This is a genomic window from Pseudomonas extremaustralis, assembly GCF_900102035.1.
Taxonomy (GTDB): Bacteria; Pseudomonadota; Gammaproteobacteria; order Pseudomonadales; family Pseudomonadaceae; genus Aquipseudomonas; species Aquipseudomonas extremaustralis.
In genome coordinates, this window is sequence record NZ_LT629689.1 from 1,809,831 (window position 1) to 2,040,516 (window position 230,686).

188 protein-coding genes, 2 pseudogenes and 2 riboswitches (2 of these 192 only partly in view) are annotated in these 230,686 nt (G+C 61.3%); of the genes and pseudogenes, 109 read left to right on the forward strand and 81 right to left on the reverse strand.

Annotation, left to right across the window (positions count from 1 at the left end; translation table 11 throughout):
* From glgX to BLR63_RS08630, 14 genes and pseudogenes are all read left to right on the forward strand, one after another.
* Nucleotides 1-108, forward strand: the 3' portion of a protein-coding gene (gene glgX / locus BLR63_RS08565; protein WP_010562730.1) for a glycogen debranching protein GlgX. It extends 2,052 nt beyond the left edge of the window; the window shows 108 of its 2,160 coding nt (coding positions 2,053-2,160); its start codon lies off the left edge, out of view; the stop codon is at nucleotides 106-108.
* 1 nt (nucleotide 109) lies between these two features.
* Nucleotides 110-1,108 carry an acyl-CoA dehydrogenase family protein gene (locus tag BLR63_RS08570; protein ID WP_010562729.1) on the forward strand — a complete coding sequence of 333 codons (999 nt, stop codon included), beginning with the start codon at nucleotides 110-112 and terminating at the stop codon, nucleotides 1,106-1,108.
* The gene (locus tag BLR63_RS08575) at nucleotides 1,105-1,863 is read left to right on the forward strand and encodes a PIG-L deacetylase family protein (protein WP_010562728.1); all 759 of its coding nucleotides are present in this window, start codon (nucleotides 1,105-1,107) and stop codon (nucleotides 1,861-1,863) included. The genes BLR63_RS08570 and BLR63_RS08575 overlap by 4 nt, the downstream gene beginning before the upstream one ends.
* Nucleotides 1,860-2,459, forward strand: a complete 600-nt coding sequence (locus tag BLR63_RS08580; RefSeq protein WP_010562727.1) for an SAM-dependent methyltransferase — start codon at nucleotides 1,860-1,862, stop codon at nucleotides 2,457-2,459. Before BLR63_RS08575 ends, BLR63_RS08580 begins: the two co-directional genes overlap by 4 nt.
* The gene (locus BLR63_RS08585) at nucleotides 2,456-3,115 is read left to right on the forward strand and encodes a glycosyltransferase (protein WP_010562726.1); all 660 of its coding nucleotides are present in this window, start codon (nucleotides 2,456-2,458) and stop codon (nucleotides 3,113-3,115) included. Before BLR63_RS08580 ends, BLR63_RS08585 begins: the two co-directional genes overlap by 4 nt.
* A gap of 178 nt (nucleotides 3,116-3,293) precedes the next feature.
* A complete protein-coding gene (locus BLR63_RS08590; protein WP_010562725.1) occupies nucleotides 3,294-4,055 on the forward strand; it encodes a PIG-L deacetylase family protein in 762 nt (253 codons plus the stop codon).
* Nucleotides 4,056-4,300: 245 nt separating this feature from the next.
* The gene (locus BLR63_RS08595; RefSeq protein ID WP_010562724.1) at nucleotides 4,301-6,865 is read left to right on the forward strand and encodes an autotransporter family protein; all 2,565 of its coding nucleotides are present in this window, start codon (nucleotides 4,301-4,303) and stop codon (nucleotides 6,863-6,865) included.
* A 184-nt stretch (nucleotides 6,866-7,049) separates the two neighbouring features.
* Nucleotides 7,050-9,209: a TonB-dependent siderophore receptor gene (locus tag BLR63_RS08600; protein WP_010562723.1), complete on the forward strand. Its 2,160-nt coding sequence runs from the start codon at nucleotides 7,050-7,052 to the stop codon at nucleotides 9,207-9,209.
* A gap of 383 nt (nucleotides 9,210-9,592) precedes the next feature.
* Nucleotides 9,593-10,411: a hypothetical protein gene (locus BLR63_RS08605; RefSeq protein ID WP_010562722.1), complete on the forward strand. Its 819-nt coding sequence runs from the start codon at nucleotides 9,593-9,595 to the stop codon at nucleotides 10,409-10,411.
* A 176-nt stretch (nucleotides 10,412-10,587) separates the two neighbouring features.
* On the forward strand, nucleotides 10,588-11,319 hold the full coding sequence (locus BLR63_RS08610; protein ID WP_010562721.1) for a hypothetical protein: 732 nt from the start codon (nucleotides 10,588-10,590) through the stop codon (nucleotides 11,317-11,319).
* 159 nt (nucleotides 11,320-11,478) lie between these two features.
* On the forward strand, nucleotides 11,479-12,180 hold the full coding sequence (locus tag BLR63_RS08615) for a hypothetical protein (RefSeq protein ID WP_231998148.1): 702 nt from the start codon (nucleotides 11,479-11,481) through the stop codon (nucleotides 12,178-12,180).
* Nucleotides 12,181-12,789: 609 nt separating this feature from the next.
* Nucleotides 12,790-13,410 (forward strand): LysE family translocator, encoded by a 621-nt coding sequence (locus BLR63_RS08620; RefSeq protein ID WP_010562719.1) that lies wholly within the window; start codon nucleotides 12,790-12,792, stop codon nucleotides 13,408-13,410.
* Nucleotides 13,411-13,420: 10 nt separating this feature from the next.
* Complete coding sequence (locus BLR63_RS08625) at nucleotides 13,421-13,813, forward strand: ester cyclase (RefSeq protein ID WP_010562718.1); 393 nt, start codon at nucleotides 13,421-13,423, stop codon at nucleotides 13,811-13,813.
* Nucleotides 13,814-13,847: 34 nt separating this feature from the next.
* Nucleotides 13,848-14,328: pseudogene (locus BLR63_RS08630) on the forward strand (VOC family protein).
* Here BLR63_RS08630 and BLR63_RS08635 read toward each other — a convergent pair.
* Complete coding sequence (locus tag BLR63_RS08635; protein ID WP_010562716.1) at nucleotides 14,325-15,230, reverse strand: SGNH/GDSL hydrolase family protein; 906 nt, start codon at nucleotides 15,228-15,230, stop codon at nucleotides 14,325-14,327. The pseudogene BLR63_RS08630 and the gene BLR63_RS08635 overlap by 4 nt on opposite strands.
* A 184-nt stretch (nucleotides 15,231-15,414) precedes the next feature.
* Here BLR63_RS08635 and BLR63_RS08640 point away from each other — a divergent pair, with 184 nt between their 5' ends.
* The 7 genes from BLR63_RS08640 to BLR63_RS08670 all read left to right on the forward strand — a co-directional run bounded on the left by BLR63_RS08640 (nucleotide 15,415) and on the right by BLR63_RS08670 (nucleotide 27,178).
* Nucleotides 15,415-16,806, forward strand: coding sequence for a hypothetical protein (locus BLR63_RS08640; protein WP_010562715.1), 1,392 nt, complete (start codon nucleotides 15,415-15,417; stop codon nucleotides 16,804-16,806).
* 308 nt (nucleotides 16,807-17,114) lie between these two features.
* Nucleotides 17,115-17,969, forward strand: coding sequence for a 4-hydroxy-tetrahydrodipicolinate synthase (dapA, locus tag BLR63_RS08645; RefSeq protein ID WP_010562714.1), 855 nt, complete (start codon nucleotides 17,115-17,117; stop codon nucleotides 17,967-17,969).
* A 454-nt stretch (nucleotides 17,970-18,423) separates the two neighbouring features.
* Nucleotides 18,424-20,466 carry a type VI secretion system Vgr family protein gene (locus BLR63_RS08650; protein ID WP_083365939.1) on the forward strand — a complete coding sequence of 681 codons (2,043 nt, stop codon included), beginning with the start codon at nucleotides 18,424-18,426 and terminating at the stop codon, nucleotides 20,464-20,466.
* Nucleotides 20,459-21,358, forward strand: coding sequence for a DUF4123 domain-containing protein (locus BLR63_RS08655; protein ID WP_010568138.1), 900 nt, complete (start codon nucleotides 20,459-20,461; stop codon nucleotides 21,356-21,358). The genes BLR63_RS08650 and BLR63_RS08655 overlap by 8 nt, the downstream gene beginning before the upstream one ends.
* A 50-nt stretch (nucleotides 21,359-21,408) precedes the next feature.
* The gene (locus tag BLR63_RS08660; RefSeq protein ID WP_331716419.1) at nucleotides 21,409-24,897 is read left to right on the forward strand and encodes a toxin VasX; all 3,489 of its coding nucleotides are present in this window, start codon (nucleotides 21,409-21,411) and stop codon (nucleotides 24,895-24,897) included.
* On the forward strand, nucleotides 24,890-26,047 hold the full coding sequence (locus BLR63_RS08665; protein ID WP_167359821.1) for a hypothetical protein: 1,158 nt from the start codon (nucleotides 24,890-24,892) through the stop codon (nucleotides 26,045-26,047). The genes BLR63_RS08660 and BLR63_RS08665 overlap by 8 nt, the downstream gene beginning before the upstream one ends.
* Before the next feature lie 18 nt (nucleotides 26,048-26,065).
* Entirely contained in the window at nucleotides 26,066-27,178 is a 1,113-nt protein-coding gene (locus tag BLR63_RS08670; protein ID WP_010567969.1) for a hypothetical protein, read from the forward strand.
* Nucleotides 27,179-27,202: 24 nt separating this feature from the next.
* Here BLR63_RS08670 and BLR63_RS08675 read toward each other — a convergent pair whose 3' ends face one another.
* Nucleotides 27,203-27,898: a GntR family transcriptional regulator gene (locus BLR63_RS08675; protein ID WP_010567970.1), complete on the reverse strand. Its 696-nt coding sequence runs from the start codon at nucleotides 27,896-27,898 to the stop codon at nucleotides 27,203-27,205.
* A 2-nt stretch (nucleotides 27,899-27,900) separates the two neighbouring features.
* Nucleotides 27,901-29,697 carry an allophanate hydrolase gene (atzF, locus tag BLR63_RS08680; RefSeq protein WP_010567971.1) on the reverse strand — a complete coding sequence of 599 codons (1,797 nt, stop codon included), beginning with the start codon at nucleotides 29,695-29,697 and terminating at the stop codon, nucleotides 27,901-27,903.
* 243 nt (nucleotides 29,698-29,940) lie between these two features.
* Between atzF and BLR63_RS08685 the strand changes: the two genes are divergently transcribed.
* Together BLR63_RS08685 and BLR63_RS08690 are read left to right on the forward strand one after the other, a co-directional pair.
* On the forward strand, nucleotides 29,941-31,317 hold the full coding sequence (locus tag BLR63_RS08685) for a pyridoxal-phosphate dependent enzyme (RefSeq protein ID WP_010567972.1): 1,377 nt from the start codon (nucleotides 29,941-29,943) through the stop codon (nucleotides 31,315-31,317).
* Entirely contained in the window at nucleotides 31,314-32,480 is a 1,167-nt protein-coding gene (locus tag BLR63_RS08690) for a cystathionine gamma-synthase (RefSeq protein WP_010567973.1), read from the forward strand. The genes BLR63_RS08685 and BLR63_RS08690 overlap by 4 nt, the downstream gene beginning before the upstream one ends.
* A 65-nt stretch (nucleotides 32,481-32,545) precedes the next feature.
* Here BLR63_RS08690 and BLR63_RS08695 read toward each other — a convergent pair whose 3' ends face one another.
* From BLR63_RS08695 to BLR63_RS08705, 3 genes are all read right to left on the reverse strand, one after another.
* On the reverse strand, nucleotides 32,546-33,466 hold the full coding sequence (locus BLR63_RS08695; protein ID WP_010567974.1) for a FecR domain-containing protein: 921 nt from the start codon (nucleotides 33,464-33,466) through the stop codon (nucleotides 32,546-32,548).
* Entirely contained in the window at nucleotides 33,463-33,981 is a 519-nt protein-coding gene (locus BLR63_RS08700) for a sigma-70 family RNA polymerase sigma factor (RefSeq protein ID WP_010567975.1), read from the reverse strand. Before BLR63_RS08700 ends, BLR63_RS08695 begins: the two co-directional genes overlap by 4 nt.
* A gap of 165 nt (nucleotides 33,982-34,146) precedes the next feature.
* On the reverse strand, nucleotides 34,147-35,598 hold the full coding sequence (locus tag BLR63_RS08705; RefSeq protein ID WP_010567976.1) for a cyclic nucleotide-binding domain-containing protein: 1,452 nt from the start codon (nucleotides 35,596-35,598) through the stop codon (nucleotides 34,147-34,149).
* Nucleotides 35,599-35,633: 35 nt separating this feature from the next.
* Between BLR63_RS08705 and BLR63_RS32110 the strand changes: the two genes are divergently transcribed.
* The gene (locus BLR63_RS32110; RefSeq protein WP_258170931.1) at nucleotides 35,634-35,759 is read left to right on the forward strand and encodes a hypothetical protein; all 126 of its coding nucleotides are present in this window, start codon (nucleotides 35,634-35,636) and stop codon (nucleotides 35,757-35,759) included.
* A gap of 4 nt (nucleotides 35,760-35,763) precedes the next feature.
* Here BLR63_RS32110 and BLR63_RS08710 read toward each other — a convergent pair whose 3' ends face one another.
* Entirely contained in the window at nucleotides 35,764-36,630 is an 867-nt protein-coding gene (locus tag BLR63_RS08710) for a pirin family protein (protein WP_010567977.1), read from the reverse strand.
* A 218-nt stretch (nucleotides 36,631-36,848) separates the two neighbouring features.
* On the opposite strand from BLR63_RS08710, the gene BLR63_RS08715 reads away from it, so the two are divergent.
* The 8 genes from BLR63_RS08715 (at nucleotide 36,849) to BLR63_RS08750 (ending at nucleotide 48,295) form a co-directional block, all read left to right on the forward strand.
* On the forward strand, nucleotides 36,849-37,955 hold the full coding sequence (locus tag BLR63_RS08715; RefSeq protein ID WP_010567978.1) for an efflux RND transporter periplasmic adaptor subunit: 1,107 nt from the start codon (nucleotides 36,849-36,851) through the stop codon (nucleotides 37,953-37,955).
* Between the two features lie 2 nt (nucleotides 37,956-37,957).
* Nucleotides 37,958-41,041 carry an efflux RND transporter permease subunit gene (locus BLR63_RS08720; protein WP_010567979.1) on the forward strand — a complete coding sequence of 1,028 codons (3,084 nt, stop codon included), beginning with the start codon at nucleotides 37,958-37,960 and terminating at the stop codon, nucleotides 41,039-41,041.
* Between the two features lie 110 nt (nucleotides 41,042-41,151).
* On the forward strand, nucleotides 41,152-45,975 hold the full coding sequence (locus BLR63_RS08725; RefSeq protein WP_083365941.1) for an RHS repeat-associated core domain-containing protein: 4,824 nt from the start codon (nucleotides 41,152-41,154) through the stop codon (nucleotides 45,973-45,975).
* Nucleotides 45,976-45,977: 2 nt separating this feature from the next.
* The gene (locus BLR63_RS08730; protein ID WP_042947946.1) at nucleotides 45,978-46,325 is read left to right on the forward strand and encodes a hypothetical protein; all 348 of its coding nucleotides are present in this window, start codon (nucleotides 45,978-45,980) and stop codon (nucleotides 46,323-46,325) included.
* A gap of 142 nt (nucleotides 46,326-46,467) precedes the next feature.
* Nucleotides 46,468-46,707 carry a hypothetical protein gene (locus tag BLR63_RS32315; protein WP_237716558.1) on the forward strand — a complete coding sequence of 80 codons (240 nt, stop codon included), beginning with the start codon at nucleotides 46,468-46,470 and terminating at the stop codon, nucleotides 46,705-46,707.
* A gap of 72 nt (nucleotides 46,708-46,779) precedes the next feature.
* Nucleotides 46,780-47,247, forward strand: a complete 468-nt coding sequence (locus BLR63_RS31805; RefSeq protein WP_231998150.1) for a hypothetical protein — start codon at nucleotides 46,780-46,782, stop codon at nucleotides 47,245-47,247.
* Nucleotides 47,244-47,390: a contact-dependent growth inhibition system immunity protein gene (locus BLR63_RS31810; RefSeq protein ID WP_231998151.1), complete on the forward strand. Its 147-nt coding sequence runs from the start codon at nucleotides 47,244-47,246 to the stop codon at nucleotides 47,388-47,390. Before BLR63_RS31805 ends, BLR63_RS31810 begins: the two co-directional genes overlap by 4 nt.
* A 488-nt stretch (nucleotides 47,391-47,878) precedes the next feature.
* Nucleotides 47,879-48,295 carry a hypothetical protein gene (locus BLR63_RS08750; protein WP_010568059.1) on the forward strand — a complete coding sequence of 139 codons (417 nt, stop codon included), beginning with the start codon at nucleotides 47,879-47,881 and terminating at the stop codon, nucleotides 48,293-48,295.
* Between the two features lie 101 nt (nucleotides 48,296-48,396).
* Here BLR63_RS08750 and BLR63_RS08755 read toward each other — a convergent pair whose 3' ends face one another.
* From BLR63_RS08755 to BLR63_RS08775, 5 genes are all read right to left on the reverse strand, one after another.
* Entirely contained in the window at nucleotides 48,397-49,455 is a 1,059-nt protein-coding gene (locus tag BLR63_RS08755) for a diguanylate cyclase (RefSeq protein ID WP_042947942.1), read from the reverse strand.
* Nucleotides 49,456-49,559: 104 nt separating this feature from the next.
* Entirely contained in the window at nucleotides 49,560-50,225 is a 666-nt protein-coding gene (locus tag BLR63_RS08760) for a methionine ABC transporter permease (RefSeq protein ID WP_010568057.1), read from the reverse strand.
* Nucleotides 50,222-50,968, reverse strand: a complete 747-nt coding sequence (locus tag BLR63_RS08765) for a methionine ABC transporter ATP-binding protein (RefSeq protein WP_010568056.1) — start codon at nucleotides 50,966-50,968, stop codon at nucleotides 50,222-50,224. Before BLR63_RS08765 ends, BLR63_RS08760 begins: the two co-directional genes overlap by 4 nt.
* Complete coding sequence (locus tag BLR63_RS08770) at nucleotides 50,965-51,756, reverse strand: MetQ/NlpA family ABC transporter substrate-binding protein (protein ID WP_010568055.1); 792 nt, start codon at nucleotides 51,754-51,756, stop codon at nucleotides 50,965-50,967. Before BLR63_RS08770 ends, BLR63_RS08765 begins: the two co-directional genes overlap by 4 nt.
* A 13-nt stretch (nucleotides 51,757-51,769) precedes the next feature.
* Nucleotides 51,770-52,807: an isopenicillin N synthase family dioxygenase gene (locus tag BLR63_RS08775; RefSeq protein ID WP_010568054.1), complete on the reverse strand. Its 1,038-nt coding sequence runs from the start codon at nucleotides 52,805-52,807 to the stop codon at nucleotides 51,770-51,772.
* 380 nt (nucleotides 52,808-53,187) lie between these two features.
* On the opposite strand from BLR63_RS08775, the gene BLR63_RS08780 reads away from it, so the two are divergent.
* Nucleotides 53,188-54,438, forward strand: a complete 1,251-nt coding sequence (locus BLR63_RS08780) for a ribonucleotide-diphosphate reductase subunit beta (RefSeq protein ID WP_083365942.1) — start codon at nucleotides 53,188-53,190, stop codon at nucleotides 54,436-54,438.
* A gap of 54 nt (nucleotides 54,439-54,492) precedes the next feature.
* Nucleotides 54,493-54,981 carry a DUF1289 domain-containing protein gene (locus BLR63_RS08785; protein WP_042947904.1) on the forward strand — a complete coding sequence of 163 codons (489 nt, stop codon included), beginning with the start codon at nucleotides 54,493-54,495 and terminating at the stop codon, nucleotides 54,979-54,981.
* A 12-nt stretch (nucleotides 54,982-54,993) separates the two neighbouring features.
* On the opposite strand, the gene mdeB is transcribed toward BLR63_RS08785, so the two are convergent.
* Nucleotides 54,994-57,669, reverse strand: coding sequence for an alpha-ketoglutarate dehydrogenase (gene mdeB / locus BLR63_RS08790; protein WP_010568001.1), 2,676 nt, complete (start codon nucleotides 57,667-57,669; stop codon nucleotides 54,994-54,996).
* A 531-nt stretch (nucleotides 57,670-58,200) separates the two neighbouring features.
* Between mdeB and BLR63_RS08795 the strand changes: the two genes are divergently transcribed.
* The 3 genes from BLR63_RS08795 (at nucleotide 58,201) to BLR63_RS08805 (ending at nucleotide 60,889) form a co-directional block, all read left to right on the forward strand.
* Complete coding sequence (locus tag BLR63_RS08795) at nucleotides 58,201-59,121, forward strand: class I SAM-dependent methyltransferase (protein WP_010568000.1); 921 nt, start codon at nucleotides 58,201-58,203, stop codon at nucleotides 59,119-59,121.
* 149 nt (nucleotides 59,122-59,270) lie between these two features.
* A complete protein-coding gene (pcsA, locus tag BLR63_RS08800) occupies nucleotides 59,271-59,987 on the forward strand; it encodes a phosphatidylcholine synthase (RefSeq protein WP_010567999.1) in 717 nt (238 codons plus the stop codon).
* A 122-nt stretch (nucleotides 59,988-60,109) separates the two neighbouring features.
* A complete protein-coding gene (locus BLR63_RS08805) occupies nucleotides 60,110-60,889 on the forward strand; it encodes a TSUP family transporter (protein ID WP_010567998.1) in 780 nt (259 codons plus the stop codon).
* Here BLR63_RS08805 and nudC read toward each other — a convergent pair.
* Nucleotides 60,857-61,690, reverse strand: coding sequence for an NAD(+) diphosphatase (gene nudC / locus BLR63_RS08810; RefSeq protein ID WP_010567997.1), 834 nt, complete (start codon nucleotides 61,688-61,690; stop codon nucleotides 60,857-60,859). The two genes, BLR63_RS08805 and nudC, sit on opposite strands and share 33 nt — an antisense overlap.
* A 5-nt stretch (nucleotides 61,691-61,695) precedes the next feature.
* Nucleotides 61,696-62,508 carry a crotonase/enoyl-CoA hydratase family protein gene (locus BLR63_RS08815; protein WP_010567996.1) on the reverse strand — a complete coding sequence of 271 codons (813 nt, stop codon included), beginning with the start codon at nucleotides 62,506-62,508 and terminating at the stop codon, nucleotides 61,696-61,698.
* Nucleotides 62,509-62,697: 189 nt separating this feature from the next.
* Here BLR63_RS08815 and BLR63_RS08820 point away from each other — a divergent pair, with 189 nt between their 5' ends.
* From BLR63_RS08820 to BLR63_RS08830, 3 genes are all read left to right on the forward strand, one after another.
* Complete coding sequence (locus BLR63_RS08820) at nucleotides 62,698-63,954, forward strand: chloride channel protein (protein WP_010567995.1); 1,257 nt, start codon at nucleotides 62,698-62,700, stop codon at nucleotides 63,952-63,954.
* Nucleotides 63,955-64,028: 74 nt separating this feature from the next.
* Nucleotides 64,029-64,583 carry a UPF0149 family protein gene (locus BLR63_RS08825; protein ID WP_010567994.1) on the forward strand — a complete coding sequence of 185 codons (555 nt, stop codon included), beginning with the start codon at nucleotides 64,029-64,031 and terminating at the stop codon, nucleotides 64,581-64,583.
* 92 nt (nucleotides 64,584-64,675) lie between these two features.
* Entirely contained in the window at nucleotides 64,676-65,932 is a 1,257-nt protein-coding gene (locus tag BLR63_RS08830; RefSeq protein ID WP_010567993.1) for a 3-phosphoshikimate 1-carboxyvinyltransferase, read from the forward strand.
* A gap of 24 nt (nucleotides 65,933-65,956) precedes the next feature.
* On the opposite strand, the gene BLR63_RS08835 is transcribed toward BLR63_RS08830, so the two are convergent.
* Nucleotides 65,957-66,919 carry an IS110 family transposase gene (locus BLR63_RS08835; protein ID WP_010568165.1) on the reverse strand — a complete coding sequence of 321 codons (963 nt, stop codon included), beginning with the start codon at nucleotides 66,917-66,919 and terminating at the stop codon, nucleotides 65,957-65,959.
* Between the two features lie 317 nt (nucleotides 66,920-67,236).
* Between BLR63_RS08835 and BLR63_RS08845 the strand changes: the two genes are divergently transcribed.
* Nucleotides 67,237-67,626: a hypothetical protein gene (locus BLR63_RS08845; RefSeq protein ID WP_010567480.1), complete on the forward strand. Its 390-nt coding sequence runs from the start codon at nucleotides 67,237-67,239 to the stop codon at nucleotides 67,624-67,626.
* Nucleotide 67,627: 1 nt separating this feature from the next.
* Here BLR63_RS08845 and BLR63_RS08850 read toward each other — a convergent pair whose 3' ends face one another.
* Nucleotides 67,628-68,227: an NAD(P)H-dependent oxidoreductase gene (locus BLR63_RS08850; RefSeq protein ID WP_010567481.1), complete on the reverse strand. Its 600-nt coding sequence runs from the start codon at nucleotides 68,225-68,227 to the stop codon at nucleotides 67,628-67,630.
* Nucleotides 68,228-68,299: 72 nt separating this feature from the next.
* Here BLR63_RS08850 and BLR63_RS08855 point away from each other — a divergent pair, with 72 nt between their 5' ends.
* Nucleotides 68,300-68,902: a TetR/AcrR family transcriptional regulator gene (locus BLR63_RS08855; protein ID WP_042947617.1), complete on the forward strand. Its 603-nt coding sequence runs from the start codon at nucleotides 68,300-68,302 to the stop codon at nucleotides 68,900-68,902.
* Here BLR63_RS08855 and BLR63_RS08860 read toward each other — a convergent pair.
* Complete coding sequence (locus BLR63_RS08860) at nucleotides 68,883-69,563, reverse strand: GNAT family N-acetyltransferase (RefSeq protein WP_010567483.1); 681 nt, start codon at nucleotides 69,561-69,563, stop codon at nucleotides 68,883-68,885. The genes BLR63_RS08855 and BLR63_RS08860 overlap by 20 nt on opposite strands.
* A gap of 198 nt (nucleotides 69,564-69,761) precedes the next feature.
* Between BLR63_RS08860 and BLR63_RS08865 the strand changes: the two genes are divergently transcribed.
* Entirely contained in the window at nucleotides 69,762-70,616 is an 855-nt protein-coding gene (locus BLR63_RS08865) for a CAP domain-containing protein (protein ID WP_010567484.1), read from the forward strand.
* A 150-nt stretch (nucleotides 70,617-70,766) separates the two neighbouring features.
* Nucleotides 70,767-72,953: a GAF domain-containing protein gene (locus tag BLR63_RS08870; RefSeq protein WP_010567485.1), complete on the forward strand. Its 2,187-nt coding sequence runs from the start codon at nucleotides 70,767-70,769 to the stop codon at nucleotides 72,951-72,953.
* Nucleotides 72,954-72,956: 3 nt separating this feature from the next.
* Here the strand turns inward: BLR63_RS08870 and BLR63_RS08875 are convergent, their stop codons facing one another.
* The 4 genes from BLR63_RS08875 to BLR63_RS08890 form a co-directional block, all read right to left on the reverse strand.
* Entirely contained in the window at nucleotides 72,957-74,084 is a 1,128-nt protein-coding gene (locus tag BLR63_RS08875) for a GGDEF domain-containing protein (protein WP_010567486.1), read from the reverse strand.
* A 90-nt stretch (nucleotides 74,085-74,174) separates the two neighbouring features.
* Nucleotides 74,175-76,412 (reverse strand): 1,4-alpha-glucan branching protein GlgB, encoded by a 2,238-nt coding sequence (glgB, locus tag BLR63_RS08880; protein ID WP_010567487.1) that lies wholly within the window; start codon nucleotides 76,410-76,412, stop codon nucleotides 74,175-74,177.
* Nucleotides 76,409-79,756, reverse strand: coding sequence for a maltose alpha-D-glucosyltransferase (treS, locus tag BLR63_RS08885; protein ID WP_010567488.1), 3,348 nt, complete (start codon nucleotides 79,754-79,756; stop codon nucleotides 76,409-76,411). The genes glgB and treS overlap by 4 nt, the downstream gene beginning before the upstream one ends.
* 68 nt (nucleotides 79,757-79,824) lie before the next feature.
* Complete coding sequence (locus BLR63_RS08890) at nucleotides 79,825-81,813, reverse strand: alpha-1,4-glucan--maltose-1-phosphate maltosyltransferase (protein WP_010567489.1); 1,989 nt, start codon at nucleotides 81,811-81,813, stop codon at nucleotides 79,825-79,827.
* Nucleotides 81,814-82,391: 578 nt separating this feature from the next.
* Between BLR63_RS08890 and BLR63_RS08895 the strand changes: the two genes are divergently transcribed.
* The 4 genes from BLR63_RS08895 (at nucleotide 82,392) to mapR (ending at nucleotide 86,829) form a co-directional block, all read left to right on the forward strand.
* The gene (locus BLR63_RS08895; RefSeq protein ID WP_156791898.1) at nucleotides 82,392-83,414 is read left to right on the forward strand and encodes a M10 family metallopeptidase C-terminal domain-containing protein; all 1,023 of its coding nucleotides are present in this window, start codon (nucleotides 82,392-82,394) and stop codon (nucleotides 83,412-83,414) included.
* Nucleotides 83,415-83,553: 139 nt separating this feature from the next.
* Nucleotides 83,554-83,793, forward strand: coding sequence for a DUF3203 family protein (locus tag BLR63_RS08900; protein ID WP_010567491.1), 240 nt, complete (start codon nucleotides 83,554-83,556; stop codon nucleotides 83,791-83,793).
* 184 nt (nucleotides 83,794-83,977) lie between these two features.
* Nucleotides 83,978-85,387 (forward strand): cytochrome c oxidase accessory protein CcoG, encoded by a 1,410-nt coding sequence (ccoG, locus tag BLR63_RS08905; protein ID WP_010567492.1) that lies wholly within the window; start codon nucleotides 83,978-83,980, stop codon nucleotides 85,385-85,387.
* Between the two features lie 32 nt (nucleotides 85,388-85,419).
* A complete protein-coding gene (gene mapR, locus BLR63_RS08910; RefSeq protein ID WP_010567493.1) occupies nucleotides 85,420-86,829 on the forward strand; it encodes a GntR family transcriptional regulator MpaR in 1,410 nt (469 codons plus the stop codon).
* On the opposite strand, the gene BLR63_RS08915 is transcribed toward mapR, so the two are convergent.
* The 7 genes from BLR63_RS08915 to tpx all read right to left on the reverse strand — a co-directional run bounded on the left by BLR63_RS08915 (nucleotide 86,826) and on the right by tpx (nucleotide 99,725).
* Complete coding sequence (locus BLR63_RS08915) at nucleotides 86,826-87,572, reverse strand: SDR family oxidoreductase (protein WP_010567494.1); 747 nt, start codon at nucleotides 87,570-87,572, stop codon at nucleotides 86,826-86,828. The two genes, mapR and BLR63_RS08915, sit on opposite strands and share 4 nt — an antisense overlap.
* A gap of 54 nt (nucleotides 87,573-87,626) precedes the next feature.
* Complete coding sequence (locus BLR63_RS08920) at nucleotides 87,627-89,723, reverse strand: putative bifunctional diguanylate cyclase/phosphodiesterase (protein ID WP_010567495.1); 2,097 nt, start codon at nucleotides 89,721-89,723, stop codon at nucleotides 87,627-87,629.
* A gap of 218 nt (nucleotides 89,724-89,941) precedes the next feature.
* A complete protein-coding gene (locus BLR63_RS08925; RefSeq protein WP_231998181.1) occupies nucleotides 89,942-91,351 on the reverse strand; it encodes an efflux transporter outer membrane subunit in 1,410 nt (469 codons plus the stop codon).
* A 134-nt stretch (nucleotides 91,352-91,485) separates the two neighbouring features.
* Nucleotides 91,486-94,593, reverse strand: coding sequence for an efflux RND transporter permease subunit (locus BLR63_RS08930; RefSeq protein WP_010567497.1), 3,108 nt, complete (start codon nucleotides 94,591-94,593; stop codon nucleotides 91,486-91,488).
* Entirely contained in the window at nucleotides 94,590-97,691 is a 3,102-nt protein-coding gene (locus tag BLR63_RS08935) for an MdtB/MuxB family multidrug efflux RND transporter permease subunit (protein ID WP_010567498.1), read from the reverse strand. Before BLR63_RS08935 ends, BLR63_RS08930 begins: the two co-directional genes overlap by 4 nt.
* Nucleotides 97,688-98,992 carry an MdtA/MuxA family multidrug efflux RND transporter periplasmic adaptor subunit gene (locus BLR63_RS08940; RefSeq protein WP_010567499.1) on the reverse strand — a complete coding sequence of 435 codons (1,305 nt, stop codon included), beginning with the start codon at nucleotides 98,990-98,992 and terminating at the stop codon, nucleotides 97,688-97,690. Before BLR63_RS08940 ends, BLR63_RS08935 begins: the two co-directional genes overlap by 4 nt.
* Nucleotides 98,993-99,224: 232 nt before the next feature.
* Nucleotides 99,225-99,725 (reverse strand): thiol peroxidase, encoded by a 501-nt coding sequence (tpx, locus tag BLR63_RS08945; RefSeq protein ID WP_010567500.1) that lies wholly within the window; start codon nucleotides 99,723-99,725, stop codon nucleotides 99,225-99,227.
* Nucleotides 99,726-99,885: 160 nt separating this feature from the next.
* Between tpx and BLR63_RS08950 the strand changes: the two genes are divergently transcribed.
* From BLR63_RS08950 to BLR63_RS08995, 10 genes are all read left to right on the forward strand, one after another.
* The gene (locus BLR63_RS08950) at nucleotides 99,886-101,175 is read left to right on the forward strand and encodes a glycosyltransferase (RefSeq protein ID WP_010567501.1); all 1,290 of its coding nucleotides are present in this window, start codon (nucleotides 99,886-99,888) and stop codon (nucleotides 101,173-101,175) included.
* Between the two features lie 72 nt (nucleotides 101,176-101,247).
* Nucleotides 101,248-102,153, forward strand: coding sequence for an AraC family transcriptional regulator (locus tag BLR63_RS08955; protein ID WP_010567502.1), 906 nt, complete (start codon nucleotides 101,248-101,250; stop codon nucleotides 102,151-102,153).
* A gap of 320 nt (nucleotides 102,154-102,473) precedes the next feature.
* Nucleotides 102,474-103,796, forward strand: a complete 1,323-nt coding sequence (locus BLR63_RS08960) for an ABC transporter substrate-binding protein (RefSeq protein ID WP_042947621.1) — start codon at nucleotides 102,474-102,476, stop codon at nucleotides 103,794-103,796.
* Between the two features lie 94 nt (nucleotides 103,797-103,890).
* The gene (locus BLR63_RS08965; RefSeq protein ID WP_010567504.1) at nucleotides 103,891-104,781 is read left to right on the forward strand and encodes a carbohydrate ABC transporter permease; all 891 of its coding nucleotides are present in this window, start codon (nucleotides 103,891-103,893) and stop codon (nucleotides 104,779-104,781) included.
* A 10-nt stretch (nucleotides 104,782-104,791) separates the two neighbouring features.
* Complete coding sequence (locus tag BLR63_RS08970) at nucleotides 104,792-105,622, forward strand: carbohydrate ABC transporter permease (protein ID WP_010567505.1); 831 nt, start codon at nucleotides 104,792-104,794, stop codon at nucleotides 105,620-105,622.
* Nucleotides 105,623-105,643: 21 nt separating this feature from the next.
* Nucleotides 105,644-106,747 carry an ABC transporter ATP-binding protein gene (locus tag BLR63_RS08975; protein ID WP_010567506.1) on the forward strand — a complete coding sequence of 368 codons (1,104 nt, stop codon included), beginning with the start codon at nucleotides 105,644-105,646 and terminating at the stop codon, nucleotides 106,745-106,747.
* Between the two features lie 18 nt (nucleotides 106,748-106,765).
* Nucleotides 106,766-108,247: a mannitol dehydrogenase family protein gene (locus BLR63_RS08980; protein WP_010567507.1), complete on the forward strand. Its 1,482-nt coding sequence runs from the start codon at nucleotides 106,766-106,768 to the stop codon at nucleotides 108,245-108,247.
* A gap of 142 nt (nucleotides 108,248-108,389) precedes the next feature.
* A complete protein-coding gene (gene xylB / locus BLR63_RS08985; protein ID WP_010567508.1) occupies nucleotides 108,390-109,871 on the forward strand; it encodes a xylulokinase in 1,482 nt (493 codons plus the stop codon).
* 12 nt (nucleotides 109,872-109,883) lie between these two features.
* Nucleotides 109,884-110,822: a carbohydrate kinase family protein gene (locus BLR63_RS08990; RefSeq protein WP_010567509.1), complete on the forward strand. Its 939-nt coding sequence runs from the start codon at nucleotides 109,884-109,886 to the stop codon at nucleotides 110,820-110,822.
* A 99-nt stretch (nucleotides 110,823-110,921) separates the two neighbouring features.
* On the forward strand, nucleotides 110,922-111,191 hold the full coding sequence (locus tag BLR63_RS08995; RefSeq protein ID WP_010567510.1) for a DUF2790 domain-containing protein: 270 nt from the start codon (nucleotides 110,922-110,924) through the stop codon (nucleotides 111,189-111,191).
* A 58-nt stretch (nucleotides 111,192-111,249) separates the two neighbouring features.
* Here the strand turns inward: BLR63_RS08995 and BLR63_RS09000 are convergent, their stop codons facing one another.
* Together BLR63_RS09000 and ilvA are read right to left on the reverse strand one after the other, a co-directional pair.
* Nucleotides 111,250-111,522 (reverse strand): DUF1652 domain-containing protein, encoded by a 273-nt coding sequence (locus BLR63_RS09000; protein ID WP_078835470.1) that lies wholly within the window; start codon nucleotides 111,520-111,522, stop codon nucleotides 111,250-111,252.
* 245 nt (nucleotides 111,523-111,767) lie between these two features.
* Nucleotides 111,768-112,790, reverse strand: a complete 1,023-nt coding sequence (gene ilvA / locus BLR63_RS09005) for a threonine ammonia-lyase, biosynthetic (protein WP_010567512.1) — start codon at nucleotides 112,788-112,790, stop codon at nucleotides 111,768-111,770.
* A 274-nt stretch (nucleotides 112,791-113,064) separates the two neighbouring features.
* Here ilvA and BLR63_RS09010 point away from each other — a divergent pair, with 274 nt between their 5' ends.
* Entirely contained in the window at nucleotides 113,065-113,265 is a 201-nt protein-coding gene (locus BLR63_RS09010; RefSeq protein ID WP_010567513.1) for a ParD-like family protein, read from the forward strand.
* Nucleotides 113,265-114,026, forward strand: a complete 762-nt coding sequence (gene map / locus BLR63_RS09015) for a type I methionyl aminopeptidase (protein ID WP_010567514.1) — start codon at nucleotides 113,265-113,267, stop codon at nucleotides 114,024-114,026. The genes BLR63_RS09010 and map overlap by 1 nt, the downstream gene beginning before the upstream one ends.
* Nucleotides 114,027-114,090: 64 nt before the next feature.
* On the opposite strand, the gene BLR63_RS09020 is transcribed toward map, so the two are convergent.
* Nucleotides 114,091-115,677 (reverse strand): RimK family alpha-L-glutamate ligase, encoded by a 1,587-nt coding sequence (locus BLR63_RS09020; protein WP_010567515.1) that lies wholly within the window; start codon nucleotides 115,675-115,677, stop codon nucleotides 114,091-114,093.
* Nucleotides 115,678-115,771: 94 nt separating this feature from the next.
* Between BLR63_RS09020 and BLR63_RS09025 the strand changes: the two are divergent.
* The 3 genes and pseudogenes from BLR63_RS09025 to BLR63_RS09035 form a co-directional block, all read left to right on the forward strand.
* Nucleotides 115,772-116,215: pseudogene (locus tag BLR63_RS09025) on the forward strand (GNAT family N-acetyltransferase); the annotation flags it as partial.
* A 244-nt stretch (nucleotides 116,216-116,459) separates the two neighbouring features.
* Nucleotides 116,460-118,649 carry a hypothetical protein gene (locus BLR63_RS09030; protein WP_083365943.1) on the forward strand — a complete coding sequence of 730 codons (2,190 nt, stop codon included), beginning with the start codon at nucleotides 116,460-116,462 and terminating at the stop codon, nucleotides 118,647-118,649.
* The gene (locus BLR63_RS09035) at nucleotides 118,630-119,541 is read left to right on the forward strand and encodes a tetratricopeptide repeat protein (RefSeq protein ID WP_010564700.1); all 912 of its coding nucleotides are present in this window, start codon (nucleotides 118,630-118,632) and stop codon (nucleotides 119,539-119,541) included. Before BLR63_RS09030 ends, BLR63_RS09035 begins: the two co-directional genes overlap by 20 nt.
* Before the next feature lie 107 nt (nucleotides 119,542-119,648).
* Here BLR63_RS09035 and BLR63_RS09040 read toward each other — a convergent pair whose 3' ends face one another.
* The 3 genes from BLR63_RS09040 to BLR63_RS09055 form a co-directional block, all read right to left on the reverse strand.
* Complete coding sequence (locus BLR63_RS09040; RefSeq protein ID WP_010564701.1) at nucleotides 119,649-120,434, reverse strand: sulfite exporter TauE/SafE family protein; 786 nt, start codon at nucleotides 120,432-120,434, stop codon at nucleotides 119,649-119,651.
* 278 nt (nucleotides 120,435-120,712) lie between these two features.
* Nucleotides 120,713-122,029, reverse strand: a complete 1,317-nt coding sequence (locus BLR63_RS09050; RefSeq protein ID WP_010564702.1) for an ATP-binding protein — start codon at nucleotides 122,027-122,029, stop codon at nucleotides 120,713-120,715.
* Nucleotides 122,030-122,032: 3 nt separating this feature from the next.
* Complete coding sequence (locus BLR63_RS09055) at nucleotides 122,033-122,734, reverse strand: response regulator transcription factor (protein ID WP_010564703.1); 702 nt, start codon at nucleotides 122,732-122,734, stop codon at nucleotides 122,033-122,035.
* Nucleotides 122,735-122,895: 161 nt separating this feature from the next.
* Here BLR63_RS09055 and BLR63_RS09060 point away from each other — a divergent pair, with 161 nt between their 5' ends.
* Nucleotides 122,896-124,050, forward strand: coding sequence for an efflux RND transporter periplasmic adaptor subunit (locus BLR63_RS09060; RefSeq protein WP_010564704.1), 1,155 nt, complete (start codon nucleotides 122,896-122,898; stop codon nucleotides 124,048-124,050).
* A 6-nt stretch (nucleotides 124,051-124,056) separates the two neighbouring features.
* Nucleotides 124,057-127,146: an efflux RND transporter permease subunit gene (locus BLR63_RS09065; protein WP_010564705.1), complete on the forward strand. Its 3,090-nt coding sequence runs from the start codon at nucleotides 124,057-124,059 to the stop codon at nucleotides 127,144-127,146.
* A 203-nt stretch (nucleotides 127,147-127,349) separates the two neighbouring features.
* Here BLR63_RS09065 and BLR63_RS09070 read toward each other — a convergent pair whose 3' ends face one another.
* The gene (locus BLR63_RS09070) at nucleotides 127,350-128,387 is read right to left on the reverse strand and encodes a PoNe immunity protein domain-containing protein (protein WP_042946763.1); all 1,038 of its coding nucleotides are present in this window, start codon (nucleotides 128,385-128,387) and stop codon (nucleotides 127,350-127,352) included.
* Between the two features lie 277 nt (nucleotides 128,388-128,664).
* Nucleotides 128,665-129,864, reverse strand: a complete 1,200-nt coding sequence (locus BLR63_RS09075; RefSeq protein WP_010564707.1) for a hypothetical protein — start codon at nucleotides 129,862-129,864, stop codon at nucleotides 128,665-128,667.
* Nucleotides 129,865-130,109: 245 nt separating this feature from the next.
* Here BLR63_RS09075 and BLR63_RS09080 point away from each other — a divergent pair, with 245 nt between their 5' ends.
* The 3 genes from BLR63_RS09080 to BLR63_RS09090 all read left to right on the forward strand — a co-directional run bounded on the left by BLR63_RS09080 (nucleotide 130,110) and on the right by BLR63_RS09090 (nucleotide 132,317).
* Nucleotides 130,110-130,751 carry a DUF1345 domain-containing protein gene (locus BLR63_RS09080; protein ID WP_010564708.1) on the forward strand — a complete coding sequence of 214 codons (642 nt, stop codon included), beginning with the start codon at nucleotides 130,110-130,112 and terminating at the stop codon, nucleotides 130,749-130,751.
* Between the two features lie 72 nt (nucleotides 130,752-130,823).
* A complete protein-coding gene (locus BLR63_RS09085) occupies nucleotides 130,824-131,663 on the forward strand; it encodes an AraC family transcriptional regulator (protein WP_010564709.1) in 840 nt (279 codons plus the stop codon).
* 54 nt (nucleotides 131,664-131,717) lie between these two features.
* Nucleotides 131,718-132,317, forward strand: a complete 600-nt coding sequence (locus tag BLR63_RS09090) for a LysE family translocator (protein WP_010564710.1) — start codon at nucleotides 131,718-131,720, stop codon at nucleotides 132,315-132,317.
* 52 nt (nucleotides 132,318-132,369) lie between these two features.
* Here BLR63_RS09090 and BLR63_RS09095 read toward each other — a convergent pair whose 3' ends face one another.
* The 4 genes from BLR63_RS09095 to BLR63_RS09110 all read right to left on the reverse strand — a co-directional run bounded on the left by BLR63_RS09095 (nucleotide 132,370) and on the right by BLR63_RS09110 (nucleotide 140,957).
* Nucleotides 132,370-134,625, reverse strand: a complete 2,256-nt coding sequence (locus tag BLR63_RS09095) for an autotransporter outer membrane beta-barrel domain-containing protein (RefSeq protein ID WP_042946766.1) — start codon at nucleotides 134,623-134,625, stop codon at nucleotides 132,370-132,372.
* Between the two features lie 238 nt (nucleotides 134,626-134,863).
* Nucleotides 134,864-136,897 carry a hypothetical protein gene (locus BLR63_RS09100; protein ID WP_050901327.1) on the reverse strand — a complete coding sequence of 678 codons (2,034 nt, stop codon included), beginning with the start codon at nucleotides 136,895-136,897 and terminating at the stop codon, nucleotides 134,864-134,866.
* 160 nt (nucleotides 136,898-137,057) lie between these two features.
* Nucleotides 137,058-139,043, reverse strand: coding sequence for a hypothetical protein (locus tag BLR63_RS09105; RefSeq protein ID WP_042946768.1), 1,986 nt, complete (start codon nucleotides 139,041-139,043; stop codon nucleotides 137,058-137,060).
* Between the two features lie 288 nt (nucleotides 139,044-139,331).
* Entirely contained in the window at nucleotides 139,332-140,957 is a 1,626-nt protein-coding gene (locus tag BLR63_RS09110; RefSeq protein ID WP_042946769.1) for a methyl-accepting chemotaxis protein, read from the reverse strand.
* Between the two features lie 234 nt (nucleotides 140,958-141,191).
* Here BLR63_RS09110 and BLR63_RS09115 point away from each other — a divergent pair, with 234 nt between their 5' ends.
* Together BLR63_RS09115 and BLR63_RS09120 are read left to right on the forward strand one after the other, a co-directional pair.
* Nucleotides 141,192-142,619: a nucleobase:cation symporter-2 family protein gene (locus BLR63_RS09115; RefSeq protein WP_010564715.1), complete on the forward strand. Its 1,428-nt coding sequence runs from the start codon at nucleotides 141,192-141,194 to the stop codon at nucleotides 142,617-142,619.
* Nucleotides 142,620-142,631: 12 nt separating this feature from the next.
* Nucleotides 142,632-143,093, forward strand: coding sequence for an LEA type 2 family protein (locus tag BLR63_RS09120; protein ID WP_010564716.1), 462 nt, complete (start codon nucleotides 142,632-142,634; stop codon nucleotides 143,091-143,093).
* 47 nt (nucleotides 143,094-143,140) lie between these two features.
* Here BLR63_RS09120 and BLR63_RS09125 read toward each other — a convergent pair whose 3' ends face one another.
* Nucleotides 143,141-144,067 carry a carbon-nitrogen hydrolase family protein gene (locus tag BLR63_RS09125; protein ID WP_010564717.1) on the reverse strand — a complete coding sequence of 309 codons (927 nt, stop codon included), beginning with the start codon at nucleotides 144,065-144,067 and terminating at the stop codon, nucleotides 143,141-143,143.
* Nucleotides 144,068-144,283: 216 nt separating this feature from the next.
* Here BLR63_RS09125 and BLR63_RS09130 point away from each other — a divergent pair, with 216 nt between their 5' ends.
* Nucleotides 144,284-145,204 (forward strand): LysR family transcriptional regulator, encoded by a 921-nt coding sequence (locus tag BLR63_RS09130; RefSeq protein WP_010564718.1) that lies wholly within the window; start codon nucleotides 144,284-144,286, stop codon nucleotides 145,202-145,204.
* Here the strand turns inward: BLR63_RS09130 and BLR63_RS09135 are convergent.
* Entirely contained in the window at nucleotides 145,176-145,430 is a 255-nt protein-coding gene (locus BLR63_RS09135) for a hypothetical protein (RefSeq protein ID WP_003190904.1), read from the reverse strand. The two genes, BLR63_RS09130 and BLR63_RS09135, sit on opposite strands and share 29 nt — an antisense overlap.
* 163 nt (nucleotides 145,431-145,593) lie before the next feature.
* Between BLR63_RS09135 and BLR63_RS09140 the strand changes: the two genes are divergently transcribed.
* Nucleotides 145,594-145,914 carry a DUF883 family protein gene (locus tag BLR63_RS09140; RefSeq protein WP_010564719.1) on the forward strand — a complete coding sequence of 107 codons (321 nt, stop codon included), beginning with the start codon at nucleotides 145,594-145,596 and terminating at the stop codon, nucleotides 145,912-145,914.
* Nucleotides 145,915-145,947: 33 nt separating this feature from the next.
* On the opposite strand, the gene BLR63_RS09145 is transcribed toward BLR63_RS09140, so the two are convergent.
* Nucleotides 145,948-146,985 (reverse strand): Ldh family oxidoreductase, encoded by a 1,038-nt coding sequence (locus BLR63_RS09145; protein ID WP_010564720.1) that lies wholly within the window; start codon nucleotides 146,983-146,985, stop codon nucleotides 145,948-145,950.
* A gap of 178 nt (nucleotides 146,986-147,163) precedes the next feature.
* Here BLR63_RS09145 and BLR63_RS09150 point away from each other — a divergent pair, with 178 nt between their 5' ends.
* The 8 genes from BLR63_RS09150 to BLR63_RS09185 all read left to right on the forward strand — a co-directional run bounded on the left by BLR63_RS09150 (nucleotide 147,164) and on the right by BLR63_RS09185 (nucleotide 158,508).
* Nucleotides 147,164-152,326 (forward strand): dermonecrotic toxin domain-containing protein, encoded by a 5,163-nt coding sequence (locus tag BLR63_RS09150; protein WP_010564721.1) that lies wholly within the window; start codon nucleotides 147,164-147,166, stop codon nucleotides 152,324-152,326.
* A gap of 186 nt (nucleotides 152,327-152,512) precedes the next feature.
* Nucleotides 152,513-153,508: a FecR family protein gene (locus BLR63_RS09155; RefSeq protein ID WP_010564722.1), complete on the forward strand. Its 996-nt coding sequence runs from the start codon at nucleotides 152,513-152,515 to the stop codon at nucleotides 153,506-153,508.
* A 329-nt stretch (nucleotides 153,509-153,837) separates the two neighbouring features.
* Complete coding sequence (locus BLR63_RS09160; protein WP_010564723.1) at nucleotides 153,838-154,287, forward strand: hypothetical protein; 450 nt, start codon at nucleotides 153,838-153,840, stop codon at nucleotides 154,285-154,287.
* Nucleotide 154,288: 1 nt separating this feature from the next.
* Nucleotides 154,289-154,852, forward strand: coding sequence for a hypothetical protein (locus BLR63_RS09165; RefSeq protein WP_010564724.1), 564 nt, complete (start codon nucleotides 154,289-154,291; stop codon nucleotides 154,850-154,852).
* A gap of 219 nt (nucleotides 154,853-155,071) precedes the next feature.
* Nucleotides 155,072-155,626 (forward strand): heme utilization protein, encoded by a 555-nt coding sequence (locus BLR63_RS09170; protein ID WP_231998152.1) that lies wholly within the window; start codon nucleotides 155,072-155,074, stop codon nucleotides 155,624-155,626.
* Nucleotides 155,627-155,689: 63 nt separating this feature from the next.
* Nucleotides 155,690-156,367, forward strand: coding sequence for a C39 family peptidase (locus BLR63_RS09175; protein WP_010564726.1), 678 nt, complete (start codon nucleotides 155,690-155,692; stop codon nucleotides 156,365-156,367).
* Nucleotides 156,368-156,403: 36 nt separating this feature from the next.
* Nucleotides 156,404-157,153, forward strand: a complete 750-nt coding sequence (locus tag BLR63_RS09180; protein ID WP_010564727.1) for a hypothetical protein — start codon at nucleotides 156,404-156,406, stop codon at nucleotides 157,151-157,153.
* Nucleotides 157,154-157,203: 50 nt separating this feature from the next.
* Entirely contained in the window at nucleotides 157,204-158,508 is a 1,305-nt protein-coding gene (locus BLR63_RS09185; protein WP_010564728.1) for a transporter, read from the forward strand.
* 141 nt (nucleotides 158,509-158,649) lie between these two features.
* On the opposite strand, the gene BLR63_RS09190 is transcribed toward BLR63_RS09185, so the two are convergent.
* Nucleotides 158,650-159,975, reverse strand: coding sequence for a sigma-54 dependent transcriptional regulator (locus BLR63_RS09190; RefSeq protein WP_010564729.1), 1,326 nt, complete (start codon nucleotides 159,973-159,975; stop codon nucleotides 158,650-158,652).
* Between the two features lie 357 nt (nucleotides 159,976-160,332).
* Between BLR63_RS09190 and BLR63_RS09195 the strand changes: the two genes are divergently transcribed.
* Nucleotides 160,333-160,593 (forward strand): hypothetical protein, encoded by a 261-nt coding sequence (locus BLR63_RS09195; protein ID WP_010564730.1) that lies wholly within the window; start codon nucleotides 160,333-160,335, stop codon nucleotides 160,591-160,593.
* A 75-nt stretch (nucleotides 160,594-160,668) separates the two neighbouring features.
* On the opposite strand, the gene BLR63_RS09200 is transcribed toward BLR63_RS09195, so the two are convergent.
* Genes BLR63_RS09200 through gnd form a run of 3 tightly spaced genes read right to left on the reverse strand, consistent with a single transcriptional unit; the run spans nucleotide 160,669 to nucleotide 163,993 of the window.
* Entirely contained in the window at nucleotides 160,669-161,493 is an 825-nt protein-coding gene (locus BLR63_RS09200) for an HAD family hydrolase (protein ID WP_010564731.1), read from the reverse strand.
* Entirely contained in the window at nucleotides 161,490-163,013 is a 1,524-nt protein-coding gene (gene zwf / locus BLR63_RS09205) for a glucose-6-phosphate dehydrogenase (RefSeq protein ID WP_010564732.1), read from the reverse strand. Before zwf ends, BLR63_RS09200 begins: the two co-directional genes overlap by 4 nt.
* Nucleotides 163,010-163,993, reverse strand: coding sequence for a phosphogluconate dehydrogenase (NAD(+)-dependent, decarboxylating) (gene gnd / locus BLR63_RS09210; protein WP_010564733.1), 984 nt, complete (start codon nucleotides 163,991-163,993; stop codon nucleotides 163,010-163,012). Before gnd ends, zwf begins: the two co-directional genes overlap by 4 nt.
* Nucleotides 163,994-164,278: 285 nt before the next feature.
* On the opposite strand from gnd, the gene BLR63_RS31115 reads away from it, so the two are divergent.
* Complete coding sequence (locus BLR63_RS31115; protein ID WP_010564734.1) at nucleotides 164,279-164,443, forward strand: DUF6026 family protein; 165 nt, start codon at nucleotides 164,279-164,281, stop codon at nucleotides 164,441-164,443.
* Between the two features lie 163 nt (nucleotides 164,444-164,606).
* Nucleotides 164,607-166,364: a phosphoethanolamine transferase CptA gene (locus BLR63_RS09215; RefSeq protein WP_042946776.1), complete on the forward strand. Its 1,758-nt coding sequence runs from the start codon at nucleotides 164,607-164,609 to the stop codon at nucleotides 166,362-166,364.
* A gap of 65 nt (nucleotides 166,365-166,429) precedes the next feature.
* On the opposite strand, the gene BLR63_RS09220 is transcribed toward BLR63_RS09215, so the two are convergent.
* The 8 genes from BLR63_RS09220 to BLR63_RS09255 form a co-directional block, all read right to left on the reverse strand.
* Nucleotides 166,430-166,921: a GNAT family N-acetyltransferase gene (locus BLR63_RS09220; RefSeq protein ID WP_010564736.1), complete on the reverse strand. Its 492-nt coding sequence runs from the start codon at nucleotides 166,919-166,921 to the stop codon at nucleotides 166,430-166,432.
* Between the two features lie 169 nt (nucleotides 166,922-167,090).
* On the reverse strand, nucleotides 167,091-168,194 hold the full coding sequence (gene zapE, locus BLR63_RS09225; protein ID WP_010564737.1) for a cell division protein ZapE: 1,104 nt from the start codon (nucleotides 168,192-168,194) through the stop codon (nucleotides 167,091-167,093).
* 106 nt (nucleotides 168,195-168,300) lie between these two features.
* On the reverse strand, nucleotides 168,301-170,958 hold the full coding sequence (gene pepN, locus BLR63_RS09230; protein ID WP_010564738.1) for an aminopeptidase N: 2,658 nt from the start codon (nucleotides 170,956-170,958) through the stop codon (nucleotides 168,301-168,303).
* Nucleotides 170,959-170,971: 13 nt separating this feature from the next.
* Entirely contained in the window at nucleotides 170,972-171,802 is an 831-nt protein-coding gene (locus tag BLR63_RS09235) for a DUF2797 domain-containing protein (RefSeq protein WP_042946778.1), read from the reverse strand.
* The gene (locus BLR63_RS09240) at nucleotides 171,799-172,059 is read right to left on the reverse strand and encodes a YeaC family protein (RefSeq protein ID WP_010564740.1); all 261 of its coding nucleotides are present in this window, start codon (nucleotides 172,057-172,059) and stop codon (nucleotides 171,799-171,801) included. The genes BLR63_RS09235 and BLR63_RS09240 overlap by 4 nt, the downstream gene beginning before the upstream one ends.
* 12 nt (nucleotides 172,060-172,071) lie before the next feature.
* Nucleotides 172,072-172,944 (reverse strand): rhomboid family intramembrane serine protease, encoded by an 873-nt coding sequence (locus BLR63_RS09245; RefSeq protein WP_010564741.1) that lies wholly within the window; start codon nucleotides 172,942-172,944, stop codon nucleotides 172,072-172,074.
* A complete protein-coding gene (locus BLR63_RS09250; protein ID WP_010564742.1) occupies nucleotides 172,941-173,912 on the reverse strand; it encodes a metallophosphoesterase in 972 nt (323 codons plus the stop codon). The genes BLR63_RS09245 and BLR63_RS09250 overlap by 4 nt, the downstream gene beginning before the upstream one ends.
* On the reverse strand, nucleotides 173,912-174,802 hold the full coding sequence (locus tag BLR63_RS09255; RefSeq protein ID WP_003190745.1) for an NAD(+) kinase: 891 nt from the start codon (nucleotides 174,800-174,802) through the stop codon (nucleotides 173,912-173,914). The genes BLR63_RS09250 and BLR63_RS09255 overlap by 1 nt, the downstream gene beginning before the upstream one ends.
* Before the next feature lie 145 nt (nucleotides 174,803-174,947).
* Here BLR63_RS09255 and BLR63_RS09260 point away from each other — a divergent pair, with 145 nt between their 5' ends.
* Nucleotides 174,948-175,895 (forward strand): DUF1853 family protein, encoded by a 948-nt coding sequence (locus BLR63_RS09260; RefSeq protein ID WP_010564743.1) that lies wholly within the window; start codon nucleotides 174,948-174,950, stop codon nucleotides 175,893-175,895.
* A gap of 56 nt (nucleotides 175,896-175,951) precedes the next feature.
* Here the strand turns inward: BLR63_RS09260 and BLR63_RS31815 are convergent, their stop codons facing one another.
* From BLR63_RS31815 to cobW, 5 genes are read right to left on the reverse strand one after another with little or no spacing between them, the layout of a single operon-like run.
* Complete coding sequence (locus tag BLR63_RS31815; protein WP_156791899.1) at nucleotides 175,952-176,113, reverse strand: hypothetical protein; 162 nt, start codon at nucleotides 176,111-176,113, stop codon at nucleotides 175,952-175,954.
* A 41-nt stretch (nucleotides 176,114-176,154) separates the two neighbouring features.
* Complete coding sequence (locus BLR63_RS09265; protein ID WP_010564744.1) at nucleotides 176,155-176,790, reverse strand: vWA domain-containing protein; 636 nt, start codon at nucleotides 176,788-176,790, stop codon at nucleotides 176,155-176,157.
* A 20-nt stretch (nucleotides 176,791-176,810) separates the two neighbouring features.
* Entirely contained in the window at nucleotides 176,811-177,809 is a 999-nt protein-coding gene (locus tag BLR63_RS09270; protein ID WP_010564745.1) for an ATP-binding protein, read from the reverse strand.
* Entirely contained in the window at nucleotides 177,809-181,570 is a 3,762-nt protein-coding gene (gene cobN, locus BLR63_RS09275) for a cobaltochelatase subunit CobN (RefSeq protein WP_010564746.1), read from the reverse strand. Before cobN ends, BLR63_RS09270 begins: the two co-directional genes overlap by 1 nt.
* Before the next feature lie 3 nt (nucleotides 181,571-181,573).
* A complete protein-coding gene (gene cobW / locus BLR63_RS09280; RefSeq protein WP_010564747.1) occupies nucleotides 181,574-182,635 on the reverse strand; it encodes a cobalamin biosynthesis protein CobW in 1,062 nt (353 codons plus the stop codon).
* Nucleotides 182,636-182,728: 93 nt separating this feature from the next.
* Nucleotides 182,729-182,928, reverse strand: a riboswitch (cobalamin riboswitch).
* A gap of 41 nt (nucleotides 182,929-182,969) precedes the next feature.
* Nucleotides 182,970-183,180: riboswitch (cobalamin riboswitch) on the forward strand.
* A gap of 97 nt (nucleotides 183,181-183,277) precedes the next feature.
* On the opposite strand from cobW, the gene BLR63_RS09285 reads away from it, so the two are divergent.
* From BLR63_RS09285 to cobM, 4 genes are all read left to right on the forward strand, one after another.
* The gene (locus tag BLR63_RS09285; protein WP_010564748.1) at nucleotides 183,278-183,466 is read left to right on the forward strand and encodes a CbtB domain-containing protein; all 189 of its coding nucleotides are present in this window, start codon (nucleotides 183,278-183,280) and stop codon (nucleotides 183,464-183,466) included.
* An 11-nt stretch (nucleotides 183,467-183,477) separates the two neighbouring features.
* Nucleotides 183,478-184,182: a CbtA family protein gene (locus BLR63_RS09290; protein ID WP_010564749.1), complete on the forward strand. Its 705-nt coding sequence runs from the start codon at nucleotides 183,478-183,480 to the stop codon at nucleotides 184,180-184,182.
* On the forward strand, nucleotides 184,179-184,571 hold the full coding sequence (locus BLR63_RS09295) for a cobalamin biosynthesis protein (RefSeq protein WP_010564750.1): 393 nt from the start codon (nucleotides 184,179-184,181) through the stop codon (nucleotides 184,569-184,571). Before BLR63_RS09290 ends, BLR63_RS09295 begins: the two co-directional genes overlap by 4 nt.
* A 68-nt stretch (nucleotides 184,572-184,639) precedes the next feature.
* The gene (gene cobM / locus BLR63_RS09300; protein WP_010564751.1) at nucleotides 184,640-185,386 is read left to right on the forward strand and encodes a precorrin-4 C(11)-methyltransferase; all 747 of its coding nucleotides are present in this window, start codon (nucleotides 184,640-184,642) and stop codon (nucleotides 185,384-185,386) included.
* 245 nt (nucleotides 185,387-185,631) lie between these two features.
* Here the strand turns inward: cobM and nfuA are convergent, their stop codons facing one another.
* The gene (gene nfuA, locus BLR63_RS09305; RefSeq protein ID WP_003190728.1) at nucleotides 185,632-186,216 is read right to left on the reverse strand and encodes a Fe-S biogenesis protein NfuA; all 585 of its coding nucleotides are present in this window, start codon (nucleotides 186,214-186,216) and stop codon (nucleotides 185,632-185,634) included.
* Nucleotides 186,217-186,310: 94 nt separating this feature from the next.
* Nucleotides 186,311-188,605: a fatty acid cis/trans isomerase gene (locus BLR63_RS09310; RefSeq protein WP_010564752.1), complete on the reverse strand. Its 2,295-nt coding sequence runs from the start codon at nucleotides 188,603-188,605 to the stop codon at nucleotides 186,311-186,313.
* 164 nt (nucleotides 188,606-188,769) lie between these two features.
* On the opposite strand from BLR63_RS09310, the gene metH reads away from it, so the two are divergent.
* Together metH and BLR63_RS09320 are read left to right on the forward strand one after the other, a co-directional pair.
* Entirely contained in the window at nucleotides 188,770-192,480 is a 3,711-nt protein-coding gene (metH, locus tag BLR63_RS09315; protein WP_010564753.1) for a methionine synthase, read from the forward strand.
* A gap of 712 nt (nucleotides 192,481-193,192) precedes the next feature.
* A complete protein-coding gene (locus BLR63_RS09320) occupies nucleotides 193,193-193,408 on the forward strand; it encodes a DUF2970 domain-containing protein (protein WP_010564754.1) in 216 nt (71 codons plus the stop codon).
* On the opposite strand, the gene BLR63_RS09325 is transcribed toward BLR63_RS09320, so the two are convergent.
* Nucleotides 193,405-194,472, reverse strand: coding sequence for an ABC transporter substrate-binding protein (locus BLR63_RS09325; RefSeq protein ID WP_042946780.1), 1,068 nt, complete (start codon nucleotides 194,470-194,472; stop codon nucleotides 193,405-193,407). The genes BLR63_RS09320 and BLR63_RS09325 overlap by 4 nt on opposite strands.
* A gap of 422 nt (nucleotides 194,473-194,894) precedes the next feature.
* Between BLR63_RS09325 and BLR63_RS09330 the strand changes: the two genes are divergently transcribed.
* Nucleotides 194,895-196,553 carry a nitrite/sulfite reductase gene (locus tag BLR63_RS09330; RefSeq protein ID WP_010564757.1) on the forward strand — a complete coding sequence of 553 codons (1,659 nt, stop codon included), beginning with the start codon at nucleotides 194,895-194,897 and terminating at the stop codon, nucleotides 196,551-196,553.
* Entirely contained in the window at nucleotides 196,537-197,034 is a 498-nt protein-coding gene (locus tag BLR63_RS09335; protein WP_010564758.1) for a DUF934 domain-containing protein, read from the forward strand. The genes BLR63_RS09330 and BLR63_RS09335 overlap by 17 nt, the downstream gene beginning before the upstream one ends.
* A gap of 98 nt (nucleotides 197,035-197,132) precedes the next feature.
* Here the strand turns inward: BLR63_RS09335 and BLR63_RS09340 are convergent, their stop codons facing one another.
* On the reverse strand, nucleotides 197,133-197,540 hold the full coding sequence (locus BLR63_RS09340; protein ID WP_010564759.1) for a MerR family transcriptional regulator: 408 nt from the start codon (nucleotides 197,538-197,540) through the stop codon (nucleotides 197,133-197,135).
* Nucleotides 197,541-197,611: 71 nt separating this feature from the next.
* Here BLR63_RS09340 and BLR63_RS09345 point away from each other — a divergent pair, with 71 nt between their 5' ends.
* Together BLR63_RS09345 and poxB are read left to right on the forward strand one after the other, a co-directional pair.
* On the forward strand, nucleotides 197,612-198,844 hold the full coding sequence (locus tag BLR63_RS09345; RefSeq protein WP_010564760.1) for an NADH:flavin oxidoreductase/NADH oxidase family protein: 1,233 nt from the start codon (nucleotides 197,612-197,614) through the stop codon (nucleotides 198,842-198,844).
* Nucleotides 198,845-198,921: 77 nt separating this feature from the next.
* Nucleotides 198,922-200,646, forward strand: coding sequence for a ubiquinone-dependent pyruvate dehydrogenase (gene poxB, locus BLR63_RS09350; RefSeq protein ID WP_010564761.1), 1,725 nt, complete (start codon nucleotides 198,922-198,924; stop codon nucleotides 200,644-200,646).
* A 38-nt stretch (nucleotides 200,647-200,684) separates the two neighbouring features.
* Here poxB and BLR63_RS09355 read toward each other — a convergent pair whose 3' ends face one another.
* Nucleotides 200,685-201,242, reverse strand: coding sequence for an NADPH-dependent FMN reductase (locus BLR63_RS09355; protein WP_010564762.1), 558 nt, complete (start codon nucleotides 201,240-201,242; stop codon nucleotides 200,685-200,687).
* 228 nt (nucleotides 201,243-201,470) lie between these two features.
* Here BLR63_RS09355 and BLR63_RS09360 point away from each other — a divergent pair, with 228 nt between their 5' ends.
* Nucleotides 201,471-201,707, forward strand: coding sequence for a hypothetical protein (locus BLR63_RS09360; protein WP_027606489.1), 237 nt, complete (start codon nucleotides 201,471-201,473; stop codon nucleotides 201,705-201,707).
* A 63-nt stretch (nucleotides 201,708-201,770) separates the two neighbouring features.
* Here BLR63_RS09360 and BLR63_RS09365 read toward each other — a convergent pair whose 3' ends face one another.
* Nucleotides 201,771-202,115 (reverse strand): hypothetical protein, encoded by a 345-nt coding sequence (locus BLR63_RS09365; protein WP_010564764.1) that lies wholly within the window; start codon nucleotides 202,113-202,115, stop codon nucleotides 201,771-201,773.
* A 111-nt stretch (nucleotides 202,116-202,226) separates the two neighbouring features.
* Complete coding sequence (gspG, locus tag BLR63_RS09370; RefSeq protein ID WP_042946781.1) at nucleotides 202,227-202,673, reverse strand: type II secretion system major pseudopilin GspG; 447 nt, start codon at nucleotides 202,671-202,673, stop codon at nucleotides 202,227-202,229.
* 156 nt (nucleotides 202,674-202,829) lie between these two features.
* On the opposite strand from gspG, the gene BLR63_RS09375 reads away from it, so the two are divergent.
* The gene (locus BLR63_RS09375) at nucleotides 202,830-203,717 is read left to right on the forward strand and encodes a LysR family transcriptional regulator (protein ID WP_010564766.1); all 888 of its coding nucleotides are present in this window, start codon (nucleotides 202,830-202,832) and stop codon (nucleotides 203,715-203,717) included.
* Nucleotides 203,718-203,734: 17 nt separating this feature from the next.
* Here the strand turns inward: BLR63_RS09375 and BLR63_RS09380 are convergent, their stop codons facing one another.
* The 5 genes from BLR63_RS09380 to BLR63_RS09400 form a co-directional block, all read right to left on the reverse strand.
* Nucleotides 203,735-204,304: a GNAT family N-acetyltransferase gene (locus BLR63_RS09380; RefSeq protein ID WP_042946790.1), complete on the reverse strand. Its 570-nt coding sequence runs from the start codon at nucleotides 204,302-204,304 to the stop codon at nucleotides 203,735-203,737.
* 23 nt (nucleotides 204,305-204,327) lie between these two features.
* Nucleotides 204,328-206,583 (reverse strand): Orn/Lys/Arg family decarboxylase, encoded by a 2,256-nt coding sequence (locus BLR63_RS09385; protein ID WP_010564768.1) that lies wholly within the window; start codon nucleotides 206,581-206,583, stop codon nucleotides 204,328-204,330.
* Between the two features lie 89 nt (nucleotides 206,584-206,672).
* Nucleotides 206,673-207,413, reverse strand: coding sequence for a DNA polymerase III subunit epsilon (gene dnaQ / locus BLR63_RS09390; protein ID WP_162830764.1), 741 nt, complete (start codon nucleotides 207,411-207,413; stop codon nucleotides 206,673-206,675).
* Between the two features lie 70 nt (nucleotides 207,414-207,483).
* The gene (gene rnhA / locus BLR63_RS09395) at nucleotides 207,484-207,936 is read right to left on the reverse strand and encodes a ribonuclease HI (protein WP_003173571.1); all 453 of its coding nucleotides are present in this window, start codon (nucleotides 207,934-207,936) and stop codon (nucleotides 207,484-207,486) included.
* Nucleotides 207,937-208,022: 86 nt separating this feature from the next.
* Nucleotides 208,023-208,781, reverse strand: a complete 759-nt coding sequence (locus BLR63_RS09400; protein WP_010564770.1) for a class I SAM-dependent methyltransferase — start codon at nucleotides 208,779-208,781, stop codon at nucleotides 208,023-208,025.
* A gap of 65 nt (nucleotides 208,782-208,846) precedes the next feature.
* Here BLR63_RS09400 and gloB point away from each other — a divergent pair, with 65 nt between their 5' ends.
* The 9 genes from gloB to BLR63_RS09445 all read left to right on the forward strand — a co-directional run bounded on the left by gloB (nucleotide 208,847) and on the right by BLR63_RS09445 (nucleotide 223,256).
* Nucleotides 208,847-209,614, forward strand: coding sequence for a hydroxyacylglutathione hydrolase (gloB, locus tag BLR63_RS09405; protein WP_083365944.1), 768 nt, complete (start codon nucleotides 208,847-208,849; stop codon nucleotides 209,612-209,614).
* Nucleotides 209,615-209,712: 98 nt separating this feature from the next.
* Nucleotides 209,713-211,125: a lytic transglycosylase domain-containing protein gene (locus BLR63_RS09410; RefSeq protein WP_010564772.1), complete on the forward strand. Its 1,413-nt coding sequence runs from the start codon at nucleotides 209,713-209,715 to the stop codon at nucleotides 211,123-211,125.
* 211 nt (nucleotides 211,126-211,336) lie between these two features.
* Nucleotides 211,337-213,166: an extracellular solute-binding protein gene (locus tag BLR63_RS09415; RefSeq protein ID WP_010564773.1), complete on the forward strand. Its 1,830-nt coding sequence runs from the start codon at nucleotides 211,337-211,339 to the stop codon at nucleotides 213,164-213,166.
* Entirely contained in the window at nucleotides 213,163-215,001 is a 1,839-nt protein-coding gene (locus BLR63_RS09420; RefSeq protein WP_010564774.1) for an extracellular solute-binding protein, read from the forward strand. The genes BLR63_RS09415 and BLR63_RS09420 overlap by 4 nt, the downstream gene beginning before the upstream one ends.
* Entirely contained in the window at nucleotides 215,002-216,078 is a 1,077-nt protein-coding gene (locus tag BLR63_RS09425) for a microcin C ABC transporter permease YejB (RefSeq protein ID WP_010564775.1), read from the forward strand.
* Between the two features lies 1 nt (nucleotide 216,079).
* The gene (locus BLR63_RS09430; protein ID WP_010564776.1) at nucleotides 216,080-217,099 is read left to right on the forward strand and encodes an ABC transporter permease; all 1,020 of its coding nucleotides are present in this window, start codon (nucleotides 216,080-216,082) and stop codon (nucleotides 217,097-217,099) included.
* 1 nt (nucleotide 217,100) lies between these two features.
* Nucleotides 217,101-218,714 carry an ABC transporter ATP-binding protein gene (locus tag BLR63_RS09435; RefSeq protein WP_010564777.1) on the forward strand — a complete coding sequence of 538 codons (1,614 nt, stop codon included), beginning with the start codon at nucleotides 217,101-217,103 and terminating at the stop codon, nucleotides 218,712-218,714.
* 107 nt (nucleotides 218,715-218,821) lie between these two features.
* Nucleotides 218,822-222,307: a hypothetical protein gene (locus BLR63_RS09440; protein WP_010564778.1), complete on the forward strand. Its 3,486-nt coding sequence runs from the start codon at nucleotides 218,822-218,824 to the stop codon at nucleotides 222,305-222,307.
* Nucleotides 222,308-222,380: 73 nt separating this feature from the next.
* Complete coding sequence (locus BLR63_RS09445) at nucleotides 222,381-223,256, forward strand: AraC family transcriptional regulator (protein WP_010564779.1); 876 nt, start codon at nucleotides 222,381-222,383, stop codon at nucleotides 223,254-223,256.
* Here BLR63_RS09445 and BLR63_RS09450 read toward each other — a convergent pair.
* Both BLR63_RS09450 and BLR63_RS09455 read right to left on the reverse strand, forming a co-directional pair.
* Nucleotides 223,198-223,785, reverse strand: coding sequence for a LysE family translocator (locus BLR63_RS09450; RefSeq protein ID WP_010564780.1), 588 nt, complete (start codon nucleotides 223,783-223,785; stop codon nucleotides 223,198-223,200). The two genes, BLR63_RS09445 and BLR63_RS09450, sit on opposite strands and share 59 nt — an antisense overlap.
* Nucleotides 223,786-223,904: 119 nt before the next feature.
* The gene (locus BLR63_RS09455; protein WP_010564781.1) at nucleotides 223,905-224,534 is read right to left on the reverse strand and encodes a ribonuclease T2 family protein; all 630 of its coding nucleotides are present in this window, start codon (nucleotides 224,532-224,534) and stop codon (nucleotides 223,905-223,907) included.
* Nucleotides 224,535-224,932: 398 nt separating this feature from the next.
* Between BLR63_RS09455 and BLR63_RS09460 the strand changes: the two genes are divergently transcribed.
* Nucleotides 224,933-225,295: an NUDIX hydrolase gene (locus BLR63_RS09460; protein WP_010564782.1), complete on the forward strand. Its 363-nt coding sequence runs from the start codon at nucleotides 224,933-224,935 to the stop codon at nucleotides 225,293-225,295.
* Between the two features lie 152 nt (nucleotides 225,296-225,447).
* Nucleotides 225,448-225,987 (forward strand): hypothetical protein, encoded by a 540-nt coding sequence (locus tag BLR63_RS09465; protein WP_010564783.1) that lies wholly within the window; start codon nucleotides 225,448-225,450, stop codon nucleotides 225,985-225,987.
* Between the two features lie 80 nt (nucleotides 225,988-226,067).
* On the opposite strand, the gene BLR63_RS09470 is transcribed toward BLR63_RS09465, so the two are convergent.
* The 5 genes from BLR63_RS09470 to BLR63_RS09490 form a co-directional block, all read right to left on the reverse strand.
* Nucleotides 226,068-226,811 carry a hypothetical protein gene (locus BLR63_RS09470; RefSeq protein WP_010564784.1) on the reverse strand — a complete coding sequence of 248 codons (744 nt, stop codon included), beginning with the start codon at nucleotides 226,809-226,811 and terminating at the stop codon, nucleotides 226,068-226,070.
* Between the two features lie 108 nt (nucleotides 226,812-226,919).
* On the reverse strand, nucleotides 226,920-227,405 hold the full coding sequence (locus BLR63_RS09475; RefSeq protein WP_010564785.1) for a periplasmic heavy metal sensor: 486 nt from the start codon (nucleotides 227,403-227,405) through the stop codon (nucleotides 226,920-226,922).
* Complete coding sequence (locus tag BLR63_RS09480) at nucleotides 227,402-227,833, reverse strand: hypothetical protein (RefSeq protein WP_010564786.1); 432 nt, start codon at nucleotides 227,831-227,833, stop codon at nucleotides 227,402-227,404. Before BLR63_RS09480 ends, BLR63_RS09475 begins: the two co-directional genes overlap by 4 nt.
* Nucleotides 227,830-228,408, reverse strand: a complete 579-nt coding sequence (locus BLR63_RS09485) for an RNA polymerase sigma factor (protein ID WP_010564787.1) — start codon at nucleotides 228,406-228,408, stop codon at nucleotides 227,830-227,832. Before BLR63_RS09485 ends, BLR63_RS09480 begins: the two co-directional genes overlap by 4 nt.
* Before the next feature lie 31 nt (nucleotides 228,409-228,439).
* Nucleotides 228,440-228,751: a YXWGXW repeat-containing protein gene (locus BLR63_RS09490; RefSeq protein WP_010564788.1), complete on the reverse strand. Its 312-nt coding sequence runs from the start codon at nucleotides 228,749-228,751 to the stop codon at nucleotides 228,440-228,442.
* A 215-nt stretch (nucleotides 228,752-228,966) separates the two neighbouring features.
* Between BLR63_RS09490 and BLR63_RS31480 the strand changes: the two genes are divergently transcribed.
* Both BLR63_RS31480 and BLR63_RS09495 read left to right on the forward strand, forming a co-directional pair.
* Complete coding sequence (locus tag BLR63_RS31480) at nucleotides 228,967-229,107, forward strand: hypothetical protein (protein WP_010564789.1); 141 nt, start codon at nucleotides 228,967-228,969, stop codon at nucleotides 229,105-229,107.
* A gap of 146 nt (nucleotides 229,108-229,253) precedes the next feature.
* Nucleotides 229,254-230,198 carry a sensor domain-containing diguanylate cyclase gene (locus BLR63_RS09495; RefSeq protein ID WP_010564790.1) on the forward strand — a complete coding sequence of 315 codons (945 nt, stop codon included), beginning with the start codon at nucleotides 229,254-229,256 and terminating at the stop codon, nucleotides 230,196-230,198.
* Between the two features lie 310 nt (nucleotides 230,199-230,508).
* On the opposite strand, the gene BLR63_RS09500 is transcribed toward BLR63_RS09495, so the two are convergent.
* Nucleotides 230,509-230,686: the 3' portion of a Valyl-tRNA synthetase gene (locus BLR63_RS09500; RefSeq protein ID WP_042946783.1), read on the reverse strand. 152 nt of this gene lie beyond the right edge of the window; the window shows 178 of its 330 coding nt (coding positions 153-330); its start codon lies beyond the right edge, outside the window; the stop codon is at nucleotides 230,509-230,511.

Consider the following 230,686-nt stretch of genomic DNA (forward strand, 5'->3'; position numbering starts at 1 on the left):
AACGACACGGCGGTGCGGGGCCAGGAACGGTTCGAGTTCGATCATCAGTACGCCGTGACCGGTCGCTCACTGTTGCTGTTCGAACTGCAGCGCGACGACGAGGTGTGACATGGCGCTGCGTGGATTCCTTCAAGGCTACCGGGGCTATGCGGACACGCAGGCCCTGGGCGACGCACTGAAGGCACTTCAGGCGCAAGGGCTGGACCAACTGCCGCTTCCCGGCAGCGGTCAGACACTGGTGCGCTGGCGTGGCCTGGCGCAAGTCGCCGGCCATGACCTGCGCTTGTGCAAGTTATTCGAAGGCCACACCGACGCGTTGGCGATCATCGCCGAACTCGATGCCCCGCTGCCGCCCCTGGGCAGCACCTGGGGGATGTGGGCGGCGGAACCGCCGAACGCCAAGGTGCGGGTGTACCGGGAGGGCCATCGCCTGCGGTTGGAGGGCCGCAAGGCCTGGTGTTCCGGCGCGGCGGTGGTCAGTCATGGGCTGTTGACGGCCTGGGATGAACAGGACCGCCAACAATTGGTGGCGGTGCAGATGGATCAGCCGCACGTCACCGTGACCGACGAGGGTTGGCAGGCGGTAGGCATGGCCGCCACAGGCAGTGTCGAGGTGTCGTTCGACGGCGCCGCTGGCATCGCGGTCGGCACCCCCGGCGACTACCTCGCCCGCCCTGGGTTCTGGCAAGGCGGTATCGGCATCGCCGCCTGCTGGTATGGCGCCGCGCAACGCCTGGCGCAAGTCTTGCGCGAACATTGCGGCAAACGCGCCGATCCCCACGCCTTCGCCCACCTCGGTGCCGTCGACAGCGCCTTGAACGCGGCGGCCTGCGTGTTGCGCGCCAGCGCGGAACAGATCGACCGCGCGCCCCGGGCCGATGCCCGTCAATGGGCCCAGCAGGCGCGTGCCTGTCTCGAAGACACCGTGGAGCAAGTGATGCGCCGTGTCGGCCGTGCCGTGGGCGCGGGGCCTTATTGCAAAGACCCGCACTTCGCCCAGTTGATGGCCGACCTGCCGGTGTACATGCGCCAGAGTCATGCCGAACGCGACCTGGCCGCGCTCGGCGAGCAGGTCGCCGTTGCGCCGGCAGGCAGGTGGCAGTTATGAGAGCCAATCCGATCATTGGCCAGGGGACACCGCTGCAGCGCTGGCAAGCTTCATCGCGTTTGGCCGAACTGCCGCTGATCGGCGTCGAGACCTTGGTCCCCGAAGGCCACCGCGCGGTAATCATTGCTCCGCACCCGGATGACGAAGTGCTCGGCTGTGGTGGGCTGCTGCAAGGTCTGGCGGCGCTGGGCCGGCCCATGCAACTGATTTCAGTCACCGACGGCAGCGCCAGCCACCCCGGCTCACGGCGCTGGCCGGTGGAGCGCTTGAGCGTGGTCCGCCCTCAGGAATCGGCCCTGGCCCTGCGGCGCCTGGGCGTGCCGCTGCAAGAGCTGAAATGGCTGCGGGCCGGCTTGGCCGACAGTCAGGTGGCGGCCAGGGAGGACGAGTTGGCCAGGTTTATCCAGCGCCATCTCAACCCTACGGATGTGGTGTTCACCACCTGGAGTGAAGACGGCCATTGCGACCATGAGGCCGTCGGCCGCGCCAGCCTCCGGGCGGCACGCGCGGTCGGCGCGACGGTATATGAGTTGCCGGTCTGGACCTGGCATTGGGCCTGCCCCGAGGACAGTCGGGTGCCCTGGCACCGCGCGCGCAAAGTTCCCCTGAGCGACGAGGCCATAGCCCGCAAGCGCCACGCCATCCACGCGTTTGTCAGCCAGTTGGAAGGCGACCCGCAGATCGGCCTGCCGCCGGTGCTGGCACCCTACGTGGTGGAGCGCCTGTTGCAACCTTTTGAAGTGGTATTCCTATGAGTGTGGCGACCCCCTATTTCGACCGATTGTTTGCCGATAACGACGACCCCTGGGCCTTTCGCCAACGCTGGTACGAGCGACGCAAACGCGCCCTGACCCTGGCGATGCTGACCCGCCCACGCTACGCCTCGATCTTCGAACCCGGTTGTGCCAACGGCGAACTGAGTGCCGAACTGGCACCGCGTTGCGATCGCCTGCTGTGTGGCGACACCGCTGCCGCCGCCGTCGCCCTGGCGCGCGGGCGCTTGCTGGGGTTTGCCCATGCACGGGTCGAGCAAAGCCGCTTGCCCGCGCAATGGCCGACAGGGCAATTCGACCTGATCGTCCTGAGCGAGCTGTGCTATTACCTCGACGCCGACGACCTACGCCGCGTAATCGATCATGCCCTCGCCTGCCTGACCGCCGACGGCCAGGTGTTGGCCTGCCATTGGCGCCCCGCCATCGAAGGGTGCCCGCAGACCGCCGAACAGGTGCACACCACGCTGCATGAACGGTTGCACATGCAGCGGGTCGCCAGTCACCACGAAACGGATTTCCTCCTCGACCTCTGGAGCCGCGACGGCACCTCGGTCGCCCGCCTCGAGGGCTTGCGATGATCGGCATTCTGATCCCGGTGCATAACGAAGAGGCGTTGCTGGGCGACTGCCTGGAAGCGGCGCTGGTTGCCGCCAGCCATCCGGGGCTGGCCGGCGAACCGGTGCAAATCCTGACCGTGCTCGACAGTTGCAGCGATGGCAGCGCGGCCATTGCCGAGGCTTTCCCGATCCAGCGCCTGGATGTACAGGCGCGCAATGTGGGCCATGTACGCGGGGTGGGCGCCCGGCACCTGCTCAACCAGCGCACCCGCTGGATCTCATGCACCGACGCCGACAGCCGTGTCGCCCCCGATTGGTTGGTGGCGCAACTGGCACTGGGCACTGAAGTGGTCTGCGGCACCGTGACCGTGGACGCCTGGAGCGAAGGGTTCGACCCGGCAGCACAGATCCGCTACCACCAGGCCTACCAGGCCCGCGACGATCATCGGCATATCCATGGCGCCAACCTGGGAATCAGTGCCGGCGCTTATGTACGATCCGGCGGTTTCGAACCCCTGGCCTGTCATGAAGATGTGCAACTGGTGCGTAACCTTGAGCGCTGCGGCGCCTCCATCGCCTGGAGCCACGCCCCGCAGGTGATCACCAGCGCACGCCTGGAGTCCCGCGCCCAGGGTGGATTTGGTGATTATTTGAAGCGCCTGATGCTCGCCACGTAAAAAAAACCACGACAGAACGTGTCAGCGCGCATTCCTTGTCTATGCTGAGAACGCCTCGCTGGTCATCCAGGGTTGGAAGGCCAGGCAGCCATCACGGCGGAGCCTGTGGTGGATAAAAGCGCATCGTCCCGACAACGGGGCACGCCCCCCCGCATCAATCGACAAGGATGTGTCACCCATGAAGCTTGCGTCGTTAGGCGACAGTCGTCGCGGCCCCGCACAAATCTGGAACAGCGCGCCGCAGTTGGCGCAAATCCCTCCCATCGCCCCGGCCTCGCTGGTCACCCCAGGCGCACGCGTGGTGATCGTCGCTCCCCATCCCGGTGACGAGGTGCTGGCCTGTGGCGGTTTATTGCAATCGCTCAGCACCCTGGAACACCCGCTGAAACTGATCTCTATCACCGACGGCAGCGCCAGCCACCCCGGCTCCGATGTCTGGCCCGCCCGGCGCCTGAGCGTGGTGCGCCCTCAGGAAAGCGCCGAAGCCTTGCGGCGCCTGGGCATGCCCCTGCACAGCTTGAAGTGGATTCGCGGCGGTTTCTGCGATGACGCCCTGGCCGCCAGCGAAGCACAACTGAGTCAATTCATCGCGCGTTATCTGCAACCTGGCGATGTGGTGTTTTCCACCTGGCGCCACGACGGCAACGACGACCACGACACCGTCGGCCGCGCCAGCGCCAAGGCCTGCAGCCTGGTGGGCGCGCGGTTGTACGAACTGCCGATCTGGGCCTGGCATTGGCCCGCGCGCGAGGGCGCAATAATCCCCTGGCATCGGGCACGCAAGGTGCGCCTGGACACATGGAGCGTGGCGCGCAAACTCCACGCCGCCCATGCCTATGCCAGCCAGTTGGCGGGCGACCCTCAAATCGGCCTGGCCCCGATGCTGGCCCAGGTGCTGCTCGAACGCATGCGCGAGCCTTACGAGATCGTGTTCGTATAGGCATCCACCCGTCCGTACCTGTTATTTCTAACAGTAGCGCGCCGCTCAAGAGCCGACTAAGGTGCAAAAAGTCCTGCACAGCTTGAGGTGCAGTCGAGAAAGCCATGCCAACCCTTTGCATTGGCCGGTGTTTTCAGCTTCAGGTAACCCGCTGTCCCTGATCCGTATCGCGTTCGTCGTTGCCATGGCCTGAGCCCTGCCTGATACCCCTCGGGATACCAGGCCGTGTTGAACGAGGACGGATCATGAGCACACGACTCCCCCCCGTGGCCTGCCTCAGCGCCGCGATTGCCGCAGTGTCATGGTTGGCGTGCGCGCCCGAGCGGGCAACCGCCTGCCCGTTGACGATCACTGCGGGCGATGACGTGATCGAATGCACCAGCGGCGCCGCAGGCAGCCTGGTCGATCTACAAGGCAACAACAGCCTGATCTTCCCGTCCGGCAACGGCAGCGTCCAGAGCGTGACCTACGGCGCCGGCAACGACTTGATCGAGATGAATACCGCCGGTGCCGTGATCGGTGCGGGCGGGGTCAACATGGGCGATGGCGCGAATATCTTTCGATTGTTCCAAGGGCAGGTCAACGGCCCGATCGTGCAGGGTGCCGGTGCCGACGTGGTGCAGATCAGTGGCGGGCAAGCCGGCAGCATCAGCCAGGGCGCCGGTATCGACAGGTTTTCCATGAGCGCCGGTACCATCGCGTCGCTGGCGCAAGGCGATGGCCATGACATCTTTGCCATGAGTGGCGGCACCATCACCGGAGCCTTCGAAGACGGCGACGAAGCGTTGATGAGCGGCGGCACCATCGGCCGTGTCGACATGAAGCTCGACAACAACCTGTTCGACATGCGCGGCGGCACCATCGTCAACAACCTGGTCACCGGCTTTGGCGACGACACCATCCTGGTGTCGGGCACCAGTTATATCGGCGGCAACATCAGCACCAGCGGCGGCGCAGACATCATTACCATCAGCGGCGGTACGGTGAATGGGCAGATTCTTGCCAGTTTCGGTAACGACGCCTTCAGTTGGATCGGCGGTGGCCGGATCAACTCGGCGGTGCTGTTGGGCGCCGACAACGACACCGCGCTGCTGCAGAACCTGACCGAAGCCATCGTCGCGCACACCCCCGTGGTAGACGGCGGGACGGGCACCGACACGCTGACCTTCGATAACTCCCAGGTCGGCACGCCGGGTCGCTATGTGAACTTTGAGAACGTGCGGCTGGACAACAATTCGCAACTGAGCCTCGGCGGTACCTTCACCCTGGGCGATACCGGCACGGGCACCGGGACCATGACGATCTTCGGCAGCAGTGCGTTGCTGGTCAGCACCGGCGTCATCGCGCCCTTTACCCCCGGCCTGCTGACCACCCTGGACAACCGCGGCCTCATCGACATGACCAGCGGCAGTTCCAGCGCCAGCGACACCCTGACCGTCAACGGCAACTACACCGCCACCGGCGGCCACCTTGCGTTGCAAAGCGTGTTGGGTGACGACAGCTCGCCCAGCGACAAACTGATCGTCAGCCAGGGCACGCTCAGTGGCACCACGGACCTCAGCGTCACCAACCTCGGTGGCGCAGGCGCGGCGACCTTGCAGGACGGCATCCAAGTGGTGCAGGCCATCAACGGTGCCTCCGGCAGTGGCAGCGCCTTTTCTCTCGCAGGCCCGGTGTCGGCCGGCGCGTTTGACTATCGTTTGTTCAAGGGCGGCGTCACGGCCGGCACGGAACAAAACTACTACCTGCGCTCAACCATCCCGGTGGTTCCGCCCGGCCCGGTGATCATCGTGCCCTTGCCTACCCCGGTTCCCGGAGATCCCCCGCTGCCGCCCAATCCCGGCGACACTCCGATCCCCATCTACCGCGAGGAGGTGCCGATCTACGCGGCGCTGTTTCCGGCTGCCGACCAGGTGGTGCGCGGCATGCTGGGCACCTATCACGAGCGCCTGGGGGATCAGCGCCAGCAGCAATCCGGCGCCGTCCCGGCGGGCTGGGGGCGCGTGTATGGCAGCAGCAACCGCCAGAGTTTCGCCGGGACGGTCAGCCCGACGCTGAACAGTTCGGTGACGGGCTTCCAGGTGGGCAGCGATGTCTATGTCGACACCAACGACGCAGGCCAGACTCAGCGCGTCGGGCTCTTTGTGGGCCACAGCACCCTCAAAGGTAACGTCAAGGGCTTCAACGGCGGCTGGCAAGACCTCGATGCCGGCAAAACCACCCTGCGCGGCGACAGCCTGGGGGTCTACTGGACGTTGATCGGCGCCAACCAGGCTTACCTGGACCTGGTTTTGATGGGGACCCGCTTCGATGGCAACAACGAGTCGGACCGGGGCGTGAAGATGAACACTCGCGGACACAACGTGACGGCCTCCGCCGAAGTCGGCTGGCCGTTCCCCATGGTCGATCACTGGGTGGTGGAGCCCCAGGCGCAACTGATCGTGGGCAAGACCACTCTGGATAAACAGAACGATGGCATTTCCGATGTTTCCTACGACGCCGACACCAGCGTCACCGCCCGCCTGGGCGTGCGCCTGCGCAGTGAATACAGCGTCAGCGGCATGCCTTTCGAGCCGTATGTGCGGGCGAACGTCTGGCACACCAACGATGGCGAAAATAGCGTCATCTATAACCATGCCACCCGCATCGACACCCAACAGAAAGCCAGCACCGCAGAGGTCAACCTGGGCGCCACGCTGCAGGTCGCACCTGGGGTGAGCGTGTATGGCGAAGTCAGCTACAACCGCAATCTGGACAGCAATGCGTACAACGGTCACGAGGGCACGCTGGGGGTAAGGATGTCGTTCTAGATTCAGCCCTCGGCGTAGGAATAACGTGCAAGGCTGGCCGAGCGCCGCCCTGCCCTGGGTGAAAGACCGTTAACGGATTCTCCCCAAAGACTTTTTCATATGGAAATCTTCTGCCACAATCCTGAGAATAATTATCAACAGCATTATTATTCGCCAGAAATGGCGTTTCGGGAGAGGCAGGTTCATGTCGGTGCAACAATACGGCGGCAACGGGTTTTCATTCAATTTGATGGCCATGTCCATCTGTCTTGCTACCTCACAAGCGGCCTTCGCCGCCGAGGCGGAGACGCCCGCCACCACGCTAGAACTGGGGGCCACCGAAATCAGCGGGCAGCAACAGTTGGGCACAACCACCGAAGGCACCCAGTCCTACACCACCGGTGCGATGGCTACCGCAACCAAGCTTCCACTCACCCTGCGCGAGACCCCACAGGCGGTTACCGTCATTACACGCCAACGCATGGACGATCAGGCGATGACCAGCATCAACGACGTGGTCAACGCCACGCCCGGCCTGTTCCTCAACTTCTCCAGCGGTCCTGGCCGGCAGTCCTATACCTCGCGCGGTTTCGACGTTGACAACCTCATGTATGACGGCATCCCCAGCGGCTACAGCGGCTCTACCGTGGGCGCCCAGCCGAACCTGGCGATGTTCGATCGCGTCGAGGTGGTGCGCGGCGCCACCGGCCTGGTCACCGGCTCGGGCAACCCTTCGGCCGCCATCAACCTGATCCGCAAGCGGCCGCTGGACGAACAGAAAGTCACCCTCACCGGCGCCGCCGGCAGTTGGGACGACTATCGTGGCGAGCTTGACGCCTCCAGCCCGCTCAATGACAGCGGCACCCTGCGCGGTCGGGTCGTCACCTCTTACCGCGACGCCAATAGTTTCATCGACAACGCCGAGGAGTATCACGGCCTGTTCTATGCCGTCACCGAAGCCGACCTGAGCGAAGACACCACCCTGACCCTGGGTTTCTCGAACCAGAAGGACAAGACCAATTATTTCTGGGGCTCATCGATGATCGGCCAGGATGGCCATCACCTGAACCTGCCGCGCTCCTACAACCCTGGCACCGACTGGGAGAACAAGGACCAGGAGATCAACACGGTCTTCGCCGAACTGCGTCAGCGCCTGGCCAATGACTGGAACCTTCAGGTCAACGCCAACTACGCCGAACAGAACGCGCTGTTCTCCGGCTCCTACCAGTCGCGCTGGATCAACAACACAATGGCGCGTACGGTCTACCAGGCCGCCTACGATGAAAACCAAACGGGCATCGACGCCTTTGCCAGCGGGCCGTTCCAGGCATTCGGGCGTACCCACGAACTGGTGGTGGGCACCAGCAAACGCATCTACGACATGACCACCCACAGCTACAGCCCCTACGACAGGAACTGGCCGCTCACCGCAGGCAAACCGGACTTCGTCCACACCGGCGATGGCCGTACAGTCACCACCCAGGACGGTGTCTACCTCACCACGCGCCTGAGCCTGGCCGACCCGCTGAAGCTGATCCTCGGCGGACGTCTGGACTGGTACGACTACGACAACCGCGATGGCAGCGGCGACTACAAGGTCACGCGTAACCTCACGCGCTACGCGGGCCTGATCTACGAGCTGGACGATCATCACTCGGTCTACGTCAGCTACAGCGATATCTTTACGCCGCAGAGTTCCAAGGACGCCTCCGGTACCCCGGTCAAGCCCATCGTCGGCAAGAACTACGAGGTCGGCATCAAGGGCGAATACCTGGGCGGTGCGCTGAATGCCAGTGTGGCGCTGTTCCGCGTCGACCAGCAGAACCGCGCCGTGCAGGTGTTCGTGCCAAACTGCCCGCAAACCTCCTGCTATGAAGGCTCCGGCGAAATCCGCAGCCAGGGTATCGATTTTGAACTGCAAGGCGCATTGACCGACAACTGGCAGGTCGGCGGTGGCTACACCTACGCGCGTACGCACACCATCAAGGACGATGCCAACCCGCAGAAGGTCAACAAGCAGTTCGACACGGACACACCGGAACGCCTGTTCAAGCTCACCACCCGCTACAACTTCCAGGGCCCGCTGGAAAGACTGCGCGTGGGCGGCAACATCTCCTGGCAGAGTCGCATGTACAACGACATCGCCCTGGCTGATGGCAGCACCTACCGGCTCGAACAAGGCGCCTACGCCGTCACTGACCTGATGGCCGGCTACAAGGTCAGCGACCACCTCGACCTGCAACTCAATGCCAACAACATTTTCGACCGCCGCTATTACTCATCCATCGCCAACTCTGCCAGCTATGGCGGCGACACCTACGGCAACCCGCGCAACATGATGCTGACCGCCAAGTACAGCTTCTGATCCACCACGCTTTTTTGGCTGCCCGCTCGGGCAGCCGTTCTTAAAATCCCCTTCGGCACACTGCAATGTGACTTGCTCCAGGCCAGTCCCATGGCGCACGAATGAATACCTGCCCTCGCGTGTTTGCAGTGTGAAGAACGATCAGCTCAACGGGCGCTACGGTAACAATACTTAGGCACCCGTCAATTAGCCGCTAGACTACCGAAGCAAGTTGAAAAAAGCTTGACGATACAAACTAACCAAAAAAATTTGATTCGGAATCAATGGGCAGCCGTTGTAAACCATGCTAATTGGCGAATGCAGGGCTGCCCAGGAATGTATCTAACTTCGTCATTTAGCATGCGAGCACTTTTTCTATGAACGGATGCAGAGGAAGTTTTGCGATGACTGACACGAACATCAAGTATCTTGGTCATGACCTTATTGAATTATCTGAAATCCAGTTCGCCAGGGACACATTATTATCCAGCGAAATGTTCAAGCACTCTCCACGCATGAGTCGTTTGCTGGACTATCTGGTTGAACAGGCCATTCTAGAGTCCGTCAGGGATACCAGCGAATACGCCATAGGCATTGGTGTGTTTGACCGTGATCCGCAGTCGTACAGCACGGGTGAAGACCCGGTGGTACGCGTCCAAGTCGGACGTCTGCGGGCAAAACTAAAAAATTACTACGCCACATATGGATGCAACGCCAAGGTCAAAATCGTGGTCCCTCTGGGGTGTTACATGCCGACCTTTCATCGTGGCCCGGTGAATGCCAAAGGGGCTCAGCACAGCGGTATTTTCTGTATCAGCCCATTCAAATGCCTGTCCTCGCAGGTAGGCTGGGTGTGTTTTACCGAAGGGCTGCATGAAGAACTGACCCATCATTTGTATAAAAACCTGGGGCGAAAAATAATCGTCGAATACGCCGACACCTGCAGAGCCTATTCCCCCGAAAAAACAAGCGCCGCGTTTCCATGTGACGGTGTCGGCCTTCGCCTGGAGGGTAGTGTTCATGTCGATTCAGAACGCGTTAGAACTTTTGTACGCCTGATCGACGTAACAACGGGTTATGTGGCCTGGTCGGAACAATTCAACCGAGCCGCCTATACCGCCATTGCCCATCAACAGGAACTAGCGTCATCTATTTGTTACGCACTGCAGGGTTTTCTCTCCATAGACAGTGGAATAGCACCCGCTCACGCGCTGACTACATAATGTTGGCACAGCGTTACAGTAACGATACTTATCAATACCCCCTCATCCCCCTATGCTTTTAACCGAATCACCGGAATTCGCAAACAACTAACGAAACTTCCGGCGGTTCAAATAGCCAGTCGCGTGGACAGAACGGCTGACAAACTTTAATGCGTTAAGGATTAACAGGTGAAAAAATGACTACGTTCACTATAGAGTTTGACTTCAATTCGGCCGATCAGAAGGCCGTGCTCAGTGCGTTACAGGCTCAGGGTTATAATTTGCTGGCGTATAAGGGCGCAGTAGGACCCAACCAACTCACGGCCGGTGTGCCTACGTGGTTCTCTGTCCCGTTCGGCACCATGTTCGGGTTGGTCGACATTGATTACGAGCCAAAGTACAAGCTGTACGTCACCACCCAAGGCAACATCGCAGCCGATACGACGATTCAAATGCAGTCCATTTCCACCGCCTTGTCCCTGGGCAGTGCGCAAACCTTCAACAGCGATGGCAGCTTTGTATCGGGCGGGGTTGCCAATGTGCCAGCCGACAGCCTGGGGCTGTTCAATAATCGTCCTGCCGGTACCCCCCCCCTGACTGTTGGCCTCGCCGGCCTTGTCAACACGCCATCGGGGGGTGCCCAGTACCTGCCGTTCTGTGCATTTACCCTGAACCCCCAGGGTTCAATCATGATGAAACCGCTGGAAACCATCTTGCTGGTAGCCGCCCAGCAAAACCTAAAGTCGGGGAACGTCCAGGCCAGCGTCTCGGCGCCTGGCTGCACCTTCGCGTTTTCCGCCAACATCGTCGAATACTATCTGGAAGTGCTGCCAAGCACGTACGCCATCACCAATCAGGGCGGCAAACCTTCGGTGTCGCCGGTCAGTTCGGGTTCGACCATTGGCACCATTGTTAACTCGGGCAGTTGACCGGGTTTTACCCAGGGGTATCGCACCCGTCTCCGCCTTGGCGGAAACGGGTGTTCTTTATTCGCGCAGAGGTGTCCTGTGTCTCAATACAGGTCGTGGATTTTCGTGTGCGCAGGCTTGGCAGCGGGTCTATTTGCCCAGATAGGCCAAGCAGGCACATTGCAGTTGACCCTCTATCTAGATATCGATGCCAGGCAATTTCTGAATGCCAGCCATCAATCAATTCTCATCGTTGTCCCCAACCCAGCGTCCGAAGCTGACAATACCGTGATCGCTTTAACCTTGCCGCCGCCTATCGCAGACTCGATGAAGCTGATCATTGAACCGGACAGCAATCTCTATATCGCCAATGGCACCGTTAGTTCCGTCGACGTCATTAACATGGGCCTTATAACTTCGGTGCTCTATGGCAACGCCTATAGCTTCAATGGTGTGCAAATCAATGGAGACGGTAAAGGCAAGGACGGGACGGTAGGTATCTATTACGAAGCCCCTTCCAACTCGCAACCCCTGATCACGGGGTTGGCTTTATTTATGTACGACAGCGCATCCGGCAAACCCTCAGCACCGTCGCCGATCAACACTTTTACCCTCAACCGTTTTCAATCTCGCTATATATCGCAGCCTGCCTCGATCATATGGGTCTTGGTCGGCAGCGATATCAGCAACGGCAGTGTAATTCCAACCGGGGCGTTCAAATCCGCGACCTCTTATTCAACGTATTCCAATACCTCGCCAAGAACACGTTCGACTTTTCAACTCAGCCGCTACCTTGAAGTGACCTTCAATGCACAGAATCAGGCGAGCATTCATTTCGACACCTCCATCAACGCATTCGCGCCGGGCCCCTACCCCAACTAGCACGCTACGGTAACGATACTTACCGAGCGCGTCTCACTCACTTTAATCTCGAACAGTGGGTTATGAACCGGTGGTGTTCAATACAAGTGCCAGACAGCCGATCAAACGACCCACTTCTCAATGACGTGTAAAGGATGGATGCCAACATGACGGAAGTATATAGCTCTGCCACAGGAACGGTCGTTGCAAACGGCGGCCCCTATGTAAGCGTAGGCCTGCATCTGTGGGATGTTCCAAACTGCCTTCCCTTGAACGGACCTCAAGTCAATGAACGTTACCTCCTGAGGGACGGTGATACTCGACCCCAGATTTCAGTGATCTGCATTGCACAGGGTGCGCCTGGAATCCAGACGGCGAGCTTCAGAGAGGTGTAGCAATACCGGGGCGCGCCTGGCTTGCGTTGCCCCGTCCTCCGGCACTCACGCACCGCTGCGAACGTGTGCGCAACCGCTCAAGCACCTCATTTCGCAAGCTGCATGACCACACCCGGTAACAACATCTTCGCCCCATCGACCACCCGTTGACGGTCAGCCCCACACGCCCACATTGTCCAACGCCCCCCGCCGCCCTTATCCTCACCCTCCCCACTGCCGCGATCCCGGAGCCGCCATGGACCTCGCCACCCTCGCCCTCTTCCTCCCCGCCTGCTTCGCCCTGAACATGGCGCCAGGCCCGAACAACCTGCTCTCCGTGAGCAACGCCACCCGCTACGGCTACCGCGCGTCCTGCCTCGCCGGCATCGGCCGCTTGCTGGCCTTCGCCGGAATGATCGCCCTCGCCTCCGCCGGCTTGGCGGTGGTGCTGCAAACGTCGGCGTTGTTGTTCTATGGGATCAAGATTCTGGGGGCGGCCTATCTGGTTTATCTGGCGGTTCAGCTGTGGCGCGCCGATCCGCAGGCGCAGGCTGAATCGACGGCGGCAAAAGTGGGATTGTGGGCGCTGGCGCGTCAGGAGTTTCTGGTGGCGGCGGGCAACCCGAAAGCCATCCTGATCTTCACCGCCTTCCTCCCGCAATTCGTGGTGCCCGGTGAGCCGATCACTCCCCAGTTCACCTTGCTGGGTGCGATGTTCCTGATGCTGGAGTGGATCGCCATCAGCGCCTATGCCTATATGGGCCTGCACATGCGCCGCTGGTTTGCCGAGCCGCGGGGCAAAAGGTTGTTCAATCGCTGTTGCGCGGGGCTGTTGGCGGCGGCGGCGTCGGTGCTATTGATGGCGCGCAGGGCTTGAGGGAATACCCATGACCAGGACCGAACTGTCCGACATTTACCGAGGCTACATCGACTGCCTCAACCAGCAGGACTGGGACCGTCTGGGGCACTTCGTGCACCCGGACGTGACCCACAACGCCAATCCGCTGGGCCTGGAAGGCTACCGGGCCATGCTCGAACGTGACTTGCGCGAGATTCCCGATCTGGCGTTCCACATTCAACTGCTGATCTGCGACCCGCCTACCGTCGCCAGTCGCCTGAATTTCAACGTCACCCCCAAGGGCGTGTTCTTCGGACTGCCGATCAACGGTCGCAAAGTGACGTTCTCCGAAAACGTGTTCTACACATTCATCGACGGGAAAATTGCGCACGTCTGGTCAGTGATTGATAAGGCGGCGATCGAACAGCAGCTCGGCGTCTAGACTCCATATACCCCGTCACACATGGAGACCGACCATGCCCCGCAAAAACACCGTCTGCCTCTGGTACAACGGCACCGCCGAGGAGGCGGCCCGTTTCTACGCCAACACCTTCCCCGGACAGCACGGTGGACGCGGTGCACCTGGCGCCCGGCGCCTATCCCTCCGGCAAACAGGGCGACGTGCTGACCGTGGAATTCACCGTCATGGGCATACCCTGCCTCGGCCTGAACGGCGGCCCGATCTTCCCTCACACCGAGGCGTTTTCCTTCCAGGTGGCCACCGATGACCAGGCTGAAACCGACCACTACTGGGACGCCATCATCGGCAACGGTGGCCAGGCCAGCGCCTGTGGCTGGTGCAAGGACAAGTGGGGACTGTCGTGGCAGATCACGCCTCGGGTATTGACGGACGCCATATCCAACCCCGACCCGGTGATTTCCAAACGTGCCTTCGAGGCAATGATGACCATGAGCAAGATCGACATTGCCGCAATAGCCATCGCTATCACCGGCTAAGGCCGTGCGTTCAGCGTTTCCAGCATAGCTCTGGCCGCCAGTGCATGTACTTTGCGCGTGGGGTGCCATTCGTCCCAGTAGTAGTGCGCGTCGGGGTCTGTGCACACCGGTTTCACATCCGGGTAAGTGGCCTGGCATGGCGTATCAAGGTCCTTGAAGCCATGGGCCGCCGGGTCGGCGCGCAATGCATCGCTGAATGCCAGATGATCGAAGTAGCGCACGTTCACTCCGTGCAGTTGCGCCAATACGACAGGCAGGTTTTGTGCCAGCAACTGCTGATACTGGTTCGCGTTGGCGACTTGGTGGCCCTGTACTACGGCGGGCACGTGACTCAGGTCCGTGGTGCCGACGACCATCACTTGCCTGGCTCCCGCCGCCGCCAACTGCTCTACGGCGTTGCGGATGTTGGCCAGGCTCGACGTGCTGAGTGCCTCGATAGATTCGGGGTGAGAGAAATCAGCCCATTCGAAAAAGTCATTGGCGGAGATAAAGATAAAGTACAGCGCCTTGGGATCTGCCCGGTGCGATACGGCCGTCTGCAAGTATTCGGCGATTTGTCCCAGGACCCCGGTGTCGCGGGATGGCATCATCCAAGCGTAATAGTTGCCATGACCACTTTTGGCACCGCCGACCGCGTAGTCGGTCAAAGGAACCTTCAACGCCTTGGCCAAGCCTTCGACGGCGGTCTGGCCATTGCTCCAGCGCCCCTTCCAGTAAAACGGACCTGGCAACACCTGCGCATCCTTGACCTGCTGCGCGACCAAGCGGGCGGTGAGCATGTCACCCGCGCCGTTGTCGGAATAGCTGTCGCCAAAGGCATAGAGGTGGTCGTAAGGAGTCGCACCGAACGCGGTGGATACAGACAGTGTGAGCAGAGCAGCCAGACACGCGCGTCGAATCATCGAAGTTCTCCTGGAAAGTCCGTACACACTAACGGCTCGTTGAAACAGCGGCAGGTTGATTGCGACCCGAACATATCCGACGGCGGCCGCGCCACCGCTTTACAGGCATCCACAACACCCGGTTAAAGATTCGCCGCCACCCGCCGTCACCCTGACATCCCCGAATGGACTCAATGAGGCTCTTGTGCGCGTTTTAACTTCCCTTTTGCTTGCCGGTGGCATCGCCACCCTGTCCGGTTGCGCCACCCAGGCCAACAGAGTCGATCAACTGATTGCCGGCACGCTGGCCCAGCCACTGGTCGAAAACAGCGTCGTGCGCGAAAGCGACCTGCTCAGTTTCGAACTGCTGATGCCCGAATCCAACGGCGGCGTGCGGCGCACCATGCAGTTCGAGGCCGCGTGTTCTTCAGCGCAATTGCACCTGTTGTACCTCGATGGTGCCCAGCGGGTGTATCCGCTGAAGGCCGGGCGCTACACCGAAGCGCGCAAGATGTCTGCCGAGCTCTACGCCAAGCTCGCCGCCAACCCAACGTTCGTGCGCGCCTGCGCCGACACACCCAAGCCTGACTGGCGCCTGGTCAAGACTGACGAGCGCGGCAACTGGGTGCTGATCGACGCTGCCAGCGTCAAGACGGTGAAGGATGAAACCCGCTTCTGGGCCGCCTTCGATAACCCGACGGTGCTCAACGACCTGCCCTACGACGCGCCCTACGCGCAAAAACGCGAGCACTTTGCCGTGTCCTGCGCGGGCGGCACCTACCAGGAACTGGCCGGTTACGATTTGGATGTACGCAATCGAGTGAGTGACGGCCGGGTCGACAGCTTTCCAACGCCACGCAATATCAGCGGCAGCGATGGCGACTACGCGCTGCTGTTCAAGCAGGTGTGCACCAGCCCGGAAAAAATCGCCACGTTGCCGGTGTTCAAGCCGCGCTTGAAGGCGCCCCCAGTCATCGCCCTGACCTCTGTGCAGCCCCAGGTGCTCGCCGCGCTTGCGCCGTTCAACCAGGACAAGCCGGCGCACACATTCAAGTACCTGCGCCTCACCGGCACCTCGACCATGAAAGGCAAGACCAGCAACGAGTTCAGCGAACAGTTCATCAGCCCGGATGCGGCCAGCGGCCAACTGTCGATCGCCCACCGTGGTGACGGCTACGAGTCGCAATCGGTGAGCTGGCGCAACCTGATACAGCTAGTGTCGAAATCCACCTTCGGCGGCGCAGGCATGGCGCAAAGCACAACGCTGACCCAGTTGAGCCTCAGCGGTAACTGGAATGCCCTGCCGGTGGGCGACACCGTGGTCTACGAGCTCAACCGCTCGACCCTCAACAGCCTGGTCGGCACCTATGACCAAAAGCTGGTGACGCGTTGCGTGGTCGAGCGCCAATTGCAGGCCAGCGAACTCAACCCCAACCTGCTGGGCAGTGCCAAGGCCCTGTCGTGCCGCACCGACGACGACAAGTACAAGCGGGTTACTCACCTGTACTACCTGACCGACTACGCGTACTTCCTCGAGTCGAGCACGGACAAGAACGAGTTTTTCTATTCCGATACACGCATCGACCGCTTTGAATAAACCCGTAGGATAAACACACCGTTGACACATCCTGTAATCTTCGCTGAAGATGAAGCCCTTCTTCAGGGTGTGTCAGCCAATGTCCGCAATGTCCTCCGTTAACCTCTCCGTCGTTGGCTTGATTGCCAAGGCGCAAGGTTGCGTTGCGCGCACCCTCAAATCGAAGAAACAGTCGCTCATGTGACCGGGGCGCGCTGTCCCGTCAGATGAGCTGACAGGACATTGAGCGCGACGGACTCCCTCCCCCTTGCACAATTCCCATGCCCTTCTGACGGTGACTCAAACGGTCAATCATCAGGAGAAAGTGCATGTCCTCGTTTCAAGGTATCTGGGTTCCCGTGGTCACGCCGTTTCATGACGGCGCCATCGATTTTATCGGCCTGCGCCGGCTGGTCAGCCATCTGCTGGAAAAGCACGTGGCCGGGATCATGGTGTGCACCACCACTGGCGAAGCGGCATCCCTCAGCCGCCTGGAACAACTGGCGGTACTGGATGCGGTGTTGCAATTGGTGCCCGCGCACCGTGTGGTGATGGGCCTGGCGGGCAACAATCAGAGCGAGCTGCTGCAGTTCCAGGCCGAGGTCCTCAAACGCCCGGTGGCCGGCCTGCTGGTGCCGGCACCAAGTTACATCCGCCCTTCCCAGGCCGGCCTTGAAGCGTTCTTCCGCAGCGTGGCTGATGCGTCCAGTGCACCGATCATTCTCTACGACATTCCCTATCGCACCGGCGTGACCTTCGAGCAGGCGACCTTGTTGAATATCGTCGCCCACGAACGGATCGTGGCGATCAAGGACTGCGGCGGCAACCTGGCCAACACCCTGGCGCTGCTGGCCAGTGGCGCGGTGGATGTGTTGTGTGGCGAGGATCTCCAGATTTTCAATGCGCTGTGTCTGGGTGCCAGCGGGGCGATTGCGGCCTCGGCCCATGTGCGCACCGAGCAGTTTGTGGCGCTATGGCAGCAGGTGCGAGATAGCCAGCTGACGGAGGCCAGGGCAACGTTCATGGGCCTAGTGCCGCTGATCGAGACGCTGTTCATGGAGCCCAACCCGGCGCCGGTGAAGGCTGCACTGGCAATGGAAGGGTTGATCGGCTGTGAGCTGCGCGCGCCAATGCAGCAAGCCAGTGAGAGCGTTCTGTCACGTTTGAAGGCGATTCTCGACTGACCCAATAACCCTGACGAGCGGGTTTGCTGTGGCGAGCGGGCGTGCCCCGCGCTGGGCTGCGAAGCGGCCCAATCCGCAGAAATCCGATACGCAGTTTTCTACACATTTGCCCAACATCCCCGCCCTCCCAACGCTCCACGTACATGGCAAAAAGTTGCACAGTAAAAAGCTGAAAACCCACCCCTAAATCCCCTGCAGCCCTTACCAATCAAGGGCTGCAGCCAAGTGCGCAAGAAGTTGCACAGCACTGTGCAACTTCTTGCGCACTTTTCCCCGTTTTTCCGTCCAAAAAACCTGTCCCGGCTGCCTTTTTCCAACTAAGCCATTGTTCTATATGGACATTATTTATGTTGGCACGCCGCTTGATACGAAGACGCTTCCCAACCGGGCATTTCGCCCCTTGGGCACCTTCATTTTTCAAGCAAGTTCACGGCATGACAGAAGGAAAAAAGGGATGTTCGCACCAGCCAACCAGACCCACTTCCGCCTCATCCTCAAGGGGCTGAAATACGAGCTTAAAGTCCTTTCCCTCACGGGACGCGAAGCCATCAGCCAACCCTTCGCGTTCGACATTGAACTGGTCAGCGAACACCCGTCGTTCGACCTCGAGGCACTGTTGCACAAGCCCGCGTTTTTGCAGCTGGCACCGGACGGCCGTGGCGTTCATGGCCAGCTTCATCGCGTAGCCCAGGGCGACGCCGGCAAGCGCCTGAGCCGCTATTCGGTGACCCTGCGCCCGCAACTGGCGTACCTCGCGCACCGCTTCAACCAGCGCATCTTCCAGAACCTCAATGTGCCCAGCATCATTGCCCAGGTTCTCGAAGAACATGGCATCCAGAGCACTGCCTACACCTTTCACCTGGGCACGACGTATCCCACACGGGATTACTGCGTTCAATACGACGAATCCGACCTGCATTTCATCCAGCGCCTGTGCGAAGAAGAAGGTATTCACTACCACTTCCAGCACAGCGCCACGGCCCACACCGTGGTGTTCGGCGACGACCAGACGGTGTTCCCGAGACTCGCCCCCGTGGCCTACCAGCAAGACGCCGGCCTGGTGGCCAGCGAGCCGGTGGTCAAGCGCTTCGACCTGCGCCTGGAAACCCGTACCAGCCGGACCACCCGCCGCGACTACAACTTTGAAATCCCCCGCGTCACCCTCGAAGGCGACGAGCGTAGCGACGCCCTGCCCGACCTCGAAGACTACGACTACCCCGGCCGTTTCCACGACAGCCAACGCGGCAGGCACCTGGCCAAACGCGCCCTCGAACGCCACCGCAGCGACTACCAGCTCGCCGAAGGCAAAAGCGATCAACCGCTGCTGCTCAGCGGCCACTTCCTGCCCCTGACCCACCACCCCAAAGCCCGCTGGAACGACCTGTGGCTGCTCACCGAAGTCCTCCACGAAGGCAAACAGCCCCAAGTCCTCGAAGAGTCCATCACCAGCGACACCACCGACAATAAGGACGATTTCCACCAGGGCTACCGCAACCGTTTTCTCGCCACGCCGTGGGACGCGTTCTACCGCCCACCGCTGAACCATCCCAAACCACGCATCCTCGGCAGCCAAAGCGCGGTCGTCACCGGCCCCCAAGGCGAAGAGATCCACTGCGACGAACACGGCCGCGTCAAAGTGCAATTCCACTGGGACCGCGAAGGACGGGGCGACGACAAAAGCAGTTGCTGGCTGCGTGTTTCCAGCAGTTGGGCCGGCGCCCGCTACGGCGGCATCGCCATCCCCCGCGTGGGCATGGAAGTGCTGGTGACCTTCCTCGAAGGCGACCCCGACCAACCGCTGATCAGCGGCTGCCTGTACCACAAGACAAACCCCGCCCCCTACCCACTGCCAGCGAACAAAACCCGCACCGTATTCAAAACCCTCAGCTTACCGGGCGGCAGCGGCTTCAACGAACTGCGCATCGAAGACAAAAAAGGCGCGGAACAAATCTTCCTGCACGCCCAGCGCGACTGGGATGAAAACATCGAACACGACCAGAAAATCCGCGTCGGCAACGAACGCCACGACACGGTCGAGAAGAACGCCTACAGCGAATTCAAGGCCGAGGAACACCACACCGTCCACGCCGACCGCAAAGTCCAGGCGCGGGCAGACGACCACCTCACGGTGGCGATGAATCAGCACGTCAAGATCGGCGCGGGGCAGTTCGTCGAAGCGGGCCGGGAGATACACCTGAGCAGCGGGCTGAAGGCGGTGCTGGAAGCGGGTATAGAACTGACGCTCAAGGCCGGCGGGAGCTTTATCAAAATCGATCCCAGCGGCGTGTGGATCAGCGGCCCGGCGACGAATCTGAATTCCGGGGGCAGTCCTGGCAGCGGCACGGCGGCGGCGCCGTTGTTGCCGGGACTGTTGAAGGCCGCGGACGTAGAGGCTCCAGGCCAGCTGTTGCTGCCGGCACTGCGACAAGCATTGATGCGCAAGAAACCGTTTTGCGCGATCTGCGAAAAAGCCAAACAGGAGGCGGGAAATGCTTAATTCCGAATGGACGCTGGAAAATGGGCTGCCGCAACATTTGCCGTGGAATAGCACCGTTGGTTTGCTGCTGGATGGTGTGAGCATCGAAAAACTTCCACAGCGCCTGTACCAGTGGGCACAAAGTCCGCTGTTCGAACCGCTGTACCTCGGCACGCCCTGGGCTGAAGTTCTCGATATCGCCCCCTGCCTGGTGCAGATAAAAACGCCAAACGACCCGGTCCTGAAGCAGTTCCTGAGTGCCTCCCGCCAGGAATGGGGCTATCTGGTCTTCAGCGAACATCCGTGGGGTGACCTGGTCGCACACTGGCGTTGGCTCACCAGCGTATGGCACCCCCAAGGCGAAGAAGTGTTGTTGCGCATCGCCGACCCCGCCGTCACCCGCGCCCTCCTCGTGCATGCCCACAGCATCAAGGACCCCACCTTGTTCGGTCCTTGCACCCACGTGGTCACCGCTGATGCGGCGCGGGGATGCTGGCACCTGACCCTGCGTCCGGGCGGGGCCCCAAAGACCGATCACAACACGCGCTATCGATTGAACGATGAGCAACTCGGTCTTTTGGATGCAGTGAGTTTTCGCCATGCCGTCATGCGCATCGACCGGCACCTGCACGAACACTTTCCACACTATCAGGCTCATGCGACCCCGCCACAGCGCTGGGAACATCTGCATGCGCTTGCATCGACTGCCTACGATCGCGGGTTCAACACCGAAACCGATATAGCTCTCTACGCCAACATCCATGGGTTTCTCGGCGAACGAGCGCTGGAGGCGCATCCAGACCTGGATGCCCAACTCAAAACCCCTTCGCAGCAACCCCCCACGCAGCGACTCGAAGAGGTCGCCAGTATCGCCAAGGCAAGGGCTGAACACTTGCAAAGGAACCCGGTATGAAAAAGAACCCTAACCACGTCAATCTAGGCCGCGATGACGCGAAAAACTCCATGGCCACCTGCCCGCTGATGAAAAGCACGATGCAGTTGGTGCCCCTGTGCTACGGATTGGTCGATGACCCCGCCCTGGACCCTTCGGCCGAGATCCCTGTTCCCTACACACTCGCCACCCGCCCGCTCGGCATTCGTCTGATGCGCGATGGCTGGCTCTATGTGATCGACGCGAAAAAGCGCGAACTCTCGGAATACCGCGTCCTCGATGGCGTGGTCACCGCGATGCTCTGGCAAGGCACGGACGTCCACAGTGATCGCCGCGAAACGCCCATCAACAAGCCGGTGTTGATCTATCCCGCACGCGCTGAGCTGCATGTCTGCCACTCCGAAATACAGTGGACCGCGAAAAAGTGCCGCCAGGTCCTCTACAGCCCATCCGAACGCGACTACTTCATGCAGGCCGTCGATCTGGGCCAGGCCAATTGTGAAACCGGCGGCCCCGGTTTATTGACGCCCGACCAGGCCGAACGTTGGTTGGCCGAGGTCGCTTGCAGCGGCGATGACGACAGCGATCCCGACCCTGAACGCACCCCCTATTTGTGGGAAACATTTGTACGGTTTCATGATGTACCGATGCGGCACCTGAGCGATTGCGTCGAGGCAGAGTACCGCTATGACGTCATGTATTTGCCGGTGAGGGATGATATTGGCGTGCTTCGCGACCTCGCCAACTACCAGGATAAGGTCGTCGGGTGGATCGATGCGTGGGCCAACGGCGGATCGCAAGCACGCGGCAACGAGCGTGACTACCTGCTGGCCTGCTATATCGAATCGCTGACCCAATTGACCCAGGCGGATATCGGCGGATTGGCCGATGCCAGTAACCACCCGGCCATCAAGCGCATGCTCGCCGACCTGGAGGCCATGCCGGCGCCGCAGCAAGGTACGACGCGCCAGGCTCTGGTCGATTACCTCAACAGAGGCGGATTGCCTACACCGCCGAAAGGCAGTCCCGTACCGCCAGAACTGGCGCGCTTGCACAAGGAGGCCCTGGAAGACGCGCTGTACATGGTCCGTTACCAGGGGGCCTCTGCAGACTACGCCGCCGCGACTCACGACATCGAAGACACGGATCGGCGCTATTACACCCGTGAACACTTCAAGACGTCGCCCCAGGACTTCGTCGAGGAACATTTCGAAGCCCTGATCAAGCTTGGTAAAGAGCAGGACCGCCGCATCAGGGATGTCCTCAATGGCGCGAAGATGGGCCAGCGCGGCATCAATGACCTGATCGACCGTGAGGCGATGGACAACGCGCTGTTCGCTCACCGCCAATCCCTCCAGCGTTGGAACACCCTGCTCGAGCACATCACGGCGGATCGCACGGCGCTGTTTTGCGCCGGTTTTTTCCATAAAAGCGCGTGGTATTACGACCCCGAGGATGCCAGACAGATCGGCCAATGTTTTACCACCGAATACGCCTGCCTGAAGGACATTTGCCGAAGCGATGACGCCTGCGAGCGGGTGCTCCAGTACCTGGAGCAAGCCCCGCACTTCAGTCGCCCGCAGTTTTACACGCGGCCCTACAGCGAACATACGACGGCCCGGGCTCAGTATGCGTTCGTGCCGGCGGCGGGCATGACGCTGTTCAACAACATGCCCGAACTGCTGAAAAAACTTCAGGACCTTGAGAACAACCGTTTGCCGGCCCTCGACAGGCTGCCGGACGACACCCGCGCGGTTGCCGAGGCTGCCCAGCAGACCATGACCCCGGCGCTCAATCGCGGCATGGAAAAAGCCCTGGCGGACTTTGATCAGGTGTTCAAGGGCCAGGCGATGCCGACGCTCGATCAGCTCTTCAGTCGCTTACCCAAGGCCTTGCTGATGCGCATTCTGGACGCGGCGAAGCACGAGGGCGTGACCTTTACCTTTGCATCGGCGGACGAGAAGGACTCACTCCGGCGCGAACTCCGGGACTGGTTCAGAGAACAGGAGTACCTGCAAAGGCTCAAGCGCGAACGGGTCTGGACAAAACAGACGGCAGGGCACAAATCGCCCAGAGCGCGAGAGCTTCAGGTTGAAATCGCGAACACCCGCTATCGACTGGGCATCGCCGAAGCGCGCCTGGCCAACGCACTCAGCCCGATTGGCGACTTGCCGGGCAACCACGTCCAGTTTTTCGGGGCCACGCCCGCGCGGGCGGGTATCACGGTGGTCTTTCCGCCAGCGGGCCGGCAGGAAATAGCGGAGTTGATGAGGAACTTTCGCGAGGGGGTGAAGGCGGCGCCACTACCGAATCGGTTGGGGGATGGAGCGGCGTTGTTGGTGTTTGTGGTGCAGGCGTTGAATCTTTGGCAAGTGGTGATAGAGAGTTCAGCGACAAGTAATACCCCACCGACTTTTCGACCTCTTTTTAGTGCTTTGACGGCCACGGGCGCAGCCGGTTTTGCTGCGGCGCAAGGGGTATTCGATACGGCGCTGAGCGCTCGCATCTCAGTGTTGGCCAAAGGGCTGCAGAATCACGCTATCGACTATGTCTATGTGCAGATGGGCAAGTTGCACATCGGTTTGGGAGTGATGACATATCTATTAGGGGCATCCTCTGCCAGCTTCAGTCTCAATAGTTATCAAAGCAGTTGGGAGCAAGCCGTCCGCAGCGGAAACGATGGGGCTCAAGCTGGGGCGATCATGTCGATGGCCGGTTCAAGCGGTTTGCTGACGAGCAATCTGTATGGTCTGAACAGTACTGCCTCCGCAGGCTACGCCGTATTTATGGCCGAACAAGGAGCCGCCAGAACCGCCGCATGGGCCGCCGCCGGTGCGCGGCTCTCAAGCGTTTTTTTCCGTGTAAACCTGGTCGGCGCGCTGTTTACGGCGTTGGAGCTGGGCGGTAACTATCTCTACAACCACTACAACACCAGTGCCCATGACCAATGGCTACAAAGCACGCCGTGGGGACGGGACGCGAGCAAACGCAAATCCTTGAGCCTGGCTGACTACCAGAACGCCTTGATCGCGATCATGCAGGCACCCTCCGTGCAGGTCGGCCCTGTCGAACACGACACCTGGTGGAAAGACCTGCTGCTGGAAGCCAAGGTCGGCGATATGCATTTGCTGTTGCCCGGGCTGGATATCGGCGCATTTACGCCACCGATGGGCGGCAGGCCCAGCCATCAGTTAAGCATCGCTGCGTACCGCATCAGCACGATTCGCGTGGAAAGGGGGATGCCCCACGAACGCTGGGAAATACTCAGTGAGGCCGTCGAGGCCAGGCTACGTCGCGTCGATGGCCATCAGATGATTCTCTGCATCGGCTACCCCGTGCCCGATGAACTGATACCAAACAGGTCCCGCGAAGAGCTAATGCTGGTGGTGGTCATTCAAAGCCCCAACGCCAACGGGCAGCCGCATCAGCGAACGTACTCTATCCGCTTTGAGCCAAGGGGTAGCGGAGCCTTCCCGCCAGTTGATCAGGAACCCCTTCTCCCCAACGCACCGCTGCTGCAGATAGAGCCCCTGATGCTGGAGTTGATTTCGCATGACTAAACCCATCGATACCCCCTCGACCGATCCGGCGGCAATGAAGGTATACCGAGCTGGAGACATCGAATCGTTTGCTTCTGGCTACACGACCTACCTGGCACCGCTACCGCTGCCGACAGAGGCATCGCCCTACAGCCCCTACGTTAGCGATCTCAACGACACGTACTTGGACTTTGGCGGCGGTAAGCCCCAAGTATTTTCATGGCAGATGACATTGGGGGGACCTTTTACCACTGTGTTCTTGATGCTCGTCTGTTTTCCGATGATCGGCGCACTTATGGTTTTAAGCCTCGGCGATGACCGGGCTGATATGTGGGACGCGATGCAAGGTATCTTTCTAGCGGGTTATGAAAATGCCATCTGGACGTATTTATGCGGCATGGGCGTCTGCCTCGCGGCATGGCTCAAAGCCCACAGCCTCTACACAGAAGTCATCCCCACCCGCTTCAACCGCCAACGTCGCGAAGTCTGCTTCATGCCCAGGGGTGCGACAGCTCCTCTGTTCGTCCCCTGGGAGTCCCTCTGCGCCTGGGTCGTCCAGGCGCAAGGCGGTTCACAGTATGGTGTGACTCGCCAGTACGGCATGGGCATGGGTTTTTATCACGAAGGGGAACTGGTGCGCGTTGAATTCATGTGCGCCGGGATGCCGCTGGCGATTGCCCACTGGGAAGCCGTGCGCGCCTACATGGAGTACGAAGTCCACGATCTCAAAAGCATCCAGGACCCGATGGACCTGCAAGGCCCAAACGATCCGCCCCATGAGGGCATGCACACTTTCCGCAACGCCCGCGCGCGCCTGCACCGACGGATTCGCGAGAAGGAAGTCGGCTGGGTGTATGGTTTTTTTTGGTACCTCTACCACGTCATGACCTTCTGGACCTTGCCCAACCGCCTCGTCGAATGGGAGGTGAAACGCATCGCCAAGGTCGGCCGCAAAAAGTTGCCGGAGGTCATGCAAGCCTGGTCGGAGTCGATTCCTGAGGAGCAGTGGGCCAAGCCTAGTGAGGAGTTGATTCGGCTGGGACAGCGCGTCAAAGAACTCAGGCAACGCAGGCCGCAACGCGCGATCACCGACATTTTTGCCGAGGTTTACCGACGCGAACATGAGCCGGTGGGTGGCTCTGAACGCAAGTTCAAGCGGTGGCGTAAATGATGCTGGAGTTGATCTCGCATGACTAAATCCATCGATACCCCCTCGACCGATCCGGCGGCAATGAAGGTATACCGAGCTGGAGACATCGAATCGTTTGCTTCTGGCTACACGACCTACCTGGCACCGCTACCGCTGCCGACAGAGGCATCGCCCTACAGCCCCTACGTGAGCGATCTCAATGACACGTACTTGGACTTTGGCGGCGGAAAGCCCCAAGTATTTTCATGGCAGATGATATTGGGGGGGCCTTTTACCGGTGCGGTCTTAGCGCTTTTGGGCAGCCCGATTGTTCTTGCTTTGTTTGGCGTAGGCTTCGGATATGGATGGGTTGATATCTGGGATGCGATGCAAGGCGTATTTTTAGAGGCTTATGAAATTGTCTTCTGGGTATCTTTGTGCAACCTAGGCGCCTGCCTCGCAGCATGGCTCAAGGCCCACAGCCTATACACAGAAGTCATCCCCACCCGCTTCAACCGCCAACGCCGCGAAGTCTGCTTCATGCCCCAGGGCGCACAAGCCCCTCTGTTCGTCCCCTGGGAGTCCCTCTGCGCCTGGGTTGTCCAGGCGCAAGGCGGTTCACAGTATGGTGTGACTCGCCAGTACGGCATGGGCATGGGTTTTTATCACGAAGGGGAACTGGTGCGCGTTGAGTTCATGTGCGCCGGGATGCCACTGGCGATTGCCCACTGGGAAGCCGTGCGCGCCTACATGGAGTACGAAGTCCACGATCTCAAAAGCATCCAGGACCCGATGGACCTGCAAGGCCCAAACGATCCGCCCCATGAGGGCATGCACACTTTCCGCAACGCCCGCGCGCGCCTGCACCGACGGATTCGCGAGAAGGAGGTCGGCTGGGTGTATGGGTTTTTCTGGTACCTCTACCACGTCATGACCTTCTGGACCTTGCCCAACCGCCTCGTCGAATGGGAGGTGAAACGCATCGCCAAGGTCGGCCGCAAAAAGTTGCCGGAGGCCATGCAAGCCTGGTCGGAGTCGATTCCTGAGGAGCAGTGGGCCAAGCCTAGTGAGGAGTTGATTCGGTTGGGGCAGCGCGTGAAGGCGCTTAAGCAACGTCGGCCGCGGCGGGCGATCACGGATATTTTTGCCGAGGTGTATCGCAGCGAACATTAGGTCGCCACAGCAAGGCCGCTCTAATCAGGGCTGCCTGGCCATATGCAACCGGTGCAACGTGATCTCGCGCACCGCCTGTTTGCTGAGTTCGATATGCCGCGCAAGCAGTTGCTGCGCCCGTTCACCGTGCCGCCGCAGGATAGCGGTGAGTATTTGCCCGTGTTCCTCGTAAGTCGCCGCAATGCGGGAGGCCTGGGTGAAGTCGAGCCGGCGGATGATGCGGATCTTTTCCGTGATGGCGTAGTGCATGCTCGCCATTTCACGGTTGCCGGTGGCTTCGACCAGGGCGCAGTGAAAACGCTCATCCAACGCGGATACCGCCTGGGTGTCCTGCAGGCGCTCTCCCTCCGCCACCTGCCAGGTTGCCTGCAACGCAAGCAACACCGGGCTCGGTTCGTCCATGGCGCATAAGCGTGCGACTGCGGCCAACTCCAGCACGATGCGTACGTCGTACAGCTCTTCGAAATAGGCAAAATCGAACGGCTTGACCTGCCAGCCGCTGCGGAAATACACCTCCAGGTAACCTTCCCGCTCCAACCGATAAAGCGCCTGGCGCACCGGGGTGCGGCTGGCGTTCATGCGTTCGGCCACGTCACCTTCGCTGAAGCGATCGCCCGGTAGCAGGCGAAATTCAAAAATATCCGCCTTGAGCTGCGCATAGATCTGTTCCGCCAGACTGTCCGGGCGCACCTTGGTTTTTCCTGCGATGGCCAGTTGCATGCTTACCCTCGGCTCGCAATGAAAGCGCGCCAGCCGCCGAACTCGGTGATGTCGAGGGCATCGGCCAGGGCCCAGGGCTCGCAGATAAAGCCTTTGACGCTGCGCCCATCCGCCAGCAACAGGTTGCCGATGCCCAGCGGCGCGGGAATCTCGGCGACGAATTCGCCGAAGCGCGCAATCGGCATGTCCCACAGTTCGACGATGATCGCCCGCCCGCTGTCCGCCTTGGCCAGTCCGGGCTTGGGGGGCACGGTGCCCGGCAATGCGTAGAGGCGATAGGTGTCGGCGGTCAGGGTTTGCTCCACCAGTACGGCGTTGCGGCTGGTCAGTTGCACGTTCAGCGGCATGCCGGTGAGGTGCGCGCCCACCACCGCTACGCGCACGGTACCGGGGGCTTGGGTTGCCGGGGGCGTCGCCGGCAAGTCGCGCCCGGTGGCGCCCAAGGGCAGGTCGAGACTGGCTTGCCAGCGCTTACCCAAATGGGCCAGGGCGCGGTCGTGCCAGGCCGGTGCGAGCAAGGTGATGCCACTGGGCAAGCCATCGGCGCGCAAGCCGGCGGGCAGCGCCAGGGCCGAGAGGTCGGCCAGGTTGGTGAAGTTGGTGTAGTAGCCGAACTGGGAGTTGTAGCGCACCGGCTCCTCGGCCATTTGCGCGATGGTACGAAGGGTCGGCGATGTGGGCACCAGCAAGGCGTCGAAGCCGGCCAATGTGTCATTGATACGCCGGCTCAGTTCGGCCCGCAGGTATTCGGCTTTGTAGGCGTCGCAGGCGCTGTATTGGCGGCCGCTTTCGACAATCCCGCGCACTACCGGGTTGATCGCTTCGGGGTGGCGCTCCAGCATGCCCTCCAGGGCGACGGTGCGCTCGGCGACCCATGGGCCGAAGTACAACTGATCCGCCAGTTCCTTGAACGCAGTGAAATCCACCGGCGTGATCACCGCGCCCAGAGCCTTGAAACCTTCGACCGCATGCTCAAACACGGCCTGGTTCTGGGTATCGCCAAAAAACTCCAGGCTCGCCGGCACGGCCAGTCTGATCGCCGCCGCCACCGCGACCGGGGCCGTATGGGGATTGGCACGGGAATAGGCATCACGGGCGTCATAACCCTCTGCGACCTGCGCCACGCTGTCGGCGCAAGACACGGTCAAGGCGAACACCGAGATGCAATCCACCGTGCGGCACGCGGGCACCAGGCCAGTATTGGACAGCCGGCCCTTGGTCGGCTTCAGCCCGACGATATTGTTGAACCCCGCCGGCACGCGCCCGGAGCCGGCGGTGTCGGTGCCCAGGGCAAACGCTACCAAACCACGAGCCACCACCGACGCGGAGCCGGAACTGGAGCCGCCGCTGACGTAATCGCCATTGAAGCTGTTGCCCACCGCGCCGTAAGGCGAGCGCGTGCCCACCAGGCCCGTGGCGAACTGGTCGAGGTTGGTCTTGCCCATCAGGATCGCGCCGGCTTCGCGCAGGGCCTGCACGACAGCAGCATCCTGCGCTGCCGTGTAGGCAAATTCTGGACAAGCCGCCGTAGTCTCCCAGCCGGCCGCATCGATGTTGTCCTTGATCGCAAACGGCACGCCATACAGCGCCAGCCTGGCGATATCGCCGCCCACCACCGCCAGGCGCTCGCTCAATTGCACCAGTTGCGCGGTCAGTTGCGCGGGGGTGGCGCGGGCGATCCAGGCGTTGTCGTCAGCCGGATATTCCGCGGCAAGGGTGAGCAGAATATCCGGGGTAATCGTGCCGCTGCGGTAAGCGGTTTGCCACTCAGCCAGGGTCCAGCCAAAAGCGTGGTGCATAGGAAACTCCATCTTGTATCCAAGTTTGAATTCCTTGAAGCAAACCCCAGGCCAATCCCGATCCTCAATGAATACAGGGGAATCGCTGCAACACATGCACGCTGATGGCGCATCCATCCATCGCCCATGCGCCAAAAACAGACAGACAGCGGACCGCCCGGTTGCGACCCGTCCGATACCGGCCTATGTTCCAAGCCATGCTTTGCATTCAGCTGTCCATCCCACCCGGATCGAGGTGACGACATGCCCAGCCCCTCCCGCCCCGCCGCGCTTGAACTGATCGGCAACACGCCGCTGGTGCGGGTCAGCCGTTTCGATACCGGCCCCTGCACGCTGTTTCTCAAACTTGAATCCCAGAACCCCGGCGGCTCGATCAAGGACCGCATCGGCCTGGCCATGATCGACGCCGCCGAACGCGACGGTCGCCTGCGCCCCGGCGGCACCATTATCGAAGCCACCGCCGGCAATACCGGCCTGGGCCTGGCGCTGGTGGGCCGGGCCAAGGGCTATCGCGTGGTGCTGGTGGTGCCCGACAAGATGTCCACGGAAAAAGTGCTGCATCTCAAGGCCATGGGTGCCGAAGTGCACATCACCCGCTCCGACGTCGGCAAGGGCCACCCCGAGTACTATCAGGACATGGCGGCGCGCCTGGCCAAGGACATCCCCGGTTCATTTTTCGCCGACCAGTTCAACAACCCGGCCAACCCGCTGGCCCACGAAACCAGTACCACCCCAGAAATCTGGGCGCAGCCCCAGCACGATGTGGACGCGATTGTGGTGGGCGTCGGCTCGGCGGGCACCCTCACCGGCCTGACGCGTTTCTTCAAGCGCGTGCAGCCGGACCTGGAAATGGTACTGGCCGATCCGGTGGGCTCGGTGATGGCCGAATACAGCCGCAGCGGCAAATTGGAAACACCCGGCGCGTGGGCCGTGGAAGGCATCGGCGAAGACTTCGTCCCCTCGATTGCCGACCTGTCCAGCGTGCGCCACGCCTATTCCATCAGCGATGAAGAAAGCTTCGACCACGCCCGTCGACTGCTCAAGGCCGAGGGCATTCTCGGCGGCTCGTCCACCGGCACCCTGCTCGCCGCCGCCCTGCGCTATTGCCGTGAACAGACCGCGCCCAAACGCGTGGTCACATTCGTCTGCGACACCGGTACGCGCTACCTGTCGAAGGTCTACAACGACCAGTGGATGACCGACGCGGGCCTGTTGCACTACAAGCACTACGGCGACCTGCGCGACCTGATCGCGCGGCGCTTCGAGGACGGCCGGGTGATTAGCGTGAGCCCCGACGACAGCCTGCTCACCGCCTTCCAGCGCATGCGCCTGGCCGATGTGTCGCAACTGCCGGTGCTGGTGAACGGCCAAACATTGGTGGGTGTGATCGACGAATCCGACATCCTGCTGGGCCTGCACCATGACGCCGCGCACTTTTCCATGATCGTCGCCAGCGCCATGACCGACCACCTGCAAACCCTGCCCCCCAGCGCCAGCCTGGCCGAATTGCAGGCCGAACTCGATCGCGGCCTGGTCGCCATCATCGCCGACGCATCGGGTTTTTATGGCCTGATCACCCGCGTCGACCTGCTCAACCACCTACGGAGATCCCTTGCATGACTCAACCCGATAACACTGCGTTCGCCACCCGCGTGATCCATGCAGGGCAGTCACCCGACCCGACCACCGGCGCGCTGATGCCGCCGATCTACGCCAACTCCACCTACCGCCAAGACAGCCCCGGCGTGCACAAGGGCTTCGACTATGGCCGCTCCCACAACCCGACGCGGTTTGCCCTGGAGCGCTGCGTGGCGGACCTGGAAGGCGGCAGCCAGGCGTTTGCCTTCGCGTCCGGGCTGGCGGCGATTTCGACAGTGCTGGAATTACTCGACGCCGGCGCCCATATCGTCTCCGGCAACGACCTGTACGGCGGCACCTTCCGCCTGTTCGACAAGGTGCGTCAACGCAGCGCCGGGCACCGCTTCAGCTTCGTGGACCTGAGCGATGTGACTGCGTTCGAAGCCGCGCTGCAGGATGACACGCGCATGGTCTGGGTCGAAACCCCGAGCAACCCGCTGCTGAGCCTGACCGACCTCAGCGCCATCGCGCGGCTCTGCCGTGAGCGCGGCATTCTCTGCGTCGCCGACAACACCTTCGCCAGCCCCTGGATCCAACGCCCACTGGAGCTGGGTGTCGATATCGTGGTGCACTCCACCACCAAATACCTCAATGGTCACTCCGATGTGATCGGCGGAATCGCCATTGTCGGCGACAACCCCGACCTGGCCGAACGCCTGGGTTTCCTGCAGAACTCGGTCGGCGCCATCGCGGGCCCTTTCGATGCGTTCCTGACCCTGCGCGGCGTGAAAACCCTGGCGCTACGCATGGAGCGCCATTGCAGCAACGCCCTGGACCTCGCCACCTGGCTGGAACAGCAACCGCAGGTCGCGCGGGTGCACTACCCCGGCCTCGCCTCCCATCCGCAACACGAACTGGCGTGCAAACAGATGCGCGGGTTTGGCGGCATGATCTCGGTGGACCTGAACACCGACCTGGCCGGCGCCAGGCGCTTTCTGGAAAACGTGCGCATCTTCGCCCTGGCCGAAAGCCTGGGCGGCGTGGAAAGCCTGATCGAACACCCGGCGATCATGACCCACGCCAGCATCCCGGCGGCGACGCGGGCGCAGTTGGGGATTGGTGACGGGTTGGTGCGGTTGTCGGTGGGGGTCGAGGATGTGGAAGACCTGAGGGCGGATCTGGCGCAGGCGTTGGCGCGGATCTAAGCACCTGGACGGGCTTGCCCTGGCGAGCCCGCACACCATGGCAAACCTGCCAGCCACAAAAATCCTCAAGCCTGGGATTTGCGCAACGTCACCCAATACCGCGTCCGCGCCTGCACCTCCAATCCCAGCGTCGAGGCCAGCAACTGGAGGATACGGTCGGTGTCATCCAGACGAAAACTGCCGGTGACCCGCAACGTCTCCAGGCTTGAATCCCAGCGCAACACCCCCGGTCGATAGCGCTCCAGCTCGCGTAAAAAGTCGCCCAATGCCTGGTTCTGCGCGGTCAGCACACCGTCGCGCCAGCCCGGTTGCAGCACATCGAACGCCCGCCAGCCACCGAGTCCACCGGCGTTCAACCGGGCTTGCTGGCCACCGTGCAGCGTCGCGGTTTGCCCGCTCAGGTCACGCACCTGCACCGCCCCCGTGAGCACCGACACCAGGCAGCCGGAGGCCAGTTGCCGCACGCACACGTCGGCCTGGCCGACCCGCAGTTCGCCGTAGCGGGTGCTTACCGTCATCGCCGCCGCGCCCGGAACGTTCAGGGCCAATTCACCGTCGACCAACCGGATGCGCCGTTGCGCCAGGTCCACGTCCACCGCCGTGGCCGTGTTCAGTTGCAGGCTGGCGCCATCAGCCAACGGCAGACGTTTGCGCTCGCCGGTGGCGGTGTGCAGGTCGGCTCGCCAAGTGTCGATGGGCAACTGGCGGCCGACCAACCAGGCAGCCGGCACCAGTGCGGCCAGCCCCAGCGCACACTTGAGCACGGCGCGGCGTGCCGGCTGCGGGCGGTCGAGACTGGCCATCGCCAGGGCCTGGGGCACGTCACTGAAACGCTGGCGCAGGGTTTGTGCGCGTTGCCAGGTCTGTTCGTGCTGGGGATGGCTGTCGCGCCAGTGCTGCAACGCCGCGTGATCGCGCTCGGTGGCCGCGCCGGACTCCAACAGGGTCAACCACTGCGCAGCGGCACGCGCGATGTCGCGGTTCACAGGTCCACCAGCAGGCAATGCTCATAGGCCTGGGCCATGTAGCGCTTCACGGTGCGTTCGCAAACGTCCAGGCGCTCGGCGATCTCCCGATAACCCAGGCCGTCCAATTGGCTCCACAGAAAAGCGCGGCGTACCAACACCGGCAAGCCATCGAGCAACTCATCCAGGGCTTGCAGGGTTTCCAGCACCTGCCAGCGCTGTTCGGGCGACGGCACACTGGCTTCGGGCAAGGTCGCCAGGGCATTCAGATAGGCCTGCTCAAGGCTGCGCCGCTGATGAAAGTTCACCAGCAAACGCTTGCCGACCGTCACCAGATACGCGCGGGGTTCCTGCATCTGCGCGATCGGCTGCGCACTGGCCAGCACACGCAAAAACGTGTCCTGGCTCAGGTCTGCCGCATCCCAGGCATTGCCCAGGCGCCGCCGCAGCCAGCTTTCCAGCCAGCCACGGTGGTCGCGGTACAGGCTGGAAAGCGTCGGTTCGGGGGCGTGCGTCGGGACAACAGCATCATTCATGGCAACCACCTGCACGGCGCGATTGAGTCTCAAATGAGATTCATTCTATTTAATATCGTGCAGGGACACCATGATCTTTTCAACGTTGTGTTTACAGCCTGGTCGCTTCGCAGGTAGCGCGTCGATAAACCCTTGCTTGTGCCCCCTGTTCCGGCAGGCGCGCGATCAAATCCCGTGGCCGCGCTTGCGCAGCCACTGAAGGAAGCCCTTCTTCACCGGTACCACAGGCGCGTCCTGGGTCAAGGCCTGGGCGGCGTGAAGGCGGAAATCCAACAGCGACTTCATGGCTTCGCTGATGTCGTGGCGCGCGTCCAGGCACGGCTTCAAGTATTCCTTCTCGATGCGGTACAGCACGCAGAAGGTCTTGGCGCAAAAGTCCGCCAGCGCCGCGTCGTCGGACAGAATCCCCGCCTCGCCGATCACCTCCCCCGGCCCCATGCGCCCTGCCTCGATTTTGCGACCGTCCTTGGTCAGCATCACCGACACCACCCCGGATTCGACGATAAACAGATGGTCGCTGACCTCCCCCGCCGGTAGGATCACCTCGCCGGCGCGATAGGTGTGCAGGGTCATGTGCTGGCTGAAGGTGTCTTTCTCTTCCTGGCGCAGGGTGGAAAAAATCGTCGAGCGCTCCAGCAACGCTCGCGCGGCGGACATGGCTGGCGGCGCGCCGCTCTCGGTGGCGGACAGCAAACGCACGCCAGCGGCCTGCAAGTGCCGGAACGCCAGATCGTACAGCTGGTTGCGCACCTCGCGCTTGAGGGGCATGGCCGGCACGAAGCCGCTGATTTCATACTCGACCCCCTCACTGGAGGAAGTCTTGAACGCCACGCTGGGCGCGGGTTTGGCCAGCAGCGGCCGGCAGCCCTGCATCGCGCGCTCCAGCGCTTCGATCACGGTTTGCGGGCGCACATGGGGGCTGACCTGCAGGCTGACCGTCAGGCCGAACATATCCGCCGGGCGCGAGAAGTTGACGATCTTGGCCTTGGCCGCCAGGGAGTTGGGAATCACCGCCAGGCTGCCCTGGGAGGTTTGCAGGCGCGTGGCGCGCCAGTCGATGTCCGTCACCCGGCCTTCGGTGCCGTCGATGCAGATCCAGTCATCGATTTGATAAGGCTTGGTGGTGTTGAGGACGATCCCGGAAAACACATCGCTCAGGGTGCTTTGCAAGGCCAGGCCGACAATGATCGCCACCGCGCCGGAGGTGGCAAGAACCCCCTTGACCGGCAAGTCGAGCACATAGGCCATGGCAGCGATGATCGCAATCAGGAAAATCACCGCGCCCATCAAATCCTGCAACAACCGACCGGTATGCCCGACCCGCTGCATCATTATCGTGCCGAGCAATACCGTGAGCGTGCGCGCCGCGAACAGCCACCAGCCGATCTGCAACGCCGTGGCGGCCAGGTGCAAGGCGGTGTCGTTGGTATACGGCGCAATTTGCATGGGGTTCATGCCGTCGTTGAACAACACGGCACTGAACACTGCAAAGATCGCCAACCGCGCCGCCAGCTTCCAGTTGGCAAGGTTGGCGGAGATAAGACGCCACACGGCAATGTCGATAAAAATCAGCGCCACGGCGCACAGCATCGGGTGATCAGCGATAAATGGGGGCATCCAGACGACTCCAGGGCGAATGACGGGAAGATCGCATGAAATCGAAACACTGGAAACAAATTGTAAACGCTGGCTTGCCGGCGATGCAGACGCCGCTGTGTATCCGTTACACCGCGCCGATGCTCTCGCTGGAAAGCCAGTTCCTACGGGGTTTGCGGTGAGCTGTCAGTCATGCATCCGCCCAAACTGCCCCGACTGGAAATCGGCAAACGCCTGATGAATCTCCTGCTCGGTGTTCATCACAAATGGCCCATGGCCCACGATCGGTTCATCGATGGGTTCGCCACTGAGCAACAGCACCTTGGCGTCATCGCTGGATTCCAGGGTGAGTTGGCTGCCATCACGCTCGAATAGCGCCAGTTGCCCTGGACGGGCGACGTCTTCGCCGTTGACCCGCACCGTACCGCGCAGGATCACCAGGGCGGTATTGCGCCCTGCGTGCAGGTCCAGGGTCACGGGCTTGCCGGCATTGAGGCGCAAGTCCCATACGTCGATCGGCGTAAAGGTACGGGCCGGCCCTTGGGTACCGGCGAACTCCCCGGCGATGAGGCGCAGGTGTCCGGCGCCGTTGGCCAGCGCCAGCACGGGGATGTCGCCGTCGACGATGGTCTGGTAACCCGCGTCGGCCATTTTGTCCTTGGCCGGCAGGTTGACCCACAGTTGCACCATCTCCAACACCCCGCCGCTGCGGGCAAAGGCTTGAGAATGGAATTCCTCGTGAAGAATGCCCTTGGCGGCAGTCATCCATTGCACATCGCCCGGGCCGATCGTGCCGCCAGCGCCGGTGGAGTCACGGTGTTCGACTTCGCCGTCATAGACGATGGTCACGGTTTCAAAGCCGCGATGAGGATGCTGGCCGACGCCGCGACGTTGCTCGGTCGGGGTGAAATCGGCCGGCCCGGCGTGGTCCAGGAGCAGGAATGGGCTGATGTGTTTGCCCATCGAGTCGTAGGAAAACAGCGTGCGCACCGGGAAACCATCGCCGACCCAGTGGGCGCGGGGGCTGGTGTAGATACCGATCAGTTTTTTCATGGTGGTCCTCCAAAGTGCATACACCTTAAAACTCGCAGCAATTTGGCGCTAGACGGCTAAAACACATTTGATCGTCCCACTGATGGAACGACATCCACCTTTCTAGACCGTTTACCCGGCGGATGATCAAGGACTGGATTTAATTATATTTCGACCATAATATTGTCAAAAAATTACGAGCGTAATTTTTACTCGATGATCATCCCCTGGAGCCCGCCATGCTTACTCTCCGCCTGCGCCTTTTCACGCCCCTGGCCCTGTTGATCGTCCTCAGTGGCTGCAACAGCAAGGCCGACAGCACCGCCGAAGCGCCCCAGCCGCGCCCGGTACTCGCCGCCAAGGTCGAAGCTGCGGGCACCCGGCAAAGTGCCTATACCGGCGTGGTGGCAGCGCGTACGGAAAGCGACCTGGGCTTCCGTGTCGGCGGCAAGGTCATCGAACGCAAGGTCGACCCCGGCCAGCATGTTTCCCGTGGCGACACTTTGCTGGTGCTGGACATCGGCGACTTCGAGCTGGCCCTGCGTTCGGCGAAAAACCGCGTCAACGCCGCCCAGGCGCAGTTGCGTCAGCGCCGCGACGATGCCGAGCGCTACCAGCGCCTGGCCAGTACCGGCGCCGTTTCGCGGCAGATCTTCGACCAGTCCGCCACCCAGCTGCGCGTGGCCGAAGCCGAACTGGCCGCGGCGCAATCCGACGCCAGCCAGATCGAAAACCGCCGCACCTACTCCGTGCTCAAGGCCGATGGCGACGGCATCATCACTGACGTACGCGTGGATCGCGGCCAAGTGGTGGCCGAAGGGCAAATCGTCGCGCGCCTGGCCCATGACGGTGCCCGCGAAGCCCTGGTCAACTTGCCGGAAAACCAGCGCGACCAAGCCGCGCAAAAAGCCCTGGCCTTCACCTTCGGCGCCCCGGACCAGGCGGTGACGGCCACGTTGCGCGAACTGTCCGCAAGTGCCGACCCCACCACCCGTACCTACCGCGCCCGTTATGTGCTGCACGGCGCCGTCGACCGCTTCGCCCTCGGTTCGACCATCACCCTGCGCCTGCAGGGCAACGGTCAGGCCCAGCAAACCCGGGTGCCCATCGGCGCCCTGCACGACACCGGACAAGGCGCCGGCGTGTGGCTGATCGGTGCGGACGATAAGGTCAGCTTCGCCCCGGTCAAAGTCGCCAGCCTCGGCCAGGAAGACGCGCTGCTCGACAGCGGCGTGAGCCCCGGCCAGACCATCGTCGCCCTCGGCGCGCACCTGCTGCACAGCGGTGAGGCGGTACGTCTGTCGCCCGCGCAAGTGCTGGCTCTCAACCGTCAACAGGACCACTGAACATGCGCGGCCTCAACCTCTCCGAACTGGCGGTCAAGCACCGCGCGGTCACGTTGTTCCTGATTATCGCGATCCTCGCCGCCGGGATTTTCTCGTTCGGCAAACTGGGGCGCGCCGAAGACCCCTCGTTTACGGTCAAGGTCATGACCATCACCGCCGCCTGGCCCGGAGCTACCGCCCAGGAAATGCAGGAGCAAGTGGCCGACCGCCTGGAGAAACGCCTGCAGGAACTGGACTACTACGACCGCGTCGAGACCATTGCCCAGCCGGGTTTCGTGTCCATGCGCATGACCTTCAAGGAGTCCACGCGCCCCGGCGAAATCCAGGATCTGTTCTACCAGACCCGCAAAAAGCTCAGCGATGAGGCGGCGAAGCTCCCCAAAGGCGTCATCGGGCCATTTTTCAACGACGAATATTCCGATGTGTACTTCGCGCTGTACGCCCTGGAAGCCGAGCACCTGCCCCATCGCCAGCAGGTGCAGATGGCCGAAGACTTGCGTCAGGGCCTCCTCGACCTGCCAGGCGTGAAGAAGGTCAACATCCTTGGCGAACAGGCACAGCGGATCTTTGTCGAGTTCTCCTACGAACGCCTGGCGACCCTGGGCATCAAGCCCGGTCAGATCTTCGCCGCCCTCGCCGCGCAAAACGCCGTGGCGCCTTCGGGCTTTGTGGAAACCGCCGGGGCCCGCGCCTATATCCGTATCGACGGCGCCTTCGACAGCCTGGGGTTGATTGAAAACGTGCCGCTGGAAGCCAACGGCCGTGTGCTGCGCATCGCCGATGTGGCCAGCGTCAGCCGTGGCTATGAAGACCCGCCCAGCTACCGCATCCGCCACCAGGGCGACCCGGCGCTGATGCTCGGGGTCATCATGGAGAAGCATTGGAACGGCCTGGAACTGGACAAAAGCCTCAAGGCCCAGGAGGCCAGAATCCAGGCGGACCTGCCCTTGGGGGTGAACTTCGCCAAAGTCTCCGACCAGGCGAAAAACATCAGCCTGGCGGTGAATGAATTCATGCTCAAATTCTTCGTCGCTCTCGCGGTGGTCATGCTGATCAGCCTGTTGGCCCTGGGCTTTCGCGTGGGGTTGGTGGTGGCGGCGGCGGTGCCGCTGACCTTGTCGATAGTGTTTGTGATCATGCTGCTCACCGGCCGCGAGTTCGACCGCATCACCCTGGGCGCGTTGATCATTTCCCTGGGCCTGTTGGTGGACGATGCAATCATCGCCATCGAAATGATGGTGGTGAAACTCGAAGAAGGCTTCGACCGGATTCACGCCGCCACCTTCGCCTGGCATTCCACGGCCGCGCCGATGCTCACCGGGACGCTGGTGACGATCATCGGCTTTCTGCCGGTGGGGTTCGCCCGCTCCGGCGCCGGGGAATATGCCGGCAATATTTTCTGGATCGTCGGTTTTGCCCTGATCTCATCCTGGCTGGTGGCGGTGGTGTTCACTCCGTATCTGGGGGTGAAGCTGCTGCCGCCCATCAAGCCGGTACCCGGCGGCCACGACGCGATTTACGCCGGCCGCTATTACCAAGCCCTGCGCAGCCTGGTGCAAGCCTGCGTGCGTCGACGCTGGCGGGTGACCGGGCTGGTGGTCGCCGCGTTTGTACTGTGTGTGGTGGGCATGGGCGTGGTGAAGAAGCAGTTCTTCCCCAACTCCGACCGTTCCGAGTTGATTCTCGAGGTGTATATGCCGCCCGGCAGCGCCTTCAAAAGCACCGAAGCGGTGGCCGCGCAACTGGAACAGGCGCTGTTGCAGGAACCTCAGACCCAACTGGTCGACACCTATGTGGGCGGCGGTGCGCCACGCTTTTTCCTGTCGCTGAACCCCGAAATGCCAGACCCGGCGTTCGCCAAGCTGATCGTGCAAACCCCGGACTCCCATGCTCGCGATGCGTTGAAGCAGCGCATGCGTGAACGCATTGCCGCTGGCGAGTTTCCGGCGGCGCGGGTACGGGTGACACAACTGCTGTTCGGCCCGCCCGTGCCGTTCCCGGTGGTGTTCCGGGTTTCCGGGCCAGATGTGGATGTGTTGCGCGGGCTGTCCGAAGCGGTGCGCAAAGTCGTCGCCGCCAACACGCTGACCAAGGATGCCTTCCTCGATTGGGGCGAGCGCGCCAGCGGCTATCGCCTGGTACTGGATCAGGATCGCCTGCGCCTGCTGGGTTTCACCCCCGACGAGGTCAAATCCCAGCTCAACGCCTTGCTCAGCGGCAACCCGATCACGGAAGTGCGCGAAGGCAACCGCACGGTCTCCGTGGTCGCCCGCGCCCAGGGCAACCAGCGCGAGAACCTCGGCAACCTCAGCAACATGACCCTGACCAACAGCGCCGGCGCGTCGGTGCCATTGGCCCAGGTCGGGCAGTTCCAGGCGGTAATGGAAGAACCGATCCTCAAGCGCCGCAACCGCGCGACCACCGTGGAAGTGCGCGCCGACATCATTGACGGCGTGCAACCGCCCGATGTGGAAATGGCCGTGTTCAAAGACCTGCAACCGCTGATCGCCAAGCTGCCCGCCGGCTATCGGATCGACATCGGCGGCCCGGTGGAAGAAAGCGCCAAGGCCAACGTCGCCCTGGCGGCGCTGTTCCCGATCATGATCCTGCTGACGCTCACGGTGATCATGTTCCAGGTACGCTCGTTCGGCGTGATGTTAATGGTCTTCGCCACCGCGCCCCTGGGCTTGATCGGCGCGGTGCCGACATTGTTGCTGTTCAATCAGCCCTTCGGGTTTAACGCGATTCTGGGCTTGATCGGCATTGGCGGAATCTTGATGCGCAACACGCTGATCTTTACCGACCAGATTCGCCAGAACCAGGAACACGGCATGGCGATTCACGAAGCGATCATCGAAGCCACCGTGCGCCGTGCGCGGCCGGTGATCCTCACCGCACTGGCGGCGGCGCTGGCGTTCATTCCGCTGACGTTGTCGGTGTTCTGGTCGTCCCTGGCCTACGTGCTGATTGGCGGGGTGTTGGTGGGGACGCTACTGACCCTGCTGTTTTTGCCCGCGCTATGCAGCTTGGTGCTGGGGCGGGAGAAGACAAAGGTTGTCGAAACGTCCCACATAACTGCCGGATAAGCTCTACTCACCGCGTCTGAAAACCTCTCCAAAGTCTCTCGCCTGACCAACCAGCGCGAGGGACCGCTGATGCATTTCTCCACCCATGCCCCGGTCAACGGGGCTGCCTCTTGATTCCGCCCATCGCCAGCTTTGTCCTGGCCCCCATGAATGCCCAGGCGCCGGACGCTGAAAGCGTCTTTCATGATTTCAGGGCGTGCCTCAACACGTTTGACCAGTGGGCCTCGAGCTTCTGGAGCGTTTCGGCGCTGGAGGTCGAGCAGGTATTCAAGGTCGGGGATGAGGTGGCGCTGGTCGCGCCGGCTTCCTCCACGACACCCAGCAGCACCGTGGCCACGTGCAAGGCCCAGGGTTCGTTGACCCTGGTGCATCTGTTCGAAAGCTCGCAATTTGTGCCCATCGGCAATACGCCGGTGATGTTGCAAGCCATCGCCGCGGATGGCAGCCCGATGGGCGCGCCGATCCATCACACGATTGGCCCCAGCGGCATACTTGAAATCAAGGACTGCGCCCGCGATCAGCGCTACCAGATCACCTTTTATCCCAACGTTTGCGAAGATCACGTCAAGGCGTTGTATGCGTCCTATCAGGCGCTGATTGCGCAGTTGGAAAATCACCTGCGTGATGAATGGACACAGACGTTCAGCGCGCAATGGGACGACTTCGCAAACGCCACGCCGTTCGAGCGCAGCGCCTTGCAGGGCGTGGCGTTTGCCCACGGGATTGCCAAGGCGCTCTACAACCTGTGGGACAACATCACCCAACTGTACGAGCTGCTGGCCGACCTCAAGGCCAACAGCGAAAAGCTGCTGCAGTACCTCTCCCAGGCCGAACTCGATGAGCTGCTCAAGCTCAGCAAAGACGCGATTGCCCAGGGCCTGCTGATACTCAGCGATGAGCCGCTGCTGTTTATCTATCTATCCGCCATAGTCGGCTGGATACGGCTGCTACCGCCGCCGCAGATGTACGAACTGCTGGGCGAGATCACCGGCGAGGTGTTGATCAATCTGTTCTTGATCTGGGCCACGCGGGGCATGGGCGTGAAGATTCGCCTGGGTGCGCAGGTGTTGAGTCATGTCAAGTCGGGCCGTGCGCGCCAATGGCTGGAACGGCTCGCCGATCAGATTGTCGGGCCCAAGCTGGATGCACATGCCGAGGCGGCCAAGCCATTGCTGCTGGGTAGCGCGCCGACGCCGATCAGGAGCGTGCCGGTTGCGCCGTTGAAGGCGGGCGATCAGTTGGTTTCCAACCCGGTGCCGGCGGTGCGCAACAAGTCCCAGCGGACGACGCTGGTCAGGCAAGAGCCCGTGGACGATGCGCCGGCCTCGGCGAAAAATCCCAACGGCGATGCAGTGGCGGCGTCGGACAAGACCGTCACCCACGGCTGCCCGGTGTCGATGGTCACCGGCGAGGAACTGCTGACCCTGACCGATGGGGCGCTGGACGGGATCTTGCCGTTCGAGTGGACGCGTGTGTACCGCACCAGTGCGGTGGACGTGGATTGCGGCTTGGGCTTTGGCTGGAGTCACGCGCTGGCACAGCGGCTGTCTGTGTCAGGCGATTCGGTGGTGTGGATCGACCATGAGAATCGGACTACGGCGTTTCCGTTGCCGTCCGACTCTCGACCGGCGATCACCAACAGCCTGGCCGAAGCGGCGATCTATCTGGGCGCTTCGCCGGATGAACTGGTGCTGGCGCAGGCTTCACGCTTCTTCCACTTTCGCGACGGCGTGCTGACGGCGATCAGCGACGCGTATGACAACCGACTGCGGATTTTCCGGGATGCCCTGGGGCGCATCGAACGGCTGGATAACGGTGTGGGCCGCTCGCTGTGCTTGCGCTACGCGACGGGCCGTATCGTGGCCGTGGACTACCAGATTCAGCGCGCCAAGGGGCCTGAACCGTTCGAGTGGGTGACTGAACAAAACGTCGTTTCCTACACCTATGACGAAGCGGGTCGACTGATCTCGGCGACCAATGCCGTTGGTGAACGCGAGGTTTATCGGTACGACGAGCAGCACGTCATTCTCGAACGCGGGCTGGCCGGTGGGGCGAGTTTCTTCTGGGCGTGGGAACGCGCTGGCAAGGCGGCCAGATGTGTCCGGCATTGGGCCAGTTTTTCGCAAATGGACACGCGTTATGCCTGGGACGACAACGGTCGCGTCACGCTGCACAACGCCGATGGCAGCCAGGAAGTGTATGTCCACGATCAACGTGCGCGGCTGGTGCAGCGCGTCGACCCGGATGGCGCCACGCACTTCAAATCCTACGACGATAAAGGCCGGCTGACGGTTGAGCAGGACCCGCTCGGGGCGGTGACGGCCTATCAATACGACGAAGCCGGACGCTTGGTGGCGCTGTTTCCGGGGGACGACGAGCCGACGACCTACGAGCATGACAACGGTTTCGTACGGGTTGTGCGGCGTGGTGAAGCGGTCTGGAAGTACGAGCGCAATGACCAGGGCGACATCACGCGCAGGACCGATCCCGATGGCCATGTGACCGACTACAGCTACAACAGATATGGGCAACTGGTGGGGGTGTGGAACCCGGATCACAGTTGCCATCGGCTGGTGTGGAATGAACGCGGGCAATTGCTTGAGGAGCAGTTGCCCAATGGCGGGATCAAGCGTTATCGCTATGACGAGCTTGGCCGGCAAGTGGCGCGCGAGGATGAGCATGGTGCGCTGACCGGGTATCAGTGGGACAGCGTCGGTCGGCTGATTCGCGTCGTGTTGCCAGGCGGCGCCGAGCGCGAATACAGCTACAACCCCTACGGAAAAATCACCGCCGAACGCGATGAACGCGGCCACGTCACCCGCTACGAATACGCCGACGGCCTGCACCTGATCAGCCGCCGCATCAATGCCGATGGCACCCAGGTCAAGTATCGCTATGACAACGTCCGGTTATTGCTGACCGAGATCGAAAACGAAGTCGGCGAGACCTACACACTCGACTACCACCCCAACGGCCTGATCCAGCAGGAAACCGGCTTTGACGGCCAGCGCACCGCCTATGCCTACGACCTCAATGGCAACCTGCAGGAAAAGACCGAACACGGCGACGACGGCAGTCAGCTGGTTACCCGCTACGAGCGCGATCACACCGGCCGCCTCGTAAGAAAAACCCTGCCCGATGGCAGCACTGTGGACTATGCCTACGACCGCCAAGGCAACCTCCTCAGCGTCGACGACGGCCACTGGGCGCTGGCCTACGAATACGACCGCCAAAACCGCCTCACCGCCGAACACCAAGGCTGGGGCACCTTGCGCTATGGCTACGACGCCTGCGGCCAGCTTCAACACCTGCGCCTGCCGGACAACAACCGCCTCAGCTTCAACCACGGTAAAGGCGGCCACCTCGCCACCGTCGAACTGAATGGCGCCCTGCTGACCTCTCATCTATTCAAAGCCGGCCAGGAGCATCAACGCCAGCAAGGCCAACTGCTCAGCCATTATCACTACGACGACCAGCAACGCCTGCGCGCCCACACCGTCACCCAACAGGCCCACCCCCACTACCAACGCCAATACGACTACGACCAATCCGGCAACCTCACCCGCCTGCTCGACACCCGCAAGGGCGAACACCGCTACCACTACGACCCACTCAACCGCCTGACCCGTGCCGACCACTCCCAAGACGTCCAGGAACGTTTTGCCCACGACCCGGCCGGCAACCTGCTGATGCAAAACCGCCCCGGCCCCGACATCGTCGCTGGCAACCGCCTGACGAGCCAGGGCGATCGCTCCTACGACTACGACGCCTTCGGCAACCTGATCCGCGAGCGGCGCGGACGTGGGCATGCGTTAGTCACCGAATACCGTTATGACTGTCAGCACCGGCTGATCGGCATTACCCAGCCCAATGGCCAAACCGCCAGTTATCGCTACGACCCGTTCGGGCGGCGCATCAGCAAGACCGTTGATGAGGTAACGACGGAGTTTTTCTGGCAAGGCGACAAACTCATCGCTGAACACCATGCAGATCGCCATCGCAGCTACCTCTACGAACCGGACAGTTTCCGCCCGCTGGCACTGCTGGAAGGCTTTGGTCCAGACAAAACAACGCCCTACCACTACCAACTCGACCACCTCGGCACCCCGCAGGAACTCACCGCCGCCGACGGCGAAATCGTCTGGTCCGCCCACTACCGCGCCTACGGCGAAATCGCCCGCCTCGACAGCGGAAAAATCGACAACCCCCTGCGCTTCCAGGGCCAATACTTCGATCAAGAAAGCGGACTGCACTACAACCGCCATCGCTACTACAATCCGGACATCGGTCGCTACCTGACGCCGGATCCGGTGAAGTTGGCGGGTGGGATCAACGCGTACCAGTACGTGCCCAATCCTACGGGGTGGGTGGATCCGCTGGGGTTGAGTTCGTGTCCGGGGGCGGATGGTTGCAAGCCAACCGCTACAGCTCGAAAGCCTGCGGAAAGTGTTGATCACGGAGAGCCAGCTTTACCGCAACTGACACGAGCGGAAAGACAGGCGAGAATCGATAAGCTTGCTGAGGCTAATGCCTACAGAAGGTTGGACGAGTTAGAAAAGGCAACTCCGGGAGCACACTTCCTGGAAAAACACGGAGCACAAACAACACTCGAATCTCAACTGGAAAGGGTTAAAACAGCGAAAAACCCAACAACTGGAGCGGTAGAAGTGTATACATCAGGACCCAAAAAAGGAAAACTTAAGTACCCGCCCGCCGCAACTCACTACCTGAGCCACAAGGACCAGTTAAACTCAATATATCGAGCACAGTTAATTTTCAGGCAAAATGATCGTTTCGCATCATTGAAACCAATGGATATGGGGAAAATTATCGGCGAGGGATATTCCCGCGACGGAAAATATAGCCAGCAACGCAAGGCACGCGTAATACTGAACAAAGATGGAAAACCTAAAACCGCTTACACCGAGTTATGAATATGAAAAGAACTCCAAGCATGTCAGCAATTCGCGGCTTACTCTTCACTTATGACATTGAAAACACAGATGATCTGGAGAGAGAAAGCCTTATCTCTTCAAAAAATATAAACATTGAAGAAGAACTCATTGAGCTTTTTGACGAGCTAACCAAACCAGAATTTCTATCTTATACAAAGCCAGAGCAAGAGCGTTTCATTGAATCGATTGAGCACTATCTTGCTACTAACGACAACTTCGATGCAGCCTTTAAAACAATGGCAACTTATTTCAGCGAGCCTGTGACTGATCAGCGGGCATTTATGAGAACACTGCTGGACCGCCTGAAACAATATAGCAGCACCCATTAACAAAAGACGTGGACTCGACGGAAACGACCTCTGTGGCGAGCGAGCTTATCTGATCGCCACAACAGCTTCTCGCCAAGAAAACACCGTAAGTGTACGGCCCTACACAAGCAGAACCGGTTCAAAAGGAATTGAAAAAGAGGGCGTGATATTGGCTCAAGACAACAACAGAGTTTATCTCAAATCTGCAAAAAGCAAAGCACTGAGTCTTATAAACGCACAGGACAAATATCAAATCAACAAGAGCAAAGGCCGGGACTATATTGAGACGGACGAATCTGAATCACGATTGGTATGGATAAAAAGCCCTAGATACAACACTATGGAGCTGACCGTAAAAGAAAACTTGAAACTAAAAAATCCTAAATTTACGAAAATAGAGTAATACTAGAAAAAATAAAAAATAGTACTTACAGGCAACGAAGCACTGGATGCACTTAAAGAGTTCGAGTTCATATTGATATCTCTACGCAAAATGGGAAATTTTTACGCCGAAAAGCCTAGCGCGCTAGAGGAACATCAAAAAGCAACCACTGATTTTATAGACAACTACGCCATCACAAAGCGCCTAGCAAAGGTTCGCACCATAATACCCCGCCATTTTGACGACAGTCTCGGCAAAGACGACATGGACGACATAGAAAGGCACTTCTCTGACTTGAAATTCTGGGAACCCAATAAACCCTTAAAAAAAGCAACAACAAACCCGGTCATCCCAAGGGGAAAAACCGAACAAGTAACCTGCAAACACAATGAGTTACTAGTTGTTTTCACCAATGAACTAAATGAATCACTACCAATCACTTTCCACAACACTATCACCTTCAAAGGAGTTAATACAATTGGTGCTAAGCTGATTTTAATGCAAAAATCCAAGATGCCAGATGGCTATCTATTGCTGACAGGACACCCAATAGAAAAATGAATAAACCACCAACTGAACTTCAGCAGTTTTTTGGCGCCTACTTCAACCAAGATTGGGTAGAAGATCATGCTTCGGCTGACGAAGTCATTGATACATTTCTTCTAGATTCGTCCAGGGATGTGATTTTCACAGTCAGAAAATAAATCCTGAAACTAATTGACACCTACACAAACGAATCAGCACTTCAAGAGAATTTATTGCATGAACAGTATTGCTACTACTATTACCCAAATCAATGGGCATCAGGACTGTTATGGTTGAACCATATAGTGGGCAAATTCGACAACTATTTACTCAAAAATTAAATCAGTCAGCGTATTCAAACAGCAAAGCTCGTGAGACCTACGAAAATCCGATCTGCGCGAGCTAGTTTGTTCGCGCCGCACCGGGAAGCTATACAGGTTAGGGCAACGCGTTTTTCAGCTAAATCTACGAGGGAAAAAATTTTCACATATAGAACATGGCTCCTTCGGCAACCCGGCAATAAGAATGCACATATTAATACCAGATGCAAGCCCAGCAATAAAAACAAAACAACCCAAAACATTTAGAAACCATGACCACGTGAAAGTAAGATTTGATAAAGATAAAACAACCCGCCCTTCCACTGCGTCCCCATACTGAGCTTACGATGCTGAAATCCCCATTTAGTGACAGGCCCTTCACGCCAACGATTTCGTACATATTGGTGGCACTATCAATATATGACCTTGAAGAAACCAAAGGTGAGGCCCTGTGGAAATATGACCCCAATGATATTGACGAACGAGAAATCATCATAAAGAATTTCATTCTCAAAGAACTTATGTATCTTTCTTACAGACATAGATTCGTATTAATTTCAATGCTTCAAGACGCGCTGAACACTCCAGACTTTGACTTCGTCAAAGAATTTGAAAGTAATTACGATGAGTACATAACAATAGCTTGGGACGAAACAGAGATTAATGATCCACGAGGCTTCTTCGCAGACATCTATCGGCTAGCCAACGAGGTCTGGAAGGACGACCTCCAAAAAGCCAGCCTCGAAGACCCATCAACTTGGTAAGTACACCGCCCCCTGAACGCAGGGCAAGCCGGCTCGCCACAACAAGCCCACTTCCCCCAGCAAGCCACTCACCAAAACTAGCCGGCTCGCACCCTACCCCGCTAAACCGATCGCAACCAACTCCCCTGCACCGAGCTGACGCGGTTGCGCCCGCTGCTCTTGGCTTCATACAACGCCAAGTCGGCGTCATTCAGCCAACTGGTGGCGTCGCCATGGGTGGGTTGATACGGTGCCAGGCCTATGCTCAAGCTGGCGCGCAGCGTCGGGTCCTGGGCGTAGGCCAGTGCATTGAAGCGGTCACGCAAGGCGTCCATGACTTCGGTCGCGCGGTTGAGGGGCATGCCCGGTAGGATTACGCAGAATTCGTCGCCGCCATAACGCCCGGCCAGGTCGGTGGCGCGCAGGTTGTGACGCAGCACTTTGCCGAGCTGGCGCAATACGATGTCGCCGGTGACGTGGCCGTAGGTGTCGTTGATGGTCTTGAAGTGGTCGATGTCGATCAACGCAATCGCTGCCCCCTGTTGTTCGCGGCGGCAGCGTTGGAACTCGATCTCCAGGTGGTCTTTCCAGGCGCCGTGGTTGAGCAGGCCGGACAGGCTGTCGGTACGGCTCAGGGCCAGCAATTCGCGCTTGCGCCGGGCCAGCGTCACGGCCTGGCGATAGCAGATCCAGCCGAGCGCCAGTGGGTACAGCATCAGGATCGGCAGGCAGCCATAGAGCTGGGCCTGGGTGGTGTCCGCAATAAAGGCGGGGGCAAACACAAGCAATGCTGCGCCGACGCCCAGCGCCTGCGCCACCCACCCTGCGAGCATGAACCGAGGGCCGCCGATGGCCACGTTGTTCATGGTCATCATCGACAGTGTGGTCACGCTGGGCAGTGGATTGAAATGCATGGCGCCGACCCAGAACCCGCCACAGAAGGAATCGAACAGCAGGTTGCGACGTTCACTGTGCAAGGTCTGGGCGCTGCGCAACGACAGTTGAAACGCAAGGTGCGGCCAGATAAAGGCATTGGTCAACATCAACGCCCACACCCACCACGCCGGGTCGAGGGGGTACATGCCAACCACCACGCACACTAAACCGAGCGTCAGCCCCAGGGTACGAGATTTATACAGCCGTGAAGCGAGCGGAAGTCCGTTTCCTTCTTCAGCTGACATGATGGGGGGGGAAATCCTGAGGGAATGCCTGGAGTCTATCAGGGTAGCGGCAAATCGCCACTGCCGCTTATAAGCTCAATGCGAGCCCCATCGTTCGATAAACGTTATCGACGGTGCGCCAACGAACGCACGCAGCGGTCCCCCAGGCTCTGCACGCCTTGCACCAACAGAACCAGCACAATCACCGTGACCACCATGATCTGGTTATTGAAGCGCTGGTAGCCATAGCGGATCGCCAGGTCGCCCAACCCGCCGCCGCCGATCACCCCGGCCATCGACGAGAAGCCGATCAGCATCACCAGGGTCAACGTCACGCCGGCCACCAGGGCTGGTAACGCCTCCGGCAACAGCACCTTGAGAATCACATGGCGGATATCGCCGCCCATCGCCACGATCGCTTCGATACGGCCCTTGTCCACTTCATCCAGGGCGGTTTCCACAATACGCGCAAAGAAGGGAAACGCGCCGATGGTGATCGGCACCACCGCTGCGGTACTGCCCAAAGTAGTACCGACGATCAGGCGCGTGAGTGGGATCAACGCAATCAACATCACCACGAACGGCAAAGACCGCCCCAGGTTGATCATGCCGCCCACCGCCCGGTTGAGCCGGGGCAACGGAAACAGACCACCGCGCCGGCTGATAAACAACAGCACGCCCAACGGCAAGCCGATCAACAGCGTGAACAGCCCGGCCAGCAGCACCATGTACAGGGTTTCGCCGGTGGCGTTGAGCAGCAATTGCAGGATGTCATACCAATCAGTTTTCATACCGCCCTCACCGCAGGCCGGCTGGGCGCCAACGAACGCCCCAGGCGCGAGGACGGATCGGCCTGCAACTGCACCAGGCTGCCACTTTCCACCACGCGCCCTTCGGCAAGGGACACGGCGCTGTCGCAGATGGCCTTGACCACGTCCAGCTCGTGGGTAATGAGTACGATGGTCACGCCCAGTTGCCGGTTGATATCGCGTAACAGTTCCAAGATCGAGGCGGTGGTTTCCGGGTCGAGGGCACTAGTGGCTTCATCCGACAACAGGTACGCCGGCCGCGCGGCCAATGCACGAGCGATGCCGACGCGCTGTTTTTGCCCGCCAGACAGTTGCGAAGGAAAGGCCATGGCCTTGTCGCTCAACCCCACCAAAGCCAGCAACTCCGCTACCCGTGCCGCACGCTCGGCCTTGGGCACGTTGGCGATTTCCAGCGGCACTGCGACGTTGTCCGCCACGTTGCGCGAGTGCAGCAAGTTGAACCCCTGGAAAATCATGCCGATACGCTGGCGTTGCTGGCGCAATTGTTTGTCGCTCAGTTGGATCAGGTCCTGGCCATCCATCAGGATGCGCCCGGTGGTCGGCCGTTCCAGCAGATTCAGGCAACGCAGCAAGGTGCTTTTGCCCGCGCCGCTGCGCCCGACGATGCCAAAAATAGAGCCATCGGCGATCTGCAACGACACGTTGTCCAGCGCCGGGGGCTGGCCGTCGGCGTAGGTTTTGCTGACCCCCTCGACCACGATCATTCGGTCGCCACCGGAATGACCGAACCGGCGTACGTCTCGGTGATGAACTTGGCCACCGCTGGCGAGCGCAGGTCTTTGGCCAGTTGCTTGACGCGCGGGTCGTCCAGCAATTTAGGCGTGGTCACCAGGATGTTCGCGTATGGATTGCCTTCGGCCTTTTCCAGCCCAAGCGCATCCCTGGCCGGTTGCAGTCCGGCTTCCAGCGCGAAGTTGCCATTGATCACCGCCAGGTCGACGTCATCCAGCGCCCGGGGAATCTGGGGCGATTCGATCTCGAGGATCTTCAAGTGCTTGGGGTTTTCGGCGATGTCCTTGGGCGTGGCCTGGTCCTTGGACGCATCGTTGAAACCGGGCTTGAGTGTGATCAGGCCGTTGGCCTGCAGCAGATAGAGCGCGCGACTGAGGTTGGTGACATTGTTCGGCACGGCCACGGTGCCTTTATCGGGCACCTGGGCCAGGCTGGCGTGGCGATGGGAATAGATGCCCAACGGCTCGATGTGCACGGTGGCGGCGACCGCGAATTTCTGGCCGAGCGCCTGTTCCTGGGAATTGAGGTACGGCAGGTGCTGGAAGTAATTGGCATCGACGTCGCCATGGGCGAGCAACTCATTGGAGTTCACACCGCTGGGGATCTCGATGATTTTCAGGTTCAGGCCAGGGTCGAGCTTTTGTACATACTCGAGGATCTGTGCGTGGGGAATCGGGTCGGCGGCCACGCGCAAGGCATCGGCGGCCGACACACTCAAAGAGGCCAGCAACGCCGCCAGGGTAAGTGCAGTCTTCAACATAGTGATCTCCTGATCAGGCGGACAAAGCGTGGGGAAGTGTGGCGTCGGCGTAGAAGCGCTGGGCGACATCGGGGTGCGAGCGCAGGCGGCCCTTGAGGTAGTTCCAGCCCACATCTCGCAGCAACGGGTTGCGCGGATCGCTGGTGGGGCCGTGGGCATCGCGCAGCAGTTCCGGCGCCAATTGGTAAACCGGCACCACCGCGTCCAATTGCGCGCCGAGGAAAAACGCCAGGGACAAGCGCTCACTGCCGGCCGGTGGAGACACTACCCGGTGCACGGTGGCGCGCAGGTAGCCATTGCTCGCCAGTTCCAGCAGTTCGCCGATATTCACCACCAGGGTGTCGGGGCGCGGCGACGCATCGATCCAGCGCCCCTCTTCCACTTCCACCTGCAAACCCGCTTGCTCGTCTTGCAGCAGGAAGCTGAGGAAACCGGAGTCCTTGTGCGCGCCGACGCCCTGGCGGCTTTGTCGGGCATGGCGACCGGGGTAGCGGATCAGCTTGATGTGTTCGTTGGGCTTGTCGCCGTACAGCGCGTCGAATGCATTCTCTGGCAGGGACAGGGCCTGGGCGAAGGCGCGCAACAGGCGCAGGGCCATTTGCGTCATCGCCTGCTGCCAGCCGAGCACCAATGGTTTGAGCTGGGGCAAGGCCGTCGGCCATTGGTTGGGGCCTTGCAGGCGGGCCCAGGCCGCCGGGTATCGAGCCACGTCCAAGGGCTCGCGCTCGGCGCCGACATCGAACTGTTCGCGCAGGTCCGGCTGGCCACGGGTGATCTCCGACGCCGCGCGGTTATAGCCACGGAAATGGGGAGAATTGATCATGCCCACCGCCAGCTTGTCAGCCTCGGGCAAGGCAAAGAATGCCCGCGCCTGCTGTTGCACTTCGGTCAGCAAGGCAGGGTCGATGCCATGGCCGATCAAGTAGAAAAACCCGACATGCCGCGCCGCCAGACGCAGTTCGTCGAGAAACCGTTGGCGCTGCTGCGGGCCGCCGTCGAGCTGCGAAAGGTCCAGTAATGGCAAGGTGGTGATGGACTGCAAATGAGACATCGGTGGCTCGCTCCTTGAACAGAATTCGTTAGAAGCGTCCAAGCTAAACGATCTTAAAAACCACCAATAAATATCTTTTTAGAATTAGCTTAGGCACGCGGATCAACTATCCCGAAGCGACCTCGGCGTCCAATTCAATACGTCTGCAAGGCGGGGTCGGCCCTGGCGCGGCTGCGACATTCGATCCGGTGTTGTCCGTTGACCACTCTTGTTACACACCATATAGTGTGCCCACAAACAAAGCAGACCACTACATAGTGTGCAGTATCGGTATTTACCGACCACACTACGCGCAGTATTTCAATGCCTATTAGCCTGCAAATCACATATTTTTGGACGGGTTCACACGCCGTCAGAACAGACCAGGAAGGAGTATTTCAATGCTGAGTTGGGATGAAGTCGACAACGAAGACACCGGTGCAGCGGTGATCAAAGGCGCCAACGCCGGCCACGCCAGCGAAGCCAACATGGACCGCCTCGACGGTGCCGGCGCCGCTGCCGCCATCGAGGCCCGCGCCGTCACCGCCAGTGACTCCGCCGCGATCATCCGCGCCAAGGCCGCCCTGGACAAACTCGACATCGCCGAAGGCCTCGCCGAACTCGAAGGCGCCTCCGCCCGCGTCGCCGTCGACGAAAAGCGCATGATCAACTGCCGCGCCGACCTCAACCAACTCGTGCCCTTCAAGTACGACTGGGCCTGGCAGAAATACCTCGACGGCTGCGCCAACCACTGGATGCCGCAAGAGGTCAACATGACCGCCGACATCGCCCTGTGGAAAAACCCCGAAGGCCTGACCGACGACGAACGTCGCATCGTCATGCGCAACCTGGGCTTCTTCTCCACCGCCGACTCCCTGGTCGCCAACAACCTGGTGCTGGCCGTATACCGCCTGATCACCAACCCGGAATGCCGCCAGTACATCCTGCGCCAGGCTTTCGAAGAAGCGATCCACACCCACGCCTACCAGTACTGCATCGAATCGTTGGCCATGGATGAAGGCGAGATCTTCAACATGTACCACGAGATCCCATCGGTCGCGAAAAAAGCCGCCTGGGGCCTGAAATACACCCGTTCGATCTCCGATCCGAAGTTCGAAACCGGCACCGTCGACACCGACAAAGAACTGCTGCGCAACCTGGTCGCCTACTACTGCGTCCTTGAAGGCATCTTCTTCTATTGCGGCTTCACCCAAATCCTCTCCATGGGCCGCCGCAACAAAATGACCGGCGTGGCCGAACAGTTCCAGTACATCCTGCGCGACGAGTCGATGCACCTGAACTTCGGTATCGACGTGATCAACCAGATCAAAATCGAAAACCCACACCTGTGGGACACCGAGATGAAAGAAGAAGCGACCCAGATGATTCTGCAGGGCACGCAACTGGAGATCGAATACGCACGCGACACCATGCCGCGCGGCGTGCTGGGCATGAACGCGGCGATGATGGAGGACTACCTCAAGTTCATCGCTAACCGTCGTCTGTCGCAGATCGGTCTGAAGGAAGAATATCCAGGTACCACCAACCCGTTCCCGTGGATGAGCGAGATCATGGACTTGAAGAAAGAGAAAAACTTCTTCGAGACCCGTGTGATCGAGTACCAGACCGGCGGCGCGTTGAGCTGGGACTGATTGAAAAAAACGGCCCCTCCAGGGGCCGTGTCGTTTTACCTGTCGATGTTTTTTATGCCTAATCAAACCATCAAGACCCCCTGCGTCGGCCTGTGCTCCACCGTTTACGGTGACCTGGTCTGCCGCGGGTGCAAGCGTTATCACCATGAAGTCATCCAGTGGAATGGTTACAACGCCGAGGAAAAGCAGGCGGTGTGGCTGCGCCTCGAACAGTTGCTGGTGCAGGTGATGACCAGCAAGCTGGATGTGTTCGACCCACAGCGTCTGCGCCAGCAACTGGAAAGCCGCAAGATTCGCTTTATGCCGCACCAGTCGCCGTACTGCTGGGCCTATCAGTTGATTGCCCGGGGTGCGCGGGTGATTACCAAACTGGATGCGTATGGCCTGGTGTTGCTGCCGGAGTTTCGCGAGCACAGCCTGGCGGATTTGCGCGATGGGATTGACCGCGAGTTTTTCCTGCTCTCAGAGGCACATTACCAGCGCTATATCGCCCCCAGGTTCTTGAAAGAGTCCTTCGGGCCAGCCCTGATCGCCACCCTCTAAAACACACCCCATTTAGACCCAGGACGCTTCGCGCTCCGCCTGCAAGCCATACCGCTCAATCGCCTGCTGGCACACCTGGCGCGCCAGACTGCCCTGCTCCACCAATGCCGTCAGCGCCGCCAACACAAGATGATGGCGATCCACCTCAAAAAAATCCCGCAACGCCGCCCGGGTATCACTGCGTCCGAAACCGTCGGTGCCGAGCACGGTGTAGGGCGAATCCAGGTACGACGCAATCATCTGCGGCACCGCCCGCACATAGTCGGACACCGCCACCACTGGCGCGCCTTTGGGCAAGCAATCATTCACATGACTGACGCGCTGGGTCGCCTGCGGATGCAGACGATTCCAGCGTTCCACCTCCCGAGCCTCACGTGCCAGTTCACTGAAGCTGGTCACGCTGTAGACCTCACTCGCCACCTGCCAATCATCGGCCAATAGCTGCGCAGCCGCCTGGGCTTCGCGCACCAGCGTGCCCGAACCGAGCAGGCGCACCTGGGCGTCAGGCGCGCCCTGCAAGCGGTACATACCTTTGATGATCGCCGCTTCCACCCCCTCGGGCAGGCTCGGCTGCGGGTAGTTTTCGTTCATCAGGGTCACGTAGTAGAACGCGTCCACCTCCTGCTCGAGCATCTGGCGCATGCCATGGTCGAGGATCACCGCGAATTCGCCGGCAAACGCCGGGTCGTAGGCGCGGCAATTGGGCACCGTGGCAGCGCAGAGGTGGCTACTGCCGTCCTGATGCTGCAAGCCTTCGCCGCCCAGGGTGGTGCGCCCGGCGGTGGCGCCCAGCAGGAAACCACGGGCACGCTGGTCGGCAGCGGCCCAGATCAGGTCGCCCACGCGCTGGAAACCGAACATCGAGTAATAGATGTAGAACGGCAACATGCGCAGGCCATGCACCGAATAGCTGGTGGCCGCCGCGACCCAGGAACTGATCGCGCTGGCTTCGCTGATGCCTTCTTCAAGGATCTGCCCATCGGTGGCTTCGCGGTAACTGAGGATCGAGCCGATGTCTTCCGGCTCGTAGCGCTGGCCGACGCTGGAATAGATGCCGACTTGCTTGAACAGATTGGCCATGCCGAAGGTGCGCGCCTCGTCCGCCACGATGGGCACGATGCGCGGGCCGAGGGCCTGGTCTTTGAGCAGGTGGGTGAGCATGCGCACGAAGGCCATGGTGGTGGACATCTCCTTGCCCGCCGCCGCCGTCGCAAAACCGGCATAACCCGTCACCGGTGGCACGCTCACAGGCGCCGCAACCTGGCTACGGCTGGGCACATAGCCACCGAGGGCCTGGCGTCGCTGATGCAGATAACGTAACTCAAGGCTGTCATCCGCAGGCTTGAAGAAACTCAACGATTCGGTCTGTTCATCGCTCAGCGGCAATTGGAAGCGATTGCGGAAGGCAATCAATGCTTCGCGATCGAGTTTCTTCTGCTGGTGCGTGGTCATCTTGCCCTGCCCGGCTTCGCCCATGCCGAAGCCTTTTTTGGTCTGGGCCAGGATCACCGTGGGTTTGCCCTTGACCCGGCGCGCGGCGTGGTAGGCGGCGTGGATCTTGACCATGTCGTGGCCGCCGCGCTTGAGGCGGTCGATCTGCTCGTCGCTCATGCCCTCTACCAACCGGGCCAGGGACGGGTTTTGGCCAAAGAAATGCTCGCGGTTATAGGCGCCATCCTTGGCGGCAAAGGTCTGGAACTGACCATCGACGGTGTTCGACAGGGTGTTGACCAGCGCACCGTCGGTATCCTTGGCCAGCAACGCGTCCCAGTCCGAGCCCCAGACCAGCTTGATCACATGCCATCCGGCGCCGCCGAACAAGGCTTCCAGTTCGTCGATGATCCGCCCATTGCCGCGCACGGGGCCGTCGAGACGCTGCAGGTTGCAGTTGACCACCCAGGTCAGGTTGTCCAAACCTTCGCGGGCCGCCAGGGTCAGGGCGGACATGCTTTCCGGCTCGTCCATTTCGCCGTCACCGAACACGCCCCAGACGTGACGGTCGGTGGTGTCCTGCAAGCCGCGATGCTGCAGATAGCGCATGAAGCGCGCCTGGAAAATCGAACTGATGGGACCGATGCCCATGGAGCCGGTGGGGAATTGCCAGAAGTCCGGCATCAACCATGGGTGGGGGTAGCTGGACAGCCCGCGTGCGCCGGCGTTGGGCCCACCGATCTCCTGACGATAATGGGCTAGGTCGTTCTCGCTCAGACGGCCCTCCAGGAAAGCCCGTGCGTAAATACCGGGGGCCGAATGCGGTTGGTAGAACACCAAGTCGCCACCAAAGCCCTCGTGGCGCGCGCGAAAAAAGTGATTGAAACCCACCTCGAACAAATCCGCCGCACTGGCGTAACTGGCGATATGACCGCCGAGTTCGCCATACGCTTGATTCGCCCGCACCACCATGGCCAGTGCGTTCCAACGCACCAACGAGGCCAGACGTTCCTCGGTGGCCAGATCGCCGGGGAACGCCGGCTGCTGGGTGACACCGATGCTGTTGACATAGGGCGTACCGTGGCGCGGCTTCCAGTCGATGTGCGGGGCACTGCCCTCGCGGGCCAACAGGTCGAGAATCTGCCGCGCCCGCTCGGGCCCGGCGTTGGCCACTAACGACGCCAGGGCATCGCGCCACTCGTCCTGCTCTGTCTGATCGTTGGCTGTGTGACTGACTGCACTGGCGAAACCGTTCATGCGCACCTCCGGGCCTTTTTTCCAGTTTATGTCGGTACCGGAGGATTTTTTGCCTGTTATCGGGCGCAGATTGCGGAATTTTGAGCATGAATCACTGCGAATTTGTTTTTTTCCAGCACGTTATGCTCATCTGGGTAAAAACTACGCAAATGCGTTTAAAGTGCAGGTAGTGCTTCAGCCCTCGCTGCCCGCCCTGGAGGCTCTTTAGCGTTAGCTGGTTACACGGCTGTCGGCTTGGTTGCGTTGCTGATACCTCCGAACAATATGCCCAGTTGAGTCAAGGGTTGGGCAAAAGACGATGATTGCCTCTACGACTACCGGCTTACCCTAGAGCAAATCAGCGCCATAGAGCGTCTTTGCGCATTGGAACTACCCAGGCATCTGGAGCTTTTCCTGACGTGTAACGCTTAATACCTGGTCGCTTAAAGGCGTAGTGCCGAGGGTTTGGGTATATCCACCAAGCATTGGGATACCCCCCACTGACGGCAATTGTGTTTAAAATGTCGCCCGCTCAATGACCGACGCTCAACGATGACCCCAGAAGCACTCGCCACCCTGCACGCTCACCTGCTCACGGCCCTGGCCAGTGCGCCAGACGAAACCCGGCGCCTGTTCCACGGCCGTGGGCGTTGCTGGCCGGGTCTGGAGCAGTTGACCGTGGACTGGCTGCAAGGCGTAGTGCTGGTCGCGCTGTTCAAAGAGACGGCGCAGTTGGAGGCCTTGAAACAGCTACTGCTGCAGATTGACTGGGCGCAGTACGGCGTGCGCACCGTGGCGCTGCAACACCGCTATCTGCCGCAAAGCACCACAGAATGGCTGGTGGGTGAGCCCCTCGATGAACTGACCATCACCGAAGGCGGCCTGCGTTACCTGATCGACCTGGGTAAAAAACAGAACAGCGGCTTGTTCCTCGACATGCGCTACGGCCGCAACTGGGTGCGCGAGCAGGCCAAGGGCCTACGGGTGCTCAACCTGTTTGCCTACACCTGCGGGTTTTCCGTGGCCGCCATCGAAGGCGGCGCCGACCATGTGGTGAACCTGGACATGGCCCGTGGCGCCCTCAGCCGTGGCCGCGACAACCATCGCCTGAATGGGCATGACCTGAGCAAAGTCACGTTCCTGGGGCATGACTTGTTCAAATCCTGGGCCAAGGTCACTCACAGCGGGCCTTACGACCTGGTGATCATCGACCCGCCATCCTTCCAGAAAGGCAGCTTCCTGCTGACCAAGGACTACCAGCGTGTGCTGCGTCGCCTGCCGGATTTGCTCACGCCACAAGGCAGCGTGCTGGCGTGCATGAACGACCCGGCGTTCGGCGAGGACTTCCTGATCGACGGTGTCACCCGCGAAGCACCGGGCCTGCGCTTTATCGAGCGGCTGCAAAACCCACCGGAATTTGCGGATATCGACCCGCAAAGCGGCTTGAAAGCTTTGGTGTTCCGCCAGGGCTGATGCTGAAACGTCCTACGCTTGCTACGCTAAGCAATGCACCGGGGCGGTGAACCTTATCCCCCCCTTCCCGGTCGATACCTGCATTCCCCGGCCAGACTCGACAGCGTTACGTTGTCGGCTGCCCCGTTTCACCTTTTGGAGAACCGCCCGTGATATCGACCCTGCATGTCGCCAGAATCAAAGCCTGGGGCGCCCACGGCTTCACCGCAACCGGCGTGGTGCTGGCCTTCCTGGCCACCCTGGCGCTGCTGGAAAACTCGCCCAAGGCCTGCCTGCTCTGGCTGGGTCTGGCACTGGTGGTCGATGGCGTAGACGGCTCACTGGCGCGACGGGTCAATGTCAGCACGGTACTGCCCAGCTTCGATGGCTCGGTACTGGACCTGGTGATCGACTACCTCACCTACGTATTCATTCCCGCGTTGTTTATCTACCGCTACATCGACCTACCGGACTTCACCCACCTGTTCGCGGTGTCGGTGATCCTGGTGTCATCGCTGTTCTGCTTCTGCAACGTGAACATGAAGAGCAAGGACAACTACTTCGTCGGCTTCCCCGCCGCCTGGAACGTGGTGGCCTTGTGCGTATACATCATCCAGCCCGACGCCTGGATCACCTTGCTGACCGTCATCGGCCTGGCGCTACTGACCGTGACGCCGATGAAGTTCCTGCACCCGTTCCGGGTCAAGCGGTTCATGCCGATCAATATCGCGGTGACGACCCTTTGGTTACTGTGCAGCTTTCTGATGGTGGTGGATTACCCCAACACTAACCCGTGGACGTTCGGCCTGTGGTCGCTGATGTCGGCATACTTCCTCGGCATCTGCGTCTGGCGCACGGCGCTGGAATGGCTGGGAACCCACAAATAGCCAAGCGGACAGAGTCAAAACCATAATGTGGGAGCAGGCCCCTCCCACATTTGGCTCTGTGTACATCGGCAGGTAAGATGGCGGACTCTCGCATAGCGCCCTGCCAACCATAAGCCCTCCCAATGCCCTTTGAACTCAGCGTCGACCTGACCACCCTCGCCATTCTCGCCGTCGTGGCCTTTATCGCCGGATTCATCGACGCCATCGCCGGCGGTGGTGGCCTGCTGACCACCCCGGCGCTGCTCACCGCCGGAATGCCTCCGCACCTGGTGCTGGGCACCAACAAGCTCAGTTCCACCTTCGGTTCGGCCACCGCGAGTTTCACTTTCTATCGCCGCAAGCTGTTCCACCCACGCCAGTGGATGCACGCCATCGTCGGCACGCTGGTCGGCGCCCTCAGCGGTGCCGTGGTCGCCCACTACCTGCCCGCCGAAACCCTGAACAAGATGTTGCCGGTGATCGTCTTCGGTTGTGGCGTGTATCTGTTATTCGGCGGCACACCCAAGGCACCGTTGGATGCCGACGCACCGATCAAGAAGAAATGGCAGGCCACCCAAGGCTTCGGCCTGGGCTTCTACGACGGCGTGGCCGGCCCTGGCACCGGCGCGTTCTGGACCGTCAGCACGATGCTGCTGCACCCCATCGACCTGGTCAAAGCCAGCGGCGTGGCGCGCAGCATGAACTTCGTCAGCAACGCGGCGGCGCTGTCAGTGTTTATCTTCAACGGTTCGGTGGATTGGATCGTCGGCCTGGCCATGGGGATTTCGGTGATGGGCGGCGCGTTCTTTGGCGCGCGCAGCGCGATCAGCGGCGGCGCCAAGTTCATTCGCCCGGTGTTTATCACCGTGGTGCTCGGCCTGACGGTGCGCCTAGCCTGGCAGCACTGGTTCAGCGTGGCCTAAGCGACGGGCCACGTAGAGGTCGATCAGGTAACGCGCAATCGAGCGTGATGCCGGCAACGGTGGCAGGTCGTGGATGTTGAACCACTGGGCGTCCTCGATTTCGTCGGCCTGGGGCACGATATCGCCGCCGGCGTATTCGGCGTGGAAGCCCAACATCATCGAGTGGGGAAACGGCCAGCACTGGCTGCCCACGTACTGGATGTTCTTCACGTCCACCTGCACTTCTTCATGCACTTCGCGGATCAGGCAGTCTTCGGCCGACTCCCCCGGCTCGGCGAACCCCGCCAGGGTGCTGTAGACACCTGTCACAAAACGTGGCGAACGTGCCAGCAGGATCTCGTCGCCGCGGGTCACCAGCACGATCATGCTCGGCGAAATCCGTGGGTAGCTGCGCAGGTCGCAGGCCTGGCAATACATCGCCCGCTCCCTTGGCACCTGGACCATGGCCAGGCCGCAACTGCCACAAAACCGATGCTCCCGCGCCCAAGTGCCGATCTGCGCGGCATAGCCCAGGACTTTGTACAGCCGGTGATCGCCTTGCAGCATGAAGCCACGCAGGCCCTGCCAGGCGCAGCCGGGCACTTCACCGACCGCATCGAGCTCCAGCAAGTACACCGGCTCGCCGTCGAGGTGGCCGATGCCGTGTTCGGCGAACACTGAAAGGTCCTGGCGCTTGAGCCATTCCCGGGGGAACAGCGGGCCATTGGCATCATGTAAAAAGCCGTCACGGCTGCGGGCAACGGCCCAGCCGCCGGGGGTATCGTTGTCCAGCAGTGTGGTGGTAATCCAGCCTGGGGTCATGTCGGTCAATCCACGAATTCGGGTTTCTGCTTGCTCATGTGGGCCGCGATGGCCACGCGCAGGTCGTTGGATTGCAACATAGCGGAGTTCCAGGTGGCAACGTATTCCAGACCGTCATTGACCGTATGGTCACGCATGTAGCTGATCATGGCCTTGGTGCCGGTCACGGCAATCGGCGATTTGGCGGCGATTTCGTGGGCGATTTCCAGCACGCCGGCCAACAGGCTGTCCTGATCGGGATACACGCGATTGACCAGGCCGATGCTGCGCGCCTCCTCAGCGCCGAACTGGCGGCCGGTGTAGGCCAGTTCACGCAGCATGCCGTCACCGATGATGCGGGGCAGGCGTTGCAGGGTGCCGACATCGGCGGCCATGCCGATGTCGATTTCCTTGATCGAGAACTGCGCGCCTTCAGCGGCGTAACGCATGTCGCAGGCGCTGATCAGGTCGATGGCGCCGCCGATGCAATAGCCCTGGATCGCCGCCAGTACCGGCTTGCGGCAGGCGTCCACGGCGTTGAACGAGGCTTGCAGTTCCAGGATCTTGCGCCGCAGCAGGCGCGCGTTGCGGCCCACGTCCTTGCCGAACTCATTGGCCACCGAGGCCAACATCATCAAGTCGATGCCGGAGGAAAAATGCTTGCCGGCGCCGCTGAGTACCACGGCGCGCACGGCGTCGGTGTCTTCGATCCATTGGAAGATGTCGATGATCTCGGTCCAGAACGCCGCGTTCATCGCGTTGATCTTTTCCGGGCGGTTGATCTGCACATGGGCAACGTTGCCGGTGAGTTCGACGACGAAAGCTTGATATTCGGACATGGCAGTGATCCCTGACTGGCGAGTGATAAGGGCAGAACTATAACAAGGGTGCACAACGGCGCGTCGGCCAAAAGCGGGACTGGTCACGGTTATGAAAGGGTATGGCGGCGCGGTTGATGCTGCCGATACATTTCATCCAAGCGTGCCGATTTATCGGCTATACATCAGAACCCTCGACTGGAGCCGCCTATGCCCACCACGTTTCGCTCATCCCTGACTCTCGCCCTGGTGGTCGTCTTCACCGGTATTGGCGCAGGCGTGGGCGGGATGCTCCTGGCGTTGTTGCTGCATGGCATCCAGCATTTGGCTTACGGCTACAGCCTGGACAGCCTGGTCGGCCACGAAACCTTTCTGCGGGGCGTGACGGCGGCGTCGCCCGAACGGCGTTTATCCGTGTTGATGGTGTGCGGGTTGGTCGCCGGATGCGGCTGGTGGGCGGTGTATCGCTATGGCCGCCCGTTGGTGGGCATCAAACAGGCGGTGTCTCCTGAAATGCCGATCATGCCGCCCAAAACCACCCTCATCCATGCGCTGCTGCAAATCATCACCGTGGCCCTGGGCTCACCGCTCGGACGCGAAGTGGCGCCCCGTGAAGTCGGCGCGCTGGCCGGCAGTTGGTTGTCGCAGCGTGCGCGATTGACGCCGCAGATGCATCGGCTGATGGTCGCCTGCAGTGCCGGCGCGGGCCTGGCCGCGGTGTACAACGTGCCACTGGGCGGCGCGGTGTTTGTGCTGGAAGTGCTGGTGGGCGCGTTCAGTTGGCCGGCGGCGGTGATTGCGTTGGCCACCTCGGCGATCGGCGCGGCCGTGGCCTGGATCGGGCTGGGGGCCGAGTCGCAATACGTCGTGCCACACTTTGTGCTGAGCCCGGCACTGATAATCTGGGCCGGGGTCTGCGGGCCGTTGTTCGGCGTGGCCGCATACGGCTTCACCCGCCTGACCGGCACGGCGCGGGCGCACGCCGCACGCGGTTGGCGCCTGCCGGTACTGGCACTGATCAACTTCACCCTCATCGGCGGCCTAGCCATGTGGCTGCCGCAGATCCTCGGCAATGGCAAAGGCCCGGCGCAACTGGGCTTTGACAACGAGCTGACGATCGGCCTGGCCGCGCTGTTGCTGCTGGTCAAGGTGCTGATCACTACCAGCAGCCTGCGCGCCGGCGCCGAGGGGGGCCTGCTGACACCCGGCCTGGCCAACGGCGCGCTGTTAGCGATCATCCTTGGCGGCGCCTGGAGCCTGGTGTGGCCCGGGGTGCCGCTGGGGGCCTTTGCGATCATCGGCGCGGCGGCCTTTCTCGCCGCCAGCATGAGCATGCCGCTGACCGCGATTGTGCTGGTGGCGGAATTTACCCGTATCGAGCATGACTTCCTGGTGCCAATCATCCTCGCCGTCGTCGGTTCAATATGCGTGAGCAAGCTGTGCCAGCGCTGGGAAAACGCTGGATAAAACCCCGCGCACACGCCATCCTTCGCGCTTTAAGCCGCCCCGTCCGCGGCGCTCGACGTTTGAAGGATATGCCCATGCACGCCCAACCCCTCGCCCCCGCCGATTTCGAATATATCGAAGAGACCCTGCTCAAGTACGGCGACGACCATTCGGTGCTGAACCTGGCCGAGCTCGACGGCTACTTCACCGCCCTGGTGTCCAGCCCGGCTCGGGTGGATATCGCGCAGTGGTTCCCGGCGATCTGGGGCGGGCAGAACCCGGCGTGGGAAAGTGCTGAAGAGGCCAAGCAGTTCCTGGATCTGTGCGTGCGCCACCTCAACACCCTGGCAAGCCAACTGGCGACCGACGCCCAGGGTTTCAAGGCACGCTTCGATGAAACCGAACATCAGGGCCAGAACGTGACCCTCGCCGAAGAATGGTGCTTTGGCTATATCCGCGGTGCAGCAATCGGCGATTGGCCGCCACTGCCGGCGGCGCAGGCCGCGTTGCTGGAGAAAATCTCCTGGTGCGCCGAGCAGGACAACTTCGAGCTGCCGGCCGACCTGGATGTGCCGGCGCATCAGCAGCGCGCGGGCGAAATCGAGCCGGCGGCGCGGGCCCTGCATGATTACTGGCTGGCCTTGCGCTAAGCCTCGACAAGCACCGCCGCTTTGGCCGATTATTCGGGTCCGCCCCGTCGGCCACTCCGCACCACCTTGCCTTGAATCAGGAGCCTTGTACCTTGAGTTCGCAGAAAACCGTGACCGTTACACCGCCCAATTTCCCCCTCAATGGCAAGGTCGCGCCCCCCGGCTCCAAATCCATTACCAACCGTGCCCTGCTGCTGGCCGCCCTGGCCCAGGGCACCAGCCGCCTGAGCGGCGCCCTGAAGAGCGATGACACCCGCCACATGTCGGTGGCCCTGCGCCAGATGGGCGTGACCATCGACGAGCCGGACGACACCACCTTCGTGGTCACCGGCCACGGCAAGCTGCAGTTGCCGACCCAACCGCTGTTCCTCGGCAATGCCGGCACCGCCATGCGCTTTCTCACCGCCGCCGTGGCCACCGTGCACGGCACCGTGGTCCTGGATGGCGATGACTACATGCAAAAACGCCCGATCGGCCCGCTGCTGGACACCCTGCGCCAGAACGGCATCCGGGTCGACAGCCCGACCGGTTGCCCGCCGGTGACCGTGCACGGCGTGGGCAAGGTCCAGGCCAAGCGCTTCGAGATCGACGGCGGCCTGTCCAGCCAGTACGTGTCAGCCCTGCTGATGCTGGCGGCATGCGGCGAAGCGCCGATTGAAGTGGCGCTGACCGGCAAGGACATCGGCGCCCGTGGCTATGTGGACCTGACCCTGGACTGCATGCGGGCCTTCGGCGCCCAGGTCGAAGCCGTCGACGACACCACCTGGCGCGTCGCCCCCACCGGCTACACCGCCCACGATTACCTGATCGAACCCGACGCGTCCGCCGCCACCTACCTGTGGGCCGCTGAAGTGCTGACCGGTGGCCGCATCGACATCGGCGTCGCCGCACAAGACTTCACCCAACCGGACGCCAAGGCCCAAGCCGTGATCGCCCAGTTCCCGAACATGCAGGCCACGGTAGTCGGCTCACAGATGCAGGACGCCATCCCGACCCTCGCGGTGCTGGCCGCCTTCAACAACACGCCGGTGCGTTTCACCGAACTGGCCAACCTGCGGGTCAAGGAATGTGATCGCGTGCAGGCGCTGCATGACGGACTGAATCAAATCCGCCCGGGCCTGGCGACCATTGAAGGCGACGATCTGCTGGTCGCGGCCGACCCTGCGCTGGCCGGCACCTCGTGCAATGCCCTGATCGACACCCACGCCGACCACCGCATCGCCATGTGCTTTGCCCTGGCGGGGCTGAAAGTCGCGGGCATCCGCATCCAGGACCCGGACTGCGTGGCCAAGACCTATCCTGAGTACTGGAAGGCCCTGGGCAGCCTGGGTGTGCAACTGAACAACTGACAACCACAGCAACTGTGGGAGATTCTATGTTGCAGGACAACCCTGCAACGGCCGATTCGGTTGGTATTCGCTCTGGTTTTTCATCAGGGCGAACGCCACCCGTGCGAGTTTTCGGGCAAGGATTACCAGGGCCTGAGTCTTCTTGAATCCTCTGGCCAGGTACCCTTCATAAAATGGTTTCCAGGTCGCTGAACGACAGGCGGCCATAGCCGAGTTGTGGGCCAGACGCCGTATTTCCGGATCCCCTTTCTTGGTCAGCCTGCGACTCCCCGTCTTTTTTCCCGAGTCATCGACCCTCAAGTCCATGCCCAAAAAAGCGATGAAGGCATTGCTATCCTTAAACTCGCCACGCAAAAAAGCCGTCGCAAATCCGGTTGCCGTCAGTACTCCGACGCCTTCAATGGCCTTGCAACGCTCGATATTTTCGGCGGCTCCAGCCTCTTTGCTCAGGTCGCGCAGCTTTTTTTGAATGGCCAGATCCGAGTGCTTAAACGTCTCCATCAGACATTTCAGCTCTTCTTCCAGGCGCGGCTCATCGGCCCAGCTCTGAGCCAGACTGACGCGCGCCTTGATCAGTGCTGCCCGTCGATGAAGCAGACTTTGCAGGGCCTTGTAAGCCTTGGGTGGCGGGCTCCAAGCGCGTAACCCACCCTGTTCATGCGCCAGATATCGAGCTAGAAGACGAGCATCGCACGGATCATTTTTAGCTCGTTGGCCGACACCGCGACGGTAATGACTCAAGCGATAACCGTCCACGACGTAGACCTGATGACCCAACTCATGGGCCAACTCAACCGTGTCCAAGTGGTAAATATTGGTGGCCTCGACGGCAATGCCACTTTGGGCGGGCAGCGTCTTGAGCCAGCGTTTGAGTGCTGCTCGATTATTGGGGATGGCTTGTGTGGTTTGCAGATCGGCACGATAGACGAGCACCTCAGCCTTGGCCACATCAACACCCACGACCGTTTGCGAAGTAAGGATTGTCATGACGAATCCTCGGAGCTAGGGTTTAAGAGCTTGTTGGGGTCTACCGTTGCGCTGACTTGTCTCTATCGTCGGCCTTGCCGATGAATTCCTTATTGGCGCTTTTGGGTAGAAGGGGTGGGACGAAGTCTCCCACGGTCTGTACTGGTTAGAGTCAGAATCGGGCTTTTAGTCCCACCCACCCCTTCAAGTCTAAACATACAAGCGAGCTTGCTCGCGAAGATCGTCAACGATGACGTGGGCACCCTGGATATATGCGGTGCCCTGGCGTTCTTCGCGAGCAAGCTCGCTCCTACATTGAAACCTTGCCGGGAGCGCCGATGACCATTCGCCAACCCTGCCCACCCGGCGCCTGTGTGTGCGAGCGCGAACACCTGTTGGAAACCCCCGGCGCCGACCTGCGCATCCTCAACCTGACGCGCCAGGAAGAAAAACGCCTGATCGAACGTCTCGAAAACCTGCAGAGCCTGCAGGACCTTGAACGCATGCAGCAACGCATGTACGAGCTACTGGGCATTCGCGTGCACATCGCGCCGGGGCATACCGAGGTCAAGAGCATGCGCGGCATCCAGATCGTCATCGACGACCTGCCGGGCCTGTGCCGCAAGACCCGGCAATCGATCCCGGCAGCGATTCGTCGAGGCATGGAGAAACGCCCGGAAATCGCCTACCGCCTGCTGGATGCCCACGACCTGTTTCGCGAAGGTTGAATCAACCGACGAGCGTCTCGGCCTGGAACAGCCCCTGCCCCACCGCATTCGCCCTGCGCAGATGGGCCTGTGCATTGCCGCTTTCCGACTCGAGCAACAACTCGGACGTCAGCACCTGGGCGCCACAGTAATCAAAAATCCCGTAGTCGATCTGCGTGCGCATCGCCTTGGCATAGCCATGCCGCTCGAACGCGCTGTCATCGGCGGCCCCCAGCCCCAGCAGATGCACTGGCAAATGCCGCAGCTTTTTCACCACCGGCGTATCCGGGCCGTAATCGATAGCCCAGCCATTGACGAAGACCCGGTCGATCCAGCCCTTGAGCAGCCCCGGCAGCGACCACCAGTAGATCGGAAACACCAGCACCAGCGCGTCGGCGCGGTCGATGCGCGCCTGTTCGGCGAGGACATCGGCCGGCGGCATGGCGCGGGTACGGTGCACGAGGTGGTCGGCGCACGTGTAGCGCGGGTCGAAGCCTTCGGCTGCAAGGTCGGCAATTTCAACGGTGTGGCCGCTGCTGCTGAGGCCGGCGGCCACCTGCGCCGCGACGGCATGGGTGAGCGATTGAGGATCGTGATGAGCGACAACGATGAGTGCGTGCATGACTTGGGCTCCCTTTCGGCTTAAGCTACTATTAGTAAGTTACGTCAACTAAGTTACTTTTGGTATATAAGCATGTCAAGTCATGAGTCCCCTGCTCCACGCCGTCGCCTTAGCCGTGAAGATCGCTTGCGTCAATTGCTCGATGTCGCCTGGCAACTGGTGCGCGAGGAAGGCACCGAAGCCCTGACCCTGGGCCGCCTGGCGGAACGGGCCGGCGTGACCAAGCCGGTGGTGTACGACCATTTCGTTACCCGTGCAGGGTTGCTGGCCGCGCTCTACGAAGATTTCGATGCGCGCCAGGATCAGGTATTCACCGAGGCCATCGAGGCCAGCCGCGCCACCCTGGCAGATCGCGCAGAGGTGATCGCCACGTCCTATGTGGACTGCGTGCTGCTGCAGGGGCGGGAGATTCCCGGCGTGATGGCGGCGTTGAGCAGTTCGCCGGAACTGGAAGCGCTCAAGCGCGAATACGAGGCGATCTTCCTCGCCAAGTGCCGCGACGCCCTGGCGCCCTTTGCACCGGGCGGCAGCATTTCCCAGGCTGGGTTACGGGCGATGCTGGGCGCGGCGGACGCCTTGTCTCAGGCCGCGGCGAGTGGCGAGATCAGCCGCGAAGAGGCGCAGCAGGAGTTGTTGGCGACCATCCTGGCCATGGTCAATCGCGGACGGACTTAACGAACGACGCAGCCTTGCGCGCCAATTGGTCCAGATGCCGATCACGCTGTTTCTCCGCATCCACCATCGCGCGCTTGCCGTGCTTTTGCAGCAGGTACGTATGAATCTGCCGCACTTCCAATGAGCTGAAGATAGGCGCCACATCCAACACGCCCATCAGGCCATCGGTGGCGTAGTCCCGCGTATTCATCAGCACCTGGGTGCCCCGCGCGCCACGGACCTGAAAGCCCATGGCTTCGAACGCCGGGACTTTTTCCACCGAACACGCCAACTCAGCATGGGGATAACGCGCCAGCACCTCGCGCATCATCCCGCGCGCCACGCCCTGGCGCCTGAAACCGGCCTGCACCGCCATGAAGGCGATGCCGCAGGCTTCGGGGTCGTCCTTCACCGGCAGGCACAGGACAAAGCCTGCGACTTTTTCGGCGTCCTGGGCCGAGGTCGCCACTATCAGCTCGACCGCAATCCCCTTCGACCCACCCAGCGCCTCCAGGTACAAGTGCACCTCAAAGCCGATCGCGTATTGATAGATGTTGTAGAGCAGATTGCTCGGCGGCAGCGCGACGCTGCTGATGTCGGTGAGGTTATCCACCACCATCTGCAGGATCTGGGCATTGATGGGCTCGGGGCACGGCGTGGTGTAGCGGGTAAGGCTGAACATGCAAATTCCTGGGTGTTCGCGTCAAGGCAGCGGCGATTGTACCTGTTGTCATTGGATTATTGAGTGCACGAGCACGTTTGCCGGGGGCCATGGGCGGCGCGCAAACACGCCCGTTGAGGCAAAAAAACAAAAAAGGCGTTGCGCCAGACCGGGTTACATCGCGCATCATGGGCACTTTCAAGTTCAAAGGTAACGTCCATGCGCGTTCTGTCATTGATGATGGGTCTTACGACGCTGGCCGCCAGTATGGTGTTCTGCGCCAGCGCGATGGCGAATGAAGAAAGTCTGCTGGTGCAACAGATCAACGATTACCGCAGCCAGGTGCAACGTTGCGGCGACCAGGGTTCCCAGGAACTGCCACCGTTGACCAGCGATACGCGACTGGTGCTGCCGGCGTCCAATGTGGGCGATTTGCAACAGGCGCTCGCGCGGGCGGCGTACCCGATGGTCAACGTGCAGGCCATCAGCCTGTCCGGCCCCAAGGATGCCCAGGCGGCCATGAAGGCGGTGCGTGAAAGCTTCTGCCGCGTGGTGCTGGACCCGCAATTTGTCGATATCGGCGTGAGCAACAGTGGCCAGGACTGGCGCATCGTGCTCGCCCGCCCGCTGTTGTCCAGCGGACTGGGGGATTGGCAGACCGAAGGCAAGCAACTGCTCAACCTGATCAACGCCGCCCGTTCACAGCCGCGCCAGTGCGGTACCCAGGCGTTCAGCGCCACCACGCCGTTGTCCTGGAACGATGACCTGGCCGGCGCCGCCAACAGCCACACGCGCAACATGGCCAACGGCAATTTCTTCGACCACCTGGACCACGACGGCCGCACCCCCGGCGACCGTGCCGAACTGGCCGGGTACATCGCAAGGAATATCGGTGAAAACATCGCTGCCGGCCTGGACACCCCGCGCAAGGTAGTGGACGGTTGGCTCGCCAGCCCAGGGCATTGCGCCAACCTGATGAACCCGCAATTTCGTGAACTCGGCGCCGCCTATGCGATGGACCCCAAGAGTGATGCGGGGATTTACTGGACAAGCCTGTTCGGCACTTCGCAATAGGCAAGCAACCGGGCGCTAAAAGGGGTGGAGCATCAAATTGCCATCTCGTGGATAATGACGCTGAACTGGCAGCGGCGATTCCGGTCTGTAGCTTGTTAGCCTGACCTCGTCAGGCCCTCGAGAGACGGTGGCAAACAAGGTGTTCACCCAATGATGAATTGGCTGCAAGGCAGCAGCGACATGGCTGAGCGGGTCCGCCAGCATGATTGGGCGAATACGCCCCTCGGGCCTCTCGAGCAGTGGCCGGACGTGCTCAAAACCACCGTGGCGCTGTGCTTTGCCTCGCATTTCCCCCAGGCCATCGTTTGGGGGCCACATCTGATCACCCTCTACAACGACGCGTTCATCCCCATCCTCGGGGATAAACCCTACGCGCTGGGGCGTCCGTTCAACCAAACCTGGCATGAGGTGTGGGACCAGATCGGCCCCATCGCCAGCGCGGCCTTTGAAGGACATGCCACGTTTATCGAGAACTACCCGCTGGTGATCGAACGCGGCGCAGGTCGCGAACAGGCGTACTTCACCTTCTGCTACAGCCCGATCCGCGACCCGCTGGGCAAGGTCGTGGGCTTGCTGGACACCGTCACCGAAACCACCGCCACCGTTTTCCTCACGCGGCGCCTGGCAGTGCTGGACGCCATCGGCAGTGCGGTGACCAATGCGGTGGATGCCGAATCCATCATGTCCACCACCACGCAGCTGTTGGCCGAGCATCTTCAAGTATCCAATTGCGCGTATGCCGACGTGGATGCCGATGAAGACGGCTTTACCATTCGCGGTAATTGGGCGGCGCCCGGTTCTCCCAACATTTTGGGGCGCTACAGCCTGGCGTCGTTTGGTGAATTGGCGGTGCAGCGCCTGCGGGCCGGCAACCCCTTGGTGGTGCAGGACAACCGCGTCGAATTTCCCCCAAAGGTCGCCGCGCGCTTTCAGGCCCTGGGCGCCGCGGCGACTGTGTGCTTCCCACTGATCAAGGATGGACGCCTGACAGCCTTGATGGCCGTGCACCACAAAACCGCGCGCGTATGGTCGCCCTATGACCTGGCGCTGGTGGAGGAAGTCACCGAACGCTCCTGGGCGCATATCGAACGGGTGCGCGCCGACATCGCCGTGCGTGAAGGCCTGCTGGCGTTCACCGAGCTCAACGCCACCCTGGAACAGCGCGTGGAGGAACGCACCACCGCCCTCGCCCAGGCCGAAGCCGCCCTGCGTCAATCACAAAAGCTGGAAGCCATCGGCCAATTGACCGGCGGCGTCGCCCATGACTTCAACAACTTGCTGACGATCATTCGCTCGTCCGTGGATTTCCTGCGCCAGCCCGGCCTGGCCGAAGAGCGCCGTCAGCGCTATATGACAGCGGTCTCGGATACGGTGGAGCGCGCGAGCAAACTGACCAGCCAATTGCTCGCCTTCGCCCGTCGCCAACCGTTGAAGCCGGAAGTCTTCGATGTCAGCCAGCGCGTCAGGAACATCGGCGAAATGCTCGAGAGCGTCACCGGCGCACGCATCCAGGTGCGGGTCGAATTGCCCGAGCGCCCTTGCCATGTGCGCGTCGACTCCAGCCAGTTCGAAACCGCACTGATCAATATCGCCCTCAACGCCCGCGACGCCATGAACGGCCAAGGCACCCTGACCCTGCGCGTCGCCACGGTAGCGGCCCTGCCGCGCATCCGTGGCGATGCCGAATCGCAGCAGCCCTTCGTCACGATTGCCCTGGCCGACACCGGCAGCGGTATGTCCGGCGACACCTTTGAACGCATTTTCGAGCCCTTCTTTACCACCAAGGCTATCGGCAAAGGCACCGGGCTGGGCTTGTCCCAGGTATTCGGCTTCGCCAAGCAGTCCGGCGGTAACGTTGACGTCGCCAGCACCCTGGGTCACGGCACGGTGTTTACCCTGTACCTGCCCGAAGTTGCACCGCAGGCGACGCAGTACGAGCACGCTCCAGAAGACCGGCCGCCGATTCACGACGCCGCGCAGTGCCACATCTTGATCGTGGAAGACAACCTGGAAGTGGGCCGCTTCGCCAACCAGATCCTCCAGGATCTGGGTTACCAGACCACCTGGGCCACCGATGCCGAACAGGCGCTGGCTCTGGCCGGGCCGGATGGCATGGCGTTCGACGGAATTTTCTCGGATGTGCTGATGCCGGGGATCACCGGCGTGGCCATGGCCAAGCTACTGCGCCAGCGCCGAGCGGACCTGCCGGTGGTGCTTACCTCAGGCTACAGCGAAGAACTGGCAGACAGTGGCTACGAGGGCTTCGAGTTCCTGGCCAAACCCTACTCCGCCGAGCAGGTCGCGCGGGCGCTCGCCAGAGCCATGCTCAAGGACTGACCCCTACTCCGCCACCGCGACCTGATTGCGGCCCAGGGCCTTCGCGCGGTAAAGCGCCTTGTCAGCGGTGTTCATCAGGCTGTGCAGGTCTTGGTCCAGGGTTTGGCTGGAGGCCACGCCAAGGCTGGCAGTCACGCCTTTGACTGGCTCGGCCACCATGTGGGAAATAGCCTTGACCAACTGTTCGGCAATGTTCCTCGCGGTGTCCAGCGACGTGTTGGGCAGCAACACCGCAAATTCCTCACCGCCCAGGCGACCATAGACATCGGCCTGACGGAACGATGAGCTGATCACCCCGCCGATCTGACGCAATACCTGATCCCCGGCCTGGTGACCGTAGGTGTCGTTGATCTGCTTGAAGTGGTCCATGTCCAGCATCAGGGCACACAGCGGCTGCTGGTTTTGGCGACATTGCGTGTACAACAACTGGGCGTTCTCGTAAAACGCGCGACGGTTCATCAGGCCGGTGAGTTCATCGGTCTGTGCGGCGACTGTAGAAAGTTTGTGGGCGCGTTCCATTTGTCGGGTCAGGCGGAAGGCTTTCTCCAGGGCATCGGACAGTTTGTGCGTCGCGCTGACCACAAAGGTCGAGAACATCAAGACTGCGACAGCCACACCCACTTGCATCGAGGAAGGCTGTAACAGCAGCCATAGCGTGCACGGCAGCAGGACCAGTCCCATGGAAGTCAGCGTCAAGTAGCGATACGCCGAATAACACGAGACCGCGCTGACGGACATCCCCACGGCAAACAAGATCACCAGCGCCTGGGATAAGCGGTCGTCGGTGGGCATCACCGCCAATGCGCCAATACCCCAGATTCCGGCGGACAGTATCAGCGTGACCCAGTAGCGCCGCTCCCAGCGTTCAGGCGTGCGCTCGGACGTGGGGCAGCGGAACCACTCCAGGAACATTTTGAGCCGCAACAGTGACGACACTGCCTGCGCCCCCAGCCAAACCAGGATGATCTGATGATCGAACCGGTCCCAACACAGCCAGCAGAGCAAGGCGGCAGCCAGGTAGCTGCCGAAAATGGCGGCGAATGACTGACGAAACAGCTGGTGCAAACGGTCAGTTCGCACCTGCTCTTCTATAAAGCAATCCTGGTCCTGCTCACGCCCAAGGCCAATCATGGAACCCGCCTGATTCGACTGCCGCGACAAAATGCCATTGTGGCACCCGGCCAGTACCGCGGACAACAGAATACAGCGCGTATGCCGCGGTTAAAGCGGCTCTGGTCGCAAAATCAACACACCCAGGGGCGGCAAATTCAACGACAGCGATACCGCTTGCCCATGGTGCGGTTCATCCCGGGTAAACACGCCACCGCCGTTGCCGTAGTTGGAGCCGGCATACGTGTCGGCGTCGCTGTTGAGCACTTCGTTCCAGCGCCCGGCAAACGGTACGCCGACGCTGTAAGCCGCGCGAGGCACCGGGGTGAAGTTGGCCACCACCAACACCGGCGTGCCGTCCTTGCTCCAGCGCAACCAGGCATAGACGCTGTTGATCGCATCATCACCGATCAACCACTGGAAGCCCTGGGGGACATCGTCCTGCTCGTGCAGGGCCGGCTCCTCGCGGTACAGGCGATTCAAATCGCCCACCAGCTTCTGCACGCCGCGGTGTTCCGGGTATTGCAGCAGGTACCAGTCCAGTTGCTGGTCGTGGTTCCACTCGCGCCATTGGCCGAATTCACAGCCCATGAACAGCAGTTTCTTACCGGGATGGGTCCACATGAACGTCAGGTAGGCGCGCAAGTTGGCAAATTTCTGCCAGCGATCGCCAGGCATCTTGTCGATCAACGAGTGCTTGCCGTACACCACTTCATCGTGGGAGATCGGCAGGATAAAACGCTCGGACCAGGCATACACCAAGCCAAAGCTCAGCTCGTTGTGGTGATGGGCGCGGTACACCGGGTCCTGCTGGATGTAGTGCAGGGAATCGTGCATCCACCCCATGTTCCATTTGTAGTTGAAGCCCAGGCCGCCCTGCTGGGTCGGCTGGCTGACGCCGGGCCAGGCGGTGGACTCTTCGGCGATCACCAGGGCGCCGGGGGCCTCCAGGGCCACCACATCGTTCAAGTGGCGCAGGAAATCGATGGCTTCCAGGTTCTCGCGGCCGCCATGGCGATTGGGCACCCACTCGCCGGCCTTGCGCGAATAATCGCGGTACAGCATCGACGCCACGGCATCCACGCGCAGCCCGTCGACATGGAAGTGTTTGAGCCAATACAACGCCGAAGCCAACATGAAGCCGTGGACTTCAGTACGACCCAGGTTGTAGATCAGCGTGTCCCAGTCCTGATGGAAACCCTCCAGCGGGTTGGCGTATTCGTACAACGCAGTGCCGTCGAATTGCACCAGGCCGTGGGCATCGGTAGGAAAATGCGCCGGCACCCAGTCGAGAATCACGCCGATATCGGCCTGATGCAGGGCGTTGACGAAATAGGCAAAGTCTTGCGGTGAACCGAAGCGCGCCGTCGGTGCGAACTGCGACAACGCCTGATAGCCCCAGGATCCCCCGAACGGATGCTCCATGATCGGCATCAGTTCGACGTGGGTGAAACCCAGCTCCTGCACATACGGCACCAGCCGTTCGGCCAGCTCGCGCCAGTTGTATTGGCGAGCGACTTCGCCCGCCTCGTCCAGTTCGCACTGCCAGGAGCCCACATGCAGTTCGTAGATCGACAGCGGCGCGGTGTGCCTATGCCGTTCGACCCGCGACTGCATCCACGCCTGGTCCTGCCAGTCCATCTGCAGGGGCGCGGCGACTTTCGAGGCCGTGTCGGGCGGCAGTTGGGTCGCGAGCGCCATCGGATCGGCCTTGAGCGGCAGAATCCCGTGGGCACCCAGGATTTCGTACTTGTAGGCCGCGCCCGGTTGCAGGCGTGGGATAAAGATCTCCCACACCCCCGACGGATGCCGTAGGCGCATCGGGTGCCGGCGACCGTCCCAGGCATTGAAATCGCCCACCACCGAAACGCGCCGCGCATTCGGCGCCCACACCGAAAAACGCACGCCCTGCACACCATCGACGCTGGTCACCTGGGCACCCAGGCAGTTGCCCAGGTCGCGGTGATTGCCTTCGGCAAACAGGTAAAGGTCCATTTCACCGAGAAGTAATTGGCTGAAACTGTAGGGGTCTTCGGTGATCTGTTCACCGCCGGCCCACTGGATTTTCAGCAAATACGCCTGGCGCGTGCTGAAGTGTCCGACAAACAAACCCGGCACCCCGGTCGCATCCAGGCTGCCGATCGTCTCGTCGCCGTCGCGGTTCAGGACCTGGACGCTCAGGGCTTCTGGCAGAAACGCGCGGATGAATTGGCCTCCCTGCTCGTCGTCGTGCGGGCCCAGGATCGAGAATGGGTCATGGTGCTCGGCGCGCACCAACGCTTCGACGTCCTTGGACGCCGGCATTGCGGTCAACTTCACGTGCAGCGGTTCATTATTCGTAAAACTCATGACGTCTCCCCACCGCGTGCAGTGTTCGATATAGGTGTTAGCCCGTTCAGCAAACCATGCAGCCCCTGCAAGGGCACCGGCAGCCAGGTCGGGCGATTTTCCGCTTCGTACGCCACTTCATACGCGGCTTTTTCCAGGCTGAACAACGTCAGCGCGGCGTCCTGGCCGTTGGCATCCTGCCAGTCATGGGCCAGTGTAGCTGTAGCGGCCTGATAAGCCCGGATAAATGCCTGGCGTGCTTCTTTCAGGTAACGATCAGTCACGCGTTTGCGGGCGGCGTCCGCTTGCGGCGAGTGATCCACCCCTTGTCCGTTCAGGGCCATGGCGGCGGCGTAGTCAAAAGAGCGCAACACGCCGCTCACATCTTTGTACGGGCTGTGCTTGCCACGCCGTTCATGCAATGGCCGCGCCGGCTCGCCCTCAAAGTCGATCAGATAGGCATCGCCCTTGACCACCAGCACCTGGCCCAGGTGCAAATCACCATGCACCCGAATGCGCAGGCCGCCCAGGGTGGCTTTCGCCAGGCTGTCGACCTGGCCGGCGATGGCTTTTTTCTGCGCCAGTAATTCACTGACCAGCGCCTGATCGGCCGGGTTCAATTGGGGTTGATGCTGCTTGAGCAACTGCAGGGCACGGTCGATCTGGGCGCCCACGTCCTTGGCCCAGGCGTGAGTGTCCTTGGCGCTGGTGACCTCGGGGCTGAAGGCCTCGTCGGACGTTTTCGCCGCCAGCACCCCATGCATTTCGCCCAGGCGCCGTCCCAGCAACCCGGCGAAATCCGCCAGCTCGCCCAAGGCGTTGTAGTGTTGTTCCTGCTCGGAGATGGCTTCGGCGAGTTCGTCGCGGATGGCGCGCTCCAGGTTGTTCTGCGTCCAGCTCCACGCATCGCCCTGATTGCTCAGGTAGCCCTGGGCAATCATCAGCAGATTGTCCTGGCCTTCGCCGTCGCGGCGGATCACCGCGCCCAGCAACGGCGAGATGTTCGGGTAATCGGCGGCCGTCAGGTAGGCGCTCATTTCCAGCTCCGGGTGCACGCCGGCGCTGACTTTGCGGATCAGCTTGAGCACCAGGCTTTCGCCGACCACCACGGAGCTGTTGGACTGCTCGGCCGCCAAGTAGCGCACGGGGGACTCGTCCGTCAGTTGCAATCGCGCCAGGTGCGGGGTGGCCTCGAAGCGCAGGTCACCCGCGCTGGAACTCAATACCGTGCCGGCTTGCAGGCCCTGGATCACCGCGCGGATAAAGTGCTCCAGACTGAAGGCATCGGTCACCAGCCCCACCTGGCGTACCCGCCGCACGCGCGCCAGGGCCAATTGCTGCGGCAAGGCGCTGGTGAACTGCTCTTCAGCGAGGAAACCGAACGGCAGCTGATAGCGGCTGACCTGGCCGCCGGCTGTGACTTCAAGCTCACTGAGCAAGACCGGGTGCTGGGGGTCGCCAAAGCGCACGCCATAGGCGATGTGCACGCTGTCGATGGCCGTGTCCTTGCCGGCGAACCAGCGGCGCTTGGGCAGCCAGGCCGGCAGCGAGGTCTGTTCCAGGGCGGAGCGGCACGGTTCGTCGAGCAGCTCTTCCATGCGTTTTTTCAGCACCAGAGTGGTGAAGTCCGGCATGCTTTGCGCCGGTTGCACATGCCAGCTCGGCATCTGGTTTTCCGCCGCCAGCACGAACCAGTAGAAGCCGTAAGGCGCCAGGGTCAACAGGAAGTTCAGTTGGCCGATGGGCGGGAACGCATTACCGCCGAGCATCTCCACCGGCACCATGCCAGCGAACGCCGACAGGTCCAGTTCGGCGGCCTGGGCACTGCGCGAGACGTTGGCCACGCACAAAATGATTTCGGTGCGCCCGTCGTCGCCGGTGAATTCCCGGGTGTACGCGAGGATGCGGCGGTTGCTCGGCGAGAGCATTTTCAGGCTGCCGCGGCCGAACGCCTTGGACTGCTTGCGCACCGCCAGCATGCGTCGGGTCCAGTTGAGCAACGAGTGGGGGTCCTGGGCCTGGGTCTCGACATTGACCGACTGGTAGCCGTATTGCGGGTCCATGATCGGCGGCAACACCAGGCTAGCCGGGTCGGCGCGGGAAAAGCCGCCGTTGCGGTCGATGGACCACTGCATCGGCGTACGCACGCCGTCGCGATCGCCCAAGTAGATGTTGTCGCCCATACCGATTTCATCGCCGTAATACAGGGTCGGCGTGCCAGGCATCGACAGCAGCAGGCTGTTCAGCAGCTCGACCCGCCGACGGTCGCGCTCCATCAGCGGCGCCAGACGTCGACGAATACCCAGGTTGATCCGCGCGCGACGGTCGGCGGCGTAGTAGTTCCACAGGTAGTCGCGCTCTTTGTCGGTGACCATTTCCAGGGTCAGCTCATCATGGTTGCGCAGGAAGATCGCCCACTGGCAGTTGGCGGGAATCTCCGGGGTCTGGCGCAGAATGTCGGTGATGGGGAAGCGATCTTCCTGGGCCAGCGCCATGTACATGCGCGGCATCAGCGGGAAGTGGAAGGCCATATGGCATTCGTCGCCGTCGTCACCCTTTTTATCGCCGAAATACAACTGGGTGTCTTCCGGCCATTGGTTGGCCTCGGCGAGCAGCATGCGGTCGGGGTAATGGGCGTCGATCTCGGCGCGGATCTGCTTCAGGACATCGTGGGTTTCAGGCAGGTTTTCGTTGTTGGTGCCGTCGCGTTCGATCAGGTAGGGAATCGCGTCCAGGCGCAGGCCGTCAATGCCCATGTCCAGCCAGAAGCGCATCACCGACAGGACCGCTTTCATCACTTGTGGGTTGTCGAAATTGAGATCCGGCTGGTGGGAATAAAAACGGTGCCAGAAGTATTGACCGGCGACCGGGTCCCAGGTCCAGTTGGACTTCTCGGTGTCGAGGAAAATGATGCGGGTGCCATCGTACTTCTGGTCGTCATCGGACCACACGTAGAAGTCCCGCGCCGCCGAACCGGGCTTGGCCTTGCGCGCGCGCTGGAACCAGGGGTGCTGGTCGGAGGTGTGGTTGATCACCAACTCGGTGATGACCCGCAACCCACGTCGGTGGGCTTCGGCGATAAAGCGCCGGGCGTCGGCCATGGTTCCGTAGTCGCTGTGTACGCCGCGGTATTCGGCGATGTCGTAGCCATCGTCGCGCCGTGGCGAGGGGTAGAACGGCAGCAACCAGATGGTGTTCACGCCGAGGTCGGCGATGTAGTCGAGTTTGGCGATCAGCCCGGGAAAGTCACCGATGCCGTCGTTGTTGGAGTCGAAATAGGATTTGACATGAACTTGGTAGATCACCGCGTCCTTGTACCAGAGCGGGTCTTTGATAAAGGTGGCAGCCTTGGGTTTCTTCGCCATATGAAACTCCTGAAACGCTGAAAATGCTGCAAACGGAATGCGCTCCCACATTGGGGTCTCCACCGCGCCTAAGGTGTGGTAATGCGCCAGATTCCGAAGGGCATCTGCGGTTCCAATCGCGTCCACTGGGTCTTGCCGGACCAGATCCAGCGGTGGCCGTTCATCAAGTCCTCGCCTTGGGTCTGGGCATCGTCAGGCAAGCCGAGCTCCCATAACGGCAGTTCGAAAAAGGCTTCCTGGGCATTGAACGGGTCGAGATTGACCGCCACCAGGACGAAGTTGCTGCCATCCTCGCTGCGCTTGCCGAAATACAGGATGTTGTCGTTCCAGGCGTTGTAGAGCTTGAGCCCCAAGTGCGTCTGCAAGGCCGGGTTCTGCCTGCGGATGCGATTGAGCTGGGCGATCTCGGCGATGATGTTGCCGGGGGCGGTGAAGTCCCGTGGGCGAATCTCGTATTTCTCCGAGTCCAGGTATTCTTCCTTGCCCGGCACTGGCGCCGCTTCACACAGCTCGAAGCCCGAGTACATGCCCCACAGGCCCGAGCCCATGGTGGCCAGGGCAGCACGGATCAGAAAACCCGGACGGCCGGAGTCGTGCAGGAAAGCGGGATTGATATCCGGCGTATTGACGAAGAAATTCGGCCGGTAGCATTCGCGCCACGGCGACGCGTTCAACTGCGTCAGGTATTGCGCCAGTTCGGCCTTGGTGTTGCGCCAGGTGAAATAGGTGTAGCTCTGGGAATAGCCGACTTTGCCCAGGCGCGCCATCATCGCCGGGGTGGTGAAGGCCTCGGCGAGAAAGATCACGTCCGGGTATTTGGCGCGCACATCGCTGATCAACCATTGCCAGAACGGCAGCGGCTTGGTGTGGGGATTGTCGACGCGAAAGGTGTACACGCCCTCTTCCACCCAGCCCACGACGATGTCGCGCAGTTCGGTCCACAGGCTCGGGATGGCCTCCGCCGCGTAGAAGTCGACGTTAACGATGTCCTGGTACTTTTTCGGTGGGTTCTCGGCGTATTTGATCGTGCCGTCCGGACGCCAGTTGAACCAGCCCGGATGCTCCTTGAGCCATGGATGGTCTTGGGAGCACTGGATGGCGAAGTCCAGCGCGATTTCCAGGCCATGCTCGGCGGCTGCCTTGACCAGGCGGCGGAAGTCATCGCGGCTGCCCAACTGAGGGTGGATCGCCTCGTGGCCGCCCTCTTCGCTGCCGATGGCATACGGGCTGCCCGGATCATCGGGCCCGGCGGTGAGGGCGTTGTTGCGGCCCTTGCGGTGGCTGCGCCCGATCGGGTGGATCGGCGGGAAATACAGCACGTCGAAGCCCATGTCGTGGATCATCGACAGGCGTGTGTGCACGTCGTTGAACGAGCCGTGGCGCGCGGGATGGTCGCTGATCGAACGGGGAAACAGCTCATACCAGCTGGCGAACTGCGCGGCTTCACGCTCCACATCGATCGGGTAGACGGTGCTGATGCTCAAATAGGCGCGGTGGTCGGCCTGGGTCATCAGGTATGCACTGTCTTCGTGCAGAAACAACGCGACCTGCTCGGTTTCCAGCAGCCCGGAAAGCGCGTGGTACAGCATCATCAGGCGGTCGCGCAGCTCGTTGTCGCTGCGTTCGGCGGCCTGCAGCACCAGGTTGCGACCTTCCTGCAGTTCCAGGCTGACCGGCGCGCCCGCCTCATGTTTTTTGCGCAATTCGTAGCAAAAGCTGGCGAAGGTATCGATCCAGGCTTCGATGCAATATTCATGGGGGCCTTGGACGTTGACGGTAAACGCGCCCTCCCAGCCATCGTTGCCAACGTCGTTCATCACCACGCTGTGCCAGCTTTCATCCTGCAGCGGACGCCAGCGGATCATGACCGCCAGCTTGTCGTGGCCGTCGGCGAACACTTTGCTGGTGACGCTGATACGCTGGCCGACCACGGCCTTGACGGCAAATTCGCCGCCATCGATGACCGGTGTGGTGCTTTCTATGGCGATCCTGGGCAACAACAGCGCCTGGGACAACGGCAATTTGGACTCTTCTGGAACGCGTGTTTCAGCAGTCATCGAGCATCTTCCCCTTACGCCCTGTGGACGCTCTTCGCTTGATCCGGATTCTGATACGGCAACGCTCCCCCTGAGCAGAACCGTCATAGGTCCGAGCCTGCGCCAAGGTTAAAAGTTCAGGTGGATGTGCGGCCATTGGGCGGGGAATCAATTCGCCCCGGCGGCTGTCCACCGGTAGAGCAAAGCACAAAGGAGGCCACACCGATGAATATCCCGATCCCGGCCGAAACGCCAGACCCGAATATCGACCAGCCGAGCCTGCCCCCACCGAGCCGCCTCCGGTACCGGAACAGGAGCCCCCGGATACCGAGCCGCCAGCGGTCGAGGAACCGCCGGCGAGCATGCCGCCGGTGATCGTCTGAACCCCGAGCAGGCCTTGAGGTTCGCTCAAGAGGCCCCGGCCCCTTGAGCGGACCACACATAGCGCTGATACGTCCTACATATTCTAGGAAGAAGGCCTAGAACCAACCGCCGGGTTCGTTTCTATACTCGTTCGCGCGCAGGCGCTCACTCCAGTTCCTTGGACATGGCGCTTAGACCTTTCACGCGAGGACACCTATGTCGACCATCACCCCACAATGGAATCACCGCCCCCTGCCTCCCAGCCCCCACACGCCAGCGCCCCGCCCGCACTGCTCACCCCCGAACGCCTGAATGCGTTACTCAGGTCGGGCCCGGATCGGTCCACCCCGGCCAAGTCCCCGGAAACACCACGGCCATCCCCGGCGACGAGCGCGCCCGCGCCTGCATCGCCCCAGACGCCGCAGGCAAAGCTCACCGAAGACCTCAACGAGCTCAACGCCGTGTTGACCAAAGACACCATCGACCAGGTCGTGCGCGATCCCCATGGGAAGTCCTCCCGCACCCTCGTCGCGCGCACCCGTGCGCTGCTGACTCCGGCCAATATGCGCTCGATGTTGCGCGGCCCCGATGCCCAAGCGAACGCCGTCACCCTTGAAGGCCTCGGTCAACGCCTCGGCAAAGACCCCCTCACCGCGACCCTGAAGTCGGCCAGCACCGATGCGGAACAGGCAGTCGTCGATCAACTCAAGCTGAATAACCTGGAAAACCTCGGAAAAGCCTACGAAGGCGGCGGCGGGACCGGCGATATCCTCAAGGACTACAACACGTCGCGCACGCGCATAGACGCCCTGAAACGCAATTTGTCCGCCATGCAAGCCAGCGCCCGCTCGTTGGGCGATATCGGCGCCTCGCTGACCAAGGAAAAGATCGCCGCGTTACGCGCCCCCGAACCTGCGCCCACGCCCGCCACAGCCGCCGCCCCGGCACCGACAGCCGAGCACGCCACTCGCCAGCACAACACCTACCGTTTCAACGCACTCAATGACTCGCCCCTTGAAGCACCTCGCGATGTCGCGGGTTTCAGGGCCGGCGACAAACTGGACCTCTCGGGTATTCGTACCCAACTGAACAAGCCGCTGCAATTGGTCGAACGCTTCTCCGGGGCCAGCGCAGAAATGCAGATCCACTACCTGCCCAGCACCCGCACCAGCGTCATAACCATTGCCGGCAACCCAGGAGAGCCACCCTTTGTGCTGAGGGTTTTCGGTGAGGTGCGCTTCAGCGATATCGTGTCCTGACCCTCTATACGGGGACGGTTGCCCGTGTCCCCGCAATGGTGGCGGTCCTCGCCAAACCGACGACCGCCAGTCAGTTGCCTGGAACGCTGGAGCAGCCGGCGGGCCCTAACGATCACCAGCCCATGCAAAGGAGATCGTCATGCCCGTACGCATCGAACACCAGACGTGCTACTTCAAGATCAACGACGATGGCCAGGAACAAAGCCTGCCGGCCCACAGCGTGACGGTCCGCACGGACATTGCCAAAGCCATGTCCTACGTGGACCTCGACGGTGAGCGGGTCTACATCACCGAGCAGGAAGCCGACGCCCTTACCGTTGCCGGCGCCACCGATGGACGCCAGCACAAGAAAGTCACCGAGCCTGGTTCGGCGATTTGATTGATCTGTATCAGCCCGCAGCAAAAATCGCTGCACCCCACACGCCACGGGGTGCAGCAGATTGTCGCAGGCGCCTGTGACGGGGCCATCTGATCCGCTTTTTATGGTGATAGCTGAGTCTGTTATGCAAACAGCTCCACGCGCATAGTCCACCAGCCTGATGGAGGCTGATGAGCGAACGACCATGAGCGAAAGAATCCCCACCGTGGACACCTTTGAGCCCCTGCACCCGAAGAAGGTCAAGGCCAAATCCAGCGACAACCTGATCCATACCCGCAGTTTCACCGGACTGTTCCGCACCTTGCGCGTGGGCGGTGCGGGGTTACTGTTCCTGGCGTTTTTCGGCACCGTGTGGCTGAACTGGGGCGGTCGCCAGGCCGTGCTGTGGGACTTGGCGCAAAGCAAGTTCCACATCTTCGGCGCGACCTTCTGGCCGCAGGATTTCATCCTGTTGTCGGCGCTGCTGATCATCTGCGCCTTCGGCCTGTTTGCGATCACCGTGTTCGCCGGCCGCGTATGGTGCGGCTACACCTGCCCGCAAAGCTCGTTTACCTGGCTGTTCATGTGGTGTGAAAAAGTCACCGAGGGCGAGCGCAACCAGCGCATCAAGCTGCAAGCCGCGCCGTGGAGCCTGAACAAGCTGGCGCGACGCTCGGCCAAACACACCTTGTGGCTGGGCATCAGCGTGCTCACCGGGCTGACGTTTGTCGGCTATTTCACCCCGATCCGGCCCCTGGCCGCCGACCTGTTGACCTGGCAATTGGGCGGTGTGAGCCTGTTCTGGGTCCTGTTTTTCACCGCCGCCACTTATCTCAATGCCGGCTGGCTGCGCGAAGCGGTGTGCATGCACATGTGCCCTTACGCACGGTTCCAGAGCGTGATGTTCGACAAGGACACCTTGACCATCGCCTACGACGCCGGCCGTGGCGAACACCGCGGCCCGCGCAAGCGCGAGGCCAGGCCCGCCGACGTCGGCCTGGGGGATTGCATCGACTGCCAACTGTGCGTACAGGTCTGCCCCACCGGTATCGACATCCGCGACGGTCTGCAAATGGAATGCATCGGTTGCGCGGCGTGCGTCGACGCCTGCGATTCGATCATGGACAAGATGGGCTATCCTCGCGGCCTGGTCAGCTACACCAGCGAACATCAACTGCAAGGCGGCAAGACCCACCTGCTGCGCCCACGCCTGATCGGCTACAGTGCCGTGCTGCTGGTGATGATTGCCGCGTTGGTGGTAGCCCTGGTGCAGCGGCCGATGGTGTCGTTGGATGTAACCAAGGACCGCGGCATGTTCCGCGAAAACGCCCAGGGCCAGATTGAAAACATCTATAGCCTCAAGGTCATCAACAAGACCCAGCAACGCCAGGACTACCGCCTGGAACTGGTGGACGCCGACGGTTTCCAACTGCAGGGCAAGACCCATATCAGCCTGGCCGCAGGGGAAATCAGCGATATGCCGGTGTCGGTGGCGCTGCTGGCCGACAAGCCGGCCAGCAGTTCCCAGACCCTGCGCTTCAAGGTCACGGATGTGGACGAGCCCTGGATCTACAGCGCCGCCGATAGCCGCTTTGTCGCGCCATTGAACCGATGAGCAATGACGGACCTGACAAGAATCGAGCTCCCATGAAACGCTACGAAAAATTCGCCGACGACATCGCTGAACTGATCCGCTCCGGTGTCCTCGGCCCCGGCCAGCGCGTGCCCTCGGTGCGATATGCCAGCCAGACCTACGGTGTCAGCCCGTCCACGGTGTTCCAGGCTTATTACCTGTTGGAGCGCCGCGGGCTGATCCGTGCACGGCCGCGCTCGGGTTACTTCGTCAACGTGCATGCGCCGAGCCCGTTTTCCGAGCCGGTGGTGAGCGAGCACGTGCACGAATCCACCGAAGTGGATGTCAGCGAACTGGTGTTCTCGGTCCTCGACTCCATCAAGGACCCCCATACCGTGCCGTTCGGCTCGGCCTTTCCCAGCCCGATGCTGTTCCCGCTGCCGCGCCTGGCCCGTTCCCTGGCCAGCGCCAGCCGCGAAATGGACCCGCGCCTGGTGGTCACCGACATGTCGCCGGGTAACCCGCAACTGCGCCGGCAGATTGCCCTGCGCTACATGGTCGGCGGCCTGATGCTGCCCATGGAAGAACTGCTGATCACCAACGGCGCCCTGGAAGCGCTGAACCTGTGCCTGCAGGCGGTGACCGAACCGGGCGATCTGGTGGCCATCGAGGCCCCGGCGTTCTATGCCTGCCTGCAAGTGCTGGAACGCTTGAAGCTCAAGGCGGTGGAAATTCCCGTGCACCCGCGCGACGGCATCGACCTCAATGCCCTGGCACAAAGCCTGGAACGCTACCCGATCAAGGCCTGCTGGACCATGACCAGCTTCCAGAACCCCATCGGCGCCACCTTGCCGGAAGCCAAGAAACAGGCGCTGGTGGAACTGCTGCGCAGCCATCAGGTGCCGCTGATCGAGGACGATGTGTACGCCGAGTTGTACTTCGGCCAACACGCGCCGAAACCGGCCAAGGCTTTCGACACCGAGGGCCTGGTGATGCACTGCGGGTCCTTCGCCAAGAGTCTGGCGCCCGGCTACCGAGTGGGCTGGGTGGCGGCCGGGCGCTATGCGCAGAAGGTCGAGCGCTTGAAGCTGATGACCTCGCTGTGCCCCTCGATGCCGGCCCAGGCGGCGATTGCCGATTACCTGCAACACGGCGGCTACGACCGCCACCTGCGCAAGTTGCGCTATGCCCTGGAGGAACAGCAAAGCGCCATGCTTGCCGCCATCGGGCGCTACTTCCCGGCACAGACCCGGGTCAGCCAGCCGGCCGGGGGGTACTTCCTGTGGCTGGAATTGCCCGAGCAGACCGACTCATTGAAGTTATTCCAGATGGCGCTGGCCCAAGGTATCAGCATCGCGCCAGGGCCGATCTTCTCGGCGACCCGGCGGTTCAGGAACTGTATTCGCTTGAACTACGGCAGCCCCTGGACCGAGGCGTCGGAAAAGGCCATGGAAACCCTGGGACGGATCGTGCGCTCGTTCTAGCGACCGCCACCCAGGTCTATGAAGGTGCCGGTGGCGTAGGACGCCTTGTCCGACAGCAGCCAGATAATCGCTTCGGCCACTTCGTCGGGGCGCCCGCCTCGGGCCATGGGAATCCCGGACTCCAGTTTGCTGACCCGGTCCGGGTCGCCGCTCAGGGCATGGAAGTCGGTGAAGATATAGCCGGGGCGCACCGCGTTGACGCGAATGCCCTCGCCCGCCACTTCTTTGGACAGGCCCACGGTGAACGTATCGAGTGCGCCCTTGGAGGCGGCGTAGTCGACGTATTCACCCGGCGCGCCCAGGCGCGCGGCCACCGACGACACGTTGACGATGCTGCCGCCCTGCCCGCCGTGGCGCGGCGACATGCGCAGCAGCGCATGCTTGGCACACAGGATCGGGCCCAGCACGTTGGTCTTCATGATCTTGAGGATACGGAACTCGGACATCTCATCGACCCGCGACTTGTGCCCCACGGTGCCGGCATTGTTCACCAATGCGGTCACACGCCCCAGTTCGGTGTCGACGCGGTGGAACAAGGCGATCACTTCGTCTTCGATGCTGACATCCGCCCGCACCGCAATCGCCTTGGCGCCGAGGGCACGAACCTGTTCGAGGACGCTGTGGGCGGCGTTCTCATCGGACAGGTAGTTGATGCAGATCCGATAACCTTCGCGAGCGGCCAACAATGCCGTCTCGGCGCCAATCCCGCGACTGCCCCCGGTAATGATGACGACTTTGTCCATAGGTTTTGTCTCCTGATTCGACCTGATAGTTAGGGATGGGCCCAAGAATACTCGTCACGCGTGATTATTGTCAGGCGCTACGGCGTCTTCGGCGCGCTGGATATCCGCCATGAAATCGGCGGCGGGCAAGGGCTGACCCAACAAGTAACCTTGCAGGGAATTACAACCCAGCCGCGTCAGAAAGTTTTGCTGCGCATCGGTTTCCACGCCTTCGGCCACAATGCGCAGCCCCAGGGCCTGCCCCAAAGCGACAATGGCCGAGACGATGGCGGCGTCGTCGCTGTCATGCTCGAGGTCGCGCACAAACCCGCGGTCGATTTTCAATTCATTGGCAGGCAGGCGCTTGAGATACATCAGGCTGGAATAACCGGTACCGAAATCGTCGATGGACAAATCCACGCCCATCTCCGACAACTGCTGCAACACAGTCATGCTCGCATCCGCATCGCTCATGGCGGTGGTCTCGGTGATTTCCAGGGTCAGGCTGTTGGCCGGCAACTGGTGCCGTTCCAGCGCCATGGCCACGCTCTTGACCAAGCCCGCATGACCGAACTGCACGGCGGAGAGATTCACGGCGATGCGCCAATTTTCATAACCCTGGGCACACCACAGTCGCATCTGGCGGCAGGCCTCATTGAGCACCCACTCACCGATGGGAATGATCAGCCCGGTCTTTTCCGCCACGTCGATAAACATCGCCGGCGACAACAGGCCTTGTTGCGGATGCTCCCAGCGCAGCAAGGCTTCGGCCCCCACCGGCAGGCCGCTGGCCGCGTCGAACTTGGGCTGGTAGTACAAGCGAAATTGCTGCTGTTCGATGGCATTGCGCAGGTCCTGCAACAACTGCAATTGCTTGCGCGCATTGGTGTTCATCGACACATCGAAAAAGCTGTAGCCGTTCTTGCCTATGCCCTTGGCGTGATACATCGCAGCGTCGGCGTTCATCAGCAGTTCCTGGGGCGTGCTGCCGTTGCCCGGAAACATGGCGATGCCGACGCTGGCGGAGATTTTCAGCTCATGCTCGGCCACCTGGAACGCCCGATTGATCAGCACGACCTGGCGTTCGGCAAGGCCAAGGGCGTCATTCGGCTGCGTCAGTTGCACCAGCAATACAAACTCATCGCCCCCGATGCGGGCTAGGGTGTCGTGGCTGCGCAGGTCTTCGCGCAGACGCTGGCCGACTTCACGCAGCAACTGGTCGCCCATATGGTGACCGAAGGCGTCGTTGACCGGTTTGAAGCCGTCCAGGTCGATGAACATCAGCGCGAAGCAACCGCCCTGCTCCTTCACCGTCTGGATCGCGTGTTCAATACGGTCGGCGAGCAAGGTGCGATTGGGCAGGCCGGTGAGCGTGTCGTGCAGGGCCAGGTGGGTCAGTTCCTGGTTGGCCTGGGAAAGAGAATCGGCGAGCACGGCGGTACGCGCTTCCAGGCGCGCATCGAGCAGCGAGGTCAACAGCGCGATAGCCAGCACGGCCAGGGTCGACACCAGCACCAGATTATCCAGGCCCTTGCCGCTCAAGCCGTTGAGGGCCGCACCGCAGAAGCTGTTATCGGCAAAGCGTGCCGCCGCCATGCCGGTGTAATGCATGCCGACAATGGCCACGCCCATCACCACCGCTGCACCGCACCGCACGAGGCGCACGTAAGGGGTGTTGCGCCGCAGGTTGAAGGCAATCCACAGGGCCGCACCAGAAGCCACCACCGCGATCAGCAACGAGGCGCCAAACCAGGCGGGGTCGTAGTCGATGCCTGGTGTCATGCGCATCGCGGCCATGCCGGTGTAGTGCATGCTGGCGATGCCGGTGCCCATGATCAGCGCACCGCAGACCAGTTGCCAGGCGGGCAGCCGGGGCTGGTTGACCAACCATAATGCGAAGCCGCTGGACCACACGGCGATCAACAGCGACACCGCGGTGATCCCCAGGTCGAAACCCATGGCAAACGGCGAGCGCAGCGCGAGCATGCCGATAAAGTGCATCGACCACACCCCCACCCCCATCGCGAACGCTCCACCGGCGATCCATAAATAGACGGCCCGGCCCTTGGTTGTCGCGATGCGCCCGCTCAGGTCCAGCGCGGTGTAGGAAGCCAGGATCGCGACGAACAGGGATATAACGACCAGGGAGGGTGAATAACTACCGATGAGCATGGACTTCTCGTGCACAACAGGCCTGAGAGGCCCGCATCAAGTGGCAAAGCGCGCGATTGTAGCGAGGATTTTTCTTGGACAGGTGATTAATTATCAGAGGGCCATCATCGATTTTCTGGCGTCAATCTGATGGCTTTAAAACCGAGGATCGCCGCCCGTTTCCGACATTGCACTCGGTCAAATCTAGGAGCATGCCCACACACATTTTGTGCGGGCACCTACTCCTTGGCGCTGATCGGCGTCTGCCCATCCCAGCCACCGCCCAGCGCGGCGATCAGTTGCACGCTGGCCACCAAGCGGCTCTGCAGCAGGGTCAATACCGTGCGCTCGTTGCTCAGCGCCGTGGCCTGCACCGTGACCACATCCAGGTAGGCGATCAGCCCGGCCTTGTACTGGTTCTGGGTCAGGCGCAGCGACTCGCGCGCCGCGGCCAGCGCTTCGTTGCTGACCACCGCCTCGTCTTCCAGCACCTTGAGCTGCACCATGTAGTTTTCCACTTCACGGAAGCCGTCGAGCACGGTCTGGCGGTACTTGGCCACGGTTTCGTCGTAGGACGCCACGGTGCGGTCGACTTCCGCCGAGCGCTGGCCGCCGTCGAACAGAGTCGTGGCCAGCTTCGGCCCGACCGACCAGAAGCGGTTCGGCAAGGTAATCCAGTCGGCATAGGTGCTGCTGGAATACCCACCGGACAGGCTCAGGCTAAGGTCGGGATAGTAGGCGGCCTTGGCCACGCCGATATTGGCGTTGGCGGCGATCACCGAGCGTTCGGCCGAGGCGATGTCGGGGCGACGTTCGAGCAATTGCGAGGGCAGGCTCACCGGAATCTGCGGCAGGGCCGGAATGTCCTTGCTCACCGCCAGGTTGAAGTTGGCCGGCGCTTCGCCAATCAATACCGCAATGGCGTTTTCCAGCTGGGCGCGCTGCCAGATCAGGTCGATAAGGCTGGCCTGGGTGGTCTTGAGCTGGGTCTGTGCCTGGGCCACGGCTTCCTTGCCGGAGACACCGGCGCGGTACTGGTTTTCGGTCATTTGCAGGGAGCGCTGATAGGTCTCCAGGGTGGCTTGCAGCAAGCGGGTCTGTTCATCCATGACCCGCAGTTGCAGGTAGCTTTGCACCAGTTCCGACTGCTGGCTCAGGCGCATCGCGGCCAGGTCGGCCGAGCTGGCTTCGGCGCTGGCTTCGTTGGCCTCCAGGCCACGGCGCAACTTGCCCCAGATATCCGCCTCCCAACTCACCCCTAACTGTGCGTTGAGGGTGTCACGGATACCGCTGCTGGAGCTGCTGAGGCTGGCGTTGCTGCTGCCGGTGCCCTGGCTGGCGCGGGTTTTCCCGACGCTCATGTCGACGGAGGGATAAAACGCACCGCGCGAGCTGCGCACCAGGGCCTGGGCCTGGCGAAAACGCGCTTCGGCCTGGGCCACGCTCTGGTTGGAATTGTTCAGGCGCACGACCAAGTCGTTGAGCTGGCGATCGCCGTATAGCTCCCACCAGGCGCCACGGGCCAGGGCGTCGCTGGGAGTGGCCTGGCGCCAGCCCTGGGCTTGCTTGAACTGGGCGGGTTCGATGACGTCCGGGCGCTTGTAATCCGGGCCGACGGCGCAGGCGCTGAGCAGCACTGCCAACCCCATGGTAGGCGCGAGCTTGCTCGCGAAGGTCGTCAACGATGACGCGAGCATCCTGGGGAAACGCGGCGTCCTGGTTTTTTTCGCGAGCAAGCTCGCTCCTACAGGGGGACGGAGTGCGTTGGCGTTCAGTGGATCGGTCATAGCGCAGTGTCCAGGGCAGCATCGGTACGCACGCCGCGCCAGGCGTTGAAGCGGTGGCGCGCGCGGTCGAGATAAAGGTAAACCACCGGGGTGGTGTAAAGGGTCAGGATCTGGCTGAACACCAGGCCGCCGATGATGGTCAGGCCCAATGGCTGGCGCATTTCTGCGCCGTCGCCAGAACCGAGCAACAGGGGCAAGGCGCCGAGAATCGCCGCCAGGGTGGTCATCAGGATCGGTCGCAACCGCAGCAGGCAAGCACTGCGGATCGACTCCAGCGGGCCCAGGCCGTCATTGCGCTCCAGTTGCAGCGCCAGGTCGATCATCAGAATCGCGTTTTTCTTCACCACCCCGATCAGCAGGAACAAGCCCAGCAGGGAGATCAGGCTGAATTCGCCGCCCAGCAGGTAGATCGACAGCAACGCGCCGACCCCGGCCGAGGGCAAGGTCGAGAGGATCGTCAGCGGATGGATATAACTCTCATACAGAATCCCCAGCACCAGGTACACCGCCACCAGCGCGCCGAGGATCATGAACGGCTGGCCCTTCTGCGCCGCCGCGAAGGCGTCGGCGGTGCCGGCCATCTTGGCGATCACGTCTTCCGGCAAACCGACCTTGGCGATGGCCCGCTCGATGGCGGCCGTGCCCTGCTCCACCGTGACCCCGGGGGCCAGGTCGAAGGCGATGTTTTCCGAGGCGAACTGGCCTTCGTGGCTGACGCGGTCGTCCGCCAGGCTGTTCTCGTAATGGGCGATGGTCGACAACGGTACCCGCGCGCCGCTGGACGTGATCACCTGCATCTGGTTGAGCGTGATCGGGTCCTGGGCATATTTGGGGTTGACCTCCATCACCACCTGGTACTGGTTGAGGCTGTCGTAGATCGTGGAAATCTGCCGCTGGCTATAGGCGTTGTTCAGCACCGCCGTGACCATATTCATGTCGATGCCCAGGCGCTTGGCCTGGTCGCGGTCGACAATCAGCGTGACCTGGGCGGCCCCGCGGCCCTCGCGGGCGTCGATGGCGGTCAGTTCCGGCAGCGCACGCAGGGCGGCCACCACCTTCGGGTACCACAGGCGCAGTGCCGCCAGATCGCCGCTCTGCAGAATGTAGGAATACTGCGCGCTGGTCTGGTCGCGGCCGCCGCCGAATTGCAGGTCTTGGTCGGCCATCAGGAACAACCGCCCGCCCGGCACCAGCGGCACATCCTTGCGCAATCGCTCGATCACCGCCTGGGCCGAGATCTTGCGTTCAGCGATGGGCTTGAGGCGCACCAGCATCACCGCGTTGTTGGTGCCGTTGTTGCCGCCGATAAAGCCCGCCACGCTGAGCACCGCCGGGTCCTTGAGCACCGCCTTGCGGAAAGTCTCCATCTTCGGCTGCATCACGCTGAACGACAGCCCGTCGTCGCCGCGCACGAAGCCGATCAACTGGCCGGTGTCCTGCTGAGGCATAAAGGTTTTCGGCACCACCACGTACAGCGCCACGTTCACACCAATGGTCAGCAATAGACTGAACAAGGTCAGGCGACGGTGGCGCAGTACCCAGTCCAGGCTGGTGGCATAGCCGGCGACCATGCGCTCGTTGATCGTCTGGCTCCAGCGCTGCAGGCCGGTCATGCGGCCTTTGACGTGGGGTTTGAGCCAGCGGGCGCAGAGCATCGGGGTCAAGGTCAGCGAAACGATCAGCGAAACGATGATCGCCGCCGACAAGGTGATGGAAAACTCGCGGAACAGGTTGGCGATGATCCCGCCCATGAACAGGATGGACAGGAACACCGCCACCAGCGACACGTTCATCGACAGCAAGGTGAAGCCGACTTCCTGGGCACCGAGGTAGGCCGCTTTCATCGGCGGCACACCTTCGTCGATATGCCGGGAAATGTTCTCCAGCACCACGATGGCGTCGTCCACCACCAAGCCAGTGGCCAGGATCAACGCCATCAACGAAAAGTTGTTCAACGAAAAGCCGTACAGGTACATCACCGCGAAAGTGCCCACCAGGGACACCGGCACCGCCAGGGTCGGAATCAGCGAGGCGCGGAAGTTGCCGAGAAACAGGTACACCACCAGGATCACCAGCCCCACCGCGATGAACAAGGTCATTTCCGCCTCGTGCAGGGTGGCGGTGATCACCGGCGAGCGGTCCATGGCCAGGCTGAGCTTGACGCTGGACGGCAGCACCGCCTGCAAAGCCGGCAGTTGCGCCTTGATCTGCCGCACGGTCTCGATGATGTTGGCGCCGGACTGGCGGTTGATCACCAGCAACACCGCCGAATCGTTATTGAAGAAGCCGCTGTTGTAGCGGTCTTCCACGCCGTCGCTGATTTTCGCCACATCCCCCAGGCGCAGGGCCGCGCCGTTCTGGTAGCGAATCAGCAGCGGCTCGTAGTCCTTGGCTTTTTCCAACTGGTCGTTGGCCTGGATCTGCCAGTTGCGCTCGCTGTCTTCCAGGGAACCCTTGGGCCGGCGCTGGTTGGCGTTGGCGATGGTATTGCGCACATCGTCCAGGGCCACGCCGTATTGGTCGAGCGCCTTGGGTTCCAACTCGATGCGCACCGCCGGCAGGGAACTGCCGCCGATCTGCACTTCACCCACGCCCGGCACTTGGGACAGGCTTTGCGAGAGGATGGTCGAAGCCAGGTCGTACAACTGGCCCTTTTGCAGCACGTCCGAGGTCAGCGACAGCACCATGATCGGCGCCTGGGACGGGTTGATCTTCTTGTAGGTGGGCATGCTGCGCATGCCGCTGGGCAGCAGGTTGCGCGAGGCGTTGATCGCCGCTTGCACTTCCCGCGCCGCGCCATTGATATCCCGATCGGAGTCGAACGCCAGGATCACCCGGGTGGAACCCTGGCTCGACGAACTGCTCATGGTGGTGATGCCGGCGATCGCCCCGAAGGAGCGCTCCAACGGGGTGGCGACGGTGGACGCCATCACCTCGGGGCTGGCGCCGGGCAGGCTGGCCGACACCACGATCACCGGGAAGTCGATCTGCGGCAGCGGCGACACCGGCAGCAGGTTGAAGCTGACGCCGCCCAGCAACATGATCGCCAGGCTCAGCAGCATGGTGGCGACCGGTCGGCGGATGAAGGGTCCGGACAGGTTCATGACTCAACCGGCTCCAGGCTTTGCGGCTCTTTGCGCCAGCGCCGGCCGAGGCGGTCGAAATACAGGTAGATCACCGGCGTGGTGAACAGGGTCAAGACTTGGCTCACCAGCAGACCGCCGACCATCACCAGGCCCAGGGGCTGGCGCAACTCGGCGCCGGAGCCGCTGGCCAGCATCAACGGCACCGCACCGAACAACGCGGCCAGGGTGGTCATCAGGATCGGCCGGAAGCGCAGCAGCGCAGCCTGGTAGATCGCGGTCTGCGGGTCGAGGCCCTGGTGGCGTTCGGCGTCGAGGGCGAAGTCGATCATCATGATTGCGTTCTTTTTCACGATGCCGATCAGCAGGATGATGCCGATGATCGCGATCATCCCCAGGTCATTGCCGCTGAGCAGCAAGGCCAGCAAGGCCCCCACCGCTGCCGACGGCAAGGTCGAGAGAATGGTGATCGGGTGGATATAGCTCTCGTAGAGCACGCCCAGCACGATGTACATGGTGACCACCGCCGCCAGGATCAGCAGCAGGGTGCTCGACAGCGACGCCTCGAACGCCTGGGCCGCGCCCTGGAACTGGGTCTGCACGCCCACCGGCATGCCGATGTCCTTCTGCGCCTGGTTGATCAGCTCCACGCCTTTGCCCAGCGCCACGCCGGGCGCCAGGTTGAACGACATCATCACCGCCGGGAACTGGCCGATGTGCGCGATCGCCAACTGCGCCTGGCGCTGTTCCACGCGAGCCAGGCTGGACAAGCGTACCTGGCCGCCATCGGTGGTCTTCACGTGGATCTGGTTCAGCGCCGCCGGGCCCAGGGTTTCCCCCGATTGAGCCTGCAAGACCACGCGGTACTGGCTGGCCTGGGTGTAGATGGTGGAAATCTGCCGCTGGCCAAAGGCGTCGTACAGCGCATCGGTGATGTTCGACACGCTGACGCCCAGGCGCGAAGCCGCATCGCGGTCGATCACCAGGTACACCTGCAGGCCTTTGTCCTGCAGGTCGCTGGCCACGTCGGTGAGTTCCGGCATCTGGCTGAGGGCGTGCACCAGCTTGTCGCTCCACAGCGCCAGCAGTTCGGCGTCCGGCGAGGACATGCTGAACTGGTACTGGGTGCGGCTCACCCGGTCTTCAATGGTCAGGTCCTGCACCGGCTGCATGAACAGGCGGATGCCGACCAATTTGTCGATTTCCGGTTGCAGGCGGGTGATCACCTGGGCCGCGCTCAAATCGCGCTGGCCGTGGGGCTTGAGGTTGATCAGCAGGCGGCCGCTATTGAGGGTAGCGTTATCGCCATCCACACCAATATAGGACGACAGGCTTTGCACCGCCGGGTCGGCAAGGATGATCTTCGCCAGTTCCTGTTGGCGCTGGCTCATCGCCGCAAAGGAAATCGACTGCGGCGCCTCGGAAATGCCCTGGATCACCCCGGTGTCCTGCACCGGGAAAAAGCCCTTGGGCACCACCAGGTACAGCACCACTGTGAGGCCGAGGGTGGCGATCGCCACCAGCAGGGTCAGCGGTTGGTGCTTGAGCACCCACTGCAACTTACGTCCGTAGGCGGCGATCAACCAATCTATCCAGGCGCCGCTGGCCTTGTAGAAGCGGCTCTGTTCTTCCGCCTTGGGGTCGCGCTTGAGCAAGCGCGCGCACATCATCGGCGTCAGGGTCAGGGACACCACCAGGGAAATCAGGATCGCCACCGCCAGGGTGATGGCGAATTCGCGGAACAGCCGCCCGACCACATCGGCCATGAACAGCAGCGGGATCAACACGGCGATCAGCGACAGGGTCAGGGAAATCAGGGTGAAGCCGATCTGCTTGGCGCCCTTGAGTGCGGCGGCCAGGGGCGTCTCCCCTTCCTCGATATAACGCGAGATGTTCTCCAGCATCACGATGGCATCGTCCACCACGAAACCGGTGGCGACGGTCAGGGCCATCAGCGTCAGGTTATTGATGGAGAACCCGGCCAGGTACATCACACCAAAAGTACCCACCAGCGACAGCGGCACGGCAATGGACGGAATGATCGTCGCGCTGAACCGGCGCAGGAACAGGAACGTCACCATCACCACCAGGGCAATGGCGATCAGCAATTCGTGTTGCACATCGGTGACCGAGGCGCGGATGGTCTGGGTGCGGTCGGTCAGCACCGTCACATCGAGGCCGGCCGGCAGGTTGTCGGTGATGCTCGGCAACAGTGCCTTGATGCGGTCCACCACCTCGATCACGTTGGCACCCGGCTGGCGCTGGATATTCAGGAGCACGGCCTGGTTTTCATTGGCCCAGGCGGCGAGGCGTTCGTTTTCGGCACCGTCGACGATCTGCGCCACGTCCTTCAGACGCAGCGGCGCGCCATTTTTGTAGGCCAGGATCAGTTCGGCATATTGTTGCGGCGACACCAACTGATCGTTGGCATCGAGCATCGACACGCGGGTCGGGCCGTCGAAGTTGCCCTTGGGCTGGTTGACGTTGGACGCGGCGATCAGGGTGCGCACGTCCGACAGGTTCAAGCCGTTGGCCGCCAGGGCCTCGGGGTTGACCTTGATGCGCACGGCCTGGCGCTGGCCGCCGGCGATGCTGACCATGCCGACGCCGCTGATCTGCGCGATCTTCTGCGCCATGCGGGTATCGACCAGGTCATTGAGCTTGGGCAGCAGCATGGTCTTGGAAGTGATCGCCAGGGTCAGCACCGGGGTGTCCGCCGGGTTGACCTTGTTGTACACCGGCGGCGCCGGCAAATCCTTGGGCAGCAGGTTGGTCGCGGCATTGATCGCGGCCTGCACCTGTTGCTCGGCGACATCCATATTGATGTCGAGGTTGAAGCGCAGGGTCAGCACCGAGGCGCCGCCGGAGCTGGTGGACGCCATCTGTGTAAGGCCGGGCATTTGCCCGAACTGACGCTCGAGCGGCGCGGTGACCGCACTGGTCATCACATCGGGGCTGGCGCCGGGGTACAAGGTCATCACCCGGATCGTCGGGTAATCCACCTGGGGCAAGGCCGATACCGGCAGCAGGCGGTACGCGATGATGCCGGCCAGGACAATCGCCAGCATGCTCAGCGTGGTGGCGACCGGGCGAAGGATAAACAGCCGCGACAGGTTCATGAACCGACCTTTTGCGCCTTGCCGGCGTCGGTGCCGGTCTCCCCTTTAGCGGCGGGCTTGCCTTGCAGGTGTTCGGTCGGCGTGGCCGGCACTTCGCTGCTGTCATTGACCACTTCGATTTCACTGCCGTCCTTGAGGCGGTCGGTGCCTTCCAGCACCACGCGGTCGCCGGCCTTGAGGCCTTGCTTGACCACGGTGTTGTCGCCGTCGGTGTCGCCGACCACCAGGGGCTGGACCTTGACCTTCTTGTCGCCGTCGAGCACGTAGACAAAGGTGCCGGCATTGCCGAACTGGATCGCCGCCGACGGCGCCAGCACCACGTTATGCAGGGTGTCGGCCAGCAGGTGCACGTTGACGAACTGGTTGGGGAACAGCGCCTGGTCCTTGTTCTCGAAACGCGCCTTGAATTTCAGGGTGCCGGTGGTGACGTCGATCTGGTTGTCCAGGCTGTGCAGCACGCCGGTGGCCTGGCGTTTCACATCGCCACGGTCCCAGGCTTCCACGGGCAGCTTGTTGCCGGCATGGTAACGGGCGAGCACGGTTTCCAGGGTGCTTTCCGGCAAGGTGAAGGCCACGCTGATCGGCTGGGTCTGGGTGATGACCGCAAGCGAGGTGGTGTCGTTGGCCGCCACCAGGTTGCCCACGTCGACCTGGCGCAAACCGACCCGGCCACTGATCGGTGCGCGGATCTTGGTGAATTCGAGGTTGAGCTTGGCGTCGTCCACCGCGCCCTGGTTGGTCTTGACCGTGCCCTGGTATTGCAGGACCAGCGCTTCGGCCGTGTCGAGGGTCTGCTTGGCGATACTGTCCTGGGCGTAGAGGTCGCGATAACGCTGGACGTCGACCTGGGCGTTCTTCAACTGGGCCTGGTTCTGCATCAGCGTGCCCTGGGCCTGGAGCAAGGCGTTCTGGTAGCTGCGCGGGTCGATCTCGGCCAGCAGGTCGCCGGCCTTGACCATCTGCCCTTCCTCAAAGGCGATCTTCACCAGCTCGCCGCCCACCCGGCTGCGCACATTGATGGTGTTGAGCGCCGTCACCGTCCCCAGGGCCTTGTAGTAAACCGGGAAGTCCCCCAGCACCGCCGGCGCCACGCGCACCGGCACCGGGCCGGTGGAACCGCCGAAGCCCGGACGCATCATCCCCGACTTGCCTGTACGCCCGGCCGGTGGCTGCGCGGCGCCATCCTTGTGGCTGCCAGGCCAGAATTTCCAGCACAGACCAGCGATGACCAGCAGCACGAGCAGGCCGAACAGCCAGCGGCGGGAGTTGCGGGGGGAGGATTGCATGGAGTGATCAACCATTGGGCGCGAGAGCTTCTTTTTGGGGAGGCTGAAAGATAAGCACTGAGGCGCGTTAAGAAAAGCGCCTTTACCGGCTATTTACCTTGGGCTTACAACTTTTAACTTTTAACCTTAGTCCATTGCCTAATTTCGCTAAGCACCTGAACGACAAATAAAAACGGCCTGGACTAGGCCAGGCCGCAATCATGTACCACGCGTGTTACTGCAACACGACAGTCATGCGCCGAAACAGTTACTTCAAAACAGCCAGGGCGGCTTCGTAGTTTGGCTCTTGGCCGATTTCAGGGACCAATTCGCTGTGCAGCACGTTGTTATTTTCGTCCAACACCACGACGGCACGGGCGGTCAGAGCCCGGAGCGGGCCGTCAGCAATCGAAACGCCGTAGTCAACGGCGAAATCAGCGTTGCGGAAGTCCGACAGGCTCAACACATTGTCCAGGCCTTCGGTGCCGCAGAAACGCTTCTGGGCAAACGGCAGGTCGGAGGAGATGCACAGCACAACGGTGTTTGTCACTTGGTTGGCCTGGGCATTGAACTTGCGTACCGAGGTGGCGCAAGTCGGGGTGTCGACGCTTGGGAAGATGTTCAGCACTTTGCGCTTGCCGGCGAAAGTGGCCAGGGTTGCATCCGACAGATCGCCGGCGGTCAGGGTGAAGTCTGGAGCCTGGGTGCCGACTGTCGGCAATTCGCCTTCAACCTGGACGGGGTTCCCACGAAGGGTGACTTGGGCCATGAACGGAATCCTTATGCTGGGTTTTGGTTAAACGAATTCGAGAGGCCGAAGTTAACCACAAAGTACCGTGGCGACCTACCGCCCGACACAAATTGTCATGCCATGCGGTTGTGGTTTAATTGCGCGCTTTGCGCCTGCCCCCTCAAGGAAACCTGTGTTGATGAATCGGCCCGCCACCAAAGTCCTGGTCATCGGTTACGTCTGGCCGGAGCCCCGCTCCTCGGCTGCGGGCGGGCATATGATGCAAATTCTCGAGAGCTTTCTTACGCAAGGTTGGGACATTACCTTCAGCAGCCCAGCGACCATCGGCGAACACAAAGCCGATTTGCCGGCACTCGGCATCCGCGAATGCGCGATTGAGCTCAATAACAGCAGTTTCGATGAATTTATCCGCGAACTGGCCCCGGATATCGTGCTGTTTGACCGCTTCATGATGGAAGAACAGTTCGGCTGGCGCGTAGAGAAATGCTGCCCCGACGCCCTGCGCGTGCTGGAGACTTCCGACCTGCAAAGCCTGCGCGACGCACGCCACCAGCGCTTCAAGGACCACCTCAAGGCCCATCCCGACAGCGACGACTTCAGCGACCTGTTCGCCCCGGCCCTGGAAGACGAGTTCCAGCGCATGGCCGACACCGACCTGGCCAAACGCGAAATCGCCGCGATCTACCGCTGCGACATCAGCCTGATGATCTCCGACGTGGAAATCCGCCTGCTCACCGAGCACTTCAAGGTGCCTGCCGCCCTGCTGCACTGGTGCCCGCTGATGCTGCAGCCGCCGGCCGAAGCCTTTGCGCCGTTTGAAGACCGCGCGCACTTTCTCAGCATCGGCAACTTCCGCCACGCCCCCAACTGGGATGCCGTGCTGTGGATGAAGCACAGCCTCTGGCCGCTGATCCGCCGACAACTGCCGGGCGCCCAGTTGCATATCTACGGTGCCTACACACCACCCAAAGCCACGGCACTGCACAACCCGGCCCAGGGCTTTCATGTGATGAACTGGGCCGAAGATGCGCTGCAAGTGATGACCGCAGCAAGGATCTGCCTGGCCCCGTTGCGCTTCGGCGCGGGGATCAAGGGCAAACTGGCGGATGCGATGCTGTGCGGCACGCCGAATATCACCACGCCCGTCGGTGCCGAGGCCATGGGCGACGAGCAACCATGGCCCGGCGCAATCGCCCAGAGCGCCGACGCCCTGGCCACTGCCGCCGTGAGCCTGTACCAGGACCGCGACCGCTGGACCCAGGCCCAGGAAGCCGGGCGCCAACTCCTGGCCCGGCGCTATGACCGGCACATCCACGGGGCCGCGCTGGTGGAATGCCTGCAACAGTGCCGCAGCGATCTTGCCGCCCATCGCCGCGACAACTTCACCGGCAGCATGCTGCGCCACCATGCCCATAAAAGTACGCAGTACATGTCCCAATGGATCGAGGCGAAAAACCGCACCCTATAAACACCGGCGCTGGCGAGGTCGCGCGCGAGGGGGCATTATCCTACGCAGCAACCACAATAAAGCGACGGCAACATGACCCGAGCAACGCGCATCACCGACCCTTCCTACGAGCTGATGGACGATCACAACGGTCTGTCCATCATCTATCGCCAACACGGCTTCCCCTGCCCGCTGGTGCGCTGGCATTTCCACAAGGAATACGAGCTGCACCTGATTATCGCCAGCTCCGGCAAGGTGTTTATTGGCGACTACATCGGCAACTTCTACCCCGAAAGCCTGTTCCTCACCGGCCCCAACCTGCCCCATAACTGGATCAGCCAGGTGGAGGAAGACGAAGTGGTGCCCAAGCGCGACATGCTGGTGAACTTCACCGATGAGCTGTTGGAGCAAGGCAGCCACACTTTCGCCGAGCTCAAGAGCCTGACCCCGCTGCTGGAGCGGGCGCAATACGGTATCGAATTCCGCTGCAAAAAGACCATCAACCAGGCCATGACCTTGATGCAACGCATCGAGGACGCCCAAGGCATGGCGCGCCTGGGGCACTTTTTTATTCTTTTGGAGGTGCTGAGCGCCTGCGAGGACTATCAGTTGCTGTCCAGCGTAGACACCTCGCAACTGGCGGACGAGCACAGCATCGACCGCACCAACCGCGCGGTGGACTACATCTTCGCCCACTACGCGCGGGAGTTGCCGCTGGAGGAAGTGGCGGATTACCTGGGCATGAAGCCGACGTACTTTTCACGGGTATTTAAACAGGCGACCGGGCGCACGTTTATCGAGTTCGTCAATCGGCTGCGCATCAGCAAGTCCTGCGAATTGCTGGCTGACGGCGATAAAGCCGTGACGGACGTGTGCTTTGAGTCGGGGTTCAACAACATCTCCAACTTCAACCGGCGCTTTCAGCAGCTCAAGGGCATGACCCCTTCCCACTATCGGCGCCTGGCTGTCCAGCGGCTGACCGAACAGAATTTGGCCTGAATGGGAAACGGATGCGTTTTTCTGTTGAGCCGGCTTGCCGGCGAAAACCCCACAGACGCCGTGCCCATCCTGGCTTCCCACGTCATCGTTGACGACCTTCGCCGGCAAGCCGGCTCCTACACGGGCGTGCGTTCGGCTGCGAGCGTCTCGGTCGCTTTCAATCGAGTGCAAAAAAGTATCAGTCCCAGTGTTCCCAAGGATTTGTCACAGCCCCATTTGAAGGCTGTAATCAACGCACACTCTTCCTGACAGCTCGTAGGAAGACACAACAACAATAACTGTCCTTCTGCAGCCCCCCGGGCGCGGAAATGGAGTGCGCGATGAAGTTCACAGCAAAAACTCTGCTTGCCTGTTCTTGCATGACTGCATGCATGACCCTCAGCGCCGTCGCCCTGGGTGCGCAAACCCTGACCATTGCCACTGTCAACAACAGCGACATGATCCGCATGCAAAAGCTCTCGAAAACCTTCGAAGCCGAGCATCCAGAGATCAAGCTGAACTGGGTGGTTCTCGAAGAAAACGTGCTGCGCCAACGCCTGACCACCGACATCGCCACCCAGGGCGGGCAGTTCGACGTATTGACCATCGGCATGTACGAAGCCGCACTCTGGGGTGCCAAGGGCTGGCTGGAACCGATGAAGGACTTGCCGGCGTCCTACGACCTTGATGACGTTTTTCCTTCGGTACGTGATGGCCTGTCCGTCAAGGGTTCGCTGTACGCCCTGCCGTTCTATGCCGAAAGCTCGATCACCTATTACCGCACCGACCTGTTCAAGGACGCCGGGCTGAGCATGCCCGAGCACCCGACCTGGACGCAGATCGGCGAATTCGCCGCCAAACTCACCGACAAGAGCAAAGAGCAGTACGGCCTGTGCCTGCGCGGCAAAGCCGGTTGGGGTGAAAACATGGCACTGATCACCACCCTGGCCAACGGCTATGGCGCACGCTGGTTCGATGAGAAATGGCAAGCGCAATTCGACGGCCCCGAATGGAAGGACGCGCTGAACTTCTACGTCGACAACATGAAGAAGTCCGGCCCACCGGGCGCCTCGAGCAACGGTTTCAACGAAAACCTCGCGCTGTTCAATAGCGGCAAGTGCGCGATCTGGGTCGATGCCAGCGTCGCCGGCTCGTTCGTGACCGACAAGACCCAGAGCAAAGTGGCTGACCATGTCGGCTTCACGTTCGCACCGCACGAGAAAACCGACAAAGGCACCTCGTGGCTGTACTCCTGGAGCCTGGCGATCCCCACCAGCTCCAAGGCCAAGGACGCCGCCAAGGTCTTCACCAGTTGGGCCACGTCCAAGGAATACAGCGCATTGGTCGCCAAGACCGACGGCATCGCCAACGTCCCGCCAGGAACGCGCAAGTCGACCTACAGCGACGAGTACATGAAGGCCGCACCGTTCGCCAAGGTGACTCTGGAATCACTGAAAGTCGCGGACCCGACCAAACCAACCCTCAAGCCGGTGCCGTATATCGGCATCCAGTTGGTGACCATTCCTGAGTTCCAGGCCATCGGGACCCAGGTCGGCAAGTTCTTCGCCGGCGCATTGACCGGTCAGCAAACGGTGGATCAAGCCTTGGCCGCCGCGCAGACCACCACCGAGCGCGAAATGAAGCGGGCCGGTTACCCCAAGTAACCCCCGACCTCACCACCGTCAAATGTGGGAGGGGGCTTGCTCCCTCCCACATTGACCGCACTCCGATTCTTGCTCCGCATTGGTCTTGAATACCATGAATACACCCGCCAAAAGCCGCCTGGCCAACCCCGGCTGGTTTCTCGTCAGCCCCTCGGTGGCCCTGCTGCTGCTGTGGATGATCGTGCCGCTGGGCATGACCCTGTACTTTTCGCTGATCCGCTACAACCTGCTCTACCCCGGTGAAAACCAGTTCGTGGGGCTGGAGAACTTCACCTACTTCATCACCGATTCGGGTTTCCTGCCCGGCGCCACCAATACCCTGTTGCTGGTGGGCAGCGTGCTGTTGATCAGCGTGGTGTTCGGCGTGCTGATCAGTGCCTTGCTGGAGGCCAGTGAATTCTTCGGTCGCGGCCTGGTGCGGGTGTTGCTGATTTCGCCGTTCTTCATCATGCCCACCGTTGGGGCGCTGATCTGGAAGAACCTGATTTTCCACCCGGTGTCGGGGATTCTCGCCGCCCTTTGGAAGCTGTTCGGTGCCGAGCCGGTGGACTGGCTGGCGCACTACCCGTTGCTGTCGATCATCATCATTGTCTCGTGGCAATGGCTGCCCTTCGCGATCCTGCTGCTGATGACCGCCATGCAGTCCCTCGACCAGGAACAAAAGGAAGCCGCGCGCCTGGACGGTGCCGGCGCCATCGCGATCTTCTGGCACCTGACCCTGCCCCACCTGGCGCGCCCGATTGCCGTGGTGGTGATGATCGAAACCATCTTCCTGCTCTCGGTGTTCGCCGAAATCTTCACCACCACCAACGGCGGCCCCGGCTACGCCTCGACCAACCTCGCCTACCTGATCTACAACCAGGCGCTGGTGCAGTTCGACGTGGGCATGGCCTCGGCCGGCGGCTTGATTGCCGTGGTCATCGCCAATATCGCGGCGATCATCCTGGTGCGGATGATCGGCAAAAACCTGACTGACAAGCCTTGAGGGCCGCGCCATGACGCTTCAACAATCCCGCCGCCTGCAGAGCCTGTTGCTCGGCACCCTGGCCTGGGCCATCGCGATCCTGATCTTCTTCCCGATCTTCTGGATGGTGCTGACCAGCTTCAAGACCGAAATCGACGCATTCGCCACGCCGCCGCAGTTCATCTTCACGCCGACGCTGGAGAACTACCTGCACATCAACGAGCGCAGCAACTACTTCAGCTATGCGTGGAACTCGGTGGTGATTTCGTTCAGCGCCACTGCCTTGTGCCTACTGATCTCGGTGCCGGCCGCCTACTCCATGGCCTTCTATGAAACCCAACGCACCAAGGGCACGCTGCTGTGGATGTTGTCGACCAAAATGCTGCCGCCGGTGGGCGTGCTGATGCCGATCTACCTGCTGGCCAAGAGCTTCGGCCTGCTGGATACGCGCATCGCGCTGATCATCATCTACACCCTGATCAACCTGCCGATCGTGGTGTGGATGGTGTACACCTACTTCAAAGACATCCCCAAGGACATCCTTGAAGCCGCCCGCCTGGACGGCGCCACCCTGTGGCAGGAAATGGTCCGCGTGCTGCTGCCGATCGCCAAGGGCGGCCTGGCCTCCACCGTGCTGCTGTCGCTGATCCTGTGCTGGAACGAAGCGTTCTGGTCGCTGAACCTGACCTCGTCGAATGCCGCGCCATTGACCGCGCTGATCGCCTCCTACTCCAGCCCCGAAGGCTTGTTCTGGGCCAAATTGTCGGCCGTCTCGACCCTCGCCTGCGCGCCGATCCTGATCTTTGGCTGGATCAGCCAGAAACAGCTGGTGCGCGGTTTGTCCTTCGGTGCCGTTAAATAATCAATCCTGCGGAGGCCCATCATGGCCAACCTGAAAATCAAGAATCTGCAAAAAGGCTTCGAAGGCTTTTCCATCATCAAGGGCATCGACCTGGAAGTGAACGACAAGGAATTCGTGGTCTTCGTCGGCCCGTCGGGCTGCGGTAAATCCACCCTGCTGCGCCTGATCGCGGGCCTTGAAGAAGTCAGCGAAGGCACCATCGAGCTGGATGGCCGTGACATCACCGAAGTGACCCCGGCCAAGCGCGACCTGGCCATGGTGTTCCAGACCTATGCGCTGTACCCGCACATGAGCGTGCGCAAGAACATGTCGTTTGCCCTCGACCTGGCCGGCGTCGACAAAAAGCAGGTGGAGAGCAAAGTCAACGAAGCGGCACGCATCCTCGAACTGGGCCCGCTGCTGGAGCGCAAGCCCAAGCAGCTCTCCGGCGGTCAACGCCAACGCGTGGCCATCGGCCGGGCGATTGTGCGCAACCCGAAGATCTTCCTGTTCGACGAACCGCTGTCCAACCTCGATGCCGCCCTGCGCGTGCAGATGCGCCTTGAGTTGGCGCGCCTGCATAAAGAGCTGCAAGCGACGATGATTTACGTGACCCACGACCAGGTCGAAGCCATGACCCTGGCCGACAAAGTCGTGGTGCTCAACAGCGGCCGCATCGAGCAGGTCGGCTCGCCGCTGGAGCTGTATCACCAGCCGGCCAACCTGTTTGTCGCGGGTTTTCTCGGCACGCCGAAGATGGGTTTCCTCAAGGGCAAGGTCACGCGAGTCGAGGGCCAGAGCTGCGAGGTGCAACTGGACGCCGGCACCCTGATCAGCCTGCCCCTCAGTGGCGCCGGCTTGAGCGTGGGCAGCGCGGTGACCCTGGGCATTCGCCCGGAGCACCTGGAGATCGCCGCACCGGGCCAGACCACCCTGACCGTCACCGCCGACGTCGGCGAGCGCCTGGGCAGCGACACCTTCTGCCACGTCATCACTGCCAATGACGAGCCGCTGACCATGCGAATCCGTGGCGACATGGCCAGCCAGTATGGCGAGACGCTGCACCTGCATCTGGACCCGGCGCATTGCCATCTGTTCGACACCGACGGCGTGGCCGTGGCCCGTCCACTGCGCGCTGCCGCCTGATTTCGCGAGTATTTCGTCATGAAACTGAATAAACACAACCTCACCCAATTGGCGCCGCAAGTGAAAATCCCGGCCTACGCGATTGCCGATACCCGCCAGGGCATCGCCCATATCGGTGTCGGCGGTTTCCACCGCGCGCATCAGGCGTATTACACCGATGCGCTGATGAATACCGGCGAAGGCCTGGACTGGAGCATCTGCGGCGTCGGCCTGCGTGCCGAGGATCGCAAGGCCCGCGACGACCTGGCCGGCCAGGACTACCTGTTCACCCTGTATGAACTGGGCGACACCGACGACACCGAAGTGCGCGTGATCGGCTCGATCAGCGACATGCTGCTGGCCGAAGACGGCGCCCAGGCGCTGATCGACAAACTGGCCAGCCCGGCCATTCGCATCGTGTCGCTGACCATCACCGAAGGCGGCTACTGCATCGACGACAGCAACGGCGAGTTCATGGCCCATCTGCCGCAGATCCAGCATGACCTGGCACACCCGAACACACCAAAAACCGTGTTCGGCTTTATCTGCGCCGCGCTGACCAGACGCCGGGCCGCCGGCACCCCGGCGTTTACCGTGATGTCCTGCGATAACCTGCCCCACAACGGCGGCGTGACCCGCAAGGCGCTGCTGGCCTTCGCCGCCCTGCACGATGCCGAGCTGCGCGACTGGATCGCGGCCAATGTGAGCTTCCCGAATGCCATGGTCGACCGCATCACGCCGATGACCAGCACCGCCCACCGCCTGCAACTGCACGACGAACACGGCATCGACGACGCATGGCCAGTGGTGTGCGAGCCCTTTGTGCAATGGGTACTGGAAGACCGGTTCGTCAACGGTCGCCCGGCTTGGGAAAAGGTCGGCGTGCAGTTCACCGATGACGTGACGCCCTATGAAGAAATGAAGATCGGCCTGCTCAATGGCAGCCACCTGGCCCTGACGTACCTGGGGTTTCTCAAGGGCTATCGGTTTGTCCACGAGACCATGAACGATCCGCTGTTCGTGGCCTACATGCGCGCCTACATGGACCTGGACGTCACGCCGAACCTGGCGCCGGTGCCGGGCATCGACCTGACCGAATACAAACAGACCCTGGTGGATCGCTTCTCCAACCAGGCAATTGCCGACCAGTTGGAGCGCGTGTGCTCCGATGGCTCGTCGAAGTTTCCCAAGTTCACCGTGCCGACCATCAACCGCTTGATTGCCGATGGCCGCGAGACCGAGCGTGCCGCGCTGGTGGTGGCCGCGTGGGCGTTGTATTTGAAGGGAGTCGATGAGAATGGCGTGAGCTATAAGATCCCCGACCCGCGCGCCGAGTTCTGCCAAGGACTGGTGAGTGACGATGGCTTGATCAGCCAGCGCCTGCTGGGGGTGGAGGAGATTTTCGGCACGGCTATTCCCAACTCGCCAGCGTTTGTGGCAGCGTTCGAGCGGTGTTTTGCCAGCTTGCGCGACCACGGCGTCACAAAAACACTGCAACGACTCCTGAAGAAACCGGTTTAACCCTGTGGGAGGGGGCTTGCTCCCGATAGCGGTGTATCAGTAAAGAACACTGACACTGACCCACCGCTATCGGGAGCAAGCCCCCTCCCACAATTGACCGGGCTACCCATCCAAAAAAAACAATATTGCTGAGCACTCCTTCATGACCCAGCCAAACCTGTTCCTCGGCATCGACTGCGGCACCCAGGGCACCAAGGCCATCGTCCTCGACGCGTCCAGCGGCAAAGTGCTGGGCCTGGGCGCCGCCGCACACACATTGATCAGCGGCGCCAATGGCCGGCGCGAGCAGCATCCCCAGGAGTGGCTGGACGCCTTTACCGCAGCCACCCATCGAGCCTTGCAACAGGCCGGCGTGGACGGCCAGGCGATCCTCGGCATCGGCGTTTCCGGCCAGCAGCACGGCCTGGTATTGCTGGATGACCAGGGCCAGGTGCTGCGCCCGGCCAAGCTGTGGTGCGACACCGAAACGGCGCCGGAAAACGAGCGCCTGCTGGCCCATCTGGGCGGCGAGCGCGGATCGCTGGAACGCCTCGGCGTGGCGATTGCGCCGGGCTACACCGTGTCCAAGCTGCTCTGGACCCGCGAGCAGCACCCCCAGGTGTTCGCGCGCATCGCCCATATCCTGCTGCCCCACGACTACCTCAACTACTGGCTCACCGGGCGGGCCGTCGCCGAATACGGCGATGCCTCCGGCACCGGTTACTTCAACGTGCGCAGCCGCGAATGGGACACGGCGCTGCTCCAGCACATCGACCCCAGCGGTCGCCTGCGCGCCGCCGTGCCTGAGCTGATCGAAGCCGACCAGCCCGTGGGCACGATCCTGCCGGCCATCGCCGAGCGCCTGGGCATCAACCCTGCGGCCATCGTCGCCAGCGGCGGCGGCGACAACATGATGGGCGCCATCGGCACCGGCAATATCGCCCCCGGCGTGATCACCATGAGCCTGGGTTCGTCGGGCACCGTGTATGCGTTCGCCGAGCAGCCCAACGTCAGTCCCCAGGCATCGGTGGCGACCTTCTGTTCCTCCAGCGGCGGCTGGCTACCGTTGATCTGCACCATGAACCTGACCAACGCCACCGGGGTGATTCGCGAGCTGTTCGAGCTGGACCTGGCCGCCTTCAACGCCCTGGTCGAACAGGCGCCGATCGGTGCCGACGGCGTGAGCATGCTGCCGTTCCTCAACGGCGAACGCGTGCCAGCCCTGCCCCACGCCACCGGCAGTGTGCACGGCCTGACCATGACCAACCTGACCCGCGCCAACCTGTGCCGCGCCGTAGTCGAAGGCACCACCTTCGGCCTGCGCTACGGCCTCGATCTACTGCGCCAGACCGGCCTGCAAAGCCAGAGCATCCGCTTGATCGGCGGTGGCTCGAAAAGCCCGGTGTGGCGGCAGATGGTCGCGGATATCATGAACACCGAAGTCATCTGCACCGAACAAAGCGAAGCCGCAGCCCTGGGCGCGGCGATCCAGGCCGCGTGGTGCCAGTCCGGCGAGTCATTGGCCAGCCTGTGCACCAAATGCGTGAGCGTCGACCCGGCCAGCCGTACCCTGCCGGTGCCGGCCAGCGTCCGCGCCTATCAACAGGCTTACGAGCGCTATCAACAGCACGTGGCAACCCTTTAAGAGCGAACGACTATGTATCTGGTGTGTGGTGAAGCGCTGTTTGATTTTTTCAGCGAGGACGAGGCTGGCGGGCAGGCTTCCAGGGTCAATTACAAGGCGATTGCCGGCGGTTCGCCGTTCAACGTCGCGGTAGGATTGCGCCGCCTGGGCATCGAGGCCGGCCTGTTCGGCGGCCTGTCCACCGACTTCCTCGGCCGCCGCTTGTTGCAGGTGCTCAAGGATGAAGGCGTCAGCCAACGCTTTCTGGTGGAGTTCGCCGCGCCGACCACCCTGGCGATGGTCGCCGTGGGCACCGATGGCTCGCCGCAATACAGCTTTCGCGGCGAAGGCTGCGCTGACCGGCAACTGCTAGTCGACCATCTGCCGGTACTCGGCGACGACGTGCGCGGGCTGCATATCGGCTCGTTCTCCCTGGTGGTGCAACCGATCGGCGACACCTTGCTGAACCTGGTCAAGCGCGAAAGCGGCAAGCGCCTGATCAGCCTCGACCCCAATGTGCGCCTGAACCCACAGCCGGATATCCAATTGTGGCGCGCGCGCGTCGCCGAGCTGGTCAAGTATGCCGACCTGATCAAAGTCAGCGATGAGGACCTGCACCTGCTCTACCCCAACCAGTCACCGGAAAGCGTGTTGCAGGGCTGGCTACAGCACCGTTGCCAATTAGTGTTCCTCACCCGTGGCGGCGATGGCGCCAGCGTGTTCAGTCGCCAGCATGGCACCTGGTCCGCACCGGCCGTGAAGGTGGTGATGGCCGACACCGTCGGTGCCGGCGATACCTTCCAGGCCGCGCTGATCGCCTGGTTGACCGAACAGCGACTGGACTCGGTAGCAGGCCTGCAACAGCTCAGCCGCGCGCAGATCGACACAATGCTCGGCTTCGCCATCCGCGCGGCCGCATTGACCTGCACCAAGACCGGACCGGACCTGCCATATCGCGCGCAACTGGGCTGACGCGCACCTTGATGAAGGTTTTGTCAGCCAAACAGAAATTAATCGACGGTTAATCCCGCAAGCCGAGAGTGAAAAGGTACCCACTTGCGGAGCACCACCATGAAACTGCGCACTTTAATGCTGGGCGGCGCACTGGCACTGGCAGCGGTGTCGGGCCTGGCTCAAGCCGACGACCAAGGCACTACAACCAAACCGGTGCCTTACCATTACGGCATGCCCATGAATATCGCCAAAGTCCTGGCCATGAACGAACCCGCGACCAACGACTGCAAAGTGGTCAAGGCGGATATCAAGTTCGTGAACACATCCGGCAACGTACAAGACGTGAGCTATCGGAAACTGTCCGAAGCCTGCAGCTTTCAGAATTGATGGACAGGCATGAACAACGTGGGGCCTGGCAATTACCAGGCCCACCGTTCAATGCCAACTACCAGTCGCGAGTCCGCCCTGCTGCTCTTTGCAGGACCGGCGCATGGGCATGCTTGAGATCTTCACGCAATCCGGTAATCAAATTGCAAATGGCTCGACTGCTGTCGAGCGTGTCAGCTTTTATGCCTTTGACTTCCAAATCCACCCGGTCACGGTCGCGGTCGTCATAGACCTTGATCGTCAGCGAAGCATCTTCGGCTTTGGTGCACTCGCACCGTTTGGGCAGAAAACTTCCTTCAATGATGCTGCGAAGTTCTAATTCCGAAAGCATGGTCAACCTCTCCTTTCCTGAGACTGCCAATCGATTGTTGTAGGTCTGACAGGTCCGTGCCTGCCGCGTCTTGCCGACCCTGGCAGACGCTTACAACATTCAAGCCTACTCGGCAAAATCCGCTGCCGTTGTAACCTTTCCTCATAAGCGACGCGCTGTTTTATATAACTTGGTTCACTGGGATTTTGCTCCGTTTACATCATCGCCGAACCACTTCGATTAAACGTTTAACCCTGGCCCTCACGTTAAAGCGCACTTTGCGCAACCACTCTTTCTGCAACATATCGCAAACTATCGAAGTTGATATTGGCCCCGGAATTCACCGCCACCAGTGTCTGCCCCTGCACACCATGATGGGCCACGTACTTGCGAACACCCGCTACCGCCAATGCACCGGAAGGCTCGGTGATGGAACGCGTATCGTCGTAGATCAACTTGATTGCACTGCACAGTTCATCGTTGCTGACCGTGATCACCTCATCGACCCAATCCCGGCAGATTTCAAACCCATAGGCACCGACTTGCGCGACCGCAGTGCCATCGGCGAAGCCATCGACGCTGGGCAGCACCACGCGCTCGCCAGCACGCATGGCTGCCAACAGGCAACTGGAACCCTGGGACTCGACGCCGACGATGCGCACCTGCGGGCGCAGGTACTTGACGTAAGCCGCAATCCCGGCGATCAGGCCGCCACCGCCCACCGGTACGAAGATCGCGTCCAGCGGCCCCTGCTGCTGGCGCAGGATCTCCATGGCCACGGTGCCTTGGCCGGCGATCACGTCGGGGTCATCGAAAGGCGGTACGAAGGTGCACCCGCTGGTCTCGACCAACTGCAGCGCGTGGGCCAAGGCGGACGGAAAATTCTGCCCGTGCAGGACCGCTTCGGCCCCGCGGGAACACACGCCGTGCACCTTCAAGTCCGGCGTGGTGCTGGGCATGACGATCCGCGCCTTGATCCCCAGCTCCCGCGCCGCCAGCGCCACGCCCTGGGCATGGTTACCCGCCGAGGCGGTGATCACCCCCCGGGCTTTCTGCTCGGGCGTCAGTTGCACCAGCTTGTTGTAGGCGCCGCGAATCTTGAAGGAAAAGGTCGGTTGCAGGTCTTCACGCTTGAGCAACACCTGGTTGCCCAGCAACGCCGACAGCGCCGGCGCGGCTTGCAACGGCGTACGCACCGCCAGGTCGTAGACCGGCGCGGCGAGAATCTTTTTCACGTAGTGCTCAAGCAGTCCCGTGTCGGCGGTGTGAGGCGCGGTGCAGGTGCTCATGGGTGTCTCCTGGCTTCTTGTAAAGGGCCCTGGAGACGGAAAAACAAAACCCGCCTCTAGGGCGGGTTTGGGTACAGCCGTGCGCTATCCCGCCAAATGAGGAATGGCGGTAATAATGCTTGGCTGGGTCGGGAAGGTTTGAAATGTCATGTCACAAAACTAACCGGCAGTTGCGCGGCAAGTCAATGGCCAAGCGCCATTTGGCGCCTGGGGGTTTACGACCTATATACGAAACATATACGCTTTGTATATCCAATCATCCACAGTGAACAACATGGGCATCGTCAAGATCACCGACCAATTACACGAACAACTGCGCCTGGCCAGCGCGGCCATGGACCGCTCCATCAACGCCCAGGCCGAGTTCTGGATCAAGATCGGCCTGCTCGCCGAGCTTAACCCCAGCCTGCCCTACAACGAACTGATCAACAAACTGTTGCTCGACAAACCCGACCTGATCCGGGGGCGCCATTGATGATCAAGACCGCCGCTCAACTGGCTGTGATGCGTGAGTCCGGGCGTCTGCTGGCCCAGGTGTTCAGCATGCTCGACGGTTTTGTCGCCGCCGGCCGCTCCACCCTGGAGCTGGACAGTGCCGTCGAAGCGTTCATCCGCAACGACCTCAACGCCCGCCCGGCCAGTCTCGGACAATACGACTACCCCTTCTCCATCAATACCTCGATCAACGAGGTGGTGTGCCATGGCATGCCGAGTGCCAAGGATGTGCTCAAGGACGGCGACATCGTCAACATCGACATCACCCTGGAAAAAGGCGGCTTTATCGCCGATTCCAGCAAGATGTACATGATCGGCACTGTTGCGCCCAAAGCCCGGCGCCTGGTGGAAATGACCTTCGAGGCGATGTGGGCCGGCATCCGCCAGGTCAAGCCCGGCGCGCGCCTGGGGGATATCGGCCATGCGATCCAGAGCCATGCGCAGGCCAACGGCTACAGCGTGGTGCGCGAATACTGCGGCCATGGCATCGGCCGGCAGATGCACGAGGAACCGCAGATCCTGCACTTCGGCCGCCCCGGCACCGGCATGGAATTGCGCGAAGGCATGGTCTTCACCATCGAACCGATGCTCAACCAGGGCAGCGCCAAAGTGCGCAGCCTCAAGGACGGCTGGACGGTGGTGACCAAGGACAACAGCCTGTCGGCGCAGTGGGAACACACGGTCGCGGTAACGGCGGATGGATTTGAAGTACTGACCTTGCAACACCAGACCGGCGAATAACCGGTGGCGAGCCAGCGGGTGTGGGGCGGCAGATCGGCCACTTCAACGCGCTGGATCTTCGCCCCTACCAGACCTGGCCCTGGCGCTTCAACTCCAGGCGGCGGACGAATTCCTCCAGCACCAGGGCGTACAGGTCGTCCTGCAAGTACGCATCTTCAATGCCCGCGTCCAGGTTGGGGTTGTCGTTGACTTCGATCACCACCACCTTGTCGCCGGATTGCTTGAGGTCGACCCCGTAGAGGCCGTCGCCGATCAGGTTGGCGGTCTTCACCGCCAGATCCACCACCGCCTTGGGCGCTTCATGGATCGCCAGGGTACGGCATTCGCCATTGATGTCCTGGCCGATGGCCTTGTGGTTGTAGATCTGCCAATGGCCCTTGGACATGAAGTATTGGCAGGCAAAAATCGGTTTGCGGTTGAGCACGCCAATGCGCCAGTCGTACTCGGTATAGAAAAACTCCTGGGCCAGCAACAGCACCGAATGCTCGAACAACTGCGCAGTGGCCTTGAGCAAGGCGTCCTGGCTTTCGACCTTGATCACGCCGCGGGAAAAACAGCCGTCGGGGATTTTCAACACCAGGGGAAAGCCCAGGCGCTCGCCGACCCGTTCGAAATCTTCCGGTCGCTCCTTGTACAGAATCTCGGTGGCCGGCATGCCCAGTCGATGGCTGTTGAGCAGGTCGGTGAGGTAGACCTTATTGGTGCAGCGCAGGATCGACGCCGGGTCGTCCATCACCACCAGCCCTTCGCTTTCGGCTTTCTTGGCGAAACGGTAGGTATGGTTATCGACGCTGGTGGTCTCGCGGATCAGCAAAGCGTCGTATTCGGCCAGGCGTGCGTAGTCCTTGCGCTCGATCAACTCCACGTCGATGCCCAAGCCCTTGCCCACACGGATGAAATGCTCCAACGCCTTGGCGTTGGACGGCGGCAATTGCTCGTGGGGATCGTGAAGGATGGCCAGGTCATAACGGGCCAGGCGACGTGAGCGTGGCTGGCGCCAGATCTTGCGGCTGAAGTTGTCCAGGGCGTGGGCGAATTGATCTTCCTGATCGTCGCGCAACTTGTGCAAGACGCCGGACTTGACCCCCTCGATGTGCCAGCCGTTATTCTTTCTGAATTCAACTAACAAGATCGGACATGGAAAAGCTTCAAATAATTGACGGGCCAATTCCTGCAACGGCTCTATATTGGTCCGACCAAAATAAAGTGTCAGGGTAAAGCCCTCGGTATTGCTGTAAAGATGGTGACTCAAGGCTTTATCGAGGACTTTATCCAGGTCATCCAGCGCCAGTCCATACAGTGACTTTTTAGTCAGTTCACTGATGGTGCGCACCGACGGAATCACCTTGTGCCCGCGCGCTTCGGCCAGTAGCGAACAGTAGTAACCGTGGCCCAGGTACTTGTAGCTGCGGCACAGATTAATCACCTGTACACGTTTACCGGTCTCGTTTTCCCGCGTCTGCTCCAGGTACTCCTGGGCGGTGACGATGTCTTCGCTGGGGAAATAGGAAGCCCAGTCTTCCTTGCGCTCGACAATAATTACTACTTGGCTGGCCCCTTTGGCTGGCGCTGCAAAATAGCCTTTGGAAGTTATTGTCGCCGCGACGCTTTGCTCGGATACTTCACGCCAATGACTTTGTACCGCCGACATAATATTTGATCCGCTTTAGAGAACTCGACCTTTTCTATTAAGCACGATCTTTTAGGGAAGTCCCGTTTCGTTACGCAACTTTTACGGCGGTCATATGGCTCTTTTCTTTCGTATTGCATTACCTACCGATGTGCCGGCGTTAGTAGCACTTGAACAGCGCTGCTTCAGCACCGACCGGCTCTCAGCGCGCAGTTTCCACTGGATGATCGGGCGCGCCCACGGCTACTTGCTGGTGGCGGAACAGAACGGGCAATTGCTCGGTTATGGGCTGGTGCTGTTCCGACGCGGCAGCTCGTTGGCGCGCCTGTATTCCATTGCCATCGACGAAAACGCCCGCGGCATGGGCCTGGGCAAACAACTGCTGAGCCGCATCGAAGCCTGTGCGGTGCAACACGCCTGCACCTGCCTACGCCTGGAAGTGCGCACCGACAATCCCGGCGCCCTGGCCTTGTATGAACGCAACGGCTACCAGCGCTTTGCCGTGATCGACGATTACTACGCAGACCACTGCCCTGCCCTGCGCCTGGAAAAAACCATCCCGCCCACATTCCGCTGCCCCGCCAACGCCGGCCCCGCGACACCCGTCGACGCACGAGTGCGGAATACGCGCTAAAGCCAAGAAATATCCAGTCTCAGTTTTTTTATTCCCATGCGCACCGGCCTTCTCCGGCCAGGTGCGCAACTTCTTGCACAGTTCAGGCTGGTTATCATCGCGCTTCTCATAAAACTGCCGTTTGCGAAGAGCTGAAGCCAGACACAGCTTCAGCGTAGGGAGCAATCCAATGAAGCCTGATTACGCCAAGGAAGAGATCCTACTGGACCCCAAACGCCACACATCCATTTGCCTGACCATGGACTGGTTCGCCCAAAAAGCCTTCTACCCACCCCGATTCGGCGTGAAGGTCACCCCGTTGATCAACGGCGAGCAGGCCTTCGGTGCGGTCTACGATGCCATCGAGGCCGCGACCCGCAGCGTCGACATCATCAGCTGGGGCTTCGACCCGGCGATGCGCTTCAAACCCGGCAGTGACCGCATTGGCGAACTGCTGGATGTTCGCGGTCGCCACCGGGTCAATACCCGCGTGCTGATCTGGAAAAACCCCCTGGCCAACTTCGTGGAAAACACCCTCATCGGCGACGGCCTCGCGGGGTCTGGCGGCACGGCGCTGGGGTCTGGCATCGCCAGGGGCCGCGCGGCGTCCGACCGCGAGCGCCAGGCCCGACATGTCTTGGAATTCCGGCGCACCGTTCATCAGGAGGAATTGATCAAACTGCGCGCGGGCAAACTGCCTTATTACGGCACCAGTGGTTACCGCTACCAGCAGCGCGAAAAGGAACTGCAGGCCATTCTGGTTGAGGTGGAAAACCAACTGAACGGGCGAGGTGGCTACAACCTGCTCATAGGCTCGGGAGCACCCCAATATTCGCCCCAGGATGAGGAATACACCCGGGAGTGGTTCCGCCGTATCCACGATGGGCAGATGCGGAATGTGGAGTTTCGCACGCGGGATTTTTCCACTGAACTGCCCTTGAACGCGCTCCTGCGCGGGCCGCAGATGCTCACTGAAAAGGGCCGTCTGTCGACCCTGTATAGATTGATCAGAGGCGAAGCCCCCGATACGAACTTTGCGCATATGTTGCTGTTGACCCTGTTCGCCAGCCACCACCAGAAAATGGTGCTGGTGGACTACGAAGACACCGCGAACGCCGTAGGTTTCGTCATGGGCCACAACATGCACCGCAACTACTGGGACACCAGCGCGCACCTGTACCACGACAAAGCCGCCGGGCGCAGCCCAGGCTTCGGCCCCTGGCAGGACCTGTCGATGAAAGTGCAAGGCTCGGTCCTGCACGACCTGAACCACAACTTCAGCAGCGCCTGGGACCGGGAAACCTTCTGGATCAAAAAATGGTTTACCGACGGCCTGAGCGAACAACGCGACGCCATCAACCCGGAGCACTTCAAAAGCGCCGGCCCGACCATGGCACAAATCTGCCGCACCCAACCGCAGGAAGGCGCGGAAACGTCGATCCTGGAGCTGTACCACAAGGCGTTGGGCAACGTGCGTAACTACGCCTATTTTGAAAATCAGTATTTTCGCTATCCGGCGTTTGCCCGGCAGTTGCGCGAGTTGGCGGCGGCCTATATCGCAAAGGGCAGAGAACAAGACCTGTACTTGTTCGTGGTCACCAACCACCCGAACGACAAGAGTTTTTCCAGTACCACCTATGCCATGTTGCAGGAACTGGGACAGGAACAACTGATGCCCCAGGCCCAACGCACCCTGGCCGAGGACATGCTGCGAAAGCGCAGCGAACTGGCGTACCTGGAGGCCAATCCCCACCGTGATCCCTACGTACAAAGGGCCCAACTCAACCGCGCCGACGTACTCAAACGCGAGATTGCAGAACTGGAAGCAAAGGGCATCACGCCCGAAGTCGAGGAACGCCTGGGCGGGCTCAAACCCGAAGACATCCCTGAACTCGGCAAGCCGAAAGACGGTGAAAACGACGATGAAAAACCCTACACCCTCAAGGACATACCGGGACTGAAAGTAGTGATCGGCACCCTGACGACCTGCACACCAGAACCCGGAAGTCCGTTGTTTGAAGGCGAAACAGCCCAGTTCCGCGATATCTATGTGCACTCCAAGTTATTGGTGGTGGACGATGTTTTCAGTTTGCTGAGTTCCGCCAATATCAATACCCGCAGTATGCATACGGACTCGGAGTTGGGACTGGCCGCACCGGATTATGAGTTGGCGAAGCGGTGGCGGGAGGAGTTGTGGGGGTTGCATGTGGGGAAGTCGTTTAATGATAGTGGTGGCATGTGCGAAGCAACTGAGAACTTTAAATTCTGGAATGAGGTTATGGACAAGAATTGGAAGAGGATGGGGCAGAATAAACCATTAGAAGCTCATTTAACCCGATTTTGGGATGTGGAGACGCCTTATGCCAAAGCTGTTGATTAACGGTGTCTCCATTGGTGTCCTTGTTCTTTCATTTTTTCTGAGTGGAGCCCCTGTCATGGCATATCCAATCTTTACTTGTGCTTATGAAAAAGATCACAACCCACCACTGGATGCCGAGGCCGAACTCTGGTTTCAAGAGGCTCGCGCTTTGGAGAAAGTACGTGGGGTTAAAAATTGGCGGAAAATTGTTTGGCTCTACGAAAAGGCTATCGCCAAAGATCACTGGAAAGCGATGCACAATCTAGCGGGGCTCTATCGCACGGGCTGGCCTGGGCAGCCAGGTGTTGAACAAGACACCAGCAAAATGCTCGACCTCTATGAACGCATGGTGAAACTCAAAGTCCCGTTGGGTTATTACAACTGGGCTGTCATTGCTGAAAATGGGGTAGGTGTACTGAGGTCAGATCGAATGGCCAGTTCTTATATGTTTCAGGCTGCGCAGTTAGGAAGTCCGCTGGCTCAGGTACGTATTGGGAATTATTTTGCATTCCAACTGCCTCGAGACAAACAGGACGAACGAATGGCGGAGCCTTATTTTCAATGTGCTGGTGCTCAAGAATCACAAGAGGCAATTATAGAAACAGCCGCATTTTATGAGATATCTAAAGAGAATAAACCTAAAGCACTATTTTACTATCAGCGTGCCGCGTCACTAGGTAGTACTACGGGTTTCCGAAATCTAATAGGTGCTTTCGATTCTAAATCTCGAACAGTATATGATTTCGGATATAAGCCAGACGAAGAGCTTCACGTGTTTTATTCCGACTTATGGGAACGACTCAGAACCGATCCTAATCTACGCTTCCCCAATTTAATGAACGACCACCCCCTTCCCGCCCACCCTACACAAGGCTTCGACGCCGAACATCCAGACCGTAGACCAGAGATATAAGTAACCCAACGAACAAAAACAGCCTTGGCGCATGCCAAGGCTATTGATGAACATCATGTGTAGGCCCCGTAATCAACACGCCGCATCCCTGAGCAGCAACCCACACATCAGAAGACCAACTTGTAGCCAATGACCATCAGCATGAGCGCCAGGCACGGGCGCAGTACACCGTCTGGAATCTTGCCGGTCATGTGGCTGCCGATATAGATGCCCGGCAGCGAGCCCATCAGCAGGAACCCCAACAGGTGCCAGTCCATATTGCCCATGCCGGCGTGCCCCAGGCCCGCTACCAGCGTGAGGGGCACGGCGTGGGCGATCTCGGTGCCGACCAGGCGGCGTGTGGCCAGGAAGGGATACAGGATAAACAACGCGACCGTACCGAGGGCGCCCGCGCCGATGGAGGTCAGCGCAACCATAGTGCCCAGCACCACACCGGTCACGACCGTCAACCCATTCAGGTTGCGCGGGTTCATGTGGTAGCCATCGCCCGCGTGGCGCTGGGCGAAGGCCAACAGGCTTTTCTTGAAGAGGATCGCCAGGGCGGTCAGCAGCAGTACCACGCCGAGGGCCTGTTTGATCACGGCGTTCATCGCGCTGGGGTCAGTGTGCAGGCTGGCGAGGAACCACAGGGTCAGCAACACGGCGGGCACGCTGCCCAGGGTGAGCCAGCCGGTGATGGTCCAGTCGATGTTCTTGTTCTTGCTGTGCACCAGCACCCCACCGGATTTGGTGATGGCGGCGTACAACAGGTCAGTGCCCACGGCGGTGGCCGGGTTGATACCGAACCACAACAGGATCGGGGTCATCAACGAGCCCCCGCCTACACCGGTCATGCCCACGATAAAACCAACGATCAGGCCCGCAATTACAAAACCAAAGTTACCCACTTCCATTACAGCTACCTGCGGCCTTATAAATTTCTGGCCGCAGGATAGCGATTTTTCTTATAACGACTTATATCAATGTGATCTGACTTTATGCCTTTTTGCTCACATCGAGGGCCTATGCCCTTTTTGCGGCGTTTCCGATCCTTGATTTTCCATGTGCGGCATCCAATCGTACGTGCCTGTAGGAGCGAGCTTGCTCGCGAAAAACGTGAACGATAACGCAGGCATCCAGCATGCCAGCAGCGCCCTCGGGTTCTTCGCGAGCAAGCTCGCTCCTACGGTCATCATTTCATGGGGCAAGGTGCTCGAGTGGGCAACCACAGCCGAAACCGCGCACCGCCCAACGGCGAGGCCACGGCGGTCAAGGTGCCGCCCTGGGCTTCCACGGCGCGCCGGCTGATGGCCAGGCCGAGGCCGAAGCCGCCGGTGGTGCGGTCGCGGCTGCGATCGAGACGGTAGAAGGGTTCGAAGATGCGTTCGCGCTGGTCCGGCGGAATGCCGATGCCATCGTCGTCCACCCAGATTTCACAGCCCTTGGGGCAGACCTTGACGCCCACCTGAATGCGCTTTTCGCAGTAACGCGTGGCGTTGCGCAGCAGGTTCTGCAATGCGCGGGCGGTGAGGCGCGGGTCGAGGCTGAAGCGCTCCACGGCACAATCGAGCGCCACGTCGATGACGATTTCGGGATTTTCCAGCTCGTCGTCCACGCTGCCCAGTACGCTGTCGATAAATTCATCGAGGACCACGTCAACCCGCTCCGGCAGTTGCGCCGGGTTTTGCAGGCGGCTGTAGGAGAGCAATTCGAGCACCAGTTCATCCAGCTCGCGAATATGCGCCACCAGGCTTTGCATGCGTTCGCGGCTGGCGGGCGGCAGGTCTTCCGAGAGGGCCAGGGCCAGGCCGAAATCCAGGCGCGTGAGCGGCGTGCGCAATTCGTGGGAGACCGCGTTGAGCAGGTCACGCTGCTGGTTGAGCAACTGTTCGATATCGTCGGCCATGGTGTCGAAGACCGAGGCCAGGCTGCCGATGTTGGAGCTGGAAGGAATCTGCGTACGCGCGCCCAGGTTGCCCTTGCCCAGTTGCACGGCAGTGGTTTTCAGACGCTCCAGGTCGCGCCAATGTGGGCGCAACCACACCAGAAGACACGCCAGCAGCGCGGCACCGATCAGCACGTTCATCGACCAGTACAGCAGGTTCATGTCCAGCGGGTCCGGCGGAATGGTCAGCTTGACCACGAACTGTGCGTTGATCGGCGAGCTGATCTGCTCCATCCAGCCCCACTCACCCAGGTGAATCACCGGCTTGCCCTGCGCCAGCAGCGCCGCCTCTTCGGGGCTGTAACTGGCGTCCTGGCGCAGCAGCAATTGCACTTTCAGCGGCGCAAAGTCACGCCCCAGTTGCTCGGTCACCTGCGACCAGCGTTCCACCGGCGCCCGCAGGTATTGCTTGACGATCAACGTCTGCATGCCGCGGGACTGCTCGACGTTGTAGTCCAGGTAACGGTGTTCGAACAGTTGGATCACCAACTTGGGAATCAGAAAGATCGCCGCGCTGTACGTCACGATGGTGATCAGGTAGAGGCGCAGCAGCACGCGAAACATGGCTCAGCACTCCCACTCGGAACGGCTGAACAGATAGCCCTTGCCCCACACTGTCTTGATCTTGCGCGCTTCGCCGGCGTGGTCGTCGAACTTGCGGCGCAGCTTGGAGATGGCCACGTCCACCGACCGGTCGGTGCCGTTGAACTCGATGCCACGCAGGCGTTGCAGGATCTGGTCGCGGCTGAGCACCTCGCCGGCATGCCGGGCGAGCACCACCAGCAGGTTGTATTCGCCGCTGGACAACTCCACCGCCTGGTCGCGCCAGGTCACGCTGCGTTCCGACAGGTCGATGCACAGGTTGCCCATGAGTATCCGGTCGTTGGCCACCTGGGGTTCGGACAGACTGCTGCGGCGCAACAGCGTGCGCACCCGCGCCAGCAGGACGCGGGGCTCGCAGGGTTTGGTGACATAGTCGTCGGCGCCCATTTCCAGGCCCAGCACCTGGTCGTGGCTGTCGTCGCGGGCGGTGAGCATCAGGATCGGCAGCCCCGCCGAGTCGGCGCGCAGCAGGCGGCACACTTGCAGGCCGTCTAGGCCCGGCAGCATCAGGTCGAGGATCACCAGGTCCGGCGGATTGAGGCGCGCACGCTCGCGGACGAGGTCCCCGCGGCTGAGCACGCTGACGTGGTAGCCGTTGCGCTCCAGGTAGCTGGCAATCAGCTCGGAGAGGGCGGCGTCGTCTTCCACCAGAAGGATGTTGGGCATGATGTTTCCGAATAATGCGGTTTTGCAGGAGCGTGCAAGGATATACGCCCGCAGCCCGACGCGGGCCGCACCTTACATTTCTTCACAGACGACCTACACAGCTTTACAGCACCGCAATGCAGGGAACCTTAGGATGCGCCAGTCATTATTGGGATAAGAGCATGCCGAAGAATCTGTTTGCGCCGTTTTGTCTGCTGGCCCTGACACTGGCCCTGGGTGCTTGCGACAAATCGACCGCCGAAGCGCCGCCAATGCCCCTGGCCAAAGTGCGCATCGAAACCCTTGAAGCCAAGCCCCTGTCGATCAGCAGCGAACTGAGCGGACGCATCGCCGCGCCGCGTATCGCCGAAGTGCGCGCACGGGTCGCCGGGGTGGTGATGCAACGCGTGTTCAAGGAAGGCCATGACGTCAAACAGGGCGACGTGCTGTTTCGCATCGACCCCGCCCCCTTCAAGGCCGACCTCGACAGCGCCCAGGCCAATTTGAGCAAGGCCGAGGCCAATGCCTTCCAGGCCCGCCTGCAAGAACAGCGCTACAGCCAATTGGTGGAAGGCAACGCCATCAGCGGCCAGGACTATGACAATGCCCGCGCCGCCGTGCGCCAGACCAACGCCGAGGTCGCCGCCAACAAGGCCGCCGTCGAGCGCGCCAGGTTGAACCTGGGCTACGCCACCGTGACCGCGCCGATCGCCGGGCGCATCGGTCGCGCATTGGTGACCGAAGGCGCGCTGGTTGGGCAGAACGAGGCCACGCCCCTGGCGATCATCCAGCAACTGGACCCGATCCACGCCGACCTCACCCAGTCCACCCGCGAGCTGAACGAGCTGCGCCGCGCCTTCCGCGCCGGCAGCTTGAAGCAAGTGGGTCAGGACCAGGCCAAGGCCACGCTGATCCAGGACGATGGCAGCCTCTACCCGCTGCCGGGCAAATTGCTGTTCGCCGAGATCAGCGTCGACCCCGGCACCGGCCAGATCATCCTGCGCAGCGAATTCCCCAACCCGGACCTCGACCTGCTGCCCGGCAGCTTTGTGCGGGTGCGCGTGGAACAAGCGGTCGACCGCCAAGGCATCAGCGTGCCGCAACGCGCCATCACCCGTGACAGCGCCGGCATCCCCATGGTGTTGCGCCTGGATGCCACACAGACCGTGAGCCTGCAGCCGGTGGAGCTGGGCGCGGTGATCGGGGATCGCTGGGTGGTCAGCAGCGGCCTCAAGGCCGGCGACCGCATCGTCGTCGAGGGCCTGCAACACGCGCGTCCCGGCGAACAGGTGGACGTGGACGACAGCCCGGCCTCCGGCCCGCTCGTAAAGGAATAACCCGCCATGCCGCAGTTCTTTATTGACCGCCCGATCTTCGCCTGGGTGGTCGCCCTGTTTATCCTGCTTGCCGGCCTGCTGGCGATCCCGCAGTTGCCGGTGGCCCAGTACCCCAACGTCGCGCCGCCGAAAGTCGAGATCTACGCGGTGTACCCTGGCGCTTCGGCCCAGACCCTGGACGAGAGCGTGGTCAGCCTGATCGAGCAGGAGCTCAACGGCGCCGATCATCTGCTGTATTTCGAATCCCAGAGCAGCCTGGGTTCGGCGACGATTACCGCAACGTTCCAGCCCGGCACCAACCCGGAAATGGCCCAGGTGGATGTGCAGAACCGGCTCAAGGCCGTGGAGCCGCGCTTGCCCCAGGCCGTGACCCAGCAAGGCTTGCAGGTAGAGAAAGTCTCTGCCGGCTTCCTGCTGCTGGTGACCCTGACCTCCAGCGACGGCAAGCTCGACGATGTGGCGCTCAGCGATTACCTGGCGCGCAACGTGATGAACGAGCTCAAGCGCCTGGATGGGGTCGGCAAGGCCCAGCTGTATGGCGCCGAACGCGCCATGCGCATCTGGATCGACCCGCAGAAGCTGATCGGTTTCAACCTCACGCCGGCCGATGTGAACGCGGCGATCAGCGCGCAGAACGCCCAGGTCTCGGCCGGCAGCATCGGTGATTTGCCGGGGACCAAGACCCAGGAAATCACCGCCGCGATCCTGGTCAAGGGCCAGCTGTCGACCCCGGCGGAGTTCGCCGACATTGTGCTCAAGGCCAACCCGGACGGCTCCACCGTGCGCATCGGCGATGTGGCGCGGGTGGAAATCGGCAGCCAGGAATACCAGTTCTCCACGCGCCTGAACGGCAAGCCCTCCACCGCTGTCAGCGTGCAATTGGCGCCCGGCGCCAATGCGCTGAACACCGCGACCCTGGTGCGGGCGAAGATGGATGAACTGTCGCGCTACTTCCCCGCCAATGTGGAATACAAGATCCCCTACGACACGTCGCCGTTCGTCAAGGTCTCGATCACCAAGGTGGTCTACACCCTGCTCGAAGCCATGGCGCTGGTGTTTGCGGTGATGTTCCTGTTCCTGCAGAACGTGCGCTATACGCTGATCCCGACCCTGGTGGTGCCGATCGCGCTGATGGGCACCTTCGCCACCATGCTGGTGCTGGGGTTCTCGATCAACGTGCTGACCATGTTCGGCATGGTGCTGGCCATCGGCATCCTGGTGGACGACGCCATTGTGGTGGTGGAAAACGTCGAGCGCATCATGGTCACCGAGGGCCTGTCGCCCAAGGAAGCGACGCGCAAGGCCATGGGCCAGATTACTGGCGCCATCGTCGGGATCACCCTGGTGCTGGTGGCGGTGTTTCTGCCGATGGCGTTCATGGCCGGTTCGGTGGGGGTGATCTACCAGCAATTCTCGTTGTCGATGGCCACCTCGATCCTGTTCTCGGCGTTCCTCGCCCTGACCTTGACCCCGGCCCTGTGCACCACCTTGCTCAAGCCGATTGCCAAAGGCGAGCACCACGCCAAGGGTGGCTTCTTCGGCTGGTTCAATAAACGCTTCGAGCAACTCACCGAGCGCTATGAAGGCTGGGTCGCCTATGCCCTCAAGCGCAGCGGCCGCTACCTGCTGATCTATCTGGTGCTGCTGGTGGGCCTGGGGCTGTTGTTCAGCCGCCTGCCCTCCTCGTTCCTGCCGGTGGAAGACCAGGGTTACACCATCACCGATATCCAGTTGCCGCCGGGCGCGAGCAAGAACCGCACGGTGCAGGTCGCCGAGCAGATCGAGGCGCACAACGCGGGCGAGCCGGGGGTGGGTGACACCACCATGATCATGGGCTTCAGTTTTTCCGGCTCCGGGCAGAACGCGGCTCTGGCGTTTACCACGCTCAAGGATTGGTCGGAGCGCAGCCGCGAAGACTCCGCCGCGTCGATTGCCGACCGCGCCAACCTGGCCTTCAGCGAGCTCAAGGACGCGATTGCCTATGCGATCCTGCCGCCACCGGTGGATGGCCTGGGCACCTCCAGCGGTTTCGAGTTCCGCTTGCAGGACCGCGGGGGCGTCGGCCATGCCGCATTGATGGCGGCGCGTACCGAGCTGCTCGCGGCGGCCGAGAAAAGCCCGATCCTGGCCAACGTGCGCGAAAGTGCACTGGCCGAAGCGCCGCAGGTGCAATTGGAGGTGGATCGCAAGCAAGCCAACGCATTGGGCCTCTCCTTCGCCGATGTGGGCAATGTGCTGTCCTCGGCCATCGGTTCAGCCTACGTCAACGACTTCCCCAACCAGGGCCGCATGCAGCGGGTGGTAGTGCAGGCTGAAGGCGACCGGCGCAGCCAGGTCGAAGACCTGATGAAGATCCACGTACGCAACAATGCCGGGAAGATGGTGCCGCTGTCGGCGTTTGTCCAAGCCAAATGGACCCAGGGCCCGGCACAGTTGACCCGTTATAACGGTTACCCGGCGATCGCCATTTCCGGCGAAGCGGCACCGGGGCACAGCACCGGCGAGGCCATGAACGAGATCCAGCGCCTGGTCAGCCAGTTGCCGGCGGGGTTAGGCCAGGAATGGACCGGACTGTCGTTGCAGGAACGCTTGTCCGGCACCCAGGCGCCGATCCTGCTGGGCCTGTCGCTGCTGATCGTGTTCCTGTGCCTGGCGGCGCTGTATGAAAGCTGGTCGATCCCGACCTCGGTGCTGCTGGTGGTGCCCCTGGGCGTACTCGGCGCAGTGCTGGCCGTGACCTTGCGCGGCATGCCCAACGATGTGTTCTTCAAGGTCGGCCTGATCACCATCATCGGTCTGTCGGCGAAAAACGCGATCCTGATCATCGAGTTCGCCAAGGACCTGTACGACCAGGGCGAAGACCTGATCGACGCGACCCTGAAGGCCGCGCGGCTGCGGTTGCGACCGATCATCATGACCTCGCTGGCGTTTATCCTCGGCGTGGTGCCATTGGCAATCGCCACCGGTGCCAGCTCGGCGAGTCAGCAGGCGATTGGCACAGGAGTGATCGGCGGGATGATCACCGCGACCCTGGCGGTGGTGTTCGTACCGGTGTTCTTTGTGGTGGTGATGAAGTGGGTGCGTAAAAAGCGCTGATCCGGGTGGCGGGCTTTCTATGCATATGAGCGGGGCTTCCTGTGGCAAGCAGAGCGCGAAGTTTTGGGGGTGAACGCGTACATGACGCAGGTCGACGGAGTGTTCTTCTGGTAGGTCTTGCAGCCGCTATCTTGGTCGCAGAGCAGTGCGTCGTATCAGGTGATTGATCAGCGTTTACCCAAAGAGATTGCGTAGTCTCAACCCTATCGCCGCTGATCGAGCGCCCAGCGCCAAACAGTGACTCCGCGTGCAACGCCGCTGGCGACATCGGGAAAAATATCTCCGGCCTCGAAATGACATAGAGAATCGTGGTGGGCATCGCTCCACCACCAGCCGCTTTGTGGGCAGGCCTGGCCGGAATGCAACATCGACTCAATCGGCGGCGACGGGCATAGGCGGGCGTAGTCGGCCCAATCCCTGGGATAGAACTGCATCTCACGGTAGCTGCTGTCGTCGATGCGCAGAAGCCAAGTAACGGCGGCGGCTTCCCAGGACCAGTAGCCGTAGTGGCAAAAGCCTCCTTCAAAGTGTCTATCGATGTAGGGTTCACGGCGGCTGGCGTGATACCACTCATCCAGATAAGCCCTCATCAGTGCCGCACGCTTGGCCGGTGCAGCGCTGAACACCTTGAGCAGTTTGCGATAGGGCAGGTGTCGGGTGCAGGTGTCGGGTGGCAGATCACGCTCGCTCACAAACGGTCGAACTAGACGCTCGAGCAAACCATCGCTTACGCCCATCAGTTCGTTGGCGTAATCCAGAAATGCCATGACCCGAGGCATGGTGTGGGCGTAGCCGCTGAGCAGGCCAAAGCAGGTCAGGCGTAATGCGACGATCCAGTATTCTTCGGTGCGGAGGGCGGCATGCGGGGTCATATAATTTCCCGCTTCAGGGGACTGATGATAGTGCGCGTGGAAGTCCCCGTATTCTTCTGCCCATTGCAGTGCATAAGGCCAGACTTCAGCTAGTTGCTCGACAGGGGCTCCGGCGGAATACTGCAAGTTGATCCAGTCTAGGGCGTCCCATAGCCTCTGGTTTGTAGAGGTCATAAGACCGCCAGGTTTCGAGCATTCTCGAAACTTGGGTAAGTCTGTTGTGATCATGCGCATACCATTCACGTAATCGTCGAAATTAATCGAATAATTTTCGAACCGGACATAACGCTCACGGCGCTTTTCAAAATTGGCTTCGCTAATTTTCCAGCTGAACCAACGAGCCCAATCAGAAACAGATAGATTTTTCATTGAGGTCACTCTCGTAGCATCTGGGTTGGCAAAACAAATTCGGTTCCGATCTGATGCGATACCGAGGCTTTACAGCATTTAGGTGTGACCGGGCCTTTGGCTCGCTCGTGCAAGTTATGATTGGGGCCGACTACTGTGATCAGGCTGCGATCGTAAGGACACTTAACTAACTCACGGATTGATTGACTGCCTTCGATGCGAGTTTCGCCCCCTAGCTTGAAGTCGACTCTCCTCCAAGCTTTGATCTGGCGCGTTAACCAGGAATTGTGCGCCTCGGTTATCTGAGCCCCTCAATCTTCGCTGCGATCCACTTATAACTCAGCTGCCTCCCATCCCCCACCGTGGGTTTATTCACCGCTCGCTCCACGCGCTTTTCATCCTCCATGCCCAGGTAGGCATCAATTCCGTACTCGAGCCCGGCGAACACCGCCTTGGCCGTTTCCAGTTTGTGAAAAGCCCGGCTCGTGCCTTTGGTGTCGCTGATGCGGTAGCTCAACGGTAAACCAGCACCGTGCCAGACATGGTCGATGCCTCGATGGCCTGGCTGACTCATTTCATACAGCTTGCCGCGATGGTTGACCTTGGCCCTGCGGCGTTGGCGTTTGACGAAGTAGTAATCGGCAATGTGTTCGCCCGACACACTGATCTGATTAGGCTTTTGACTGGAGCGTTCGCTCTGCCTTTGATGCGCGGTGGCGCGGCCTTGCACGGGTAGCTGAGTTCCTGCGGTTGGCGTCGTCACGTTGCCGCTGGCCCGGCTGTTGGGCGCGGGGACTTTTTTCGCCCCAGGTGCTGTCGGCGTGCGCGCGGTGGTGCTGGGGAGCGGATCGGTCAAAGCTTTTTGGTGAGCGCGCTGGAGTGTATACATCGCGTCGGTGATCTGTTGCTGCGCCATGCCTTGAAGCTTGCGCAACTGCTCGATCAGGCGCTGCACGCCCTTGCGTCCCAGCGCCCACGTCGACAGGCTGCGGCTGAGCATGTTGATCAGTGCAGACAGCAGCGTGTCGATGTTCTGGATGATTTCAGCGGTGTAGCGTGCCCAGTTCAGGGTGCGAAACCAGGTTTCGATGTTTCCACGCACATGCTGCGGCAAGCTGTCGAGAATGCGCCCCATGGGCTTGCCGTGACGCAGCATGTTGAACACGTTTTTCAGTGCATCACCAAAGCCCGGCACCAGTGCTACCAGGGACAGTACCAAGTCCAGCCAATGCGCACTGCTGCCAGGTGTGCGCGTGAGCAGATAAAGACAGCGCAAAATGTTGTAAGCATCGACGGCCTGCCCCACAAACGGAATCAGGCCCAATACAGTACTCACCATCATCTGTGCCAGTGAAACGCCACGGCCTTCGACCACTTCCTCGACCCAGTTGAGCACCAGCAGGAAGGTGTCGTCTTCAAGTTGGGAAGTGGCGAGTTGGCTCAAGAAATCGCCCCGCAGCGGTTCGAAGGTGTAATGCAGATCGCTTTGGCGGGGCATGGAGCTTCCTTGTAATGCATCGAGATCAATTGATACGGACGCAATCCTAGGGAGCTGTAATCTGACGCTTCAATAGCACAGGGGAAATCGAGAGCATTCTTACTCTTGGGGAATAGTCAGCTGTCGGAATTTTCTGTTGCTGTGGGTGCGTTGCGGCCTCGCCACTCGGCACCACCACAGACAGCCTAAGCCAGCCCCTTCAGAATGCGCTATCGTGCTCACCATCGCCTCTGTCGTGAGCACCTATGCCCTTCCTTGCCCGCACCCACCCTCGCCTCTCCGCCGCCGCCCTGCTCGGCCTTGCCGTGGGCATCCTCGCGCCAGCCGACACGCTCGTCAGCAAAATCCTCATTGGCTGGAACGCTGGAGTCTGGACTTATCTGGTGCTGATGCTATGGCTGACCAGCCGCGCCAAGGCTGACGATGTCAAACGCATCGCCGAAATCGAAGACGAGAACGCCGGGCTGGTGCTGTTCACCGTGTGCATCGCCGCCATTGCCAGCCTCGCCACGATCACCTTCGAGCTGCTGGGCACCAAGGACCTGGCCACTGCCGAACGCCTGCTGCACTACGGGTTTACCGGCCTGACGGTGATCGGCTCATGGTTGTTGATCGGGGTGATTTTCAGCGTGCACTACGCTCGCCTCTACTACACCTGGGAAGGCAAGGAACCGGCACTGCGTTTTGCCGAAGGGCTGTTGACCCCCAACTATTGGGACTTCTTGTATTTCTCCTTCACCATCGGTGTCGCAGTGCAAACCTCGGACGTCGGCGTCGCCACGCGGGGCATGCGCAAGGTGGTGCTGGGGCAGTCGTTGATCGGTTTTCTGTTCAATACGGCGATTCTGGGTTTCTCCATCAATATCGCCGCCGGGCTGTTCGGTTAGGCTGCACAAACCTTCTAGACGCCCACGCACCGCTGGGCGCTAATGGCAGACCCCATTCAATCTCGGCGTGTTATGACCGCGCACAACTGGATCGACCTGTCCCAGGACGCCGACACCGGCATCGAGACCCTGCGCGCACATTTCCAGGGCCATGCCTACGATCCCCATTGGCACGACAGCTATCTGGTCGGCGTCACCGAGCAAGGCGTGCAGCAATTCAACTGCCGGCGCATCCGTCACAACAGCGTGCCCGGCCAGGTGTTCCTGGTGGAGCCCGGCGAGTTGCATGACGGCGACGCGCCCACGCCGGACGGTTTTACCTACCATATGCTCTACCTCGACCCCCAGTGGTTGGCGCGGGAAGTCAGCGCAGTGTTCGAAGAGGCGCCGCTCAGCCGCCAGCTGGGATTTGCCGATACCTTGACCAGCGACCCGCGCCTGGCCCTGGCCACCAGCCAAGCATTCCAGACCCTGCACAGCGGCGAGTTGCGCATCGTGCGCCAACGCGCCATGGACCACTTGCTCGAACGCCTCACCGCCCAACTCCACTGGCGCACGCGCTACGCTGACGACCCCCGCCTGCCGCGGGTGGCGCACAAGGCCAGGGAGTACCTGCACGCCCATCTGCATCAGGACATCGGCATGCACGAACTGGCCCTGGCCTGCGGCGTCGACCGCTTCCGCCTGACCCGTGCCTTCAAAAGTGCCTTCGGCCTGCCGCCCCATGCCTACCTGGTCCAATTGCGCCTGGCCCGCGCCCGGCACTGGCTGGCCAAGGGTGAGCAACCCGCCGACGTGGCCATCGCCCTGGGTTTTGCCGACCAGAGCCACCTGGGCCACTGGTTCGTGCGCGCCTACGGCCTGACGCCCGCCGCGTACCGCAAGCGCTGCTCAAATCTTCCAGACAGGTAACGCGCCGGCTTGTGAAGATCGACTCCATCCCCTGATTTACCGGAGTCACCCACCATGCTGTCTTCCTTGTTGCCCTTCATGCTGTTCGCCTTCGTCGCCTCCATCACCCCCGGCCCCACCAATATCCTGGTGCTGAGCAACAGCGCGCGTTATGGCTTCAAAGCCGCCTTGCCGATCATCCTGGGCGCCTGCACGGGGGCCGCCGGCCTTGTGTTGCTGGTGGGGTCCGGGTTTGGCCAGTCCCTCGTGCACTGGCCCAAGGTGCAGACCGCGATGCAGTGGATCGGCATCGCCTGGTTGAGTCTCCTGGCCTGGCAGATTTTCAGCGCCCCCACCCGAGCCCTTGAAATGGCGGCGACCGATAAGCCCCTGGGCCTGATCGGCGCCGCCGGCCTGCAATTGATCAACCCGAAGACCTGGATGATGGCCCTCGCAGTGGTCAGTGTATTTGCCGGCAACGGTAGCGACCGCCAACACCAGGTGCTGTCCCTGTCCCTGGTGTTTTTCCTGGTCGCCCTGCCCTGCCTCGGTGCCTGGGCTGTGCTGGGCGCGGGGTCAGGCCGGGTGTTGCGCTCGCCCGAGGCGATGCGACGCTTCAATCGCTGCATGGCCGTGCTCCTGCTGGGCTCGACCTGGCTGAGTGTACTGATCTGAAGACATAAAAAAGGGGAAGCCGAAGCTTCCCCTGTCCAAGTGCGCGAATGTCTTAGAAGTCGTACCGCACGCCGAAGTTGACACCCCACGGCTGATCGATCTTCTTGCCTTTGCTGGTTTCGAAGTCCGCATGCAACTTGACGTTCTTGGACACCGACATCGCCACGCCGGCCGCCAGTTCAATACGCGAACCCGACAGATCGTTGTTGAAGCTCTGGTCGTTGATGAACACCTTGTTGCTCTGGTCGAACTCGTGAGCCCATGCTGTGCGCAGGTAAGGCTGCAACACCCCACCGTTGTCCAGCTGGATGTTCTTACCGGCGGTCACACCGAGTTTGCTGACCACGGTGCTGGAGCGATCACCCTTAGCCTTCAAGCCGTTGGACAGCTCGTAGCTCTGCGCCTGGGTGATCGTCGCCGACAACTGGCCATATGGCTCGACGAAGTAATCATTGTCCAGCTTGATGTGGCGGCCAAGTTCGGCCGATGCACCGACCGCGCTTTGCGCATAGTTGCCCTTGGCTTTCTTGCCGTCGCTCATGTTCACATTGACTTCATTGTGCAAGCGGTTGAGCTTGGCGACACCGTCGAAATACAGGCCGCTCTCATCATCCAGCCAAGTGGCATAGGCACCCAGGTAGTAACTCTTGACCTCACCTTTGCTGCCCCGCGTCAGGCTCAAGTCGGAGGTGCTGTGACCCGCCATGACACCGGCCAGCCACTGGCCATCACCGCTGGACAGTGGTGCATCGGCACCGAGGGTGAAGCCTTTCTGGGTTTGCTTGTAACCACTGCCGTTTTTGTTGGCCGCCACCTCATATTTGTTGCCGTAGCTGCGCATCCACAGGCCATTGTCCTGGCCATTGCCGAAGCGCAATTCACCCATGCGGGTACGCAGGATGGACGACTCGCCGTACAACACGGTCGGTGCACTGTTGAACAACGCCAATACCGAATGGGCGCTGGTGCTGGTGCCGCGACGGGTCGGGTCGAGCAGCCAGTCGGTACCGTCCTTCTGCAAGCCGTAGGCGTAGGCGCCGATGTCCACGGTGTCGCCGACCAGGGAGAAGCGTGCGTCACCGCCTTCGGTGTGCACGACCTTGATCGGCGCACCGCTGGCCAGTTCCGAACCGGTCGCGGCGAGCAGCAGGCTGTGATTACCCTCGGCCCGGCCTTCCACGTTGAGGAAGTCGGTCTGGTGGGTGGAGAAGTCCGTGTGCATGACAAACGTGCCGTTGCCTTCCAGGCTCTTCACATCCAACTGAAAGAACTGGTCCTCGGCGCCAAAGTGCACCGCGCCGCCGCCCATCTTCAAGGCCTCGACATTGCTGTCGCCCACCAGCATCCAGTTGGACGCGTCGTTCACACTCAACTCGGCGACGTTTTTCAGTTGGCCGGTCAGCCAGGAGCCGTTGTTGAGCTGAACCTTGGCGGTGCTGCCGTCTTCGACCACCACATCGCCGACCAGGAAGCTGCGGTCAACGTTCATATTGGCGGTGGAGTTGCCGGTGACCTCCAGGAGGTTGCCGTTGCCGCCGGTGAGGGTCGAGCCGTTGCGTACCTGGATATCCGCGTTTGTCCCGGCGCCCGCCAGAATGGCTGCGCCGTTTTTGCCTTCGACGCTGGAACCGTCCAGTACCAGCACGCTGTCTATGACTCCGGACGATCCGTCGAGTCCCATTTGTACGCCATTGGCACCGCCGATGATCCGACTGTCGTAGGCAAAAGCCTGCCCGCTCAGCAGCGATACACCGATGCCATCATCGTTGGTCGCCTGGATAAGGGAGCCGGTGAAGTCCAGCACACTGTAGGCACTGGCACTGGCGCCACGGTTGGTACCGGTGATCGTACTGTCGACCACCGTCACGCTGGACCCATTGGTTGCACCCAGGTTGCGCCCGGCGGTCAGACCAGTGCCGCTCTCATGGGTGATCGTGCTGTTGCTGATGAACACATCACTGCCAGTCACACGCAGAGCGGCGTTTGCGCTGCTGCGTGCAGTGACATCAGAGCCCTCAATGCGAATCCGCGAGTTGTTGGCGATGATGTCTTGGGTAGAGCTGCCTGGCGTGACGACCAGGGTTGCGGACTCGGCGCGAATGTCGCGGGTGGCCGTTCCTTCGACCGTCAGGCCGGAACCGGCCAGTAACTCAAAACGATCCGGTGCGGGGCCTGGGCGCACATACTCGTCCGCCCCAGTGACCACACGCGCTTCGACAGCGTGAGCCATCAGCATGAACAGGGTGACAGCGTTGGCCTTCATCGCAAGGCTTAAAGGCGAAGGCTTGAAATTGAATACAGATGACATTTAACGAACCTCTGGTTGGCGTTCCCTTAGGAAAGAAATTGGCCGGTTCCAAAGTGCGTGGGACCCTGCCAATCGAGCGCCGCCAAGGTATCCAGAGTGGTTACCGCTTTATGTAGGACTAATCCTAAGTAGTTGTATTAATGGGTCTTAAAGCATGTGGGCATAACTTCAGGTGTCTCGCAGCCTGAAAAAAACACCAAAGGGGAGCCGAAGCTCCCCTTTGGTCACAGCTGAACAGCTAGGGTGCCGGTACTGCTGTTCCGTCGCAGAACGTCCCCGTTGCTCCACCGACGAGTTGACCACGCACCCGCGGTGTCGCCTCGGAAGAATTCACCGGGCCGCTAGCCAGCACGATGCTGTAATAAACCCTGGCTGAACCGGCCAGCCGGTCATCGTGGGTCGGTTGGATCGGTTTGAAGCGAGTGAAGTAGTCTTCCAATTCCACCTCAAATCCAAGGTTCACCATGGCCTGGGTAAGCGGTGGTGAATCCTTGCTGCCAGCGACGGCCGGCACTTCTATCGTCCCGGCATCATCCCGGTAGCCTTTCCAATGAACCGTCACGATCATCCCCACGGTGAAATGCTCCGACGCTGGGATGAAGACCACGATATTTCCCGGTGGCGGCCCTACAGGCCTGAAGCTTGTGCAGTTGATAATTCCACTGCCGATCAGATTGCGCACGACCGGCGGGGCGAGGTTGATGATATTGGCCGTCACGGTCACCAACGTGACGGGCGAATATTGTCGGTTGGTACTGCCTTCGGCGCCGATGGCGTAATGCACTCGCTTCAAGCCATTACCGTGTTCCGAAATCACGCTCCATGGAATTTGCAGGGTGACCACCTGATTGGCTACGCCACTGGGCACAAAGAGCTGGCCAACCTGGACACCCTCATAGAAGAGATACAGGGTGAAAGGCCTCGCATCGGGCGTCGGAGCGACGCTCCACAGTACGATGTACACATTGGCCCGGCGGTTTGCATGATCGGGTATCAGTTCGTTGTCATTGCCTTCAGTGCCAGTCGCGTCCTCGCCTCTGACAATGGGCGCGTTGAGATTGGGGTTGGTCTGATCCGGATCGTTCGGGTTGGCAGGTCCCACCACAAACAAGTTTATGTCAGTCGTGGTGGTAAAAGTCGCGGGATAAGTGACTGATCGCCGTCTGATGACGTACGAAACCGTCATCGACAACAACCCTACTGTGGCGCCATAGAGTAGAACCAGCACCGCATAAGGCGCGTGAACCTGCAGCGGAAAAACATTATTACCCAATGGCACGTCGGCCAGGGTCTGACTACCCAGAGAGGTGGTCAGGGTCACACTCAGCACATCACCATCAGCGCCGCGCAGGAAGTCATCGTAGGCTGGCACACGGATGATCGCGCCATTGAGCTGGGCAGTGTCCTGACGGTCGAGCAGTTGGTCACCCGGTACCGCCAGATCAATGGTCGGGGCTTTAAAATTACTGGGTTCCGGAAACAGTGCCACGTCAAATAAGTATTGCGCCGACAGCTTCGCCGGGTTTCCCGCCGCGTCATGCAACTCATAACGCACGCTGCGCAGACCGTCCGGGCTACCTTGGACCACGGACAAGGGCAGGGGGAAGCTCAGATCCGCAGGCAACACCCATTTCGGATCGGTGCTCCCAGCCGTTGGCAGATAGGGCGTGTCTGAATTGTTGTAGTAGAACAGTCCATAGTCTCCCGGCATAAGGTCGAGATAAGGGGGCACGCGGAACCAGGCCGTTTCGTTGGGCAAGCCCAGGAAATACACCAGCGACGCCGGTGTCGGCAGGTCTACCGGTGGCAGGGGTGGGGGAATCGGGCCTACATGGCTGTAGTAAGGCGGCGCAAGATCGACGATCAACAATTGCGGGGCCGATCGACTGTCATTGCCGACAGTTTCAACGGACACCTCGTACCGAATCAGGTGCGCGCCAGGCGGACGCCGCGCCAACGCGATGTTGACCGACACCCCAGTGGCTGGCGGTGAGCTCACGATAAAGGTAATGAACGGGTCTGCCGGTTGAGGGTCGTCCAGCGGCCACATCCATACCCTGACGGTATCCGGTTTCTCTGGCTCGATACTGAAGTCCGGCCAGCGCGGAATCAGAAACTCCATGGTTTCCTTGAGTGCGGTAAACCGATCGATCAGGCCGGGGAATCCCGGTACCTGGCCCTCGTACGTACCATCAGGTAAATCGGTAAGTCTAGTACTCGAGCGACGACGGTTTTCAAAGCTGCGGATGATATCCAGCGTCTTTCTGTCCATTTCATTCTCCAGCGCGGTTTAAATACGATGGTTTTTTTCAACGCGCGCGCAAGCCCGCTCTGCAACTTCGCGAACAACTTCACGCGAACATCGCAACGCAAACCTTGCACGTTCAACACACAACTGCATTACAGCGTTAGTTGCAGTAACTTGAGAGTTGCTAGTCTCTCTTGTTCTCGACAAGCATCGGCACGCCGTCATTGGAACATGTGATTACATCACCGGCTTTGCAGTACCCGCCAGAAGGGTACTTGAGGTCGATACGAATTCTGCGCGGTAACGATTCACCCACAAGCGCGCCCGCACGCCGCACCTGATACCAACTGCGTGCAGAACCGAACTCACGCATCGGCAAAACTTTGTCTTCATAAGGCTCGACTCTGAAGTTAAGGCCATTCATGAGGTCGGCGGTAGTATCGAAAGACTGTTGATCGTCATACCTCGACTCATCAATGACCGGCGGCGTCCAGTTATTATTCGCAAAGCCTTCCCAGAAAAACGTGACCTGATCATTGAGTTGAAAACGATCATCTGGGGCTACCGACCATTCCACCCCCCAAAACACTTCGGGTTTTGAACAGCAGGACAAGTATCCGCCGCCACCGACCAGGGTATGTTTCAGCACCGGTGCCGGGAATGAGATCAATGCGCCGGTATTCACGTTGACCAGCGTATTGGCGGACTGCTGATCATTCACTCCATTACTGGTGGTGTAAAAAACCGGTAACGCCGGATGAATAAAGCCCTCCATCACCGCCCAAGGGATTACCGTGGAAAACACCAGTTGCCCTGCGATATCGCCAAACTGGACAGTGTAAGTCGCGACCGGCCCGCTGCCGTTCCAGTAGAAGCGCAAGATTTCGCCCGGTTGCGGGTTTTCGTAAAGCAGCACGCGCGCGCGCGCCCCGGCCGGGTTGTCATCGTGGTTGACTACATTGGGCGTATTGGAAACCAGCCCCCATACCTGCGCCACTGGCAGGTTGGGGTTAAGCAGCGCCGGGGCATTCGCGTGATCCTGCCCGGCGATGGTGAGGTTCACATTCACCAGGATGTTGAACGACGCAAATGGCGGCAGACTGCCACGGATGATTTCGTAACGCACCGGTACCGTTTCGGCTGCCAACGCATCGGTGAGCGGGCCACGCATCACGCTCCAGGGTATGTCGACATCGCAGGGGAAACCGATGACCGGCTGCGGTGCCGTCGGGCGCCCTTTCCAATACACAACGACCTGATCACCCGGCGCCCAGTTGGTGTAGAGCTCTATTCGCACTTGCACGCCGGCCCTGGCATCTTCGCGATTGATCAGCAAATCATCGTAGCGGGGCGGCACGATCGACGGGATGGGCCGTGGGCCCGGCAGCGCTGTCAGGGCCAACTGAAACGGCAAGCCTGCACTGCGATCGCTGTAGTTGCCCGCCTCGTCAAACACCCGGAAAAACACATAGGCGTCGCCATTGCTCAGTGTGCGAAACGCATCGGCCGCAAGCCAGGCGACCAACGGGTCGCTGTCGGAGACCAGTTCATAAATACCGTCTTCTCCGGCCACCGGCGGATTGGCTAAATTGGACACGTAAAAATGAATCGTGTCCTTGTTACTGCGTCCGGTATAGGGCGGAACGTGGAATGCCACCAGAGGGTGGTTGCTGAGATACGTTTCGTCCACAAACGGCGCAGGGGGCGTCACAAACTCCAAGTGATCGGCGGGGTTCAATAGCTGCGGCGGGTCCATGTCGACCGTCAGGGTTCTTCTGGGATTGAGTTCGCTGACCCCGCCAAACGAGTCTTCTATTGAGTAATACACCTCCACCGGGCCTGACTGCGCGCGCAGCACCAACAAAGGGATATACATCACGTATTCAGACAACAGTGGTGGCGGCGGCGAATTCACCACCAAAGAGTCGCTGTACACCACGACCCCTCCCCTCGCCCAGTACAGAGTGAGGGTATGCGGGGTGTCCAGGGGCACTGGCGGCGGGTTCCACATCGGGACCCTGACCTCCAGCGGCGCCAGCATTCGTGCCGCTGGAATAAGGCCGTTGGGGTCCGTCGGGTCCACTCCTGGGATGATCATCGGAAACAACGCCAGCACGCCCGAGCGGGTGCTGACATCGTTGTTCGGGCTTGGGATTCGGGCGCGCGACATGATAATTCCCCCAACAGTGCATCGCAGTAAACCCGCGATTTGGTTGACTGAACGGATGTTGAGGAAAATTAAATACCCAAATGCCTGCCGCTGAAACTGTCAGAACTAACAGGTGGACACTACCATTCGTCGCCTTGCAGGCGCGCGTCTGATTGCGAAGACCATTCACGATAACGCGTTCATCCCAGATGAACGCGGTGCCTTGGGGCTTATCGCGGGCAAGCGACCACCCCATCTGAGGAACCCGGCAGCCTGAAAAGCATAAGCCGCGCTTGCCCGCGTTTCGGATCAGACCACGAAGCGCGCCACCATCGCGTTCAAGTCTGCCGCCAGACGCGACAGTTCAAAACTGGCCGCACTGGTCTGGTCGGCACCGGCCGTCGATTGTGTGGCCAGGTCACGGATATTCATCAGGTTGCGGTCCACTTCGCGGGATACCTGAGCCTGTTCTTCCGAGGCGCTGGCAATCACCAGGTTGCGTTCGTTGATCAGGCTGATGGACTGGGTGATCTGCTCCAGCGCTACGCCAGCGGCGCGGGCCATTTCCAGGGTGCTTTGGGTGCGCTGGTTGCTCTGTTCCATGGACTGCACGGCTTGACCGGTGCCGTTCTGGATACCGGCGACCATTTTCTCGATTTCCTGGGTCGATTGCGCCGTGCGATGGGCCAAGGCGCGCACTTCGTCCGCCACCACCGCGAAGCCACGCCCCGCTTCACCAGCGCGCGCGGCCTCGATGGCGGCGTTGAGCGCCAGTAGGTTGGTCTGCTCGGCAATCGCGCGGATCACGTCGAGTACCTTGCCGATATCGCGACCCTGAGTGGCCAGGCCTTCGATCATGGCCGCCGTGTTTTGTACATCCTGGGTCATGGTCTGGATCGCGCCGACGGTTTCCACCACACGGTCGCGGCCTTCCCGCGCGGCCTGGTTGGACTGGGCGGATGCCTCGGAGGTGGAAACGGCATTGCGCGCCACCTCCTCGACCGCTGCCGTCATTTCGTTGACCGCCGTGGCGGCCTGGTCGATTTCATTGTTCTGTTGCTGCAAGCCGCGGGAGGCTTCCTCGGTGACCGAACTCAACTCTTCAGCGGCTGAGGCAAGCTGGGTGGCCGAACCGGCGATGTGCTGGATGGTCTGGCGCAGGTTGTTCTGCATGGTCGACAACGCGCTGATCAGCCGTGCGGGCTCATCCTTGCCGTCATCGTCGATCACTTGGGTGAGGTTGCCACCGGCGATGGTTTGCGCCACTGCCACGGCTTTGCGCAGCGGTGTGACGATGCTGCGGGTCAGCAGCCAGGCCAGCAGCACCGTGAGCAATGCGGCAGCCACCACCACAACGATGATGCCGGTGATCGCACTGTCGTAGCTTTGTTTCGCCTGGTCATTGGCTTGCTTGGCACCGGCGGAGTTGATGGCGATCAGCTTGTTCAACTGTTCGCCCATCTGGTCGGTACCGTCCTTGATCCGGGTGTTGATCAAGGTCCGCATCTCATCGACCTTGTTTTGCTGGGACAGGGCCAGCATGTCGGCCTGGGCCTTCAGGTAGTTGTCCAGGGTGCCGACGAATGTCTTGTAGAGCGCCGCCTCCTCAGGCACGGAGGGTAACGCCGCATAACTGGCCTGGGCGGCCCGGACCTTGTCGACCAGGGCACCGATACGGGTTTGTGCCTCTTGCAAACTGGCCGGTTCCCGGTTGACCAGTACACGAAACGACAGGATGCGCATGCGCAACACGTTTTCCGTCATGACGCCCAGGGACGCCACGCTGGGCAACTGGTTGGTGCTCATGTCCACCGACGCCTGACGGATAAGCGTCATGCGATTGACCGCGAACGCCCCCAGTAACACCACGAGCAACGCAATGAATGCAAAACCTAGAGAAGCTCGAGGGGCAATATTCAGATGACGAAGAGACATAGGGGCAGCTCTCAAGATGGAATATCAGCAAGCATCCCTGCCGCAAAGTGATCAGTCGGCCTCAACGCGCCGCTCCGACCTTGGTCACCACGTGTTGTCATTTAAGGTGGGCCTATAGGGATATCGGCAGGTCCAGGGGTTTTGTGCAGGGCGCTCATAAATATTTTTTTACACTTCTGACGACCGGTGCTTTCTGGCATCCTGCGCCTCCATTTTCTGACCCGAGCCCGCACTTTGTCTGACGCTCAATCTCCCCGCCCCCGCTATAAATCCGACCTGATCTACGGCCTGGAAGACCGCCCCCATTTCACGGCGGCGATATTTGCCGCGTTGCAGCATGTATTGGCGAGTTTCGTCGGCATCATCACCCCCACCCTCATCGTTGGCGGCGTGCTCGGCCTGGAAAGCGAAGTGCCGTACCTGGTGAGCATGGCGTTATTCGTATCGGGGCTCGGCACCTTCGTGCAGGCGCGCACGTTCGGCCCGATCGGTTCGGGGCTGCTGTGCCTGCAAGGCACCAGTTTTTCGTTTATCAGCGTGATTCTCAGTGCCGGCTTCATGGTCAAGGCGCGGGGCGGCGGCACCGACGAGATTCTCTCGACGATCTTTGGCATCTGCTTTTTCGCGGCGTTTATCGAAGTGGTGCTCAGCCAGTTCATCGGCAAGCTGCGCAAGCTGATCACCCCGGTAGTGACCGGCACCATCATCACCCTGATGGGGTTGTCGCTGATCAAGGTAGCTGTCACCGACATGGCCGGCGGTTTTGGCGCCAGCGACCTGGGCGCGGCGAGCAATATGGGGTTGGCGGGCCTGGTGCTGCTGACCATCGTGGTGCTCAACCGCTTCAACAACCCGTTCCTGCGCCTGGGTTCGATCGTGATCGGCCTGACCCTGGGCTTTGTGGTGGCCTGGTGGCTGGGCCGCGTCGATATGGCCGCATTGCCCAACGTGCCGCTGATCAGCGTGCCGGTACCGTTCAAGTACGGTTTTTCGTTCGACTGGGTGGCGTTTATCCCGGTGGCGGTGATTTTCCTGATTTCGCCCCTGGAAGCCGCCGGCGACCTGACCGCCAACTCAATGATTTCCCAACAACCGGTCAAGGGTCCGCTGTACATCAAGCGCATCAAGTCCGGCCTGCTGGCCGACGGCCTCAACTCGGCGATGGCCGCCACCTTCAACAGCCTGCCGATGGTGACCTTTGCCCAGAACAACGGCGTGATCCAGTTGACCGGCGTGGCCAGCCGCTACGTGGCGTACTTCATTGCCGGCCTGCTGGTGCTGCTGGGGCTGTTCCCGATGATCGGCGCAGTGTTGCAACTAATGCCCAAGCCGGTCTTGGGAGGCGCGACGCTGATCATGTTCGGCACCGTGGCGGTGGCCGGTATCAAGATCCTTGCCGAAGCCGGCCTGCATCGGCGCAATGTGCTGATCGTGGCGATCTCCCTGGGCATGGGCCTGGGCGTCGCGGCCGTGCCGGAAGTGCTGCGCGATCTGCCCAAGGCGTTGCACAACATCTTCGAATCGCCCATCACTGTGGGTGCGTTCTGTGCCATCTTGCTGAACATTTTCCTGCCTGAAGAGTTCATAGCACTGCAAGAAGATGAATTTGATCCGGAGTCCTCTACCCTCAAAGTGATGCAGGACCCGGACGTCACCCAATAGGAGCACCTTTGAATGCGCAAGCTCATGGTTCTATCACTACTGCTGCTGACCCTGAGCGCATGCGCGCTGTTCCCCAACCGCGACCCGGTGAATATCAACGTGGTTGGTATCGAACCGCTGCAAAGCCAGGACCTGGAAGTGCGCTTCGCCGTGAAGCTGAGGGTGCAGAACCCCAATGAAACGGCGATCGACTACAACGGCGTGGCCCTGGACCTGGAGGTCAATGGGCGGCCGTTGGCGTCAGGGGTGAGTGATCAGCGCGGAAGCATCCCACGGTTTTCCGAGACGGTGCTGATGGTGCCGGTCAGCGTCTCGGCGTTTTCCGTGTTGCGCCAGACCCTGGGCCTGAGCCAGACCCAGAGCCTGAACAACCTGCCCTACGTGCTGCGGGGCAAACTCGCGGGCGGGCTGTTCGGCACCATGCGCTTTGTGGACCGGGGCACACTGGACCTGCCGAATACGGCTGCCTGGTAGGCGGCATTTTAAAGCGTGGGATTCACTCCAACAGGTCGCTACTCCATTCAATCGGTGATGTAGCGCACGCCCGGCTTGGCGCGTTCATCCACCACCAGTTCAAACACATCCGGGCGCGCGTAATGCCCCACCACGTCATAGTCGTACCGCGCCCGCACCAGCTCATCGGTGTCGATCTGCGCGGTCAGCAACCCCGCTTCCCCCAGCAACGGCCCGGCCAGGATGTCGCCCATGGGCCCGACGATCACACTGCCGCCGGCGATCAACGGACGCTCCGAAGGCCAGTTGGCGATCTCCATCCCCAGCGCCTGGGGTGAAGCCTGCACCTGACAGGCGCTGACCACAAAGCAGCGCCCCTCGTGGGCCACATGGCGCATGCTCACCTGCCACATCTCGCGCTCGTCCACCGTCGGCGCACACCACACTTGCACACCCTTGGCATACATCGCCGTGCGCAGCAGCGGCATCATGTTTTCCCAGCACACCGCGCCGCCGATGCGCCCTACCGCCGTGTCGATCACCGGCAAGGTGGAACCGTCGCCCTTGCCCCAGATCAGCCGCTCGGTGCCGGTGGGCATCAGCTTGCGGTGCTTGGCCACCAGCCCGCCCGTGGGCTCGAAATACAGCACGGTGCAATACAAGGTGCTGGCGCTGCGCTCGATCACGCCCAGTACCAGGCTGGCCCCGGTACGTGCAGACAGAGCGGCCAATGCGTCGGTTTCGGCGCCCGGCACGTCGATAGCATTGGCAAAGTAGCGGGCAAAGGCTTCGCGCCCTTCGGGCAGGCGATAGCCCAGTTGAGTGCCGAAACTCTCGCCCTTGGGGTAGCCGCCGAGCAATGCTTCGGGCATCACCACCAATTGCGCGCCGCTGCCCAGGATCTCGTCCTCGTAGGCAAGGATCTGCGCCAGGGTCTCGGCCTTGCCGCCAGGCAGGGAACCGATTTGCAGGGCTGCCACGGTAGAAACAGGCATCACGATCACTCCAGATAAAGAAAGGAAAGGCATCCCCCTGTAGGAGCGAGCTTGCTCGCGAAAAACGTCAACGATCACGCGGGGCATCGGGTTTCGCGGCGCTCTTGAGCTTTTCGCGAGCAAGCTCGCGCCTACAAGGGATGGGGGGTTGCGCCATTCTCATGGGCATAGCCATCATGAATAAAGCCCACTTCAGTGCTGAATGATATGAGCCAAATGAATATCACCCAGGTCGATTTGAACCTGCTGAAAACCTTCGAAGCCCTGCATGACGAGTCCAGCGCCAGCCGCGCGGCATTGCGCCTGGGCGTCACCCAATCGGCGATCAGCGCCGGCTTGCGACGTTTGCGCGAGGTGTACGGCGACCCACTGTTCGTGCGCACCGGCCGCGGCCTGGCGCCGACGCTGCGGGCCAATCAGTTGAAACCGGTGATCAGTGAAGCGCTGGACCGCTGCCGCCAGAGCCTGGCAATGGTCAATCCGCAAAACCCCGACTATCAGGGGCGTTCAGTGGTGCTGGGCCTGTCCGACGACTTCGAGATCGCCTATGGCCGGCGACTGATGGACGCCATCGCGCAGCGCCTGCCGAGGCTGCGGGTGATCTTCCGCCAGACCCACAGCCAGATCGTCGCCAGCGCCCTGCTCGACCGCACGCTGGACCTGGCGATTACCGCCGGCGGTTTTGCCCAAAGCCGATTGAGCCGGCAGGTGTTGACGGAAGGGGATTACCGCTGCCTGGTGGACCCCGGCAGCCTGGCGCCTGGCACGGACGGCATCAGCCTCGACGAGTTCGTCGCGCGCGAGCATGTGCTGGTGTCGTCAGGTGGGTTTATCGGCATCACCGACGAGGGCTTGGCGGCGCTGGGGTTGAGCCGGCAGGTGTGCGCGTCGACCAGCCATTTTGCCGCGCTGCCCTTTTTGCTCAAGGGCAGCCGGGCGGTGGCGACCATTCCCGGGCATGCGGCGCAGGCCATCGCCGAGATGAGCGGCTTGCGGATGCTGCCCTGCCCTCTGGCACTGCCGCGCTACCCGGTGGAGTTGGGTTGGCGCACCCAGGCACAGCTCGATCCGATGGTGCTCAAGGTGCGCGAAGCGATCGTGGCGAGCTTTACTTGGCCGCTGCCATCAGCTTGTTGACTTCACTGCGCACCATGTTGGAAAACTCCGGCGGCGACATGCCGTCGAGTTCCGCACGCACCCATTCGGCCCATTTGCCCTTGCGTTTGGCGCGCTCGCCGAACAAGCGCGCGGCTTCGCCCTTGGCTTTGCCCAGGTTGGTTTGCCACAGGTCGTAGAGACGGGACTTTTCATCTTCCAGCTCGGCGCGTTCGGCGAGGGTCTTGTTGGCGAGATTGAAGCTCATGTGGAATTACCTGCTGCACAAATAGGTGGCATCTTACACTGTAGGTCGAAATTTCCTGATTAGGATTTCGCCTAGAACTTCGCCACGGCAAAAAAACTGCAACTTTTGCCGCCCCGCGACACTCCATTGTTCACTGTCACATTTACCTGCAAGGAGTCACCCAATGGCCCGCAAAACCGCCGCCCAAGCTGTCGATGATCAAATCAAGGATCAAGCCTTCAGCGAACTCACCGCGCTGATCGAAGAATCGGACAAGCTGCTCAAGAGCAGCGCTTCGCTGGTGGGCGAGGAAGGCGAAACCCTGCGTGAGCAAGTCGCGATAAAACTCAAGCAGGCGCTGGACTCGGTGTCCACCGTGCGCGAACGCAGCAAGCCGATGGTCGACGCCACCGAAACCTACATCGGTGGTCATCCATGGCAGACCGTGGCCATCTCCGCCGGTTTCGGCCTGGTGGTCGGGCTGTTGCTGGGTCGTCGTAACTGATCCAGCGGGGCTGCGCCAATGGCGCAGCCCGCTTCAATCGGCCAGCAGTGCCTGCAATTGCGCCAGGTCCTGGGCCTGCACTTCTATACCGATGAGCTCCGACTTCGCCCGTGTGCGATGACGTCGATCCCCCGGCAAGCGCCGCAACCCCACCGCATGCATCTGCCGCACCAGCTCCTGGCTGCGCTCGGCAAACCGTTGCCCGGCGGTCTTGCTCGGGTCGATCACGATCAGCAATTGCCCGGTCCAGGGCGTACGTGCCCCTGGGTGGTCGGCCCAACTGAACTCGAAGGAAAAGTTACCACCGGTCAAGGCCGCCGCCAGCAGTTCGACCATCATCGACAAGGCCGAGCCCTTGTGCCCGCCAAACGGCAGCAGCGCGCCGCCTTCCAGCACGGCCTTGGGGTCGGTGGTGGGCTGGCCGAGACTGTCGACGCCCATGCCCGGCGCCAAGCGCTCGCCCTTGCGTGCGGCAATCTGCACATCGCCATGGGCAATGGCGCTGGTGGCCAGGTCGAAGACGATCGGTGCGCCATCGGCACGCGGCGCGGCGAAAGCGATGGGGTTGGTGCCGAACAAGGGGCGGTCGGCGCCATGGGGCACCACGCAGGTCATGCTGTTGACCACGCTCAGGGCCACCAACCCTTCTTCGGCGAAGGGCTCGACATCCGGCCACAATGCCGCGAAGTGATGGGAATTATGGATCGCCAGCAAGGCGATGCCGGCGCTGCGGGCCTTTTCCACCAGCAGCGCGCGGGCGGCGGCCAGGGCCGGTTGGGCAAAGCCGTTGCAGGCATCCGCGCTCACCCAGCCAGACGCTACATCCGTGACCACCGGCACCGCTTTGCCATCGACCCAGCCGCTGGCCAGCGTGCTGAGATAACCGGGAATGCGGAAGATACCGTGACTATGGGCGCCGTCACGCTCGGCACTCGCGCAATTGTGCGCCAGGATCGCCGCGACTTCCGGCGAGGTGCCGTGCTTCACAAACACTGCGTGCAGCAACCCCACCAGGTCGTTGAAACCGATGAGCGCTGTGGCACCTTCAACTATCGGGGACTGAGCAGACATCTGTAGCTCCGATTTTGCGATTGAGAGAAACAACCAGAATGGCCGTCGATTAAACAACGCTGTACGTGCCTGCTGTCAACGGGCGCTTACAGCCCACCCCAGTTATGTAACGCCATGACGCCCCCGCCCGCGCCCAACCTTGAGGCTTCTTGATCGCCTCAATGCTGGAGAGTGCCCTATGGCCAGCGTCACCCCGCCGTACTTTTTCGATGAGTTCCTGCATACCGTCAAACGCAGGACCCCGACGCCGAGGGAGCGCGAACTCGGGTTTACCGTCAAGGATCTTGAATGGCTGCACACGCTGTATTACGCCACCGACGCAGCGCGTATGGACAGTACGACGCACGGCAAGCCCATGCGCGTGGAAAGGTTGCTGGTCAACCTTGCCGGCCAGCCCGCGCTGGCGCTGGCGGGTAGCTTCATGATGAGCCCGACGCCCGACGATGCCAAAGCCGTGCTCTACACCCCCTATGGCGGCCTGGAGCTGTTCGACAGCCACGCCGACCTGCTCGATAGCGTGGCCGAGCGCCTGAAGCAACCGCGCCAGCGCAGCGATTTGCTGCGGTTCTTGTCTATCGGCGAGCGGGACGCACTGCCGGTGGACGCGCAGTTGACCCTCACCACCGCCGTGATCCAGGGCGCGGTGATGCAGGACCAGGAGCACGCCATCCTGGCGGGGCAGCACAAAAATGCCGTGGCGATGCTCGATGAGCTGCGCAAACTCCCCAGCCTGCGCCAGATGCTCGACACGTTGCTTGGAGTCATGGCGCGCCCGTATTTTCCCGGTCTGAATCAGGCCGACACCCGCGTGAATGCCTTCAGCCGTGCCTCGGCGGAAACACACAGCCAATCGGTCGGCTCGGAACCGTTACGCGACGCGTTGTTGCGTTTTTACGTGCAGCACGCCTGGCCAGCCGATCAAACCCATACGTTTGTCAACCTTGCCCATGACACCCGTGCGTTTACCCAGGAGCAATTGGCCGACGACCAGCAGCGCTGGGACAACGTGATCGAACACACCAGCGGGATTCTCTCGACCCTCTTGAACAGCCTGCTGCAAACCTATTGGAATGAAGAATCCAACGGCCGCCAGTCACGCCTGCGCTTGTTCACACGGGGCCTGCGCGACAAGTTTCGCGCCGACCTGTTGCTCAAGCATCAAGCCACGATCCTGTCCACCGCAGAAAGCCAGACACTGCAGGCCCTGTTCCTTCCGGATCATGCCGCGCGCAGCGCTTTTGCCAGCCACCTGAACATCGAAAAGGTGCGGGCCCATGCCCCTTTCCAGCATCACGTCGACCTGGCCAGCACCTTGATGATGAGCAATGCCCACGCATACCTCTACACCCAATCGCGCGGTTTGCAGGTCCTCGAGAACCTCGATGACCTGCGCGATACCCTGCTGAGCATGCTCAAGGCCGCCGGGCACGAAGATGAGTTGCTCAACTTCCTGTCCCTGGACGAACGCAGTGTGTTCATCGGCATGGAGCACATACAGGTGACCGGCAAACCTATCGCTGGCGATGTGTTCCAGGAAATGGTCGAGGACATCATCGCCAAGCAGAGCGATAACCTGGAGCACGCCCTCGGGGTGTATCGACGCAGCGCCGGCGGGGTCAACCTGGCCGCCCTGCTCGACAGCGCCCTGGACGTGCGCAGCATGCTCGACAGCCGCCTGCAAGCGCTGGATGCCGGCGGACGCTGGAGCGTGCACCCCATCACCAGCGCCAGCGGCCGTCCGAGCACGGTCCAGGCAGAAAAAGCCAAGGATCACCTGCAACGCCTGCAAAGCGTCGAGGCGGCAATGGCGATGGAACGCAATAAACAACCGACCCTGCGAGACCTGGCAAGCCGTGCGCTGGACGCAGAACTGGCCCGCAACCGGTTGGACCTCTCGTCCGCCGACGTCTACATCAATACCTATGCCAGCCACGCCGACGAGCGCGAAGAGCGCCTGCCGCAACGGTCTTCGAGCATGGTCGAGCACTTCATCGCTCGCCTGGCGCGGCAAGCCGAGGGCCTGACCGATAGCCCCCTGACCGGGCTCTACGGGCCGCGCCGCGAAGGCGCCGCCTACAAACTGCACAATCTGGGCGCAAAACGCTTCAATGCGATCATCGAAACGATCCTGGCCACCTTTGCCGATCACGACCTGCATACGCTGCCGCAGGTGCTGCTGGACAATAACCGCGCCAATCTGAGCCATGCCATGTTGCAGGGCCTCAGCGGTGAAGTGGCACTGCGGCGGCTGCATAAAAGCCTGTCGCCCGCCAATCTCGCGTTACTCGACAGCGTTTTTCACGCCGATGCCATGACCCGTCTGAAGCGCTACGGCTTGAACGGGTTCATCCCGGATGCGTTTGGCCTGACCGTTGAAATCGGTAGCGAATCCGCGCCAGCGGCCCTGGCCCATTGTTTTGTAATCACCGAACGTGGCGGCCTGGACCCCGATCATTCGGGCGCGGCGCTGTTGTGGACACCCCGGCGCGGCTTTGAAGCCTTCACCTCGGTCAAGGTATTGCGCGAGGTCATCGAGCGACGTTTGCAAGATCCCCTGGAACGCCTGCCCCTGATAGAGAACCTGCCGGTCTCCAAGCGCGTGCCTCATCAAGCTTTTCATCTGGGGCCGCTACGCCGCATCGACGAGCATCTGCTGCATGACCGCCAACAGACCCACAGTGACTTCACTCGGGATGAAATTGACTCCCTACGCTCGATGAAACTCGACGCCAGCCGCTTTCAGGACTGCATGGACAACCTGATCCGCCGCGCACCGCCGACCAACCTGCAGCGCGACATTGCCCTGGCGCGCGCCATGATCCATCAGCAAGCGCTGCCGGTATGGCTGGGCATGGCGCGGCCCCATGAGCAAATCCTGCATGCCGAGCTGCTTGAGCAGTACCGCATCAACGCCCTCCAGGAGCAGGACTATCTGCACAGCATCACGCCCCTGCGCGAGCAGGTCATGAGCAGCCTCTCGACCTTGCTCGACGCACGCTTCCCCGGCCAACTGAGCAACCCGGATCACGTGCTGATCCCCGGCCGCCTGGACCTGCAAGGCAACATCCAGACCCTGACCGAATTTGCCCTGCGGCACTTGCCCGGGCTGCGCGCCGACGACATCCGCCCACGCTCGCGAACCGCCACGCCGCTGCCAGCCACACTGGACGGCGCCGCCGTGGTGCAACTGGTTCGCCAGTTGGACCTGAAAAGCCTCTACCAGAAACGCCTCGCCACCCATCTCGAGGGCCAGACCGAAGACAGCCGCGAGCGTCGCCGATTGTTCTGTCGGCAGTTGCCCTGGCAAGTGCTGCAATACGCCCACGAACAAACACTGCAGGAACGACTGTCGGCGTCGGCCTGGGGCTTGATCCAGCAAGTCTTCGATATGCCTGACGCCCTGGCCCGCGCGGCGGTGCCGGGCGCAACGGCGATCATTCGCCCGCTCGAACTGATCGCCACCCCCGGCGCCTCGCAGGCCTTGGCCCTGGGCTGCTACCTGATAGACGCGCAGCCCGAAGGCGCCGGGCCGCTGGTGCTGTTTGCGCCCTACAGCCCCCAGCATTTACTCAAGGAATATGCGAACGAAGAGGCATTCATCAAAGCGTTCACCACCCCCGGCTCCCTCCAGGACTGGGTCGTAGAGCGGTTACCGGCCGCCCATCAAGCCACCTACCGCAACTTGCTGCGCCAACAGTGGAGCCGAGGACTGTCGGAAATCCGGCTCGGTCTGTCGCCCATCACCGGCAACCTGTTGAACCGGCTGTTCAAGGACAACAGCACAATGCTGCAACAGATGTTGGGTTGCCAGTTTTCGCCATCGGGCCAGGCACAATGGGATGCCGTGACCAGCCTGCTGATCCAGGAGATCCCCAAAGGCTTGCAGTTCATGGCCGGTAAACTGGCGTTCCCGCTGGTGGTATGGCGCAGCTACCAACTGTTCCAGACCTCCGCTGAAGACCTGCAGCAACACCGCTGGCAACACGCGCTCAAAACCTTTGCCGGCGGCGTGGCCGAATTGGCGTCCTTGCGCCAGGAACTGGACCAACTGTTCCCTCAGGATACGGCGCCGCCGGAGCCCGTCCCTTTGGAACAATGGCTGCAAGCCCCCGTGCCAGAAGCGCCGAGCCTGGCCGAACTGGATCTGACCGCCCCAGCACGCACGCAGTTACAAACGTTTGAACACCACGAAGTGGCCTTGGAAGACCTGGAAAAACGCGCACCAACCCGCCCTTATCAAAATAAGACTGGTACCGGGCATTTCGTACCGCTGGACGGCAAGGTGTACCCGGTGAAACAAGCCGGTGAACACTGGCGCCTGAGCACCGGCGAGCGGCACGGACCCTATGTACAGTGCAATGCCCAGGGCCAGTGGACGCTGGACCTCGACCGGCATCAGCCGCGCTATGGCAAAACGTTGAGTCGCTACGCTGGGCGGTCTCATACCCCATCCGCCGTGCGCGAGAGCATCAATATCGAAGCGGTGGGCATCCGGGAAATCGCGGCGTTATCCAGTTGGAAAGCGCAGTGCATAGATGAGGCGCTCAATGTTGCGACGTACTATGCGGTCAACTGTAAACGCAACCTGCTCCACTTCGTGGAGCGTCTGGATCCCGGCAGCCGGCTCGGGCAGTTTTTCAGTGAGTTGTTCGGCATCGTCACGATGACACCCGACCAGGTGCGAAGAGTCGAGCGGCGAATCGACGAGTTGCTCGATGAGCTGACCAACCACACCCTGACCGGCCCCCACTCACAACGCTTTGTCAGCGGCACCCATCGCTACAGCCCGCAAAGCACATTCGCGTTCGTACTGCCCGACGACCCCGACAACCGAATCTACTTGCTGGACCGCTTTTTCGATCCGCCCATGGACATTTATCAGAACCGCTTGAGCACGCCGTTCAACATCTGCGCCCATGCCCGGGCGACGGTGTTGATCCACGAGATCACGCACATCAAGTCCCTGACCGAAGACCTCGCCTACCTGGACAGCATGCGGCCGTTCCACGACCTGATAAACGTGGACATCCGCGGTGCGCGGCTGATGCAGACCGACCTTGCCAACTTGCGCGACACCGCGCTGTCGACCTTGACGCCAGCCACGCTGCTGTTCAAGACCTGGGATGAATTCAGCCATCAATGGGAGGATTTCGGCCGACATCGCTCGACCTCGTCGCAAAAGAGCAAAGTCCTTGGCACCACGGGCGGGCGCACACTCGACGACGCGCGGGAAATCTTCATGAGCAACGCGGACAAACGTATAGACACGATTCTGGCCAATGCCGACTCGGTGACTTACATGATCAGTCAGCTCGGTCGAGAACTGGATGCGGGCGCCTGAGCAACGCGGCGGTTGCACACGGAGCGACTAAGGATTTCTTCAGCATTTCGTATTCCGCTGTGGGATTGTTCGGAGTTTTTAGGTAATACCTGACGGGAATGACTGCCAATTGATGTTCAATCGCCATGACGGCTGTTCTCGCCACCGGCCCCGGGAGGTTAGAATGTGCGAAATCAGGATGAGTAAATGAGCGAAAAGTCCCTTTCAGAAGCCGAATATGACGCGATCACCGACGCTGCGGCGCATTGGTGTATGCGCTTGCATGCGAGTGATTGCACTGCGGGCGAACGTCAGGCTTTCGCGCAGTGGCACGATTCAGACCCGCTGCACGCCTTCGAATATGCGGCCATGCTCGAAATCTGGGACGTCGCCGACCACCTGCCGCGCAACGCAACCCCGCCGGTGGTGGTGCCCTTCAAACCCCGCAGCCGGGCGCGCCGTTACGCAGTAGCCGCGGCGATTTGCCTCGCCGCGCTGCCCCTGGCGGCGTTTACCGGTTGGGAAGCCGGCTGGCTGCCGAGTTCCTACGAACGCTTCCAGGCCGCCGATGGCTTACGCCAGGTGACCCTGAGCGATGGCAGCCAGGTGGAACTCAACCTGGGCACCGAGCTGGTCTACAGCCACTACAAAGACCAGCGCCGGGTCACGCTGAAAAAGGGCGAAGCGTTCTTCAACGTCAGCCATGACAGCGCCCACCCGTTTATCGTGCGGGCCGGCGAAGGCCAGGTACGGGTCACGGGCACCCAGTTCAACGTGTGGAAGTACGAAGACCAGGTGCGGGTGATGTTGCTCGAAGGCTCGGTGCAGATTGCCAGCGACCCGGTGCACGGCAGCGTGCCCCTGAGCCCCGGCATGCAGGCCAGCTATCAACAGGGCGACGCCACGCCCCACGTACGCGCGATCATGCCCGATGACACCGCCCTGGCCTGGCGCCAGGGCAAGCTGATCCTCGACAACCTGGCCCTGGCCGATGCGTTGCCGCTGATCAACCGCTACCTGAGCAAACCGGTGATGCTGGCGGACGCCAACACCGGGGCGATTCGTATCGGCGGCATCTACGATATCCACGAAGTCGACAACCTCATTCCCTCCCTGCCCAAGGTATTGCCGGTCTACCTGACCCAGAACCAGGACGGCAACCCCGTACTCAACGCCATCCCCCGTAAAGCGCCCAAAGGCTAAGCCCGACCGCCAGGCTCGGGCTTTTTTGCGCCTGTTGTGTCCATTTTTTTTACAGCTCGCTCCCCTGAACGGCCCGCCCTGAGCGGTGTCATCGTTTTGTCATGCACGGTGTTACAGCACTGATACAACCAGGTGAAGCGATTGTGCAATGGCTGAATAGGTACCGCCGCGAGGCGGACTGTTTCACCCTTGAAACAGCGCTGGTATCGCCTTGCCCCGCCATAACGATAAGCCCCTGAATAACCACGACAAATTAAAAGCGGCACGGCTTCTGCTCTATCCCTGACAGCGCTGTTTAGGGTCAGCGCGAAGAAAAAAGGAATAGTGCCGTGGTCACTCACACTCAAGGTTCATTGAACCTGCTCCTGATCAGCTGCGTACTCAGTACCAGCCTGAGCCTGCCAGCGCTTGCGGCAGGTGACGGTGAGATCGTGATTGAACGGGCTGTCCGTGGCCATATGTATGGTCGCACTTCTGGTTCCGACCCAAGCCCCACCACCGCCAATACCAACCCCTCTGCGCTGATCCTGCGGGCGTCGAACACCGAACTGAACGACAACGATATCGCCAGGATCGCCAGCGGCACCGGCATCACACGCACCGTTCTGCCTGGCGGCAACCTTCCCGGATTTGACAACAACGGCGCCGGTCTCGGCCTGGGTGCGGGCAGTGCAGCCAGCCACAGTGGTGGCAGCAGCATCTCGAATACGATCAATGGCGCACTCTCCAGCGGCCTCGCCCCGCTGAACAACGTCAGCAGCATGGTAGGAGGACATTGAGATGAACCATTCCTGGATGCTGCTTGCCGTGTTCGGTTGCGCCGCCGCGATGGCCGACAGCGATAACAACGCGACGGTCAATAACTCAGGCACCCACTACAACGGCGTGGTCACGATCAACCAGGCCGCCGGCGACCAGCAGCAACTGAGCAACAACGTGGTCATCGCGGTAGGCCGCAACGCCCAGGCGCATATCGCCGTCACCCAGAAAAACAGCGGCGCTCCCGCCGACCGCTCGCTGAACGCCAAGGCGAGCATCCAAGGCAACTCATTCAGCAATGGCAACGGTGTACTGAGCGTCAATCAGTCGGCCGGGGCCCAGAACCAATCGATCAATGCCGTGCGAATCAGCATCAATGCCGGTCCGCAAAGCATCGATGACAGCATCATGTCGCAACAGACCGTTGCGCTTGCAACAGACTCAGGGTCGACCCCTACCACTGGCAGCCGCCAAGTCGTTACCAGCGACCAGGCCTTCACCGGCAGCCGTGGAGTGGTACAGGTCACCCAGAGCGCCGGGGTGGGGAACCGAGTGGCTAACACCCTGAACCTACGACTCAACTGAAGGAGCTGAGTCGACCGCAGGACCGTACCAACACTTAACCAACTAATAGAAGCAAGGAGATACACCATGAAACCTACAATGGCTCTTAAACCACTGGCTTTCGCTCTCGCTGCTCTCATGGCTGTTGCTGCTCAAGCGAGTCCACCTAGCTATCATCCACAACCGCCAACTGTCGCTGCTGCGGCAGCCAATGACGGTCAAAGCAACCATGGCAACGTGGTGATCAATGACAAAACCGAAAACAACGCGTCGGCCAATGAGTCGTACAACCACAGCAGTGGCGTAGCCAACGGCAACGTTCTCAGCGGTGACAACAACCAAGGCAAAAACGACGTAGTCGTTCAGTCCGCCGATGCTGATTTCGTGTTCGCCTCCGTGAACTCCGCACAATCGAACACCGGTAACCTGGTGATCAACAGCGGCACCAAAAACAATGCTTCCCTCAACGATAGCGGTAACAACGCTTCGGGCATCATTCAGTTGAACGCTGCCGCGGGCACTTCCAACCAAGCCAGCAACAGCACTGTCGTTCAGTCGAACAAAGCGGGTAACGGCGGCCTGGCAACCGTCAATGGCACGCAGGAAGTATCCAGCAACCTGACCCTCAACATCGCCGCCAGCGGCCATGGCTGGAGCACCAAGCCTGTCGTCAACAACGCCAGCGTGAACAGCTCGATGAACTACAGCTCCGGGGTGTCGAACTCCAACGTTCTGTCGGGTAGCAACAACCAAGGTCAGAACAACGTAGTCGTGCAATCCACCACTCGCTTCTGATCCTGACGAGGGCCTTGGCAACAAGGCCCTTTTTCATTCCCGTGTCCAACAGGTCATACGATCATGCGCCTCGTTGCCGCCTTCCTTCTGTTAGCACTCACCGGCCCGACCTGGGCAGCGCAAATGGGCGTGGTCATGCCCGGTGGTGGGTTGATCTATAAAAAGGTCGAAAGCATTCGCGAGCGCAAGTTTTCCAACCTGGTGGAACAGAAAACCGATTTCAGCTGTGGCGCCGCCGCGCTGGCGATCATCATGCGTCAAGCGTATTGGATGGATGTGGACGAAGACCACGTCATCAAGGGCATGCTGGTTAACGCCGACCAGGACCTGGTACGTACCCAGGGCTTCTCGATGCTCGACATGAAGCGCTACCTGGAAAGCATCGGCATGCGGGCCAAGGGTTATCGCATCACGCCGGAAGTCCTGATCACCGTGAAAGTACCCGTTGTGGTACTGCTGGAGATCCGCGGCTACAAGCACTTTGTCGTGTTGCAGCGCGCCGACAAGGACTGGGTCTATATCGGTGACCCTGTGCTGGGCCACAAGCGTTATACAAAGGACGATTTCATCAAGGGCTGGAACGGCATTGTGTTTGCCGTATTGGGTGAAGGCTACGACAAGGCCAACGCCCTGCTCTCGCCGCCCGCGCCGTTGACCGCCAAAGACAAACTGAACGAGTTCAGCCCGGTGCGCGACAGCGAACTGATGGATTTCGGTTTCATCCAAAGCGACTTCTTCTAGAAGCGCACAAGGAGCAGGACGCTCCAGGAGCACACGATGAACACTTACCGTTGGCTGACGGTCATGTGCCTGGCAGCCTCAATGCCCGCTTACGCATCAACGGCCTTCAAGCCTATCGAACTCAAGGATTCGGAAATGGCGAATCTACGCGGTCGGTATGTGATGCCCGGGCGAATCATCAGTTTCGGCATTGTCATGAGCAGCACCTGGACCAACTCTGCCGGGGCCAGCGTCACAGGCAGTGCCACCATGCAGATCGACAAATCGACCGTCACCCCGCAGTTCTACGTGCAGATTACCGGTAGCGACGGCAATGGCGGCACCCAGCAACCCAATGGCACCGGTACCGTCGTAGGCGGCACCGGATTGGGCAGCGGCCAAGGCGTGACCCAAAGCGTACGCGCCGCCGGTGACGGCAACACTGCCAACAACGCGGTCGACGTCAACGTCACGCAAAACGGCCTGGCGCCGGCGAACTACGCCCAATCCGGCGAGGCCCTGGTGGCCGGTCAAGCGATTACCGGCAGTACCACCGCCGGCCAAGTCACCGTCTCGGCCAAGAACGGCGGGCTGCAAATGTCGCTCCTGGCCAATAACAATCAAGGCAATGTCATCCAGCAAATCGGCGGTGGCAACGTCCTGCAAGGCACGGTGATCCAGGGCAACAGCAATATGATCAATAACCTGACCCAACTTAACGTGGTAATGGGCAACACCGGTCTTAACAACATCACGCGAAACCTTAACTTAGATCAACTTAAAGGCCTACGCACGAACGGCTATTGAACTACGCTGAGCCACGACACTTACGCAGTTAGAATGGGACGGCTGACTTCATGCATCGATCTTTATCGCTACGTGCCGTGATTTGTTTGAGTACGCTCCTGCCCGCATCTATCTTGTATGCCGCGCCGGATACCGACATTGAAACGCTGAAACAAGAACTTCTGGAGCTCAAGCAACGCTACGAAGTGCAGCAAAAAGCACTGGCAGTGCTGGAGCAACGGGTCCGGCAGGTGGAAGATCAGCCTGCGACGCCCGCGCCCAAGCGCCTGGTCAAATCCCCCGCCGACCTCAGAAAAGGCACCACGGTGGCGGGCGCGCCAGGGGTTGGCGCTGGCGCAGCGTCAGGCGGTGCCGGTGGCGGCAGCTCCTATGGGCAAAGCCTCAAGGATGATTCGACCCCCGCGCAGAGCGTCAGCAACTTGTACAACGAGGCCAGCGGCTTTTTCGGCAATGGCAAGTTCAGCTTCGAGACGGGCCTCACCTACGCCCGTTACGACGCGCGCCAGCTGACCCTCAACGGCTTTCTGGCGCTGGACTCGATTTTCCTCGGCAATATCAACCTGGACCGGATCAAGGCGGATAACTGGACCCTGGACCTGACCGGGCGCTACAACGTCGATAACCGTTGGCAGTTCGATATAAACGTGCCGGTGGTGTATCGCGAATCGACCTACCAGTCAGGCGGGGCCAACAACAGTGGCACCACGACGTCGGAAGAATCGGTCACACGCAACCCGACCCTGGGCGACGTCAATTTCGGCATTGCCTACAAATTCCTCGACGAAACCGACAGCTTGCCGGACGCGGTCGTATCGTTACGGGTCAAGGCGCCTACGGGTAAAGAGCCCTATGGCATCAAGCTGGTCGAATCGCAAAACAATAACAACCTGTACGTGCCGGAAAGCCTGCCCACGGGTAACGGCGTCTGGTCGGTCACGCCGGGCATTTCCCTGGTCAAGACCTTTGACCCGGCGGTCCTGTTCGGTTCGTTTTCCTACACCCACAACTTCGAGGACTCCTTCAGCGATATCAGCTCCAATGTCGGCCAGAAAGTCGGTGGCAAGGTCAACCTGGGTGACAGCTTCCAGTTGGGTGTCGGTGTAGCGTTCGCGCTGAACGAGAAGATGAGTATGTCGTTCTCGGTATCCGACCTGGTGCAACGCAGGAGCAAGCTCAAGCCTGATGGCGGCGACTGGCAGTCGGTGGTGTCCAGCGATGGCAACGCTGGCTACTTCAACGTGGGCATGACCATTGCGGCATCGCCGAACCTGACCATCGTGCCGAACCTGGCGATCGGGATGACGGATGATGCGCCGGACTTTACGTTTAGCTTGAAGTTTCCGTATTACTTTTGATTGGGGTTGAGGGGCTGCTTTGCAGCCCTGCGCGGGGCAAGCCCGCTTGCCAGAGGAGGACCGCTTGAGATAGGCGGTCTGGACATAAGGAAAAGCCCCGCAACGATAAGGGTCGTTGCGGGGCTTTTCGGTTTACCCGCCCTAGCGGATCTGGTGTTTGTGCAGCAACCGGTAGAACGTCGGCCGGGAAATCCCCAGGACACGGGCCGCGACGCTCATGTTGTCGCTGTGCCGGTTGAGCACATCGCACAGCGCCTGACGCTCGGCGCGCTGCTTATAGTCTTCCAGTGTAGCCATCGGCGGCGAAATTGCCTGCACGCCTTGCAATCCCAGATCAGCGGCCTCGATCTGCCGTCCTTCGGCAAGTACCAGGCCACGACGCACGCGGTTGGCCAGCTCCCTGACATTCCCCGGCCAAGCATGCTCACCCATGGCGACCAGGGCATCGTCACTGAAGCTACGGGGGCGGCGTCCGGTTTCCTGGCTGTAGAAACGCGAGAAATGGTTGGCCAGCATCGCTATATCGCCATGGCGTTCACGCAAGGGAGCGGTGACCACCTGCAAGACATTGAGGCGGTAATACAGGTCTTCGCGAAAAGCGCCCTTCGCCACTGCGGCCTCCAGGTCGACGTGGGTCGCGGCCAATACCCGCACATCAACGGGAATCGGCTGGCTACCCCCCACGCGCTCGATCTGTTTCTCCTGTAGGAAACGCAGCAGATTGGCTTGCAGCTCCATCGGCAAATCACCGATTTCATCCAGGAACAGCGTTCCGCCATTGGCTGCCTCGATACGCCCGATCTTGCGCTGATGGGCGCCGGTGAATGCGCCCTTCTCGTGGCCGAACAGCTCCGATTGGATCAAGTGTTCAGGGATCGCTCCGCAGTTGATCGCCACAAACGGCTTGGCATGGCGCTGGGATTGACGGTGCAGGGTCTTGGCCACCAGCTCTTTACCGGTGCCGCTGTCGCCCCGGATCAACACCGGGGATTCGGTGGGCGCCAATTTGGACAACAGTTTGCGCAATTCGCGAATCGGCCGACTGTCACCCAGCAATTCATGCTCCGGTTCATCCACCTGCGTGTAGCCCTTGCCCCGCAGGCGCGCCATGCCGAACGCACGGCCCAGGGTGACCTGCACGCGGGCGACATCGAACGGCAAGGTATGGAAGTCGAAGAACCATTCGCAGACAAAATCACCCACGTTCTGCAAACGCAGTACGTCCTGGCTGAGTACCGCAATCCACTCGGTGCCGCTGCGGCCGATCAGCTCTTTGACCGCTTCGGGGCGCTCAAGGTGGTAGGGCTGCAAACGCAGCAGGCCAACGTCGCAGGAGCGGTCCCCCACGGACTCCAGCGCACAGCTGTCGACCTCCCAGCCGGCGGCGCGCAGGCCGGGCAATAACGCGTAGCAGTCGTCACAGGGGTCGACCACAAGCAAGCGGCGCGGCGCAGGTGTAACACTCATGACTATTCCTTGGCGTCAAAATTGCTGGGTTTATTAGCGACAAAGTTATTTAGAAACAAGGGTTTGTGACGCCTGATCTTTACACTAGCAAGGTCTTGACGCGGTGCTTGTACCGTTTAGCTATAAGTACGGGCAAAACTCACCCATTGATGTTTTCGGCGAAAAGTTACGCACCACTGAAACTTTCATTCGGCTTTCAAAACAGCCGCTTACATGATCCCTATCAGGGAAAGTTAAAATTTCTCGCACTAACATGTGACCCGTACCCGGTCATCGTGCATCAGTACAAGTAACCCGCCGCACGGTCAGCCCAACCGCCGGCAATCACCTGAATGGGCAATGAGAGAGAAGACCCGCATGAACGCTCCGCTCCGCATCAACGAAGCTCTTTTGATCGCAGACCGTGCTTTCCAGCCCTTTCAGTGTGTGGCCTGGCAAGATGGCAATGGCGCTCTCAGCCTGAGCGTCATCGACCGCACCAATAACCGTATTGGCAGTAAACAATTGTCGTCGAGCACTTATACCGATCCGGCGCAATTGGAAAACTTGCTCTTGCAAGCCCGCGCTGAACTCGACAAACATGGCTACCAGTTGCAATCCTGGGCCATGCCGAAGTAATTCAAGGCTGTAACCTGCGCTCATTGCCCGACAATAAAACAATGAGCGCAGGTTCAGCGTTAGAGCGAACGTTTATTATCGCCCCGCAAGAATAAACCGCTCGAAGGCCTCCGCGGCGCCCTCTTCGATATTACTGCCGGTCACTACATTGGCCCGACGCTTGACCGCCTCTTCCGCCTGCCCCATGGCAATCGACAACCCGGCCACCTCGAACATCGCCGGATCATTGCCACCATCGCCAATCGCCACGGTCTGTTCCAACGCAACCCCGAGATGAGCCGCCAGGGTCTTCAAGGCTTCGCCCTTGTTGGCCAGCATCGCCGTCACGTCCAGATACACCGGTTGCGAACGAGACACCTGGGCCAATCCATGGACCCTGGGCTGTAACTGCGCTTCCAGTTGCACCAGCAACTGCGCGTTGTTGCTGGCGGCAACGATTTTGTCGACCCGATCCAGGAACGGCTCAAAACTCTCCACCACCCGCGGCCCATAACCCAACCCATGGGCTTCGCGCGGCTCCATTGGGCCAGGCGCATCACGACGCAACCAGTCGCCGTCGGCAAATACCCACACTTCCACATCCGGCTCGGCCGAGAACAGCGCCAGCGTCACCAGTGCGGCGTCAGCCGGCAGATAGTGGGCAACCAGAATGCTGCCATCCGGATTGAACAGCGTGCCGCCGTTGAAGGCTGCGAGCGGGATATCGATGTCAAAGGTCTCAATCAGGTGCCGCATGGCCCTGGGCGGTCGCCCGCTGGCCAGGCTGAACAGCACGCCAGCTTCACGCAAAGCGCGAACGGCATCGGCGGTGCGCTGGCCAAGGCTGTGATCCGGATGCAGCAACGTGCCGTCCACGTCACTGAGGATAAAACGGATGGGATGAATCGCCGCATCACTCATCCGAGCGAGTGCCAGGCACGGCCATCGCGGGCCAGCAACGCATCGGCGGCAGCCGGCCCGTCTTCACCGGCCTTGTAGGTTTGAATCCCGCCATCGGCCTTCCACGCGTCGAGGAACGGTTGCACCGCCCGCCAGCCGTTCTCGATATTGTCGGCGCGTTGAAACAAGGTCTGGTCGCCGGTCATGCAGTCGTAGATCAGGGTTTCGTAACCTGTCGACGGTTGCATCTCGAAGAAGTCTTCGTAGGCAAAACCCAGCTCGATGTTGGCCACGTCCAGGGTCGGCCCAGGCCGTTTCGCCAGCAGGTCGAACCACATGCCTTCATTGGGCTGGATCTGGATTTTCAGGTGAGTGGGCTTGAGTTCATCGACCTCGGTGTCGCGGAACTGCGCATAGGGCGCCGGCTTGAAGCAGATCACGATCTCGGTGTCGCGAACGCTCATGCGCTTGCCGGTACGCAGGTAGAACGGCACACCGACCCAGCGCCAGTTGTCGATCATCACCTTGAGGGCCACAAAGGTCTCGGTGCCGCTGTCGGCGTCGACGTTGGCTTCTTCGCGGTAGCCGGGCACAGGCTTGCCACCGATTTCGCCGGCGGTGTACTGGCCACGTACCGAGTTGGCCCGCGCATCCTCAGGGGACCAGGGCCGTACCGCGCCGATCACCTTGGCCTTCTCGCCACGCACCGCGTCGGCACCGAACGCCGCCGGCGGTTCCATGGCCACCATCGCCAGCAACTGGAACAGATGGTTGGGCACCATGTCACGCAGGGTGCCGGTTTTCTCGAAGAAATTGCCCCGGGTTTCCACGCCGACGGTTTCGGCGGCGGTGATTTGCACGTGATCGATGTAATGGTTGTTCCAGAAAGCCTCGAACAGCACGTTGGAAAAACGGCTGACCAGGATGTTCTGCACCGTCTCCTTGCCCAGGTAATGGTCGATGCGATAGATCTGCTTCTCGCTCATCACTTTCAGGAGACTGGCGTTCAGCGCCTCAGCGGTGGCGAGGTCAGAGCCAAAAGGCTTTTCGATCACCACGCGACGGAAACTGTGCTCGGTTTCCGTCAGCAGGCCGGCACTGCCCAGGCGCTGCACCACGTCACTGAAGAAACGCGGCGCGGTGGCCAGGTAAAACACTGCGTTGCCGGTGCCACTGTCGGCGATCTTCGTGCCGATGTCGGTGTAGGTGTTGTCGTCGAGGAAATCGCCCTTGACGTAGCTGATGCCGTTGGCCAATTGCGCCCAGAGTTGTGGGTCCAGGGCGTTGTCGGCATTGCCCTTGACCTTGCTGGCCGCCTCAGTGCGAATGAAGTCTTCAAGTTTCTTGGCAAAGTCGGCATCGCTGATGGCGTTGTGATCCACGCCCACGATGCGCAGGCCGGGCCCCAGCAGCCCATCACGACTGAGGTTATACAGCGCTGGCATCAGCAGGCGCTTGACCAGGTCGCCATGGGCGCCAAACAGAAACAATGTGGTGGGTGGAGCGGGTTCGGCCTTGGTTTTCTTGCCGTTGGCGGTCATTTTTTGGAGGTCTCCACGTGACCGCCAAAGCCAAAGCGCATAGCGGACAACATCTTGTCACCGTAGGTGCTCTGCTGGCGCGAACGGAACCGCGCGAACAACGAGGTGGACAGTACCGGCACCGGCACCGCTTGCTCCATCGCCGCTTCGATGGTCCAGCGGCCTTCGCCACTGTCGGCCACGGAGCCGGAATAACCGTCGAGTTTCGGGTCGGTCGCCAAAGCATCGGCGGTCAAGTCCAGCAGCCAGGACGACACCACGCTGCCACGGCGCCAGACTTCGGCGATATCGGCGACGTTGAGGTCGAAGCGTTGGTCTTCGGCGAGGTTTTCCGAATTCTTGGTCTTGAGGATGTCAAAGCCTTCGGCAAACGCCTGCATCATCCCGTACTCGATGCCGTTGTGGATCATCTTGACGAAATGCCCGGAACCCGCAGGGCCAGCGTGGATGTAACCGTGTTCGGCGCGAGGGTCGGCGGCGGCGGAGCGATCCTTGGTGCGCGGAATGTTGCCCAGGCCCGGTGCCAGGCTGGCGAAGATCGGATCGAGACGCTGCACCGTGTCGGCATCGCCACCGATCATCATGCAATAGCCACGCTCCAGGCCCCACACGCCGCCGGACGTACCGACGTCGACATAGTGCAAGCCTTTTTCCGCCAGGGCCTTGGCCCGGCGAACATCGTCCTTATAGTGGGTGTTGCCGCCGTCGATGATCACATCACCGTCTTGCAGCAGTTCACTCAGCTCATTGATCGTGCTTTCAGTAGGGTCGCCTGCCGGCAACATCACCCAGATGGCGCGTGGCTGCTGCAGCCCGGCGACCAGGGCTTTCAAGTCGGCGACGCCGGTGGCGCCCTCCTCGCTCAAGCCTTTGACGAATGCTTCGTTACGGTCGTAAACAACGGTGGTATGCCCATTGAGCATCAGGCGCCGTGCAATATTCCCGCCCATGCGGCCTAGTCCGATAATCCCCAGTTGCATGTGCTGATGCTCCTAACTACAAAAAAATGTGTGACATAGTTTATAGCGCAATGAGGCTAATGAGGGTTAGTCAGGCTCAGATCGGCGTAGTTTCATGCCCAAAAGTTGCCACTGTTTCAGCATCACGGCATAAAAAGTCACACGACCGCCAAAAATAAAAAAGTTCCCTTGCCTATAAAAAGAATTCAGAATTGCCGCCGACTGCTGCCGAGAACCTCGACTCAAGCGTTCCGGCACACCGCGACACACCGGCTATTTGCGAGGTAAGCAATGAGCACTGCACAGATGACCCGTCCGCCACAGACCCTCTACGTCACTCTCCGTCGCGATGAGTTACGCCAGCTGAAAGACGAGCGCGACCAACTGCAGCAGGAAGTCATGCGCCTACGCGCGCATATCCTCCAAGCCCAACTGGATCAGCCCGCCGGTACGCAACCCGCACTCTGCTGAACCCGTTCATCAATTTGTAAGATAACGACTACAGAAATCTCACAAATTTTTCACATCTACCTCCCGATACTCCCGCGCTCGAGGGCCATCCCATACCAGGGAGGCCTGTGCTCGCGTGCAGTTATGCGTGTCGAGCAAATGACTCACCGGGTTGGAGCACTGGATGGCAATGTTCAAACGCAGCACCACGTCTGCGAAAGGTTTTGATTGGGCCGGTCTGGGCTGGCTATTTTTGTTTTTCTGGTATTTCTCCGGCATTACCCAACTGCTGATCCAACTCAGCGGCACCTCTGGCTTCAGTGGCTTTCGCCAAGCGTTCTTCTTGAGTGCCGTGTGGCTCGCGCCCCTGCTGATATTCCCACGCCGTACACGCTTGCTGGCCGCCTTGATCGGCGTGGTGCTGTGGGCCTGTTCCCTGGCGAGCCTGGGTTATTTCTTCATCTACCAGCAGGAATTCTCCCAAAGCGTCATCTTCATCATGTTCGAGTCGAACATCTCGGAAGCCGGGGAATACCTCACCCAATATTTTGCCTGGTGGATCGTACTCGCGTTCATTGCCCACACCGCTGTCGCCATTTTCCTGTGGACCCGGGTGCGTCCGGTGTATTTGCCGCGCGCTCAGGCGCTGGTGGCAGCAACGGCGATCCTGGTAGCGATCATCGGTTACCCGCTGGTCAAGCAGATCGCACGCAGTGACACCCTGGAAGATGCCATCGACCGCTTCGAATCGCGTATCGAGCCGGCCGTGCCTTGGCAGATGATCGTCGGCTACCACCGTTACACCCAACAGCTGGACAACATGCAGGACATGCTCGACAGCGCCAGCCAGATCCCACCCTTGACCAATCTCAAGGACAACATGGCCGGCCAGCCTTCGACCCTGGTGCTGGTCATCGGCGAATCCACCAACCGCCAGCGCATGAGCCTCTATGGCTACCCGCGCAACACCACGCCGGAACTGGACAAGCTGCGCGACCAACTGGCGGTGTTCGACAACGTCATTACTCCACGTCCCTACACCATCGAAGCACTGCAACAGGTGCTGACGTTCGCCGACGAGGAAAACCCGGACCTGTACCTGAAGACGCCATCGGTCGTCAGCATGATGAAACAGGCCGGCTACAAGACCTACTGGATCACCAACCAGCAGACCATGACCAAGCGCAACACCATGCTCACGACCTTTTCCGAACAGGCTGACGAGCAGGTGTACCTGAACAACAACCGTAACCAGAACGCACGCCAGTACGACGGCGACGTGCTGGCGCCGTTCGCCAAGGCGCTGGCTGATCCTGCCGAACGTAAATTCATCGTGGTGCACCTGCTGGGCACCCACATGAGCTACCAGTACCGCTACCCGCCGACATTCGAGAAGTTCACTGATCGCCAGGGCGTGCCCGCCGGGATCAGCGACGATCAACTGCCGATCTACAACAGCTACGACAACGCAGTGCTGTACAACGACTTCGTGGTGTCGAGCCTGATCAAGGACTACGCCAAGACCGACCCCAATGGCTTTCTGCTGTATCTGTCGGACCACGGCGAAGATGTATTCGACTCGGCCGGCCATGCCACCCTGGGGCGCAATGAAGGCAAACCGACAGCGCCGATGTACACCATTCCGTTCATGGCCTATGCCTCGCCGAAATGGCGTGAAAGCCACGACTGGAAATTCGCCAGCGACCTGCAACGGCCTTACAGCAGCTCGCAATTGATCCACACCTGGGCGGATTTGGCCGGGCTGAGTTTCAACGAACTGGACCGCAGCAAAAGCCTGGTGAGCGACAGCTTCATCCCGCGCCCGCTGTTGATCGGCAACCCTTACCAGCGCGCCCAGAAGGCTTTGATCGACTTCAGTTTGATCAAACCGAAGAAGGCCAGCCCGGCCGATGTGGTCCTGCAGGACAAGCCAGCCTTGTAACAGGACGGCAAGGGGTTCCAACATTGAATCGGCGCCATTTCATGGCGCCTTTTTTTCGCCTCTGATTAAAGCGACTTGCTCCAGAACAACATGCGCCCATACGCCGGGTCGAACATCGAATCGTCGAAACCAAACTTGCGGTAGGCCGATTGGGCGACCGCATTGCCTTCAAGCACCTCCAGGGTAATCTTGCAGCAGCCACGCTGCCGGGCAATTTCCTCGACCTTCTGCAGCATTTTCTGACTCAGCCCCAGGCCACGAAACGGATTCATCACCACCACATCATGGACATTGACCAGGGGGCGGCAGGCAAACGTGGAAAAGCCTTCAAAACAGTTCACCAGCCCCGCCGGCTCACCGCCGACGAATGCCAGCACGCTGAAAGCATGAGGACGCTTGGCCAGTTCGGCCGGCAGTTGCTCCAGGAGATCGGCCGGCAGGCTGTGGCCTCCTCCCATGGGGTCTTGGGCGTAATGGTTGAGCACGCGGCCAATGGCTTCGGCGTGCACAGGGTTGCTGTAGCTGGCTTGCAGCACCAGGATATCTGGGTTGTCCATGTCCTTCCTCAATCACGACAAGGGAGTCGGTTCCCTTTGGGGGGGACGATTGTAAGCGTGGCCTCGGCAGCAGATGAAGGAGATTACCGACAAATAGCCGCCTGAAAACGCGAAGGTTGCGCCGCTAAAAAGCCGCGAATGCGCAATCCAGAGTTTTTTCCTACACGTCTTAGCCAAAGCGCTGCAGTTGCATTTCCTGCAACCGGCTGAGGGTGCGACGAAAAGGAAAAGCCAGGTAACCCTCGGTATACAGCTGCGTCAGCGGCACCTGGGCGTCGATGAATAACGGCACCTTACGGTCGTAGCATTCGTCCACCAAGGCGATGAAGCGACGGACGCTGTCGTCGTGCACCGACAGTTGCGGCAGCTCGCGATCACCGGCCACCACGCGCTCGGCGCCGTCCTCAGTGCCGCGGGCGATGTGGCCCGGGCGTTGTTGCGCACTCAGGTTGGGGACCTCGCCCAGCAGAATCGCTTTGAAGCGATCACACAGCAGCATGAAATCCATCGCCGACAGCGGTTGTTCGCACAGGTCGGCATAGCGGCACCAGAGCACGCTGTCACTGGACCGCACCGCAGCGATAGACCGATGCCCCACACTGACCGGCCCGCTGCTCACCACCTGCCCTTCGCTCAATTGCTGGAACACACTGGCCAGCGCCTCGGGCTGATTGACCCAATAGCGCTGCTGGCCCACGCCTGGGTGCAGACGATGGTCCTCGCCGCCGTCCACCGCCACCACCTGCATGTGCTGCCGGATCGCCGCGATGCCCGGCAGGAATCGCTCACGGTTGAAGCCATCGGCGTACAACTGCTCGGGCGGCTGGTTGGAGGTGCACACCATCACCACCCCCTCCTCGAACATCACTTGGAACAGACGGCCGAGAATGATCGCGTCACCGATGTCATTGACGAACAATTCGTCGAAGCACAGCACCCGCACTTCCCGGCTCAGCTCACGCGCCAGCGCCTGCAACGGGTCCGGGATGCCGGTGAGCTGGAACAAGCGCTGGTGCACCCAGCCCATGAAATGATGGAAGTGCTGACGCCGGGCAGGCACCCGCAGGCTTTGGTAGAACTGGTCCATCAGCCAGGTCTTGCCGCGCCCCACCGGCCCCCACAGGTAAACACCGGTGATCGGCGAATGGCCTTGATGCAGGGCTTCATGGCAGGCTTGCAAAGCATCCACCGCGCGGCGCTGGGCGTCGTCGGCGACGAACCCCTGCTGGGCGATGGCGTGCTGGTAGGCGGTGAGAGGCGAGTCGAACTTCATGTGTGCGCGTATGACCTACAGGAAAATGTCCAATTGCAAAATCGTCAGCTGAAAAAAACGGCGCACTGTGATCCAACAGCGCGCCGTTTTTTTTCAACGGTGCAATTTAAGCAAGGCTCTTACTGACCACCTCGAACACATCGCTCGACAGCTCGCCGGAAGCACGAATGCGCTCCAGCTCCGCCTTCATCAGCGCCTGGCGCGCGCTGTCGTATTTACGCCAGCGCGTCAGCGGCGCCAATTGGCGCGAAGCGATTTGCGGGTTGAAGCCGTTGAGCTGGATCACCAGGTCGGCCAGGAAGCGATAGCCCGAACCGTCCGCCGCGTGGAAGTTGATGAGGTTCTGCCCGGCAAACGCGCCGATCAGCGCCCGCACCTTGTTCGGGTTCTTGAGGTTGAACGCCGGGTGCTCCATCAACGCCTTGACCCGCGCCAGCCCGCCCGGCAGGGGGCTGCCGGCCTGCACGCTGAACCACTGGTCCATGACCAGTGGGTTGTCCTTGAAGGTTTCGGCAAACACCGCCAGCGCCTGGGCTTTTTGCGCCTCGAATGGCGAGTTCACCAGCACCGCCAGCGCGGTGAGGCGTTCGGTCATGTTGTCGCTGGTGTCGAACTGGTCCAGCGTCGCCGCCAGCACTTCGGGCTTGCCGCTGAGCATCAGGTACGACAGCGCAATGTTCTGCAAGGCACGACGGGCGAAGTGCTCGGCCGCGGCGACATAAGGTGTGCGCTTGGACAGCTCGCGATTGGCCTGGTAACGCGACCACAAGCCTTCGAACAGCTTGTCGGCCAGTTGCTGGCGCGCGAACTCGCGAGCGACGTGGATAGCCTCCACATCGGCGACGTCGCTGATTTCAGTGAGGTAGGCTTCGCCGGGCAATGAGAGCATTTCCGCGACCATCGCCTGATCCAGACTTTCGTCGTTCAATACCGTGCGCAAGGCGTCGATCAGGCGCTGATCCAGCTTCAGCGGCTGACCCGCCTGATGCTGGCCGATCAGTTCCTGCAACACCTGCACCGACAACTGCTGGCCGGCATCCCAGCGATTGAAGCCGTCGCTGTCGTGCTGCATCAGGAACATCAACTGGTCGCGGGTGTACGGGAAGCTCAGCTTCACCGGCGCCGAGAAGCCACGCAGCAGCGACGGCAACGGCTGCTCAGCAATATCGAGGAAGGTGAAGGTCTGTTCGGCTTCGGTCACGGAGATCACGCGGGACGTGGCGCCGGCCGTTGCCTCACCCGCCAGGCGCAAGGCGATGGCGGCGCCCTTCGCGTCCAGCAGGCCCAACTCCACCGGAATCACGAACGGCAGTTTTTCCACCTTGTCCGGGGTGGCCGGGCAGCTCTGGCGGAAGGTCAGGCTGTAGGTTTTGGCTGCGGCGTCGTAGGACTCGCTCACCGCCAGGCGCGGCGTACCGGCCTGGCTGTACCAGCGTTTGAACTGGGTCAGGTCGACGCCGTTGGCATCTTCCATGGCCTTGATGAAGTCGTCGCAGGTCACGGCCTGGCCGTCATGGCGCTCGAAGTACAAGTCGCTGCCTTTGCGGAAGCCTCCGGCACCGAGCAAAGTATGGATCATGCCGACTACTTCCGAGCCCTTTTCGTACACGGTCAGGGTGTAGAAGTTGGAGATCTCGATAAAGCTGTCCGGGCGCACGGCGTGGGCCATGGGGCCGGCGTCTTCGGCGAACTGGTGGGTGCGCAGGTAAGCCACGTCCTGGATGCGCTTGACCGTGGCGGAGTTCATGTCGGCGGAGAAGCACGAGTCACGGAACACCGTGAAGCCTTCCTTGAGCGACAGTTGGAACCAGTCGCGGCAGGTCACGCGGTTGCCCGACCAGTTGTGGAAGTATTCGTGGGCAACGATGGCTTCGACCCGCTGGTGCGCGGCATCGGTGGCGGTTTCGGCACGGGCCAGCACGGCGCTGGAGTTGAAGATATTGAGGCCCTTGTTCTCCATGGCGCCCATGTTGAAGTCGTTGACCGCGACGATCATAAAAATGTCGAGGTCGTATTCGCGGCCGTAGGTTTCTTCGTCCCAGCGCATGGATTTCTTCAGGCTGGTCATGGCGTGCTGGCACTTGTCGATATTTTCCGGCTCGACATAGATACGCAGCGCCACGGTGCGGTTGGTCAGGGTGGTGAAGCTGTCTTCGACACACCACAAGTCACCGGCCACCAGCGCGAACAGGTACGCCGGTTTCTTGAACGGGTCTTCCCAGGTCGCCCAGTGGCGACCGTCTTCGCCCGGCCCGCTGGCGATGGGGTTGCCGTTGGAAAGCAGCACCGGGTAGCTGTGCTGTTCGGCAATCACCGTGGTGGTAAAGGTGCTCATCACGTCCGGGCGGTCGAGGTAATAGGTGATCTTGCGGAAACCTTCGGCCTCGCACTGGGTGCAGAACATGCCGCTGGATTTGTACAGGCCTTCCAGGGCGGTGTTGGTTTCCGGGTGGATGCGCACGCTGGTGTCGACCGTGAACGTTTCGCTGGTCGGGTGCAGGGTCAGGTGGCTGTCGGTCAACTGGTAGTCAGCCGCCGTCAGTTCCCGCTCGCCCAGGTTGACGCTCAGCAGTTCAAGCTGCTGGCCATCGAGTACCAACGGCGGCAAGCCGGCGCCGCGCTCGGGGTTGCGGCGCATCACCAGCTGCACGTGGACCAGGCTGTGGTCCTCGAACAACTCGAAGGTCAGGTGTGTCTCGTCGATCAGGTAGTCCGGCGCCTGATAGTCCTTCAGGTAAATCATCTTCGGTTGTTCGGTGCGCATGGGTGGCATCCTTCTACTGATGCACGGCGAGCTGGTAGGCCGTGTACTTGCGAATATTGATAACGCCGGTATCGAAGATCAGGTACTGGCCCTTGATCCCCAGCAGCGTGCCTTCGGCAATCGGGTTCTTGTCCAGATTGAAGCTGACGATCTTGGTCGGATACTGCTCGACCGGGTAGCGGATTTCGATCGGCTCGATGTCGGAAACGGTTTGGATGGCTTGCAGGCCAAAGCGTTCCTGCAACGTCACCAGGCCTTCGGCGCAGGCGGCGAACAGCTCGTCGCGGACTTGCTTGAGGTCGACCGCTTGCGCATCGCCCTTGAGCAAGGCGCGCCAGTTGGTCTTGTCGGCCACCTGGCTGCGGAACAGGTCTTCGACGAAACCGGACTGCTGGCGCGTGGACACCCGCACGATCGGCAGCGCCTGGCTCGCGCCCTGGTCCAGCCAACGGGTCGGCAGTTGGGTGGCGCGGGTGATGCCGACCTTGATCCCTGACGAATTGGCCAGGTACACCACATGGTCGGTCATGCAGAACTGCTCGCCCCAGCCCGGCTCACGGCAGGTGCCGGCGTCGTAATGGCAACGCTCGGGGCTCATGATGCACAGGTCGCACTGGGCCAGTTTGGTCATGCACGGGTAGCAATAGCCCTGGCTGAAACTGGTCTTGGTCTTGCGCCCGCAATGGCTGCAATGAATGGCCCCGAGGTACTCCAGGCGTATATGGGTGCCGATCAGCGGGTTGACCGGCACCTCGGTGTCGCCCAGGCGAAACGCGTATTGAACGGTCGGCTCACCGAGTTGCGCCGACATCTTGCTGACTGCACCGCGACCGATTTCGATCAATGGAGCGCATCCGACTTGAACAGGATGTTCGGCACCGTGGTCGACTTCGAATGACATTCCTGCGCGCCCATGTAGCCGGTGCGCTGGTCTTCGGGCAGGTTCTGGATTTCCCAGGCGATCATCGCTTGCAACGACAATTCGCGCTGCTCGGCGGTGAGTTTGCGCCCATCGGCCCACTTACCGATTTCCACGGCGAGTTTGAGGCTCTCGTAGATGTCCGGCGTGATGTTTTCGATCATTTCTGCAAAAGAGGACATGGCGACTCTTCCTTAATAAATAGACGTTTTGCGGCGGTTATAGAGACCGCCGAGCAAACCGGTCAGGCAACCGATGACCAGGCCACCCACATGGGCTGCGTTGGCGATTTCGCCGAAGCCGATCATCGAGACCAGCCCCGACAGGCACAGCACCAGCCACACCAGCATCATCGCCAGCACCCCACGGGGCAGACGATAGGCGGGGTTGGGCGAAAGTAACTGAAAGATCCAGCAATGCCCGAGCAGGCCATACAACACGCCGGACAACCCGCCAAACAGGCCCGGGCCGCCATAAGCGTATTGCGCGTAGTTGGAGACCAGGCTGAACAACAGGGTCAGGCCCAGCAGGTTGATGCCGCCCTGGCGCGCTTCGATGCGCCGGCCCAGCTCCCAGTACCACATGCCGTTCATGGCCAGGTGCAGGATGCCGAAGTGGATCAGCATCGGCGTAACCAACCGCCACCACTGTCCCGAGGCCAAGGTATCGGCCAAAGGCGTGAACTGGATGTAATCACCCATCACCCGGAACGGCAAGAAGGTCAGCCAACTCATGGCTTGCAGGTTTTCGCCGAGCAACGTCACCGCACCGACGATCAGGCTCGCCAGCAACACCAGCGCCGTCACCGGGCTACGGCGCACTTGCTGGATAAAGCTGGGGCGCGAAACGGGCGCCTGTTCGGGAATATCCAGTTGCTGGTCCGGGTCACCGGCGGGAAAGCGTTCATACAACACGCGCACGTCGTCGCTGATGGTCTCGGGCACCCACAACACCTGCTCGCCGGCTTCTTCACTGACGCGATGGGGCACCTGCATGCGCTGCAACAGTTTGACGAAACCGCCCAGGTCGACGCTCAGGGGCAAGCGCAATACGGGCACGGCACTCATGTGATCACCTCGGGCCGCTCAACGTCGACCCATACGAATTTATGCGGATCGAGGCGGGTTTCCTGATCCAGTCGATACGCCACCAGCTTGCCGTACAGCACCGCGCTGTAATCCAGGCAGGCCAGGTTCGAACGGATCGGCGCCGGTTTGCCGCTGCGCCAGTAATGCCCAACGAACAGCACAGGCTCATCGACGCCATAGCGCAGCAGGGAGTTCTTCTCGGAAGACGACAACGGCGTGCGCGCCACCGGCTCCGGCAAGGCGTCGGGCTGGAACACGATGTCGCCGTAGGTTTTCGGGTCTTCTTCCCAGAACTTGGTGCGGAAGAACGAACGTGTCAGGCCATCGCCACCGGTCAAGGTCAAACCGTCCGGCAGGCGCATATCGGTGCCGCGCAGCAGGCGGTCGAAGGCGTTGCAGGCGAAGCTGCCGGGTACGGCGGCGGCCTGGAGGAAATGCTGATCGATGCAGCCATCGGGGAACGTCGCGCGCAGCGGCTGGATAAACCCATCGTCCCAGCACGCATGCACCACGCGGAAACGTCCGGCGTCGACGAACAGCGGCATGTCGTAGAACCAGCCGAGGAAGTCGTGCCAGTCGCCGGGGTGATGCTCGAACTGGGTCAGGGTCTCGTGGATCAAGCGCTCGTGCCGCGGCGTGTGTTCGCGCACGAACTGCTTGCCGCTGCCCGGCGGCGCGGGCGTGGCCCAGCCCAGGGCGTTGAACTCATGGTTACCCATGATGCACAGCGCCTGCCCGGCCTCGGCCATGTCATGGACGATATGCAGCGCCTCGCGAATGCGTGGGCCACGGTCGATGAGATCGCCCAGGAACACCGCCATGCGCGAGGGATGGCGCCAGGTGCCAGCGTGCTTGTGGTAGCCCAACAGGTCGAGCAGGTGCTCAAGGGTGTGGGCACAACCGTGCACGTCACCAATCAGGTCGTAGCTACGCGTGGGATCGAGCATCAGTCGCCTCCACCCCCCAAGCGGCTGCCCCAGCCCAACTTGGTGCGGCACACTTCATAGTAGTTGTGGTCCAGCGGATGGATCAGCCGCAGCTTCTGCGCCTTTTTGCTTACGGTGATGGTGTCACCGGGGGCGCAGGTGAAATGGTTCTGCCCATCACAGGAGACTTGCGGGTAGATCTGCATGTCTTTGGATACCACGATTTTCAGCTCACTGTTGCCATCGACCACAATCGGCCGGCTGGACAACATATGGGGGTACATCGGCACAATCACAATGGCATCCAGCTTGGGGTGCATGATCGGGCCGCCGGCCGACAGCGCATACGCCGTGGAACCGGTGGGCGTGGCGACGATCAGGCCGTCGGCCTTCTGGCTGCACACGAACTGGCCGTCGATATACAGCTCGAACTCGATCATGCGCGTGGATTTGCCAGGGTGCAGCACCACATCATTGAGCGCATCGCCCTGGCCGATGGCTTCGCCGTGGCGACGCACTTCGGCCTGCAGCAGGAAGCGGTTTTCCACCAGGTAATGGCCGTCGAGGACCTTGGCCACTTCGACTTCCAGCTCATCGGGACGGATATCGGTGAGGAAACCCAGGCTGCCACGGTTGATCCCCAGCACCGGCACGTTATGCCGCGCCAGGGCCCGCGCCGCGCCCAGCAGGCTGCCATCGCCGCCGACCACGATGACCATGTCGCAGACTTCGCCGAGCATTTTTCGCGACGAGGTCTGCAAGCCGTGGCCGGGGAGGATTTCGGCGATGGTGTCTTCGAGGATCACATGCAGGTGGCGTTCCAGCAGGAATTTTTTCAGCCGGCGGACGGTGTCCAGCACCTGGGTACTGCCCAGGCGACCGATAATGCCGATATTGCGAAAGTGCTCCATGGGGCTCCTGCGGGATTGGGGGTGTGGCAAAGAACGACGATTATGGGCGAAAGGCTGCGCCAGGCAAAATCCTTTGTCGCCGCAAGGCCTGGATGACAACAGTTCTCAGCCCCCCGCACACGACGTAAAAGGCTATGCTCGGACCATGACTCTGTTCCCTGACCTGTTCGCCCTGCCCCGCCAATTGCGTCACCCAGAGGTGCGCGACCTGGCGTGGGTGATGCTCGCCCCGCCGATGCTGGCACAAACGCCCTGGCCACAGCGTCATCCGCTGGCCGGTAGCGATTGGGTGCAGGCGCCCCATCTTCTCGAACACTGGTTGCGCGCACTCGATCGCGACAGCAGCGCCCTGCAGCTTTGGCTGAGCCAATCGCGCACCCGCCGCCTGGGTCTGTATTACGAACGTCTGTGGCAGTTCGCCGTGCGACATGCGCCGGGCGTGGAATTGCTCGCCGCCAACCTGCCGATCCGCCGCGCCGGGCATACCCTGGGCGAACTGGACATGCTGCTGCGTGACCGCGATGGCGTGCACCACCTGGAACTGGCGATCAAACTCTACCTGGGTCCGCAGGACGGCAACGGCCGGGACACCGCGCAGTGGCTGGGCCCTGGTTGTCACGACCGCCTGGACCGCAAGCTGACACACCTGGCCCAGCACCAACTGCCGATCTCGGCGCGACCGGAAAGCCGCGAAGCGCTGGCCGCCCTGGATATCCAGCAATTCGATGCGCATTTGTGGCTCGGCGGGTACCTGCTCTATCCCTGGCCGGGCCAGTCCGAATCGCCTTTTGGCGCTCATCCGCAGCATTTGCGCGGACGCTGGCTGCATCAGCGGGATTGGCGCGACTTCGTCAGCGCCAGCGCCCCCGGCCGCTGGCAGCCCCTGCCCCGCCATGCATGGCTGGCGCCGGCGCATTACCTGACGGACGAGGTGTGGAGCGAGGAACAGATGCAGGGATGGCTGGCCGACCTGGAACCGATGGCGCCCGCGCAGTTACTGGTGCGGCTGGTCCAGAACGGTGAAGACTGGGAAGAAGCCGAGCGGCTCTTCCTCGTCGCCGACCTCTGGCCCAACGTCCCCGGAACCGTGTAGGAGCGAACTCACTCGCGAAAAACCCGAGAGCGCCACATTTATCCAGCATGACCGCGTTATCGTTGACGATCTTCGCGAGCAAGAAGGGGGGCGGCGCGCCAGGCTTGCAGGCAATGCCAGGTACCGGCTGTTGTAGGAGCGAGCTTGCTCGCGAAAAACCCGAGAGCGCCGCATTTTTCCAGCATGACCGCGTTATCGTTGACGATCTTCGCGAGCAAGCTCGCTCCTACAAGGGGGGCTGGCGCGCCAGGTACCGCGTCTACAGGGTGTCGATGTGTCGATAATCCAGCTGCAAGCCGGTCGCCAGCGCCTGGGCCCGACCCAGCCTGATCGGACCGCGCTCGATGTCTATCAGCAACCCCGGACACGCCAGCGCCGGCAGCCCGGCGATATCCTTGAGCCGCCCATCCGTAATCACCAGCAATCGCTGCTGCTCGGCCGGATAACGCTTGCGTCGCGCCGCCAGCCATTGCCCGGCCTCGGTCAGCGCCGCCAGCAATGGCGTGCCACCGCCCGCCCCTAACGACGCGAGCCAGCGCGCCAGGCTTTGCGCCGCTTTCAGCCCTTGCACCTGCCACTTGGGCGATTGCCCGCTGGCGGTCAGTAGCGCCATGCGCGCGCGTTGCCGATAGGCGTCATCGAACAGTTGCGCGAGTAAGCCTTTGGCATCGCTCAACGCCTGATGCCGCCGGGTGGAAGCCGACGCGTCGACGATCACCAGCCACAATTCATGGACCGCGCGGCTGCGCAAGTGGTAACGCAGGTCTTCACGGGATTGCGGTCGGCCACCGAGCAAGGTGCCCGGCCAGTTGATCGCACCCTGCTGCGCGCTGCGAGCCTTACCGTGTCTGCCGTGGTCCAGTCGCCCCGCCGTGGGCCGTGCATCCGCCCCCATGTCAGGTCGAGGGCGGATGCCTAGGGCTTTTTTGGCCAGCTCGGCACGTCTCGGCGCGCGCCGGTGGGCAGGCTCGGCGCGGGCATGTCGCCCCATTGGCCCTGGCCCGGCGAGGTGTCCGACGGCTTGGGCGGCTGGCCCTGGCTGGGCGGGTTGGCGGGCGGGGAATGTTCCTGGCGACGATGGCGCAAGGCAAACTCCGCCACGGCCTCGATATCTTCCTCGGCAATCGCCGACGCCCCGCGCCACGCCGCATGGGCTCGGGCGCCGCGCAGCCAGACCAGGTCGGCACGCAAGCCATCGACGCCGGCGGCAAAACAGCGCTCGCTGATCTGCGCCAAAGCCTGATCATCCAGCGCAATGCTGTCCAGCCGTGCCCGCGCCTGGGTGCAGCGCTCGCGCAAGGCCGCCTGCGGTTCGGCCCACTGTGCGCAGAACGCCGTCGGATCGCTGTCGAAATCCAGGCGGCGGCGGATGATCTGCCCGCGCTCGGCCGGCAAGGTCTGCCCGCTCAACGCCACATTGAAGCCAAACCGGTCCAGCAACTGCGGGCGCAACTCGCCCTCCTCCGGGTTCATCGTGCCGATCAGCACAAAGCGCGCCGAATGCCGGTGGGAGATGCCGTCGCGCTCGATCAGATTGGTGCCACTGGCAGCCACGTCCAGCAACAGGTCGACCAGGTGATCGGCCAGCAAGTTGACTTCATCGACATACAACACGCCGCCGTCGGCCTTGGCCAACACGCCCGGGGAAAACTGCGCGCGGCCTTCGCCCAGCGCCGCGTCCAGGTCCAGGGTGCCCACCAGACGTTCTTCGGTGGCACCCAACGGCAAGGTGACAAACTGCCCGCTGGCCAACAGGTCCGCGAGGCCACGTGCCAGGGTGGACTTGGCCATGCCGCGCGGGCCCTCGATCAGCACGCCGCCGATCCGCGGGTCGATGGCGGTCAGGCACAACGCCAGCTTCAGGTCGTCGGCGCCGACCACGGCGGACAGCGGGAAATGGGGAATATCAGTCATCAGCTGTCTTCTTCTATATCCAGCAACAGGTTTTCCAACGCTTCGCGGTACGCGCCCGGCGCTTGCCACAGGCCGCGCTGCTGGGCTTCGAGCAGGCGTTCGGTCATGTCACGCAACGCAGCAGGGTTGTGCTGTTGCACAAAGGCGCGGGTGTCGGGGTCCAGCAGGTAGGCGTCAGCGAGCAATGCGTATTGGTGATCGTCGATCAATGCCGTGGTCGCGTCGAAGGCGAACAGGTTGTCCACCGTCGCGGCCATCTCGAACGCGCCTTTATAGCCGTGGCGTTTCACCCCGTCGATCCACTTGGGGTTGGCGGCGCGGGAACGGATCACCCGGTTCAGCTCTTCCTTCAAGGTACGGATCTTCGGCAGGTCCGGCTGACTGTGGTCGCCATGGTAGCTGGCGGCCTTGGCGCCGCTCAGGGTTTCCACGGCGGCGAGCATGCCGCCCTGGAACTGGTAATAGTCATTCGAGTCGAGCAGGTCGTGCTCGCGGTTGTCCTGGTTCTGCAACACCGCCTGCACCTGGCTCAAACGCTGGGCGAATTGATCGCGAGCGGCGGTGCCTTCATCCGCACCGCCATAGGCATAGCCGCCCCAATTCAGGTAGACCTCGGCCAAGTCCTCACGGCTTTGCCACAGGCGCCCGTCGATCGCGCCCTGCACGCCTGCGCCATAGGCCCCGGGCTTGGCCCCGAAAATGCGCCAGCCGGCCTGCTTCGCCGCCACCTCGGCATCCAGGCCGGACGCAAGCAGCGCCTCACGTTCGCTGCGCACCTTGGCCGCCAGCGGGTTCATCTCGTCGGGCTCATCCAGCGCCGCCACCGCCTGCACCGCCGCATCGAACAGGCGGATCAGGTTGGCGAAGGCATCGCGGAAGAACCCGGATACCCGTAGCGTGACATCGACGCGCGGGCGGTCCAGCACACTGATCGGCAGGATCTCAAAGTCGTCCACCCGCTGGCTGCCGGTAGCCCATACCGGGCGCACGCCCATCAGCGCCATGGCCTGGGCGATATCGTCGCCGCCGGTGCGCATGGTGGCGGTGCCCCACACCGACAGGCCGAGCTGACGCAGGTGATCGCCATGGTCCTGCAAATGCCGTTCAAGGATCAGGTTGGCGGACTGGAAGCCGATGCGCCAGGCCGTGGTGGTCGGCAGGTTGCGCACATCGACGGTGAAGAAATTGCGCCCGGTCGGCAGCACATCCAGGCGCCCGCGACTCGGCGCACCGCTCGGCCCCGCCGGCACGAAGCGACCGTTCAAGGCATCGAGCAAGCCGCGCATTTCTGCCGGGCCGCAGGCATCCAGGCGCGGCGCGACGACGATACGCAGGCTCTCGATGACCGCCTTCACCTCGTGCCAGCCTGGCTCTTGGAGCTGTTCGAGCGGACCTTCCAATGCCTGCTCGATCAACCGCGCGGCATACAATTCGAGGCGCTCGCGGGTATCGCCGGCGGTGCGCCACAGCTGCTCATCGATCTTCTGCAACACCATGGGACGAAGCCCGGTCCAGGGCTCGGCCAGGGCGCAATCGAGCGGGTCAAAGCCCAGCTCGAAGGCCTTGGCCAACACACGCAGCAGACTCGACTGCGGACCACGCCCATCGCCACGGGGAATTCGCAACAACGACAGCAAGGTGTCGATGCGCAAACGGCCCAGGGGGGACTCGCCAAAGATATGCAAGCCGTCGCGGATCTGCGATTCCTTCAAGTCACACAGGTAGGTGTCCAGGCGCGGCAACCAGACGGTGGCGTCCGCGTCGCTGTCCAGCTCAAGCTCCTGGTCGATACGGGTTTCGCGCACCAGCTTGAGGATGTCTTTCTGCAACTCCAGGGCACGACGCGGATCGAGTAACTGCGCTTCGTAATACTCGTCCGCCAGCAACTCCAGATCGCGTAACGGCCCGTAGGTTTCGGCGCGGGTCAGTGGCGGCATCAAGTGATCGATGATCACCGCCTGGGTGCGGCGCTTGGCCTGGGCACCCTCGCCCGGGTCGTTGACGATAAACGGGTAGATATTCGGCAGCGGTCCCAGCAGCGCATCCGGCCAGCAGTGCTGCGACAGCCCCACGCCCTTGCCCGGCAACCATTCCAGATTGCCGTGCTTGCCCACGTGAATCAGGGCATGGGCGCCATAGGTGTGGCGCAGCCAGAAGTAGAACGCCAGGTAGCCGTGGGGTGGTACCAGGTCCGGGTCGTGGTACACCGCGCTGGCGTCCACCTGATAACCCCGCGCCGGCTGGATGCCGACAAAGGTCAGGCCCAGGCGCAGGCCGGCGATCATCAGGCGCCCGTCACGGCACATCGGATCTTGATCGGGCGTACCCCAACGCGCCAGCACGGCCTGGCGATTGGCTTCGGGCAAACGCTGGAACATCGCCTCGTACTCGTCCAGGCCGAGGCTTTGGTGACAGGGGCGCAGGTCGAGGCTGTCGAGGTCATTGGTGACGCCACCGAGCAGCTCGTGGATCAGTGCAGTGCCGCTCGCGGGCAGGTGCTCGGGCAGCGGATACCCTTCGGCTCGCAGCGCCCGCAGGATATTCAGCGCCGCGGCGGGTGTATCCAGGCCCACACCGTTGCCGATGCGGCCATCGCGGGTCGGGTAGTTGGCGAGGATCAGGGCGATGCGCTTTTGCGCATTCGGCACCCGTGCCAGCTCGACCCAGCGGCGCGCCAGCTCGGCAACAAAGTCCATGCGCTCCGGCGCGGCGCGGTAGCACACCACATCCGACTGGCTGCGCTCGCTGCGCCAGGCCAGGTCCTTGAAGCTGATGGGCCGACTGATGATGCGCCCGTCCAGTTCCGGCAAGGCGATGTGCATCGCCAGATCGCGAGGGCCGAGGCCTTGCTCGCTGGCTTCCCAGCCGGGCTGGTTGTCCTGGGCGCAGATCGCCTGGATCACCGGGATGTTGCGGCGAAACGGTCGCAGATGCGGCGTTTCGGGGCTGGATTGAGCAAACCCGGTGGTGTTCAGAATCACCGCCGCCCCGACCTCATCCAGCGCGTCTTCGACCATCGCCAGGCAGCCGGGCTCTTTCAGACTGGCCACCGCCATCGGCAAGGGATTGAGACCCGCCGCCTGCAAGCGCTGGCAAAACACGTCGATAAAACCGGTATTGGCCGCCTGCAAATGGGAGCGGTAGAACAGCACGGCCGCGACGGGCCAATCGGCGTTCCAATCCATCTGCCAGTCGGTAAGGCGTGCATCGGCTTTGTGCGGGTGATAAATCGCGGTGCGCGGCAGGGTCTGGGGCTCGCGCCAGGCATAGTCGCGGCCCAGGTAAGCGCTGGCCAGGCAGCGGTAGAAATCCAGCGCATTGCCCAGGCCACCCTGGCGCAGGAAGTGCCACAGGCGGTCGCGCTCCGGCGCGCCAACGGTGCTCAGGCCGCTGAGTTCCGGATCGGGGCGATCGTCCCCCGGCACCAGGATCAGTTGCACGCCGCGCTCGGCCAACGCCACCAGGCGCTCGATGCCGTAGCGCCAATAGCCGATGCCGCCGTGCAGCGAAAGCAGGATGACCTTGGCATGGCGCAGCACTTCATCGACGTACAGGTCGACCGAAGCGTGGTTCTGCACCTGCATCGGGTTAGCCAGGCGAAAGCTGGGGTAATCCTGCGGCAACTGCTGGGCCGCTTCGGCCAGCAGCGCCAGGCTGGAATCGCCGCTGCACAGGATCACCAGCTCGGCCGGGGTTTGTCCAAGGTCGGCGATGTTGTCGTCGGAAACGAAACCACCGGGCTGGGTCCTGAGCAGGTGCATGGGTCAGGCGCTGAGGGCGGCGCGCAATTGCGCTTCGAGGCCCGCCGCATTCAGCTCCTGGCCGATCAGCACCAGGCGCGTGGTGCGCGCTTCATCGGCGGCCCAGGCACGGTCGAAGTGTTTGTCGAAGCGGGTGCCCACGCCCTGGATCAGCAGGCGCATCGATTTGTTCGGGATCGCGGCGAAGCCTTTGACGCGCAGGATGCCGTGTTGAACCACCAGTTGGGTCAGGGCATCGAGCAGCAGGGCTTCGTCGGACTGCGGCAGGTCGATGGAGATGGAATCAAAGGCGTCGTGGTCGTGGTCGTCTTCACCTTCGTGGTGATGATCGTGATGGCTGTGGCGGCCGTCGATATGTTCTTCGGAACCAGCGCCCAGGCCGATCAACACGTCCAGCGGCACACGACCGCTGCTGGCTTCAATGATCTTGACCGCCGGCGGCAACTCTTCGGCGACTTCCAGGCGCACGCGGGCCAGGTCTTCGGGGTGGATCAGGTCGCACTTGTTGAGGATCACCAGGTCGGCGCTGGCCAGTTGGTCGGCGAACAGCTCGTGCAGCGGCGATTCGTGGTCCAGGTTCGGGTCGAGCTTGCGCTGGGCGTCGACCTGGTCCGGGAAAGCCGCGAAGGTGCCGGCGGCCACGGCCGGGCTGTCGACCACGGTGATCACGGCGTCAACCGTGCAGGCGCTGCGGATTTCCGGCCACTGGAAGGCCTGGACCAAGGGTTTTGGCAGGGCCAGGCCCGAGGTTTCGATGAGGATATGGTCGAGGTCGCCGCGACGGGCCACCAATTCGCGCATCACCGGGAAGAACTCTTCCTGCACGGTGCAGCACAGGCAGCCGTTGGCCAGCTCATACACACGACCGTTGGCTTCTTCCTCGGTGCAACCGATGGAGCACTGTTTGAGGATTTCACCGTCGATGCCCAGCTCGCCGAACTCGTTGACGATCACCGCGATGCGACGGCCCTGGGCGTTGTCGAGCATATGGCGCAACAAGGTGGTTTTGCCCGAGCCGAGAAAGCCGGTGACGATGGTGACGGGGAGTTTGGCCAGTGTTTTCATCGGATGCCCTTGGGGGCGGGCATACGGGACGATAGGCCCTGCGGCGACGCGCAGCAGCGGATTTCGTCACCGGATCACCCCGCCCGGTTGAAATGGAAAATCGAGTGCGAGGCAGGTCTCCTGGCTTGGGGCTTGCGGATCTTGCGACCGGCGCTGGCTGCGCCTTCCCGCCGTATCGGCAGTGGCGTGGCAGTCAGATGAACCCTTCACAGTTGCGGGGGCAGCCGCGGCTTGAACCGCGTTCCCTTCTTAGCTTCGGCCTGGGCCGAAGAACCTCGAAGGTGCAAGGCTACAGGGGCTCGGTCAATTTGACTACCGTCGCTCTGCATGCTTTCCTACACGCCTTGTTTCGGGTGCCCTTCACAGGGTGAAACGGGAAACCGGTGCGTCATAGCGTTATGACCAGTCCGGTGCTGCCCCCGCAACGGTAAGCGAGCGAAGCGTCACAGCCACTGTGCTTTATGCATGGGAAGGCGATGCTTTTCAGGACTCGATGGATGAGCCCCCTCGCAAGCCCGGAGACCGGCCCGAAAAATTTCAGATAACAAACCCGCGGTGGGCGGGCGCTGTTTCAACCCTGCGTGCCCGGCTCGCGGGGTTTGCATGCGCTCGTGTCACCCTGACACCTGAAAGGGACGCGCCATGTCGATCATCAGCAGCACTTCGCACACCACCCACCGCACCACCACCCTCAGCCAACGCCTGACCGCCGCCATCGGCGCGTCGATCCTCGGTGCGTGCCTGGTGTACTTCGCCGGTTTCTCCCATATCGAAGCCGTGCACAACGCGGCCCACGATACCCGCCACAGCGCCGCGTTCCCCTGCCACTGAGACCTGCCGACATGATCAAGCGTATTGCGCAAACCGCAGGCTTCACCGGCCTGCTGGCCGCCCTGCTGCTGACCCTGCTGCAAAGCTTCTGGGTCGCACCGCTGATTCTGCAGGCGGAATCCTTCGAAAAAGCCCCGGCCGCGACACAAATGCCCCATGAGCATGCCGCCGGTGCCGCCGCCCACAGCCATGACACCGAAGCCTGGGAGCCGGAAGACGGCTGGCAGCGCGTGCTGTCCACCACAGGCGGCAATCTGGTGGTCGCCGTCGGGTTTGCCCTGATGCTGGCCGGTCTCTACACCCTGCGCGCACCGACCCGCACCGCCCAAGGCCTGCTGTGGGGCCTGGCCGGTTACGCGACCTTTGTGCTGGCGCCGACCCTGGGCCTGCCACCGGAGTTGCCGGGCACCGCCGCCGCCGAGCTGACGCTGCGCCAAACCTGGTGGATCGGCACCGCAGCGTCCACTGCTGTCGGTATCGCGTTGATCGTGTTCGGCCGCAGTTGGCTGCTCAAGGTGCTGGGCGTGGCGATCCTGGCCGTTCCCCACCTGATCGGCGCGCCGCAACCGCAAGTGCACTCGATGCTGGCCCCGGAGGCCCTGGAGGCGCAGTTCAAGATCGCTTCGCAGCTGACCAACGTGGCGTTCTGGCTGGCCCTGGGCCTGATCAGCGCTTGGCTGTTCCGCCGCAACCGCGACGATCAATACTCGGCATGACTCTGGTGGCCGGGCTGGGTTGCCAACGGGGTTGTGATGTTCACACCCTGCTGGCGCTGCTCGATGCCGCCCTGGCCGAAGCTGGAATCGAGCGTCGGCGCGTCACGGCGCTGGCGAGTATCGATCTCAAACAGGATGAACCAGGGCTGGTTGCACTGTCCCAGTTGCTGCAAGTGCCGTTGCAGTGTTTCAACGCCGGGCAGTTGGCGGCCTACGAAAGCCGGTTGAGCCATAAATCAGCCGTCGCTTTCGCGCATACCGGCTGCCATGGCATCGCCGAAAGCGCCGCGCTGGCCCTGGCCGAACACCTCGCCGATGCCCCCGCCCATCTGCTGGTCCCCCGCCGCAAAAACGCCCAGGCCACCGTTGCATTGGCCTGCGCCGGGTAAAATCCCGATAATTGCCGCTCACGATCATGAGCAATCTTCATGCTCACCCGGTTTGCACAGGAATTTCCATGACCGTCTACTTCATCGGCGCCGGCCCCGGCGACCCCGAACTGATCACTGTCAAAGGCCAGCGCCTGATCCGCAGTTGCCCGGTGATTATCTATGCCGGCTCGTTGGTGCCGATGGCGGTCCTGGAGGGCCATCAGGCGCAGCAGGTGGTCAACAGCGCCGAACTGCACCTGGAACAGATCATCGCGCTGATCCAGGCCGCCCACGCCAACGGCCAGGACGTGGCCCGCGTGCACTCCGGCGATCCGAGCCTGTATGGGGCGATCGGCGAGCAGATTCGTCACTTGCGCGAATTGGGCATCCCTTTTCAGATCATTCCGGGAGTGACGGCGGTAGCTGCCTGCGCAGCGCTGCTGGAAACCGAACTGACCCTGCCGGACATCGCCCAAAGCGTCATCCTGACCCGTTACGCCGATAAAACCAGCATGCCCGCCGGCGAGGACTTCGACAGCCTGGCGCGGCACGGTACGACCATGGCGATCCATCTGGGGGTCAATCATCTGGACAAGATCGTCGCCGAACTGCTGCCGCACTACGGCGCGGACTGCCCGATTGCGGTGGTGCACCGAGCGACCTGGCCGGATCAGGATTGGGCCGTGGGCACCTTGAGTGATATTGCCGAAAAGGTCGCCGCCAAGGGTTTTCGGCGTACGGCGCTGATTGTGGTGGGCCGGGTGCTGGCGAGCGATAGCTTCAGTGAGTCATCGCTGTATCGGGCGGGGCATGCACACCTCTACCGACCTTGATCTTTCACATCATAAAAACAGCACAACTTCTTGATTTAAATCACAAAATAAAACTGTAGGAGCGGGCTTGCCCGCGATCTCGGTGTACCAGACACCTGATCTGTCGCCTGAGACTCCGCTATCGCGGGCATGCCCGCTCCTACAGTTGAGCTTCAGCATTAGATAGATAACGTAAACCAATGAAATTTAAGCAAAAAAAAACGGCGCTCACGGGCGCCGTTTTTTGTTCGCAGGGAACGCCTTACTCAGTAGTAGGCATTTTCTTTCTGCGTGTGGTCAGTCACGTCGCGTACGCCCTTGAGCTCCGGAATACGCTCCAACAGGGTGCGCTCGATGCCTTCGCGCAGGGTGACGTCCGCCTGGCCGCAGCCCTGGCAACCACCGCCGAACTTCAATACGGCAATGCCGTCATCGACCACGTCAATCAAGCTGACCTGACCACCGTGGCTGGCCAGCCCTGGGTTGATCTCGGTCTGCAGGTAGTAGTTGATGCGCTCGTTGACCGGGCTGTCGGCATTGACGTTCGGCACCTTGGCGTTCGGCGCCTTGATGGTCAGTTGGCCGCCCATGCGGTCGGTGGCGTAATCCACCACGGCATCGTCAAGAAAGGCTTCGCTGAACGCATCGATATACGCGGTGAAGCTTTTCAGCCCCAGGGCGGTATCTTCCGGCTTTTCTTCGCCGGGCTTGCAGTAGGCAATGCACGTCTCGGCATACTGGGTGCCAGGCTGGGTGATGAAGACACGGATGCCGATACCTGGGGTGTTCTGCTTGGACAGCAGGTCAGCCAGGTAATCGTGGGCGGCGTCGGTAATGGTTATGGCAGTCATGGAAACTCCTCACAGGCTTGCCGGCAGTTTACGCCAAAATATTACACAGATACAAAGTCCCAGTAATTTTGTCGGAAAAGACTCACCTGGCCCGTCAGAGGTTCTCATAGCGGTTCATATCCAATACCCCTTCTTCCACCGGCGTGGTTTCACGTATGTAAGTCGAAAGATCGTGGAAGTACTGCCAGAATTGCGGGTGACTGCGACGGATACCCCAACGATCGACGATCTTCTCGAAGCGATGGGCGTCCTTGGCGTTCTCCATGGCCGCGACAAACTCGGGGACTTGCTCGGCGGGGATATTGAACATGAAGTTCGGATAGCTGCTCAGCACGCCAGGGTAGATGGTCACGGTGTCCAGCCCCGGCTGATAGCGATAAGCCTCGCCCAGCATGAACGCGACGTTACTGTGCGCGCGGTTACGCAACAGGCTGTAGAACTCGCGCTGCCCACTGCGCGTCTCGATGCGCAACATGGTCGCTTCAGGCAATTGCTCGATGACCCTGAGCCCCGCCGCAGGGCGGGACGTCAAGCGACTCAGCGCCTGTTCGGCATCGCGCAGCGCCGGGGCGATTCCCGGCCGTGAGCAATAGGCGCCGGCACAGCGGTTGATCGGGTCCGGGCTGGCATTGAGATCGCCGTAGCGGTTCAGCAACTGCTTGACGAAATCACGCTTGGGGTCGTTTTTATCCAATATCAGCCCAGTGGGCTTGTCGTCATCGATGGACTCATAGTCCATCCACAGCTTGACCTTGCCACTGTTCTGATACCAATCGTCAAGGAAGTCATCGCGAGAATTGGCCGGCATCAGACGCAGGAAGTTCAGCTCGGCACCGTTGCGGATCAGGTCGAAGTACAAGCGGGTCTGGGCCTGATGCGACACATTGCCGAACACATCAAAGTTGACCACCAGTTGGTAATAGGTGCGCTCCAGCAAGGGGTAGTCGAACAACCACAGCGTCTGCGGGATTTCACCGATCAGGCCTTTATTCACCGAGGCGCTATCGAAGTGGCGGAAGATACTCAGCAGCGCATTGTCGTTGCCCGCCCATAGCGTCGACCAACTGGGCGCCGGCAGGTTGGCATAGCTGTGTCGACGCAGTGCTTCGTACTCGTTGCGCTTGTCGCGGTATTTGAGCCACAGGCTGAGAACGCTGCCCACGTCGTCATTCTGCCCCGGCATCGCCAACAGCGGCGTGGCCTTGCCGCGATAACGGGCATCGGTGATGTACAGGTCATGATCGGGGGCCTGGAACAGGGCCCAGAAGTTGTCGCGGATCACGTCCGTGGCGATCTGCCCGCGACACACCGGCCCGCGAATGAAGGTGCGCACGAAATACTCGGCGTTATCGAGCATGAACTGGTAACGCGCCCGCGCCGGTATCGCCTCGAACGTCTCGAATGGGTTGGCGCGGCGGCCAGGGCCATAACCCGGCAAGGCGGTGGCCTGCCAGTCACCGCTGTAGAACAGCGACTTGACCCGCTCCATTTTCGCCGCACTGAGCGGGTAGATAATGTGGGTCTTGTGCACGATCACCCCTTGTATCGGCCACAGACGGTAGTACACCCGCGTGCCCGGGTCGTCGTTGGCGCGACGGGTATTGATCAGGTCGATCGGCTGGCCGCTGGGAGTGCGGGAACGTACCCACTGGAAAAAATGCCCCGGCTCACCGCCTTCGAAATAGATGTGTGCAATGAACAGGTGTTCGAACAGCCAGCGGGCTACCAGGCTTTCGCGGGCGCCGGGAGTATTGAGCAGGTTTTCCCATTGCAACACTTGTGCAGCTTCCTGGGCGCTCGGCGCCAGGCCTTGCTGGTCAATCGGCGCACCGGCAGCCAGCCAGCGTTGCAGGGTCTGGTATTGCTGGTCGCTCAAGCCGGTCACGGCCAGTGGCATGCCTTCGTTGGGGTGCATGTCGGCGTAGGTGTCGAACTCCTCTGGCAGCGGGCACATGTTCTCGCGGTTCAGGCCCAGCACGATGTCGTCGGGCAGCTTGCCATTGGGCTTCAGGGGCGTGCGACGATGGCCCAGCTCGAGCATGCGCGCCATCAACGCCGCCTGGCTGCCCTGGGCATCGAGTACCGAGGTAAAACCTTCGCGCTGCCAGGCAGTTTTGCCGAAGGCGTCATAGAACAGCCGGGTCGGTTTGCTCGCCTGGCTGCGGTCACCATCGTAGACCAGCGCCTTGGTCGCCCCCCGTGCCGCGCCCTCGCCGCTGCCCAGGTTCAACTGGCAGGCCGAGTCGTAGCAGGCATGGCAGGCCACGCACTTCTCGGTGAAGATCGGTTGGATATCACGGGTGTAGGAAATAGCCGGAGCGCGATCCTGAGCCTGTGCGGTAGTGCCAATCAGCAAAAGTACAAGGCTGATGATGATGCGATTCGGCATGTGCCTGGTCCCGAAATGAAGCCAAATTTTAAAAACGCGGCGATTCTACCGATCTGCCGCCCACGCCAACATGAGCGATATTCATGCAAAAGCCTGGCATGCTGCAAATCCACACAGGTTTGCTATGATCCACGCCCTCCGTAATGCCTGAACAGAGTAGTCCCATGTCCGATCGTAGCGCTCGTCTGCAAGCCCTTCACCAAGCCCTCAAGGAACGTATCCTGATCCTCGATGGTGGCATGGGCACTATGATCCAAAGCTATAAGCTGGAGGAACAAGACTATCGTGGCAAACGCTTCGCCGACTGGCCAAGCGACGTCAAGGGCAACAACGACCTGTTGCTGCTCAGCCGCCCGGATGTGATCGCCTCCATCGAGAAAGCCTACCTGGACGCCGGCGCCGACATCCTCGAGACCAACACCTTCAACGCCACTCGTGTGTCCCAGGCCGACTACGGCATGGAAGCGCTCACCTATGAGTTGAACGTGGAAGGCGCCCGCGTCGCCCGTAAGGTCGCCGACGCCAAGACCCTCGAGACTCCGGACAAGCCGCGCTTCGTCGCCGGCGTGCTCGGCCCGACCAGCCGCACCTGCTCGCTGTCGCCCGACGTGAACAACCCTGGCTACCGCAACGTGACCTTCGATGAACTGGTGGAGAACTACACCGAGGCCACCAAAGGCCTGATCGAAGGCGGTGCGGACATGATCCTCATCGAAACCATCTTCGACACCCTCAATGCCAAGGCCGCGATCTTTGCCGTGCAGGGCGTGTTCGAAGAACAGGGCTTCGAACTGCCGATCATGATCTCCGGCACCATCACCGACGCCTCCGGCCGCACGCTGTCGGGCCAGACCACCGAAGCGTTCTGGAACTCCGTCAGCCACGCCAAGCCGATTTCCGTGGGCCTGAACTGCGCTCTGGGCGCCAGCGAGCTGCGTCCGTACCTGGAAGAGTTGTCGAACAAGGCCAACACCTATGTGTCGGCGCACCCCAACGCCGGCCTGCCCAACGAATTCGGCGAGTACGACGAACTGCCGGCGCAAACCGCCAGGGTCATCGAAGAATTCGCCCAGAGCGGCTTCCTGAACATTGTCGGCGGTTGCTGCGGCACCACGCCGGGGCATATCGAAGCCATCGCCAAGGCCGTGGCCGGTTATGCGCCGCGCCAGATCCCGGACATTCCCAAGGCCTGCCGCCTGTCAGGCCTGGAGCCGTTCACCATCGATCGCCAGTCGTTGTTCGTCAACGTCGGCGAACGCACCAACATCACCGGCTCCGCGCGCTTCGCCCGACTGATCCGTGAAGACAACTACACCGAAGCCCTGGAAGTGGCCCTGCAGCAGGTGGAAGCCGGCGCCCAGGTGATCGACATCAACATGGACGAAGGCATGCTCGATTCGAAGAAGGCCATGGTGACCTTCCTCAATCTGATTGCCGGCGAACCGGACATCTCCCGCGTACCGATCATGATCGACTCCTCCAAGTGGGAAGTCATCGAAGCCGGCCTCAAGTGCATCCAGGGCAAGGGCATCGTCAACTCCATCAGCATGAAGGAAGGCGTCGAGCAGTTCATCCATCACGCCAAACTGTGCAAACGCTATGGCGCCGCCGTGGTGGTGATGGCCTTCGACGAAGACGGCCAGGCCGACACCGAAGCGCGCAAGAAAGAAATCTGCAAACGCTCCTACGACATCCTGGTCAATGAAGTCGGCTTCCCGCCGGAAGACATCATCTTCGACCCGAACATCTTCGCGGTCGCCACCGGTATCGAAGAGCACAACAACTATGCCGTCGATTTCATCAACGCCTGCGCCTATATCCGCGACGAGCTGCCGTATGCGCTGACGTCCGGCGGCGTTTCCAACGTGTCGTTCTCGTTCCGCGGCAACAACCCGGTGCGCGAGGCGATCCACTCGGTGTTCCTGCTGCATGCGATCCGCAACGGCCTGACCATGGGTATCGTCAACGCCGGCCAGCTGGAGATCTACGACCAGATCCCGGCCGAGCTGCGCGACGCGGTGGAAGACGTGGTGCTCAACCGCACCCCGGACGGCACCGACGCCCTCCTCGCCATTGCCGACAAATACAAGGGCGATGGCAGCATCAAGGAAGCCGAGACCGAAGAATGGCGCGGCTGGCCGGTCAACAAACGCCTGGAGCATGCGCTGGTCAAGGGCATCACCACCCACATCGTCGAAGACACCGAAGAGTCCCGCCAGTCGTTCGCGCGCCCGATCGAAGTGATCGAAGGCCCGTTGATGTCCGGCATGAACATCGTCGGCGACCTGTTCGGCGCCGGCAAAATGTTCCTGCCCCAAGTGGTGAAGTCCGCCCGCGTGATGAAGCAGGCCGTGGCCCACTTGATCCCGTTCATCGAGCTGGAAAAAGGCGACAAGCCGGAAGCCAAGGGCAAGATCCTGATGGCCACGGTCAAGGGCGATGTGCATGACATCGGCAAGAACATCGTTGGCGTGGTGCTCGGCTGCAACGGCTATGACATCGTCGACCTGGGCGTGATGGTGCCGGCGGAGAAGATCCTGCAGGTGGCCAAGGAGCAGAAGTGCGACATCATCGGCCTGTCCGGCCTGATCACCCCATCCCTGGACGAGATGGTCCACGTCGCCCGTGAGATGCAGCGCCAGGACTTCCACCTGCCGCTGATGATCGGCGGCGCGACCACCTCCAAGGCCCACACGGCGGTGAAGATCGAGCCCAAGTACAGCAACGATGCGGTGATCTACGTCACCGACGCCTCCCGCGCCGTGGGTGTGGCCACGCAGTTGCTGTCCAAGGAGCTGAAAGCCGGTTTCGTCGAGAAGACCCGCCTGGAATACATCGAAGTCCGCGAGCGCACCGCCAACCGCAGCGCGCGCACCGAGCGCCTGAGCTACCCGGCGGCGATCGCCAAGAAGCCGCAGTTCGACTGGAGCACCTACACGCCGGTCAAACCGACCTTCACCGGCGCCAAGGTGCTGGACAATATCGACCTCAACGTCCTGGCCGAGTACATCGACTGGACGCCGTTCTTTGTGTCCTGGGACCTGGCCGGCAAGTTCCCGCGCATCCTCACCGATGAAGTGGTCGGTGAAGCCGCCACCGCGCTGTACGCCGATGCCCGGGAAATGCTCAAGAAACTGATCGACGAAAAACTCATCAGCGCCCGCGCGGTGTTCGGTTTCTGGCCCGCCAATCAGGTGAACGACGACGACCTGGAAGTCTATGGTGACGACGGCAAACCGTTGACGACCCTGCATCACCTGCGCCAGCAGATCATCAAGACCGATGGCAAGCCGAACTTCTCCCTGGCCGACTTCGTCGCTCCCAAGGCCAGCGGCGTGACCGACTATGTGGGAGGATTTATCACCACCGCCGGCATCGGTGCCGAGGAAGTGGCCAAGGCCTACCAGGACGCGGGCGACGACTACAACTCGATCATGGTCAAGGCCCTGGCCGACCGCCTGGCCGAAGCCTGCGCCGAGTGGCTGCACCAGCAAGTGCGCAAAGACTACTGGGGCTACGCCAAGGACGAGCAACTGGACAACGACGCGCTGATCAAGGAGCAATACAGCGGCATCCGCCCTGCCCCCGGCTACCCGGCCTGCCCGGATCACACCGAGAAGGCCCAACTGTTCCAACTGCTCGACCCCGAGGCCCGCGAGATGCACGCCGGCCGCAGCGGTGTGTTCCTTACCGAGCACTACGCGATGTTCCCGGCGGCGGCGGTCAGCGGCTGGTACTTCGCCCACCCGCAGGCGCAGTACTTCGCCGTGGGCAAGGTCGACAAGGACCAGGTCGCCAGCTACACCGCGCGCAAAGGCCAGGACCTGGCCGTGACCGAACGCTGGCTGGCGCCCAACCTGGGTTACGACAACTGATTCTGCGCCAACTCGGTGGTGGAGAGCCGCAGTGCCAGTTGCTGGCTTTCGGCCGTGTGCTCCAGGCCCATGGCGGTCATTGCCGCCGCATGGGCGCCGTCGAATGCCGGGAACTATAGGTCCTGCCATCGATTTCGTATTGACCCAAGGCATTGGGCGACCGGACAGGATCAAGCTGGATATCGCTGCGATAAGGCTCGATATCCGCTTGCCACAAGCGCGCCTGACCGTTGGGCAATTTGACCGGCACCAACCTGTCGGCCCATGTGGACGCCTGGAGCCTGGGTGCAACAACGCCCCCGCCGGCGCGATTGCGCTGGTCTCCTGCAAGGACACCTCATCGAACTCCGTGCCGAACCGTTCCTGCATGGCCTGTTCAAGCAGCGGCTGCGCGAATTCGGTAATACCCTGCAAGCCTTTGAGACTCTGCGCCAGCGCATGACTGGCGGCCACGCTGGCAGCGACGCAGCCGATCGGTGCAGTCAGTCGGGAACACGGCGCTGGATGAAGGCCGTATGCAGGCCAATGGCGCGCCGAGCGCCGCTCGTTGCGGGTAACTCAGTCATGGCGTCGCTCCTTGAAAAAAGAGCGACAGAACATCATGGGGAGCAGGATCGACGGCGGTAACTACCTATGCCGCCTGCAGACGGCGAGACCTTGACTATCCTCTGGGTATCCATCCATCGATTCACGCCTGCTCAGGGAGGGTTCCATGGAAGAACCAGACAACAAGCCGCCAACGTTCTGGCAGATGCTCCACAGCGTCATGGCCGCCGCCTTTGGCGTACAAAGCGGCAAGAATCGCGCCCGCGACTTCACCCACGGCAAGCCCAGCCACTTTGTGGTGCTGGGCATTCTGTTCACCGCGGTATTCGCATTGACCTTGTTCGGCATCGTCAAGCTGGTGCTGCACCTGGCCGGCGTCTAGTGCAGCAGCAAGCGCATGCTGAAGGGGTAACGATAGGACTCAGGCTTGCCCAGGGCCGACAGTGCGCGGAAATTTACCGTCGGCATGGGCCCCAGCAAGCGACGCGCCTGGGCGGCATCGATCAGTTGAAATAGCGCCTCCTGGCGGTCGCGCCCGCCATGAGCGCCGATGTCCACGCCATTGGCATCATCGTGGATCAGCACCATCGCCCATCCGCCCACGGTGAAGTGCCCGGCGACCAGGGACGACAACCGCCCGTCCAGGCGCGCCTGCAAGATCTCCGGAGAGCTGTTGATCGCACTGAACAACGCGTCCTTGCCGGGCACACGCCCGCTGTCCTGAAACGCCTGCATGGCACCCAACGCCATCTGATCGTTGGCCGACCACACCAGCGCCGTCTGCGGATAACGCTTGAACAGCTGCGTCGCTTGCTCGAAAGCGCGCTCGCGGCTCCACTCCCCATAGACCACCTGACGCAGGCGCACCTCGGGGTGTTCCGCCAACGCCCGGTGCATGCCCTGCTCTCGCAACAGGGCAACGGGAGTGGTCTTGATGCCGGAAAATGCCAACAGGTCAAGGGATTCACCGGGCGCAACACGACCATGCTGGCGCAACATGTCCTTGAGCATCAAGTAGCCAGCCTGCTCGTCGTCGGCGACCAGGCTGCCGATCAGATCGATGCCCGTGCGGGAGCCCAACAATTGCATCTGGTCGGCGGTCAGCGCGTTGTTCACCACCAATAATTTGACGCCACTGCCCTGGGCAATGCGCAGAATCTGCGGGGCGACATACTGCTCATTGACCAGCACCAGATAATCCGGCCGCTCGCGGCCTTGCAGTTCCTCTCGGGCTTGGACCAATGTGGTGTGGGAATCGCGCTCGGCATAACGCACGCGCAAATCCAGGCCGAGGTCCTTGGCCGCGGCCTGCATGAATTGCGAGTAGCTGACCCAGTAGGTTTCATTCGATAGGCCGGGATTGAGAAACACCACCGACGTCGCATGAGCCATCACCCCATACGTCGATCCCAGCAAACACACACACGTGATCAAAACCTTCAACATCGTTGCTTGAGCCTTGAAAAGAGGCAGCCATCATAGTGGCAATGCGGCAGTGAATCGAGGCTCAATCCACATCGTTTACTGGTGACTGACCCAAAATACGGCTGTTCCCACCACCAGGATGATCAGGAACAGAATGGCCCAGGCGTCCACGCTACTGTCGGGTTTACGGGCTTTCGTCGAGTTGCTCATTGCATCGCCTCTTGTCGGTTTTATAGGTGATTGCACTCAAACACGATCACAGTAAAGTTGAGAATTGCCCGCATGACAAATGTGGGTAAGCCGATAATCGATCTCATTAGTCGATTTGGTTCTTTGCATATACTCAAACATCACTTTTGCGCATAAACGCAAACTGGTATCGTGCGCCGGCTCCGTTGGGAGTGCGCGGCCGTGCGCGCAGATTTGCCGAGAACAGGACCTATATGTACGTATACGACGAATACGATCAGCGCATCATCGAGGACCGCGTCAAGCAGTTCCGTGATCAGACCCGACGCTACCTAGCAGGTGAACTGAGCGAAGAAGAGTTCCGCCCTCTGCGCCTGCAAAATGGCCTTTATGTCCAGCGCTTTGCGCCGATGCTGCGGGTGGCCGTGCCTTATGGCCAGCTGACTTCGCGCCAGACGCGCATGATGGCCAAGATTGCCCGCGACTACGACAAAGGCTATGCCCACATCAGTACCCGCCAGAACGTGCAGTTCAACTGGCCGGCCCTGGAAGATGTGCCGGACATCCTGGCTGAACTGGCGACCGTGCAGATGCACGCCATTCAGACCAGCGGTAACTGCCTGCGCAACGTGACCACCGACCAATTCGCCGGCGTGGCCGCCGACGAGCTGATCGACCCACGCCCCTGGTGCGAAATCGTCCGCCAGTGGACCACCTTCCACCCCGAATTCGCCTACCTGCCGCGCAAGTTCAAGATCGCCATCAATGGCTCGACCTCGGACCGTGCCGCGATCGAAGTGCACGATATCGGCCTGGAGCCGGTGTACAACGCGGCCGGCGAGCTGGGTTTCCGTGTCCTGGTGGGTGGCGGCCTGGGCCGTACCCCGGTGGTCGGGGCCTTTATCAATGAGTTCCTGCCGTGGCAGGACCTGCTGAGCTACCTCGATGCCATCCTGCGGGTCTACAACCGCTATGGTCGTCGCGACAACAAGTACAAGGCCCGGATCAAGATCCTGGTCAAAGCGCTGACTCCCGAGGTGTTCGCCCAGAAGGTCGACGCCGAGATGGAACACCTGCGCGGCGGCCAGACCACCCTGACCGAAGCCGAAGTCCACCGCGTGGCCAAGCACTTCGTCGACCCGCAGTACAAGGCCCTGAGCAATCAGGACGCCGAACTCGCCGCGCTCGACCAGCAGCACCCAGGCTTCGCCCGCTGGCGCACGCGCAACACCCTGGCGCACAAAAAGCCGGGCTATGTCGCCGTGACCCTGTCGCTCAAGCCTACCGGTGTCGCCCCCGGCGATATCACCGACAAGCAGCTGGACGCCGTGGCCGACCTGGCCGAGCGCTACAGCTTCGGCCAACTGCGCACCTCCCACGAGCAGAACATCATCCTCGCGGACGTTGAACAGAGCCAACTGTTCACCCTGTGGGGCGAACTGCGCGAAGGTGGTTTCGCCACGCCGAACATCGGCCTGTTGACCGACATCATCTGCTGCCCGGGCGGCGACTTCTGCTCCCTGGCCAACGCCAAGTCGATCCCGATCGCCGAATCGATCCAGCGCCGTTTCGACGACCTGGACTACCTGTTCGACATCGGCGAGCTGGACCTGAACATTTCCGGTTGCATGAACGCCTGTGGTCACCACCACGTCGGCCACATCGGCATCCTGGGCGTGGACAAGAAAGGCGAAGAATTCTATCAAGTGTCCCTGGGTGGCAGCGCCAGCCGCGATGCGAGCCTGGGCAAGATCCTCGGCCCGTCCTTCGCCCAGGAAGCCATGCCCGAGGTGATCGGCAAACTGATCGATGTGTACATCGAACAGCGCACCGAAGATGAGCGTTTCATCGACACCTACCAGCGCATCGGCATTGACCTGTTCAAGGAGCGCGTCTATGCAGCGAATTATTAAGAACAACGAAGTCGTCGACGAAACCTGGCACCTGTTGCCCAAGGACGCGACCTTCGACGGTATCTCCAACTGTGACGACCTGATCGTGCCGCTGGCCCTGTGGCGCGAGCATGGTCATGCGCTCAAGGCCCGCGATGGCGGCTTGGGCGTGTGGCTGGACGCCGATGAAGAAGCCGAAGAGATTGGCGACGATGTGCAGCACTTCCAGGTCATCGCCCTGAACTTTCCGGCCTTCACCGACGGTCGCAACTACTCCAATGCGCGCTTGCTGCGTGACCGCTACGGTTACAAAGGCGAACTGCGGGCGATTGGCGATGTGCTGCGCGACCAACTGTTCTACCTGCACCGTTGCGGCTTCGATGCCTTCGCCTTGCGCGCCGACAAAGACCCCTACGAAGCGCTGCAAAGCCTCAAGGACTTCTCGGTAACGTACCAGGCGGCAACGGATGAACCGCTGCCGCTGTTCCGTCGCCGCCAATAACCCGTAGGAGCGGGCTTGCCCGCGAAGAACGTCAACGATGACGCGGGCATCCTCAATGATGCGCGGCGCTCTCAGGTTCTTCGCGAGCAAGCTCGCTCCTACCGTTTTGGTGCCTGGATTACCCCTAACACCTGCTTCTGCCCCATGACGCACGGCACGCCTTCCGGCTGCGCCCGCACGGCTTCGATCACCCCGAGCAACTGCGCCTTGCTGTGGGCCAATTGAGCCTGCATGCCTTCGATCTGCGCCACCTTGCGCTCCAGCGCCTCGATCAACTCGTCACGCTTGTGCTCCCCTGGAGCCGGCATCAACGCCTTGAGTTCCTGCAAGGTGAACCCGGCCTGTTGTGCGCTCTGGATCAATTGCAGTGCCTGCAAGGCCTCCGGCGCATAGCGCCGATAGCCATTGGCCTGCCTCCCCACCTGACTGATCAACCCTTCGGCTTCATAAAACCGAATACGCGACGCCGCCAGCCCACTCTGTTTTGCCAGCTCACCAATATTCATCGCCACGCCCTGCTTGACATTAAAGTTAACTTTAAGCTTAGCCTGAGGCCTCCCCCGCTCAGGAGTCAACCATGTCACCCTTCGAACCCCTGCAACTGCCCAACGGCCAGATTCTTTCCAACCGCATCGCCAAGGCCGCGATGGAAGAGAATATGGCGGATGCCCAACAAGCGCCGTCCCGCGAATTGAAGCGGCTGTACAAGGCCTGGGCGGACGGAGAGCCCGGCCTGCTGCTCAGCGGCAACGTGATGATCGACCGCCGCGCCATGACCGGCCCCGGCGGCGTCGCCCTGGAAGACGAGCAGCAGCTCGACAGCTTTCGCGAATGGGCCGATGTGGCGCGGGACAAGGGCGTGCAGTTTTGGCTGCAACTGAGTCATCCGGGGCGCCAGACCCCAGCCAACCTGCGCCAGCAGGCCTTGGCGCCTTCTGCGGTGGCCCTCGACCTGGGTGGCTTTTCAAAGATGTTCGCCAAGCCCAAGGCAATGACCGAGGACGACATCCAAGATGTGATCAAGCGCTTCGCCACCAGTGCGCGCCTGGCCGAAAAAGCCGGGTTCACCGGGGTGCAAATCCATGGAGCCCATGGTTACTTGCTCAGCCAGTTCCTCTCCCCGCTCAGCAACCAGCGCACCGACCGTTGGGGCGGCTCGCTGGAGAATCGCGCGCGCCTACTGCTGGAAGTGATCAACGCCGTGCGCGCCAGCGTCAGTCCATCCTTTTGCGTGGCGGTAAAGCTCAACTCGGCGGACTTCCAGCGCGGCGGCTTTGAAGAGGCCGATGCGCGCGCCGTGATCGAAATGCTCAACCCCTTGCCGATCGACCTGCTGGAATTGTCCGGTGGCAGCTACGAAGCGCCAGCCATGCAGGGCGACGCGCGGGATGGCCGCACCCTGGCCCGTGAAGCGTACTTCCTCGAATTTGCCGGCGAAGTGGCCGCCATCGCCAACATGCCGGTGATGGTCACCGGTGGCATACGTCGCCTGCCGGTCGTGCAGCAGGTACTCGACAGCGGCATCGCCATGGCCGGTATCGCCACCGCCCTGACCCTGGAGCCGCAACTGATCAAACACTGGCGCGAAGGCCGCGATCTCAACCCACAGCTCAAGTCGATCAACTGGCAGCGCAAACCCCTGGCCGCCCTCGCCACCCTGGCCGTGGTGCGTGACCAGATGCGCCGCCTGAGCCGTGGCCAGCGGCCCAATCTCAAGGTCGCCCCTTGCATGGCGCTGGTGCGCGACCAATGGTTTATCGCTCGGCGCACCCGGCAATACCGCACAACCATGACGCAATCTTCACATTAAAGGCGGAGCATTCGCCGCGATCGAACTGTCCCCTATTGATCAGCAGTTTTTAACCTCACTGACGATTGGAGTTCTTCATGGCGAAAATCAACCTGGCCCAGCAATTGGCGACCACCCTTGAACAGGCGGGCATCAAGCGTATCTGGGGCCTGACCGGCGACAGCCTCAACGGCCTCACCGATGCCCTGCGCACCATGGACAGCATCGAATGGATGCACGTGCGTCACGAAGAGGTGGCCGCCTTCGCCGCCGGTGCCGAGGCCGCCGCCACTGGAGAATTGACGGTGTGCGCCGGCAGTTGCGGGCCGGGCAACCTGCATTTGATCAATGGGCTGTTCGACTGCCATCGCAACCATGTGCCGGTGCTGGCGATTGCCGCACAGATTCCATCGTCCGAGATCGGCCTGAACTACTTCCAGGAAACCCATCCCCAGGAGTTGTTCAAGGAGTGCAGCCACTTTATCGAACTGGTGACCAACCCCGAGCAGATGCCTCAGGTGCTACACCGCGCCATGCGCTCGGCAATCCTCAATCGCGGCGTGGCAGTGGTGGTGATTCCAGGGGATGTGTCGCTGCTGGAGGTCGAAGACTCCCTCAAGCCCTGGCCGGTCCTGCACGCGCCGCGCACCTTGCCGGCGGAACAGGACCTGCTGCGTCTCACCGAGATGCTCGACGGCAGCCGGAAAGTCACCCTGCTGTGCGGCAGTGGCTGCGCCGGCGCCCACGATCAAGTGGTCGCCCTCGCCGATGCCCTGGGTGCGCCGGTAGTGCACGCCCTGCGCGGCAAGGAGCATGTGGAATGGGACAACCCGTTCGATGTGGGCATGACCGGACTAATCGGCTTCAGTTCCGGTTATCACGCCATGCTCGACTGCGACACATTGATCATGCTCGGCACCGACTTCCCGTACCGCCAGTTCTATCCCACTGACGCGAAGATCATCCAGGTCGATCGCAACCCCCAGGCACTGGGCCGGCGCGCCACACTGGACCTGGGTATCGCCGCCGATGTCAGCGAAACCATCGACGCGCTGCTGCCACGCCTGACACGCAAGACCGATCGCAGCTTCCTGGACACCTCGTTGAAACACTATGAAAAAGCCCGCCAAGGCCTGGATGACCTGGCGCAACCGTCGAAGGCCAACCGCCCGATCCATCCGCAATACGTAGCGCGCCTACTCAGTGAACTGGCCGATGACGATGCGATCTTCACCGCCGACGTGGGCTCGCCGACCGTGTGGGCCGCTCGTTACCTGAAGATGAATGGCCGGCGCCGCCTGATCGGTTCGTTCAACCACGGCTCCATGGCCAACGCAATGCCCCAGGCCATCGGCGCGCAAGCGGCATTCCCTGACAGGCAGGTGATTTCGATGTCCGGCGACGGTGGTTTCACCATGTTGATGGGGGATTTCATTTCGTTGGCGCAGTTGAACTTGCCAGTCAAAGTCATCGTGTTCGATAACGCATCCCTGGGTTTCGTCGCCATGGAAATGAAGGCAGCGGGCTACCTGGAGGCCGGCACCGAGCTGAAAAACCCGGACTTCGCGGCCATGTCCAACGCCATGGGCATTCTAGGCATTCGCGTGGAGCAGTCCGAAGACTTGGAACCGGCCCTGCGCCGCGCCCTGGCCCATAACGGCCCGGTGTTGGTGGATGTGGTCACAGCGACCCAGGAACTGGTGATGCCGCCGAGCATCAAGCTGGAACAGGCCAAGGGGTTCAGCCTGTATATGCTCAAGGCGGTGATGAGCGGGCGTGGCGATGAGGTGATCGAACTGGCGCGAACCAACTGGCTCCGATAACCCCACGATAGGAGCCGGCCTGCCGGCTCCCACATGGATCAGGCTGACTGTTTTTCAACCCATTGGCCGTAGGCGGTGATGAAGGCCTGCAGGAACGGCTTGGTTTTTTCCGAGACCTTGCCGGACTCGTCGAACGCACTGCCCGCGCCACCCAGGTAGGCTTCCGGCTGCTGCATGCACGGCACATTGAGGAACACCAGGGACTGGCGCAGGTGATGGTTGGCGCCAAAACCGCCAATCGCACCCGGCGACACGCTGATGATCGCCCCTGGCTTGCCGCTCCAGGCGCTCTGCCCATATGGGCGCGAACCCACGTCAATCGCGTTCTTCAACGGGGCCGGCACGGAACGGTTGTATTCCGGGGTCACGAACAGCACCGCGTCGGATGAACTCACCTGCTGACGGAAAGTACTGTAGGCTGCCGGCGGTGCCGCACCGTCGATGTCTTCGTTGTAGAGCGGCAAATCGCCGATTTCCACAATATTCAACTTCAGGTTGGCAGGGGCCAGTTCGGCCAATGCCTGCGCGACCTTGCGGTTGATCGAGTCTTTTCTCAAGCTGCCAACCAGGACGGCAATCGTGTAGACCTTGCTCATTAGGGTTTCCCGACGTCTGACTAAAGGAACTTGTAGTTATAGAGCCTTCGCGGCGTGTTCACCAGAAGGTTTTGATAATCCTCCAAGCGTTTGTCCCGCACCTCAAAGCGTAGGACGCGTCTGAAAATCATCAGCGAATAGTATTTTTTTTCCATAGGTAAACTACCCCTGTTTATGACGGTCTACAGAACCGCAAATCGAGTGTTTATCTCCAGAGGTTCTAAACAGATGGCAGCAGTACTAGTCGGACAGTTCCATGCCAGAGACGCTGAAGGGCGTGTCTATTCGGTGCATGAGTTCCAGGAATCCAACCCGGCGCAAGGCGACCTGGCTGGCTCGGCACCTACCACCACCTACAAGCTGGCCATTGGCGACCGCGTAGAAAAGCTGGAGGGCGATGAATTCAAACTGATTCAGTCAGGCACCATCATCGTCCGTGAATCGCAGACCACACTCGCTTCATAAGCTTGATCCCCCGAACGTACCTGCTCAGCCCTGGCCAATGACGGCATTGACTGGGCCGGGCGATCACGGGCCGCGAATCTCCGTCACTTCAAGTGCTTGCTCGCCATCCATCTGCTTGAGCATCACCATCAACCTCCCCCGCTCGCCCTCCACCGCATAGATCAAACGTTTGTAACCCGGCGAGTTGTAAGCGGGGTATGCCACCATCTGCCTGACCAGCGTCATGCTCACCACCGTGCCCACCTGCTCGGCCACCCGCTCCTGGGAACGGATGAATGCCTCGATGGCGAGGTCTTGCGCGCTGGTTTCGTCGTGATCACTCAAGAGATAAGCGGCCAAGCAGCCCACGGTCACCAGGACCAGCAGTTGCTTGGCCGTTACCCCGAGGATTGTCGAGGGTAAAGACATATGAGACCGGACCTGTTTTTGTTGTTTTTGTTGTATGTGCCGGTAACCGGCATTGGTCGTTGATGATCAGAGGAGCCATTCTAATCAGGTCTTTGGGTAATGCCAGATGAATCAGAGATCGCCGTAGGCAATATCCTTGTTATCGCCGACACCGCCCAACGTCCGATCCTTGCCGAACGAAAACAGGTCGAACGGGGTCTGCGGCTGGGTAGGCGGGTAATGATACTGGTAGGCAATGCCCCAGGGATCGCTCAGCAGGTTCTCATCGACGTAAGGCCCTTTCCATTTCGCTTCGGCGGCGGGCCGCTTGACGAGTACGTCCAAACCTTCCTCATCCGTCGGGTAGCGGCCGATGTCTTGATGAAACCGTTCGACGGCGCTGCCCAGCTCGGCCACCTGGGCCTTGGCCGTGGCAATCTCCTTCAGGGTGATATCACCAAACAGCCGCGGCCCCACCGCCAGGGCCAGCAAGCCAACGATGACCATCACCATCAGCACCGCCCACCGCGTAAATCCTAGCTGGTCATGCATGTTGCCGGCGCCAGTTCGTCCAGGCATTGTCAGTCTCCCCGTGTCTCTCAATTGATACGCTCGTTATATGACCCGTTCGTTGCAGCAGCGCGCAAGGCTCACGTTAGTCTGCCGCGAATCAACGCACGAGCTCTTTTTTCCCCGGCCATTGAATCCCCGCCCTGCTGACCCTAGACTCCGGCGATGCGTTTACGTCATATCGAAGTGATTCAGGCCATCTTGCAGACCGGACACCTCGGCACGGCCGCCGAATGGTTGCAACTTCCCGTGGGCGATGTAGAGGCGGCCCTCAAGGACGCCGAGCAGCAATTGGGCTTCATGCTGTTTGCCAGTGTTCGCGGACGCCTGCAAGCGACGCGCGAGACCCTGGAGCTGCAAGCCGAGATCGCCCATGTGTACGAAGCGCTGGAACCGGTGCAACGCCTGGCCAGCCGATTGAGACACCATCACGCCCCGACCCTGCGGGCGCTGTGCACCCCGCCCCTGGCCAATCAACTGCTGCCACAGAGCATCGCGGTATTGCGCCGACGCTTCCAGGACACACCGTGCAACCTGTCGAGCCAGCCGACGCGGGAAATCGTCAGGAGCCTGCTGCTGCATGAGGCGGATGTCGGCCTGAGCCTGCATGACCCTGAACACGCGCAAATCCAGAGCAGCGTGCTGGCCCAGGGCAAACTGCAACTGCTGGCGCCCCACGGCTGGCTCAAGCCCAAGCAGAAGTACATTACGCTGCAGGACCTGGCCGGCCAGTCGATGATCGGGCTCGAAGGACAAGACCCGCTCAGCCGCCTGCTGGACGCCAAGCTGCAGGCCCTGCGCCCACTGCCGGTGGTGCAGACGCGGGTGCAGACCTATCAGATGATGCGCAGCATGGTGGAGGCCGGAGAAGGCTTGGCGATTGTCGACCCGTTTACCGCGTCCGGCGCGCGCGAGGCCGGGCTGGATGCGTGCCCGGTGTCGCCGCCGATGATGGTCAGCCTGTATGCGCTGACGCTCAAGGGCGGCGTCGCTTCACCGGCACTGAATGCGTTGCTGGAAATCGTCACGCAGAAAGCCGAAGGACTGATGTAGAAACTCGCGCCTGCGGGTCAGATCGACTCGAGTTCGGTCTTGAATAACCGATACCAGAAAATCGCCACTTCACGGGTCTGCGGATCAATGCCGCGATAACGCAGGTGATCGATTCCGCCCATCACATAGCCGCAACGCTCATACAGACGGCACGCCCCCAGGTTGTTGTTCTGGGTTTCCAGCATCATGCCCGGCAGGTTTTTCTTGCGACTCCAGAACTGCGCCACATCCAGCAAGGCCTTGGCCACCCCGTGTCGGCGGGCGGGCAATGCCACCGCCAGCTCGTCGACGTGGGCAAAACCGTTCCAGTTGGTACTGACCACGATATGCCCGACCGGACGATCGTCCAGGTAGGCCATGAAAATCGCGCTGTCCGCTGCATCGCGAAAACTGGCGAACTCTTCAGGGTCGATGCCATAGCATTTGCGGTACGGCAGGATGCGTTCCAGCGGCCATTGGTCGACGCGCTTGCCCATTTCCGGCACACCATAGGCGCCGACCTCAAAACTGAAATCATTGCCCCACACGTAGGCATCGAAGCCTTCGTCGGCGACTCGCACACTGAGCCCTGGATACTTCGGGTTCATCACAGCTTGCTGCATAAACATCCTTATTCCTTGATGCAGTCGACGGTGTAACAACGACCACTGCCGTCGTCTTCGTGTTGCAATCCATGAACATCCGCGACAAATCCGGGGAAACTGCTATCGAAGGTCCGGGCAAATGCCAGGTAATCGATGATCGATCGCGTCGATTCGGTAAAGCGCTCGCCCGGCATGATCAGCGGAATACCGGGCGGATAAGGCACCAGCATCACGGCTGCGATGCGCCCTGGCAAGGCGTCGATGGAAACGGCCTCCACTTCACCCCTGACCAACTGATCGTAGGCGTCGGCAGGCTTCATCGCGATGTGCGGCAAAACCGTGTACATCCGCTTGAGGTGTTTGGCGGTGGCGTTGCTACGGTAACAGCTATGCAATTGATCGCACAGGTCGCGTAAACCCAGGCCCTGGTAGCGCTGCGGACCTTGGGCGAATACCGATGGCAGGCAACTGGCCAGGCTGATATTGGCGTCGTAGCTGCGCTTGAACTCCAGTAACTCGGTGAGCAAGGTACTCCATTTGCCTTTGGTGATTCCCATGGAAAACAGGACGAGGAAGGAGTACAGCCCGGTCTTCTCCACCACCAGCCCACGTTCCCAAAGGAATTTACTCACCACTGCTGCGGGAATCCCACGCTCGCTCAAGGCGCCGCCGGCATTGAGGCCAGGCATGACCAACGTCACTTTGATCGGGTCCAACAGCACATAGTCGTCGGCTACGTCACCAAAACCGTGCCAGTCATCCTGCGGTTGCAGCAGCCAGTCAGCCGTGGCGACCCGGTCGATGCCAGCCACCGAAGGCGGTTGCCAGATGGAGAACCACCAGTCTTCGGCGGCAATGTGCTGGCGCAGGTTGGCCAAGGCACGACGAAAGCTCAAGGCCTCATCGAACATTTCCTGCAGCAGCGAGCGCCCGGCCGGGCCTTCCATCATCGCCGAAGCCACGTCCAGCGAAGCGATGATGCTGTATTGCGGCGAGGTGGAGATATGCATCATGAACGCTTCGTTGAAGCGGTCACGGTCCAGTTGGCGGGCGCCACCGTCCTGCACATGAATCATCGAGGCCTGGCTGAAGGCCGCCAGCAGCTTGTGGGTGGAATGGGTGGTGAACACCAGCGGGCTGTCCGGGGTTCGCGAGGTGCCCATGCCGTATCGCCCGGCGAAGAACTCGTGGAACGCCGCATAGGCGTACCAGGCTTCGTCAAAGTGCAGCACCTCGACACTGTTGCCCAGTTGCTGCTTGATGAGTTCGGCGTTGTAGCACAGGCCGTCATAGGTTGAGTTGGTGACCACTGCCAGCTTCACTTTTGGCGGCCGGCCACGGGTCAGCGGGCTGGCGTCGATCTTGGCGCGGATCGACTCGGGGCTGAACTCGCTCAGGGGAATCGGGCCGATGATCCCCAGTTCGTTGCGCTCCGGGCACAGGTATAGGGGGATGGCGCCAGTCATGATGATCGAGTGCAGCACCGACTTGTGGCAGTTGCGGTCCACTAGCACCAGGTCATCGCGCCCCACCATCGAGTGCCAGACGATCTTGTTGGCGGTGGACGTGCCATTGATCACAAAGAAGGTATGGTCGGCGCCAAAGTTACGCGCGGCACGGGCTTCGGCTTCGGCCAAGGGGCCGGTGTGGTCCAGCAGCGAACCCAGTTCAGGTACCGAGACCGACAGGTCAGAGCGCAGGGTGTTTTCCCCGAAGAACTGATGAAACGCCTGCCCCACCGGGCTTTTACGGTAGGCCACGCCGCCGCCGTGGCCGGGGGTGTGCCAGGAATAATTGGAGTCGGCAGTGTGCTGCACCAGGGCTTTGAAGAACGGCGGCAACAGGCCGTCCAGGTAAGTGCGGGCCGCCCGGGCCACTTGGCGGGCGAGAAACGCCACAGTGTCTTCGAACAAGTAAAGGATGCCGCGCAACTGGTTGAGTTCGCTCATGGCATCGGCCGGCGCGTTTTCCAGGGTGACTTGCTCGCCCAGAGCAAAGATCGGCAGGTTCGGCGCCCTCACCCGCGCCAGGCGGATCAGTTCGACCATGTTTTGCAGCAAGTGGGTATTTTCGCCGGCGCCTTCTGCGGCGATCAGCATGCATGCCAGGCCATGATGGGTGGAGGCCACCAGCCGGCCTTCGGCATAGTCCACTGCACAGAAGATACTGAAGCCATCTTGTTCCAGTTCCTGGGCGATGCCTCGGACCCGGTCACCGGCGACGGTGTCGGCCTTGATGTCGCGGTGCACGATCAGGATGGGGAACTTCAGGTCTTTGTACATGAGGGCTCGGCGTCCTGAGGGCTATGCACTCAGGGTAGAAGCTGTGAGCGGTTGTGGCGAATGAAGATTTTGAGCGCATTCAGCCTGGGCTATTGCTGGGTCAGTTGGGTCCACAACGCCGGCGCACCGGCGGACTTGGCAATCGCTTCCAGTCGCGCTGCATGTTCGGCCAGGTCCTGCTCGCTGGCGCGGATGATGGGGGTCGGCTTGCGATCCGCCGGTAGGCGACGGATCTCCGAAGGGCGGTTGCCCGAACCTTCTGCCGAACCGGCACCGTCGGAAGCGTTACCGGCCAGGGACAGGCTGGTCTGCCCGCCGGTCATGGTCAGGTAAACGTCGGCGAGAATCTCGGAGTCGAGCAAGGCGCCGTGGAGTTCACGACCGGAGTTGTCGACCCCATAACGCTTGCACAATGCATCAAGGCTGTTGCGCTGGCCGGGGTGACGTTCCCTGGCCATCATCAAGGTGTCGAGGATCGTGCAGTGCTGGGAAATGTCCGCGCGATCGGTCTGCCCCATCAGGGCGAATTCGTTGTTGATGAAGCCGATGTCGAACGCCGCGTTATGGATGATCAACTGGGCGCCGTTGATGAACTCGAAGAACTCGTCGGCCACTTCGGCGAAGCGCGGCTTGCCCTTGAGGAATTCGTCGGTGATACCGTGGACGCCGATGGCGCCTTCGTCACTGTCGCGGTCCGGTTGCAGGTAGACGTGGAAGTGACGACCGGTGAGGCGCCGACCCATGAGTTCGACACAGCCGATTTCAATGATCCGGTGGCCGTCGGTCACCGGCATGCCGGTGGTTTCGGTATCGAGTACAACAGATCGGATGGCCATCAGGGTTCAGCTCTCAACGGTGTGGTGTATTTCCAGGGGCGCGATATTAACACGTCAGTCGGGATCAGCTCTGCTTGTAGCCACGCACTTCGTCCACGCCACGGTTGGCCAGTTGGTCGGCGCGCTCGTTACCTGGGTGGCCGATGTGCCCGCGCACCCATTTCCAAGTGATGTCGTGGCGATTGCATTGCTCGTCGAGCAATTGCCACAGGTCGGCATTTTTCACCGGTTCCTTGGCCGCAGTCTTCCAGCCACGTTTCTTCCAGTTGACCATCCACTCATTGATGCCTTTCATCACGTATTGCGAGTCGGTGACCAGCAGCACGTTGCAACGGCGCTTGAGCTCTTCCAGGCCGCGAATAGCGCCCATCAGCTCCATGCGGTTGTTGGTGGTATTGGCTTCGCCGCCCCACAACTCCTTCTCCACGCCCTTGCACACCAGCAACGCGCCCCAGCCGCCTGGGCCCGGATTGCCCTTGCAGGCGCCATCGGTGAAGAGTTCTACGCTATCGGTCATCGGTTACATCCATCAAAACGGGCTGCCGGTAATTGACCGACAGTATCCCGAGGCCAAGAGACCTGGCCTGAAATCAAAAGGGGAGTCTACGTCTCGCTTTGCTTGCGATTGACCTTGGCCATCGGCATCGGCACCAGCTTGCCCATGGGTTGGCGCAGCACCTGGCGTACCGGCCGCAGCCCGACCACGATCTTGCGCGCCACCAGTAAATAGAAGCCGCCGCCGGACAACTGCCAGGCACCCGCGCGGCGTTCCCAGCCGGCCAGGCGGCCCTGCCACTTGGTCGACGCAAGCGGCGGACGATAGCACCCGAAGCGACGTTTCTCCAGCGCGAAGCCCAGCAGGTTCAACCAGTCGCCTACCCGCGACGGCGAGATGCAGCGCGCCTGGCGCAAGCCGTCATGGGCGAACACATGGCGCAAGCCCCAACTGCTCCAGGGGTTGATGCCGATAATCAGCAGATGACCACCGGGGCGCACACTGCTCGCCGCTTCGCGCAACAAGCCATGAGGCGACAGGCAGAAATCCAGGCCATGCTGCAACACCACCACATCGGCGGCGTGCTCGCTCAACGGCCACGCCTGTTCCTCGCACACGATCTCCACCCCCGGCAACGGCGCACCCAGCCGCACGTTGCGCTGCACCTGGGGCGCGGCGGGTGGCGTCTGGGCCGACGGGCCGTAATGCACCAGGTAGCCACCGAAGAACCGGCCCAGCTCGTCTTCGAGCATGCGTCGTTCCTCGTCCAGCAAAAATTGCCCGATCGGCCCGGACAGCCACTCGCGGGCTGCGCTGATCAGGGCCAGCCATTCAGGATCGGCCTGGGCGAACGCTTTATCAGTCATTGCATTCTCCAACTCGCCTAGACGTTCTAAGATGCACCAATGTGTTCAGCTTGGCGAATCGAAGAATGATACAGATCAGTGCCCTGCCCGCCTTCACGGATAACTACATCTGGTTGTTGCGTGAACCCCAGACCCGCCGCTGCGCTGTGGTCGACCCCGGCGATGCCGCGCCCGTACTGGCGTGGCTCGAGCGGAATCCGGAATGGACCCTCAGCGACATTATGGTCACCCATCACCACCATGATCACGTGGGCGGTGTCGAGCGACTCAAAAGTCTAACGGGGGCCAAGGTCTACGGGCCGGCCAACGAAAATATCCCGGCGCGGGACGTCGCCCTGCAGGATAACGATCGTATCCACGTACTGGGCTGGGATTTCGACGTGTATGCCGTGCCGGGTCATACCCTGGGGCACATCGCGTTCTATCACCCCGGTGTGTTGCTATGTGGCGACACCCTGTTCGCCGCCGGTTGCGGTCGCCTGTTCGAAGGCACCCCGCAACAGATGCACGCCTCGCTCGAACGCCTGGCTGCGCTGCCTGCCGACACCCTGGTGTACTGCACCCACGAATACACCCAAAGCAACCTCGCGTTTGCCCAGGCGGTGGAACCGCACAACACCGATATCGCCGAACGGGTGGAAAACGTCCGCCAGCTGCGCGCCCGCGGCGAGATGACGCAGCCATCCAATCTGGCCCTGGAAAAACGCACCAATCCCTTTTTGCGCACCGCTGAAACATCCGTTAAACAAAAAGCGGACGAACGGAACGGTCGCGACAACCGCTCTGGGGCCGAAGTGTTTGCTAGCTTGAGGGCTTGGAAAGATAAGTTCTAAAGGGACGCAATCTGATACGCAATTTCTGAATGGTTGACCGGAACCACGGCGCTTTCTAGAATCGCCCGACATTTTTGCCCGGAACTTACTTCCAGCCAATGTCGTCACCTACTCGTAAATCCAACCATTCAGACGCATTGACCCGCCTGGCTCAAGCGGTGGCGGTGGCTGTGTCCGCGACTCTGGCGGGCTGCCAATCGACAAATTTCGCTGCACAATCCACCGTGCAGCCAAAACCCAATCTTGCCGCCAAGATCAAGCAGAAACCTATCTGGCTCTCAGGGAAGCCAAGCCCGGAAGCGCCCCAGGATGTCTGGGAACGCATGCGACGGGGCTTCCAATTGCAGGACGGCCTGGGCGTCAACCCGCGTATCGAGCAACAGCGCCTATGGTTCGCCAGCAACCCGTCCTTTCTGGAGAGTGCCGGTGAACGTGGCAGTCTCTACATCCATTACATCGTCGAACGCCTTGAAGAACGCAACATGCCCCTGGAGCTGGCGCTGCTGCCAGTGATTGAAAGTGCCTACAACCCGATGGCCTATTCGCGCAGCGACGCGGTCGGCTTGTGGCAGTTCATTCCTTCCACCGGGCGCTACTTCAACCTGCGCCAGACCCGCGCCTACGACGGCCGCCGCGATATCACCGCCTCCACCACCGCCGCCCTGGACTATCTGACCCGTCTGCACGATATGTTCAACGGCGACTGGTTGCTGGCCCTCGCCGCCTACAACGCCGGCGAAGGCACGGTCAGCCGGGCCATCGAGCGCAACGAGAAGCTCGGCCTGCCCACCGACTACTGGAACCTGCCGCTGCCCCAGGAAACCAAGGACTATGTACCCAAGTTCCTGGCGCTGTCCCAGGTGGTGCTGGCCCCCGAGGCCTACGGCGTCAACCTGAACCCGATTGCCAACGCACCGTACTTCGAGGTGGTTGAAGTCAAGCAAAGCATGGACCTGTCACGGGTTGCCGCGCTGGCCGAAATCGACGAAGACGAACTGTTCCAGCTCAACCCGGCGCTCAAGCAACGCACCACCCTGGACGGCCCGCAACACCTGCTGGTCCCGAGTTCCAAGGCGCAACTGCTCACCAGCAGCCTTTCGGCGATGAAGCCTGAAGAACTGCTGGCACTGCGCCCGAAAAAGCCGGTGTTCGACGAAGTCGAGACCACAAGGGTCGCCGGGCGCACCCGCAGTTACAAGGTGCGCAACGGCGACAACCTGACAATGATCGCCAAGGCCAACAAGGTCGATGTGCATGACCTGCAACGCTGGAACAAGCTCAACGGCCAGGCACTCAAGGTGGGCCAGACCCTGGTGATGCAGGACACCCGCCGCGCCGTGGCCCAGGCCAGCAGCAAGAAGCCGGTGCACTATAAGGTCCAGAAAGGTGACTCGCTGTATATGGTTGCCAAGCGCTTCAATGTGGAGATGCAACATCTCAAGCGCTGGAACCCGCGCACCGGCCAGGCCTTGAAGCCGGGTCAACTGCTAGTGGTTTCCGGGCCGCGCTGATACCTCAATAACACCGGAGCGCCAATTGTGAGAGGGGGCTTGCTCCCGATGGCTATGCATCAGTCGGTACATAAACTTGCTGACACACAGCCATCGAGAGCAAGCCCCCTCCCCCATGGGATCACCATCATCCCAACTGGCTTTTTCCAAGTGGAACAAGCTGTTACTGTACCGATCATAAAGCCCAAGCCGCCTGGATCGGATCTCTGACTTGAAGCGTCCCCTCCTTCTACTAATAAGTCTGGCCTTGAGCTTTGGTGCGAACGCGACGATTACCGAGAGCCACGGTTATGCGCAGTTCGGCACGCTCAAGTACCCGGCCAAATTCACCCACTTCGATTGGGTAAACCCTGCCGCGCCGAAAGGCGGGACGATGCGGGTCATGGCATTTGGCACGTTCGATACGCTCAACCCTTATACCTTCAAGGGCTCCAGCCCGGTCTCCACCCCCAACTTCCTGCAATACGGCGTCAATGAGCTGAACGAGCCCTTGATGGTGGGCACCGGCCTGTATGCGCCGTCCGGCGACGAACCCACCTCAAGCTATGGCCTGATTGCCCAGTCGGTGGAATACAGCGAGGATCGCAGCTGGGTGGTGTTCAACCTGCGCCCCGAAGCACGCTTCCACGATGGCAAGCCGATCACTGCGTATGACGTGGCGTTTTCCTATCGCACCCTGCTGACCGAAGGCCACCCGCAATACCGCACCAACCTGCAGGAAGTGGCGCGGGTGGATATCCTCAACCGTCATCGCATCCGCTTTGTGTTCAAGCGCGCCGGCAACCCGCTGCTCATTCTGCGCCTGGGCGAGTTGCCGGTGCTGCCCCAGCATTACTGGAAAAACCGCGACTTCAAGGCCACCACCTTCGAGCCGCCGCTGGGCAGTGGCCCCTACCGGATTAGCAAGGTCGTCCCCGGCCGCCAGTTGGTGTTCGAACGGGTCAAGGATTACTGGGGCAAGGACCTGCCGGTCAACCAGGGTTTCTATAACTACGACAACGTCGAAGTGGAGTTTTACCGCGACAGCGACGTGGCCTTCGAAGCCTTCAAGGCCGGCGAGTTCGATATCTATATCGAGCACCAGGCCAAGAACTGGGCCAATGGCTACAACTTCCCGGCGGTCAACCGTGGCGACGTGATCAAGGCGCAGATCGCCCACCAGATCCCGACCCAGAGTCAGGGCCTGTTCATGAACACCCGGCGGCCGACCTTCAGCCAGACCAAGGTGCGCGAGGCCCTGGGGCTGATGTTCGACTTCGAGTGGACCAACCGTACCCTGTTCAGCAGTGCCTACAAGCGCACCTTGAGCTACTACCCCAACAGCGAATTCTCCGCGACCGGCCTGCCGGTGGGCCACGAATGGCTGATGCTCTCGCCCTACCGCGACCAGTTGCCCGCCAACCTGTTCACACAAGCCTTCAGCCTGCCCCAGACCGACGGCCGCGGCATCCCCCGCGAGACCCTGCGCCATGCCCTGGCGCTGCTCGGCGAAGCCGGCTGGAAGCTCTCCGGTCAACGCCTGCTCAACAAGGACGGGCAACCGCTGCGCTTCGAGATCCTGCTGGTCAATCCGAACCTGGAGCGCATCCTGCAGCCCTATGTCGAGAACCTGATCAGCATCGGCATCGACGCACGCCTGCGTACCGTCGACCGCGCGCAATACAAGCAGCGCCTGGATCAGTTCGACTTCGACATGATCCTCATGACCCTCAACCAGACCCTAAGCCCCGGCCTCGAACAGTGGCAGTACTTCCACTCCAGCCAGGCCGCGATCAAGGGCAGCAAAAACTACGCCGGCATCGCCAACCCCATCGTCGATCACCTGCTGGAACATCTGCTGGCGGCGCAGACCCGCGAAGAACAACTGGCCGCCGGCCGCGCCCTGGACCGGGTGCTGCTGTGGCAGCACTACAGCATTCCCAACTGGTACCTCAACTATCATCGCCTGGCGTACCGTAACCGGTTCGCCTTCGTCACCACGCCGCCCTACAGCCTGGGCCTGAGCGCATGGTGGCTGAAAGCTTCGGAGAAAGCCCAATGATGTCTCTGCGCAACGCACTGCTTGGCAGCCTGTTGCTGTGCACTGCGGCCCACGCCGCCCCGCAACATGCGCTGACGCTCTACAACGAACCACCGAAATACCCCACAGGCTTCAAGCACTTCGACTACGTCAACCCGAACGCCCCCAAAGGCGGCACCTTTCGCGAATCGAGCATGGGCGGCTTCGACAGCCTCAACCCGTTTATCAGCAAGGGCGTGCCGGCCGACAATATCAACCTGATCTACGACACCCTGGCCATGCAAAGCCTGGATGAACCGATCACCGAATACGGCCTGGTCGCCGGCCAGATCGAAAAGGCCCCGGACAACAGCTGGGTGCGCTTCTACTTGCGCCCCGAAGCGCGCTTCCATGACGGCCATCCGATCCGCGCCGAAGACGTGGTGTTCACTTTCCAGACCTTGCTCAAGGAAGGCTCGCCGATCTACCGCACCTACTACGCCGACGTCGACGAAGTGGTGGCCGAAGACCCGCTGCGGGTGCTGTTCAAATTCAAGCGCACCAATAACCGCGAACTGCCACTGATCCTCGGGCAATTGCCGGTGCTGCCCAAGCACTGGTGGGCCACGCGGGACTTTGCCAGGGGCAACCTGGAAGTGCCGTTGGGCAGCGGGCCGTACAAGGTCGCCGAGGTCAAGGCCGGGCGCATGATCCGCTACGAGCGGGTCAAGGACTACTGGGCCAAGGACCTGCCCGTGGCCAAGGGTTTCTACAATTTCGATTACCGCATCACCGACTATTACCGCGACAACACCGTGGCCCTGGAAGCACTGAAGGCCGGGCAGTTCGATTACTGGCTGGAGATCAGCGCGAAAAACTGGGCCAACGCCTACAACATTCCGGCGGTGACCCAAGGCCGCTTGATCAAGGAAGAAATCCCCAACGGCAACCCCACCGGCATGCAGGGTTTCGTGTTCAACACGCGCAAGCCGATGTTCCAGGATGTGCGGGTGCGCAAGGCCATCAGCCTGTTGCTGGATTTCGAATGGAGCAACAAGCAGCTGTTCAACGGCGCATATACCCGCAGCCGCAGTTTCTTTGAAAACTCGGAAATGGCCGCCACCGGCCTGCCCAGCCCCGCCGAGTTGGAGATCCTCGAGCCGCTGCGCGACAAGATCCCGGCCGAAGTCTTCACCCAGGCGTTCGAGCCGGCGAAAACCGATGGCAGCGGCATGATCCGCAGCCAGCAGCGCGAGGCCTACCAACTGCTGCAGGAGGCCGGCTGGCGGATCGTCGATGACAAGATGGTCGACACCACCGGCAAACCGGTGACCATCGAGTTCCTGCTGGCCCAGACTGAATTCGAACGCGTGCTGCTGCCCTTCAAGCGCAACCTGGCCGACCTGGGCATCGACCTGGTGATTCGCCGGGTCGACGTTTCGCAGTACATCAACCGTGTGCGCTCGCGGGATTTCGACATGGTGGTGGGCAGCTTCCCGCAATCCACTTCGCCGGGTAACGAGCAACGTGAGTTCTGGAAGTCCACCAGCGCCGACAAACCCGGCAGCCGCAACTACATGGGGCTCAAGGACCCGGCCATCGACCAACTGGTGGAAGAACTGATCGACGCCGACTCGCGTAAAAGCCTGGTGGCCCATGCCAAGGCCCTCGACCGTGTGCTGCAGTTCGGCTATTACGTGATCCCCAACTGGCACATCAAGACCTACCGCGTGGCCTACTGGGACCATCTCGGCCACCCGAAAGTCCCACCGCGCTACGACGTCGGCACCGCCACCTGGTGGGCCAAGCCCGACGCCAAGCCGGCGGTCACCCTGGACCCAACCGAGACCGCCGATCCGGCGAGCGGAGGCGATTGAATGCTGGCCTATATTGTTCGCCGTCTGTTACTGATCATCCCCACGCTGTTCGGGATCCTGCTGATCAACTTCGTCATCATCCAGGCCGCCCCCGGTGGCCCGGTCGAGCAGATGATCGCCAAGCTCGAAGGTTTTGAAGGCGCTACCAGCCGCATCGCCGGCGGCGGGGCCGAAGTCTCGGTGGCCGGTTCCAGCAGCTACCGTGGCGCCCAGGGCCTGGACCCGGCGCTGATCAAGGAAATCGAAAAGATGTACGGCTTCGACAAGTCGGCGCCGGAACGCCTGTGGATCATGGTGAAGAACTACGCCACGCTGGATTTTGGCGACAGCTTCTTCCGCGATGCCAAGGTCATCGACCTGATCAAGGAAAAAATGCCGGTGTCCATTTCCCTCGGGCTGTGGAGCACGCTGATCATGTACCTGGTGTCGATCCCGCTGGGGATCGCCAAGGCCACCCGGCATGGCAGCCATTTCGACGTGTGGACCAGTTCGTTAATCATCGTCGGCTATGCGATCCCGGCGTTTCTGTTTGCGATTCTGCTGATCGTGCTGTTTGCCGGCGGCAGTTATTTCGACTGGTTCCCCTTGCGCGGGCTCACCTCCAACAACTTCGACGAGTTGAGCTGGGGCGGCAAGATCACCGACTACTTCTGGCACCTGGCGCTGCCCATCACCGCCCTGGTGATCGGTAACTTTGCAACCATGACCCTGCTGACCAAGAACAGCTTTCTCGACGAGATCAACAAACAGTACGTGGTCACCGCCAAGGCCAAGGGCCTGACCAACCACCGCGTGCTCTACGGCCATGTGTTCCGCAACGCCATGCTGCTGGTGATCGCCGGTTTCCCCTCGGCATTCATCGGGATTTTCTTCACCGGCTCCTTGCTGGTAGAGGTGATCTTCTCCCTCGACGGCCTGGGCCTGATGAGCTTTGAAGCGGCGATCAACCGTGACTACCCGGTGGTGTTCGGCACGCTGTTTATCTTCACCCTGCTGGGGCTGATCGTGAAACTGATCGGCGACCTCACCTACACCCTGGTCGATCCGCGCATCGACTTCGCCAGCCGGGAGCATTGAGATGAACCTGTCCCCCCTCAATCGCCGCCGGTTCGAGCGGTTCAAGGCCAACAAGCGTGGCTGGTGGTCGCTGTGGCTGTTCCTGATCCTGTTCGGCCTGAGCCTGGGTGCCGAGTTGATCGCCAACGACAAACCGCTGGCGGTGCATTACGACGGCGACTGGTATTTCCCGGCGCTCAAACGCTATCCGGAGACTACCTTTGGCGGCGAATTCCCCCTGGAAGCCAACTACAAGAGCCCGTATATCCAGGAACTGCTCAAGGCCAAGGACGCCTGGACGTTGTGGGCGCCGATCCCGTTCAGTTACCAGAGCATCAACTACGACCTGCGGGTACCGGCCCCCGCGCCGCCGTCTTCGGCCAACCTGTTGGGCACCGATGACCAGGGCCGCGATGTATTGGCCCGGGTGATCTACGGTTTTCGCGTGTCGGTGCTGTTTGCCCTGACCCTGACCGTGCTCAGCTCGATCATTGGCGTGATCGCCGGTGCGTTGCAGGGTTTCTACGGCGGCTGGGTCGACCTCGCCGGGCAGCGCTTCCTGGAGATCTGGTCGGGGTTGCCGGTCCTGTACCTGTTGATCATCCTCGCCAGTTTCGTGCAGCCCAACTTCTGGTGGCTGCTGGGGATCATGCTGTTGTTTTCGTGGATGAGCCTGGTGGATGTGGTGCGCGCCGAGTTCCTGCGCGGGCGCAACCTGGAGTATGTGCGCGCGGCCCGGGCATTGGGCATGCAGAACGGCGCGATCATGTTTCGCCACATCCTGCCCAACGCCATGGTGTCGACCATGACCTTCATGCCGTTCATTCTGACCGGCGCCATCGGCACCCTGACGGCCCTGGACTTCCTCGGCTTCGGCCTGCCGGCCGGCTCGCCGTCCCTGGGTGAACTGGTAGCCCAGGGCAAATCCAACCTGCAGGCGCCGTGGCTGGGCATGAGCGCGTTTGCGGTGCTGGCGATCATGTTGAGCCTGCTGGTGTTTATCGGCGAGTCCGCTCGCGATGCCTTCGACCCGAGGAAATGAGATGAATCAGGACAATCTGATCGAAGTCCGCGACCTCTGCGTCGAGTTCGTCACCGGCGAGCATCATCATCGCGTGGTGAACAACGTCAGCTTCGATATCAAGCGCGGCGAAACCCTGGCCCTGGTCGGCGAAAGCGGCTCCGGCAAATCGGTGACCGCCCACTCGATCCTGCGCCTGCTGCCCTACCCCTTGGCGCGGCACCCTGCCGGCACCATCGTGTATTCCGGGCAAGACCTGCTGACCCTGAAAGAAAAAACCATCCGCCACATTCGCGGCAACCGCATTGCGATGATCTTCCAGGAACCAATGACCTCGTTGAACCCGCTGCACTCCATCGAGAAGCAGATCAACGAAGTGCTCGGCCTGCACAAAGGCCTGACCGGCAAAGTCGCCACCCAACGCACCCTGGAATTGCTCGAACTGGTGGGCATCCCCGAACCGCGCAAGCGCCTCAAGGCCCTGCCCCACGAGCTGTCCGGCGGCCAGCGCCAGCGGGTGATGATCGCCATGGCCCTGGCCAACGAGCCGGAGCTGCTGATCGCCGACGAGCCGACCACGGCCCTCGACGTCACCGTGCAGTTGAAGATCCTCGAATTGCTCAAGGAGTTGCAGGCGCGGCTGGGCATGGCCTTGCTGCTGATCAGCCATGACTTGAACCTGGTACGGCGCATCGCCCACCGGGTCTGTGTGATGCAACAGGGCTGCATCGTCGAGCAGGCCGAGTGCGAAACGCTGTTCCAGTCGCCCCAGCACCCGTACACCCAGGAACTGCTGGCCGCCGAACCCAGCGGCGGGCCGGCCACCAACGAAGTCGGCCCACCGCTGCTGGAGGTCGACGACCTCAAGGTGTGGTTCCCGATCAAGAAAGGCTTTTTGCGCAACACCGTCGATTACGTCAAAGCGGTGGATGGCATCAACTTCAGCCTGCCGCAAGGCCAAACCTTGGGGATCGTCGGCGAAAGCGGCTCGGGCAAATCCACCCTGGGCCTGGCAATCCTGCGTTTGATCGCCAGCAAAGGCGGGATTCGCTTCGAAGGCCAACAACTGGACAAGCTGACCCAGCAGCAGGTGCGCCCGCTGCGCCGGGAAATGCAGGTGGTCTTCCAGGACCCGTTCGGCAGCCTGAGCCCGCGCATGTGTGTCAGCGAGATCGTCGGCGAAGGCCTGCGCATCCACAAGATGGGCACGCCGGCCGAGCAGGAAGCGGCGATTATCGCCGCGCTCAAGGAAGTCGGCCTCGACCCGCAATCGCGCCACCGCTACCCCCACGAGTTCTCCGGTGGCCAGCGCCAGCGCATCGCCATCGCCCGTGCCCTGGTGCTCAAGCCACGCCTGATTCTGCTGGACGAACCCACCTCGGCGCTGGACCGCACGGTACAACGCCAGGTCGTGGAACTGCTACGCACCCTGCAGGCCAAGTACAACCTGACCTACCTGTTCATCAGCCATGACCTGGCGGTGGTGAAGGCGCTGAGTCACCAGTTGATGGTGGTCAAGCATGGGCAGGTGGTGGAACAGGGCGATGCGCCGGCGATTTTCGCCGACCCGCAGCATGCGTATACCCGCCAGTTGCTGGAGGCCGCGTTCCTGATGCCGACGGACAGCGTCCTCTAGGCGCGCCGCCGTGGCTGATACAAGCCACGGCATTGCCGGAAACGCCTGCTACTGAAGCCGCGTCGCCAAAGCGATCATCCGGGTTTCCTCAACCCGGAGCTGCCTTCATGGATGATTTATATGCCCTCGCCGAGACGTGGGAGCCCCTGCCCAGCGACAGCGTGCTGGCGACAACTGCCGACCCTGTCTACGCCTATTTGAGTGATACCCAGGCATTGCACGCCGAGGGCGATAAAGCCCTGATCGAGCAGTTGATCAACCTGCTCAATACGCCGCCCGGCGCGCAACTGCCGCCCCCTTCGCAGCCGGTACCGATTGCCGAGCAGTCCATGCTGGGCCGTTGGAGCGGGGCATTCAGCAAGGCCATCAACGGCAAAACCTTCCTGGCCTGGGCCGAACCGCAGGGCTTTGATTTCAATACGCTGCGGGTGCTCGACAGCCGGCTCCACGTGACCGCGCACGGCCAGCCCAAGGTGTTCAGCCTGGCGGATGAATCCGGTTGGTGGGCACTGGCCAATCCCATCATCTACATCAGCCGGCTGGTCGACCCCACGGCGCTGGGCATGCCGTACCTGGGGCCTAAGTCGGGCACTGAAACAATCACCCTGGCGCTGGACCTCACGCTGGCCTTCCATGGTTATCCCATGCCGACCAATCGCCTCGCGGCGATGACCATCGTCGAAGAGTTGCAAGCCCTGCAAGGCTTCCCCATGTTTGACGATAACGGCCGTGGTAAATCGATCATCCGCGCCGAATTGACTCAGCAGGTGCGCGACTGCCGGCAACTGGCCGATACCCTCGAACCGTTGATCAGGGACGAGCAGAACTTCTTCGCACTGGACATCTATCGCACACGCCTGCACCTGACATCCGACTCGAGGCTGGCCAGAAGCCTGAAAGAAGCCGCCGCGCTGCTGCAGGCAATCCTGGATGAAAACGGTCTCGGCGGGACAGTACAAGCGCCCACCAACGCTCACTTCGATTTCAAGCGCAAGCTGATCTGTGTGCTGGCCAACGACAATGGGCAAGCAGAAAGCACCCTGGTGCCAGCCTTGCCCGATACCCGTTGGGACCGCCTGGTATTGCTGGGCGAGCAACTGGGAATACACCTTTACCCCGCCCATAGCGTCAGCCTTGTGGACGCTTTGCAGGCCTATGCCTTTGAACGGCCATTGGGACGCGAGGCTATCAGCGCACTGATCCAACGTCTGCGCGACAAAGCGGTGCCTGCGCAGCCGGTGATATTGAACACCACGCGCTCATTCAGCGAGCTGCAGCGCTTTCGCCGTTATGTCGGCAAGTTGAATGATCGCCATACATTGCACAGGGTGCTGTCGCAGGTGATCGACGACGGCAATCTACACGGGCCCGAGGGGCTGGAGCGGGTCATGACGGCCGACCCGGACGCCCTCCTGGCCGTGGTGAAAGGGGCGTATAGCCTTCTTCATCGGTTGACCGACGACCCGGACTTTCTGAAGGTGCGTACCCGCGAACGGATCGACCCAGACAGCCATGTATTGCTGTCGGCCTCCGGCAACATCGGTGCATTCGGCCTGGATGGCATCTGGAAATCGCTGTCGGAAGCGATCGCCGAACATGACCATCTGGTGCAACTGAAACGCGCCCTCATGAAAGTCGCGGCCAATACCGGCGGCCAGTTGCGTACCAACGATATCGTCGGTCTCGCCCAGGCACTCAAGCTCTATCAGTTGCCCCTGCCCAGCACATTGGAGGACGCGCGCACGCTCCTGCAACGCCTGGAAATCCCCCTGCCCTTGCCTTCCGGGCCCGGCCCCTACTGGAGAGCCCTCACGTCGGTTGGCGCACAGCCCTCGGCCTGGACGTTATCCCCATTTGAGCGCGAGCAAATCCTGGCGATCAGCACCGAGTTCATGGCAGACCGTACCGGCACGCTGTTCGGATACCTCTGCCAACCCCTGCTGGACGGCAAGTCCGCCGCCGATGTGCGCGCTGAGGCCGATTACCTGATGATGCGCCTGCTCGCGTCGCCCACCGCCCAGCAACTGGGCCAGACACTGGCGGACGCCCTGCATTGGCACGGCGTCCATGCCGCCGACAGTTCGGAAAGCGGCAGCCGCAATGCGCTGATATTCGCCGCGCTGATCCTCAGCCTCGACCCGCAATGCGACGCCCAGCGCACAGGGATCAACTATCTCGACTGGCACGCCGACTATTACTGGGGCGAGTCGGTGTCTTGGGTGCGCAATCACATCGAAACTGCCCTGGGCGGTGCGGGCGAACCGCTCGCGGCCCTGGCCACTCACCTGATCCTCAGCGAAAAAAGCCCGCACTTGCTGGTGCGCGACATTCCCGACGAGACTCCCTACCTGAGTTCGCATACCTGGGTGCTGTTTTGCCAATACGTTATGCATATGGAGAAAATCACCCCTGGGTCCTCCCGCCAACTGAGCTACGCCCAGATCATGTTCCTGGCCTTCTCGCCGCCCAAGGGTCGCTGGAAAACCTTCCTGGGCAGCCCTCAAGCGGCGGTGCCGATCCTGGACTGGGCGGTGGTCAATGGCGTACTGGCGCCACGTCCACGCTACAACCTGCAAGCGGTCAACACCGCCATCGACGCCCTCAATGCGCAACGCACACGCTTGAACGGCAGCCTTGAAGCGTTCGCCAAGCCCGTCGTGTCATTGCGCGAGACTGCAAGGGATGACCTGCGCCGGGTCTATCCGGATAACCCCTGGCTGGATGCCCCGATCCTGATGTGGCTGCCGGACAACTCGCCGTTTTCCGAAGACCGCCACTTCGAGGGCATCTACACCGGGCCCCAGCACTCGTTCACCGACCTGCACATGGCCGACCGCCTGGATGTCACCTCGACGACATGGCATTCCTCGCACGCCACCGTCAAATACCAGGAAATGGCCAAGCGCTTTCATCTGCTGGGGCGCATCTACAACGTGTTTTCCCAAGCGTTCGACCAGAAGCTCAACCAATTGAAGGCCGCTTACCGCGAGTCGATTTGCTACTGGCTATCGCAACTCACCTTGCCGCGGCGAGAAGCCCTGGAATATGGGCACATTCGGTTTTTCAGCCTGAGCCGCCCAGGCCCATCGCCTCGAGCCCCTGCCAGCGTAGGTCGATTCGGTGTACTACTGCAGGTCACTTACCTCTCCGACCAACATTTCTATGAGTGCTTCCCCCGGCAATTGTTGATACGCCCACGGCGCGACCTCGACGCCCGCCAGCTCAAGCACGCCGTCGATACCGGCACCCGCCAGCCCTGGATGCGTTTCGACTGGGCAGCCTACGAACATGGGGACTGGCCGGCCGACCTCGCATCGCTCGAGGCGAACACCGATGTGCTGATCCGAGCATTCGGCAAAGACTTGCCCGAGGCGATTGAGGTTGCACCGCTGGACGCCCAGGGCCGACGCGTGCCACGCACCCTGGATTCGCCCCGCTCCCACGCATTGGCTCAGGCCCTCCTGTCCCATCTGTTGGAAGACGGCCTGGCCTTGCGTGAAAAGGCCAGGCAGCCGATCACGCTGGAAGAGGCCGTGAGCGAGCACGACCCCTGGGCCGACTTCCTGCGCAACATGGCGCTGAAATCCGGTTGAGGCTTGAACACTCGCGGTTTTTGTATGAGGCTGCTACCCCGTTCATTCGATTCGCGCCAGGAAGCACTTACCCATGACCGCCGCTACCGCTCCGTTGTTCTGGCGTGACCCGTCCCTTGCTTTCATCGAAGCGCGGACCATCGCCGACGGGCGCAAGGTGACCTACGCGCGTCACGCCCATGAGCATTTTTCCATCGGTGCGGTCACCCGCGGGCGCAGCTATTACCTCTATGGCGCGGACCGATTCGAGATCAGCGCTGGCACGGTGGTGTTGATGAACCCCGGCGATGTGCATGCCTGCAACCCCATCGACAACGAGCGGTGGTCCTATCAGATGCTGTACATCGACACGCCCTGGCTCACCGAGTTGCAGCACCAGTTGGGCTTCAGCACTGACCAGGGTTACCGGCCGTTCACCACGCCCTACACCCGCGACCCGGTGTTGTACCGAGGCCTGCTGGAGCTGTACCGGACCGTGGTGGATGAAAGGGCCGAGCACCTGCATAAGCAGAGCGTGCTGGTGAGTTACTTCACCGAGGTCCAGCAACGGCTGAACCCTTCGCCTATGCCGATGCGCGAGGTCAACCACAAGCTGGAACGGGCGGCCGAGTACATCCGTGAACATTGCACCCAAGCCCTGAGGCTGGAAGACATCTGCCTGGCGGCCGAACTGTCGCCGTCGTACCTGATCCGTGCCTTCAAACAGTATTACGGGCTCACACCCCATGCCTTCCTGGTCAACCAACGCATTCAGTTCGCTCGCGCCCAATTGCGCCAGGGCGAGCTGATCGCCGATGTCGCCCTCGCCGCCGGCTTCGCCGACCAGGCGCATTTCCAGCGCGCCTTCAAGCAGCATTTCGCCGCCACGCCGGGGCAATACCGCGAGGTACTCAAGCCATCAGCAAATAACCCACACTGGCCACCAGCAACGCGGCCATTGAGCGGTTGAACAGGCGTACACCCTGGGGGTTGCTCAGGTAGCGGCGCAAAAAGGTCCCGGCATAGGCCCAGCACGCCACCGACAGGTAGCAGATCACCAGGTAAAGGCCGGCAAACAACCAGACCTGCCGCGCATCGCCGTCCGCCACGAACAGGCCCATCCCCGCCACGCACGCCAGCCACGCCTTGGGGTTGAGCCATTGCATGATCGCGCCGTAGAGCATCGACGGTGCCGTCGCCGCGCCCTGCGCATCCAGCCGGCCATCATCCACCGCCAGTTTCCAGGCCATATAGAGTAAAAAGGCGACCCCGCCCCACTGGATCAACTGGGTCAACAAGGGCCAGCGCACCAACACCTCGTGCAAACCCAGGCCGATCAGTACCAGCAGCACGGTGAAGCCGACCGCGGCGCCGAACACGTGTTTCTGACTGGCGACAAACCCGAAGCGCGCCCCTGAACTCAGGGCGACCACATTGACCGGGCCCGGCGTGATGGACGTGGCCAGGGCGAAAGCGGCCATGGAGAGGATCAAGCTCATTGCGGTTCCTTTTTGCTGTGGCTTTTGAAGACAGTGCCACAGTAAAACGGCGTGGCAACCGGGGTATTGAACAAAATACCCCTTTCACCACAAACCGCGCCCGAACGCGGGCCGGCTGCCTAGCGCTGCGAAGGAATACGGATATCGCCGTCGCGGCACTGGCTTTTCACGCTGCGTGGGCAACCGGCGAAGGCCAGGTCTTTGCTCAGGCACACGCGCACTTCCGACAACACCTTGCCTTTGCAGATCACCGCCAGGCCATGATTGCCCAGGCGCGGGTTGCTCTCGCGAAACAGCGCCTCGATTTCACGGGCCTGCAATGTCGGTGGCGTATTGAGCGGCTGCAATTGCGGCGGGATGGCCACCACTCCCAACGCCGCGTCCGTCTTCTCCAGGTACGCCAGCGGCTCAAGCCCGCTGCAGGTACCGTGCTTGGCCCACTCATGCTTGAGCAGCGCACGGGTCGGAAACAGTGCAGCGCCCTTGTCCATCTCTTCACGGCTCAATGCCGACTGCGGCGCACACGAAGCTGGCCACCCGCCCCGCGCATACTGCGGCCACAAGCCATGCAGTACGAAGCCATAGCCCTTGCCCGAACACTGTTCGTTGTCCGGGTGCGTCAGGCAAAAGGACGGCGACCACGACAACGACAACACATAGAAATCAAACTCCCCGGGCGTCCCTTGGTTACGCGGGCCCGCCATTGCACCCGTGGCCAGGACCAGCCACAACGTCATCCAGTATTTCATGCCTCTACTCCTTGGAAAAAAACAGGTATATCGCGACGACCCTGGGTGATGGGGGTTACGTTGTAGCCCCTTGTCCATGATCCGATCGGTCTTCAACGCCTCGCGGGTCTCGCCTTCGAGCCGCATTGGCTGCCGCATAAACGCGCACGGTGTCCTCGCCTCGCCCCATCACGGCCACCAGGGTCGGCCCTGGCGCTTTATGGAAAGCAGGTCCACTCTCTAATTTAGTGACGCAGCCCCAACCGACCACGTCCCAACAGACGGTGTTCATCTGCATTACTCGTCCGTTTTCAACAATCCGGCAGTATCCACATACCCACCCCAGGCTGCCACAGCCACTTAGCATGACAATTGCATTGCACTTTTATGACAGCCATCCCACTGCGGGGACACAGACGATGAAAATCAGGGCAACGGTCATTTGCGAACACGAGGGGCGTATCCTCTTCGTGCGCAAGGCCAGATCGAAATGGGCATTGCCGGGCGGCAAGGTCGAACGGGACGAACGTCCGGTCGGCGCGGCCGAACGGGAGCTGGAAGAAGAAACCGGGTTGAATGTGGATGGGTTGCTGTACCTGCAAGAACTGAAGGCCAGCGACACCGTGCACCACGTCTTTGAGGCGTCGGTGGTCAACGTTCGTGAGGCACGGCCCTGCAACGAGATCGTCGACTGCCAGTGGCATCCCTATGGCGCCGTGGACGAACTGAATGCCACCGATGTCACCAAGCGCATCGTCAAATCCTTTCTGCGTCGCCTGTAGCTGCAACCCTCGCTCCACCCGCCCCCTGGCAGCGTGCCGATGCGTCCCCACTGGATAGACAAACACCTGTCAAGTCTGACAGTAGACCGCTCAATACCACCGGCTTAGTGTCGTAGATGACCGTTCTACTTTCATTGAAAGGACAGCCTGCGATGAAACAACTTTTCGAATTCAAACACGTGCACGGCGACGATAAGGCGACTGAAGTGTCGATGTCGCGCCTGAGCGATGAAAACAACGATCTTGAGCATCCCGACCACACGGTTCGCTTGTCTTCACTCGACAACAACGGGACGTATAGAGCACCCAATCTCGATGAGGTGGAAGACGTCGACGGGGACGATGACCGTGACAAGGATGACGTTTCCTACTATGAACTCGCCGCAAAACTGGTAACGGCTCTGGTTACCCTGAGCTCGGTGGGTCAGCAAAAGCGATTTGAGCGCGTGTTGATCATGTTCAAGCCTGGCTCGGAAACGGACATCGATATCTTGCACTTCAAACCCGGAAACACAGACATCTCTGCACCAGACTATGTGGTGACGGCAACGAACCCCGACCGTTTCAGAAACTATCGCACGATCAAAAATCCGATAGACGCAGATGGTGACGGCGACGTCGACAGCGACGACAGCCTGATCTACAGGAAACTGGCGACGTCGTTCGCGTCAATGAGGGATCTGCGGCCATAGCGGGTCATCGGCGTTCCGCCGTTCGACCCAGGGCCGGCGAATACAGCAGTGGCTGTCGCTATGGCTGCAACCGATCAAACCTAGCGATAGCCCTGCTCAAGAAGCTCCTTCTCATGGTCCTTTTCCCGCTCGACTCTATGTCGCTCCGCGATCTTCCTGTCGCACTCCTCTTTACTCCTGTCGTCCCCGGGAAAGTACGTGCAGTCCGAAAACCCCCGGCCTTTGGACAAGACCACCACCGCCACCACCACGGGGATCGCGATAGCCAGAACCGCCAGCGTCCAGCCGATGGAATGGGTGAATTCGACTTTGCGCGGATAAGCCTGCCCTGACTGCGACGGCCCGGACTGCAATGTGGCCCACAGTGTGTAGCGATACGCTTGGCCGTCTGCCCCAGGTACGGTAAATCGCTTGCAAGCATCTAGCGCATGGACGGCCCGATAATCCCCTGGTTGCCGAGTATTGAAGTCGGCCAGCACGGCGTTGAGTTCGGCCTCTTCCGCCTGTTGGGCGAGCTGGCATTGCGGCTCCGAGAGATAGCCCTTGCTGGTTTTACTCACCGTATCCACCCACCACTCGGAATCGATATAGAGCCCCAGCACACCGCCATCCGGTGCGGCTTTCAAGTACAGCCGAAGGGAGTCGTCAAAGAGGTGAGTGGTGCGCACCAACGCATCGAACTGCTGGCTGGTCATGGTCTGGTAAAGGGTGTAGCCATAGACCTCAGGCCCCATGACTGTCGGCCGGACCGGCGCCGACACACAACCACCCAGCGACGACGTGATGATCGCCACACTCAATACAGCGCACAGCATCCTTTGCATGAAGCGTCCCTAGGCAGACGGGCGGCTGAGCAGCCAGGCGCCGGAATGCGCCCGGTCCCGCCGCTGTTTCGGCGCGGTGGCCCGAAACATTAATCTCCCGCTGGCGACTCACGACCGTGGCTTGTCGCCTGCCGACTTCATTTGAGCTTTCGCCTGCCCGCGCAGGTACAAGGCTTCCACCAGTTTCTGCCGCTCATCCACTGGCAAGGTACTGGCAAATTGCGCGAGGGTGCTGTCCACCAGCCCCCTGAGCGCCATGTCCGCCTCCCGCGCCTTGGCCAACTCGGCCACCAGCACATCGCGGTCCAGGGTCGGCGCTTCCAATTGTTTGATCACCCCCAACCGCGCTTCACGCCCGGCCATGATCAGCGGCTGGCTGTCGTCGCGATTGTGGCGCAGCAGTTGGCGCAGCTCCCTGCGCCGCTCCACAGGCAACTTGACCATGGCCTGACGCAGACCGTGCTGGTTGACCGCCACTTCGACCGGCTTGGCGCTGGCCATCCAGTGGTAGAGCCCACCGCCGACCCCGCCGAGCAAAAACACATTGAGTACGACCGACACAAACAACCACGGCTTGAGGGATTTGCCTGTCATTGCTCGGTTTCCTCGGCGTTGACGGTGAACACGACTTCCGCGTCGCCTTGATCGAAGACGCTGGGCAGTACATCGGAGGACATCAAGGGCAGCGGCACGCTCATGGACGCCACCAGCATACCGGTGACGATGCCGGCGATACCCACGCCCACAAGACCGGCGGGTGACAGCCAACGGGCGTAACGCGACCACCAGGATGCGCGGCGCGGCGCGGATTGGCAGATCTGCCTGGCCAATGCCGGGTCAGCGCCTGCCCATTGATGGCTGTCCAACTGGCTGTCGAGCCAGCGCGCCTGGTGCAAGGCTTCGCGCGCGCGCCCATCGCCGCCGTCGAGCAACGCCTGGGCCGCCGGCCGTTCGTTGGCCGGCCAGCGTTGCAGGTCCGCCCCGTAGGCATCGGCCAGGTATGCAAAGCGTTCAGGTGTCATGGTGTTCTCCTTCCTGGGCGGGCAAGCCCGGGTGTATCGGCCAGTTGCCTGCGCAACTGGCGTCGGGCCCGCGACAGCAGGCTCTCCAATGCCTCGACGCTGATATTCATCAGCGCTGCGGCGTCGATGTTCGACAGCTCCTGGTAATACTGCAGCACAATGGCTTCGCGCTGGCGCTCGGGCAAGGCCGCCAATGCGGCGGCCATGCGTGCGCTGCGGTCCAGGCTTTCCAACTGTTCGTCCGGTGACGGCGCGCTGTCCACCGGTTCCAACGCTTGCTCATCGCTCAACGGCTGCTCCTTGCGCCGGCGCAGGCGGTCGTGGCACAGGTTGAGGGCGACCCGGTGCAGCCAGGTATCGAAACGCGCCTCGCCACTGCGCCAGTGGGCGGCCTGGCGCCAAATGCGCAGGAAGCTTTCCTGGGCCACATCCTTGGCTTCGTCCGCATCCCCCAGGAGCCGACCGGCCAGCGCGAGCAAACGTGGAAGCTTGCGCGTCACCATTTCGTTGACAGCGGCAGGTTCGTTGTTGCCGATGCGGGCCAGCAGCTCAACATCTGGATCAAGGTCTTTCAATCAGGGAATTCTCAGGGCCAGGGCTCTCGTTTCAGCGGGACCAATGCCCTTCGCGCCAATACCAGTTGGGGCCATGGGCTTCCCAATGGCCAGGCCTCCAACGTGCGTTGCGCATCACCGGCTGCCAGTGCCCCGGCACCCAGGCGTAGCCACGCCCCTCCCAGCGCCAATGCCCACGGTCCCAGGCGTAGCCGGGGCGTTCGACGGGGACCATCTCCATACGCGGCGGCGGTGGTGCCTGCTGAATGATGATCTCGGGCTGGGCAAACGTCGGGGTACTGACAAACGCGGCCAGGGCCAGCGGGGCAAGCAAGACAAAACGCAATGTGGCCAGGGGTCTCATGGCAACTCCTTCATGCAACGAACGAAAATGCAGGTTGCTGATGGGTTGAACGGTGGGTGCATGAAAATCCGTCGCGGGGGGCGCGAATTTATTTCTCGACGGCAGTATTGCCCAGCGCATGCCGGCGCTTGATGAAATATCTGAAAGCTTCGCGACGGATTTATCCGCGTGGCCACGTTGAAGGATTAACGCCGCTCACTCCAAGAGGAAACACCATGTACCGTCGTCTTACCCTGCTGGTTGCCGCCTTGCTGATCGCCAGCCTCAGCGGTTGCATCATCCTGCCGGAGCATCGCCATTGCTGCTGGCGTTATTACGGTGCGCTCGAGACGCCCACCCAGACTGTCAACGGCTAGCCCGCCGAGGCACAGAGGTCAGCAGCAGGTCGACGCCGGGATGCCGGTCATCCGACCTCTCGTCTGCTGACCCGGCCGACGCTTGACTCCAGGCGTCGTTCACAAGACACTGTTGGCACTTAGCCATCACTCCCGAGTCGTCCGTCATGAGCATCGATCCCCCAAGCCCACCCGACAGTGACGTGTACAAGACGTTGCTGGAGTCGACCAAGGCCATCCCCTGGCGCATCGATTGGTCAACCATGACCTTCAGTTATATCGGCCCTCAGATCGAGACGCTGTTGGGCTGGAGCCCGCAAAGCTGGGTCGGCGTGGACGACTGGGTCGCGCGCATGCACCCGGACGACCGCGAGTACGTGGTGAATTTCTGCGTGTCGCAGTCGCGCGCCGGCGTGGACCATGAGGCCGATTACCGCGCGCTGACGGCAACCGGCGAGTACGTATGGATTCGCGACGTGGTGCATGTGGTGCGCAAGGATGGTGAGGTCGAAGCGCTGATCGGCTTTATGTTCGATATCAGCGAGCGCAAAAAGACCGAAGAACACCTGGTGCGCCTGCAAAAGCAACTCGAAGAATATTCCTACCAGGACGGCCTGACCGGCATCGCCAATCGGCGCATGTTCGACACCGTGCTGGAGCGGGAATGGGCCAGCGCCCAACGCAGCCAACTGCCGCTGTCGTTGATCATTCTGGATATCGACTTCTTCAAGCAGTACAACGACCACTACGGCCATATCAAGGGCGACGAATGCCTGCGCCAAGTGGCGAACACCCTGTCGCAGGCCGCCAACCGTCCACGGGATTTCATTGCCCGCATCGGCGGCGAAGAGTTTATCTGGCTGCTGCCGGAGACCGACGCCGCGTCAGCCCGACAAGTGGCGCAACGCTGCATGCATCTGGTTCGCCAGCAACAGATCGAACACGAGTTTTCTGCGGTGTCCAACCTGCTGACCTTGAGCCTGGGCATCGGTACGCGCATCGTCGCCCCGGACAGCCCGATGCTGGATTTTGTCGAAGAGGTCGACAAGTTGCTCTACCAGGCCAAACGCAATGGACGGATGCGTGGGGCGTCCGCCGCGGGTGAAATATGAAGCAGCGTTCAAATCGCGGGCAAAAAAAATCCCAAGCGCTGATGGAAACTTGGGATTTAAAAATGCATAAACCGTGGGAGGTGAACGCCGGGCAATAATAACGACTGTCAAAAGCTGCAACAAGAATATTTTCATCCTTTCGTCGGCTTAATAACGCCGTAAGTCATTCAATAACCACACATTTTTAAAGGTAGCCGGGTATATGAATGCTACTTTTTGGTGCAACTACCGTTGATATATCCCCGTGTATTAAATGGCTATAGAACCGTGATCGTACTGCAAGTACCGCACTGTTCGTGGTGTTGGGTTCCTATTTACGCGCCACTTTATAGCGCACGCAATCCTGGTAAAAACTCTGGCGAATCGCTTCGGGCTTGAGTCGCGAACGACTGTCGTAGGTCTGCTCGGTGATGCCCATGGCCATCATGCGCATCCACGATTTACTGAACTTGATGGTCTGGATCTTTTGCCGCGCGGCATACAACGAC

Bases quoted from the DNA above. Each gene is read 5' to 3' on its own strand.
- BLR63_RS09270 (WP_010564745.1), bottom strand. From the start codon at position 177,809: ATGACTGATATTCCCCATTTCCCGCTGTCCGCCGTGGTCGGCGCCGAC.
- BLR63_RS09245 (WP_010564741.1), bottom strand. From the start codon at position 172,944: ATGAGTGCCGTGCCCGTATTGCGCTTGCCCCTGAGCGTCGACCTGGGC.
- BLR63_RS09075 (WP_010564707.1), bottom strand. From the start codon at position 129,864: ATGCCCCGCCAAAGCGATCTGCATTACACCTTCGAACCGCTGCGGGGC.
- BLR63_RS08915 (WP_010567494.1), bottom strand. From the start codon at position 87,572: ATGGACAAAGTCGTCATCATTACCGGGGGCAGTCGCGGGATTGGCGCC.
- BLR63_RS31480 (WP_010564789.1), top strand. From the start codon at position 228,967: ATGTACCGTCGTCTTACCCTGCTGGTTGCCGCCTTGCTGATCGCCAGC.
- BLR63_RS31115 (WP_010564734.1), top strand. From the start codon at position 164,279: ATGACCCGTCCGCCACAGACCCTCTACGTCACTCTCCGTCGCGATGAG.
- BLR63_RS09240 (WP_010564740.1), bottom strand. From the start codon at position 172,059: ATGTCCTCTTTTGCAGAAATGATCGAAAACATCACGCCGGACATCTAC.
- BLR63_RS09100 (WP_050901327.1), bottom strand. From the start codon at position 136,897: ATGGACAGAAAGACGCTGGATATCATCCGCAGCTTTGAAAACCGTCGT.
- BLR63_RS09475 (WP_010564785.1), bottom strand. From the start codon at position 227,405: ATGACAGGCAAATCCCTCAAGCCGTGGTTGTTTGTGTCGGTCGTACTC.
- BLR63_RS09130 (WP_010564718.1), top strand. From the start codon at position 144,284: ATGAATATCACCCAGGTCGATTTGAACCTGCTGAAAACCTTCGAAGCC.
- BLR63_RS09070 (WP_042946763.1), bottom strand. From the start codon at position 128,387: ATGAAAAATCTATCTGTTTCTGATTGGGCTCGTTGGTTCAGCTGGAAA.
- BLR63_RS08890 (WP_010567489.1), bottom strand. From the start codon at position 81,813: ATGACTGCTGAAACACGCGTTCCAGAAGAGTCCAAATTGCCGTTGTCC.
- BLR63_RS08590 (WP_010562725.1), top strand. From the start codon at position 3,294: ATGAAGCTTGCGTCGTTAGGCGACAGTCGTCGCGGCCCCGCACAAATC.
- BLR63_RS08610 (WP_010562721.1), top strand. From the start codon at position 10,588: ATGACTACGTTCACTATAGAGTTTGACTTCAATTCGGCCGATCAGAAG.
- BLR63_RS08760 (WP_010568057.1), bottom strand. From the start codon at position 50,225: ATGAAAACTGATTGGTATGACATCCTGCAATTGCTGCTCAACGCCACC.
- BLR63_RS08780 (WP_083365942.1), top strand. From the start codon at position 53,188: ATGCTGAGTTGGGATGAAGTCGACAACGAAGACACCGGTGCAGCGGTG.
- BLR63_RS08925 (WP_231998181.1), bottom strand. From the start codon at position 91,351: ATGGGGTTGGCAGTGCTGCTCAGCGCCTGCGCCGTCGGCCCGGATTAC.
- BLR63_RS08690 (WP_010567973.1), top strand. From the start codon at position 31,314: ATGACTCAACCCGATAACACTGCGTTCGCCACCCGCGTGATCCATGCA.
- BLR63_RS09150 (WP_010564721.1), top strand. From the start codon at position 147,164: ATGGCCAGCGTCACCCCGCCGTACTTTTTCGATGAGTTCCTGCATACC.
- pepN (WP_010564738.1), bottom strand. From the start codon at position 170,958: ATGCGCACCGAACAACCGAAGATGATTTACCTGAAGGACTATCAGGCG.
- BLR63_RS08675 (WP_010567970.1), bottom strand. From the start codon at position 27,898: ATGCAACTGGCCATCGCAGGAAAAACCAAGGTGCGCCCGGACAGTCTG.
- BLR63_RS08710 (WP_010567977.1), bottom strand. From the start codon at position 36,630: ATGAAAAAACTGATCGGTATCTACACCAGCCCCCGCGCCCACTGGGTC.
- BLR63_RS08700 (WP_010567975.1), bottom strand. From the start codon at position 33,981: ATGAATGATGCTGTTGTCCCGACGCACGCCCCCGAACCGACGCTTTCC.
- BLR63_RS09445 (WP_010564779.1), top strand. From the start codon at position 222,381: ATGACCGCCGCTACCGCTCCGTTGTTCTGGCGTGACCCGTCCCTTGCT.
- BLR63_RS09310 (WP_010564752.1), bottom strand. From the start codon at position 188,605: ATGCCGAATCGCATCATCATCAGCCTTGTACTTTTGCTGATTGGCACT.
- BLR63_RS09385 (WP_010564768.1), bottom strand. From the start codon at position 206,583: ATGTACAAAGACCTGAAGTTCCCCATCCTGATCGTGCACCGCGACATC.
- cobW (WP_010564747.1), bottom strand. From the start codon at position 182,635: ATGAAAACACTGGCCAAACTCCCCGTCACCATCGTCACCGGCTTTCTC.
- BLR63_RS31810 (WP_231998151.1), top strand. From the start codon at position 47,244: ATGAATAAACCACCAACTGAACTTCAGCAGTTTTTTGGCGCCTACTTC.
- BLR63_RS08580 (WP_010562727.1), top strand. From the start codon at position 1,860: ATGAGTGTGGCGACCCCCTATTTCGACCGATTGTTTGCCGATAACGAC.
- tpx (WP_010567500.1), bottom strand. From the start codon at position 99,725: ATGGCCCAAGTCACCCTTCGTGGGAACCCCGTCCAGGTTGAAGGCGAA.
- BLR63_RS09290 (WP_010564749.1), top strand. From the start codon at position 183,478: ATGATCAAGCGTATTGCGCAAACCGCAGGCTTCACCGGCCTGCTGGCC.
- BLR63_RS09035 (WP_010564700.1), top strand. From the start codon at position 118,630: ATGCCAAAGCTGTTGATTAACGGTGTCTCCATTGGTGTCCTTGTTCTT.
- BLR63_RS09000 (WP_078835470.1), bottom strand. From the start codon at position 111,522: ATGCTTTCGGAATTAGAACTTCGCAGCATCATTGAAGGAAGTTTTCTG.
- BLR63_RS08785 (WP_042947904.1), top strand. From the start codon at position 54,493: ATGCCTAATCAAACCATCAAGACCCCCTGCGTCGGCCTGTGCTCCACC.
- BLR63_RS09065 (WP_010564705.1), top strand. From the start codon at position 124,057: ATGCCGCAGTTCTTTATTGACCGCCCGATCTTCGCCTGGGTGGTCGCC.
- BLR63_RS09465 (WP_010564783.1), top strand. From the start codon at position 225,448: ATGAAACAACTTTTCGAATTCAAACACGTGCACGGCGACGATAAGGCG.
- BLR63_RS09365 (WP_010564764.1), bottom strand. From the start codon at position 202,115: ATGTCTTTACCCTCGACAATCCTCGGGGTAACGGCCAAGCAACTGCTG.
- metH (WP_010564753.1), top strand. From the start codon at position 188,770: ATGTCCGATCGTAGCGCTCGTCTGCAAGCCCTTCACCAAGCCCTCAAG.
- BLR63_RS08990 (WP_010567509.1), top strand. From the start codon at position 109,884: ATGTATCTGGTGTGTGGTGAAGCGCTGTTTGATTTTTTCAGCGAGGAC.
- BLR63_RS08795 (WP_010568000.1), top strand. From the start codon at position 58,201: ATGACCCCAGAAGCACTCGCCACCCTGCACGCTCACCTGCTCACGGCC.
- BLR63_RS09040 (WP_010564701.1), bottom strand. From the start codon at position 120,434: ATGGAAGTGGGTAACTTTGGTTTTGTAATTGCGGGCCTGATCGTTGGT.
- zapE (WP_010564737.1), bottom strand. From the start codon at position 168,194: ATGAAGTTCGACTCGCCTCTCACCGCCTACCAGCACGCCATCGCCCAG.
- BLR63_RS09195 (WP_010564730.1), top strand. From the start codon at position 160,333: ATGAACGCTCCGCTCCGCATCAACGAAGCTCTTTTGATCGCAGACCGT.
- BLR63_RS08820 (WP_010567995.1), top strand. From the start codon at position 62,698: ATGCCCACCACGTTTCGCTCATCCCTGACTCTCGCCCTGGTGGTCGTC.
- BLR63_RS08600 (WP_010562723.1), top strand. From the start codon at position 7,050: ATGTCGGTGCAACAATACGGCGGCAACGGGTTTTCATTCAATTTGATG.
- BLR63_RS08940 (WP_010567499.1), bottom strand. From the start codon at position 98,992: ATGGTTGATCACTCCATGCAATCCTCCCCCCGCAACTCCCGCCGCTGG.
- BLR63_RS09060 (WP_010564704.1), top strand. From the start codon at position 122,896: ATGCCGAAGAATCTGTTTGCGCCGTTTTGTCTGCTGGCCCTGACACTG.
- cobN (WP_010564746.1), bottom strand. From the start codon at position 181,570: ATGCACCTGCTCAGGACCCAGCCCGGTGGTTTCGTTTCCGACGACAAC.
- BLR63_RS08855 (WP_042947617.1), top strand. From the start codon at position 68,300: ATGTCAAGTCATGAGTCCCCTGCTCCACGCCGTCGCCTTAGCCGTGAA.
- BLR63_RS09165 (WP_010564724.1), top strand. From the start codon at position 154,289: ATGAACCATTCCTGGATGCTGCTTGCCGTGTTCGGTTGCGCCGCCGCG.
- BLR63_RS09155 (WP_010564722.1), top strand. From the start codon at position 152,513: ATGAGCGAAAAGTCCCTTTCAGAAGCCGAATATGACGCGATCACCGAC.
- BLR63_RS09105 (WP_042946768.1), bottom strand. From the start codon at position 139,043: ATGTCGCGCGCCCGAATCCCAAGCCCGAACAACGATGTCAGCACCCGC.
- BLR63_RS09255 (WP_003190745.1), bottom strand. From the start codon at position 174,802: ATGGAGCACTTTCGCAATATCGGCATTATCGGTCGCCTGGGCAGTACC.
- BLR63_RS08665 (WP_167359821.1), top strand. From the start codon at position 24,890: ATGACTAAACCCATCGATACCCCCTCGACCGATCCGGCGGCAATGAAG.
- BLR63_RS09470 (WP_010564784.1), bottom strand. From the start codon at position 226,811: ATGCAAAGGATGCTGTGCGCTGTATTGAGTGTGGCGATCATCACGTCG.
- BLR63_RS08900 (WP_010567491.1), top strand. From the start codon at position 83,554: ATGCCCGTACGCATCGAACACCAGACGTGCTACTTCAAGATCAACGAC.
- BLR63_RS09425 (WP_010564775.1), top strand. From the start codon at position 215,002: ATGCTGGCCTATATTGTTCGCCGTCTGTTACTGATCATCCCCACGCTG.
- BLR63_RS08975 (WP_010567506.1), top strand. From the start codon at position 105,644: ATGGCCAACCTGAAAATCAAGAATCTGCAAAAAGGCTTCGAAGGCTTT.
- BLR63_RS09285 (WP_010564748.1), top strand. From the start codon at position 183,278: ATGTCGATCATCAGCAGCACTTCGCACACCACCCACCGCACCACCACC.
- BLR63_RS09055 (WP_010564703.1), bottom strand. From the start codon at position 122,734: ATGCCCAACATCCTTCTGGTGGAAGACGACGCCGCCCTCTCCGAGCTG.
- BLR63_RS09490 (WP_010564788.1), bottom strand. From the start codon at position 228,751: ATGAGACCCCTGGCCACATTGCGTTTTGTCTTGCTTGCCCCGCTGGCC.
- BLR63_RS09260 (WP_010564743.1), top strand. From the start codon at position 174,948: ATGACTCTGTTCCCTGACCTGTTCGCCCTGCCCCGCCAATTGCGTCAC.
- BLR63_RS08755 (WP_042947942.1), bottom strand. From the start codon at position 49,455: ATGTCAGCTGAAGAAGGAAACGGACTTCCGCTCGCTTCACGGCTGTAT.
- BLR63_RS09325 (WP_042946780.1), bottom strand. From the start codon at position 194,472: ATGTTGAAGGTTTTGATCACGTGTGTGTGTTTGCTGGGATCGACGTAT.
- BLR63_RS08585 (WP_010562726.1), top strand. From the start codon at position 2,456: ATGATCGGCATTCTGATCCCGGTGCATAACGAAGAGGCGTTGCTGGGC.
- BLR63_RS09380 (WP_042946790.1), bottom strand. From the start codon at position 204,304: ATGAACCCGAAGTATCCAGGGCTCAGTGTGCGAGTCGCCGACGAAGGC.
- BLR63_RS08955 (WP_010567502.1), top strand. From the start codon at position 101,248: ATGACCCGAGCAACGCGCATCACCGACCCTTCCTACGAGCTGATGGAC.
- BLR63_RS08720 (WP_010567979.1), top strand. From the start codon at position 37,958: ATGCGCGGCCTCAACCTCTCCGAACTGGCGGTCAAGCACCGCGCGGTC.
- ccoG (WP_010567492.1), top strand. From the start codon at position 83,978: ATGAGCGAAAGAATCCCCACCGTGGACACCTTTGAGCCCCTGCACCCG.
- BLR63_RS08995 (WP_010567510.1), top strand. From the start codon at position 110,922: ATGAAACTGCGCACTTTAATGCTGGGCGGCGCACTGGCACTGGCAGCG.
- BLR63_RS09175 (WP_010564726.1), top strand. From the start codon at position 155,690: ATGCGCCTCGTTGCCGCCTTCCTTCTGTTAGCACTCACCGGCCCGACC.
- treS (WP_010567488.1), bottom strand. From the start codon at position 79,756: ATGGCGAAGAAACCCAAGGCTGCCACCTTTATCAAAGACCCGCTCTGG.
- BLR63_RS08845 (WP_010567480.1), top strand. From the start codon at position 67,237: ATGACCATTCGCCAACCCTGCCCACCCGGCGCCTGTGTGTGCGAGCGC.
- BLR63_RS08870 (WP_010567485.1), top strand. From the start codon at position 70,767: ATGATGAATTGGCTGCAAGGCAGCAGCGACATGGCTGAGCGGGTCCGC.
- BLR63_RS09450 (WP_010564780.1), bottom strand. From the start codon at position 223,785: ATGAGCTTGATCCTCTCCATGGCCGCTTTCGCCCTGGCCACGTCCATC.
- BLR63_RS09220 (WP_010564736.1), bottom strand. From the start codon at position 166,921: ATGGACAACCCAGATATCCTGGTGCTGCAAGCCAGCTACAGCAACCCT.
- BLR63_RS09320 (WP_010564754.1), top strand. From the start codon at position 193,193: ATGGAAGAACCAGACAACAAGCCGCCAACGTTCTGGCAGATGCTCCAC.
- BLR63_RS08625 (WP_010562718.1), top strand. From the start codon at position 13,421: ATGACCAGGACCGAACTGTCCGACATTTACCGAGGCTACATCGACTGC.
- BLR63_RS09140 (WP_010564719.1), top strand. From the start codon at position 145,594: ATGGCCCGCAAAACCGCCGCCCAAGCTGTCGATGATCAAATCAAGGAT.
- BLR63_RS08815 (WP_010567996.1), bottom strand. From the start codon at position 62,508: ATGTCCGAATATCAAGCTTTCGTCGTCGAACTCACCGGCAACGTTGCC.
- BLR63_RS09295 (WP_010564750.1), top strand. From the start codon at position 184,179: ATGACTCTGGTGGCCGGGCTGGGTTGCCAACGGGGTTGTGATGTTCAC.
- BLR63_RS09435 (WP_010564777.1), top strand. From the start codon at position 217,101: ATGAATCAGGACAATCTGATCGAAGTCCGCGACCTCTGCGTCGAGTTC.
- atzF (WP_010567971.1), bottom strand. From the start codon at position 29,697: ATGCACCACGCTTTTGGCTGGACCCTGGCTGAGTGGCAAACCGCTTAC.
- ilvA (WP_010567512.1), bottom strand. From the start codon at position 112,790: ATGAGCACCTGCACCGCGCCTCACACCGCCGACACGGGACTGCTTGAG.
- BLR63_RS08920 (WP_010567495.1), bottom strand. From the start codon at position 89,723: ATGCTCATCGGTAGTTATTCACCCTCCCTGGTCGTTATATCCCTGTTC.
- BLR63_RS09180 (WP_010564727.1), top strand. From the start codon at position 156,404: ATGAACACTTACCGTTGGCTGACGGTCATGTGCCTGGCAGCCTCAATG.
- BLR63_RS08685 (WP_010567972.1), top strand. From the start codon at position 29,941: ATGCCCAGCCCCTCCCGCCCCGCCGCGCTTGAACTGATCGGCAACACG.
- BLR63_RS08650 (WP_083365939.1), top strand. From the start codon at position 18,424: ATGTTCGCACCAGCCAACCAGACCCACTTCCGCCTCATCCTCAAGGGG.
- BLR63_RS09330 (WP_010564757.1), top strand. From the start codon at position 194,895: ATGTACGTATACGACGAATACGATCAGCGCATCATCGAGGACCGCGTC.
- BLR63_RS08875 (WP_010567486.1), bottom strand. From the start codon at position 74,084: ATGATTGGCCTTGGGCGTGAGCAGGACCAGGATTGCTTTATAGAAGAG.
- BLR63_RS09335 (WP_010564758.1), top strand. From the start codon at position 196,537: ATGCAGCGAATTATTAAGAACAACGAAGTCGTCGACGAAACCTGGCAC.
- BLR63_RS09440 (WP_010564778.1), top strand. From the start codon at position 218,822: ATGGATGATTTATATGCCCTCGCCGAGACGTGGGAGCCCCTGCCCAGC.
- BLR63_RS09360 (WP_027606489.1), top strand. From the start codon at position 201,471: ATGGCAGCAGTACTAGTCGGACAGTTCCATGCCAGAGACGCTGAAGGG.
- BLR63_RS08655 (WP_010568138.1), top strand. From the start codon at position 20,459: ATGCTTAATTCCGAATGGACGCTGGAAAATGGGCTGCCGCAACATTTG.
- BLR63_RS08970 (WP_010567505.1), top strand. From the start codon at position 104,792: ATGACGCTTCAACAATCCCGCCGCCTGCAGAGCCTGTTGCTCGGCACC.
- zwf (WP_010564732.1), bottom strand. From the start codon at position 163,013: ATGACCGCCAACGGCAAGAAAACCAAGGCCGAACCCGCTCCACCCACC.
- BLR63_RS09375 (WP_010564766.1), top strand. From the start codon at position 202,830: ATGCGTTTACGTCATATCGAAGTGATTCAGGCCATCTTGCAGACCGGA.
- BLR63_RS08950 (WP_010567501.1), top strand. From the start codon at position 99,886: ATGAATCGGCCCGCCACCAAAGTCCTGGTCATCGGTTACGTCTGGCCG.
- BLR63_RS09250 (WP_010564742.1), bottom strand. From the start codon at position 173,912: ATGCTCGATCCCACGCGTAGCTACGACCTGATTGGTGACGTGCACGGT.
- BLR63_RS08980 (WP_010567507.1), top strand. From the start codon at position 106,766: ATGAAACTGAATAAACACAACCTCACCCAATTGGCGCCGCAAGTGAAA.
- BLR63_RS09430 (WP_010564776.1), top strand. From the start codon at position 216,080: ATGAACCTGTCCCCCCTCAATCGCCGCCGGTTCGAGCGGTTCAAGGCC.
- glgB (WP_010567487.1), bottom strand. From the start codon at position 76,412: ATGAGTTTTACGAATAATGAACCGCTGCACGTGAAGTTGACCGCAATG.
- BLR63_RS09135 (WP_003190904.1), bottom strand. From the start codon at position 145,430: ATGAGCTTCAATCTCGCCAACAAGACCCTCGCCGAACGCGCCGAGCTG.
- BLR63_RS09095 (WP_042946766.1), bottom strand. From the start codon at position 134,625: ATGTCATCTGTATTCAATTTCAAGCCTTCGCCTTTAAGCCTTGCGATG.
- BLR63_RS08635 (WP_010562716.1), bottom strand. From the start codon at position 15,230: ATGATTCGACGCGCGTGTCTGGCTGCTCTGCTCACACTGTCTGTATCC.
- BLR63_RS08715 (WP_010567978.1), top strand. From the start codon at position 36,849: ATGCTTACTCTCCGCCTGCGCCTTTTCACGCCCCTGGCCCTGTTGATC.
- BLR63_RS08730 (WP_042947946.1), top strand. From the start codon at position 45,978: ATGAAAAGAACTCCAAGCATGTCAGCAATTCGCGGCTTACTCTTCACT.
- BLR63_RS09185 (WP_010564728.1), top strand. From the start codon at position 157,204: ATGCATCGATCTTTATCGCTACGTGCCGTGATTTGTTTGAGTACGCTC.
- BLR63_RS09420 (WP_010564774.1), top strand. From the start codon at position 213,163: ATGATGTCTCTGCGCAACGCACTGCTTGGCAGCCTGTTGCTGTGCACT.
- BLR63_RS08570 (WP_010562729.1), top strand. From the start codon at position 110: ATGGCGCTGCGTGGATTCCTTCAAGGCTACCGGGGCTATGCGGACACG.
- nudC (WP_010567997.1), bottom strand. From the start codon at position 61,690: ATGACCCCAGGCTGGATTACCACCACACTGCTGGACAACGATACCCCC.
- BLR63_RS32110 (WP_258170931.1), top strand. From the start codon at position 35,634: ATGAAATCGAAACACTGGAAACAAATTGTAAACGCTGGCTTGCCGGCG.
- BLR63_RS08825 (WP_010567994.1), top strand. From the start codon at position 64,029: ATGCACGCCCAACCCCTCGCCCCCGCCGATTTCGAATATATCGAAGAG.
- rnhA (WP_003173571.1), bottom strand. From the start codon at position 207,936: ATGACCGATAGCGTAGAACTCTTCACCGATGGCGCCTGCAAGGGCAAT.
- BLR63_RS09355 (WP_010564762.1), bottom strand. From the start codon at position 201,242: ATGAGCAAGGTCTACACGATTGCCGTCCTGGTTGGCAGCTTGAGAAAA.
- BLR63_RS09030 (WP_083365943.1), top strand. From the start codon at position 116,460: ATGAAGCCTGATTACGCCAAGGAAGAGATCCTACTGGACCCCAAACGC.
- BLR63_RS08930 (WP_010567497.1), bottom strand. From the start codon at position 94,593: ATGAACCTGTCCGGACCCTTCATCCGCCGACCGGTCGCCACCATGCTG.
- BLR63_RS08805 (WP_010567998.1), top strand. From the start codon at position 60,110: ATGCCCTTTGAACTCAGCGTCGACCTGACCACCCTCGCCATTCTCGCC.
- BLR63_RS08935 (WP_010567498.1), bottom strand. From the start codon at position 97,691: ATGAACCTGTCGCGGCTGTTTATCCTTCGCCCGGTCGCCACCACGCTG.
- BLR63_RS09480 (WP_010564786.1), bottom strand. From the start codon at position 227,833: ATGACACCTGAACGCTTTGCATACCTGGCCGATGCCTACGGGGCGGAC.
- cobM (WP_010564751.1), top strand. From the start codon at position 184,640: ATGACCGTCTACTTCATCGGCGCCGGCCCCGGCGACCCCGAACTGATC.
- BLR63_RS09455 (WP_010564781.1), bottom strand. From the start codon at position 224,534: ATGAAATACTGGATGACGTTGTGGCTGGTCCTGGCCACGGGTGCAATG.
- gspG (WP_042946781.1), bottom strand. From the start codon at position 202,673: ATGCCTGGACGAACTGGCGCCGGCAACATGCATGACCAGCTAGGATTT.
- BLR63_RS09110 (WP_042946769.1), bottom strand. From the start codon at position 140,957: ATGTCTCTTCGTCATCTGAATATTGCCCCTCGAGCTTCTCTAGGTTTT.
- gloB (WP_083365944.1), top strand. From the start codon at position 208,847: ATGATACAGATCAGTGCCCTGCCCGCCTTCACGGATAACTACATCTGG.
- BLR63_RS09190 (WP_010564729.1), bottom strand. From the start codon at position 159,975: ATGAGTGTTACACCTGCGCCGCGCCGCTTGCTTGTGGTCGACCCCTGT.
- BLR63_RS08605 (WP_010562722.1), top strand. From the start codon at position 9,593: ATGACTGACACGAACATCAAGTATCTTGGTCATGACCTTATTGAATTA.
- BLR63_RS09080 (WP_010564708.1), top strand. From the start codon at position 130,110: ATGCCCTTCCTTGCCCGCACCCACCCTCGCCTCTCCGCCGCCGCCCTG.
- BLR63_RS09090 (WP_010564710.1), top strand. From the start codon at position 131,718: ATGCTGTCTTCCTTGTTGCCCTTCATGCTGTTCGCCTTCGTCGCCTCC.
- BLR63_RS08595 (WP_010562724.1), top strand. From the start codon at position 4,301: ATGAGCACACGACTCCCCCCCGTGGCCTGCCTCAGCGCCGCGATTGCC.
- BLR63_RS08860 (WP_010567483.1), bottom strand. From the start codon at position 69,563: ATGTTCAGCCTTACCCGCTACACCACGCCGTGCCCCGAGCCCATCAAT.
- BLR63_RS09020 (WP_010567515.1), bottom strand. From the start codon at position 115,677: ATGTCGGCGGTACAAAGTCATTGGCGTGAAGTATCCGAGCAAAGCGTC.
- BLR63_RS08750 (WP_010568059.1), top strand. From the start codon at position 47,879: ATGCTGAAATCCCCATTTAGTGACAGGCCCTTCACGCCAACGATTTCG.
- BLR63_RS08770 (WP_010568055.1), bottom strand. From the start codon at position 51,756: ATGTTGAAGACTGCACTTACCCTGGCGGCGTTGCTGGCCTCTTTGAGT.
- BLR63_RS09460 (WP_010564782.1), top strand. From the start codon at position 224,933: ATGAAAATCAGGGCAACGGTCATTTGCGAACACGAGGGGCGTATCCTC.
- BLR63_RS09340 (WP_010564759.1), bottom strand. From the start codon at position 197,540: ATGAATATTGGTGAGCTGGCAAAACAGAGTGGGCTGGCGGCGTCGCGT.
- BLR63_RS08850 (WP_010567481.1), bottom strand. From the start codon at position 68,227: ATGCACGCACTCATCGTTGTCGCTCATCACGATCCTCAATCGCTCACC.
- BLR63_RS08660 (WP_331716419.1), top strand. From the start codon at position 21,409: ATGGCCACCTGCCCGCTGATGAAAAGCACGATGCAGTTGGTGCCCCTG.
- BLR63_RS08670 (WP_010567969.1), top strand. From the start codon at position 26,066: ATGACTAAATCCATCGATACCCCCTCGACCGATCCGGCGGCAATGAAG.
- BLR63_RS09125 (WP_010564717.1), bottom strand. From the start codon at position 144,067: ATGCCTGTTTCTACCGTGGCAGCCCTGCAAATCGGTTCCCTGCCTGGC.
- BLR63_RS08895 (WP_156791898.1), top strand. From the start codon at position 82,392: ATGGAATCACCGCCCCCTGCCTCCCAGCCCCCACACGCCAGCGCCCCG.
- BLR63_RS09495 (WP_010564790.1), top strand. From the start codon at position 229,254: ATGAGCATCGATCCCCCAAGCCCACCCGACAGTGACGTGTACAAGACG.
- BLR63_RS08705 (WP_010567976.1), bottom strand. From the start codon at position 35,598: ATGCCCCCATTTATCGCTGATCACCCGATGCTGTGCGCCGTGGCGCTG.
- map (WP_010567514.1), top strand. From the start codon at position 113,265: ATGATCAAGACCGCCGCTCAACTGGCTGTGATGCGTGAGTCCGGGCGT.
- nfuA (WP_003190728.1), bottom strand. From the start codon at position 186,216: ATGACTGCCATAACCATTACCGACGCCGCCCACGATTACCTGGCTGAC.
- BLR63_RS09085 (WP_010564709.1), top strand. From the start codon at position 130,824: ATGACCGCGCACAACTGGATCGACCTGTCCCAGGACGCCGACACCGGC.
- BLR63_RS08865 (WP_010567484.1), top strand. From the start codon at position 69,762: ATGCGCGTTCTGTCATTGATGATGGGTCTTACGACGCTGGCCGCCAGT.
- BLR63_RS09215 (WP_042946776.1), top strand. From the start codon at position 164,607: ATGGCAATGTTCAAACGCAGCACCACGTCTGCGAAAGGTTTTGATTGG.
- BLR63_RS08775 (WP_010568054.1), bottom strand. From the start codon at position 52,807: ATGTCTCATTTGCAGTCCATCACCACCTTGCCATTACTGGACCTTTCG.
- BLR63_RS09010 (WP_010567513.1), top strand. From the start codon at position 113,065: ATGGGCATCGTCAAGATCACCGACCAATTACACGAACAACTGCGCCTG.
- BLR63_RS09410 (WP_010564772.1), top strand. From the start codon at position 209,713: ATGTCGTCACCTACTCGTAAATCCAACCATTCAGACGCATTGACCCGC.
- BLR63_RS09145 (WP_010564720.1), bottom strand. From the start codon at position 146,985: ATGTCTGCTCAGTCCCCGATAGTTGAAGGTGCCACAGCGCTCATCGGT.
- mapR (WP_010567493.1), top strand. From the start codon at position 85,420: ATGAAACGCTACGAAAAATTCGCCGACGACATCGCTGAACTGATCCGC.
- BLR63_RS09400 (WP_010564770.1), bottom strand. From the start codon at position 208,781: ATGACTGATAAAGCGTTCGCCCAGGCCGATCCTGAATGGCTGGCCCTG.
- poxB (WP_010564761.1), top strand. From the start codon at position 198,922: ATGGCGAAAATCAACCTGGCCCAGCAATTGGCGACCACCCTTGAACAG.
- gnd (WP_010564733.1), bottom strand. From the start codon at position 163,993: ATGCAACTGGGGATTATCGGACTAGGCCGCATGGGCGGGAATATTGCA.
- mdeB (WP_010568001.1), bottom strand. From the start codon at position 57,669: ATGAACGGTTTCGCCAGTGCAGTCAGTCACACAGCCAACGATCAGACA.
- xylB (WP_010567508.1), top strand. From the start codon at position 108,390: ATGACCCAGCCAAACCTGTTCCTCGGCATCGACTGCGGCACCCAGGGC.
- BLR63_RS08575 (WP_010562728.1), top strand. From the start codon at position 1,105: ATGAGAGCCAATCCGATCATTGGCCAGGGGACACCGCTGCAGCGCTGG.
- BLR63_RS09345 (WP_010564760.1), top strand. From the start codon at position 197,612: ATGTCACCCTTCGAACCCCTGCAACTGCCCAACGGCCAGATTCTTTCC.
- BLR63_RS08835 (WP_010568165.1), bottom strand. From the start codon at position 66,919: ATGACAATCCTTACTTCGCAAACGGTCGTGGGTGTTGATGTGGCCAAG.
- BLR63_RS09050 (WP_010564702.1), bottom strand. From the start codon at position 122,029: ATGTTTCGCGTGCTGCTGCGCCTCTACCTGATCACCATCGTGACGTAC.
- BLR63_RS08765 (WP_010568056.1), bottom strand. From the start codon at position 50,968: ATGATCGTGGTCGAGGGGGTCAGCAAAACCTACGCCGACGGCCAGCCC.
- BLR63_RS08620 (WP_010562719.1), top strand. From the start codon at position 12,790: ATGGACCTCGCCACCCTCGCCCTCTTCCTCCCCGCCTGCTTCGCCCTG.
- BLR63_RS08965 (WP_010567504.1), top strand. From the start codon at position 103,891: ATGAATACACCCGCCAAAAGCCGCCTGGCCAACCCCGGCTGGTTTCTC.
- BLR63_RS09120 (WP_010564716.1), top strand. From the start codon at position 142,632: ATGCGCAAGCTCATGGTTCTATCACTACTGCTGCTGACCCTGAGCGCA.
- BLR63_RS09200 (WP_010564731.1), bottom strand. From the start codon at position 161,493: ATGAGTGATGCGGCGATTCATCCCATCCGTTTTATCCTCAGTGACGTG.
- dapA (WP_010562714.1), top strand. From the start codon at position 17,115: ATGTCCTCGTTTCAAGGTATCTGGGTTCCCGTGGTCACGCCGTTTCAT.
- BLR63_RS08960 (WP_042947621.1), top strand. From the start codon at position 102,474: ATGAAGTTCACAGCAAAAACTCTGCTTGCCTGTTCTTGCATGACTGCA.
- BLR63_RS09265 (WP_010564744.1), bottom strand. From the start codon at position 176,790: ATGGGGGCGGATGCACGGCCCACGGCGGGGCGACTGGACCACGGCAGA.